Consider the following 179,995-nt stretch of genomic DNA (forward strand, 5'->3'; position numbering starts at 1 on the left):
ATCCTGCCGCGCCCCCCACACGTCCGCGCCCCTCAGCCCTCCGCGTTCCTAGGAACGAGGTGACGCGGTCGAGGCGCGCGGGACGAGGGACGGTGTCGCCACCGGCTGGGAGGCGACCTCCCGGCCACCGAGGACCTCGAACAGCACGCGGGTGACCTGGGCCCCGAAGCCGTGCACGTCGTGGCTCATCGCGGACAGCGTCGGATGGGTCAGTCGGCACAGCTGGGAGTCGTCCCAGGCCAGCAGCGACAGGTCGTCCGGCACCGAGATGCCCATCTCGGCGGCGACGCCGAGTCCGGCGACCGCCATGATGTCGTTGTCGTAGAGGATCGCCGTGGGCCGCTCCCGGGCCAGCAGCAGGGAGCGGGTGGCGCGTGCTCCCTCGTCGCCCGAGAAGCTCGTCTCCGCGTGCGGGCCGCTCTCGAGGCCGAGTTCCCTCATGGTCTGTTCGAAGGCGGTCGTCCTGATGGCGCTGTGTCCCAGGCCGCGGGGGCCGCCCACGTGTGCGATGCGCCGGTGTCCCAACGCCGCCAGATAACGCACCGCCTCGCCGACGGCGGCGGCGTCGTCGGTCCAGACCGAGGGGAAGCCTCCGGTCAGGGACGGGTGTCCGACCGCCACGGCGGGCAGGCCCAGCTTCCGCAGCGGCTCGACACGCGGGTCCTCCCGGTGGAAGTCGACCAGGATCGAGCCGCCGATCTGCCGCTCCCTCCACCAGCGCTCCTGCAGGCCGATCTCCTCCTCCAGCGAGTCGACCAGCCGCAGCAGCAACGAGCAGTCCCGCTCGGCCAGCACGCTCTCGATGCCGGAGATGAACTCCATGTAGAAGGGCTCCAGGCCCAGCAGTCGGGCCGGCCGGCAGATGGCCAGCCCGACGGTGTCGACCGACTGCCGGGACAGGCTGCGGGCCGAGGAGTTCGGCGCCCAGCCCAGTTGCCGCGCCGCCGCGAAGATCCGCTCCCGGGTGGGCTCGGAGACACCCGGCTTGTGGTTGAACGCCAGGGACACGGCACCCTTGGACACGCCCGCGACGGCGGCCACGTCCTTGATGGTGACGCGCTCGGACGGTGCGCTCACGCCGGTTCCACGCAGTACAGCGCGGCGCGCACGGCGTTGGCTCCGGCCTCGGCGGCCCCCGTGACCCGAAGGCGGGCCCGTTCTCCGGGGAGGAGGGTGAGAAGTCCGCTGTCGCAGACCGCGTCCGGGCCGAGCCGGTCGGCCTGCAGGAGAAGGTCGCGTACCAGAGTGTGTGCTGTCACCACGACCTCGACACTACCCGTATCACCCCCGACGGGGGACTCCACGGCCACGTCGTAACGCGGAACCGGATACGCGAAGTCCTTGTCCGGCACGGGAAGGTGCAGCGCGCGCAGGCCGCCGTGGTCGGCGACGAGGAACTCCTTGCCCGACCGCTCGTCCGGTACCAGTTCCTCGGGCACACTCTGCCGGTGCACCGACCGGGGGCCGACGGCCACGTCGAGGACCAGGCTCGCCGCCTCGGTGCCGTCCGCCCGCATCCGGCGCAGTGTGACGGGCGCCTGCCACGGCTCGCCAGCCTGGTTGACGACGGCGAGCACCGGCCCGTCGGTGCCCGGCTGAAGGGTGAGGAGCCGGTCCGCGTAGACGCGGCGCAGCTCGTGGTAGAGGGGCTTGAGCCTTCCGTCGCCGTCGATGGCGGCCCAGGAGCTGACCGGCCAGCAGTCGTTGATCTGCCAGACGACGGTGCCGGCGCACACCGGCCAGTGCGCACGCCAGTGCTCGATACCGGCGGCGATCGCGCGGGCCTGCACGACCTGGGTGAGGTAGTGCCAGCGGTCGAAGTCGTCCTCGGGCAGGACGAAATGCCGTTCCACGCCGCGGTTCAGCTTGCCGTTGCCGTCCTCGGCCTTCTGGTGGTGCAGCATGCCGGGCGAGTCGGGAGCGAGTCGTTCGCCGGGCAGCGCCCGCCGCAGGGTCGCCATGGCGGGCGGTGCCTGCCAGCCGAACTCCGAGACGAAGCGGGGCACCGAGTCGCGGTACTCGGCGTAGTCCCGGCGGTTCCAGACCTCCCACGAGTGGTGGGTGCCGTGGGCGGGGTCGTTGGGGTGGTGGTCCCAGGAGCCGGACCAGGGGCTGCCCGCCGTGTAGGGGCGGGTCGGGTCGAGTTCGGCGACGACGCGTGGCAGCAGGTCCAGGTAGTAGCCGCCGCCCCATGAGTCGCCGGCGAGTCCGGGCTCCCAGTCCCAGTCGCGGAAGCCCCACAGGTTCTCGTTGTTGCCGTTCCACAGGACCAGGCTCGGGTGCGGCATCAGCCGGACAACGTTGTCGCGGGCCTCGGCCTCCACCTCTCCGCGCAGCGGCTGCTCCTCCGGGTAGGCGGCGCAGGCGAAGAGGAAGTCCTGCCAGACCATGAGGCCCAGCTCGTCGCAGGCGTCGTAGAAGGCGTCGTCCTCGTAGATCCCGCCACCCCAGATCCGCACCAGGTCCACGCCCGCCTCGGCCGTCTGACGCAGCCGCGTGCGATACCGCTCGGGTGTGATCCGGGAGGGGAAGACGTCGTCAGGGATCCAGTTCACACCTCGGACGAAGACGCGTACGCCGTTGACGACGAAGGTGAATCCGGTGCCGTGCTCGTCCGCGGAGCGGTCCAGTTCCACGTTCCGGAAACCGATGCGCCGCTGCCAGGAGTCCAGCGGCTCCGTCTCCGGCCCGTCCTCGACCAGCACCACCTCCAGGTCGTAGAGCGGCTGCGCGCCGTAGCCGCGTGGCCACCACAGGGCGACGTCGGGTACGTCGAGTGTCAGCACGGCCCGCGTGCCGTCGACGGCCGCGTGGGCCTCGACACCGGCGACGGTGGCCCGGACGGTGAGAGAACGGTCCGTGCCCGCTTCCGTGCGCTCGACCTCGACGCGCACCTCGACCCGGCCGGTAGCGCCCTCGACCGTCACCAGGGGACGCACCCCGGCCAGTCTCGCCGTCGACCAGCGCTCCAGCCGGACCGGACGCCAGATTCCGGCGGTCACCAGTGTCGGGCCCCAGTCCCAGCCGAAGCTGCTCGCCATCTTGCGGATGTACTGGAAGGGCTCCGGGTAGACGTTGGGGCGTTCACCCGTCAGTGCCCGTACCGACGCGGCCTCGTCGTAGGCGGAGGCGAAGTCCACCTTCAGCAGGCCGTGGTGACCGGTGACGTCGAATCGGTGGTGGCGGTGCATGTTGCGGGTGCGTCCCAGCTCCCGCCCGTCCAGGGTGACGGTCGCGGCCGTGTCGAGTCCGTCGAAGACCAGATCGGTCCGCTCGTGGCCCTCCTCGGCGGTGTCGGTGGCCGCCACGTCCCGGACATAGGTCCAGGCACGCTGTCCGACCCACGCCACCTCCGGCTCGTTGACGCCGAGGAAGGGGTCCGGGATCAGGCCGGCCGTGAGCAGATCGGTGTGGACACAGCCGGGGACCTGGGCGGGCAGCAGGCTCTCGCCGTGGCGCAGGCTCCAGTCCTCGGTGAGCTGGACGACTTCCCTCATGTGCGGCTCCTTTAGGCGGGACGGGCCCCGTTACATGTGCGACGCGGCCTAACCTAACCTCACACAAGTGAACCGGTCTAGCCCACCTCTCTTGACAAGATCCACCGCCACGCCACAGTAAGTACCAGCGGCATCCGGCGCAGCCATTCACCGCGGGTAACGATTAAGTATCGCGGTGCGACGCTTAGCTTTACCGGTTCAAGGACGCCTGACATAGTCGCCGACAACCACCGCAGCCCGAGCCGTAATCCTTGGAAGGAGCTGGGCACATGGGGAAGAGGACGCTGGGCGTCGCTCTGCTGACCACCGCGATGCTGACCGTCGCGGGGTGTGGCGGGGGCGGGAGCCCGAACGCCGACGAGACCGCCGCCGCGCCGGTGAACCCGGAGGGCGTCTCGGGGGACATCACCGTCCTGACCAATCGCACCGACCTGATCCAGGACGGGACGATGAAGAAGTACGCCGCCGAGTTCAACAAGACCTACCCCGAGGTGAAGGTCAAGTTCGAGGGCCTCACCGACTACGAGGGTGAGGTGAAGATCCGTATGAACACGGAGGACTACGGCGACGTCCTGCTCATCCCCGCGGTGATCGCCAAGGGCGACTACCCCAAGTTCTTCGCACCGCTCGGCGACACGTCGACGATGAAGAGCACCTACCGCTTCACCGACAAGACCGACGTCGACGGCAAGACCTACGGGATCGCCACCTTCGGCACCGCCAACGGCTTCGTCTACAACAAGGCGGTGTGGGAGAAGGCCGGCATCACCGAATGGCCGACGACGACCCAGCGGTTCATGGCAGACCTGAAGGCCGTCAAGGAGAAGACGGACGCCACCCCTTACTACACCAACTTCAAGGACGGCTGGCCGCTCAGCAGCCCCTGGACCAACAGCGTCGGGTCGGTCGGCTGCGACACCCGGGCTTCGGACAAGCTGGCCGCGATGGACAAGCCCTGGGAGAAGGGCACGGAGCTGAACGTGCTCGACACCCTGCTCCACGACATCGTGCACGAGAAGCTGTCGGAGAAGGACCCGGCCACCACCAACTGGGAGAGCTCGAAGACCCAGCTGGCCAAGGGTGAGGTGGGCAGCATGATGCTCGGCTCCTGGGCCATCAACCAGTTCCGGGACGCGGCCGAGAAGGCCGGCCAGAACCCCGACGACATCGGCTTCATGCCCGTGCCGGCGCAGACGGGCGGCACGTTCTGCGCGACCCTGGTCTCCGACTACCAGCAGGCCGTCAACATCCACTCCGACCACAAGAGCGCGGCCCGGGCCTGGATCGACTGGTTCACCGAGGAGTCGGGCTACTCGGCCAAGGAGGGCGCCGTCTCCGCCCTGAAGGCCGACGCCATGCCCGCCACCCTCAAGGGCTACGTTGACAACGATGTCAAGATGGTGGAGCGCTCCGAGGCGAAGACCGCCGAGGTCAACGCCATCGACAACGCCTCCGAGATCGGCCTGGCCAAGCCGGACTACCGCCAGAAGCTGATCGACATCGCCCGCGGTGCCGTGGACGGGTCGCTCGACGGCTACTTCGACGAGCTGAACAAGCGCTGGTCCGAGGCCAGGCAGATGGCCGGCTCCTGATCCGGCTTCCAGCCGGGCCCCTCCCCGCCGACGGGAGGGGCCCCCGCCCCAGTGCCCTCAGCGGACGACGAAAGGCCCTGGCCCCGCAATGACCCGCACCGCATCCACCGCATCCCCGCCCGCTCCGGCCGCCGAGCCGGGCCGGACCGGCAAGAGTCACTCCCGGCGCCGCACGCCGGGTGCCGCCTCGTGGCGTGACCGGCCGTCGCGCCGTATCACCCCGTGGCTGTTCCTTCTGGCCCCTCTCGTCCTGCTGGTCACGTTCACCTACGTGCCGGTGGGAAACATGATCTATTACAGCTTCACCGACTGGGACGGCGTCAGCCCCGACCGGAACTTCGTCGGCGGCGAGAACTACACCGAGCTGTTCACCCGGCCCGAACTCTTCAAGGTCTTCGCGGTCAGCCTCTACTACCTGGCGGCGTCCGCCGTACAGATCGTCGTCGCCCTCTACTTCGCGGCGGTCCTCAGCTTCGACCTGCGCTTCAGGAACCTGTTCAAGGGCATCCTGTTCTTCCCCTACCTGATCAACGGGGTCGCGATCGGCTTCGTCTTCCTGTACTTCTTCCAGGACGGTGGCACCCTCGACTCGGTCCTGTCCTGGTTCGGCGCCGACCCCGACCACGCGTGGCTGGGCAGTCCCGAGTCCGCCAACACCTCGCTCGCGGGCGTGTCCGTGTGGCGCTTCACCGGACTGAACTTCGTCCTGTTCCTCGGCGCGATCCAGTCGATCCCCGGCGAGCTCTACGAGGCCGCCGAACTCGACGGCGCGACCCGGTGGCAGCAGTTCCGGCACATCATCGCGCCGAGTATCCGCCCGGTGCTGAGCCTCAGCGTCATCCTGGCGATCTCCGGCTCACTGTCCGTCTTCGAGATCCCGTACATCATGACCGGCGGCGCGACCGAGACCTCGACCTTCGTCATCCAGACGGTGAAGTTCGCCTTCCAGTTCAACAAGACCGGCCTGGCGTCCGCGTGCGCCGTGGTGCTGCTGGTCATCATCCTGCTGATCACCTGGATCCAGCGCCGCATCGTGCCCGACGAGAAGGTGGACCTCGTATGACCATCACCGCCCCCGCCCAGGACCGGCCCCGCCGGCGCCTCCGCGTCGGCACCGCGCTCACCTACCTGTCGCTGATCGTCGCCTCCCTGGTCGTCCTGGTCCCACTCCTCGTGGTCTTCCTGACCTCACTGAAGTCCTACGGCGAGATCTCCGACGGACAGGGCGCCCTGTCCCTGCCGGACGACTGGCTGAACTTCTCCAACTACGCCACCGCGTTCACCGACGGCCACATGCTGACGGCCTTCGGCAACACGGCCTTCATCCTGCTGTTCTCCATCACCGGAACCGTGATCATCGGCTCCATGACGGCGTACGCCATCGACCGCTTCGACTTCCGCTTCAAGAAGCTCGTCATGGCGCTGTTCCTGATCGCCACCCTGGTGCCGGCCGTGACCACCCAGGTCGCCACCTTCCAGGTCGTCAACAGCTTCGGCCTGTTCGACACCCGCTGGGCCCCGATCCTGCTCTACATGGGCACCGACATCGTGTCGATCTACATCTTCCTGCAGTTCATCCGCGGGATCCCCAGGTCCCTCGACGAGGCGGCGCGGCTCGACGGCGCCAACTCCTTCACCATCTACCGGAAGATCATCTTTCCGCTGCTCAAGCCGGCGATCGCCACCGTGGTCATCATCAAGGGCATCACCACGTACAACGACTTCTACATCCCGTTCCTGTACATGCCCTCCGAGGAACTCGGGACCATGTCGACGGCCCTGTTCCGCTTCAAGGGACCGTTCGGCGCGCACTGGGAGAACATCTCCGCCGGAGCCATTCTCGTGATCGTGCCCACTCTGGTGATATTCCTCTTCCTCCAGCGCTACATCTACAACGGGTTCGCGCAGGGGGCCACGAAGTAGCGGGTCCCGGGTGTCCGAGGGGCGGAGGCGTCTTCGCGCCTGCGGGCGGGCCGATTCCGGCCGGCCTGCGCCCCGCCTCTCCGCCGCTCCGCCCTCACGACGGTCACCCGCGGTCGGTTCCTGGTCATGGCCGGGCTCCCCGTCGGGCGCGCGGGGCGTCCTCGCGGTGGAGCACGAGGTGCTCGTGGAAGAGAACGCCGTCGCGGACATCGCCGGTGGCGGTGAAGCCGGTGTCGTCGACGTAGTCGAGGTGGCTGCCGGTGACGGTGTAGCGGCCGGTGTAGGCGCTTCGGCGGTTGCCCCGGGCCTCGTCGTAGCGGCCGTTCGGCAGCAGTTCCTGACGGATGCAGCCGTCCTCGGTCACCCACATCCCGACGTACGGGTGCGGGTCGCCGGGCACGTCGTTGCTGGGCATGTCGTTGCTGGGCACGTCGTTGTCGGTCATGGTTCTACTCTCGGCCCCGCGACGGGACGCGACCAGGCCGCCGTCCCCCCGGGTGCGGGCTTCCCGGGTGCCGCGCACCCACCGTCCGCACGGTCGTGATCACCGTCCCGCCACCCGAGCGGCCGCCGGGACCGATCCTCGGAGGTGGCGGGTCACCGTGCGCCGCACGTGCGGGTGTGCCTCTCAGGCGGTGGGCGTCCCCGACGGGCGGATCAGTCCGCTCTCGTAGGCGAAGATGGTCGCCTGCACGCGGTCCCGTAGAGCCAGTTTGCTGAGCACCGCGCTGACGTGCACCTTCACCGTGCCCACGGCCAGCCTCAGACGCGCTCCGATCTCCGCGTTGCTCAGGCCCGTGGCCACCAGGACCAGGATCTCGCGCTCGCGCTGGGTCAGGCGGTCCACGGCTCCGGCGGCCTCCGCGTGGACCGGGGCCCCTCGGGAGAAGGCCGCTATCAGACGTCGCGTGACCGCGGGGGCGAGGACGCCGTCCCCGGAGGCGACGACCCGTATCGCGGACAGCAGATCGTCCGGCTCGGAATCCTTGAGCAGGAAGCCGGAGGCTCCGGCACGCAACGCGTCGTAGACGTAGGCATCGAGGTCGAACGTGGTGAGCACGAGGACTCTGCTACGACCGCTGTGACGGGTGATCAGCCGGGTGGCCGTCAGGCCGTCCATACCGGGCATCCGGATGTCCATCAGCACCAGGTCGGGGGCGAGTTCGGCCGCCATCGACACGGCCGCGTCCCCGTCCGCGGCCTCGCCGACCACGGTCATGTCGACCTCGGCGTCCAGGATCGCGGCGAAACCCGCTCGGACGATCGCCTGATCGTCCACGACCAGCACACGTATGGTGATGGCGCCTCTCCTTGCCTGGCTCACGCGGGGACCGTCGCCTGCGCCACATCTTCCCACGGAGGGGTTGGGCAGTGGCGTGTCGGCCCTCCCCTTCCAGGTACGGGGGTCTAGGTACGGGGGGCGCCCTGCGCGGCGGTCTCCAGCGGTGCCGTGGGCGCCTTTCCGGCGTCGAGGCTCCCGAGCAGTCGGCGCATGGTGGCCAGCGTCGCCCTCGACGCCGCGGCGACGTCGTCCAGGCTGCCCGCCTCCGCCGAGGCGATCACTCGGGTGGTCTGCTGGAGCACCGTCTCCTGCAGACCGCCGGCTACTCGTCGCCGCTCTTGGTGGATCAGCTCGCCCGCATACGCCGACTGGGCGGTGAGGGCCGCGTCTTCGCGACTCAGCTCACGCCTGCGGCGACCGTGCATCAGTGCCCCCGCCCCCCACGCGGCCGTGAACACCAGACCGAGCGCGACCAACTGCATGACGAAGAGGAAGAACCCGTTGAACAGAAAGAGGAGAAGGGAACCGGTCGACTCGCCGAACAGCGTTCCGTCGACGGCGACAGCGGCCGTCATGGAGACCGCGAAGGAGACGACCGCCGCGGGAACCGACAGATACGACAGCCGGGTCCCGGACGGGTACGTCATCGGTGGCGCCGGAGACCCGGCATACCGGGCGGCGGGCGCGGTCTCGGGTCTCAGGGCACGGCCGTAGGCCGCGACGGCGTAGACGGCGGCCAGTTCGACGACTCCCCCGCCCAGGAGAGAGTCCGCGGTGGACCACGGCAGCACATCGCCGCGAAGCAGCACCGGCCACACGAGGGCGGTGGCCGCGACGGCCCCGAGGACCAGCCAAGGAGCGCGCCGTCGCCACAACAGCGGCAGCGCGTGAACGGCCAGTACCAGCGCGAGCAGCAGGCACACCGGGACTCCGTGACCGGCGTTCCTCGCGTTCGTCAGGGCGAAGGCCCACGACGCCACGGCGGCCGAGCCGAAGACCGCCCCGTCCGCGATCCGCCGCTCGCGGGTGAAGTCGCGTCGCCGCCCCATGACCGGCCGTCGTACGGACGGGGTGTCGGGCAGCAGGGCACGCACGCGCCAGCCTCCGTCGGGACGGGGCTCCGCGGACACCTGTCCTCCGAGGGCGGCGGCGCGCCGGCGCATCCCGGCCACCCCTCGACCGGAGCCGAGGCCCAGCCTGTCGCCGCCGGTGCCGCCGGGCGGCCTGCCGTTGTCGACGGTCAGCCGAAGGGTGTCTCCGGCTCTCTCCGCCCGGACGCTGACCGGGGCGCCCGGTGCGTAGCGCAGGGCATTGGTCAGCGCCTCCCGGACGATGCCGTGGGCCGCCTCCGCCGCGGGGCCGGCGAGGTCGGCGGGCAGGGAGACGGAGATGGGGCGGCCCAGCCTGCCGAAGCCGGCGATCAGGGCCTCGATCGGGGCGGTCATCGACACGGGAGCCGGTGCGTCGCCGATCTGCATGGCCGTCACGAGACGCCGCAGCGCGGACTGGGTGTCGCGAGCGGTGCGGCTCGCGAACTCGAGTGCTTCAGCGGCCAGTTCGGGTCTGCTTCCACCCAGCCGACGGGCAGCCTCGACGGACACCACGACCGAGGTGAGGTGATGCGCGCTGATGTCGTGCAACTCGCCCGCCAGGCGCTCCCGTTCGACACCGGCGGCCTGCTCCCGTTCCCTCTCGGCCCGGGCCAGCCGCTCCTTCGCCGCCTGCCGCTCCCGCAGCCGGTACCGGTGGCCGGCGCCGAGAGCGGCCGCCAGCAGGTAGAGGCCGACGTCGATGATCCAGTCGGAGAAGGAGACACCGCCGAAGCCGTGCCGTACGGCGGTGGGCAGGGGCTGGACGACGGCTGCGACGGCGGTCGCGCCCAGGGCGACGCTCCAGTCGCTCCGGGCGGTGACGGCGAAGAGAGCCACCAGGACCGCCAGTCCAGGTATCAGGACCAGCATGTCGGAGGGTGCCAGGATCTGCCCCAGCACGGACACCAGGAGAATCGCGCCGAGGGCGGCGAGCGGCGTCCGGTCGCGTCGGTCGAGCGCCACGACGGTGACCACCGTGGCGGAGCAGGCGGTGATCCACGCCATGGTGCTCGGCGGCGCCTGAAGTGTCGGGACCGTGAGAAGCAACAGCACCGAGTGCACTACCGCGAACAGAGCCGGCGGCAGCCGGCGTCGGACCATCCTCATTGACGCGAGTGTAGAGACGGTCGCGGTGCCGGTGAGCACCGCCGGCCCGCCCTTGATCCGTGCCGCCGCGGATGTGCTCCGCGTCGGCCCGGAGGTGTTCCCTGTCAGTGTCGTCGCTCCCTGTTCCGCTGGTGGGCGTCGCTGCCCTCGCGGTAGAAGACGTAGCCCCCGTGGTGCAGTACGTCCGTGTCGAACGTCCCGTCCGCGCCGAACCCGGTGTCGTCGACGTACTCGATCCGCGTCCCGGAGACCCGGTAGGAACCCGTGCAGGCGCTCTCCCGGTCGCCACGGGCCTCGTCGTAGCGGCCGTTCGCCGTCAGCTCCTGGCGGATGTGCCCGTCGGCCGTCACCCACATTCCGACGTACGGGTGCGGCGAGACGTCCGCGCCCTCGGCCGGGCGCGGCCGCGTCGTCGGTACGGGCGGGGGTGTCGCGGTGGCCGGAGGCTGCTGCCGACCGCTCTGTGCGGCCTCGCCGGAAGCCGGGGTTCTTCCGTTGTCCGGTGCCGCGGCGCACGCGGTGAGACCTCCCGCGGCGAGGACGGCGGCGCAGGCGAGGGTGGCCATGGTCGCGGAGCGGGCCCTCACGCGGCCCGCCTCGACGAGTCGTCCTGATGTCCGGGGTGGGGGGCGCCGCCAGCGAGCCCCCTGAAACACGTCCCCCCGAAACAGCTAGACCAGCGACATAGGCCGTTCGGTCGATGCCTGTCGGCCGGTTCACGAGGAGGATCTCGGGGAGGCGGGCGCGGGCTCGGCTCGGCCGCAGGGCTCGGAACCGCGTTCCGCGCCCCGGTGGCCGGCCGCCGGACGCGTCAGCCGCCCATCGGCAGAGCACGGAGGTTCCGCGTGGTCCCGCAGCATGGCCGCCGCGAGTGAACCGGCGCCTACGGCAGCCGAGCACAACCCCGCGAGGCCCCGTGCCGCACGCACGGTGCCGTACGCGTGAAACCCGACGCGGAGCAGGCCCCGCCCCGCCGGGGGCGGTCCGGTCGAACGTTCCTGGCTCCGCCCATCTCCGAATCGAAAGACGCAGCACATGACTTTGTTCGAGCATGATTTCGTCGCGGCGGGTTCCGCCGAACCGCCCAGGGACGACACGGGGCGCATGCTCCAGATGATGACCGGGTACTGGGTGACCCAAGTGGTGCGTACCGCAGCCGAGTTGCGCATCGCCGATCACCTGGGTACCGGCGGTGCCACGCCTGCGGAAGTGGCTGCGGCGGAGTCACTGGACCCGGACTCGACCTTCCGGTTCCTGCGGGCGTGCGCTTCCCTGGGGCTCGCCGCGTCGACGGACGGGAAGCGGTTCGTCGGTACGTCCTTGCTGGACACCTTGCGCACCGACGCCCCGGGTTCCCTGCGGGACCTGGCGCTGTGGGGCGGGGCCGGGTCGCACTGGCTGCCCTGGGGACGGCTGTCGGACGCGATCCGCACCGGCACCACCCAGGCGGAGGCCGCTCTCGGCAGCCCGTTCTTCGACTGGCTTGCCACCGTCCCGGCGGAAGCCGGGGTTTTCACCAACGCCATGACGGCCATGACCGAGGGGCTCGCCCACCATCTGGCGGATGTGATCGAGGTCGAGGGCAGCGAAGTCGTCGTGGATGTCGGCGGCGCTGGCGGGAATCTCGTCCAGACGCTCATGCGGCGGCATCCCGGACTGACCGGGCTGGTCCTCGACCTCCCGCACGTGGGTGCCGAGGCAGACGCCTCCGCGGCGAACCTGGGCGTCACGGACCGGTTCACCTTTGTCGGCGGTGACTTCTTCGAGGGGGTGCCGTCCGGGGACGTGCACCTGCTGAAGTTCGTCCTGCACGACTGGGACGACGATGCCTGCGTGCGCATCCTGCGCAACTGCCGGGAAGCGCTCAAGCCGGGTGGGCGCGTGCTGGTGATGGAGCTCATCGTGGACGAGGTGGGCAGACCGGGTCTGGAGCCGCTGATGGACCTCAACATGATGGCGCTGTCGACCGGACGCGAGCGCAGCCTCGACGAATTCGAGAACCTCTTCGAGCGAGCCGGGCTGACGTCGACCAGGACGGTGCCGTCCGCGTCCCTGGTTTCCGTCCTGGAGCTCGTGCCCGTCGAACCCTCGCCGAGGACGCTGAGGCCCGTGCCCTGAGGAATCGACGCTCGTGAAGCGTCGGACCCGTCCGTGCCGGGGTGGACCGGGAGTACGGTGCGGGCCCGGCTGCTTCACGGCACCGGTCCGGGGGGGGGACAGCCCGGCTCGGTCCATCCACGTCGGCCGGCCCGGCCCGGACCTGCGCACCGTACCGACGCTCTATGTCCTGCGGCCTAGGCGGCGTTCCTCCCGGCGGTCGACGCCGCGTCGCGCTGGTGACGAAAGGATCGTCACATGGATCGAATCGATGTCCTCACCGCCCTCATAGCCGCTTTCGCCCTTGCCGTCGTCGTATGGTCCAACCCGCTGCGGAAGCTGCCGTTCTGGCTCTTCGTCCTCCTGTGTGTCGTCTTCCACCCCGCCGGCAAGGAGCTGTTCTCGGCGCTGGAGTCCGTGGCGGGCGCCGGCGGTTCCCTGGCCGAGTGGACCTTCATGTTCAGCGTGAACGTCCTGTTCGCCGCGCTCGTCGCGTCGGCCTACCGGGGATTCAAGTCCTTCCGGGACACACACGCCGATCGGAGCTCGCACCACCAGGAGATCGACGCATGAGCGTCCCCCCTCCACCCACGACGCCCGCGAGCCGGCCGGTTCGAGAGCAGCTACAGCGGAACCGCGGGCGGCGACTGCGTCGAGGTCGCCACCGGCACGGGAGTTGTCCACATCCGGGACTCCAAAGCAACGGCCGGACCCGTCATACGGGTGTCGCGTGCGACATGGGCAGGATTCGTCGGCGACGCCTGACGGTCGCAAGCCCGTGCTCCCGGGGCAGGAGAAGGTCACTCTCCAGGCCGTACTGCTGTGCCCTCCCGACGTTCGGGAGGAGGTAATCCGCGAAATCGGGCCCAACCCGGTCTGGTCACGCAACGGGGTCATGGTGCGGACTCCGTGAGTTCGAGAGCGGCGAGTTCGGTTCGGGCGGTGACGCCGAGTTTGGGGAACGCCTTGTAGAGGTGGTAACCGATGGTGCGCGGGCTGAGGAACAGCTGTGCGGCGATGTCCCGGTTGGACAGACCGCGGGCGGCCAGCCGGATGATCTTCCGTTCTTGCGGGGTGAGCACGGCCAGTGCCCCGCCCCCGGCCTCGGGTTTCGGTACGACTTCCCCGGTCGCGTCGAGCTCGGCTCGGGCGCGCTCCGCCCAGGGTGCGGCGCCGAGCCTCCGGAAGGTCTCCAACGCGTCGCGGAGTTGGCCCCTGGCCTCGGACTTGCGACGCGCGCGGCGCAGCCATTCACCGTAGAGCAGAGCGGTTCGCGCGTGTTCGAACTGCCGGTCGTCGGGGTGCAGCCGCAATGCGGCCCGGTACAGTTCCGCCGCGTCCTCTTCCGACGCGAGCAGCGCGCGGCAGCGTTGGACGTGCGCGTCTATCCACGGCTGCGCGGCATCGTGCGCCCAGGCCGTGAGCCGTGCGAGCGGCTCGTGGGCGTCGGCCGGCCGGCCGAGCCGTACCATCGCCTCGACCAGGTCCGGAATGCTGCGCAGGCCGGGAAGCTGGTGTCTCACCGGCCCGGTGTGAAGGGCGGCCAGGCGGCTGCGGGCGGACTCCCATCGGGCGTGTCCGAGGTCGAGCAGGGCCAGTGCCCAGTGTGCCCAGGACATGCCGGGTGCGACCGCGCCGGGCTCCGGCGCGGCCAGCGCGTCGTCGGCGTAGGTGTGGCAGCGCCGCTCGTCGCCCGCCACCGCGGACAGGTAGGCCAGCACGCCACTGACCTCGGCGGTCCACTGCCAGTGCCCGAACTCCTGCGCGATGTCCAGTGCTTCGGTCGCCTCGTCCCAGGCATCGCTGTGTCGGCCGAGGAACATCGACGCCCGGGCCGCACACGCCAGCACCGGCGGCGTTCGGCCGATCCAGCCGCGGTCGCGGCACTGGGCGAGCAGTTCACCGGCCACCCTGTGTGCCTCGGTGTCGTGGCCGGCGGCCTGAAGGCTGGTGGCGCCGACCAGGATCGTGTCGTGCGGGCCGCCGAATCCGGTTCGTTCGGCGGCCGCGATCCGTCGGGTGAGGATCTCGGGGTCCCGGACCCCCTGTCCGATCGCCGACCGGACCACGCAGGTCAGCAGGCGGGCGACGTGGGCGAGTGGGTCGTCGGGCGGCAACGGCAGGGCGTCCAGCCGGTCCGCGGTGTCCGCGATCTCGTGCTTCCCGAGATACCAGGCGGCGTGCACCGCGTCGAGCAGCATACGGGCGGCCAGTGCCGGGTCGTCGGCCTGGGCGAGCTCGGCTGCCTCGGTCAGCGACTGGCAGGCCGTACGGAGCCGGCCTTGGTGGAACGCCGCGGTGGCACGAACCCGGATGGCTCGGACGGTCAGGTGGGGATCGTCGGTGCCCGCGGCTCCGTGACGGGCGAGCTCCACCATGCGTTCGATGTCGCCTTCCTCCGCGATCGCCTCTGCGGCCAGCACGAGTCGGCGGGCCCGGTGCGTGCCGGACTCGGTCAGCTGTGCGGCCCGTTCGTAGGCCGCCGCGGCGGCGGCATGTCCGCTTCGCTCTGTGGCTCGTCGGGCGGCGCTCTCCAGTTCCGCGGCCACCTGCTCGTCGGGGCCGGTGGCCACCACGGCGTGATGCCAGGCGCGCCGGTCGGCGTCTTCCGGCCGGTCGAGGGCTTCGGCGAGGGCCGTGTGCACCACGAGGCGGAGGCTGACCGGCGCCGCCTGGTAGACGGCTGACCGCACCAGGGGGTGGCGGAAGCGCACGGTGCGGCTGTCCACCCGGAGCAGCCCCGCCGTTTCCGCGGGCACCAGATCGGTGGGGCGGCAGCCGAGAGGGGCGGCCGCGCGCAGGACGACGTCCCGGTCACCGGTGTCCTCGGCGGCCGCGACGAGCAGCAGGTGCCGGCTCGGCTCGGGCAGCCGCCGCACCTGGGCGAGAAACGCCGCCTGCACCGTGTCGGTCATGGGCAGGGCCTGACCGGCGTCGGCCGGCCGGTCGGCGGTGAGGGCGACCGGTAGCTCGAGGAGGGCGAGCGGGTTGCCCTGTGCTTCGGCCAGTACCCGGTACCGGTTGGCCGGGGACAGCGTGGCGGCGTGCTCGGCCAGCAGGCCGGCGGCGGCGGGCGCGTCGAGCCCGGTCAGGGGCATGTGGGCGAGTCCGGGGGCGTCGAAGCCGGTCCGCGCGGCGATGATCAGGGCGATCCCCTCGGCGTCGAGCCTCCGTGCCGCGAACAGCAGGGCCTCGGCCGACGCCCGGTCCAGCCAGTGGGCGTCGTCTACGAGGCACAGGAGGGACCCGTCAGCGGCCAGTTCGGCGAGGAGGGAGAGAACGGCGAGGCCGACGAGCATGCGGTCGCCCGGTTCGGACGGGGCAAGGCCGAAGACCCCGCGTAAGGCACGCGCCTGGGGCGCGGGGAGGGCGTCGGTCCGGTCGAGAGCGGGGCGCAGCAGCAGGTGCAGGCCGGCGAACGGCAGGTGTGCTTCGGATTCGATCGCGGTACTGCGCAGGACCCGCGGCCGGTCGGCCGCGGACGCGGCGTGATCCAGCAGCGCGGTCTTGCCTATGCCCGGATCCCCGGTGATGAGCAGGCAACCGCTGCGACCGGTCGTCCGGCAGTCCGCCAGCAACCGCTCGATGACTGATATCTCGTCACTCCGTCCATGCAACACCTGGTGAGGGTACTTAAGCCGTCCCGGAATCCCGGACCGGATTGCCGGGAAGTGACGGATTCCGCGCCCCCGCCCTCGGCCGTAGCTTGGTGGTCGGAGCACGGCGGCGGAGGGAGATGGACCATGCCCCGCATCGATGAGCTGGCCAGGCGGTACCTGGCGAGCTGGAACGAGCGCGACCCGGCCAGACGCCGGGTGCTCGTCGAGGAGCTCTGGACCGAGGACGCCGGCTACTGCGATCCGATCGTGGCGGCCGAGGGCCGCGAGGCCATCGAGGCCGTGGTGGCCACGGCCCAGCGGCAGTTCCCCGGTCTGGTGTACCGGCCCGCCGGGAACGTCGACGGCCATCACGGTGTGGCGCGCCTGACCTGGGAACTGGCCCCGGTCGGCGGTCCGCCGGTGGTCATCGGGCTTGCCGTCATGGTCTGTGAACGCAGTCGCCTACGCCGCGTCTACGGCTTCCTCGACCCCGTCCCCGTACACATCTCTTCACCAGGAGCCGGAAGTTGACACCTGATCCGACGACCCTTCACCCGCTGCCGGCACATGACCGGGTGGTCTTCCTCAAACCGCTGGTCAGCTCACCGAAGATCGTCGTGGGCGAGTACACCTACTACGACGACCCGGAGGCCGCCACCGAGTTCGAGCATCTCAACGTCCTCTACGCGTACGGGCCGGAACGGCTGGTCATCGGCAGGTACTGCGCCATCGCCGCCGGCACGCGGTTCCTCATGGCCGGGGGCGAGCACCCGACGATGGGCGTGTCCACCTTCCCGTTCACCATGTTCGGCGGCGAGTGGACCGAGCGGACCCTCGACATCGTCACCGGCATGCCCAGCCGCGGGGACACAGTGGTCGGCAACGACGTCTGGTTCGGCCACCGGGCCACCGTCATGCCCGGCGTACGCGTCGGTGACGGCGCCGTCATCGCCGCCGGCGCGGTCGTCACCGCGGACGTACCGCCGTATACGGTCGTCGGCGGCAACCCGGCCCGTCTGATCCGGCAACGATTCGGCGACGCCGACATCGACCGGCTCAGGCAGGCGGCCTGGTGGGACTGGCCGGTGGAACTGGTCACCGAACACGCCCGCACCATCATGGCCGGCACCCCGGCCGACATCGCCCGTATCGCCACCGACCACGGACGGGGCACCGCATGACGGCCGTGTCGATCGAGGAACATCCCGTGGCCGGCGGTGGTCCGTATGCGGTCACCACCGGCCCGGACGGCGCACTGTGGTACACGCTGGTCCACAGCGGCCGGATCGGCCGGCTCGTGCCCGGCGACGAACCGGCCGGCCACCCGCTCGCCCCGGGCTGCGGTCCGACGATCATCACCAACGGGCCGGACGGCGCCTTGTGGTTCACCGAGTATCAGGCACACCGCATCGGTCGTATCACGGTCGACGGTGAGGTCACCGAGTTCCCGTTGCCCACCCCGGACAGCGGGCCGTTCGGCATCGCGGCCGGCCCCGACGGGGCACTCTGGTTCACCGAGACCGCCGCCGACCGCATCGGCCGCATCACCACCGGCGGCGAGATCACCGAGTTCCCGCTTCCGGCCGGCGGCGCGTTCCCGTCCGCGATCACCGCAGGCCCGGACGGCGCGATGTGGTTCACCATGAACCAGGCCAACGCGATCGGCCGGATCGACACCGACGGCACGGTCACCGTCCACCCGCTGCCCACCGCGGCCGCCGCACCGGTCGGTATCACCCTCGGTCCCGACGGCGCCCTCTGGTACGTCGCGATCGCCGCCGGCCACATCGGCCGCATCACCACCGAGGGCGGGATCAGGGAGTTCCCGCTGCCCGACCGTACCGGCCGACCGCACGCCATCACGCCGGGCGCCGACGGCGCCCTGTGGTTCACGGAGTGGGGCGGCAACCGCGTCGGCTCGATCACCGCCGATGGCGTGATCGAGGTGCACGACCTGCCCACGCCCGGATCCGAGCCGCACGGCATCGCCCTCGGCCCCGACGGTGCCCTGTGGACGGCGCTGGAAACCGGTGCCCTCGCCCGCATCACCCGAAGGCCGCTGCCGTAGCCGTAGCCGCTGCCGAGCAGACCTCCTCGCCCGTGACGTACGACCGCGCGATCGTCCCGCGAGGAATAACGAACACCACGTTCCGCTGTGCACCGAACGCCCGAGAGGACTCCATGACACACACCACCGTCGACCCCGGCGCCGAGTTCGACCGGCAGGTCAACAACTTCGTCGAACGGGGCTACCCGTCGATGACCGGCCAGACCCCGGAGGAGTTCACCGCCCTGGTCGCACCGCTACGCGACCTCGCCACCGGCATCGGCATCGGCGTCGGACAGGGCGCATGGGAGCCGGACACCGGACGTGTCCCCTTCCTCCTCGTGGTCACTCGGGACGTCGCCCCGATCGAGCGGACAATGCCGCACACCACTCTCCACGGAAAGACCAAGCCCGGCTTCGTCGACCGCTCCTTCGAGCCCGGCGCACTTGAGCGGTTCGTCGCCGTCAAGGAGACCGGTCTCTCCGACCAGCGCGCCTACCTGCTGCTCGACGTCGAGCGCGGGGAGGAGTTCTGCGGCGTCGTGCCCAACGACGCCATTGACGCCATCACCACCAGGGGGCGGAGCCCGCTCACCATCGAGGAAGGGATCGCGATGATCACCCACTTCCCTGAGATCCTCGTCAAGAACAAGTGCTTCTCGCTCGGCGGTTCCCGCTCCGGCGACCGCCGCGTCCCGGCGGTCTGGATCAGCCGGCACGCCCCCAAGCTCGGCTGGTGCTGGGAAGGCAACCCCCACACATGGCTCGGCATGGCCTCAGCCGGCTCCCGTCGCGCCACCGCGTACTGAGCTCAGGGCCCTTCTTGTGGACTGTCCATCCACCCGTGACCCGGCCGCACGGGAGTCGTGCCGCACCGGAGCGAGACGAGCCCCGAGGGTGACGGGTGACACCAGGGCGAGGGCGCTGTCATCGTCCGCCGGAATCCGAGGAGCGCCCTCGGATTCCGTCCAGGAGGTACACGGTGCGGCGGTCATAGTCGTCCCGGGAAGGCCGTTTGCCGTGCTTGAGGGCGAGGGCGCTGTCGACGACGAGTGCGTGGAGGTCGCCCGCCGTGAACTCCGGCCGCAGCGCACCGGAGGCCCGCGCCGCCGCGATGAACTCCTCGTTGGCCTCGCTCCCGACCCGGCAGATCTCCATGAGCTGCCGCGAGTGCGGATATGTCTGCAACAGAACGTCGTTGAAGGCGGGTTGGCGGTACTGGAGGTCGCGGATCGCGGTGAGGTAGTACGCGATCCGCTCGCCACCGCCGTCGATGGTCCGAGTGTGGTCGATGACGGCGAACAGCTCACTCGCCACGACCTCCTCGATGACGGCTTCGATGAGGCCGATCCGTCCGCCGAACCGGTTGAAGATCGTGGCCTTGCTCACCCCTGCCGCCTTGGCGACCTCCTCCAGCGGCACCGTCAGGCCCTGCCCCTGGAAGGCGCCGATCGCGGCAGAGCGGATCTGCTCGGAATTGCGCCTGGCGTCGGCACGCAGCCGGGATTCCGAAGGCACCGCACCGGCCATGACCCTCACCGTCTCTCTCTGTCGGCCCACCGTCGTAACTTGACTCGCCGGGTCAGCTTACCTACGGTCGCAGACACCAGCGAAGCTGACCCACATGGTCAACTTACGACTCCGCCCACCGCCGAGTCGGACCCCGTGGGCACTCAGGAAGGTCACGAACATGATCGTTGTCACCGGCGCCACCGGTGGGCTGGGCGGCGCCACCGTCGAACACCTCCTCAAGCGCGTACCCGCCGACCGGATCGGCGTCAGTGTCCGCGACGCCGCCAAGGCGCGGCACTTCGCCGAGCGCGGCGTGCGCGTGCGGCAGGGTTCCTACGAGGACCCTGCCGCGCTGCGTGACTCGTTCGCCGGTGCCGAGCAGGTCCTCCTGGTGTCCGGCAACGACCCGGCCGCCGACATGGTCGGCCTGCACCGCCGTGCCATCGAAGCCGCGGTCGCGGCCGGCGTCCGCCGGGTGCTCTACACGAGCCAGCAGGGCGCCGTCCCCGGCAACCCGTACCGGCCGTCGGACATCCACATCGCCACCGAGGCGATCCTCGACGACTCCGGGATCGACTGGACCGCACTGCGCAACGGCGCCTACGGCCCGCTCGATCAGGTTCTCGGCCCGTGGCAGCAAACCGGCGTGATCGCCCAGCCGGAAGACGGCCCCGTCCCGTACACCGACCGCGCCGACATAGCCGAGGCCACCGCGGTCGTTCTCGCCGGTGACCGCTCCTTCGACGGCCCCGTCACCCTCACCGCACCGGCCGCCCTCACCTTCGACGATTTCACCGAGATCGCCTCCGACCTCACCGGTCGCACCATCGAGCGCGTCGTCCTGGACGACGAGCAGTGGGTCGCCGACCAGATCACGACCGGCGTGCCGGAGCAGATGGCCCGGCTCATGCTCACCTGGTACCAGGCCGCCCGCGCGGGCTGCTTCGCCGAAGCCGACCCGCTGCTGGCCGACCTCCTCGGCCGCGAGCCCCGCACCGCCGCCGACCGGCTCGCGGCCCACATCGCCGCCTGAGGCTTCTCGACGGCGGCGTTCTCAGGGACGACACGTACTACACGCTGCCCGTCCGCCATCACGAACCGACCGTCAGCTACGGATGGTCATGAGTGCCGGTCGGCCTCGCTTGCGACGGTCACGGCGCCGCGGAAGCCGTCCGGCGCGTGGGTGGACATCGTGTCGAGCGCGGTGTCCGGGACGGGCAGCAGGTGGGCGTCGAGCCAGGTGTCCCCCGTCGCCGTGTTGGCCCATGGATCGTCGATCACGAGGGCGCCCGGCACAGCGCCGTGGCAGAGCACCCAGTGCGGTACGTCGAACCCCAGCATCGCGTCGAGCGAGATGAGGAGCAGTACGTGTTCCCGGCGTTCGACCGCGGCGCGGATCGCGGTCATGGGGAGGTGGTCCGGGTCGACCGGGACGCCGGTCCGTTCCGCCTCCGTGCGCGCGCTCCGCTGGAGGATCGCGCGCCATTCCTGTTCGTGTTCCGGCAGGTGGCCGAGGAGGACGGGCTGGTCGGTGTCGAGGTGGACCGTGACGGGGGACGACGGCCAGGCCCGGCGTACGGCGACGCCCAGTCCGACGGGTTCGCAGGCGGGGAAGTTGGTCGCGTCGCGCCACAGCGTCAGCTCGGCGCGGCGGTCGAGTGCCTCCCGGGACACCTTGCCCGCATGTGCCTGGGCGACGAGCGCGGTCACGGCACCGCAGGTGAAGTGGGTGGTCTGGCCGTAGTAAGGGGGCGGGGGCTGGGCCGGTGTCCCGCCGTCCAGCCAGAGCACGTATCCCGTGGCGGGCCCCGCCGTCTCGTCCCCCCGCGCCAGACCCGGACCGAGCGGTGGGCGCAGTGCGGTGAAGCCCGCTGCGGCGGCGTCCTCGCAACTCGCCGTCCAGCCTTCCCACTTGACCTGCGCCAGGCCCTGGCAGCGGGCATGGTCGACGACCGCGGCGACGGCCGCCCGTACGTCACCGACGGCATCGACGATCTTCAGGTAGGCCGTCCGCGGACGCGCCGTCACGAGCGCGGCGGCGGTCCACTCCCCGCCCTCCCCCGCGACGGCCACGATGTGCGGGTGGTGCGCCGAGCGGTCGACCGTGTGCCAGCGCTCCGGCACCTCGTGCCCGCCGACCGCCATACCGGCCTCGAACGGTACGACGACGCTCGTGACCGGCGTCTCCTGCTGGCTGGGCATCGGTGCTCCTGGGAGGGGTGAGGGGAGGGTGGGTGAGCGTCAGGCGCGGGACTGCCGGAGCACCCAGACGAAGTACGGTGCGCCGACCAGCGCGATCATCAGTCCCGCCGGTACCTGGAAGGGTGCGACGACCGTACGGCCGAGGGCGTCGGCCACACAGACCAGTACGCCGCCGAGCAGCATCGCGACCGGGAGCGAGCGGCCGTGCCGGACGCCCACGAGCGACCGGGCGAGGTGCGGGGCGACGAGGCCCACGAAACCGACGACGCCGACGGCGACCACGCTGAGCGCGGCGAGTACGGCCGTGATCGCCAGCGCGAAGAAGCGTGTGCGCTCCACCTTGACGCCGACGATGCGCGGGGTGTCCTCGTCGACCGCGAGCAGGTCGAGGCGGCCGCGCATGGCGAGCAGTACGGGCAGCGCGAGCGCCAGGGCGACCGCGACCGGTAGGACGTCGGGGAACGTACGGCCGTACGTGGTGCCCGAGAGCCAGGTGAAGATGCGGGGCGTGTTGTACGGGTCGGCGCGCAGGAGGAGGAAGGTGGTGACGGAGCTGAGTCGACTTCCCGCTGCCGTTCCGGAAGGGCGAGGGCCCGCCGTACGACGGTCCCGGCCTCGCGCCGCCACATCCCGGGGTTCCCCTCGGCGGCAGCGTGGGACGTTCGGGCCATACGGGCGAGGCTGTCCGGGGCGGTACGGGACGCTCCGGGGCCCTCGTGCGCGCGCACAGCTCTCGACCGCGCCGTCCGGTACGGGTAGTCAGGGGAGAGCCCTCTGATCATGGTCGTTTCCGCCTACGCCGACGCCTACGCGGGATCGAGCACGGGCCTCGCGGGGAGCCCGCCGTTCTTCTCGCAGCGCAGTTCCTTGGCCATGGCCAGCGAGAAGGAGTGAGCCACGGTCGCGTAGGCGTCCTTCAACGCCTCGACGTTGCCCTCGGGCTCCTTCGGCACAGCCCTGTGCTCCACGCCGATGACAATGCGGACGTCGTCCGAGGAACCCAGCTTGTCGCTCCGACACGGGAACCGGACGTACGCCATGTCCGCCGCCGCCAGAGTCTCCTCCCCCATCTTCAGCTCGGTGAACTTCGGGGCCGCCGGGTCGCCCGCCGGGGCGTCGTCGGCCAGCCTCCAGGTGATCCTGAGATCGAAATCCGGCGTACCACGGGGCGTGAAGACACGGCAAGCGTCCTCGGGCACGGTGGGGAGCGGGTACGAACCCACAAGGTCCGCTGCGGCCCGCTTGACGGTGTACTCCTCCGCCGAAGCCTCGAACCGCGCCGATCCTGTGATCACCTTCAGTGCCTTGGACGCGTCGGCGGACATGGCATCGCCGCCACAGAGTTGTGTCCCCACAACGATCTCGTAGTCGTCCGCGGCTCCGTCGTCATCCCCGTCCCCTCCACAACCCGTGGCTCCGAGGAGCAACGAACCGGCCACGGCCGCGGAGAGAAGACCCCCGCGTACCGACCCACTGTTGATCACTGTCCGCACCCCTACGTGTCCTCGGCCGTTCACTGGCATCAGCCGGCCTCCGGGTCGTTGCCCTGCTGGTTCTCCCGGTCGTTGCCGACCCCGTAGCCGATCAGCATCGAATCGTGCAGGTCCTGCGCGAACGGGTCTTTGCCAGGGTCCACGCCGTTATGCAGCAGGAACTCCTCCATCGGGGCCTCGGCCATGCTCTCACCGGCGGAGTAGATCTTGGTCTTCTCCTGCCTGGTGAGTTCCTCCACCTTCTCCTTGTGCTCGTCCACCGAATTGCCGGAAATGTCGCCGACCATCTGGCCGATGAGCTGCTCCGCAGCGCCACTGGCGGTATCGGTCAACAGCGGGACGAGCACCGCGGCCGTGCCCACGGCTGCGGTCGCGGGCAGGAAGGCGACGCCCGCCGCGATGCCCGCCACGGCGCCGAACTCGACCCAGCCCGCCCGCTCGGCGACCGCCTTCTCGTAGTCCTCGTGGGTCTTGAGGTTGGTCGCCTCCACCTGGTCGGCCCGAGACTGATCGAGCATGCCCTGTACCTCGGCACCTACGCGCACAGTCGCCCTGGCCCTGGCCTCGACCTCCTCGGTGATCTTCCCGTCCGGGCCCACCGTGCCTTCCAGCGCGCTGCGGGTGTAGACCTGCTCCGCGGTCGAGATCGTCGCGTAGGCGTCCGGGTGCTGGCCGAGGGTGCTGAGGAAGCCCCGGACGACGCTCCGCCCGTTCCCGTCCAGGGTGTCCGCGAAGTCGATGTGTCCGTCCGGGTTCTTGCCCGGCGCGAACACGCTGTCCGGATCGTTCTTGGCCAGCGCCCAGTTGATGTCGTCGATGTACCCGGCGCCCATGACGCCCAGACTGTCGACCATCGCCTCGTGGCGCTCCTTGAGGAGACCCGGGTCATCGGCGTACTTCTCCATGACCTTCTGCATGACCGCTGCGTTGTCCTCGTCCCGCACCACATCGGCGTCCGGGTGTCCGGCCGGGTAGCCGAGGGTCGCTGCCTCCAGGGCGTGGCCGAGGGCATCGGGCATGTGGTCGAGCGACGCCTCGCGCTCCTTCGGGTCAAGCGAGTTGACGTCGGCGAAGGACTCCCACTTCTCGTTGGTGAAGAAGTCGAGGTAGTTGTCGATCACCTCGCCGTCCTTGTCCTTGCCGAGGTCGGCCGTGGCGCCGCGGTTGACCGTACCGTCCTCGTTGTACGCGGTCGGGGGGTCGGCGAAGAACTTCTTCGCCGCTTCCGGGCTGTTGCCGAGCGCCTCCAGCATGGCGGTGGCCGGGTCGTAGCCGGCGCCGTTCACTCCGGAGGGGTTGTAGGGGTTCTTGTACCAACTGTTCACCATCTTGGTCTCGGCGAACAGACCCGGGTCCTTCTGGTGCAGTTGCGCCACGTGTTCGGCGATCGGATTGAGGAACCTCGCGTCGTAGTTCCCGTAGCGCATGACCCCGCCGAGCAGTTGGTATCCGAACGGCCCGCCGGGATCGTGCCTGGACAGCGCGACGTGCTCCGTACCCAACTTGCGAAGCTCCGGGCCCCACTTGTCGGTGAACTGCTTGTCGTGGGAGGCGGTGGCCAGGTTGAGGCCGAGGTTCTTCTGAAGCTCCTGGACGTCCTTGAGGCGCTCGGAGTCGACCTTGTCGTACTCCTGCGTGTCCATGGCGAGCTGGCCGAAGAACGCGAGCGACTTCTCGGGGCCGAGCTTCTGATAGAAGTTCTTGGCGAACTCCTGCGACCGACTGTTGTCCTTCAGCAGTTCGTTGAGCTGCTGGAGTTCCTTGTGCGTGAGGTCCCGTCCCTTGGCCGCCAGGGCGGCGGCACGGGCGGCCTCCTCCTGGTCCAGCTTCGTGTACGTCGGAGCGCTGAAGTCCTTGCGGTCGGTGACGTTGGCCTCGAGGGTCTTCTTGAGGGCGACGTCGGTGTCGTTGCAGTTGTCGACGATGAGGTCGATCCTCTTCTGCCACGACTCGATGTTCCTCTTCTCCTCCTGGAGGAGCTCGCTGTAGTCGGGGGCGTGCCGTGCCGCGGGGATGCCCGACAACGGGTTCCGCGCCGAGACCTTGCCCTTGCCGTCCACGCGGATACCGGCCGCGGGCCCCTCGTGGTCCCGGATGTTGACCAGGTCGTCCTTGGCCTTCTTGATGGCCGCGTAGCCCTCTTCCAGGATCCGCTTCACACCCTCGGCCTCGGCCGCGGCGTCCGTGAACTCCTTGGCCGTCTTGCCGATGAACGCTTTGGTGACCCCTGCGTTGACGCCCTCCCAGGCCGCCTTGCCCGCCTTGGTCTTCATCCCGTCGGCGGCTTCGGTGGCGAGCTGGTCCAGGTTCCCCGCCATCTCCGACCAGTCGTCGACGGCGGCCTTCAGCTTCGCCACCGGGGCGTCGATGACGTCCTCGTACTGCAGCATGTCGCGCACTCCCCCGGGTCCTACTTCATGTATTCCGTGAGCACGGAGATCCGGGTCAGATCACCCTCGACCTTCGCCTCGTCCTTGGCGTGCCGGGCCTTGCTGTAATCGAGGTGATTCGAAATCTGTGCGCAAGCGTCCAGCAGCGTCTTCAGGTGGGTCTGCCAGAAGTCGTGCACCTTCAGCACGGCCGAACCGCTCAGGAAGTTCCCGTTGGTCAGCGCCGTCGCCGCGTCGAACGTGGAGGCACGGGCGAGATCGCCCTCCTTCCCCAGCCGACCCAGCAGGTCATACGCGTCATTGCCGATAGCGCCGAGGTCATCCCGATTGACCACCAGGTCCTTGCCGCCACCACCTCCGCCGCCGTCGGCCGGAACGCTGTTGATCCGCATGGCAGTCCGCTCGGCCGCCGCCGCACGCAATTCCGCCCACTCCTGCTCGAACGTCATGAATTCCCCCAAGTCCTTCCGCGCAGGCCACTTCACCGTACTCGCGCGGCCACCACCCTGATCCCCTGTCTCTTGTATCACCACCCGCCCCAGCGATCGGTAGGGCTCTCCTGGCCATAGCCGTGATCACTCTCGTCACCTCGGGCTGCGGACACCGCGCCACCGAGGAACGGCAAGGAACTCCCCGTCGCGATCACCTCGGCCGGGCCTGGGCTCCTGACGGTGAAGACGCTGCTCGGCGCCCTTCCGCCGGAACCGACCGACGACGCCGCTTTCACCGAACGGGCGCTGTGGACGATGCGTAAAGGCACCGATTCCATGGCCGGGACCCCGGGGAAGACCAGCGCCGCATGCGAGGACGGCCAGGCGACCGGGGCGACGCGTCCGGTACCGGGACCATGGTCAGGAACTGGCCGACCGCGCCTGCCACGGTGGGCTGCGTCACGCACTCCGCTCGGCGGACGGGGCGGCCACTCGCCGTACCGCTGCCGCAGAGACGCCCTGCCGTGCGAACGAGCAGAGGCCGCACGTCGCCGTCCTCGTCCGCGACAGGCGCTGCGGGCCTGTATTCTTCGCTGCGAAGTCCGGCGCGTACAAGCACTTCGAAACAGCGCCCGTCTCCCGAGCCACTCGGAGACGGGCGCTTTTTTGTTGCCGGTTTCCCTATCGAGCTACGAGGAGCCGCACTGTGAGCGACAACCTCTTTCACACCCACCTGCCGCGCAACCCGAAGGAGTTCGTAGCGTTCATGCTGGTCATCGCCGTGATCTCGGTGAACACCATCCCGGTGGCGATCGGCGGCCTGGCCTCCGGCTTCACTCTGGCCATGTGGGCCGATCTGCTGCGGGTGTCGCCGGTCCTGCTGGTCGCGGTCGTGGCCGTCGTCCTGCTGACGAGGAAGCCCGCCCAACTGCTCACCGCTCGGCTCGTGCGCCCGGGCGACAGCTTCCGCGCCCATATGATCCTGAACGCCCTGTGCAGCGTGCTGTTGATCTCCCTCGTGATGACGGTGGTCGGCACGTGGATCGGCACGCGGCAGGTCTCCACCGAGCCCCTGGAGCGGTTCGCGCACCTGTGGCCGCGGAACTTCACCATCGCGTTCTTCATCGAGGCGCTGCTCGCCCAGCCGGTCGCCCGGCAGGTCATGCGCCGCCTCCACCAGCGCGTCGACGCCCGCGCCGCGCTCGCGGCGGCCTGACAGCCACTCCCGGCGCCCCAGGGTTGGTCCTCACCCTGCGAACGGGAGGACCAACCCTGTCACCGAGGTGGAGCGCGTGGATGGGAGGTGCGGCCGGCCAGGCGCAACAAGCACGCGCGTCTGCGGCCACAGAACGCGGAGGAGGGCTGAGGTGAGAGGAACCCCGGCCGTCGCACGGCTGGGGTTCCTCGATGCGGTGGTGTCGGTCAGCAGGCCGTACCGACCCTGCCGCGAACCGCTCGCCCACACGTCTGCGGACCGCGCCACCTCACGGTCACCGTGAATCGGGAAGGTCAGCGTTGCAGGGTGAGGACACCCGGCCGCCACGGCAGTCGGTTGTACTCGCCGCCCGCGTCAGGGTCCTTGCCCTGGTAGAGGAACTGCAGGTTGCAGGGGTCGATGGTCATGGTCTGGTCGGGGTTGTTCCGGACGAGGTCACCGTGGCTGATGTCGTTGGTCCAGGTGGCGCCGCTGTTGGCCCTGCCCGCGAAGGGGTTGCTCTCAGTGGCGGCCTGCGGGGTCCACGCGCCGTTCAGGCTGGAGGCCGTGAAGGAGCGGAAGTAGCGTCCGTTCGCGCCCATCGCCTCGACGATCATGAGGTACTGGTTCTGGCCCTGGACCTTGTAGACCTGCACGCCCTCGAACAGGTTGGCCTTCGTGTCGCTCATGATCGTCGTGTACGACGATCCGAAGTTGCCCGGGAAGTTCCCGATCGGCATGCTCGCCCGGTAGATCTTGCCGTTGTCACCGGCGAAGAACAGGTACATGTTCTGGCCGTCGGCGATCAGCGTCTGGTCGATCGGTCCGGTGTCGGAGCCGGAGATGCTCCCGGTGAACAGCGGCTGCGGGGAGGACCAGCCGTTGGGGTTGGTGGGGTCGCTCGACGTGCGGTAGATGAAGGGCCACGAACCCCACTGGTACGCCAGCACCCAGATGTTCTTGGGCGCGAAGTAGAACAGCGTGGGCGCCACCGCGGCCTGGCTCATCGCGTTCTGGCCGGCCGACGCCATGTCCGACCAGTTGGTGAAGGGACTGAACATCATCGAGCCGTACGACGATCCCGAGAAGTTGGACGCGTAGACCAGGTGCTTGCCGTTGTGCGTCACGGTGGTGAAGTCCTTCACCGCGGCCCACCCGTTCGCCGGCTGCGCCAGCACGCCCGTCGAAGTCCACCGGTACGTCGACGGAAGGGAACACGGGCCGTCCGTCGGCGGCGTCCCGGACAGGCCGGTCCACTTCTGGTTGCTGCCGCCGTTGCACGTCCACAGCTGGACCGCCGTGCCGTTGGCCGTACCGTTGTCCTTCACGTCCAGGCACAGCCCGGACTCCACGCCGACGACCGTGCCGTCGGAGTTCACCCGCCACTGCTGGTTCGCGGCACCGCTGCAGCTCCAGATCTGCACCCGGGTACCGGCCGTGGTGGCGTGGCCCGGAACGTCCAGGCACTTGTCGCCGTACACGGTCAGCCGGCCGGCGTCCGTCAGCGTCCACTGCTGGTTGGTCCCGCCCCAGCAGTCGTAGATCTGCAGGGACGTGCCGTCGGCCCGGTCGGCGCCCAGCACATCGAGACACCGGTTCGAACCAACACCGCGCAAGGCGCCACTGGTGGCCGCCTGGGCCGGGGTGGTGGCGACGAGCAGTGCCGCCAACGCGGCCAGGGCCGCAGCCACGGCGGCGAGCACCGCGTACGGATGCCTGCGGCTCAGTTTTCCTCTGTGCATGGGAACTTCCTCAACCTTGAGACGAAGAGAGCACCGACAATGCATTGGCAGGGGCATGACATGACGCATGCGGGCCATGGCATACGCATGACGTACACATGCGGCACGGATCCTTACGGCTTCGCGTTCGGGCGGTGCGCCTCGGAGTCGCCCTGCCGCGCGATGGAGCGAGCCAAAGGTTCGAAGTATCGAACGCGATACGGAGTGTCGAGCAACCTGAATGATAGGGAGCCGACGAACGGCGTCAATACCCCTCGCACACGTCGCCATCGCTACCGAAAGGTTCGCAATGACCTATGCATAAAGCGTCGCACGTCACACCACCAGTGTCCGACACGCGACCCGCCCATCCCGCCCTACGGCTCCCACTGTCGGCGGCGCCGAGGGTGCGGCGCTCACCTCAGTCAGGACCGAAAGTTTCGAACGAAAAACTGAAACTTTTCCTGCGGAGAGGATTGACGATGCATCATCAACGCCTCGATCATTCCTGTCTGGAACCCCGGCCACAGCTCGAGATCTTGAACCGCATCAGCCCTGGGCAATCCGTACCGCACGTCAGATCCGCGCACGACCGCACTACAGAGCCGCGCACCTGCGTCGAAGATCATCCCGTCCCATGACCGCTGTGTCCGGTGATTCCGTGCCGTCCGGGCCCCGGCCCGCCCCGTCCATCCGTCCGGCTGCCGAATGGGAGCGGACGACGCAATCCCCCTCGCTCCAGTCCCTTCCGTGACGTCCACTTTGGAGGCACAGCAATGGGCTCGTACGCCCTTCCCAGATCCGCTGTCCGCCGCAAGATCCGCGGCCTGCTGTTGGCCCTGGTCGTCGGCGCCACCGGTACGGCCACCGCGCTGGTCACCCCGCCGACCGCACACGCCGCCGAGAGCACGCTCGGCGCGGCGGCGGCGCAGAGCGGCCGCTACTTCGGTGTCGCCATCGCCTCGGGCAAGCTGGGCGACTCGACCTACACGTCGATCGCGAACCGTGAGTTCAACTCGGTGACGGCCGAGAACGAGATGAAGATCGACGCCACCGAACCGCAGCGGGGCCAGTTCAACTTCAGCGCCGCCGACCGCGTCTACAACTGGGCGGTGCAGAACGGCAAGGAGGTGCGCGGTCACACCCTGGCCTGGCACTCCCAGCAGCCCGGCTGGATGCAGAGCCTCAGCGGCAACGATCTGCGCCAGGCGATGATCGGCCACATCAACGGCGTCATGGCCCACTACAAGGGCAAGATCGCCCAGTGGGACGTGGTGAACGAGGCCTTCGCCGACGGCAGTTCGGGTGCCCGGCGCGACTCCAACCTGCAACGCAGCGGCAACGACTGGATCGAGGTCGCCTTCCGCACCGCTCGCGCGGCCGACCCGGACGCCAAGCTCTGCTACAACGACTACAACGTCGAGAACTGGAACTGGGCCAAGACCCAGGCCATGTACAACATGGTGCGGGACTTCAAGCAGCGTGGCGTGCCGATCGACTGCGTCGGCTTCCAGTCGCACTTCAACAGCGGCAGCCCCTACGACAGCAACTTCCGCACCACCCTGCAGAACTTCGCCGCCCTCGGCGTCGACGTGGCCGTCACCGAGCTCGACATCCAGGGTGCCTCGCCCACGACCTACGCCAACGTGGTCAACGACTGCCTGGCCGTCTCGCGCTGCCTCGGCGTCACCGTCTGGGGTGTGCGCGACAGCGACTCCTGGCGATCGGAGCAGACGCCGCTGCTGTTCAACAACGACGGCAGCAAGAAGTCCGCCTACACCTCCGTCCTCAACGCGCTCAACGGCGGCGACTCCACAGAGCCCCCCGCGGACGGCGGACAGATCAAGGGCGTCGGCTCGGGCCGCTGCCTGGACGTGCCCAACGCGAGCACCACCGACGGCACCCAGCTCCAGCTGTGGGACTGCCACAGCAACAGCAACCAGCAATGGACGTACACCGACGCGGGTGAGCTCCGGGTCTACGGCGACAAGTGCCTGGACGCCGCCGGCACCGGCAACGGCGCCAAGGTCCAGATCTACAGCTGCTGGGGCGGCGACAACCAGAAGTGGCGCCTCAACTCCGACGGATCCGTCGTCGGCGTCCAGTCGGGCCTCTGCCTCGACGCCGTCGGATCCGGCACCGCCAACGGCACCCTGATCCAGCTCTACTCCTGCTCGAACGGCAGCAACCAGCGCTGGACCCGCGCCTGACAAGGCCTGCCACACCAAGATCGCTGATGCCCGCGAGGGTCGCCGCCGTGATGGCGGCGGCCCTCGCGGTCGGCATGCTCGCCCGCGGTGCATCCGACGGCGGCTTCCACCGCCTCAGGGCCCGGCACGCGGACAGGGTTCCCGACGTGGCCGGCACCTCGACCGCAGACGGTGCCGCGATGCGCGAAACCGCAGCTCAGGAGCCCTTCTGCGCAGGCTTCAAGAATCACCACGCACTCCAGTGGCGCGTCATCGAAGGATGTCCGCTCGAGCACGTCCCGCGAAGCGTCGAACGAGCGTCACGGTGCGAGCATCTGGTGCGCCCCTCTCGTGCCGATCGTAATGACATCCATTTTCATGTATCGTCTGCCTCGCTCACCGATCGCACCCGGAGGTCCTCATGGCCGTACCCAAACGCAAGATGTCGCGCAGCAACACCCGGCACCGTCGCGCGCAGTGGAAGGCCACGACGCCGCAGCTGGTGACGGTCGCGGTGGACGGCGTGCCGTACCTCGTTCCCCAGCGGCTGGCCAAGGCTTACGAGCGCGGACTGCTCCACCCCGAGGGCTGACCCGGCATGACCTACGCCTCCTCGCCGCGCCTTCCCGTCACCGTCCTGTCGGGCTTTCTCGGCGCCGGAAAGACCACCCTGCTCAACCATGTCCTCGGTAACCGCGATGGTCTGCGTGTCGCTGTCATCGTCAACGACATGAGCGAGGTCAACATCGACGCCGCCCTCGTGCGCGGCGGCGAGGCCGCATTGTCCCGCACCGAAGAACGCCTGGTCGAGCTGACCAACGGGTGCATCTGCTGCACCCTGCGCGACGATCTGCTGGAAGAGGTGGACCGGCTGGCGCGCGAGGGCCGCTTCGACTACCTCCTCATCGAGTCCTCCGGTATCTCGGAGCCCATGCCCGTGGCGGCCACCTTCGCCTTCGCCCGTGACGACGGCGCCACCCTCGGCGACCTGGCCCGGCTGGACACGATGGTGACGGTCGTGGACGCCGCCAACTTCCTGCCCGAGCTGTCCGGCGGCGACGAGCTGGCCGAACGGGGCCTGGACCAGTACGAGGACGACGAACGCACCGTCAGCGACCTGCTCATGGACCAGATCGAGTTCGCCGACGTCATCGTCCTCAACAAGCTCGACCTCGTCGACTCCGCGTCCGCCGACCGGTTGCGGGCCACCCTGGCCCGCCTCAACCCCGCCGCCCACGTCGTTCCTGCCGTGCGGGGCCGCGTACCGGTCGGCGAAGTCCTGGGCACCAGCCGCTTCGACCTGGAGCGCGCACAGCAGGCACCGGGCTGGGTCAGGGAACTCAACGGCGACCACGTACCCGAGACGGAGGAGTACGGCATCTCCTCCACCGTCTTCCGCTCCGCGACGTCTTTCCATCCCGAGCGGCTGTGGACGTTCGTCACCGAGGTTCTGGACAGCGGAGCCCACGGCGAGGTACTCAGGTCCAAGGGCTTCTTCACGCTGGCCAGCCGCCCGCATGTGACGGGACTGTGGTCCCAGGCCGGTTCCGTGGCTCGCTTCGAACCTTCCTCGGCGCGTGACACCGACAGCCCGCACGCCCAGGAACTCGTCTTCATCGGAACCCACTTGGACGCGGAGTCCCTGCGCGCGGCTCTGGCCGACTGCCTCATGCGGGACAGTGAGGCTCCGCCCGCCGACGACCCCTTCCCCGCCTGGGACACCTACGGGTTCGACGAGAGCTGCGCACACGAGCACGACCCCCTCACCACCGTGACGGGGCACTGAGACTCCGGGCCGGACGGTGGTCGCAGCCACGGCACCGTCCGGCCCGGTATACACCCGTGTCAGGGAGGCCGCGCATGGACAGGGAAAAGCCGCGCCTGGGAACGGTGCAGGAAACGCTCCTCATCCCGCTGTACGCCCGCGCGGTGGAGAACCGCAAGGAACACGCCCTGCTCCGGGACCCCCGCGCCGAAGAGATCGTCGTCTCCATCGACTACGACTTCACGCGCTTCGACGACCTGCCCAGCCTCACCGGAGCACTGCTGCGCACCCGCCTGTTCGACCGGTGGGCGGCGGACTTCCTGTCCGAACACCCCGACGGCACCGTGGTCGAGATCGGCATCGGCCTCAACACGCGCTACGAACGGGTGGACAACGGCCGTGCCCGGTGGTTCGACCTCGACCTGCCCGACGTCATCGCCCTGCGCCGCGACTTCTTCACGGATACCCCGCGCCGCACGATGATCGCGGGCTCGGTGACGGACGAGCCGTGGGCCGCCGAAGTGGCCTCGCAGGCGGCCGGACCGTACCTGTTCCTCGCCGAAGCCGTGCTCCCCTACCTGGACGAGACCGACGTGCGCCGAGTCGTCGACCTGCTCGCCGACCGCTTCCCCGGTTCCCTCCTGGGCCTCGACACCGCCGGCGCCGGATTCTTCGATGCCCAGGAACACCACGACGCTCTCAGCAAGGTCGACGCCCGCATGCACTGGTACTGCCCCGACGTGGTGGCCCAACTGGCCGACTGGCGTCCAGGAGTCGACGTGGTGGCTTCACACACTCTCACCAGCCTGCCCCCATCCCTGCTGACCCGGCTGCCCGTCCCCTGTCAGCAGATGGTGTCCGCGATCGCCGCACAGAAGCCGCCCCAGGCCGAGGGGTACCGGCTCAGCCTGCTGCGCCTGCCCTGAGATCCGGCGTGCGCCTGCTCACGCATGTTGACCCGCGAGAGTCCGGACTTCCGCAGGTCTCCGCGAGGTCGGCCGTCCACGCTGTTTCGGTAGCGCACCCGGGTCGCGCCCGCGTTGCGGGCCGGCACCGCGGTTCCTCCACTGCGGCCTGACGTTCGGCGTCGGTCGAGGACGGCCGGCGGTTGGGGCGCCGCAGGCGGGGCGGGGGCGACTACTCCAAAAGAGGCCGAAGAACGGTCTGTCAGGCGGGCGTTCATGTGTGCCCGGCAGGCCCTGGCGTGCGGGAAGTCAGCCCTTGACTTCGCGCAGGTAGGTGGCGAACTTCTCCAGGCCGTCGATGTTGCGGGGGCCGCTGATGCCCTCGTTGTAGTCGAGGACGAAGAAGTTGTTCTTCTTCACGGCCGGGAGTTCCCTGGTGTGGGGGGACTTCTTCAGGAAGTCGATCTTCTTCGCGGCCGGCAGGTCGCCGTAGTCGAGGATGATGACGACTTCGGGCTCGCTCTCCGCCACGGATTCCCAGTTGACCTGGGTCCAGCGCTCGTCGAGGCTGTCGAAGACGTTCTTGCCGCCCGCCGTCTCGATGATGTCGTTGGGTGGCACCTGGTTGCCCGCGGTGAACGGCTGGTCGGTGCCGGAGTCGTAGAGGAAGACGGGCACCGGGTCGCCGTCCGGGGCCTTCGCCTCGACCTCCGCCGCCCGCTTCTTCGGCCCGCCGACGACCTCGGTGGCCTTCTTCTCGACCTGGAAGATCTTTCCCAGCCGTTCGAGGTCGGAGTAGAGAGCTTCGAAGGGGCTCATCTTCTCGGGGTGGCCGGAGTAGTTGAAGCAGCTTTCGGTGTGCATGAAGCTCTGGATGCCGAGCTTGTCCAGGATCTCGGGCGTGATGCCCCGCTCGTCCTCGAAGCCGGAGTTCCAGCCTGCCACGACGAAGTCGGACTTGGCCTCGACCACGACCTCTTTGTTCAGGAGGTCGTCGCTGAGCATGTTGCCACCCGTCAGGGTGGCGGCGGTGACGCCGTTCTCCGCGAGGATCCGGCAGGCGTTCTCGGAGCGGGCACCCGAGGCGCACACGACCAGGACGTCGCCGCGGTCGGCGGCGTGCCGGATGTCGGGCAGCGCACGCTGGATCTGGTCGAGGGGGACGTTGAACGCGCCGGGGAGGTGACCGCCGGCGTATTCGCCCGGGTGCGCACGTCGACGACGGTCAGTGCGTGCAGGCGACCGAGCGCAAGGACCGGCCCGTGCACGACGACGCCGCGGGCCCCATCGGCGACACGATCACCTGGGCCCTGGCCAACCTCGATCAGCGCTTGTCCGTCACCGAACTCGCCGCCCACGCCCACATGAGCACCCGCAACTTCTCCCGCCGCTTCTACGAGACGACCGGCATGCCCGGCCAAGTGGGTCCTCACGCGCAGGCTCGGCGAAGCCCGCAGACTGCTGGAGACGACCACCTGGAGCATCACCCGTATCGCCGCGGCATGCGGATTCGCCAGCGCCGTGACCTTCCGGCAGAACTTCACCGCGCACTACGCGACCACACCGACGTCCTACCGCCACCGCTTCACCGATCGCACCCGGATGAACGGCTCTGCCCCAGGAGCTTCCGAGCCCGTCCCGGGTGGATATGCAGAACGCCACCTCCGTCGCGGAGGCATAAGACTCCAAGCCGCTTCGCTGCACTTCGCGCACGATCGCACCACAATTGGCCCACCACGATGACCGCCATGAGTTTGCAACCGGCGTCGACCTCCTCCTCGCAGGCATCGCTGTCATCGCACACCCGCGCGAGGCCCAACCGCCTCGACGACCGCGCCTGTCAGGGGCAAGGAGTGACTTGCCCCCTGACCGACAGGCGAACTCGCACCTGGCCGGGAGTCAGGCGCGGCGGGCGGCCCACACCGTGCGCTCGGTGCGTACGGCGAGGTCCTCGCGGAGCAGCAGGTTGTTCGGGCTGCTGGTGTCCAGGAGCTCGTCCAGTGCGGCGAGGTCCTCGGGGCTGAGACCGGGGGCGGCGACGCTACGGATGCGCTGCAAAACGCCGTAGGCGTAGCGGCCGACCGCTTCGCTGCGCGGCCCTGCGATGCTGACGGTGAGGGTGCGTTCGTCCTCGACGGTGAAGCCGGCGGCGGTCAGCATCGGGCCCCAGTCGGCGCCGCGGTGCGGAACGCGCTCGGCGTGGAAGCTGTTGGTCACGGCATGGGCGCGCTCTTCGAGGCCGGGCCGGTTCTCCGGGGCGTGGGCGGGCAGGAAACGGGGGACGCCTGCGAGCTCGACGACGGCGAACAGGCCGCCGGGGGCGAGCAGTTCGCGGACATTGCGCAGGGCGCGGTCGGGGTTGGCCATGTGGTGCATCGAGGCCGAGGCCCACACCAGGTCCGGTCGGCCGAGGTCGGGCCAGTCGTTGTGGTCGAGGTCGGCCCGCACGATCCGTACGCGCTCCTGGATGCCGCGGGCGCATGCCTTCTCGCGTAGGAGCTTCAGGTGCTCGGCGGAGGTGTCGACGGCGGTGACGTGCGCGTCGAGGAAGCGTTCGAGGAGGGCGAAGGTACCCGCTCCGGTGCCGCAGCCCAGGTCCACGATGTGGCGCGGCTCGCCCTTCAGTGGCAGCCAGGCGGTGATCGAAGCAATGTGCTCGGCGAGCACCTCGGCATCCAGGTCGAGGATCTCCGCCTGGCCGCCATTGCTGCCTTCGTGATGTCCGCCCTGGCCGTGGCCGAGGTGGTGACCGCCGTTGCCGTGGTGGTGGGTGTGCCGATGGGTGTGGGTCATGACTCCACCGTAAGCCGGCCATGCGCCTGCCGCACGCCTCGTTGCGTATGAAGCAAAGAGATGGTTCGGTGCACTGCCCGGCACGCAAGATCGCCCGCTTTGCCGGGACCTCCCGCCCAGCCACGGCCCGCTATGCGCAGGGGTCCTGGGCGCCGGTGCGGCCCGCTTCGAAGTCGTCGGTGTCGGCGTCTTTCTGGTGGCCGCGGCGGGCGTCGCGGTCGAAGATGCCCAGGATCTCGCAGGGGCCGCCCTCGGCACCGATGGCGTGCGGCATCATGGTGGGGAACTCGGCGGCCTGGTTGGTTTCGACGCGAAAGCGCCGGTGACCGAGCATGAGGACGGCGGCGCCGGACAGTACGACGAGCCATTCGCGGCCGGGGTGGGCGCGCATGCGGGCCGGGTTGTCGGGCGGCGGGTCGGTCATCCGCTGGCGCATCACGGTCATGCCGGGGTCGCCCTTTACGGGCCAGCGCATCATCCCGTGGGCGCCGTCGATCATCGGGCTGATGACGACATTGTCGGCGGCGTTCTCCACGAGCTGGTCCAAGGAGGTGTCCAGGGCGCGGGCGAGGGTGACGAGCTGGTCCAGGGCGAGACGGCGCTGACCGTTCTCGATGCGGCTCAGTGAGGACTGGCTGAGGTTGGCCCGGCCGGCCAGTTCCTCCAGGGACCAGCCCTGCGCGACGCGCAGTGCGCGGATCCGTTTGCGTACGAGGCTGTCCAGCTGCCCGTCTTCTTGCGTCATAGGCAACATGGTATGCCCTTGGTGCAACATGCGCTTAGCGTCGAATACAGATGGTCCGACCCACGGGGCCAGGTACGACGAAAGGGCGCGACATGTCTGCGCAGACTTCCCACCACGACAGCGACGCACTGCCCACCGAGACCGTGGACGTCGTCGTGATCGGCGGCGGCGCCGCGGGCCTGAACGGCGCGCTGATGCTGGCCCGCTCGCGCCGCTCGGTCATCGTGATCGACAGCGGCACCCCGCGCAACGCCCCCGCCACCGCCATGCACGGCTTCATCGTTCTGGACGGCACCCCGCCGCCCGAGATCCTGGGACGCGGACGCGAGCAGGTACGCCAGTACGGCGGCCGGATCACCTTCGGGGAGGTGGCCGCAGCGGAACCCTCCGCACCGTCGGCGGACGGCGATCTGCGGTTCGCCGTCACTCTGGCCGACGGCCGCGCGCTGACGGCCCGCCGTGTGCTGGTGGCCAGCGGCCTGCGCGACGTACTGCCCGAGGTGCCCGGCCTGGCCGAGCACTGGGGCCACAGCGTGTTGCACTGCCCCTACTGCCACGGCTACGAGGTGCGCGACGAGCCCATCGGCATCCTCGCCACCGGCCCTCTCTCCATTCACCACGCCTGGCTGTTCCGCCAGCTGACGGGCGATCTGATCTACTTCACCCGCGGCACCGACCTGGACTCCGAGACCCGCGCCCGCTTCGCCGCCCGGGGCATCCGCGTCGTCGAGACCGACGTGAGGGAAGTCGTCAACGACACCGACGGTGCCCTCGTGGGTGTCCGCCTGACCGACGGCACCCTCGTCGAGCGGCGTGTCCTGGCCGTCACCACAAGGATGGAGGCCCGCGCTGAGGGCCTGGACGGGCTGAAGCTGCCCATGGAGGACCTGCCGGATAACTTGGGCCGCCGCTTCGCCTCCGCCATGGCCGGCACCACCGAGATCCCGGGTGTGTGGGTGGCGGGCAACGCTACCGACCTCGCTGCCCAGGTCGGCGCCGCCGCGGCGGCCGGAGCCCTGGCCGCCTCCCACATCAACGCGATGCTGGCCACGGCGGACACCGACGCCGCGCTCGCCGCCGCCGCACAGAAGGCCACCGGCTGACACGTACGCCCGCCGCTGAGCAACCGCGCGACCGCCATCCATCGGTCCGCGCGGTGAGCAAGTCCCTATCTCACCCAACTGGCGACCGGTCTTGTCCCGGCGCTGATTCCGCATGCCCTTTCGGAAGGAAACCATGAGTACTCATCAGCCTCTTCAGGCGGCGGCCACGCCGGCCGGCGACGAGGGTGCGCCGGATGCACGTCAGCTGCGTGCGATCCTGATCACCGTCTCGATCGCGTTGATGGCTGTCATCGCCTCGGTGTCGGGGCTGAGCGTCGCCCAGACCCAACTGGCCGTCGAGTTCGGCGCCTCGCAGACCGCCGTCCTGTGGATGATCAACAGCTACACCCTCGCCCTGGCCGCGCTGTTGCTGCCACTCGGCGCCATCGGTGATCGCCTGGGCCGCAAGCCCATGTTGATCGCGGGGTTGGTCATCTTCGGCGCCGCCAGCGTCCTCGCGGGACTCGCCCCGACGGTCGGGACAATGATCGCGGCCCGGGTGGCCGCCGGCGTCAGCGCCGCGATGATCATGCCGATCACCCTGGCCGTCATCACCTCCACCTTCCCCGAGGAGGAACGCGGCAAGGCGATCGGTGTGTGGACCGGTGTCGCCGGAGGCGGCGGCATCGTGGGGATGTTCTTGTCCGCCCTGCTGGTCGATGTCGCCGACTGGCGCTGGCTGTTCGTGCTGCCCGTGGTCCTGGGGGCCGTGGCACTGGCCATGACACTGAAGTTGGTTCCCAACTCCCGCGAACGCTCCGCCCATTCCTTCGACATCATCGGCGCGCTGCTCTCCATCATCGCCGTGACTGGTCTCATCTTCGTCCTGCAGGAAGGCCCCGAGCGCGGCTGGACCGCCCCCGTCACGCTGGTCAGCCTGGCCGTCGGCGTCGCCGCCGCCGTTGCCTTCGTGGCCTGGGAGCTGCGCCGCCGCGATGCCTCGCTGTTGGACGTACGCCTGTTCCGTGAGCGCGGCCTGGCCGGCGGCTCGATCACCTTGCTGGTGGTCTTCGGTGTCCAGGCCGGTATCGCCGTGGTCCTCTTCCCGTTCTTCCAGGCTGTGCTCGGCATGTCGGGGCTGCTGTCGACCGTGGCGCTGATGCCCATGGCCGTCATGATGATGATGGGCTCGGGCCTGGCCCCCAAGGTGGCCGCCAGGAACGGCGCCCGCTCCACCATGACGGTGGGCGTCGCCCTGTCCGCGCTCGGCCTGGCGCTGATGGCGCTGTTCGTGTCCGTGGACGGCGGCTACCTGTCCATCCTGGCCGGCATGATCGTCATGGGTATCGGCATGGGGCTGTCGATGACGCCCTCCACCGAGGCCATCACCGGCTCCCTGCCCCGCGCGAAGCAGGGCGTCGCCTCCGCGCTCAACGACGTCACCCGCGAGTTCGGCACCGCTCTCGGTATCGCGATGCTCGGCGCTCTCCTGGCCAGCGGCTACCGCAGCGCCATCGACGGCAAGCTCGACGGCATCCCCGACGGGGCCGCGGACACCGCACGCGAGGGCATCGCCAACGCCATAGAGGTCGCACCCACCACCGGAGGCCACGCCCAGGACCTGATCCACGCCGCGCAGCAGTCCTTCGTCGACGGCTGGCAGCAGTCCATGTGGGTCGGCGCCGCCGTCATGGCCGCCCTGCTCGTGTACGTCGCCCTGCGCGGCCCGAAGAACACCACACCCCGCCAGCCCGAAGCCGAGGCAGCCCCCGAGACCGGGGTCGCGGACAACGTCGCCGCTCGCTGACCTCGCCGTAACTCTGTGCGGACGGAGCACGACGCCGCCCGCGCGGCCGCAGGCCGTCGGGTACACCGCGACCTCGCGGTGTACCCGACGGCCGTACAGCGCCTGCGCGTAACCCGATTCCCCCGATCACATCCAGGAGCAGCGCCCCTGAGCACCATCGAGCTGACCGCCGACAACTTCGACGAGGTCAACTCCGGAAACGGCTTCGTGATCACCGACTTCTGGGCCGAATGGCGCAGACCTCGCCGCACGTTCGGACCCGTCTTCGAGCAAGTCCCGGAGAAGCATGAGGGCGTCGTATTCGCCAAGGTCGACACCGAGGCACAGCGGGAACTGGCGCAGGCATTCGAGATCACGTCGATCCTCACCCTCGTGATCGTGCGCGAACACACCGTCTTCCGCCGGCCCGGCGCCCTGCCCGAGGCAGAACCCGACGACCTCATCAACCAGGCGCGCAGCCTCGACATGGACGCGTTGCGCGCTGCCGTTACCTGAACCTCGCCCTACGTCCTTGAAGACCTGCAGCGGATACCGAAGCGACTCGCGCCTTCTGTCAACAACGCTCGTGGTCAGTACGGCCAGGGCTCGACACCACGGCCCGCAAGGGCAAGCACGGCCGTCGTCCGCCGGTCATCACCGAGGACATGCTGTTCACCGTGCTCCGCAGGCAGGCGAACGGCTGTCGATCAGATCCAGCCGGGCCTGATCGTCGTTTCCGCTTCGAGCGGCACGCCCGCAGCGGCATGACCGCCGGTGCCGTTCCCGGGGGTTGAGGAACTCCGCTCCGCGACCTGAGGCTGACCCGCTCTCGTCCCCGGGTGGGACCCGCGGAGGGCGTAGTACTGCGGATTCAGTACCGCGCAGTGTCGGCAGCCGGACGACGACAGGACACCCCCCTCTTCAGGAGTCTGGAGGCACCTTCGAGACCCGGATGTGGAGACCCCCCCGTGGCTGCTTTTCTGTATCGAATGGGCCGCTTGGCGTTCAGGCGGCGCTGGACCGTTGCCCTTGCCTGGGCCGCCGTGCTGGCCGCCGTAGGACTCGCCGGCATGACCGCGCCGGAGGCGGAGGAGGAACCCTTCTCCATGCCGGGGATCGAATCGCAGGAAGCCTTCGACCTGATGGAGGAGCGGTTCCCCGGCGCCGCAGCCGACGGCGCCACCGCCCGCGTCGTCTTCGTCTCGCCGAACGGCGAGAAGGTCACCGCCACCGAGAACAAGAAGGCCGTCGAGGCCGCGATAGCCGAACTCGGGGACGGCACGCAGGTCGCGAGCACCGTCGACCCGTACGAGTCCGGCGCGGTCAGCGAGGACGGCTCCACCGCGTACACGACCGTGACCTACAAGGTCGACGCCGCCGGACTCACCGACGCCAGCCGCAGTCACCTGGACGAGTCGCTCGAGCACGCCCGTGACTCCGGACTCACCGTCGAGGCAGGCGGCGACGCCATGCAGGAGATGGGCGGACCCAGCGGCACCGCCGAGGCGATCGGCATCACCGTCGCCGCAGTCGTCCTGCTGATCACCTTCGGCTCACTGGCCGCCGCCGGACTCCCGCTGCTCACCGCGCTCATCGGCGTCGGAATCAGCCTGTTCGCCCTCACGGCCCTGGCCGGTCCGCTGGGCCTGACCGACACCACCAGCACCGTGGCGATCATGCTGGGCCTGGCCGTCGGCATCGACTACGCCCTGTTCATCGTCTTCCGCTACCGCGAGGAACGCGCCAAGGGGCGGACGCCCCAGGAGGCCGTCGCCCTCGCCACCGGCACCGCGGGCTCCGCCGTGGTCTTCGCCGGGCTCACCGTCGTCATCGCGCTCGCCGGTCTCTCCGTCGTCGGCATCCCGATGCTGACCGAGATGGGCCTGGGCGCGGCGGGCGCGGTCGTCGTCGGCGTCCTCATCGCGCTGACCCTGGTCCCGGCCTTCCTCGGCTTCTGGCCCAACGCCGTACTGACCCGCAAGGACCGCAAGGCCCGCCGAGCGGGCGGTACGCCGCAGGGGACGCGCAAGGTCAACGGCGGCACCCGCTGGGCGAGCTTCGTGCTACGCCGCCCGCTGCCCGTGCTGATCGCCGCCGTCGCGGGCCTCGGCGCCCTGGCGCTGCCGATGACCGACCTCCGGCTCGGTATGCCCGGCGACGAGGCCATGTCCACGGAGACCACCCAGCGGCGGGCCTACGACGCGCTCGCCGAGGGCTTCGGCCCCGGCTTCAACGGCCCGTTGACCGTGGTCGTGGACGCCAAGGACGCCGGCGACCCGAAGGCCGCGGCCGGGACCGTCTCCGAGCGCATCGGTGGCACCGAGGGCGTGGTGTCGGTGTCCCCGGCCCAGTTCAACGAATCCGGTGACACGGCCGTCTTCTCCGTCGTCCCCACCACCGCGCCGACCGACCAGGAGACCAAGGACCTGGTCAACACCATCCGCGGCGACCGGTCCGGCATCGAGTCCGAGGCCGGGGCGACCTTCGAGGTCACCGGCACTACCGCGATGAACATCGACATCTCCGAGAAGGTGCAGTCCGCGCTGGTTCCGTACCTGCTCGTGGTGGTCGGGCTCGCCGTGATCCTGCTGCTGGTGGTCTTCCGCTCGATCCTCGTTCCGCTGAAGGCGGCCGTCGGCTTCCTGCTCTCGGTGCTCGCCTCGCTCGGCGCGGTGGTCGTGGTCTTCCAACAGGGCCACGGCGCCGACCTTCTGGGCGTGGAGACCACCGGCCCCATCATGAGCCTGATGCCGATCTTCCTGGTGGGCATCGTCTTCGGCCTCGCCATGGACTACGAGGTTTTCCTGGTCTCGCGGATGCGCGAGGCGTACGTCCACGGCGAGCGGCCCGCCCAGGCCGTGACCTCCGGATTCCAGCACAGCGCCCGGGTCGTCGTGGCCGCCGCGCTGATCATGATCGCGGTGTTCTCCGGGTTCATCGGGGACAGCGACGCCATGATCAAGATGATCGGCTTCGGCCTCGCGTCGGCCGTCCTGCTCGACGCCTTCGTGGTCCGGATGGCGATCGTCCCCGCCGTCCTCGCCCTGCTCGGCGAGCGGGCCTGGTGGCTGCCGAAGTGGCTGGACCGTATCCTGCCCCGGGTCGACGTGGAGGGCCAGGCCCTGACCCGCCCGACCGAGCCCGAGGCGGAACCGGCCGAGAAGGACCTCGCCCGCGCCTGACCGGGTGCGCAGGAGCCGCCCGGGGTGGTCCCAGCGACCCGGGCGGCTTCGCATCGTCCACCATGGACGCCAGCCCCCTCACCGAGAGAGCCGACCATGAGCAGCAGCCTGGAGCGCTACACCGAGCGCTTGGAGCAGTACGCGTCGCGCTTCTCGCGCTTTCCCCGCTTCCTGGATGTGACGATGGTGCTGGCCCTCATCGGCTGCGCCTTCTTCGGCACCCACCTCAGCCTCCCCGGCGTCAACCGCCCGGACACGGGGAAGTCGCTGGAGATCATGCTCGGCCTGTCCTGCTTCGTCCTGCTGAAGTACCGCACCCGCACCCGCACCGTCGTGGTCGTGGTCGCCGGGGTCACCATCGCCGCGATCGCGCGCGGCTACCTGCTCACCCCGATGCTGCTGGCCCCGCTGCTCGCCGCGATGTACTGGCTGGCCGTCCTGTGCGACCGCCGGACCGTTCGCCTGTACGCGCTCGCCGTCACGGTGGCCCTGCTGACCGTGAACCTGTTCTCCGACGGCATGCGCGACCTCTCCCCGGTCCTGACCGTGATCGGCCCGGTGTTCTGGATGGCCCTGCCGCTCGTCGGCGGCAGCCTGGCCCGGCTGCGCGGCGACTACCTGGAAGCGGTCAAGGCCCGCGCCGAGCACGCCGAACACACCCGGGAGGAGGAGGCCCGGCTGCGGGTCACCGAGGAGCGCATGCGCATCGCCCGCGAGCTGCACGACGTCGTAGCCCACCACCTGGCCCTCGCCAACGCCCAGGCCGGCACCGCCGCCCACCTCTCGCGCAGCAACCCCGAGCAGAGCCGTAAGATCCTCGACGACCTCACCGGCACCACTTCCTCGGCGCTGCGCGAGCTCAAGGCCACCCTGGGCCTGCTGCGCCAGGACGACCGGCCCAAGGGCGAGGGCCTGGAACCGGCGCCGGGACTCGCCCGCCTTCCCGAGCTGATCGACTCCTACCGCTCGGCGGGCCTGGAAGTCGTCGTCCACCAGGAGGGCGTGCGCCGCCCGCTGACGCCGGGCGTGGACCTGACCGCGTACCGGATCGTGCAGGAAGCCCTCACCAACGTCGCCAAGCACGCCCCCGAACGCGCCGCCCACGTCGGCTTCACCTACGCCGACTCCCGGCTGCTCATCACCGTCAGCAACGACGGCCCGGCCACCGCCACCGCCGTCAACGGGACGTCCGGCGGTTTCGGGTTGCGGGGCATGCGGGAGCGCGCCCAGACCATCGGCGGCGACCTGTGCGCGGGCCCCCGCCCCGAGGGCGGCTTCGAGGTCACCACCGCGCTGCCGCTGCAGCCGTCCGCCCCCGTCGAAGGAGAGTCTCCATGACCGTGAAGGTGCTGCTCGCGGACGACCAGGCCCTGCTGCGGGCCACGTTCCGCATCCTGATCGACTCCTGCCCGGACATGGAGGTCGTCGGGGAGGCGTCCGACGGGGCGGAGGCGCTGGAGCTGGCCCGTACCCACCACCCGGACGTGGTGCTCATGGACATCCGCATGCCCGGGACGGACGGCCTGTCCGGCACCGCGACGATCTGCGCCGATCCGGAGCTGGCGACCACCCGCGTGCTGATCCTGACCACCTTCGAGACCGAGGACTACGTCGCCCAGGCGCTGCGGGCCGGGGCCAGCGGCTTCCTCGGCAAGGACGTCACCGCGGACGCCCTGCTGGCCGGCATCCGCACGGTGGCCTCCGGGGAGGCGCTGCTCTCCCCCGGCGCCACCCGCACCCTGATCACCCGCTTCCTCACCTCCCCGGCCCCCGGCACCCACCTGGCGCCCCCGGAACGGCTCGCCGACCTCACCGGACGGGAACGGGAAGTGATGGCGCTGGCGGCCGAGGGCAAGTCCAACGCGGAGATCGCCGAGCTGCTGGTGGTCAGCCCGCTGACGGTACGGACGCACATCCACCGCGCGATGACGAAACTCAGCGCCCGCGACCGGGCACAGCTCGTCGTCATCGCGTACCAGACGGGTCTGGTGCAGGCGTGAGGGGACAACGGAGCCCGCCGAGGCACAGGAGCTCCAATACACCTGATGGGAGCTCAGGCTGACGGCTCGTCGACAGCCGAACCTGCCTGACGTCTCCCCGCAGACAATCCCCGATTACTTACTGACTTCGGCTTGTCAGGGTGAGGTTGGGTCGTCGAGGGTCAGGCCGGCTCCGGCTATGAATCCGTCGAGGGTGTCGGGCCGGTACTGGAGGCGTTTGAGCCGGTGATCAGCCCGGCCACCGACAGCCATCCCGAGCGTAGCCCGCTGACTGTCACGACCGGGGTGCGGCCGCGCCGGCCCCAGGTGCGTCCCCGGGGCCGGCCGCCGGGTGAAGCCCGCCTCGTCCTCGAAGCAGAGGTAGCCCCCGCAGGCCGCCCGGGCTCTTTTACCTCCGCCAAGGCCGCCTCCTTCCACACGGCCACAGCCTGCTCGTCGCGTTCAGCGACCCACCGGGCGGGGCCTGAGGGCTTGAAGCCAAGCCGGTGCATCAGCCGCGTCGCACCCGAGACGCTGTAGGAGACGTGAAACTTCCGGCCGATCAGCGTGGCCACCCGCGCCGCCGTCCAACCTGGTCCTCCACCCAGCCATGCGCGGCCGGACCCTGCTCCAGATACACGGCCAGTTCCTCCAGACAACGCGGAGACAGCCGGCGCCCCGACCCGCTCGGGCCACGCGAGGCCACAGCCCCACACCACCGTCCCGCCACAACTGATGCCACTGATAGGCCGACTTCACGCTCACCCGCAGCCGCCGGGCCACCTCACTCGGCTTGGTCTTCTACTCGAACAGCTCAGCTTCCGCCTGCATCCGCACGGTCTCTCGGCGCTGCCGTCCCTCCGGGGTCAGCCCGCCCCCATCCGCACATCTCACACATCTCACACATCACGGGATACAAGCACCGCTCCGGCCCCACCAGGGACTTCGCGCAAGTTCACCCTGACGAGCCGAAGTCAGTAACCAGCCCACGGGAGCGCGCCTCCCAGCCAACATGACCTGCACGATCAGCCATATGGCGCTCCGTCAGAACAAGGGTCACGAGCGTCATTTCAGCGTCAAGATTTCGCCCGTAACGCCCACACCGCACATAATGCGCTCACGAAACCGCAGGTCAGGACCCCTTCGCGACCGGTTCAAGGATCGCGACACACTCCACGTGATGCGTCATCGGAAGGATGTCGGCCTGCGCGAGTCTCGGAAAAGGCCAGGTCACAGCCCATATCTGGACTGACTGGCCTGCGAACATGCATCCAGAGCGTCAAACGAGCGTCATGAGCAACAGCCCCTCTTCCGGCTCAGGGCAGGGGCACGCCGGCAAGACGACTTCCTGCACGAGCCCGCGTCCGTCACTCTGGACATGGCTCCCCTGTCCCCCTGCCCCACGCTTCCAACGGCCTTGCCGCAGTCGCTGAACGCGTCACCAAGCCCCGCGCTGAGGCTTCCGGAGCCGGAGCGCAGTTCCGGTCCGCGTCAGGAACCACCCACGCAGGGAACCGCTGGTCCACACCGACTGGCTTGTCCCGTGCACCGAGACAGCGACCGGGTGGCCGCGTGGGACCGTCCGTGAGGGCAGCCGTCGCCGAACTGCAGTGGACGGATACCGGGAGTGTGACTGCCGGGATCTGCCTCTCAGCAGGACGGCATCCCACCCCGTGCGAAGGCCGCGATGTCTTCGATGCTCGGGGCGCAGACGGAAGAGGTGTCCACGACCTTGGTGGGGACGTCGAGGGAGATGGGCACGAAGGACTCCAGTGAGTGATCCCCCTGGGTGAGCGCTTCCAACAGTTCGCGATCGTCGTGCGCGGCGCGACGGGGGTTCTCAGCGGCACGTTGGGCGATGCGGTCGCGGGCGGTCGCGGCAGGCGCGGTACAGCGGATGACTCGAAGGTGGGCAAGGTCCGCCAGCGGTTCCAGGTTCGCCCGCCACAGGCGGTCCTGGTAGGCAGCTTCCGCCACCACCGTCACCCTGGCCCGCAGGAGCACCGACAGGACGCCGAAGAAGGTCTCCAGGGTCAGGCAATTGAGGAGATCACTCCTGGCGCTCCGGTAGCCGGAGGTGGCCATGACCATGCCTTGCTTGATTTCGTCCCGAACGATTGCGGGGCATCCGAGTTCGCAGGCCAGGGCGTGTGCGAGGGTGGTTTTCCCCGTGCCGGGGCCTCCGCTCACGACGACAAGTGTGGGTGGGTTCATAGCGTGTTCTCGCATGTCAGCACGGCAACGGAGCCGTTCGGTCAGTCGTCGGTCACGGAGGCTGGGGCTTCTCGGCCAGGTGAAGGCGATGCGGATAGGACGTGCTGGTTGAACCCCGGATCCGGAAGCGGGGCAGGTGCGAGCCGGATCCGGGGTGGCATGGGGCCTCGGTGGGTGGACTACTTGACCGCGCCGGCTGTGACGCCGCGGGTGAGGGTGCGTTGGAAGATGAGGAAGAAGACGACCATCGGAATGACGCCGAGAAGTGCGGCGGCGCTGAGGGCGGTGGGGTCGCTGGTGTACTGGCCCTGCATGACGGACAGGCCGAGGGGGACCGTCTGGTTGTCGTTGGAGATCAGCAGGACGAGAGGGTAGAGGAACTCGTTCCAGCTCCAGACGAAGAAGAACACGCACATCACGGACAGGGTCGGCCAGCTCATGGGCAGGATGATGCGCCACAGGATGGTCCAGCGGCCGGCGCCGTCGAGGGAGGCGGCCTCGATGAGTTCGCGGGGGAAGCTGCTGAAGACGGAGGAGAGCAGGTAGGTGCCGAAGGCGCTGTAGGTGATGCCGACGAGGATGGTGTAGCCGAGTTTGCCGTCGTACAGGCCCATCTCCTTGAACAGGTAGTAAATGGGGTAGACCAGTCCTTCCTGTGGCAGGACGTTGACGCCGAGGAAGAAGACGAGGAAGGCGGTGCGCCAGCGGACGCGGCCGATGCCGATGGCGTAGGCGTTGAAGAGGGCGAGGACTACGGCGATGAGGACGACGCCGAGGCTGATCTGGATGCTGTTGACGAGTTTCTGGGTGAATTCGACGCGTTCCCAGACGTCGCCGATGATGTCCCAGTTCCAGTGCTCGGGCCAGGACAGTGACCCGTTGGTCCGGTAGTCGGCGCTGGTCTTGAAGGAGTTGAGCAGGATGATCACGAACGGGGCGAGGAAGGCCAGGACGAAGACGGTGACCGCGGCAAGGACGGCGTAGGAGCCTGCACTGCGCTTGCGGGGCGCCTTGTTCTTGCGCCATCCAGTGGGGGCGGCAGGGCCGGGGATGTCTGTCTTCTTGGCCCGGGACGTGACGGGGGTGGTGGTGTCGGTGGTCATGGTCATCCGTCCTCGCGGGCCTGGCGGGTGAGCATCGTTCCGGCGATGATCAGCACGAGCAGGGTGATGGTGCTGGAGATCGCGGATCCGTAGCCGACGTCGGCGCGTTCGAAGAAGTTCTGGTAGGCGAAGTAGGCGGGGACGAGGGTGGAGTTTCCGGGGCCGCCGCCGGTGAGGACGAAGATCTGGGCGAAGACCTTCAGGCCGGCGATGGTGGTGGTGACCAGGACGACGTAGACCTCGGGCCTCAGGATGGGCACGGTGATGCGGGTGAAGCGCTGCCACCAGGAGGCGCCGTCGAGTGAGGCGGCCTCGTAGAGTTCGGGGTCGATGCGCTGCAGGCCGGACATGAACAGGACGAGCGGGTAGCCGAGCTGCATCCAGACGAGGACGCCGAGGACGACCCAGAGGGCGAGGTCGGGGTCGCCGAGCCAGTTCTCGGCGAGGGAGCCGAGGCCGATGGTGTCGAGGACGCTGTTGACGGCGCCTTCGGGGGCGAGAATCCATCCCCACATCAGGCCGGTGACGGCGACGGGGATGACCTGCGGCAGGTAGAGGCCGGAGCGGAAGATGCCCACGATGCCGTCGCCGTGCTTCTTGCCGATGTAGTCGAACAGCAGCGCGGCAAGGAACAGTCCGAGCAGGGTGGGTACGACGGCGATGCCGATGATGACGAAGGCGATGTTGCGGAAGGAGGCCCAGAAGTCGGCGTCCTGGAAGAGGCGGGTGTAGTTGTCCAGGCCGATGAAGGCGGGATCACCGATGCCCTGCCACGCCGTCAGGCTGTAGTAGAAGGTCATCACCAGCGGGACGACGAGGAAGAGCAGACTCAGCAGCAGGCCCGGCGCGAGGAAGACGGCGTAGCCCGTGGACCGCGGGTGACGTTTGGTTTTCACTGTTGCTCCTGGTTGGGCGGGACGGCTGCGGCGGAGGGCCCGGGCAGCCGTCCCCGGAACGCGTGGTTACCGGCCGGCGGTGCGATGAGGCGACGGCCGGGCGGGGACGTCAGGGCCGGGTCGCGCGGTACTTCTCGTAGGGGGCTGCCAGTTCGTCGAGGACGGAGTCGGCCTTGCCGCCGTTCATGAGGTTCTGCGTGGCGGCGACCCAGGTGTCGTAGTAGCCGGCGACGGGCCAGTCGGGGTAGAAGGCCAGGCCGTCGTTCTCCTGGGTCTGCGCGAAGGCTTCGGTGAGCTGGCGGGACTTGGGATTGGTGATGTCGGCCGGCTTGGCGGCGAGCGGGACGTTGCCCTCCTCGCCGATCAGCTTCTGGATTTTGTCGGACATGGTGATGTCGATGAAGTCCCCGGCGAGCTTCTTGTTCTTGGCCTTGGTGGGGATGACCCAGTTGTTGCCGCCGGAGCCGAGGGTCCTCTCGCTGCCCGGGTAGGGGGCGGTGGACCACTGGAAGTTCTTGATGTCGGTGGTCAGGCTGCCGAACCACCAGTTGCCGCCGACCATGATGGGCCGCTTCTGCGAGACGAACTGCTCGACCATGTCGCTGCCCTTGAGACCGACGTCCTTCTTGTCGAAGTAGCCCTTGTCGAGCCACTCCTGGTACTTGTCGACGGCGTAGGTCATCTCAGGGCCGTGGAAGTCGACCTTGCCCAGGTAGCGCTGGTAGTTGTCGACCCAGGTGTTGTTCGCCTTGGACAGGGCGAGCAGGTAGAGCCAGTGGCCGGCGGGGTGGTCGTTGCCTGCGTTGGCGAGCGGGGTGATGCCGGCAGCCTTGAACTTGGCGAGCGCGGCTTCGAAGCTCTCGAAGTCGGTGGGCTTGTCGATACCGTGCTTCTTGAACAGGTCTTCGTTGTAATAGGTGAGGACGAACTCACCGTAGTTGGGTATGCCGTACCACTTCTCGCCGCCCATCTCGCCCTTGTCGTTGTAGCGGGCGGTGACGGAGGCGCTTTCGCTGATCTTCCTGTCCCAGCCGTGTTCCTTCACGAGGGGGGTGAGGTCGGTGAGCAGGCCCTGCTTGGCGAGCTGTCCGGTGGTGGCGTTGCCCTTGTTGTACTCCATGACGTCGGGCGCCTTGTCGGAGTTGAGGATCATGCCGGCGTTCTGCTGGATCTGCTCGAACGTCTTGCGCTCGAAGACGACCTTGACGTCAGGGTGGGTCTTCTTGAATTCGGCGATGGCCGCGTCCCATGCCTTGCTCAGGGCCCCGTCCTCCTGCTCGTAGTGCCACAGGCGAAGGGTCTTGCCGTCGCCCTCGGCGCTGTCGGAACCGCCGCAGGCGGTCAGCGGTGCCAGCATGGCCAGGGCGGTGACCGCGAGGAGGAGCGGCCTTCTGTGAAGGGCGGAACGGGTGCGCGGGATGTTCATGGCTGTTTCCTTGGTGTGCGTCGTTGCGACAAGGGCGGGCGGTGTCAGCTGGTGGTGCGGCGGCGGTGGACGCGGGCTTCCCACGGCTGCAGGGTGTGCGGCTGCGTGAGCGGGTTGGTAGCGGGAACGTTGGCGATCAGGGTGTCGCTGTGCTCCCAGCCGTCGGGCAGGTCGACGGTGAGGACGGTGCCGCTGAAGTTGGCCAGGACGAGCAGTTCGGTGCCCCGGTCCGCGGCGTGGCGGGTGAAAGCGTAGAGCTGTTCGTGGTCGGGGTGGAGCATGTGGAAGTCGCCGTGGGTGAGGGCGGGCTCGGTGTGCCGCAGGCCGATCAGGCGCCGGTAGTAGTGGAAGACCGATTCCGGGTCGGCGAGCTGGGCCTTGGCGTTGACGTCCGTGTGATCGGGATTGACGGCGATCCAGGGTGTGCCGGCGGTGAAGCCGGCGTGTTCGGTGGCGTCCCACTGCATGGGGGTGCGGGCGTTGTCCCGGCTGCGGTGCCGCAGCCCCTGCATGACGGCGTCGGAATCGGTTCCGTGCGCGGTCTGCTCGCGGTAGTGGTTGAGGGACTCGATGTCCCGCAGGTCGTCGATGGAGGTGAACGGGGCGTTGGCCATGCCCAGTTCCTCGCCCTGGTAGACGAAGGGCGTGCCTCGGTGCAGGTGCAGGACGGTGGCCAGCAGCTTGGCGGAGCGGTCCCGGTAGGCGGGGGTGTCGTCGCCGAAGCGGGAGACGACCCGGGGCTGGTCGTGGTTGTTCCAGTACAGGCTGTTCCAGCCGGTGTCGCCCAGGCCGGTCTGCCAGCGGCCGAGGCTGGCCTTGAGGTCGGTCAGTTTCAGGGGGCGGACGTCGAACTTGCCGCCGGGGCCCTGGTCGAGTCCGACGTGCTCGAACTGGAAGACCATGTCGAGTTCGCGGCGGGCGGGATCGGTGAAGAGCCTGGCCTCCTCGACGGTGACGCCGGGCATCTCGCCGACGGTGAGCAGCCGGCGGGGGTGGCGGTCGAAGACCTCGCGGTGCATCTCGGCGATGTAGTCGTGGATGCGAGGTCCGCACACGTAGTAGGGGTGGCCGAGACCGTAGCGGGCGCCTTCGGGGACGATTCCGTCGGGCAGGGCCGGGTCCTTGGAGATCAGGTTGATGACGTCCATGCGGAATCCGTCGACCCCGCGCTCCAGCCACCAGCGCATCATCGCGTACACGGCCTGGCGGACTTCGGGGTTGTCCCAGTTCAGGTCGGGCTGCTTGCGGGAGAAGGTGTGCAGGTAGTACTCGCCGCTGGCGATGTCGTACGTCCATGCGGGACCTGAGAACCACGACTCCCAGTTGTTCGGTTCCGCTCCCGGCGTTCCGGGCTCCATGCCCTCACGCGGCGGGCGCCAGATGTACCAGTCGCGCCGCGCTCCGTCTGGTCCGCCGTCGCGGGAGGCGGTGAACCAGGCGTGCTCGTCGCTGGTGTGGTTGACGACCAGGTCCATCACCAGTTTCATGCCGCGCTCGTGCACCGAGGTCAGGAGCCGGTCGAAGTCGGCGAGCGTGCCGAAGAGCGGGTCGATGTCCTGGTAGTCGCTGATGTCGTAGCCGTTGTCGTCGTGCGGCGAGGGGTAGACGGGGGAGAGCCACAGCACGTCCACGCCGAGCTCGGACAGGTAGTCCAGGCGCTCGATGATGCCCTGGAGGTCGCCTATGCCGTCCGCGTTGGAGTCGGCGAAGGAGCGCGGATAGATCTGGTAGACCACCGCGTTGCTCCACCAGGAGTCGGCAGGGCTGGCTACGTTTTCCGGCACGTCAAACCTCATCGTGTGTGATCGGTTACTTAAAGTGAAGAGTGAGGGGCTGGGCAGGCCGTGGTGGTGGCCGGGCGGCTTGGGTCAGGAGATGGCCGCGCCCACCGCGTCACGGATGACGAGGCAGGCGGCGCCTCGGGCCCACAGGTCGTGGCGGACAGGGTCGACGTGGATGTCGCAGTCGCGGGCAGCCGTGGAGAACGCGTGCGCCTCCAACGCCTGTGTCGCTGCCGGGCCGAAGAGGTCGTGAGCGACCGCTCCTTCTCCGGCGATGATGATCTTTTGCAGGTTCAGCAGGTTGCACATGCCGGCCAGTCCTCGCCCCAAGGCGGCTCCTGCTTCGGCGAACGCGGAGCGGGCGACCGCTTGGGCGGACCCGCCTGCGGGCGATCGGGCGAGGTCAATGGCTTCGGAGATCGTGGTGCAGGGGATACCGGCGTCCTGCAGGTGGCGCAGGACCGCCCGGTCCCCGGCGAGAGCTTCCAGGCAGCCGCGGCGGCCGCAGCTGCACATCGGGCCCGCGGGGTCGAGCGGCAGGTGCCCGAGTTCTCCGGCCAGGCCGGTGGCGCCGGAGAACAGGGCTCCGTCGAGCAGCAGGCCGCAGCCGATGCCGGGGCCGACGGTGACGACGGCGAAGGAGTCGACGTCACGGCCCTGCCCGAACCAGCGTTCGGCGACCACGAGGGTGTTGACGTCGTTGTTCACGACGACCGGCAGACCGGTCGCCTCGCGCAGCGGGCCGGCCACGTCGACCTTGTCCCAGTCGAGCAGGGCCGAGTAGCGGCAGATGCCGGAGCCGGAGTCGACGTGTCCGCTGACCCCGACGCCCAGCCCCAGTACCCTGTCCGCCGCTTCGGGCGCCTCGGAGAGGAGCCTGCTGGTCAGGGCTGCAGCGGCGGACAGGGCGGTCTCGGGTGTGCAGTCGGCGATCGGTTGCTCGGCGCGGGCCAGGACGTTGGCCGCCATGTCGGTGACCACTCCGGAGACCTGCGCGGGACCGATCTTCGTGCCGACGACGATGTGCTTGTCCGGATTGACGTGGAGCATCTTCTGCGGCCGGCCCCGCCCCTGGGGAGCGGCGTCCGATTCGCGCAGGTAGTCGTGCTCCAGGAGCGGGGGGAGCATCCGGGTCACGCTCGAGGGGACGAGACCGAGGCGCTGGGCGAGCTGTGTGCGCGAGATGGGGCCCGAGGTGAGGACGGTCGCGAAGATCTCCGCCCGGGTCTGCTCACCGACAAGCTCCGAAAAGCGGATCTTGGACGGGCTCATCACGCGCGCCTCCAAAGGTGTCGTCGGTCAAGGGCTGGTCTGTCCGGTCGACCTCCATCGAACCCGATGCGGTGCGTGCCGTCGTCCATGACGCCGAAACCGTGGCACAACCAGAGCCAGGAAGATCACCGTGCTCCCCTCCCGCCTTGCTCCGGGCGCCGGCCCGGTGCCCGGGCCGGCTGGACATGACGGGAGTCTGTCCCCACAATTTTCGTGCGTCAAGAAAGAAAACAGCGTGTTACGTAACCGTGATCGCGCCTCGGGTGCCTGCTTCCTGTGTAAGAAGTCCCGGTATGGGGCCTCGGTTCGGCCACGGGGAGGGGGAGCGGCTGCGAATCTTGTTCATTTCGTTGACACGGGGAAGAAATGACGGGACGTTATCTGGCGACCGCACGGCGCCGGCTCGAGAGCCGGCTCCTGGGCGGCATCCCAGCGGTCCGTTGTCTGCGCCGTTGACGCGCTCAGCAGAGTGCGTGCTGCGTCCGCCGGCCCGGACAGGGCGGAGAACCGGAGTGTCCTGGCCCCCTCGGATGAACCCGGACGTACGCGCCACCCCGAACTTGCCTGCCGAAGGGAGGACTCCTGCACTGGTCCGGTCACCGGTCCGCGACGCGGCCGTGGCCGGCCGATCCGTCGGGCATCTGGCCAGCCATGTGTACGTAGCCCCGACCCGGCCGGGGACACCCAGTTTCCCGCCCCCAAGCACACCTGTAGGAACCCGCCGGTGGCCGCCTCGGCCGCGCTTCCCCCCCTGATGCGTGCGGTCTCGCCGGCCTGCGCGCTGGCCGAGCCGCCCGAACAGGCCGCGGTGCACAGCCGTCGGTGGTCCCCCTCATGCCAAGGAGAAGGACAATCAGCATGCCCGCAGCAGCACTGAGACGACTGGCGGCGATCGCCGTCGGTCTGGCGCTGGCACTGGCCTCGGTCATCGTGCCCGTCAGCACGGCCATAGCCGGAACACCCCCGAGCCGGCCCGCCCCTGACGCCCGGGCCGCATCGGCTGCAGAGCCGACACCCGCGGACAGCACCGCCCTGAAGACCTGGTGGCACGACAACTACGAGTTCAACACCACCAGCCCGGTGGCCAACGACAAGGTCCGCAGGTCATCGTTCTACGACGTGAAGGTCGCCACCGCGGCGGCCCCGACGGCCAAGTACGACTCGTTCGCGTACATGAGCATCCCGCGCAGCGGCAAGGGCAAGATCGGCTACACCAAGGAGGACGGGGCCGAGTTCTCCTCGTCCGCGAACCTCACCATGAGCTGGTCGTCCTTCCAGTACACGACCGACGTGTGGGTCGACGTGTCCCTGCGCACCGGTCAGACGATCTCCTCCGCCGACCAGGTCAAGATCAAGCCGAGCAGCCTGAACTTCGCCAAGGAACTGGTCGACAGCAAGACCGTGCGCGTCAAGGTCCCCTACAGCTCGGCCGGCTACCGGTTCTCCGTCGAGTTCGACCCGCAGCTGTACACGGCTTACAACGACATGTCCGGCCCCGCGACCGACGCCGGCAAGCTGACCACCCAGGGCGGTGGCGGTAACCGGGCCATCCACACCGAGCCCCGCAACTCCATGATGATCTTCGCCGAACCGGCCCCGACCGGCGCGGAGAAGGACCGGCTGGTCCCCACCGCGGCCTCCGGCAGCATCCACTACCCGCAGCAGGGCCAGGTCACCAACCTCAACACGATCAGCGAGGAGATCGTGTACTTCCGGCCCGGCACCTACTACATGACCTCCAAGTACCACGCGCTGCTGCCCAAGCAGGTCAAGTGGGTCTACCTGGCCCCCGGCGCATACGTGAAGGGCGCCATCCGGTTCCCCGACGACAGCCAGGGCCTGTACAAGGTGACCGGCCAGGGCGTCCTCTCCGGTGAGCAGTACGTCTACGAGGCGGACACCAACAACAACTACGACCACCTCTCCGGCGCGTCCAACTGCCACTCCAGCTGCGTGAAGATGCTGCAGTTCCAGTCGGCGCAGGGCCGCCAGCAGCACCTGGACCTGCAGGGCGTGACCATCAACGAGCCGCCCTACCACTCCTTCGTCGTCTACGGCGACGAGCAGACCTTCAGCATGCGGGTCGACAACTACAAGCAGGTCGGGTCCTGGTACTGGCAGACCGACGGCATCGAGCTGTACCGCGGCAGCACCATGAAGAACACGTTCTTCAACGCCAACGACGACGTGCTGAAGATGTACCACAGCGACGTCAGCATCGATAACACCGTCATCTGGAAGAACGAGAACGGCCCCGTCATCCAGTGGGGCTGGACCCCGCGCAACATCGACAACGTCCGGGTCAGCAACACGCACGTCATCCACAACCGGATGTACTGGAAGGACGTCAAGTACAACACCTGCATCCTCAACTCCTCCTCCCACTGGGAGAACACGGGCTCGACCACCACGGCCGACCCGAACGCGTGGGTGAAGAACATGACCTTCGAGAACATCACCGTCGAAGGCATGACCAACTGCGCGATCCGCGTCTTCGCCCTCTCCAGCACCGAGAACATCCACGTCAAGAACCTCAAGATCGACGCGTGGAACCAGCTCGACCCGTCCTCCCAGGTCAGCCTCCTCAAGCGGTACTCCAACAGCGCCGGGCAGAAGGTGGCCCTCGGCAACGAGACGCGTGACAGCCGGGGCCTGAAGCTGGAGAACTACACCGTCGGCGGCACCGTCATCCAGAAGTCCGGCACCAACTGGGCAGCCGACCAGCTCGGCCGGATCGGCTTCGACGCCGAGACCTGGGACAACTGGAACACCTGGGGCCCCGGCGGCAACAACCCCGACCCCGACCCGGTCACCGGCGGCAAGATCGTCAACGGTGCAACGAACAAGTGTATCGACCGCGCCGGCGGCTCCACCGCCAATGGCACCGCCGTCCAGCAATGGACCTGCGCCAACGCGGCCTCGATGAGCTGGGCGCTCGACGGACAGCAGCTGAAGTCCGGCGGCAAGTGCCTGGACGTCGAAGGCGGCGCCACCGCCAACGGCACCAAGGCGCACCTGTGGGACTGCGGCAGCTGGGATAGCCAGAAGTGGGACTTCCAGTCCAACGGCACCCTGAAGAACGTCAAGTCCGGACGCTGCCTCGACATCGAAGGCCAGAGCACCGCCGACGGCGCCCGCCCGCACCTGTGGGACTGCGGTACCTGGGCCAGCCAGAAGTGGACCCTCACCTCCTGATCCACCCCGGTGGCCGCCGCCGGCGACCAACCGCCGCCGGCGGCCACCAGCCCCCACACCCCGCTCCTCTCTGGAGGAAGCGGCTCTCCCCCGCTCGCCGCTGAGAAAGGGCATCACCGTGGAGACACCCACCAGGTACCAGGGACCGGTGCTCGGCCTGTTCCGGATCGTGCTCGGACTGCTGTTCGCCTGCCACGGGGCAGCAACGCTCTTCGACGTGCTCGGCGGACCGCACGGGCAGCCCCCCAGCACCGGCCAGTGGCCCGGATGGTGGGCGGCGGTGATCCAGCTGGTCGGCGGCGCCCTCGTCCTGCTCGGCCTGGGCACCCGGCCGGCCGCCCTTCTGTGCTCGGGCTCCATGGCCTACGCCTACTTCGTCCACCACCAGAGCGACGGACTGTTCCCGCTGGAGAACGGCGGCGAGCAGGCAGCCCTGTTCTGCTGGGCCTTCCTGCTGATCGCCGTTCTCGGCCCCGGCCGATGGTCCGCGACCGAGCTGCTCACCCTCTCCACCCACCGCAAGCAGCACCCGCGAGAGGAGGTGAGCGGTACACACAGCATCTGACCCCACACAACAGCCTGTCATGAGCACGTAAATCGCGGGTCACGCCCGGCCTGTGATTCCCGAAGGACACGGAGGAAAAGCACCATGAACCGCGTACCCGCAACCGCGGCCGGCCGCACAGCACTGGGCGCCGCCATCCTGGCCACCAGCCTGCTCGGCATGCTCGCCCAAGCGCCGACCGCCGCAGCACACGGCACCGTCATCACCCCCGAGACCCGCAACTACGGCTGCCTGCAGCGCTGGGGCTACACCGAGCCCAACGAGTCCCAGGACCCCATGTGCTACCGCACCTACCACGAGAACGCCAACGCCATCGGCGCGTGGAAGGCCGTCTACGCCAACAACACCGGCGACAACTACAAGCAGGTCATCCCCGACGGTCAGATCTGCAGCGCCGGCGGCCAGGGCGAGACGAACTACCGGCCTCTCGACCGCCCCGGCCCGTGGAAGATGACCAACATCAGCTCCGACTTCACCGTCGACGTCTACGACGAGGCCCGGCACGGCGCCGACTGGCTCGAGGTCTACGTCACCAAGCAGGGCTTCAACCCCGAGTACGAGCTCATCGGGTGGGACGACCTCGAGCTGGTGAAGAAGACCGGCCGCTACCCCTACCAGGCGCACTACGTCACCGACGTCAGCACCTCCGGCTACAGCGGACGGCACGTCGTGGTGACCGTCTGGAAGGCGTCCCACATGGACCAGAAGTACTTCCTGTGCAGCGACGTCAACTTCAGCTGAGACCAGCGGGACGCGACTGAACCAGCACCACGGCACACCGGCCCTGCGAGGCATCCGCCTCGCGGGGCATCTTCCCTCCTCGGCCCCTCACCGGCTCCACTGCCGCATGCACGGACTCGTACGCCCGGGGCACAGCAAACCAGCGCACAAGCCTTTATAGAACGCTGCATGCCCGATCCCGGCCCCTCAAGTCACGGCGGGCTCCGAGGCTCTGCTACCGAGCGGGGAACCATGCCGACAGACGCTTGGCGATGACCGGTACATCGAATTTGTCCTGCGCAACATCCTCGACGAACGGGCCGGCCACGGCGACGGGCGGCGGACCGGTACCGGCACTCACGCCGTTGAACCGCAGGAAGACACGCATGGCGAGCCAGGCGGTGCGCTTGTTGCCGTCGATCAGCGCGTGATTGCGGGCGACGGAGTGCAGCAGTGCCGCGGCCTTCTCGTGGAGTGTGGGGTACAGCTCGGCACCGAACACGTTCGTCCGGGGCCGCTCGATCGCCGACACCAGAAGACCCATGTCACGCACGCTGTGCTCGGTTCCGTTGACCGTGCGGGCGATGGCCAGGATTTCGTCGATCTGGATGTAGCGCACGCCGGTCACTTCAGGTAGTCCAGGATCTCCGCATCGCTGTCCATCAGCTCGGCCAGGACGTCATCGACCTTCAGCTCGGCCCGGTCCTGTGCTTCACGGATGGCCTCGATGGCAAGTTCCTGCTTGCTGCGGCCCTCCCGACGAGCCCGCTCGGTGAGCTTCGCGTCAAGGTCGTCGGGGAGCCGGAGTGTCATCGCCATACAAGGATGATACCTGACCGGTATCACAGTGGCGCGGTCGAGCCGCGTTCCCTAGCAACGCATGGTCGAAGATGGTGGCTCGCAGTGCCGGCGGAGGTGCAGCAGAGACTTCCGCTTCGAGCGTCATCCGAGCGTCAAGATTCTCCGAACGCCCCCCTGAAGACGTCGCCCAGGCAAGCACCTCGCTCACAAACCCGCAGGTCACCGAGCTGCAGAGATCAGTCCTCCCGCTCGAACCGCTGCACTGAGGGAAACAGGTCGAGCAACCCACCCGGACAACAAATGCGCAGGTCAGAACCCCTTCGCGACCGGTTCAAGGATCGCGACACACTCCACGTGGTGCGTCATCGGAAACAGATCGAACACCCGCAGCATCCGCACCCGGTACCCCCCGTCCCGGAAGTACCCCAGGTCCCGGGCCAGTGCCGCCGGGTCGCATGCCACGTACGCGATCCTCCGGGCGCCCAGCGACGCCATGTGCTGCACCGTTTTCTTGCCCGCGCCCGCGCGCGGGGGGTCGAGGACGATGAGGTCGACCTCGTCGATCCCGGTGCGCGGCAGGACGGACTCGACCTTGCCCTGCTCGATGCGGACCCGGTCGAAGCCGGCGAGGTTGTGCCGGGCGTCCTCGACGGCGCGCTTGCCGGACTCGATGCCGAGGACCGCGCCCTTGTCGCCGACCCGGTCGGCCAGGGCGCCGGCGAAGAGGCCGACGCCGCAGTAGAGGTCGAGGGCCATGTCGCCCTTGCGCGGGAGCAGGCCCTGCATGACCGCGAGGACCAGGGTGTCGGCGGCCTTGGGGTGGACCTGCCAGAAGCCGCCGGAGCCGACCCGGTAGGTGCGGTCGTCCGCGCGTTCGCGGACGAAGGGGCGGCCGTGGACGCGGTGGACGCCGCCGTCCTTCTCGTCGACGCGCATGACCGAGACAGGGCGGTCCAGTTCGACGAGGGGGAGCCTCGCACCCGGGCGGGGAGTCAGGATGACCTGCCGGTCCTGCGAGCCGCTCGCCGCGATCGCCTCGACGGACTCCATGCCCGTCCAGTCCCGCTGCTCGATGCCCAGCTCGCTGACGCCCTCGGCGGCGATCATGCAGTGGTCGATCGGTTCGACCTCGTGGGAGCGGTGCTTACGCAGGCCCGCGTTGCCCTCGACGTCCACCGCGTACTGCACACGCGTGCGCCATGACGGGACCTGGCCGGCGGGCACCTTGTCGCCCTCGGCCGGCATCACCGTGCCGTCCCAGCCGGCCTCCTCGGGCGTGAGGCCCGCGAGGCGCTTCAGCTGCTCGGTGACGACCTCGCCCTTGAGGCGGCGCTGGGCTCCCGGCTTGGCGTGCTGCCAGTCACAGCCGCCGCAGCGGCCGGGGCCGGCGAAGGGGCAGGGGGCCTCGATACGGTCCTTGGAGGCGTCCAGGATCTCGACCGCGTCGGCGCGCAGGAAGCGGGCCCCCTCCTCGCCCTCCGTGACCCGGGCCACGACGCGCTCACCGGGCAGCGTGTGCCGGACGAACAGCACCTGGCCCTCGGACGTACGGGCGATGCAGTGGCCGCCGTGGGCGACGGGGCCGATCTCGACCTCGTACTCCTGGCCCACCAGGGAGACCCCCTGGGACTCCGCCTGCGACTTCTTCGGTTCTGCGTGCATGGCGGGGTGACTCCAGAGAACGGGGTGGCAAGAGACGGACGATCAAGAGGCGGACGCCGTGAGACGTACGACAAAGGACAGCAGCCGTCCAGTCTACGTCGACGACGAGGGGTCCTTCGCCCTGCCGTCCTGTGCCGGGCCGCGCCGGACCGCGCCGGGCGCGCTCCAGTCCTGCCGCTTGCGGGCCCGGCGCCTGGCGGCCTCGGACGACTGGAGCTGGTAGGGGACGGAGGTGACCATGACGCCGGGGGTGAAGAGGAGACGGCCCTTGAGGCGCAGCGCGCTCTGGTTGTGCAGCAGCTGCTCGTACCAGTGGCCGACCACGTACTCGGGGATGATGACCGAGACCGCGTCCCGCGGGGACTCCTTGCGCAGGCTCTTGACGTACTCGATGACCGGGCGCGTGATCTCGCGGTACGGCGAGTCCAGCACCTTCAGCGGTACGGCGATGCCGCGCCGCTCCCACTCCTCGCGCAGCGCCTTGGTCTCCGCCGGGTCGACGTTGACGCTGAGCGCCTCCAGGGTGTCGGAGCGCATCAGCTTGGCGTAGGCGAGGGCGCGCAGGGTGGGGCGGTGGATCTTGGAGATCAGGACGACCGAGTGGACGCGGGAGGGACGCACCATGTCGTCGGTCTGCGCCTCGTCGGGGTCCTCGGGGGCGGCGATCTCCTCGGAGACACGGTCGTAGTGCTTGCGGATCGCCGTCATCGTCGCGAAGAAGATGCACATGCCCAGCAGGGCGACCCAGGCGCCGTGCGTGAACTTCGTGGCCAGGACGACGACCAGGACGAGTCCGGTGAAGAAGGCTCCGAAGGCGTTGATCGCGCGCGAGCGGATCATGCGGCGGCGCTTGGCCTGGTCCCGTTCGGTGGCCAGGTGGCGGTTCCAGTGGCGGACCATGCCGATCTGGCTCAGCGTGAAGGAGACGAACACTCCGACGATGTAGAGCTGGATCAGGCGGGTGGAGTCGGCGCCGTAGACGAAGACCAGGAGCATGGCCGCGCCGGCGAGGAGCACGATGCCGTTGGAGAAGGCCAGGCGGTCGCCGCGCGTGTGCAGCTGGCGCGGCAGGTAGCGGTCCTGGGCGAGGATCGAGCCGAGCAGCGGGAAGCCGTTGTACGCGGTGTTCGCGGCGAGGAAGAGGACCAGGGCGGTGGCGGCGGCCAGGACGATGAACAGGAAGCTGCCCTCGCCGAAGACCGCCTCGGCGACCTGCGAGATCACCGGGTGCTGAACGTAGTCCGCGCCGAGCGGGACGCCGTTGTGGAGGAGGTCGGTGGCCGGGTTCTCCGACATGCGGACGTCGGTGGCGGCGGCCAGCGCGATGATCCCGCAGAACATGGTGACGGCGAGCAGGCCCATCATCGCGAGGGTGTTCCCCGCGTTCTTCGACTTGGGCTTGCGGAAGGCCGGGACGCCGTTGGAGATCGCCTCGACACCGGTCAGGGCGGCGCAGCCGGAGGAGAAGGCGCGCAGCAGGAGGAAGACCAGCGCGAAGCCGGCCAGGCCGCCGTGTTCCGGTTTGATCTCGTAGTCCGCCGTCGGAGAGCGCATGGTGTCGTCGAGCACCAGGCCGCGGAAGGCGCCCCACGCGATCATGATGAAGACGCCCGCGACGAAGACGTACGTCGGAATCGCGAACAGGGTGCCCGACTCCCTGACCCCGCGCAGGTTCATCAGCGTCAGCAGCAGGATCACGGCGATCGCGCAGAGCACCTTGTGCTCGACGACGAAGGGGATGGCGGAGCCGAGGTTCTCGATGCCGGAGGAGATGGAGACGGCGACGGTCAGGACGTAGTCCACCAGCAGCGCGCTCGCCACCGTCAGGCCGGCCTTGGGCCCGAGGTTGGTGTTCGCGACCTCGTAGTCCCCGCCGCCGCTCGGGTAGGCGTGCACGTTCTGCCGGTAGGAGGCGACCACGGTGAACATCAGCACGACGACCGCGACCGCGATCCAGGGGCTGAAGTGGTACGCCGACACGCCCGCGATGGACAGGACCAGCAGCACCTCGCCAGGCGCGTACGCCACGGAGGAGAGCGGGTCGGAGGCGAAGACGGGGAGGGCGATGCGCTTCGGCAGGAGCGTTTCCCCCAGCCGGTCACTGCGCAGTGCGCGCCCGATCAGAATCCGCTTGGGCACGTCGGTCAGTTTGGACACAACAGAGGATCGTAAGCGTTCGAACGGGCGCCCGCCCACCCGCCACCCCCGATCGGCCCGCCGTCTGCTCTACGGGTGAATTCGGGGGGTCGCTCGGCTGCGGATTCCGCAGGTTACGGGGTTCGCATGCCTATATGGCTGCCTACTTGGCTGCTCATACGGCAAGCATCGTTTCCGATTGCCGTTCCGTTCCGCCGGCCGGCCGTCGCAGCCCATGGAGGTCCCATGCACCTGAGCGCAGAACTGATCGGGGGCGCCGTCACGCTTCTCGGCCTCGTGACCCTCACTCTCGCCAGCATCCGCAGCATCGGCCGGCGGAGGTCGTCGGCCAGAGGGTGAGACGGCTCCTGCGGCCCCTGGAGGCTTGCGGATACGTTGGGTGCGGGCGGGGGTCGCCGGCCTTCCCTCCGGCCAGGACACCGGATTCCCGGACGGGACGCCGGGTTCCCGTCCGGTACGCCGGATTCCCGGCCGGGAATCCGGCTTCCGGGGCCCCGAGAGGCATCAGCGTCGGTACTCACCGGCATGATGTCCCCTGCGGCCCGGACACCGGCCGCGACGTGTCGCCAGGCGAGCCGAAAGAGAGACATGAGCAGGACATCCACAGAGGCCGGCGGGCCCGCGGAAAGCGGGGTGTGAGGCGATGCACATCGTCATCATGGGCTGCGGGCGCGTGGGCTCCGCCCTCGCGCAGACCCTGGAGCAGCAGGGGCACACGGTCGCCGTGATCGATCAGGACCCCACCGCCTTCCGTCGCCTCGGTTCCACGTTCGGCGGCCGCAGGGTCACCGGCATCGGCTTCGACCAGGACACCCTGCGCGAGGCGGGCATCGAGGAGGCCGGCGCCTTCGCCGCGGTCTCCAGCGGCGACAACTCGAACATCATCGCCGCCCGCGTGGCCCGCGAGATGTTCGGCGTGGAGAACGTCGCCGCCCGCATCTACGACCCCCGCCGCGCCGAGGTCTACCAGCGTCTGGGCATCCCCACGGTCGCCACCGTCCGCTGGACGGCCGACCAGATGCTGCGCCGGCTGCTCCCCTCGGGCGCCGAGCCGCTGTGGCGCGACCCCACCGGCGGCGTCCAGCTCGCCGAGGTGCACACCTCGGCGTCCTGGGTCGGCCACAAGATCAGCAGGCTCCAGGAGGAGACGGGTGTGCGGGTGGCGTTCCTCACCCGGCTCGGGGAGGCCATACTGCCGACCTCGCAGACGGTGTTGCAGGAGGGTGACCTGGTGCACGTGATGATGCGCACCGACGAGGTCCACAAGGTCGAGGCGTCGTTCGCCAAGGGTCCCGAAGAGGAGGCCGGTCACTGATGAGGGTCGCCATTGCCGGAGCCGGTGCGGTCGGCCGCTCGATCGCGGGCGAGCTGCTGGAGAACGGCCACGAGGTCCTGCTCATCGACAAGGCGCCGACCGCCATCTCGGTCGAGCGCGTTCCGATGGCGGAGTGGCTGCTCGCCGACGCGTGCGAGATCACGTCCCTGGACGAGGCGGCGCTGCAGCGCTGCAACGTCGTCATCGCCGCGACGGGCGACGACAAGGTCAACCTGGTCGTCTCCCTGCTGGCCAAGACGGAGTACGGCGTTCCGCGCGTCGTCGCCCGGGTGAACAACCCGAAGAACGAGTGGCTGTTCAACGAGTCCTGGGGCGTGGACGTCGCCGTCTCCACCCCGCGGCTGATGTCGGCCCTGGTCGAGGAGGCGGTGAGCGTCGGCGACCTGGTCCGGCTGCTGCGCTTCAGCCACGGCGACGCCAACCTGGTGGAGCTGACGCTGCCGGAGGAGTCGACCCTGGCCGGCACCCAGGTCGGCGACGTGGAGTGGCCCGAGGACACCTCGCTGGTCACGATCATCCGCGGCACCCGGGTGCTGACCCCGTCCCCGGAGGACTCCCTGGAGGCGGGCGACGAACTGCTGTTCGTGGCGGCGCAGGCCCGTGAGGAGCAGCTGGAGGACCTGCTGTCGGCCCGGCGGACCGACGCCGCGCGCTGAGCCGGGGCAGGGCCCGCGATACGTCGGTGGGGGCGCCCGGAGATCTCCGGGCGCCCCCACCGACGTATGCCGCCAGTCCTCGCCGTCAGTTCTAGCCGTCAGTTCTAGCCGTCAGTTCTAGCCGTCAGTTCTAACCGTCGGTCCTGTGTCGTCAGTCCCGTGCCGTCAGTCCTTGCGGTGCCTGCCGCCGCGTGCGGATTCCACGGCTTCGCCGTCCAGGGCCTCGGGCTCGGCCCTCTCGCGCTCCGCCTTCTCCTTCTCGGCCTTCTCGGCCGCCTCCATCTCCGCGAACACGTCGATGGGGGCCGGCGCCTTCGCCAGGAACACCCAGGTCAGCCAGACGGCGAGCAGGAACGGCGGGATCTTCAGGGTGACCAGGACCCAGCCGAGCTGCTCGGTGTCGGCCCACCAGTACAGCGGGAAGAGGATCGCGCTCTTGCCGAGCAGGATCAGGCCCCAGGCGTAGCTGGCCTTGGTGTACGCCTTCTTGCGGCCCGGGTTGCGGGTGCGCCAGGAGAGGTTCTCCTTGAAGACCGGGCCGAGGATCAGGCCGATCAGCGGCACCCCGGCCAGCGAGGTGACGATGTACGCCATGGCCAGGCCCAGGGTGTAGAGCATGCCCGGCAGATAGAAGTTCTTGGCGTTGTCGGTCATCATCGCGAAGACCACGCCGAAGGCGACGCCGAAGACCCCGCTGAACGCGTGCTTGACGGTGTCCTTCATCACCAGCCGGACCACGACCAGCACCAGCGACACGGCCAGCGCCGCGATCGCCGACATGTGCAGGTCGTTGTTGAGCGTGAAGATGGTGACGAAGAGCAGACCCGGCAGCACCGTCTCGACCAGGCCCCGCACGCCGCCGAACGCCTCGAACAGCGCGGCCTCCGTCACCGCCCGGGCGTCGTCGGCTTCCGTGTCTTGGGTGTCTTCGGTCGGCTTGTCGAGCGACGTCACCGGCTACTCCCGTCCGAGGGGTCTCAGTTCGTATTTCGGGTTGAAGAGCACCCGGCGGCCCCGGCTCATGGAGATCCGGCCCGATGCGATGAGCTTGCGCCCCGGCTCTATGCCCACGATCGAGCGTCTGCCCAGCCACACCACGTCCAGGGCGGCGGAGCCGTCGAACAGCTCGGCCTCCAGGGCCGGGACGCCCGCACGCGGTCGCAGGGTGACCGTGCGCAAGGTACCAGTAACCGACACGATCTGCCGGTCCTGGCAGTCGCAGATGCGGGTGCAGCCGGCGGTGTCGGCGTCCTCGCGCAGTTCCTCGGACTCCAGGTCCTCCTGCGACGAGGACAGCCGGTCGAACATGCGCCGGAACCGGCCCATCGGCTTGTCGGAACGCGGAGCAGCACTCATATCTGAAGCGTACCGGGGCGCGCCGACAGCCAGACACCCTCTCCGGGCCGGTATCGCGAGGCTCACTTCTCGAAGCGGTACCCCATGCCCGGTTCCGTGACGAAGTGCCGCGGGTGCGCGGGATCCGCCTCCAGCTTGCGGCGCAGCTGCGCCATGTAGACCCGCAGGTAGTTCGTCTCCGTCCCGTACGACGGCCCCCACACCTCCCGCAACAGCTGCTTCTGGCTGACCAGGCGTCCGGTGTTGCGCACCAGCACCTCCAGCAGGTGCCACTCGGTGGGAGTGAGCCGTACGTCCTTCCCGCCGCGGTGCACCTTCTTCGCGGCCAGGTCGACGGTGAACTCCGCGGTGTCCACGACCACGTCGTCCTCGCCGCCCGGGACCGGCTCGGCCCGGCGGACGGCGGCCCGCAGCCGGGCCAGCAGTTCGTCCATGCCGAAGGGCTTGGTGACGTAGTCGTCGGCGCCCGCGTCGAGCGCCTCGACCTTCTCGTCGGAGGAGTGCCGGGCGGACAGCACCAGGATCGGCACCCGGGTCCACCCACGCAGGCCCCTGATCACCTCGACGCCGTCCATGTCGGGCAGGCCCAGGTCCAGCACCACCACGTCGGGGTGGCGTGCGGCGGCGAGCTGGAGGGCGGTGGCACCGTCGTGGGCGGCGTCGACCTCGTAGTGCCGTGCCTTGAGGTTGATCACGAGGGCACGCACGATCTGCGGTTCGTCGTCGATCACGAGCACCCGGGTCATCGGGTGGCCTGCCTTTCTGCTGTCGCGGAACGCGCTGGGGCTGACTGCGGTGTCGCGGAGTCCGGTGTCGCGGAGTGCGCTGCCTCGGGTCCGGGGGAGCCCGCCGCGCGGAGGGTGAGCACCATGGTGAGGCCCCCGCCGGGGGTGTCCTCGGCGTTCAGGGTGCCGCCCATCGCCTCGGCGAACCCCCTGGCGACGGCCAGCCCGAGCCCCACACCCGCCCCGCGCGGGGCGTCGCCGTAACGCTGGAAGGGCTCGAAGATACGGTCCTTGGCCTCGTCCGGCACCCCCGGCCCCCGGTCGACGACCCGCACCTCGACACGGTCCGCGAGGGCGCTGGCGGCGACCAGGACGGTGCGGCCTGCGGGGCTGTACTTGACGGCGTTCTCGACCAGGTTGGCCATCGACCGCTCCAGGAGCCCGGCGTCGACGGCGACCATGGGCAGGGTTTCGGGGATGTCCAGTTCGGCGCTCCCCTCGGGCACCCCGCCGAGCGCCATCGGCACCACCTCGTCGACGTCGATCTCCCGGATCAGCGGCGTGACCGTGCCGGTCTGGAGGCGGGACATGTCGAGCAGGTTGCCCACGAGGTGGTCGAGACGGTCGGCGCCCTCCTCGATGCCCTCCAGGAGTTCCGCCTGGTCCTCCTCGGACCACGCCACGTCGTCGGATCGCAAGCTCGTGACCGCCGCCTTGATCCCGGCGAGCGGGGTGCGGAGGTCGTGGCTCACGGCCGCCAGCAGCGCCGTACGGATGCGGTTGCCCTCGGCCAGCGCGCGGGCCCGGTCGGCCTCCTCCCGCAGGCGCCGCCGGTCCAGGACCACGGCGGCCTGGGCGGCGAAGGCGGCCAGTACCCGGCGGTCCTCGGCGGGCAGGACGCGGCCGGTCAGCGCGAGGGCCATGTGGTCCCCGACCGGCATGTCCACGTCCGCGTCCTCGGGGCGCCCGACCGGCGGGCCCGCCCCGGCCCGGCCGGCGCAGGTCCAGGGCGACACGTCGTCCTCCCGTTCCAGGAGGGCGGCCGACTCCATGCCGAAGGTCTCGCGGACCCGTTCCAGCAGTGCCTCCAGGCTGGTCTCGCCGCGCAGGACGTTGCCCGCGAGGAAGGAGAGGATCTCGGACTCGGCACGCAGCCGGGCGGCCTGGTGGGTGCGTCGGACCGCGACGTCGACGACCGAGGCCACGGAGAGCGCGACGCCCACGAATATGGCCAGCGCGAGGATGTTCCTCGGGTCGGCGATGGTGAGCCGGTTGACCGGGGGCGTGAAGAACCAGTTCAGCAGCAGGGACCCGACCGCGGCCGAGGCGAGCGCCGGGTAGAGCCCGCCGAGCAGGGCCGCGGCCACGGTCAGCGCCAGGTAGAACAGGACGTCGTTGGCGAGTCCGAGGTGGACGGTGTCCAGCAGCAGTGTCAGCAGCACCGGCCCGCCGAGGCCCGCGATCCAGCCCCAGACGATCCGGGAGCGCCCGAGCCGCGCGCCCCTGGCCACCGGCAGCCCGCGGCCCTTGGCGACCTCCTCGTGGGTCACGATGTGGACGTCCAGGTCGGGGCCGGACTCGCGGGCGACCGTGGCGCCGACGCCGGGGCCGAAGACGTACTGCCAGGCCTTGCGGCGCGAGGAGCCGAGGATGATCTGGGTGGCGTTGACGCCGCGCGCGAAGTCGAGCAGGGCGGCCGGTATGTCCTCGCCGAGCACGTGGTGGAAGGTGCCGCCGAGGTCCTCCACCAGGGTGCGCTGCACGGCCAGCTCCTTCGGCGAGGCCGAGGTCAGCCCGTCGCTGCGGGCTATGTACACGGCCAGCACCTCGCCGCCGGCGCCCTTCTCGGCGAGGCGCGCGGCCCGCCGTATCAGCGTCCCGCCCTCGGGGCCGCCGGTCAGACCGACCACGATGCGCTCGCGCGAGCCCCAGATCTTGGAGACGCGGTGCTCGCTGCGGTACTGCTGGAGGTACTCGTCGACCCGGTCCGCGACCCACAGCAGGGCCAGTTCCCGCAGGGCGGTGAGGTTGCCGGGGCGGAAGTAGTTGGACAGGGCCGCGTCGACCTTGTCCGGCTGGTAGATGTTGCCGTGGGCCATGCGGCGGCGCAGCGCCTGCGGCGACATGTCCACCAGTTCGATCTGGTCCGCGCGCCGCACCACCTCGTCCGGCACCGTCTCCCGCTGCCGTACCCCGGTGATCGACTCGACGACGTCGCCGAGTGACTCCAGGTGCTGGATGTTGACGGTCGACACGACGTCGATACCGGCGGCCAGCAGCTCCTCGACGTCCTGCCAGCGCTTGGCGTTGCGTGCGCCGGGAACGTTGGTGTGGGCCAGCTCGTCCACCAGGGCCACCCGGGGAGCCCGGGCCAGCACCGCGTCCAGGTCCAGCTCGGTGAAGAGCGCGCCGCGGTGTGCCAGCTCCCGGCGCGGTACCTGTTCCAGGCCGTGCAACAACACCTCGGTGCGCGCTCTGCCGTGGTGCTCCACGAAGGCCACGACGCAGTCGGTGCCCCGTTCCGTGCGCCGGTGCGCCTCGGACAGCATCGCGTACGTCTTGCCGACGCCCGGCGCCGCGCCGAGGTAGATCCGAAGCTTGCCGCGTCCCATGGCCTCATTGTCTTCCGGTCACCGCTGAGTGCGCAGCGTCGACCCTACGGCCAGTAATCCCGACAAATGGGGGCAGGGGGTGGGTCGGGAGCGCTCTTTGACGGAACTCTGACGTCCGCGGTCGTGACGTCCCCGGCCGTCGCCGGCACTGCTCGACCGCGGGCCTGGCAGCTCGACCGCGGGCCTCACTGCCCGGCCGCCGCGGGGGGCGGTCTCGCCGTCCCCGCGGCTTCAGCACCCGGTCGGCGAGGTCCGGCAGCGGGCGTGGCGGGTGATGACCAGGGCGGTGCGACGGCGACGGCGGCCCTCCCCCGGTGCCTGGACGGCGCCTGAACGGCCGGGGGGGCGCCCCCAGCCGTCGGCCGCGAGCGGTCCCGTGCCGTTCGGGGGTCCCGGCATGGCAGAAGGGCCGCGTCCCGTGCGGGGAGCGACCCTTCTACGCGTGTGTGTGAACGCTCGCGCGCGTACGGAAACGCGTACGGACACGCGTACGGAAAACCGTACGGGGTCCTCGCCTACCGGACCTCGGTGATCTCCGGTCCGCGCTGGAGCTGGCCCATGCCGCCGGCGAAGCGGGAGCCCTCCTCCTGCTGCACGCCCTCGGGGACCATCTGCGCGTCGTTCGGCAGCTTGAGGACGATCGGGTCGCGGGGTGCCATCGGGCCCTCGCCGCGGACCACGACCGTGTCCCGGAAGATCTGCTCCAGCAGACCGGCGGCCTGCGGCTGCACCGCGCCCTGGCCCGAGATCACTCCGCGCAGGAACCAGCGGGGGCCGTCCACGCCGACGAACCGCACGACCTGGAAGCCGCCCGTGCCGTCCGGCAGCTGCACCGGGACCTGCGCCCTCAGCTCCCAGCCCAGGGGGCCCTCGACCTCGTCGATGATGCCGCCCTGCTGGGTGATGCCGGAGCCGATCTCCTCGCGCACCTCGCCCCAGATGCCCTCGCGCTTGGGCGCCGCGAAGCCCTGTAGCTGGATGGCGCTGTCGCGCAGCACGACGGTCGCGGCGACGATCGCGTCGCCCGCGACCTCCACCCGCAGTTCCATGCCGTCGACTCCGGGTACGAACAGGCCGCCCAGGTCCACCCGGCCCTCGGCCGGGTCGCGGACCTCGGTGCTGTCCCAGGGCCCGTCGGGCCGCGGTTCGGGCTCGAGCCGCACTCGCTCGCCCCTGTCGTCCGCCTCGGTGTCGACGCTGTCGACGACCTGCTCGGCCTCGCCGGCCGCGTCCTCGGCGGCATCCCTGTTCTTGCGACGTCCGAACACGTCACTGTCCTTCCCGGTCGGATACGACCGAAGCGTATCGATTCCCACCCGTCGGGCCGCCCTCGGCGACCTGACCGCTTGTGCCGCTTGCACGGTCCGTCTCGGCGTGACCGCCGGTGGACCCGAAGCCCCCTTCGGCCCGCGCCGAGTCGGGAAGCTCCGCGACCTGGCGGAAGCGGACCCTCTCGACCTGCTGGACGACCAGTTGGGCAATCCGGTCGAAGCGCTCGAACCGCACCGTCTCGCGCGGGTCGAGATTCACCACGATCACCTTGATCTCCCCACGGTACCCGGCATCAATCGTCCCCGGGGCATTCACGAGGGCGACACCGCAGCGGGCGGCCAGCCCGGAACGTGGGTGCACGAAGGCCGCGTACCCCTCCGGGAGCGCCACAGACACGCCCGTGGGCAGAACGGCCCGCTCGCCGGGCGCCAGTTCGCAGCCGACGGTGGTGCGCAGGTCGGCTCCCGCGTCGCCGGGCTGGGCGTACGTCGGAAGCGGTACGTCGGGGTCGACGCGGCGGAGCAGCACGTCGAGTTCCGGCCTGGGCTCGCGGTGCGCGGGGCTCGGGCGGCTCACGGGTTCACCTCGAAGGCGCGGGTGCGGCGGACCTGGTCCGGGTCGTCCATGGCGGCGCGGATCTCCGCCTCGCGGCCGTGGTCGACGAAGTGATCGATCTTGACCTCGATGAAGAGGGCGTCGGCGCGGACGGCAACGGGGCCGTCGGGGCCGCCGATCCGGCCGGTGGCGGTGGAGTAGATCTTCCGGCCGGCCACGGCCGTCACCTCGGCCTGCAGGTACAGCGTCGTGTCGACGGGCACCGGCCGCAGGAAGTCGGTCTCCAGCCGCCCGGTCACCGCGATCGCGCGCAGCAGCCAGTTGAGCGAGCCGAGGGTCTCGTCCAGGGCGGAGGCCAGCACACCGCCGTGGGCCAGGCCGGGTGCGCCCTGGTGGGCGGGCTGCACGGTGAACTCGGCGGTGATCGACACGTCTTCGCCCGCCCGTGCCTGGAGGTGAAGTCCGTGGGGCTGGTCGCCGCCACAGCCGAAGCACTGGCCGTAGTGCGCGCCGAGCAGTTCGCCGGGGGCGGGCGCGTCGGGGTGCCGTACGGGTTTCACGGCGTCGGCGGGGGGCTGAAGACCTGGGGAAGTACCACTCACAGGCGCAGACCTTACCCGCGCGTGGGCCGAACTCCGATACCGTGCCAAGCTTGTTCCATGCAGCTCTCCACGGCCCCGTACGAAGAACGCCTCACCGCGCCCCGCTCCTGGTGGCTGGGCTCCTTCCTGGTGGGGGTCTCCTTCGCCCTGGTCCTGCTGCCCTTCGGCACGCTGCCGATGCTGGGCGGCCTGGCCGGCGGGACGGCGGTGGCCGCGGTGGTGGCCAGTTCGTACGGCGCGGTCCGTATCCGCGTCGTGGGCGACTCGCTGATCGCGGGCGAGGCGAAGGTGCCGCTCTCGGCCCTGGGCGAGGCGGAGATCCTCGACCCGGCCGAGGCCCGTGCCTGGCGCACCCACAAGGCCGATGTCCGCGCCTTCCTGCTGCTGCGCGCCTACATCCCGAGGGCCGTGCGCGTGGTGGTCACGGATCCGGAGGACCCGACTCCGTACCTGTATCTGTCCACTCGCGAGCCGGAGCGGCTGGTGGAGGCCCTGACTGCGGCGAAGGCCGCGGCGGCGTAGCGCACGCGCGGGATCAGCGCCCGCCGTCCCCGCCGGGGCGGTGACCGGGCTCCTCCGTGCCGGGCTGCTCCGTGCCAGGCTGCTTCGTGCCGGGCTTCCCGGTGCCGAGCTCCTTCGTGAGGGCGCCCATGTCCAGCGCGTCCCGCGGTCCGTCCAGCGTCGGGAGTGCGTCGAGGGCGCTCCACGGCACCTGGTGCTTGCGCAGGTCCGCCCGGATTCTGGCGGCCAGCTTTCTGGTGTCGCGGCGGTTCATGACGGCGCCCACGGCCGCGCCCACCATGAACGGCATCAGGTTCGGCAGGTCGCGCACCATCCGCTTCATGATCTGCTGGCGGAGCTGGCGCTTCATGTGGCTGTTCATCGCCGAGCCGAGGCTCGACGGCTTGGACACGTCGACGCCGCGTTCGTCCGACCAGGAGTTCAGGTACGCGGTGCTGCGCTGCGCGAGGCTGCCGGGCGGACGCACGCCGTAGACCTCGTGGAGCTCGGCGATCATCTTGAGCTCGATCGCCGCCACTCCGGTGATCTCGGCGGCCAGTTCGGTGGGCATCGCGGGCGGTACGGGCATCATCGCCGCCGCGCCGACTCCCGCTCCGACGGTCGCCGTGCCCTTGGCCGCGCCCGCCACGATCCGGTCGGCGAGCTCCTCGGGTCCAAGACCCGGGAACTGCCGGCGGAGCGTCGCCAGGTCCCGTACGGGGACGCGCGGGGCCAGGTCGATGATCCGGTCGGCGAGGTGCGCCAGGGCCGCCCTGGCGCGGTGGGAGCCGTTGCGGACCCCCTGTCCGGCCTTGTGCCGGAACGCCGCTGCCCGTCGCCGGGCAGCGGGCGCCGGCGTCTGCGCGGTCGCCGGGAGGTCACCCCGGTCGACCACTGATTCGAGCGAGGCCGTCCCCGTATCGGTCGGGCCCCGCTCGTCGTCACGCGCGCTGTAGGGACCGTCGGACGGTCCTTGGTCCGCTTCCCGTCGGGAGAAGCGGCGCTTCCAGGGAGGGGTCGAGCCAGTCACGGCCGACCCCGCCTCAGTCGCAGTCGCGGCAGATCGGCTGGCCGTTCTTCTCCCGGGCCAGCTGGCTGCGGTGGTGCACCAGGAAGCAGCTCATGCACGTGAACTCGTCCTGCTGCTTCGGAAGTACACGGACGGCGAGTTCCTCGTTCGAGAGGTCGGCGCCGGGAAGTTCGAGGCCTTCCGCGGCCTCGAACTCGTCGACGTCGACGGCTGAGGCGGACTTGTCGTTCCGCCGTGCCTTCAGCTCTTCGAGGCTGTCCGAGTCGACATCGTCGTCGGTCTTGCGTGGAGTGTCGTAATCAGTTGCCATGGTCGCTCTCCCCCTCTGGGTATCTGCGGGTGTCTCCAGCGCACGTAACGCGTGAGAGGCCGGACTTGTGCCCGACCCGAGGCGGAGATTTTGCCTCACATCAAGGTCTGTTACTCAATCGACACCCAACCGGACTCCTCAAGAGTGATCGGCTTGGATGGCGATGGGGACCGTACACGGTCCGAATGCCGCACTTCAAAGGCGTCTCACCGTGTACTTCCCGTGATCAGGACCCCTGAAAACCAGGATTTTCCCGGCTTTCCGACAGGGTGCATGATCACGGAGAGTAGATGGCAGGAAAGCCCCCGTTGTGATCGATCACACAGGCGACTCCCGGGCCGACGGCCTGAAAATTCCGCTCAAAGCGAACATCCTCGGGTCTCGGTGAGATGTCGGGGTCATGATCTCAGATGGGCAGCGTCACACGCATCACGAGCCCTCCGCCCTCGCGCGGCTGCGCGTAGATGTGCCCGCCGTGCGCCCGGGCCACGGAGCGCGCGATGGACAGGCCGAGGCCGACACCCTTGTCGCTGCCCGTGCGCTCGGTACGCAGCCGCCGGAACGGCTCGAAGAGGTTGTCGACCTCGTACGCCGGTACGACCGGACCCGTGTTGGTGACCACCAGGACCGCCTGGCCGTTCTCGACCGCGGTGGCGACCTCCACCCAGCCCTGGGCGGCCACGTTGTAGCGCACGGCGTTCTGTACGAGATTCAGGGCGATCCGCTCCAGCAGGACGCCGTTGCCCTGGACCACCGCGGCCTCGCGCGTGCCGCGGATCTCCACGCCCTTGGACTCCGCCTCCGCGTGCACCTGGTCGACGGCCTGGCCGGCCACCTCGGCGAGGTCCACCGGTTTGCGTTCGACGATCTGGTTGTCGCTGCGGGCGAGCAGCAGCAGACCCTCGACGAGTTGCTCACTGCGCTCGTTGGTGGCCAGGAGCGTCTTGCCGAGCTGCTGGAGTTCCACGGGAGCGTTCGGATCGGACAGGTGCACTTCCAGGAGGGTGCGGTTGATCGCCAGCGGCGTGCGCAGCTCGTGGGAGGCGTTGCCGACGAAGCGCTGCTGGGCGGTGAAGGCCCGTTGCAGCCGCTCCAGCATGTCGTCGAAGGTGTCCGCCAGCTCCTTCAGCTCGTCGTCCGGACCGTCCAGCTCGATGCGCCGGGAGAGGTCGGAGCCTGCCACCGCGCGCGCGGTGCGGGTGATCCGTCCCAGCGGGGACAGCACGCGTCCGGCCATGGCGTAGCCGAAGGCGAAGGCGATCACGGCGAGGCCGAGCAGGGCCAGCAGCGAGCGGCTCAGCAGCCGGTCCAGGGAGGCCTGGCGCTGGCGGTCGATGCAGTCGCTGATCGCGGCGTTGAACTCCGACAGCGACAGATTGCCGTTGGTGACGCCCGGGCAGTCGTTGCTGGCGACCCGGAGACCCTCGAAATCGACGATCTTGTACAGCGGTTGGTTACCGGTGCGCACCGCCTGGGCGGCGAGCAGGTAGATGATCGACAGCAACAGGATGCCGGCGATCAGGAACATGCCGCCGTACAGCAGCGTGAGCCTTATCCGGATGGTGGGACGCAGCCACGGCAGCGGGGTGGCCGACCGCGGGTCCCAGGTGGGCTTCGGAGGCGCCCCGGGGGGCGCGGGTGTCGTCGCCACGGTCGATCAGATCCGGTAGCCGGAGCCGGGGACGGTGACGATGACGGGCGGCTCGCCCAGCTTGCGGCGCAGGGTCATGACGGTCACGCGCACGACGTTGGTGAACGGGTCGGTGTTCTCGTCCCAGGCCTTCTCCAGCAGCTGCTCCGCCGAGACGACCGCGCCCTCGCTGCGCATGAGTACCTCCAGCACGGCGAACTCCTTGGGCGCGAGCTGCACCTCCTTGCCGTCGCGGAAGACCTCGCGCCGGTTGGGGTCGAGCTTGATCCCGGCGCGCTCCAGGACGGGCGGCAGCGGCACGCTGGTACGCCGGCCCAGGGCACGGACGCGCGCGATGAGCTCGCTGAACGCGAAGGGCTTGGGCAGATAGTCGTCGGCGCCGATCTCCAGACCCTCCACCCGGTCGCTGACGTCGCCGGAGGCCGTGAGCATCAGCACGCGCGTGGGCATACCGAGCTCGACGATCTTGCGGCACACGTCGTCGCCGTGCACGAGCGGGAGGTCGCGGTCGAGGACGACCACGTCGTAGTCGTTGACGCCGATGCGCTCCAGGGCGGCCGCACCGTCGTACACGACGTCGACGGCCATGGCCTCCCGGCGCAGTCCGGTGGCCACCGCATCGGCGAGCAGCTGCTCGTCCTCGACGACGAGTACGCGCACGTCGCTTGTCCTTCCTGTGTCCACCCGCGTAGCGCTTGTCGGCGCACGAGGGCAGGGGGCTGGTGGGTGTGTTGCCTCCATCCTGCCCTTTTCGGCCATAAGTCGGCGGTAAGGCGGGTGGGGGCCGGGGACGGCCCTCGGCTTCCCGCGTCGGCCGGCCGGCGTGGGAAGGGCGGGCCGGGAAGGGCGGCGGAATCGGGAATGCGAGATTTTCTCGCGCGGTTGAGGTTTCCGCGGAGGGGAGCGGGGGGAGGACGGCTTTACATCCCGCGATCACGCTCTGCCCGTACCGCGTCACCGCGCGGTACGCCGCGGTCCGCTTCCGCAGAGCGGGCGTGGGTGTCCGGCACCGCCGCCGCCCGGCAGGGCAGCGCCGGGCACTCCACCGGAGACGTGATCGTCCCTTCCGAACGGCACACCCCCGTGCCATCGACCCACGACCCAGGACGAGGGGGCGCAGCATGGACGCTTTCACCGCAGGACTTCTGCAGCGCATAAAGACGACCGAGTCCGACCTGTCCCGGGCCCGCGACGAGGGGGACGAGTTCCTCGTCGAGGTGGAGCTGGGAGAGCTCGACGACCTGCGCCGTCTCGCTGCCGAGCACGGTGTGGAGGTCGGCGCTACCAGCGTCTGATTCGGCCCGTGAGCGACAAGGCCCCGGCGGGATCCAGCGCCGGGGCCTTGTCGTGCGGGTTGCCGTCCGGCGGTGAGCGTCAGCGGCCTTCCGCCACGACGAGGAACGACCGCCGCCCTGTCGCGGGCCGGCGGGGGAACGTCAGCCGCTTCCACGCTACGGCCGGCCGCGCCGCACGGGCGGACGCGGCAGTGCGTGCCCGGACGCGGCAGGGCACGCCCGGCGGGTCGTCGCGCAAGGCCGGATTGCCCGAGTGCCGGAATTCCGCACCCGCGCTGACCGGACGCCATCGCCCCCTGCGACGGCGCCCGGTCAGCCGGGCAGGGCTACGCGCCGAAGTCCGTCAGGAGCCGCTGGAGGGGCTCGAAGACCTCCGGGGTGGCCGCGATCGTCAGGTCGCCGGACGGGCGCTCACCGGGGCGTCCACCGGTCACCGCGCCCGCCTCCCGGGCGATCAGGTCACCCGCCGCGAGGTCCCAGGGATGCAGTCCGCCCTCGTAGTAGCCGTCGAGGCGTCCCGCGGCCACGTCGCACAGGTCGATCGCGGCCGAGCCGCCGCGCCGGATGTCGCGCACCAGCGGGATGAGCCGCCGCGCGATGTCGGCCTGCTCGGCACGGACGTCGGCGACGTAGTTGAAGCCGGTGGAGACCAGTGCCTGGTCCAGCGGCGCCGCGGGCCGGCAGGTGAGCCTGCGTTCGCCGTCCCAGGCTCCCGTCGCCCAGGCTCCGCCGCCCAGCACCGCGTGGTACGACTCACCCCGCATGGGGGCCACGACCGCCCCGGCCACCCGCTCGCCGTCCTGCTCGGCGGCGATGGAGACCGCCCAGGTGGGCAGCCCGTACAGGTAGTTGACCGTGCCGTCGAGCGGGTCGATGACCCAGCGGACGCCGCTGGTGCCCTCGGTGACCGAGCCTTCCTCACCGAGGAAGCCGTCGTCCGGGCGGCGTTCGGCGATCAGGCCGGTGATCAGCTTCTCCGCCGCGATGTCCATCTCGGTGACCACGTCGATCGGACTGGACTTGGTGGCGGCGACCGCCAGGTCGGCCGGGCGGCCGTCGCGCAACAGCTCTCCCGCGCGGTGGGCGGCCTCCTGGGCGATCCTCAGCAGCTCGGCATGGAGGGGGTCGGGCGTCACGTCGGTCACGGGGCTCCTCACGCGTAGGGGCTGTCGGCGCCCGCGGCGGCGGGTCGCGGGGTGCGGGCGGGGCAGCAGCCGACCGGGCACAGGTTGTGGCTCGCGCCCAGCGCGCCGAGGGCGCACGGCGCGACTTCCTGCCCGCGCTCGTCCCCGGCCCGCTCCAGGACGAGGTCGCGGACCGCGGCGGCGAAGCGCGGGTCGGCCCCGACGGTGGCCGAGCGGCGTACCGGCAGCCCCAGTTCCTCCGCCTTGGCCCTGGCCTCCGTGTCGAGGTCGTACAGGACCTCCATGTGGTCGGAGACGAAGCCGATGGGGGCCATCACCACGGCGGGGACGCCGGCCGCGTGGCGCTCCTCCAGGTGGTCGCAGATGTCGGGCTCCAGCCACGGGGTGTGCGGGGCGCCGGAGCGGGACTGGTAGACGAGCTGCCAGGGGTGGTCGACGCCGGTGCGCTCGCGGACGGCGTCGGCGATCACCTGCGCCACGTCCAGGTGCTGGCGTACGTACGCGCCGCCGTCACCGTGCTCCTCGACCGGGCCGGAGGTGTCCGCGGCGGAGGTGGGGATCGAGTGGGTGCAGAAGGCGATGTGGGCGCCGTCCCGCACCTCTTCGGGCAGCTCGGCGAGGGACCGGACGACCCCGTCGACCATGGGCTCGACGAAGCCCGGGTGGTTGAAGTAGTGCCGCAGCTTGTCGATCTTCGGCAGGTCCAGTCCCTCGGTCTCCAGGGCGGCGAGCGCGTCCGCGAGGTTCTCGCGGTACTGGCGGCAGCCCGAGTACGAGGCGTAGGCGCTGGTGGCGAGGACGAGGATGCGGCGGCGTCCGTCGCGGACCATCTCGCGCAGGGTGTCCGTCAGGTACGGCGCCCAGTTGCGGTTGCCCCAGTAGACCGGCAGGTCCAGGCCGTGCTCGGCGAAGTCCTTGCGGAGGGCGTCCAGCAGGGCGCGGTTCTGGTCGTTGATGGGGCTGACCCCGTCGAAGAGGAAGTAGTGCCGGCCGACTTCCTTGAGGCGTTCCTTGGGGATGCCGCGTCCGCGGGTCACGTTCTCCAGGAACGGGACCACGTCGTCCGGGCCCTCCGGGCCGCCGAACGAGAGCAGGAGCAGGGCGTCGTAGGGGCTGACATCGAGCACGTCTGGCATGTCTCGATCCTGCCACCCGCCACTGACAGCGGGAAAACGGTGGGCGCCGACGGTGCGTTCCGCCAGGTCCGCGGGGGTGTTTCCGGGCTGTCCGACGAGTAATCTGTATCGACTGTGTTCGGACCTTACCGAGCACTCCACTGAGCCGTTCCCGGAGACCGCGTTGCCCAGCCCCTACCGTGCCCTGTTCGCCGCCCCCGGCTCCAAGGCCTTCTCCACCGCGGGCTTCCTCGGCCGGATGCCGCTGTCGATGATGGGCATCGGCGTGGTGACGATGATCTCGCAGCTCACCGGCCGGTACGGCCTGGCCGGCGCCCTGTCGGCCACCATCGCGCTCGCCGCCGCCGTGGCCGGACCGCAGGTCTCCCGTCTGGTGGACCGGTACGGCCAGCGACGCGTACTGCGCCCGGCGACCCTCGTGTCGCTCTCCGCGGCGGCCGTGCTGCTGCCGGCCGCGCACTACGGGTGGCCGGACTGGGTGCTGTTCGTGGCCTGCGTCGGCATCGGCTGCGTGCCGAGTCTCGGCGCGATGGTCCGGGCCCGATGGGCGGCCCTGTACCGGGGCACACCGCAGCTGCACACCGCGTACTCCTTCGAGTCCGTGGTGGACGAGATCTGCTTCATCTTCGGGCCGATCATCTCCATCGGTCTGTCCACGGCCTGGTTCCCGGAGGCCGGGCCGCTGCTCGCCGCCTGCTTCCTGGCGACGGGCGTCTTCTGGCTGACCGCGCAGCACGCCACCGAACCGGAGCCGCATCCGCGCGAGCACAAGGGCGGCGGCAGTCCGCTGCGCTCACGAGGGCTTCAGGTCCTGGTCGTCACGTTCGTGGCGACGGGGGCGATCTTCGGGGCCATCGACGTGGTGACCGTGGCCTTCGCCGAGGAGGAGGGGCACAAGGCCGCCGCCAGCCTCGTGCTCGCCCTGTACGCGGCGGGCTCGTGCACGGCGGCCATGGTCTTCGGGCTGCTGCGCTTCGCCGGGCCGCCGGAACGCCGCTGGCTGCTGGGCGTCTGTGCGATGGGCGTGAGTATGATCCCCCTCCTACTGGTCGGAAACCTGCTGTTTCTGGCCGCGGCGCTGTTCGTTGCGGGTCTGGCCATCGCTCCCACGATGATCACGACGATGTCCCTCATCGAAGAGCACGTACCGCGCACGCAGCTCACCGAGGGCATGACCTGGGTGAGCACCGGCCTCGCGGTCGGGGTCGCGCTCGGCTCCTCCGCGGGCGGCTGGGTGATCGACGCCTCCGGGGCGCGTGCGGGGTACTGGGTTCCGGCGGTCGCCGGGGCCGTCGCGGTCGTGGTCGGTTTCCTCGGGTACCGCCGGCTCAAGCGGCCGGATCCGCGTCGGGGAGGGACCGTTGAGCAGCACACGTACGGCGAGCGGGAAGACGAGCGGGAAGAACGGCACATGGCGTAACTGGGGCGGCAACGTCCGCGCGCGCCCCACCCGGGAGGTCGCTCCCGCCTCCGTGGAGGAACTGGCCGAGGTCGTTCGCGCGGCGGCCGGGGAAGGTCTGCCGGTCAAGGCCGTCGGCACCGGGCACTCCTTCACGTCCATAGCCGCGACGGACGGAGTGCTGATACGTCCTCACCTGCTGACCGGCATCCGCGCCATCGACCGCGACGCCATGACGGTCACGGTCGAGGCCGGCACACCGCTCAGGAGGCTCAACCTGGCCCTCGCGCGCGAGGGCCTGTCGCTGACGAACATGGGCGACATCATGGAGCAGACCGTCGCCGGAGCCACCAGCACCGGCACCCACGGCACGGGCCGCGACTCGGCCTCGGTCGCCGCCCAGATCCGGGGCCTGGAGATGGTCACCGCGGACGGCTCGGTCCTGACCTGTTCCGAGCGGGGGACCGACGAGGAGCGCGCCGTCTTCGCCGCGGCCCGGATCGGTCTGGGCGCGCTGGGCATCGTCACCGCGATCACCTTCGCCGTGGAGCCGATCTTCCTGCTCACGGCCCGCGAGGAACCGATGCCGTTCGAGCGCGTCCTCGCCGAGTTCGACGAACTGTGGACCGAGAACGAGCACTTCGAGTTCTACTGGTTCCCTCACACCGGCAGCACCAACACCAAGCGCAACAACCGCAGCGCCGGCCCCGAGCAGCCGGTGGGGCGGCTCCAGGGCTGGTTCGAGGACGAGTTCCTGTCCAACGGGGTCTTCCAGGCGGCCAACCTGGTCGGCCGCGCGGCGCCCGCCGCCATCCCCTCGATCGCGCGGATCTCCAGCAAGGCACTGTCCGCGCGGACGTACACGGACACCCCCTACAAGGTCTTCACATCTCCGCGCCGAGTGCGGTTCGTGGAGATGGAGTACGCCGTTCCGCGCGAGGCCGTCGTCGAGACGCTGCGCGAGCTGAGGGCGATGCTCGACCGCTCCCGGCTCCGGATCAGCTTCCCCGTGGAGGTGCGCACGGCCCCGGCCGACGACATCACGCTGTCCACGGCCTCGGGCCGCGACAGCGCCTACATCGCCGTCCACATGTTCCGTGGCACGCCCTACCAGGCGTACTTCACCGCCGCCGAGCGCGTCTTCACGGCGCACGGGGGGCGGCCGCACTGGGGCAAGATCCACACCCGGGACGCCGAGTACTTCTCCCGGGTGTATCCGCGCTTCGGCGAGTTCACGGCGCTGCGGGACCGTCTTGACCCTGATCGCCTGTTCCGGAACGACTACTTGCGCCGGGTTCTGGGGCCGTAGCCGAGTCGTCGGGGGCCGGGCTCGTGGCATCGCCGGAGCCCTCCTCCTCCCCGCCGGCGTCAGGGGTGGGCGTCGGGCTGGACGCCGTACCGCCGTCCTCCTCGGAGGTGCCGTCCGACGGCGTGCTGTCGCCGGTCCCGCTCGGGGCCCCGGACGGGGTGGCCGCCGGGTCGTCGCCGGAGCCGGAGTCCCCCGAGTCACCCGGCCCGCCGGATTCCCGGGAATCCCCGGAGTCCTTGGACCTGTCCGAGCCGCCGGAACCGCCCGACTCCCCCGGGTCCTTGGACGAGGACTCGTCGTGACCGGAGAAGGCACTGCCGACGGTGGTGCTGTGACCGCCGCCCAGACTCTCGCCGGCGGCGACCTCGTACGCGGTGATCCCGGCCATGGTGACGCCGAAGACGAGGGCCGCGGCGACCACCGGGCGCTTCCAGCCCGTGGTCCGCGCGCGGTAGACGGTGCCCTCGGTGAACTCACCCGGGCCCGCCGCCGTGCGCCCGCCGGCCCCCACGGCGCCGACGGTGCGCTTCACCCGGAGCTGCTCGCCGGTGCGCTTGAAGAAGTGCTGGAAGACGGAGCCTCCGCAGGTGGCGATGACACTGATCAGGCCGGCCCCGAGGATCGTGCCGTACACGCCGAAGGAGGAGGCGAGTTTGGCCGCCACCACCGCCGCCAGGGCGCTGCCCGCGACCTGGGGCACGTTCAGGTCGATCCGCTTGGACTTCACCTCCGTACGCACATCCGCCTCGCCTGCGTCATCGGGCTTTTCGCGCATCCCCGGACCTTGCCTGTCTTTCCCGTACGTGATCGATCAACTGCACGAGAAAGGGACGTGCGGACGAAACCATTAGTTCCGTTTCTGGTGATTCCGTGAAGTACGCCACGCCCAAGATCGCGGAAACCGCGCCAGGAACGGCCGAGCACCCCTCCAGCCGAAAGTCGGGCGGCGCGGCGATCCACGCACATGGCCCGAATGGAGTACTGTTGCGAGCCCTGGGTCCGGTCTCCCGACAGGGGGTTCAGGTCCAGGACCATGAAGGACCGCCGGGAGGGGGCTAGTTGCGCAGGGTGACGGAGTTGGTCACTCAACGTTGCAAATGGGTAACCGTGCCATAACGGCGATCCAGTGCCCGAGCCCGACACGCCGGGTAACTCGGCAAGGTTGTGGCAGGCTGCACCCGGGCAGGTCACACTCGACAGAGCGGAAGCAGCGACGCACGTGACGTCGGCAGGCACCACCCGGGAGGTCCCCATGCCCGAACTGCGTGTCGTGGCCGTCTCGAATGACGGCACACGGCTGGTGCTCAAGGCTGCGGACAGCACGGAGTACACGCTTCCGATCGACGAGCGGCTCCGGGCCGCCGTGCGCGGCGACCGTCCCCGCCTCGGCCAGATCGAGATCGAGGTGGAGAGTCATCTCCGCCCCCGCGACATCCAGGCACGTATACGAGCCGGCGCGACCGCGGAAGAGGTCGCCCAGATGGCCGGCATCCCCGTCGACCGCGTACGGCGCTTCGAGGGGCCCGTGCTGGCCGAGCGCGCCTTCATGGCGGAGCGGGCCCGCAAGACCCCCGTCCGCCGTCCCGGCGAGAATTCCGGGCCGCCCCTCGGCGAGGCCGTCCAGGAGCGGCTGCTGCTGCGCGGCGCCGACAAGGACACCGCCCAGTGGGACTCGTGGCGCCGCGACGACGGCACCTGGGAGGTCCTGCTGGTCTACCTGGTCGCGGGCGAACCGCACTCGGCGAGCTGGACGTACGACCCGCCGCGGCGGCTCGTCCAGGCCGTCGACGAGGAGGCACGCGCGCTGATCGGCGAGTCCGACGACCTCGCCGCGCCCGAGCCCAGCTTCCCGTTCGTCCCGCGCATCGCCCGGCTGCCGCGCGACCGGCCGCTGGACCGCACCCTCGACCGGGAGCAGCGGGAGCGCCCGAGCCTGCCTCCGCCGCCGGCCGAGCCGGACGAGGAGACCGCGGTCACCGCCTCGGCCGAACGCGAACGCGACTCGCTCACCAGCCTGCTGGAGGCGGTGCCGAGCTTCCGCGGCGACCTGGTGGTACCCGAGCGCGCTCCGGAACCGGTGGAGGAGCCTGTCGAGGAGCCCGAGGTGGAGGAGCCTCCGGCCCCCGCGGCATCGGCCGGCTCCGCCTACGCCGACGTGCTCATGCCGCGCTCCGTGGCCAGCCACCGCGACCGCCTCACCGGCTCCACCGACCGCCAGGCCGAGGCCGACGGCGTCCGCCCGGGCCGCCGGGCGGCGGTGCCGAGCTGGGACGAGATCGTGTTCGGGACACGGCGGAAGAAGCAGGAGTAGGCAGCGTTCGACGCGTGAGAGGGGGACCGCGCCCATGCGGGTGCGGTCCCCCCTCTCGTACGCCGGGCCTGCTGGAGGCCGTTCTACTGCGGGTCGGGCCCCATCGCGACCGGTCGGCCCGGATCCGACGACCACTCCGACCACGAACCCACGTACAGCGCGGCCGGAATGCCCGCGACCGCCAGTGCCAGCACCTCGTGGGCGCCCGACACGCCCGAGCCGCAGTACACGCCGACCTCACCGTCCTCCCCGGCCCCCAAGCCCTTGAAGCGCGCCCGGAGCTCTTCGGCGGGCAGGAAGCGGCCGTCCGCCGCCACGTTGTCCGTCGTCGGCGCGGACACGGCGCCCGGGATGTGACCGCCGACCCGGTCGATCGGCTCCACCTCGCCCCGGTACCGCTCCCCCGCGCGGGCGTCGAGCAGCAGCCCGGACCGGGCCAGCGCGGCGGCTCCGTCCGCGTCGAGCATCCCCGCCGGGCCCGTCGCGCCCAGTGCGCCCGGCTCCGGCGCGAAGTCGCCCTCCGCGGGGACGGGGACGTCCGTCGACAGCGGCGCCTCCCAGGCCGGCAACCCGCCGTCGAGGACTCGCACGTTCGGGTGACCCGTCCAGCGCAGCAGCCACCAGGCGCGGGCCGCCGCCCACCCCTGTCCGCCGTCGTACACGACGACCGGACGGCCGGACGACACGCCCGCCCGGCGCATCGCCGCTCCGAACTCCTCCACGTCGGGCAGCGGATGCCGGCCGCGTCCGCCGGGAGCGGAGGCGAGTTCCCTGTCCAGGTCCACGAAGACGGCGCCGGGAAGGTGCCCGGCCGTGTACTCGGCCCGGCCGTCGAACGGCGCGGCGCCGGCCGCCGCGGCCGTGCTCAACTGCCAGCGGACGTCGAGCAGGACCGGCGGGTTCGCGCCCGCCAGTTCGTTCGCGAGTTCGGGTGCGGAGATGATGGCGTTCATGGCCCCATCCTGGCGTACCGAGTGGCCGCCGCGCCGATGTCGGGCTACTCTGCCCGCCGGACAGTACCGATCACGAGGCGTACGGGTTCGGGCACATGCTGTACCACCCGGGCAGCCGGGCTGCCCCTCGGGCGCGCCCGAAGCACGCGGCACCAGGTCCGGTGCCGCCATCGGCGCGAAGGTCCGTCAGCGCGGAATCCGCGAGAGCGGACCCGTCAGAGCGGAAGCGGACGCACGGCCCGCGGAGGGCCGAGAAGAGAGTGACGATGACCGACGCACGGGGGTCGGCCGGCCGGGACGACGAGACGAACGCCCTGCGCACACCCGGCACACCCTGCTGGGTGAGTCTGATGGTGCACGGGCCGGCCGCGACCCAGGAGTTCTACGGAGCACTGTTCGGCTGGGAGTTCCAGCCCGGTCCGCGGCAGTTGGGCCCCTATGCGCGGGCGCTGCTCGACGGCCGTGAGGTGGCGGGTATCGGCCAACTGCCCCCGGACCGGCACCTGCCCCTCGCCTGGACGCCCTACTTCGCCTCCGACGACGTCGACCGGACGGCCGAAACGGTACGCCTGTGCGGGGGCACGATCGGTGTCGGCCCGCTGGACGCGGGCGAGGCCGGCCGCCTGGCCATCGGTTCCGACCCGTCGGGCGCCGTCTTCGGCATCTGGCAGGCGGCGGCCCACCTCGGCACGGCCGTCACCGGCGTGCCCGGCACACCGGCGTGGAACGAGCTGCTGACGTACGAGTCGGCGAGCGTCGCCAAGTTCTACGAGACCGTGTTCGGCTTCGAGTCGGACCCGGAGGTCTCCGCCGACTTCGACTACGTGACCCTGCTCGTCGACGGCCGCCCCGTCGCCGGTGTGCACGGCGTCGGAGGGGCCCTGCCCCGCGACCGGGGGCCGCACTGGATGACGTACTTCGAGGTGGCGGACGCGGAGGAGTCCGTGGAGCGCCTCGAAGATCTGGGCGGGCATGTCCTCGAGCCGGTCCGGGACACCGCGCACGGCCGGGTGGCCAGGGCTGCGGATCCGGAGGGGGCGCGGTTGTCGCTGCTGCAGCGCCCACGCTGACGCGCGGCTCGGGTGACGGCCCGGTACCCGCGGTGCCGAGGCCGCCCGCTCGGTGTCCGGCTGGTCGCCCGGGGCCGCGCGGTTCCCGGTCAGTCCGACGTCACCGGCAGCACATCCGGCGACAACGCCGCCGCCTTCGCCGAAGCGCTCGTCATCCGCCTTCGGTGATGGCGCCGGCACAGCACCTCGTAGCCGATCTCGTCCGCCGACCAGGTCACGTCGCCGACGACCACCTGGGCGCCCTCGACGACCATGACACCGCCCACGGTGCGGGCGTTGTGCGTGGCGCGGGCGCCGCACCAGCACAGGGCCTCGACCTGGAGCACCTCGACGCGGTCGGCGAGTTCGACCAGCCGCTGGGAGCCGGGGAACAGCTTCGAGCGGAAGTCGGTGGTGATACCGAAGGCGTAGACGTCGATGTTCAGATCGTCGACGACGCGCGCGAGCTGGTCGATCTGGTCGGGGACCAGGAACTGCGCCTCGTCCGCGATCACGTAGTCCGCGCGTCCGCCCTGCGAGAGGTGGTCGACGAGGTAGGCGTACAGGTCCTGGCCGTCCCCGACCTCCACCGCGTCGGTGACGAGACCGAGGCGTGAGGAGAGCTTGCCCTCGCCCGCGCGGTCGTCGCGGGTGAAGATCATGCCGGCCAGACCGCGTGCCGAACGGTTGTGCTCGATCTGGAGAGCCAGTGTCGACTTCCCGCAGTCCATTGTTCCGGAGAAGAACACCAGCTCGGGCATGAGGGGTTGAGCACCTTTCGGCAGGAAGGTCGGGTTTCGCGGAGGGTCGGGAACGTACTTCGAGGTCAGGAACGTACTTCGAGCAGGGGGACGAGCTGCTCGGCAGGGGTCATCGAGCCGTGGTTGCCGACCATCGACGACTCCTTCGGTTCGCGCTCGGAGGCGATGAGCAGGACGTCGTCCCGCGCGGCGGCGATCACGTCGCCGATGCGGTCGTACACCCGGTCGTCGATGCGGGGGCCGAACCAGCCCGCCTCGATCGCCTCGTCCCGCGAGGCCACCCAGAACTGCTCGCCGAGCACCTCGCGCCAGCAGGTCAGTACGTCGGTGTGCGCGCCGGGGACGGCGTACACGTGCCGGGCGCGGCCCTCGCCGCCGAGGAGGGCGACGCCCGCCTTCAGCTCCCAGTCCTCGTCGAAGTCGATGCGGTGGTCCTCGTCGAAGGGCACGTCGATCATGCCGTGGTCGGCGGTGACGTACAGGGCGCTGCGCGGCGGCAGCTGCTCGGCGAGGCGCTGGACGAGCCGGTCGACGTGTCCGAGCTGGCCGCGCCAGGTGTCGGAGTCGACGCCGAAGCGGTGGCCGGCGCCGTCGACCTCGGCGTAGTAGGTGTAGACGAGGGCGCGGTCGGCGCCCGCCAGCTGCTCGGCGGCGCAGTCCATGCGGTCCTCGCCGGACAGCCGTCCGTGGAAGGCGCCGCCGCTGAGCGCCACCTTGGTCAGCGGGGTGTTCGCGAAGGTCGGGGAGGTGACCTGCGCGGCGCGCACGCCCGCCTCGTGGGCGAGCTGGAAGACGGTGGGGTACGGCTGCCAGGGGCCCGGCGCGGTCCACGGCTGCCAGCGCAGCTGGTTCATCAGCGCGCCGGTGGCGGGATCGCGCACGGTGTATCCGGGCAGGCCGTGGGCGCCCGGCGGCAGGCCGGTGCCGACGGAGGCGAGGGAGGTCGCGGTGGTCGCCGGGTAGCCGGCGGTGATCGGGCGTCCGGTGCCGCCTCGTGAGGTGTCCAGCAGCGAGCTCAGGAAGGGGGCGTCCTCCGGGTGCGCACGCAGCTGCTCCCAGCCGAGGCCGTCGATCAGGAACACGCAGTTCCGGTCGGCGGGGGTCAGCTCCGTGATCCCGGCGGTCATGCCGGGGACACCGAGGCCGGCGGCCAGCGTGGGCAGCAGGTCGGCGAGCGAGCCGGTGCCGTACTCGGGAACGGGGGCGGAGTCGACGGGGAGAGGTTCCGGGTCGGTGTCCCAGGCGGTGTGCTGCACCATCAGCGTGCGGAGTCCGCGGTCGCCTCGGAGAGGGCCTGCGCGAAGGCGAGCGCCTGGCGCACCGTCTCCGGGCCGTCGCCGGCCTCGCTGACGCGCAGGCTGAGGTCGTCGGCCGTCGAGCTGCCCGTGTAGCCGTGGTCGGCCTCGCAGTTGGGGTCGCCGCAGGCGGCCGGCTCCAGGTCGAGCCGGGAGACGGCACCCCAGCCGATGGTCAGCACGATCTCGCGGGGCAGCGTGCCCGGCTTGTACTGCTCCGGGTTTGCGACCACGCGGCTGACGACGATGGACGAGATCCGGCCGAGCTTGACGGACTCCGTGGACGTCGTCGCGTACGGCGTCGGGGAGGTGTCGTCGGCGGTCTGCTCGTCGGTGTGGCTGACGATGAAGCGGTTGCCGGTGAGCACCAGCACGGTCACGTGCCGCCGCACCTCGTTCTGGTCGAACGTCGTCTCCTGATGGACCACGTACGACCGGACGGGCTCGCCGCCCACGGCGGCCTCCACCGCCTCGGCCACGAGGGCCGGGTAGTAGCCGCTGCGCTCGATCGCCGCTCGCAGCCCCTGGGTCGTCGTACTGGTCTTGGCCATGCCGTCCATCCTACGGGGGCGCACCGACTGCGAGGCACGCTCGTGCGGGACCCGTCCCGGGCGGTGGGCGGTCAGTACGCCGGCAGGGTCCGCGGGCCGAGGTCGTCCCTGGCGGGAGGAGGCGCGAGTCGGACGGTGGCGCCGAGGACGCTCAGGCCGCGCGGGGCCACGACGACCGGTTCGAGGGTGACCGCGACGACCTCGGGATGGTCGTCCACCAGCCGGGAGACCCGCAGCAGCAACTCCTGCAGCGCTGCGCTGTCGACCGGGGCCGAGCCTCGCCAGCCGAAGAGGAGGGGCGCGGTGCGGATGGAACGGATGAGAGAGGTGGCGTCGCGGTCGGTGACCGGGATGAGCCGGTGTGCCATGTCGCCGAGCAGTTGCGTGGCCGCCCCGGCCAGCCCGAAGGAGAGCACCGCGCCGGCCGCCGGGTCGATGACCGCGCGTACGACCGTGTCGACGCCGCGCGGGGCCATGCCCTGCACCACCGGGCGCAGCTCCTCGGGCTTCCCGAACAGCTCGGTCAACTCGGCGTAGGCCCGCCGCAGCTGCTCCTCGTCCGCGAGGTCCAGGCGTACCCCGCCCAGGTCGGCGCGGTGGCGCAGGTGCGGGGCGGTGGCCTTGAGGGCGACGGGGTAGCCGATGGTCCGCGCGGCGGCGACGGCGTCGTCGGGGGCCGGGGCGGGCAGGGCGCGGTGGACGTGGATGCCGTACCTGCCGAGCAGGTCGCAGGTCTCCTGGGTGCCGAGGGTGAGCCCCTGCCCGCGCGCGAGGTGTCCGGCGATCAGCTCGGCGGCGCTCTTCTCGTCGATGTCCTCGTACTCCGGCACCTTGCCGGGGTCGGCGGCGTCGCGGCGCCACTGGGCGTAGGCGACGGCTTGGGCGAGGGCGCGGACGGCACGTTCGGCGGCGGGGTAGGCGGGGATGAGTCGGGCGCCTTCGGGAGCCGCCGCGGGTCCGGCCGGTCCGGCGCCGGAGGGTCCGCCGGGTCCAGCGCCGGACGACCCGCCGGATGGTCCGGCGGGTCCGGATGGTCCGGCGGATCCGGCGGGAGTCCGCTGTGCGGGGCCGGCCGGCTGGGCGGCACCTGCCGCGGCGGGCGGGGACGTCCGGGCTCCGGTGGTCGGGGGCGCCTGCGGCTCTGGGGGCGGCAGCGCCTGAGACTCCGCGGGCGAAGCCGCCCGGGGCTCTCGGGGCGCGGCCGATCGGGGCTCCGGGGGCGGGCCGGACTGGGGCTCCGTGGGCAGGCCGGGCCGGGACTCGGTGGGCGGGCCGGGCCGGGACTCGACGGGCAGGCCGGACCGGGACTCGGTGGGCAGGCCGGACCGGGACTCGACGGGCGGACCGGACCGGGACTCCGTGGGCAGGCCGGACCGGGACTCCGTGGGCAGGCCGGACCGGGACTCGACGGGCGGACCGGACCGGGGCTCCGTGGGCAGGCCGGGCCGGGACTCGGCGGGTGGGCCGGACCACGGCTCGGCGGGCGGTGTCGCCTGCGGTGCCGTGCTCGCCGCCGCGGACAGGGCTTCCGCCAGGCCGCCCAGCTCCACGTGGACCACGAGGACCGGCTTGGCGGGCACCGCGGCCGCCGCCGAGCGAAGAGCCTTGGCCAGCGCCGCGTCTCCCGCCGACCCCTCCCCCACCGTCGGGATGGCGGTCACCACCACCGCGTCGCACGTGTCGTCGGCCAGGGCCCGGGACAGAGCCCGGTGGAAGTCGTCCGCCGAGGCAGCCGTGGTCAGGTCCAGGGGAGGGTGCGGCCGCAACCCCTCGGAGAGGCAGGCGTCGTACGTCAGCAGGCCCAGGGACTCCGAGTTGCCCAGGATCGCCACCCTCGGGCCGGCGGGCAGCGGCTGGCGTGCGAGCAGCAGGCCCGCGTCGACCAGGTCCGTGATCGTGTCGACCCGGATCACGCCCGCCTGCCTCAGCAGCGCGGAGACCGTCGCGTGCGGCAGTCGCGTCGCCCGTACGGCGTGCCCCTGGGGGGTCACGCCGCCGTGCCGGGCTCCCTGCACCACGACCAGCGGCTTGGCGGCCGCCGTCCGCCTGGCCAGGCGGGTGAACTTGCGTGGGTTGCCGATGGACTCCAGGTACATCAGCGCCACGTCCGTCTCCGGGTCGTCGTACCAGTACTGGAGGACGTCGTTGCCGGAGACGTCGGCCCGGTTGCCGGAGGAGACGAAGGTCGACACACCGGTGACGCCGGTGACTCCCCCGCCGCGCCGGTGCAGCCGGGAGAGCAGGGCGATGCCGATGGCGCCGGACTGGGCGAACAGACCGATCCGGCCCGGACGCGGCATCTCGGGGGCGAGGGAGGCGTTGAGCCGCACTCCCGGTGAGGTGTTGATGATCCCGAAGGCGTTGGGTCCGATGATCCGCATGCCGTACGTACGCGCTTGCCGCACGAGTGCGCGCTGGCGTTCGCGTCCCTCGGGGCCGCTGTCGGCGTATCCGGCGGAGATGACCACCAGTCCCTGCACGCCGTGCTCCCCGCATTCGGTGACGACCTCGGGGACGTGCTCGGCGGGCACGGTGACGACGGCGAGGTCGACGGGCCCGTCGATGTCGCGCACCGAGCGGCACGCGGGCACCCCGTCGAGTTCCGTCCCGTGCTCGGGGAAGGCCTTGTTCACGGCGTACAGCGGGCCCGTGTAGCCCGCGTCCCGGATGTTGCCGAGGATGCTGCGGCCCACGCCTCCCGGTGTGCGGCCGGTGCCGATGACCGCCACCGACCCGGGCTGCAGCAGCCGCTGAACGGAACGCGCCTCCGCGCGGTGCTCGCGCGCGTACTGCACGGCGAGCGAGCGGTCGGTGGGTTCGAGGTCGAACTCCAGGCGGACCACGCCGTCCTCGAAGCTCCGCTTCTGGGTGTACCCGGCGTCCATGAACACCTTGATCATCTTGGTGTTGGCGGGCAGCACCTCGGCGGCGAAGCGGCGGATGCCGCGCTCGCGGGCGACGGCGGCGATGTGTTCCAGCAGCGCGGAGGCGACGCCGCGCCCCTGGTGGGCGTCCTGGACGAGGAAGGCGACCTCGGCCTCGTCGGCCGGTGCCGAGGCGGGCGTTCCGCCGGCGCCGATCCGGTCGTAGCGTACGGTGGCGATGAACTCGCCGCCGATGGTGGCCGCGAGTCCCACCCGGTCCACAAAGTCGTGGTGCGTGAAGCGGTGGACGTCCTTGGCGGACAGGCGAGGGTACGGCGCGAAGAAGCGGTAGTACTTCGACTCGTCGGAGACCTGCTCGTAGAAGCTGACCAGGCGCTCGGCGTCATCAACGGTGATGGGGCGGACGCGCGCGGTGCCGCCGTCGCGCAGCACCACGTCGGCCTCCCAGTGGGCGGGGTACTCGTGCCGGTCCGACGAGGTCTGCATGGGCCCCAGAGTACGGCTCGCGTACGACAGCGGCGCGGGGCAGTCTGTGGGGACGGAAGGTCGGGCCGAGGCCGCGGTCCGACCACCACACGGAACGGCGCACAGCCGTCCGGGCATGCTTCACGATGTGGGAAACTGGTCTAGACAAGACTGGTCTAGACAACCTGAAACCCCTGATCACCTGAAGGGCAGCATCACATGGCTGAGCGCCGCGTCAACGTCGGCTGGGCCGAGGGTCTCCACGCCCGCCCCGCCTCCATCTTCGTCCGAGCCGCCACGGCCACAGGCGTCCCGGTGACGATCGCCAAGGCCGACGGTTCCCCCGTCAACGCGGCCTCCATGCTGGCCGTCCTCGGCCTCGGCGCCCAGGGCGGCGAGGAGATCGTCCTCGCCTCCGACGCCGAGGGCGCGGACGCCGCCCTGGAGCGGCTGGCGAAGCTGGTCTCCGAGGGGCTCGAGGAGCTTCCCGAGACCGTCTGACGGACAGCAGCACCGAAAGGCCCGCCCGGGACCGCCGGGCGGGCCTTTCTTTTTCCCCGTTCCGCTTCTTTCCTTATTTGCGTTCCTTGTTTGCGAGCAGCAGAAAAAGAGGCCCCCTATTGCCAGTCCTAGGTATACGACACCCGTGTTAATGCCGCAGGCTCGGCGTGTTTACGGGACGTTGCGAATTCCTCACACGCTCCGTTCGTTCGCCGCCGCCGCCGGAGGCGAATCTCAGGCGGTGCCCCGGCTTCGACCGCTCCGTGTGCAGCGTCATGAGCGCCCGCGCGCGCTCGGCGTCGCCCCGGGCCACCGCGTCGACGACCGCGCCGTGCTCCGCCCAGCACTCCACCGGTCCGGCCGGCGCGTCCACGACGTACATCCAGGCGATCTTGTGACGCAACTGGGTCAGGAGCGCCGTCAGCGAGGGGCTGCCGGCGGCCTGGGCGAGGGTGTCGTGGAACCAGCCGCCCAGGGAGCGCAGGTCATCGCTGTTGCCGTGCCTGGCGCGCTCCTGCCCGAGCCTGACCAGCCCGCGCAGCACTTTGAGGTGTGCGTCGGTGCGGCGCCGGGCGGCCCGGGAGGCACCGAGGGGTTCGAGGAGCGTGCGGGTCTCCAGCAGGTCGGCGGCCTCCTGTTCGGTGGGTTCCGCGACGCACGCGCCCGCGTGCCGCCGGGTCACCACGAAACCCTCGGCCTCCAGCGTGCGCAGGGCCTCGCGGACCGGGACGCGGGAGACTCCGTGACGGCGGGCGAGGAGCTCCTCGGTGAGCCGGCTGCCGCGCCCGTGGACGCCGGCGACGATGTCGTCCCGGATCGCCGTGCACACCGAGTGCGCCGGAATACGCATATCCGACCTCCGCCTTGATCCCCGTGAAACGTCGACCATTGACACGTGTGCAGTGACTCTAGGTCAATCAAGCGGATATTCCGACGGCGGGGCGGATTTCATGAGCATTTTTTGGTCAGCGACGCCTCTGGATCGCGCACGGAAATGTGAATGCCCCGGCTCGTGAGCCGGGGCATTCACATACCGTACCGTCCGTCGTCAGAGGTTCACGCCGTGGGAGCGGAGATAGGCGACGGGGTCCAGGTCCGAGCCGTACTCGGGGCTCGTACGGGCCTCGAAGTGCAGGTGCGCCCCGGTGACGTTGCCGGTGGCGCCGGAGAGGCCGATCTGCTGGCCGGGGCCGACCGACTGGCCCACCGAGACGCCGATGGACGACAGGTGGCCGTACTGCGTGTACGTGCCGTCGTGCATCTTGATGACGACCTGGTTGCCGTACGCGCCGCCCCAGCCGGCCTCCACGACGGTGCCGACGCCGACCGCGTGCACGGACGTGCCACTGGCGGCGTGGAAGTCGATGCCGGTGTGGCTGCCGGAGGACCACAGGGAGCTGCCGGCCTGGTAGGCGGTGGAGACGTAGGAGGCGGTGATCGGCGAGACGAAGGTGTTGAGTCGCTCGCGCTCCGCCTCGCGCGCGGCGCGCTCCTTGGCCTCGCGCGCCTCCTCGGCCGCCTCGGCGGCCCGCTCGCGCGCCGCCTCCTGAGCCTCCTCGCGGGCGGCCGCGTGCAGGGCGGCCTGCTTCTGCGCGGTGGCCTGCGCGTCGATCTCGTCGGCTATGGAGTCGCCGATGGTGATGACCGGGGTGAGTCCGCTCTGCTCCGCCTCGGACTCGGCGGCGAGCGCCGGAGCCGCGAGGGTGCCGACGACGCCGGTGGTGGCGAGGGCCGCGACCCCTGCCGCGCGGGCGGTGGTGCGGTGCACCCGGCCGGTACGGCGGTGCTTCCCGGTGGCGCGCGTGAACGCCATGTAGAGGCTGGTCCTTTCCTTCCCTCTCGCCTACCGGGTTAGCTGACGGGTTCGGAGGTGGAAGGTCTCCTACGGACCCCCTCGCTGCGCGCGCGGGCGTCCGATTCACCCCAGGGACTGCGATGGGTCCCCGGCTCCCCTGGCTCGCGCCGTGGGGGGACTCGGCGATGACTGTCCGGTGCCGCGGGTGCGGCGCACTGCCTGACGAACAGCCCGGACGACGCTAAACGCGGCTGTCTTCAATCCTCAAACGCAACCGGCTTTTTGTAGCGCACGCCACAGGGCAGACGGGTGGTCACTCCCTCAATCCGGACAAACGTCGGCCCTGGTGACACTCCGGTCACCAGGGCCGACGCGCGCGGGTGCCGCTACTCGGCCGACACGACGGTGACTTCACCGATGCCGAGGGCCTCGACGGGCTCCTTGATCTGCGCCGCGTCACCGACGAGGACCGTCACCAGGCGGTCCACCGGGAAGGCGTTCACGACCGCCGCCGTGGCCTCCACTGTGCCGGTGGCGGCGAGTTGGCGGTAGAGGGTGGCCTGGTAGTCGTCGGGCAGGTGCTGCTCGACCTGGTCGGCCAGCGTGCTCGCCACGGCCGCCGCCGTCTCGTACTTCAGCGGCGCCACACCCACCAGGTTCTGCACGGCCACGTCGCGTTCGGCGTCGGTGAGTCCCTCCGCGGCGAGCTTGCGCAGCACCGTCCACAGGTCGTCCAGGGCCGGACCGGTGTTGGGGGTGTCCACCGAGCCGCTGATGGCGAGCATGGCGGCGCCCGTACCGTCGGGCGCGGAACGCAGGACCTGCCCGAACGCCCGTACGCCGTAGGTGTAGCCCTTCTCCTCGCGCAGGACTCGGTCCAGACGCGAGGTGAGGGTGCCGCCGAGGCAGTAGGTGCCGAGCACCTGAGCGGGCCACACGCGGTCGTGCCGGTCGGAGCCGGTGCGGCCGATCAGCAGCTGGGTCTGGACGGCGCCGGGACGGTCCACGATGACGACCCGGCCGCTGTCGTCGGCGGTCACCGGCGGCACGGGACGCGGCTCGGCGGCGGAACCGGTCCACGCGCCCAGCGTGTCGCCGAGCAGCGCGTCGAGGTCGACGCCGGTGAGGTCGCCGACGACCACGGCGGTGGCCGTGGCGGGCCGGACGTGCTTCTCGTAGAAGGCGCGTACGGCCGCGGAGTCGATGCTCGCGACCGTCTCCTCGGTGCCCTGGCGCGGGCGCGACATGCGCGTACCGGCCGGGAACAGCTCCTTGTAGAGCTCCTTGGCGGCGCGGCGGGCGGGGTTGGCCAGCTCGTGCGGGATCTCGTCGAGCCGGTTGCGGACCAGCCGTTCTACCTCGCCGTCCGCGAACGCGGGCGCCCTGAGGGCGTCGGCGACCAGGCCGAGGGCCTTGGCGAGGCGCGAGACGGGCACCTCCAGGCTCAGCCGGACGCCGGGGTGGTCGGCGTGCGCGTCGAGGGTGGCGCCACAGCGCTCCAGCTCGGCGGCGAACTCCTCGGCGGAGTGCTTGTCGGTGCCCTCGGAGAAGGCGCGCGCCATGATCGTGGCGAGGCCGTCGAGGCCGGCCGGCTCGGCGTCGAGGGGCGCGTCCAGATTGACCTCGACGGCGACGACCTGCTGGCCGGGACGGTGGCAGCGCAGCACGGTGAGGCCGTTGTCGAGGCTGCCGCGCTCGGGGGCCGGGAACGCCCACGGCTTGGGCTCGCCGGCCTGCGGCTGGGCGTGGAATTCCATGGTGGCGAGCTCGGTCACTTGGCCGCCTCCTCGTTCTCGTCGGTGGCGTCGTTCGCGACGTCGGCGTCGTTGTCGTCGGTGGGGGCGGTCGGCTCGTAGACGAGCACCGCGCGGTTGTCGGGGCGCAGGCGGGCCTTGGCGACCTCCTGGACCTCCTCGGCCGTCACCTCGAGCACCCGCTGCACGGCGGTGAGGGCGAGCTGCGGGTCGCCGAACAGGACGGCGTACCGGCACAGTTCGTCGGCGCGGCCCGCGACCGTGCCCAGGCGGTCCAGCCACTCGCGCTCCAACTGGGCCTGGGCGCGCTCCATCTCCTCGGCGGTGGGGCCCTCCTCGGCGAACCGGGCGAGCTCCTCGTCGATGGCGGACTCGATGACCGGCACCTCGACGTCACCGGACGTCTTCACGTCCAGCCAGCCCAGGGAGGGCGCTCCGGCCAGTCGCAGCAGGCCGAAACCGGCGGCGACGGCCGTGCGGTCGCGGCGTACGAGCCGGTTGTACAGGCGGGACGACTCACCGCCGCCCAGCACGGTGAGGGCCAGGTCGGCCGCGTCGCACGCGCGTGTGCCGTCCTCCGGCAGGCGGTAGGCCGCCATCAGGGCGCGGGCCGGGACCTCCTCCTCGACGACCTCGCGCAGCTCCCCGCCCATGACATCGGGCAGCGAGCCGTCCCGGGGGGCTTGCTTGCCGTCGTGCGAGGCGATGGAACCGAAGTACTTCTCGATCCAGGCGAGCGTCTGCTCGGGGTCGATGTCGCCGACGACCGACAGCACCGCGTTGTTCGGCGCGTAGTACGTGCGGAAGAACGCGCGCGCGTCCTCGAGCGTCGCCGCGTCCAGGTCGGCCATCGAACCGATCGGCGTGTGGTGGTAGGGGTGCCCCTCCGGGTAGGAGAGGGCGGTCAGCTTCTCGAACGCCGTGCCGTAGGGCACGTTGTCGTAGCGCTGGCGGCGCTCGTTCTTGACGACGTCCCGCTGGTTCTCCATCGACTCGTCGTCCAGCGCGGACAGCAGGGAGCCCATGCGGTCGGCCTCCAGCCAGAGGGCGAGCTCCAGCTGGTGGGTGGGCATGGTCTCGAAGTAGTTGGTGCGCTCGAAGCTGGTGGTGCCGTTGAGCGAGCCGCCCGCGCCCTGCACCAGCTCGAAGTGGCCGTTGCCCTTGACCTGGGCGGAGCCCTGGAACATGAGGTGCTCGAAAAGGTGAGCCAGGCCGGTACGCCCCTTGACCTCGTGGCGCGAGCCGACGTCGTACCAGAGGCACACCGCCGCGACCGGGGTCAGGTGGTCCTCGGAGAGCACCACGCGCAGGCCGTTGGCCAGGCGGTGCTCGGTCGCTGTCAGGCCGCCGGAGCCTGCCTGGGCTGTGGCCGTGTGACCCATGGGCATGTACGTCCCTTCGATCGCGAAATCCTTGTGGAATCACTGGGTGGAATCATTGGGCGGAACTGCGGGAATTCCGCCGATCCTGCCGATCCTGCCACTGTATGCAAGCGTGCGGGCCGCCGGTGGAGTTCCCGGTCCTCGTACGCCGAGAGCGAGAACCGGGTTGGCGGCCCGGGCGACCCGACCGGGGCGAGGGCTCGGGACCAGGGCTCTGGACGAGGGCGTACCCTGCGGGCAGCGCCGGGCCGGGCAGCCCGTGACGGGTCCTGGTCGGTCGCTGTCAGTGCCGCGGTCCACAATGGACCCCGTCAGTTCACCGTTCACGCTTCAGCAAGGAGCCGGCAGCGATGGCCCGCCGTAGTACGAAGACCCCGCCGCCCGACGACTCGTACGAGGAGAAGATCCTCGACGTCGACGTCGTCGACGAGATGCAGGGCTCCTTCCTCGAGTACGCGTACTCGGTCATCTACTCCCGTGCGCTGCCGGACGCCCGCGACGGCCTCAAGCCGGTGCACCGCCGCATCGTCTACCAGATGAACGAGATGGGCCTGCGGCCCGAGCGCGGCTACGTGAAGTGCGCCCGCGTCGTCGGCGAGGTCATGGGCAAGCTGCACCCGCACGGCGACGCGTCGATCTACGACGCCCTGGTGCGCATGGCCCAGTCGTTCTCGATGCGCGTCCCCCTGGTGGACGGCCACGGCAACTTCGGCTCCCTGGGCAACGACGACCCGCCGGCCGCCATGCGGTACACCGAGTGCCGGATGGCCGAGCCCGCCGGCCTGATGACGGAGTCCATCGACGAGGACACCGTCGACTTCGGCCCCAACTACGACGGCCAGGAGCAGGAGCCGGTGGCACTGCCCGCCGCCTTCCCGAACCTGCTGGTCAACGGCGCCTCAGGCATCGCGGTCGGCATGGCGACGAACATGCCCCCGCACAATCTGCGCGAGGTCATCGCGGCCGCCCGGCACCTGATCCGGCACCCGAACGCCGACCTCGAAGCCCTGATGAAGCACGTCCCTGGCCCCGACCTGCCCACCGGCGGCCGGATCGTCGGTCTGCCCGGCATCCGGGACGCCTACGAGACGGGCCGCGGCACCTTCAAGATCCGCGCGACCGTCGCCGTGGACACCGTGACGGCCCGCCGCAAGGGCCTCGTCGTGACCGAGCTGCCCTTCGCGGTCGGCCCGGAGAAGGTGATCGCCAAGATCAAGGACCTGGTCGGTTCGAAGAAGCTCCAGGGCATCGCCGACGTCAAGGACCTCACCGACCGCGAGCACGGACTGCGCCTGGTCATCGAGATCAAGAACGGCTTCGTGCCGGAGGCGGTCCTGGAGCAGCTCTACAAGCTGACGCCGATGGAGGAGTCCTTCGGCATCAACAACGTCGCCCTGGTGGACGGCCAGCCCCTCACCCTGGGCCTCAAGGAGCTGCTGGAGGTCTATCTCGACCACCGCTTCAACGTCGTACGGCGCCGCAGCGAGTACCGCCGCACCAAGCGACGTGACCGACTGCACCTGGTCGAGGGCCTGCTCACCGCCCTGGTCGACATCGACGAGGTCATCCGCCTCATCCGCTCCAGTGAGAACTCCGCACAGGCCAAGCAGCGCCTGATGGAGCGCTTCTCGCTGAGCGACATCCAGACCCAGTACATCCTGGACACGCCGCTGCGGCGGCTCACCAAGTTCGACCGCATCGAGCTGGAGTCCGAGAAGGACCGGCTGAACGCGGAGATCGAGGAGCTGACCCGGATCCTCGACTCGGACGCGGAGCTGCGCAAGCTGGTCTCGACCGAACTGGCCGCGGTGGCCAAGAAGTTCGGCACCGACCGTCGTACGGTCCTGCTGGAGTCGTCCGGTGCGCCGGTGGCCGCCGTGCCGCTCCAGGTGGCCGACGACCCGTGCCGGGTGCTGCTCTCCTCGACGGGCCTGCTGGCCCGCACCGCGAACGACGAGCCGCTCGTCCCGCAGGCGGGCGCCAAGCGCGTCAAGCACGACCTGATCGTCTCGGCGGTGCCGGCCACGGCCCGCGGCGAGGTGGGTGTGGTGACGTCCGCCGGACGTCTGCTGCGGGTGAACGTCGTGGACCTGCCCCAGCTCCCGGAGCCCCTGCCGACGCCGAATCTCGCGGGAGGGGCGCCGATCGCGGAGTTCGTGACCCTTCAGGACGACGAGACGGTCGTCTGCCTGACCACGCTGGACGAGTCCTCACCCGGCCTGGCGCTCGGTACGGAACAGGGTGTCGTCAAGCGTGTGGTGCCCGACTACCCCTCCCACAAGGACGAGTTGGAGGTCATCAGCCTCAGGGAGGGCGACCGGATCGTCGGCGGGGCCGAGCTGCGCACCGGCGACGAGGACCTGGTCTTCATCACGGACGACGCGCAACTGCTGCGCTACCAGGCCTCGCAGGTCCGCCCGCAGGGCCGTCCGGCGGGCGGTGTGGCGGGCGTCAAGCTCACCGACGGTGCGAAGGTCATCTCCTTCACGGCGGTGGACCCGGCCGCGGACGCGGTGGTCTTCACGATCGCCGGTTCGCGGGGCACGCTGGACGACTCCGTCCAGACCACGGCCAAGCTCACCCCGTTCGACCAGTACCCGCGCAAGGGCCGTGCCACGGGTGGTGTGCGCTGCCAGCGGTTCCTGAAGGGCGAGGACTGCCTGGCCTTCGCCTGGACCGGTCCCACTCCGGCGCTGGCCGCCCAGAAGAACGGCAGCCCTGCCCAGCTCCCGGACATCGACCCGCGCCGCGACGGCTCGGGCGTGTCGTTGCCGAAGACGGTGTCGGTGGTGGCGGGTCCGGCCTAGGCTGTCGGCGGCTCCTCGCCGTCCGGCTCCTCACCCTCGGGGCCCTCGGCCTCGGGGTCGGGTACGTAGCGCAGGACGCCCCACATGCCGTGCTCGTCGGCGTGTGGGGCGGTGTCCCCGCGGCACGCGTCGAGTTCCCTGCCGAGGGCCGGCGCGTCGATGCCGGATCCGATGAGGACGAGTTGCGTGCGGCGCGTGTCGGCGGGCGCCCAGGGCTCCGGGTAGAAGCGCAGGAAAGGGCCGACGGCGTGAACGGCGTATCGGTTCTGGGGGTCGTACGGGCCGAAGTCCACGTACCCCTTGATCCGGTACAGGCCCTCCGGCCTGCTGTCGAGGAACCTCATGAGCCGGCGAGGGTCCAGCGGGACGTCGGAGACGAACGACAGGGTGTCGTAGGCGGCGTGCAGGTGCCCGGCGTGTGCGCCGCCCCTCGAGTGGTCGTGCAGGTCGTCGAAGGACAACTGCCCCACGCGCTCCTCGCTCGGCCGGCAGTCGTAGAGGAACTCGGGGTCGACGCGGCCGTAGGTCGCGGGCACGACGGCGGCGCGGTCGCTGAGCGAGCGGACGAGGGCGAGCACGCGCTCGGCGTCCGGAACCCGGTCGGTCTTGTTGACCACGACCAGGTCGGCCAGCGCCAGGTGCCGGTCGATCTCGGGGTGTTTCTCCCGCGTGGCGTCGAACTCCGCGGCGTCGACGACCTCGACGAGTCCGCCGTAGACGACCGCGTGCTCCTCGCTCGCGAGAAGCATGCGCACGAGTTCCTGCGGCTCGGCGAGACCGCTGGCCTCGATGACGATGACGTCGATGCCCGCGTCGGGGCGGGCGAGCCGCTTCAGGTACCCGTCCAGTTCACTCGCGTCGACGGCACAGCAGAGGCATCCGTTGCCGAGGGAAACGGTGGAGTCGCCGAGTGCGCCGGCGACGGCCATGGCATCGATCTCGATCGAGCCGAAGTCGTTGACGATGGCGCCGATACGGCTGCCTCCGCTGCGGTGGAGGAGGTGGTTGAGGAGTGTGGTCTTTCCGGAGCCGAGGAATCCGGCCAGTACGACGACCGGGATCTGCTGCGGAATCGGGCGCTGCCCCACCGTGCGACCTCTCTCTCACCTACGCGTACGCCGGCCCGCGGCAGGACGTACACCCGCATACGGAATTGCCTGCTCAGGATACGAGTCGGTGCGGTCGACACGGAGTGAACGATTGTTAGCAGCGTTGGCGGGGCAGACGTTCGGGAAGGCGCCGGACCGTGCGACCCTCGCTTCCCTCCGTGCGCCGCCTCTCCGCCTCCCCGCCGATCAGCGCAGCTCGGCACTCTGGAGGTGGCACGCGCCGCCCATCGCACGCCGGTCCCCGTCAGCCGACCCGCACTCGACGACCGGCGCGTGATCGCCTGATTCGGGGGATGACATGGCCACACGGAAGAACATCACGGGGAGGTTCGGCTCCGCCGCGGCCGGGGTGCTGCTCGCCACGGCCGGGATGTCACTGGCCGCGCGGAGGCGGCGGCACGAAGCAGCCCGTATGCACGAACGGCTGCTGGAGCTGGAGGAACTGGCGATCCGGCGCCAGTCGCTGGCGCACCAGCAGCGTATGCACTGGGAATTGCTGACCAGGGCCATCGATGACCCGTCCCTCGCCGAGGTCATCGACACCTACGACAAGAACATCCCGGCCGAGCGGCGGCGTCAGTTCTTCTATGCGAACGCCTGGTACGTCAACCTCTACCACGTCCACCGAGCGGGACTCCTGGACCAGGAAGGGCTGCAGGGACGTCTCAGGGAGTTCTTCCAGAGCCCGGTCTTCCGCGAGTACTGGGAAGCGTCGAGGCACATGCGCGCCGCACTCGACGAGGACTCCCACGAGGCGCGGCTGGGCCACGTGGTCGACGGTCTGGCCAAGGATTTCGACGAGGCTGACACAGACGAATGGTGGGTCGTCGGAACACCTTCGGACGATTGAGGGCCTGCTGCTCCGAACGGGGCCAACCCGTCAACCTCAAGGAGGCAACAGTGCACTTATGGGGTCGTGCCGGTCACAGTGACTTCCCCACAGCCAGTAGCGTGTGCATTCGTCACTCTGCCAGCCCCTTGTCTATAAGGACCGGTACCCTTGAAGATCGTGCGCCGCATCGGTGTGCCTCCCAGTGCCCGTGGCAGTACCACGGGCTCCACCTGCCCCGACGTGTTCGAACTGAGCGACGGCAACTTCGCCGTCATCGGCACCGAGGCCACCGATGCGCTGGAGCGTGAGCTGCCCGCCGACGCCGCCCGTGCCGACTACGAACGCATCGTCGTGGTCAGCCGGGAAACCCTGATCCGCGCCAAGGCGGACATCCCCGACGTCTGACGTCACCGTTCGGGTCTCCGGCCGCATCCACCGCCGTCCGCGCCGGACACCCTCACCGCCGAGCAGCCCGGCACCCCGTCCTCGCTCGACGTCTCCCGACCAGGCCTGGCGCCCGAACGGCACCAGGCCGATCGCATGCTCAGCCCACCGCCGGCATGCCGGCCGAGTTCGTGGCCTGGCAGGCTCCACCCGCACCCGAGGCCGCCCCGGCCACTACCGGAGCAGCGCTCAGGCGCGGCTCGAAGCCGCCGCGACGCAAGTCAGGTTAGGCTCACCTCTGTGAGTACGTGCTCAACGGTCTCCCGGGACCTCGACGAGCCCCTCCCGGGCACCGCACCCGTCGCGAGGACCTGGTTGCTGCTCGAACAACCCGGCCCGTGGGGCGCCAAGGCGCTCACCTCGAGCCACCTCGATCCCAGGCTGGGACGTGCCCTGGACGCTGCGGTGAAGGGCACGGGCGTACGTATCGCGCTCATCCGTCGGCCCGGGCGCCACGCGGACCGCGGCACTCCGGCCGGGCGCCGGGTGTACGCGGCCCACACCGTGCCGGGAAACGTATGGCTGCACGGCACCACACTCACGGACCCCCGCCGACTGCTCGGCCTCGATTTCGCCGCGCTGGCCAGGGGCGACAGCCGTACCTTCGGCTCGGTACTCCAAGGCGGTCCCCACCTCGGTGATCCGCTCGCTCTCGTCTGCACCAACGGCAAGCGCGACCGGTGCTGCGCCCTCCTCGGCCGGCCGCTGGCGGCCGAGCTCGCCGCGTCCGGGACCGAGAGCGTCTGGGAGGTCACCCATCTGGGCGGTCACCGCTTCTCACCGACGGTGCTGGTACTGCCCCACGGTTACGCGTACGGCCGGGTCCAGGCCCCCGCGGTCAAGGAGATCCTGCACGGTGCGCGCAAGGGCCGGATCGTCGTCGAGGGCTGCCGCGGGAACTCCTCGTGGGAGCGCCCCGGCCAGGCGGCCGAGCTGGCCGTGCGCCGGGCCGTGGGCGAGGACGCGGCCCAGGCGCTGAGCGTCGTACGGACGGACGGCGCCGCACCGCGCTGGGAGGTGACCCTGGCGCACGCCGACGGCCGGAACTGGCGGGTCACCGTCGCACAGGACGCGTCGGCGCCACCGCGTCCGGAGAGCTGCGGTGCGTCGGTGCTGGGCTCGCCGGCGCGGATGGAGGTCGTCGCGGTACGCGAACTGTCGGTGACGGCGGCCCTCGCGAGCTGAGGTCGCGGACCCGGGCGGCGAGCGGATGCCGGAGGGCGGCGAAGGCCTCGACCGGGCCCTCCCTGTCACGCACGCTCGGGAGATCCGCGCCACACCCCTCTACGGCAGGCCGCCACCTCCCACGTACGGTCATGGGTATGAGCCCCACTCCCCCCGTACGCCGCCTGCGCCTCGGCCTGCCGCGGCGGGTGTTCTCGCAGGTGCTGCTGATGCAGCTGGCGATCGCCGCGGGAGTCGCCGTGCTCGCGACCGGGCTGTTCCTGGCTCCGCTCAGTGACCAACTGGACGACCAAGCGATGCGCCGGGCACTCGCGATCGCGCAGACCACCGCCCAGCAGCCACAGGTGGTACGGGACCTGCACACCACCCGGCCCGCGCCCGACGGCCCGGTGCAACAGGAGACGGAGCGGATCCGGAAGGCCACGAAGGCGGAGTACGTCGTCGTCATGGACCGGCAGGGCGTGCGCTGGTCGCACACCGACCCGGAGCGGATCGGCGAGATCGTCTCGACCGACCCCGGACAGGCCCTGGCCGGCCGTGAGGTCATGGAGATCGACGACGGCACCCTGGGCCGCTCCGCGCGCGGCAAGGTACCCCTGCGCGACAGTGGCGGCGCCGTCGTCGGCGCCGTCTCGGTCGGCATCGCGTACGACAGCGTCCGGGCCCGGCTGATCCACGCCATCCCCGGCCTGTTCGCGTACGCCGGCGGCGCCCTGGCCGTCGGCGCGCTGGCCGCCTGGCTCATCTCCCGTCGGGTCCAGCGGCAGACCCGGGACCTGGCCTTCTCCGACATCGCGGGCCTGCTCGCGGAGCGCGAGGCCATGCTGCACGGCATCCGGGAGGGTGTCGTCGCCCTGGACCGCGGCGGCAGGGTGCGACTGCTCAACGACGAGGCGCAGCGTCTCCTGGGCATCGGGGGCGAGGCCGTCGGCCGCTCCCCCGACGAGGCTCTCGGCGCGGGGCGCACCGCCGACGTCCTGGCCGGCCGGGTGGCCGGGACCGACCTGCTGACCGTGCGCGGCCAGCGCGTCCTGGTCGCCAACCGGATGCCCACCGACGACGGCGGTGCCGTCGCCACCCTGCGCGACCGCACCGAGCTGGAGCAGCTCGGCCGGGAGCTGGACTCGACGCGCGGCCTGATCGACGCCCTGCGCGCGCAGGACCACGAGCACGCCAACCGCATGCACACCCTGCTGGGACTGCTCGAACTGGAGATGTACGACGACGCCGTGGAGTTCGTCGGCGAGGTGGTCGGCGACCACCGGGTCACCGCGGAGCAGATCACGGAGCGGATCCAGGATCCCCTGCTCGCCGCGCTGCTGGTCGGCAAGGCGACCGTCGCGGCCGAACGCGGAGTCGCCCTGTGGGTGTCGGACCGGACGCGGCTCCCGGACCTTCTGGTCGACCCCAGGGGACTCGTCACGATCGTCGGCAACCTGGTCGACAACGCGCTCGACGCCGTCGCGGGGACGGCACACGCGCGCGTGGAGGTCGAATTGCGTACCCGGGGACGTGCCACCACGCTCAGGGTGCGGGACACCGGGCCCGGCATTCCCGCGGAACACCGCGAGCTGGTGTTCACGGCGGGTTGGTCCACCAAGGAGCCGCCGGCGCATCGCCGGCGCGGCATCGGGCTGTCGCTGGTACGCAGGCTGGCCGAGCGGCAGGGCGGCAGCGCCACCGTCGGCGAGGCGCACGGCGGTGGCGCGGAGTTCGTCGTCGAACTGCCCGAGGCACTGGCCGGACCGGACCTGGGACCCGCCCGCACCGCACCCGTGAACACCGCACCCGTGAGCACCACCCACTTGAACACCACTCCCGCGAACACCACGCCCGTGAACACCGCTGCCGAGGAGGAGTCCCGATGATCGAGGTCCTGGTCGTGGACGACGACACGCGGGTCGCGCGGGTCAACGCCGCCTACGTCGAGAAGGTCCCCGGCTTCCACGTCGCCGGTGAGGCGCACAGCGCGCTGGAGGCGCTGCGCGGCGTGGAGACGCTGCCCCGCGTGGATCTGATCCTGCTGGATCACTACCTGCCCGACCGGACCGGTCTGGAGGTCGTCCAGGAGATGCGGCGGCGGGGCCTCCAGGCCGACGTGATCATGGTGACGGCGGCACGGGACGTGTCGACCGTCCAGGCGGCGATGCGCCAGGGGGCCCTGCAGTACCTGGTCAAGCCGTTCGCCTTCGCGGGGCTGCGCGCCAAGCTGGTGGCGTACGCGGAGCTGCGGCGCACGCTCGACGGCGGTGGCGAGGCGGAGCAGGCGGAGGTCGACCGCATCTTCGGCGCCCTCTCCGCGCCGTCGGAGCCGGGGCTGCCCAAGGGGCACTCCCCCACCACCGCCGAGCTCGTGCGCCAGTGTCTGATGAAGGCCGACGGCGCTCTCTCGGCCCAGGAGATCGCCGAGCGGACCGGGGTGAGCCGGCAGACCGCTCAGCGCTACCTGAAGCTTCTGGAACGCACGGGACGGGCCAGACTGACCCTCAAGTACGGCGACGCGGGCCGCCCGGAGCACCGCTACGAGTGGGCGACCCGCGCCTGAGGATCACCGGGGCATCACTGGAGCGAAGCGCGCCTCCGCCTCCTGCACGGCGCCCGCTCTCACACGGCCCCCGCCCCGGTCAGCGACCGTACCTCCGTCTCGGCGTGCCTGGCCTCGTCCGGGACCTCCCGCGAGGTGACCGTGCCGAGCCAGCCCGCGACGAAGCCCAGTGGGATCGAGACCAGGCCGGGATTCCGCAGGGGGAAGTACTGGAAGTCGACGCCCGGGAACAGCGACTGCGGGCTGCCCGACACGACGGGGGAGAGCAACACGAGCAGCACGGCCGGGACGAGACCGCCGTAGACGGCCCACACGGCACCCCGTGTGGTGAAGCCATGCCAGAAAAGCGAGTAGAGCAGCACCGGCAGATTGGCGGACGCGGCGACGGCGAAGGCGAGACCCACCAGGAAGGCGACGTTGAGGTCGCGGGCGAGCAGGCCGAGGGCGATCGCGGCGGCGCCGATACCGACGGCGGCGACACGGGCCACGGCGACCTCACTGCGCGGCTTGGCGTCGCGGCGCCGCAGGGACGCGTACAGGTCGTGGGCCACGGACGCCGAGGAGGCCAGGGTGACGCCGGCGACCACCGCGAGGATGGTGGCGAAGGCGACGGCGGCGACGACCGCGAACAGGATCGTTCCCCCGGTGGACCCCGTGCCGCCGCCCAGGTCGAGGGCGAGCAGCGGGACCGCCGTGTTCCCGGCGGCGTTCGACGCGCGTACGGCATCCGGCCCGACCAGGGCGGCGGCGCCGAATCCGAGCACGATCGTCATCAGGTAGAAGCCGCCGATGAGGCCGATCGCCCAGACGACGGACCGCCGTGCCGCCCGCGCGGTGGGCACCGTGTAGAAGCGGGACAGGATGTGCGGCAGCCCGGCCGTGCCCAGCACCAGGGCGAGCCCCAGGCTGATGAAGTCGAAGCGCGAGGTCCAGTCCCCGCCGTACGCGAGCCCGGGCGCCAGGAAGGCTTCGCCGTGACCGCTGCGCTCGGCCGCCGTGCGCAGCAGCCGGTCGACGTCCCCGTGGAAGCGCACCAGGACAAGGGCGGTCAGGGCCACGGTGCCGCCCAGCAGCAGCACCGCCTTGACGATCTGGATCCAGGTGGTGGCCCGCATTCCGCCCAGCGACACATAGATCACCATGAGGGCGCCCACGCCTACGACGGTCCAGGTCCGCGCGGTCTCGCTGGTGCCGCCGAGCAGCAGCGCGACCAGGCTGCCCGCGCCCACCATCTGCGCCACCAGGTACAGAACCGACACGGTGACCGAGGAGGTTCCGGCCGCGATCCGCACCGGTCGTTCCCGCATCCGTGCCGCCACGACGTCGGCGAGGGTGAACCTCCCGCAGTTGCGCACGAGTTCGGCGACGAGGAAGAGCACGACGAGCCAGGCCACCAGAAAGCCCACCGAATACAGCATGCCGTCGTAGCCGTGGAGCGCGATGAGCCCCGAGATACCGAGGAAGGAAGCGGCCGACATGTAGTCGCCGGCGATGGCGAAACCATTCTCCATCGGGGAGAACAGGCGGCCGCCCGCGTAGAACTCCTCCGCCGAGCCCTGCCTCTTGCGACTCACCCACGTGGTGATCGCCAGCGTGACGGCGACGAAACTGCTGAACAGCACCAGCGCCAACGTCTGGTGATCGTCCGTCACGACGCACCGCCTCGCGCGCCGCGCGTCAGTTCCTGGGTGTCCCAGCGCAGTTCGAGCGCGGCCCGGTCCCTGCGCAGCCGGGCGTGCCGGGTGTACGCCCAGGTGAGCAGGAACGTGCTGAGGAACTGCCCGAGCCCGGCGAGCATCGCCACGTTCATCGCCCCGGCCACCGGCCGGGACATCAGCGTGGGCATCGTCGTGGCGGCCACCACGTAGGCGACGTACCACACGAGGAAGGCGGCCACCGCCGGCACCACGAACCCGCGGTACCGGCCGCGAACCTCCTGGAACGCCGCGCTGCGCTGAACCTCCAGGTACACGTCGGCCGCGGCCCGGTGCGGCTCCGGCGCCGGTTCCCGGCCCGGCGCCGGCTCCGCGGACTCCGCCCCGGCCGACTCGCCCCAGCCGGAGGCGAGGACGTCGTACCAGGGGTCGTCGTACCCCGGACTCGGGGAGGCTTCGGCCAGGAGCCGGTCCGGGGCGTCGCGGTGGTCGACCGCGCTTTCGGAACCGCCCCCGGCGCCTCGGAGGCGATCGTTGCTTGACTGCATGCCCAAGGATGGACAGAACGGGAAGATCCCTTACTCTTCTTCCCCTCGCGTTTCACCCCTTCAGGTGACTGTGCCGCCTCGTCGGCCGCACGAGCCCCTCCCTGTGCACGTAGCGCACCGCCTCCACGGTCACGCGCGGTTACGCGTCGATGCGCGACCGGTCCAGCGTCGCCGCCGAACTGGAGATGAACTCCTTGCGGGGAGCGACGTCATTCCCCATCAGCAGGTCGAAGACCTGCTCGGCGGAGTCCAGATCGGTGAGGTTGATCCGGCGCAGGGTGCGGCGCCGCGGATCCATGGTCGTCTCCGCCAGCTGGTCGGCGTCCATCTCGCCCAGACCCTTGTAGCGCTGGATGGAGTCCTTGTACCGGATGTTCTTGCTCTGGAACTCCATGAGCGTGTCCCGCAGCTCCCGGTCGGAGTACGTGTAGACGTACTTGTCCTGGCCCTTCTTGGGCTGGACGAGCTCGATGCGGTGCAGCGGCGGCACCGCGGCGAAGACCCGGCCGGCCTCCACCATGGGCCGCATGTAGCGGTGGAACAGGGTCAGCAGCAGGGTGCGGATGTGGGAGCCGTCCACATCGGCGTCGGTCATCATGATGATCTTGCCGTAGCGGGCCGCGTCGATGTCGAAGGTACGGCCGGACCCGGCTCCTATGACCTGGATGATCGCGCCGCACTCGGCGTTCTTCAGCATGTCGGTCACGGACGACTTCTGGACGTTGAGGATCTTGCCCCGGATCGGCAGCAGTGCCTGGAACTCGGAGTTCCGGGCGAGCTTCGCCGTGCCCAGCGCGGAGTCGCCCTCGACGATGAACAGCTCGCTGCGGTCGACGTCGTCGCTGCGGCAGTCGGCGAGCTTCGCCGGCAGCGAGGAGGACTCCAGGGCCGTCTTGCGGCGCTGGGCGTCCTTGTGCTGACGGGCGGCGATACGGGTACGGGCCGCGGCGACGGCCTTCTCCATGACCACGCGGGCCTGCTGGGCGTCGTCGCGCTTGGTGGAGGTCAGGAACGCCTTGAGTTCCTTGGTGATGACGTTGTTCACGATCCGGCGGGCCGCCGAGGTGCCGAGGACCTCCTTGGTCTGGCCCTCGAACTGCGGCTCGGCGAGGCGGACCGTCACGACCGCCGTCAGCCCCTCCAGGGCGTCGTCCTTGACGATGTCGTCCTCGGCGACGCGCAGCATCTTCTTGGTCCGCAGCACCTCGTTCATCGTCTTCGCCACCGCCTGCTCGAAGCCCGCGACGTGGGTGCCGCCCTTGGGCGTGGCGATGATGTTGACGAACGACTTGAGGGTGGTGTCGTAACCGGTGCCCCAGCGCATCGCGACGTCGACCCCGAGGTCACGGGTGACCTCGGTGGGCGTCATCTGACCGTGCTCGTCCAGGACCGGGACCGTCTCCTTGAAGCTGCCGTTCCCGTTGAAGCGGAGGACGTCGCAGACGGGCCGGTCGCCGGCCAGGAATTCGCAGAACTCGCTGATGCCGCCGTCGAAGCGGAAGGACTCCTCGCCCTTGCTGCCGCCGTCACCGAGACCGAACTCGTCGCGTACGACGATGGTCAGGCCGGGCACCAGGAAGGCGGTCTGGCGGGCCCGCTGGTGCAGGTTCTCCAGGGAGAGCTTGGCGTCCTTCAGGAAGATCTGCCGGTCGGCCCAGTACCGCACGCGCGTGCCGGTGCGGCTCTTGGGGATCTTCTTGCCCTTGCGCAGCCCGCTCCCGGCCTCGAACTTCGCGTCCGGGCCCGCCCCCGTGAACGCGCCGGGAACGCCGCGCCGGAAGCTGATGGCATTCGTGTTCCCGCTGCGGTCCACCTCGATGTCCAGGCGGGCGGACAGGGCGTTCACCACGGAGGCGCCGACGCCGTGCAGACCGCCGGAGGCTGCGTACGAGCCGCCGCCGAACTTGCCGCCCGCGTGCAGCTTGGTCATGACGACCTCGACGCCGGACAGGCCTGTCTTGGGCTCGACGTCGACCGGGATGCCCCGGCCGTTGTCCCGGACCTCCACCGACGCGTCGTCGTGGAGGATCACCTCGATGTGGTCGCAGTAACCGCCGAGGGCTTCGTCGACGGAGTTGTCGATGATCTCCCACAGGCAGTGCATCAGGCCACGGCTGTCGGTCGATCCGATGTACATGCCCGGACGCTTGCGCACGGCCTCGAGCCCTTCGAGGACGAGCAGGTGCCGCGCGGTGTAGTTGGATCCGTCCCGGTCTGCTCCTGCCAGCAGCGCAGTGGACGGCACGGATGTCTCGGCGGTCACGCGGTTCGCTCCTCGCTGAATTTCAGATGGGGCCCCGCTGGGTAAGGGCGCGGCTCGGTTCTCCGGTCAGAGGGTACCGAGGCCTGGTAGAGCCGTTGTAACGCCACCCTCGTCGCGAGCTCACCCTAGTCCAGCGTCGCATGCCTGTTCGATCCCTCGATGGGGTGAAGTACACATCACGTTCCCTTCGACGCATGAACCATTTAGGCTCCGGGCACGTCCTCTTGAACAAACCGGCAACCCAGCCGGCGGGACTGACACTGACCGACAGCGCGAACCCGTACGACACAGAGACACGCAATACGGCACATTCGCCGCCAACCGGCAACAGCCGGCCCCTCGGAAAGTTTTTTCGAGGAAAAGCCACGAGCGGGAACGTTTTGGGGCTGGTTGGATGTTGACCCTGGTACGACAGCTCGTCGAGCTAGAGAAGAGGCGACGTGACTACTGTTCTGACTTCCGCAAGCCCGCTGACGGCCGCTGATCGCTGCGACCGCTGCGGCGCCCAGGCATACCTGCGCGTCGTCCTGCTGAGCGGCGGAGAACTGCTCTTCTGTGCCCACCACGGGCGCAAGTTCGAGCCGGAACTCAAGAAAATCGCCGCTGAGATACAGGACGAGACGGAGCGGCTGACGGCCGTTCCGGAATCTTCCGCCGAGGAAGAGCGCTGACGCTCCGCGCCCGACGACGAGCCAGCCCGGCACAGGCCGAACGGGCGGCCGCCTCCGCAACCAGGAGGCGGCCGCCCGTGTCCGTGCCCGGAAGGCTCTCAGAGGCCGTCAGAAGCCCCCGCGCTGCCGCGCGGCGGCGTCGTCCCATCCCAGCGTCCGCAGGACGGCGGAGACGCGTGTGTACACCCCGGGACTGCCCGGGCGTCCACAGCCGCTCCCCCAGGACACGAGACCGATGAGCCTCCCCCGGGCGACCAGCGGCCCCCCGCTGTCCCCCTGGCAGGCATCGCGGCCACCGACGTCCTCGCCGGCACAGAGCATGCTGCCGGCGAGATACCGTCCGTCGTCGCTTCCCGGGTACGCCCGCTCACAGCGCGCGTCCGGCAGCACGCGCACGCGTGCCGCCCGCAGGCCGTTCGCGTAGTCCCCGGCACCCGAGGTGTCACCCCATCCATAGACGAGGGCCCCCGTTTCGGGGCTGTAGGCGGGGTCACCCTCTGCCGCCATCCCTATGACCGAACCGGCGGGAAGAGCTTCGGAGAGGGTGAGCACCGCGAAGTCTCCGGCGTTGCTGACGTCGTCGTGCGCCGGGTTCACCCAGACGTCACGGACGGGAATCTCGTGACCCCGTTCCGACAGCAGGTCCGTACGGCCGGCGATGACCCTCAGGTCCCGTACCTGCTCGGGCGGCGACCCGAGGACCTCCTCGCCCAGGCAGTGGGCCGCCGTGAGCACGGTGGTACGTCCGACGGCCACTCCCCCGCAGAACTGTCCCGCCCGCGTACCTCCGAACCGGTCACGACTGGACAGGGCGACGGTCCACGGACTGTCGGACACTTCGACCGGAAAGCCTCCCACGACGACACTGTCTGCGGATGCGGGGGCGGCGGACACCAGCGGTATCGCGGTCGCCGCGGCCGCCAGGACCAGCGGCCGGACCAGTGCCCGGGCAAAGAGACGACGCATGCAGGCTCCTCACTCCACGTTGCGATGGAACACCCACAGTGATCCAGCCCGCCGAGCCTCGCACCCGCTGGTCAACGCGAAGGCCCGGTTCCCCACCTGGTGGAACCGGGCCCTGTCGCTCTTACGACCGCTCGTACGACCGCGACCTAGTCGAGGTAGTCGCGCAGCACCTGGGAGCGCGACGGGTGACGCAGCTTCGACATCGTCTTCGACTCGATCTGGCGGATGCGCTCGCGCGTGACGCCGTACACCTTGCCGATCTCGTCGAGGGTCTTCGGCTGACCGTCGGTGAGACCGAAGCGCATGGAGACGACGCCCGCCTCGCGCTCGGACAGGGTGTCGAGGACGGAGTGCAGCTGCTCCTGCAGGAGCGTGAAGCTGACCGCGTCGGCCGGGACGACCGCTTCGGAGTCCTCGATGAGGTCACCGAACTCGCTGTCACCGTCCTCGCCCAACGGGGTGTGGAGCGAGATGGGCTCGCGGCCGTACTTCTGGACCTCGATGACCTTCTCCGGGGTCATGTCGAGTTCCTTGGCCAGCTCCTCCGGGGTGGGCTCGCGGCCCAGGTCCTGGAGCATCTGGCGCTGCACGCGCGCGAGCTTGTTGATGACCTCGACCATGTGCACCGGGATACGGATGGTGCGGGCCTGGTCGGCCATCGCGCGGGTGATCGCCTGACGGATCCACCAGGTGGCGTACGTGGAGAACTTGTAGCCCTTGGTGTAGTCGAACTTCTCCACCGCGCGGATCAGACCGAGGTTGCCCTCCTGGATGAGGTCCAGGAAGAGCATGCCGCGGCCGGTGTAGCGCTTGGCCAGGGAGACCACCAGGCGGAGGTTGGCCTCCAGCAGGTGGTTCTTGGCGCGGCGGCCGTCCTCGGCGATGATCTCCAGCTCGCGCTTGAGCTTGGGCGCGAGCTTGTCGGAGTTCGCCAGCTTGTCCTCGGCGAACAGGCCGGCCTCGATGCGCTTGGCGAGCTCGACCTCCTGCTCGGCGTTGAGCAGGGGGACCTTGCCGATCTGCTTGAGGTAGTCCTTGACCGGGTCAGCGGTGGCGCCGGCCGCGGCGACCTGCTGGGCCGGAGCGTCGTCCTCGTCGTCGTCGGACAGGACGAAGCCCGCGTTCTCGGTGCCCTCGGGCTCCTCCGTCGCGGCCTTCGGCTCCTCGACCGCCTCGTCCTCGAGAAGCTCGCCGTCTTCCTTCTTGGCGGTGGTCTTCTTGGCCGCCGTCTTCTTGGCGGTCGTCTTCTTCACCGCCGCCTTCTTGGCGGTCGTCTTCTTGGCCGCCGCCTTCTTGGCGGGCGTCTCTTCCTCGCCGGCGGGGTCGGTGGGCGCCGCCGAGGCGGCGGGGGCGGTGGCCTTCCTGCTGGTCACCGTCTTCGCCGCGACCGTCTTGGTGGCGGTGCGCTTGGCGGGACTCTTCGCTGCGACGCTCTTACGGGTGCGCTTGGGCTCCGCGGCACTGACCATCAGCGTCACACCCTCTTCCTCGAGGATCTGATTGAGGCTGCGCAGTACGTTCTTCCACTGAGTGGCCGGAATCTGGTCAGCTTCGAAGGCTCGACGCACGTCGTCGCCGGCGATCTGCCCCTCAGCCTTTCCCCGCTCAATGAGCGCCATGACAGAGACGGACTCGGCGATCTCCGGCGGGAGCGTACGGGATGTGCTGGCCGACACGAACAACCTCTCGGAACGTTGGAAAACGGCTTCCGGCCCCGTCCACGACGGACAGGAGCCGACCGTCGGCTTGGGAGTGGGCCGACGGCGCGGGCGAGCCGGGGAGATGCACAGCGCCATGAACGGCGTCCGTATTCCCTCCGCGGCTGTCACCTCTTAGGTCATCGCGTTGTTCCCACGAGCGTTACGCCCAATCCGCGTGGCCCGAGTCACACCCCGTAAGCGTTCAAAACCGGTCAGACACGAATAAATAAGGTCACCGGCGAGTGCGACCCGGCCGCTCCAGGAGGCTCAGCCCGTCATCACACCCCGGACCCCGCGGAATCACGAGTGATTCCGCGGGGTCCGGGGTGGCGGCGAACCGGCCGGCCACAGCCATAGGAGGGGTCTGGCGTGCCCGGCCCGCGCCGTTGCGGCAGAACGCGGTCAGTGCTCGCGCGGGGCGGGCACCACGCGCTCCACCTCGGGGTGAACGGTCAGAAGCTGGCGCATGGCCGCCTCGGCCGCCGCGCCGTCCCCCGCGGCGAGGGCGTCGACGATCCGGCCGTGGTGCGCCAGCGACGCGTCGTTCGGCCGGTCACAGCCTGTCACCGGGCCGCCGGAGACGTGCAGCGCGGCGGAGACGATCCCGGAGAGGTGATCCAGCATGCGGTTGCCCGCGACCTGGATGAGGAGCGTGTGGAACTCGGCGTCGGCACGCGAGAAGGTGAGCGCGTCGCCCTGTCCCATGGCGTGACCCATGATCCCGACCATGTCGGACAGACGCTGTTGGACTTCCTCCCGCCCGTGCCCGGCGGCGAGGCGCGCGGCGAGCGGCTCGATCGTCCAGCGCAGCTCGCTGAGCTCGCGGCGCTGGTCGTCGCGCTGCGGCCCGAAGGCGCGCCATTCGATGATGTCCGGGTCGAGCAGGTTCCAGTCACTGACGGGACGCACGCGCGTGCCGACGTTCGGGCGGGCGCTGACCAGGCCCTTGGCCTCCAGCACGCGGAGGGACTCGCGGACGACGGTACGGGACACCTCGAAGCGCTGGCCGATCTCCTCGGGCACCAGCGGGCGGTCGGCGCCCAGGTCGCCCGAAACGATCATCTGGCCGAGCTGCTGGACGAGTTGCCCGTGCAGTCCGCGGCCACGGCTGCCCGCGGTACGCCGGCCCACGCGGCCCAGCTCGCTCTCCACCCCTTCCCAGGCGGGCACTCCGACGCGGTCGACGGCGGGCGCCTCGGCGTAGGGGTAGCGGTCGAGTTCGCCCGGGTTCGCGAGGCCGGAGTCGGCGGAGCGGGCGGCGGTCATCATGGTGTGCGCAAGGGTACTCACGCATCCTTTGTCGGCGCCGTTCCCAACTCCCTTGAGGTCTTTGGTGAAAAGCACACGAAAGGGTGATCGCTCACCCCGTCGCAATTGACGCCTTATCGGAAAGAAATGGGCTTTCCCCGGGGAGTTGCGCACACGGTCGGAACGGAAGGGTGCGGCGGGCGTCATCGGACCCTGCTGCGCAGGGTCACGAGCAGGTATGCGCAGAGCAGAGTGGTCAGCGACAACGTCAGGGCGCTGCCCACGGGTTGGACGATCATGCGCAGGACCTCGGCCAGATACCGCTCCCCTCCGAACGGCCACTGCGTCAGGAGGACCTCGCGCACCCGCATCGGGAGGCCGGCGGCGGTCCGCACGGACGGGCCCTCCCAGACCTCTTGTACGAGCGGTACGACGAGTACGGGAACGGCCACCACCGCGGCGAGGCCCGCCGTGGTGGACCGGAAGACTCCCGCGGCGAGCACACCGGACCAGGCGCAGCCGACGACCAGCCCGAACCAACCGGCGCTCAGCGCGGGCCAGTCGGCGGGGGCCCGCGCGAGCTCCTGTCCGTAGAACAGACGGAGCGCTTCGGCGTCGCAGCCCACCGTCAGGGCGGCCAGCAGCAGTGCGGTGGCCGCGGAGACGAGGAGTTTGGCGGTCAGCAGCCCCATCCGGCGGGGGACGGTGCCGCGGTCCGCCGCCAGGGCGGGATGGCGGAACTCGTCGCCGAAGGCGAGCGCGCCGAGCAGCCCCGCGCCGAGCGCCGCGGGCGGCAGCGGCAGCTCCCGGGGCCACGCGGCCAGGAGACGCGGCTGGGGGGTGTGCCCGACGCGCGCCAGGACCACAGCGGTGACGGCGGATACGACGAGTACGACGGCGCCGGTGACGAACCCCGTGCTGATGCCGGTCGCGCGGCGGAGTTCGTAGCGGAGTGGGCGCAGCGGGCTGGGGGCGGAGCGGACGGAGACGGGGGGCGGGAGCGAGGACGCCGCCTTCCGCGGCGATCGCTGAGGAACACCCCCGAAGGGTCGGCGATTCGTGCCGGCCGTCCGGGTTTCGCCGGACGAGGGTGGGGAGTCGTCAGCGGCAAGGCGCGGCCGCGCTCCGCCAGGCCCGGCCTCACCGCCCGGCGGCTGTGTGGTGTCGGCGCGGAGGTGCGCCTCGTCGGAGAGGGGAGGGTCGGCATCGGCCGACGACTGACGGGGCCCGGCGAGGGCCGAGGGCGGGCCACCGGGCCGCCGGCTGTCGTCACCGTCGGGAGACAGGTGCGGGCCGGCCCCGCGGGAGTCGGTGACGTCCTGTTGCCGAGCCGCGGGCACCGTGTGCGCGCCCGGGCCCATGTCACCGGTCTCGTCGGCGATTTGGTGTACGAGGATCCCGTGACGGAACGCGGTCTCGCCGATGTCGGCGCACGTACTGCCGTACACCGCGAGGCGGTTGCCGCTCTCGCGTACGACCTCGACGGAACGGCGGGCCGAGCGTGCCTCTTTGGTCAGGAGGGCGGCGAGGCGGACGGCGTGCGGGCTGCGGACGGCGACGCGGGGACGCAGCCGGGTGCGGGAGAAGTCCGCCGCCGTCTGGTCGGCGACGACTCTGCCCCGTTCCAGCGTGACGACGTGGTCGGCGGCACGCGCGGCCTCCTTGGGATCCGCCGTACTGAACAGGACCGTGCCGCCCTGGCCGGCATGGTCGCGCAGCATGTCGCGGAGCCAGTGGGTCTCGCGGGCGCCGAGTGCTCCGGCGGGGTCGTCGAGCACCAGGGTGTGCGGGTCGGGAAGCAACGCACAGGCCATCCCGAGGCGTCGGTCCATTCCGCGGGAGAGGGTGCCGAGGCGTTCGTCGCGCAGGCTCACGAGGCCGACCGACTCCAGGACCTCGTCGGCCCGCCGGACGGGAATGCCGGCCGCCGCGCACAGCATGCGGAGGTGGCCGCGAACCGTGCGGGCCGGGTGCCCCGGCACGTCTCCCAGCAGCACGCCGACCTCGCGCGAGGGATGGGCGATGCGGTGCAGGGGGCGGCCTCTGAAGTAGGTGAGACCCCGGCCGCGCTGGAGTTCGAGCATGAGTCTGAGCGCCGTCGTCTTACCGGCGCCCGATGCTCCGAGCAGCGCGGTGACACGGCCCGCGCGCGCCTCGAAGGAAACGTCTTCGACGGCGGGCGGAAGCTCCTTGCGAGGGTTACTGGTCAGTCCGAAGGCCTGGATCACCCGTAGCAAGATAGCGCGTTATACCCGATTTTTCGGGTATCGCAAGGCTGGTCGAGCGCATGGGTGCAGACCTCTTCGATCCCTTGTTCGCCGTTCGCTCCGTTCGCTCCGTTCGCTCCGTTCGCTCCGTTCGCTCCGGAGTCCTGGCCTGGCCGGCCGTCACACCTCGGGGCGCAGCATCGGAGGATTGAGGAGAGTCGCGCCGCCGGCCCGGAAGAGCTGGGCGGGACGCCCGCCCTGGCGCGTGGTCGTGCCTCCGGTGGGGACGAGGAAGCCCGGTGTGCCCGTCACCTTGCGGTGGAAGTTGCGGGGGTCGAGCGCCACACTCCACACCGCCTCGTAGACGCGACGCAACTCGCCGACGGTGAACTCGGGCGGGCAGAACGCGGTGGCGAGCGACGAATACTCGATCTTGGAGCGGGCCCGTTCCACCCCGTCCGCCAGGATCTGGGCGTGGTCGAAGGCGAGCGGCGCCACCGGCTCGCCGTCACGGCCGTAGCCGGCCTGCTCCAGCAGTTCCTCGACCGGCGCCCAGCGCGCGTTACTGGCGTCACCGCCCGCCCGTGGCGCGGGCAGGTCGGGGGCGAGCGCGAGGTGGGCGACACTGACCACCCGCATCCGGGGATCGCGCTCGGGGTCGCCGTACGTCGCGAGCTGCTCCAGGTGGGCACCGTTGTCCTGGGTGGGTGCGACGGGGTCGTGGACGCACAGTCCCGTCTCCTCGGCCAGCTCCCGCGCCGCCGCCTGTGCCAGGTCCTCGTCGGCCCGTACGAAACCGCCGGGCAGGGCCCAGCGGCCCCGGAACGGCGGCTCGCCCCTGCGCACGGCCAGCGCGCACAGGGAGTGGCGGCGCACGGTCAGCACGACCAGGTCCACAGTGACGGCGAAGGGCGGAAAGGCTGACGGGTCGTAGGGCATGCGCCGATCATAGTCGTCTGCCTGACGATAAACACTCCCTTCACCGGCCTCTGCGGCGGCTGATCCACTTCGGCCCGACGGGGGCCGCACCGTCCACCCCCGGCCGCCGCGCGAGTCGACGTCAGGCCAGGTCAGGCTCCGAGTCGCAGCCCGTCGGCGGCCTCTTCGACCATGGCCATGCCGAGTCGGCCGACCCGCACCGAGAAGGGTGCTCCGGCGACCCGCAGCCCCGTCAGCCCGAGCTCCCCCAGGGGGGCGCTGCGTACGGGACGCAGGGTGACGGTCCCGGCCGGCGCGTCGGGGCGGATGCCCGCGAGCGTCGTCAGCAGCAGCACCCCGGCGGCGGCCGCGGTGGCGGCGGGCCGGCAGGCCGCCGGATGCGGCACGGGAGCGCTCGCGTCGGTGCGCTGCTCTCCCGCGTACATCTCCGGCAGGCGGTGGCCGAAGGCGCCCGCCGCGGCCAGTACGCCGCGCAGCAGCGAGGCCGCCTCCTTCTCATGGCCGGCGGCCGCCATCCCCGCCACCGCGATCGCCGTCTCCGGGACGCGTACCGCCCCGGCGCGGTGTCCGAAGGGGTTGTAGCCCGCTTCGCTCGCGGCCAGTCCGCGCAGACCCCAGCCCGAGTCCATGGCCGGCTTGCCCAGCAGCCGGGCCAGTTGAGCGGTCTGCGCCGGGTCGAGCAGGCCCGGGGCCGCGGCGCCCCCACCGAGCAGTCCGGTGTCGAGGAGATGCGCCGCGCTAGCGCTCAGGTGCGGCACGAGGCGTCCGTCCGCGGTCCGGGCCGCCGCCGGCCGTCCGCCTGCCGGGCCGTCGATCCAGAAGTCCCGCCGGAACGCCGTCCGCAGCCGCTGGGCCAACCGCCGCAGTCCGTCACCGCCCGGTCTGCCGAAGGCGTCGAGCAGCTCGGCGCCGAGCAGGGCGGCACGGTGCGCGTGGGCCTGGGTCTCGCAGCGGACGGGGCCGTCGGGGCGCGGATCGTGTACGTACCCTCCGTCCCCGACGGCGCCGCGCAGCCAGGTCAGGCACCGCTCTGCCGTCGGCATCAGCTCCCGCGTCTCGTCCTCGCCGAGCCCCCAGCGGCGGGCTTCCGCGAGGAGCACGGGAAAGAGCAGGGTCGCCTCCGTACCGGTACAGCCCGGCGGCAGATGCGGGCCGGCGTCACGTCTGGGTCCGGGGATCAGGCCGGCCCGCGGACCGGGGCCGCGATGCTGGGTGCGGGCGAGGGTGCGCAGCGTGCCGGCGGCGAGCCGGGTACCGAGGGGAAGCGTCATCCGGGCGGCGGCGAGCGCCTCGCCGGGGGCCGGACCGCAACGCCAGGGCACGCCGGCCGCGAGATGGACGTCGGCCGGGTGCGCGGGATCGCGCAGCATCAGGGCTCGGAGGTCCTCGATGCTGGTCCGCAGGAGGGCGGTGACCGCGGGGTCGTCACCGGTGGCGTGCGCCGAGGCCAGTGGGTCGGCCGCCGTGCGGCCCACTGGCCGAAGCGGTCCCGCGCCGTCCGGTCGTACGCGCAGCTCGACGCTCGTGCTGCCGCCCGGAGGCAGCACGAACTCCCACCGCAGCAGCCCCGCGGAGGCCAGTGCGTCGGCGGGCGGCGGGACGGCCGTGACCGACGCGCCCGCCGCGGCACAGGACCAGCGCAGCCCTGCGTCGTGGACGCTGGCGGGCAGGTCGGGGCCCGCGCGTCCCGCGGCGATCGACCCCAGGTCGGCCAGGTCCGTGCCCAGGGCCACCTCGACCGGCAGCCGCAGCGGACGGGATGCCCAACTGTGCAGGGTGATCCGCTCCGTACCGTCCGCGTCCCGGGTCCGCTCGACCATGACGTCCGGATCCGGACCCGGCGCGGCCGAAGTCCGCAGCGTCCCCACGAAGCGGACGCGGTCGGCTCCTGTCATCCGGGCCTGCGACGGAAGCGGTTCACGCCCGGCCACGCGAAGACGGCACCGGGAGAGCAGCCGCCGGCCCGCTCGGTAGAACCCCTCCAGCCCCAGGCCGGTCAGCTGCCCCTGGTCCGTGGAGATCACGAGGCCCGGGAGGGCCACGCCGATCATGGCTCGGTGGGTGGGGGGCAGGTCCCCGCACCTGTACGGCGTCGCGGGCGGCGCACTGGGAGGAGCGGGAGGAACGACCGGCTTCACGCCCGACCGCGCGGGCCGAACCGACGACGCGGGCCGCGGTCGGACCATCGGCGGAACGGCCCCGGCCGGGCCGCGCTTCCCGCCGGGCGTCACGGACTCGGCGAAGGACGGCAGCGCCGCCCTCCGGTCGGCGGCGGCGGTGCTCGGGGCGGTGGAGGGCGAAGTCGGCTGGTGCATCGGAGGGCTCCCTCTGTGCTCGGTGCGCCTCGGGCGGAACGGCGCCGTGGGTGGTGGTTCGCCGGACGGGTGCGGTGCGGTGTCCCCGGCCGGTCCGGGCGTTCCGCCACTCAGGTGAACGGAGCGGGCGTCCTCCGGGTCACGCCCGAGGCATGGTCGCCGGGCGGTCACCCCCTCAGAGTCGCTCGCCGCCGCCTTCGGCCCCGGGCTCTCCCCTGCCCCTCCCCTCCGCGCAGGCGTCCTTCCGGCCCGTGGCCGTCCCCGAGGCGCGCGGCCTTGTACGGCCCGCCCGCGCGACGCCCGGGCGTTCGCCGCCCGCCGGGGTGCGGGGATGCCCGATCTTCGCGCCGGACTCGCGGTCCCGCGTCCTCGCACGACGACGGGCTCCGTCGGCCGAGGCGGCGGAGCGCGTGCGGCGCCGGCGGCCCGAAGGCGTCAGCGGAGCGGACGAAGGCTCGGCCGGCTCGCCTTTCCCGGGTGCGCCGGCCCGCTCTTCGCCACCCGGGGTGCCGCCTCCCGTACCTCCACGGCCCCCGCGCTCCGTACGCAGGCAGCGGCGGACCGACTCGGGATCGAGGCCCTCGTTGCACGCCTGGTGCAGGAGTCGGGCGAAGAGGTAGTCCGGATCCGCGCCGAGTGCCATGGCCAGAGCCTCTCGGGCCTCCAGTTCGTCGCCGGTGGACCAGGCGACCCATCCCGCGAGGGTGAGGGGCGCGGCCGCGTGTTCGCCGTAGGGTCCGACGCAGCGACGGGCCAGGGCCCGCCAGAGACGCAGCGCGGGTCCCGCCTCGTCACCCTCCATCCACTCGGCAGCGTGGTCACGGGTCGTACGGTCCTGGAGACCGAGGATCAGCGCCGCCGCCTCGTCGTGTCCGAGCAGTTGGTCGTCGCGCAGATCCTCGGCCGGCATGCCGGACACCGGTGGGGCCCCGGTGAGGCGCCGCATGACCCGCTGTGCCAGATCCAGCGTCTCGCCGGCCACGTCCGAGCGGCCGGTGTCGTCGAGGATCCGGGCGACCAGTGTCATGGAGGCCGCGTCCAGGGCGGCCTCCTGTTCGTGTGCCGCGGCGTTCTCCCGGGGAAGCAGCCTGGCCCGCAACTCGCTCAGTGAACCGCGCACCTGGATACCGGCGTAGGTGGCCGCCGCGGCCAGCACGGACGTACCCGGAAGTCCCATGAGGGTGCCTTCCGCCGGGCAGCAGACCGCGTCGTCGCAGCAGTACGACCAGAAGCGCCCCGCCGAGATGCACAGCGCCTCGACCACGGGGACGTCGAGGGCCCCGCACTCGACGCGCAGCTTCTGGGCCAGCGGCCTCAGTCGCTCCATCACCTCTCGGCCGGTCTCGCCCCGTGCCGGTTCCTGACAGAGGTAGGCGACCATCTGCTCGGGCCGTGCCCCCCGGCGCTCACTGCCGGTCACCAGCCCGTGGACCAGCTGTCCGGCCGCGCCCGCCCAGTCGTCCGCGTTCGCCGGAATGCCGAGGCGGGCCCGGCCGCCGAAACGGCCCCGTCCGTCCCTGTCGCGCAGGGCGGCCAGGACGATGCTGTCCTCGGGGCGGTACCCGAGGAGGTAAGGCAGGGCGTCAGCCAGTTCGGCGGGGGTGCGCAGGGTGATCTGGTGCTCATCGCCGGGACTGTCGCACGGCGTGTGGGCCCTCCCGCCCGGTGTCGCGGGCCCCGAGAGGTCACCGTTCTCGGAGGATCCAGTCGTTTCGCTGTGGTTCGTCATGGCCCGACGATCTCGCGGATCGAGAAGCTCCGCTTGCCCTGTGGATAACACCTTGTGGATAACTCCGATCAGGGACACGTCACGCGGGCCGTCCGGCGACCGCGCCACCCTTCCCGCAGCCTCGCCCGCTCCGCCCCGCCGCCCGGCTGTCAGTCCCGTCCTGTTGTATGGAACGCATGGAGCACACGAGTAACGCGGATCTCCGGACAGCGGCCGACACGGTCCTCGCCCGCCTCGTCGGGGACGCCTCCGGCACCGCACGCCTGCGCGAGGACCAGTGGCGGGCGATCGAGGCGCTGGTCGCCGAGCGGCGCCGGGCCCTCGTCGTCCAGCGCACCGGGTGGGGCAAGTCCGCGGTCTACTTCGTGGCGACCGCGCTGCTGCGTGACCGCGGCGCCGGGCCCACGGTGATCGTCTCCCCGCTGCTCGCGCTCATGCGCAACCAGGTCGAGGCCGCGGCCCGGGCAGGCATCCGCGCCCGGACCATCAACTCCTCCAACACCGAGGAGTGGGACTCGGTCCAGGACGAGATCGCCGCCGGCGAGGTCGACGTGCTCCTGGTGAGTCCCGAGCGGCTCAACAACCCGGACTTCCGCGATCAGGTGCTGCCCAAGCTCTCCGCCGCGACCGGTCTGCTCGTGGTGGACGAGGCCCACTGCATCTCCGACTGGGGCCATGACTTCCGACCGGACTACCGGCGGCTGCGTACGATGCTCACCGATCTCCCGCCCGGCGTGCCGGTCCTGGCGACCACCGCCACCGCCAACGCGCGCGTGACCGCCGACGTGGCGGAGCAGCTCGGCACCGGCGGCACGTCGGACGCGCTGGTGCTGCGCGGCCCGCTGGACCGGGAGAGCCTCAGTCTGGGTGTGCTGCGACTGTCCGACGCCGCGCACCGGATGGCCTGGCTCGCCGACCACCTCCACGAGCTGCCGGGCTCCGGGATCATCTACACCCTCACCGTGGCCGCCGCCGAGGAGGTCACCGCCTTCCTGCGGCAGCGCGGCCACACCGTCGCCTCCTACACCGGCAAGACCGAGAACGCCGACCGGCAGCAGGCCGAGGACGACCTGCTCGCCAACCGGGTCAAGGCACTGGTCGCCACGTCGGCGCTGGGCATGGGATTCGACAAGCCCGACCTGGGTTTCGTGGTGCATCTGGGTTCGCCCTCCTCCCCGATCGCGTACTACCAGCAGGTCGGTCGTGCCGGGCGTGGTGTCGAGCACGCGGAGGTGCTCCTGCTGCCGGGGAAGGAGGACGAGGCGATCTGGGAGTACTTCGCCTCGTTGGCCTTCCCGTCGGAGGACCTGGTGCGCCGCACGCTCGACATCCTCGCGCGGGCGGAACGCCCCTTGTCGCTGCCCGCGCTGGAGCCCCTGGTGGAGCTGCGCCGTTCCCGCCTGGAGACCATGCTCAAGGTTCTCGACGTGGACGGCGCGGTCAAGCGGGTCAAGGGAGGCTGGATCGCGACCGGGCAACCGTGGGCGTATGACGCGCAGCGGTACGACTGGGTGGCGCGGCAACGCAGAACCGAACAGCAGGCGATGCGCGACTACGCCTCGACGTCGGGTTGCCGGATGGAGTTCCTGCAACGCCAGCTGGACGACGAGGGGGCCAAACCCTGCGGCCACTGTGACAACTGCGCGGGCCCGCGCTTCACCGCGGACACCTCCCCCGCCGCTCTCGACGCCGCACGGGTCGACCTCGGTAGGGCAGGCGTCGAAGTGGAGCCCCGCCGCATGTGGCCGACCGGGCTTCCCGCGATCGGCGTCGACCTGAAGGGACGCATCCCGCCCGGTGAACAGGCCGGGCCCGGGCGGGCGTTGGGACGCCTGTCCGACATCGGCTGGGGCAACCGGCTGCGACCGATGCTCTCGGCTCAGGCGCCGGACGGCCCGGTACCGGACGATGTCGCGAAGGCCGTCGTCACGGTGCTGGCCGACTGGGCGAAGGGGCCCGGCGGCTGGGCCTCGGGAGCGGCCGACGGCGGGCCGCGTCCCGCCGGAGTGGTGACCGTGGCCTCGCGCACCCGGCCCCAACTGGTCCACTCCCTCGGCGCACGCATCGCCGAGGTCGGCAGGCTGCCGCTGCTCGGTTCGGTCGAGTACACGGGTGAGGCGCCCAGCGCGTCGCGCAGCAACAGCGCGCAGCGGCTCAAGGCACTCGACGGCGCGCTGACGGTGCCGCCCTCCCTCGCCGCCACACTCACCGGTCTCCAGGGCCCGGTCCTTCTCGTGGACGACTGCACCGAGACCGGCTGGACCCTCGCGGTGGCGGCCCGGCTGCTCCGCCGCGCGGGTGCGCAGGGAGTGTTGCCCATGGTCCTGGCCGTGCAGGGGTGATCGCCCGCCGCGGGCGCGCTTCGCGGTACCGGAGTCCCGCACGACTGCGGGTGGCGCGCCCCGCGCGTCACCCGGCTGTGCTCTGGGTAGGGATATAGGACGCGCATCGCCCGATAACGGTCGTCGGCCTCAATTGCTCGTTGCCGCATTCAAGTTCGACAGGAAGAATTGAAATCCGCTCCCCGCACGGCTCGTCCGTGATCCGGCAGGGCTTCACTGCGGTGCGCGCTCCCCCGAATCCGACCCCGCCCGCAGTGTGGGCGCGTAGCCGAAGGGAGGAACGTGACCTTCGGATTCGCTCCGTCCTCGGCGGCGTCGTTGTCGTCGTCCGCCGCTTCCGCCACTCGCATGCTCGAACCAGCGGAGTGGGCCGCCGCCGGGATTCCGCTGCTGCGCAATCCGCGGGAGGTCGTCAGCGGGCTGCACTCGCGGCACCGCCCGAGGCCGGCGACCGCGATCGTGGCCGTACTCGATCCCGACGAACGACTGTGCGCGAGCGCCTCGTTCAGCAGCCGCCGGGCCCCGGCCGACGGGTGGATGTTCCGCAACTCGCTGCTCTCCCAGCTGCGCCGGGTCATCCCGCACGATCTGCGGCGTCGCACCCCGGTGCGTACCGCTGTGCTGCTCTACTGCCGTGAGGGCGACGCTCGTTGGACGGAAGAGGACGGCGCGTGGATGTGGGGGCTGCGGGACGCCTGCACGTTGCACGGGCTGCGCTGCGGCGCGTACATCACGCTGACCCGTGACGGCTGGCAGGTCCTCGGCGAGGGCCGCGGCGGACGCCGGCCCAACGCGGCGTCCGTTCCTGAGCCGTTCTCCACGTCGGAAACGCCGTCACCGCCACCGCGCACCGGAGGGGTCGCCTCAGACGTGCTGCGCCGCGCGGCGGCTCGGTAGAGCCCCTCGGACACGGCGCGCTCCGGGATTACGCGGCGACGTCCGGGTCGTTGTCCAAGCGCACGAAAGCACCTGTCAACGCCCGTACGCCGCCCGGCGGACGCCGGCCGCCCGGGCACGCCCGAACCGCCGCCGTGCGGGGGCTGCCGGTCCGGCGGCCCCCTGTGTCACACCGGCGCCCGCCGTGCACGGCGGAACGGGCTCAGACGCCCGCGCCCAGTACGGAGTTGATCCGCTGCGGGTCACCGCAGACGATCAGCAGGGCATCGGCTCGGGAGCGGGCCGCGGACAGGGCGGTGACAGCTGCGGCTTCGGGGCCGCCGTTGACCACGACCACGACCACGGCCCGCGACGTGGCACGGTGCGCGACGCCGGCGTCCGCGTAGAAGACGTCGTCGCCCGCGTCGTGCTGCGCCCAGTAGGCGGCGTCGCCGAAGGACAGTTCGTGGGCGGCCCACGGGTGTGGTTCGCCGGTGGTGATCACCAGCACGTCGCCGGGGGTACGCCCGGAGTCCAGCAACAGGTCCACGGCCTCTTCCGCGGCGTCGAGCGCGCCGTCGGGAGTGGCGGGGATCAACTGGATCTGCGGGGCGGCCGGGGCGGCTGCCGGAGCAGCCGGACCGGACGGACCGGGTTTGGCCGCGGCCGTGTCGCGCGGCGCTCGTTGCGCCGGCGGCGCCGGCCGCACGGGGCCGGGACGACCGGGGCGCGGCGGAGCCGCGGGACGGGGGCCGGGTACGGGGCGGGGGGTCGACGCGGTGCGGCCGCTGGCCGGAGTGGCGCGGGGACCCTGGGCCTTCTCGTGAATCTGAGGCTCCTCGGGAATGAGAGGCATGAGCTGATATTTATCAAACGTTGGTGCGGCTCGCGTCGGCGGGTGGCACATGCCTGCGAGTGGAACCGTCAGAAATCGAATCCGAGCTGACCCTCGATTTCCGGAACGCTTCCGTCCACCCAACTGCGGACCTTCTTGAGGTGCCGCCACTGGGGCAGCGCATCAAGATACGCCCACGACAACCGGTGGTGCGGGGTGGGCCCCCGCTCCGCCAGTGCGGCCTTGTGCACGGGCGACGGATACCCGGCGTTGTCCGCGAAACCGAAGTCTGCATGGTCGATACCCAGTTCGGCCATCATTTTGTCGCGCTGGACCTTGGCGAGCACCGAAGCCGCCGCGACAGCCACGCAGGACTGGTCTCCCTTGATCACCGTACGGACCTGCCAAGGCGCCCCGAGATAGTCGTGCTTGCCGTCGAGGATGACGGCGTCGGGGCGGATCGGCAGGGTTTCCAGGGCACGCACCGCCGCCAGTCGCAGCGCCGCGGTCATCCCCAGTGCGTCGATCTCCTCCGGAGAGGCGTGCCCCAGGGTGTAGGACGTCACCCAGGTCCGCAGCTCCGCGGCGAGCGCGGTGCGCCGCTTGATGGTGAGCAGCTTGGAGTCGGTGAGGCCGGCCGGGGGCCGACGCAGTCCGGTGATCGCGGCACAGACGGTGACCGGACCGGCCCACGCACCGCGCCCCACCTCGTCGACACCGGCAATGACCTTCGCTCCGGTCGTGGCGCGGAGTGAGCGCTCGACGGTGTGAGTAGGTGGTTCGTACGGCATGGCGTCCTTAGCCTACGCCGCCCCGAACGCCCGGCGACACCCCGGTCCCCGAACAGGACCCGGACCCGCGGAGCCCGGGATCAGATGCCCTCCGGTCGCAGCAGCGGAACCATCAATTGGTCGATCATCTCCTCGATCTCCTGGTCCGCCAATTCACTTCCACAAACTTTTGATCGATACATCATCATCGCGGGGAGTGCGTCGAAGACGTATCCGTTCGCCGCGTCCCGCCGGACCTCACCCCGCTCCATTCCGCGGTTGATGACCTCGCGGAGCATCGTGAGGGTCGGCTCGATCACCCCGTCGACGATCACCGCGTGGAAACGCTCCGCCTGCACGCTGTCGCATTCGTGAATCACCGCTCGCAACGCGAACCCAGGACGGGAGAACATCGCGTCGCGCGCCCTGAGGCACAGCGCCAGGAGATCCTCGCGCACGCTCCCGAGATCGGGCACCGTGTCGAAACGCGGCAGCCCGGACCGCAGCGCGTCCGCGACGAGGTCCTCCTTGGACGGCCAGCGGCGGTAGACCGCCGCCTTGCCGGTCTGGGCTCCGGCGGCCACACCCTCCATCGTCAGGCCGTTCCAGCCGACGGTGCCGAGCTGTTCCAGCGCGGCGTCGAGGATGGCGCGTTCGAGGACTGCGCCACGTCGGCGGGAGGGCGTCCGGGCGGAGGCGGCCGCCCAGTGCGAAGCAACCATGTCGAGGGTCTCCAGAGAGCGGGGAAAGCGGTCTTTCGGGGGCAGGAGGCGCGCCGCGCGGCCACGACGGGGGACGAGTCGCACGGCAGCACAACAAGTGAACGCTTGCGTTCACTGTCGGGGAGTCACTAACGTCGAGGCAACAGTGAACGCGAGCGTTCACTAAGTCATTCGTGGGGGACACATAGTGGCAACCTCTTCTCTCATCCCAGACCAGAAGCCGGGAGCGGCCCGCCGGGAGGGGCGTCCCGGTATCGCGCTCACCGTCATCGCGGCCTGCCAGCTCATGGTGGTACTCGACGCGACGATTGTGAACATCGCCCTCCCGCACATTCAAGAGGCACTCAGCTTCAGCACCACCGACCTCACCTGGGTCGTCAGTGCCTACACACTCACCTTCGGCGGTCTGCTCCTGCTCGGCGGCCGAGCCGGTGACATCCTCGGCCGCCGCAGGGTCTTCATGAGCGGCATCCTGCTGTTCACCTTCGCCTCGCTGCTCGGTGGCTTCGCCCAGGAACCCTGGCAGCTGCTGGCGGCGCGCGTCCTGCAAGGTGTGGGAGGCGCGATCGCGTCGCCCACGTCCCTGGCGCTCATAACCACCACCTTCCCCGAAGGGCCGGAACGCAACCGGGCCTTCGGCGTCTTCGCCGCCGTGTCCGCGGGCGGCGGTGCCATAGGCCTGCTGGCCGGCGGCATGCTCACCGAGTGGCTCGACTGGCGCTGGGTGCTCTTCGTCAACGTGCCGATCGGCGTACTGATCGCCGTGCTCACCCCGCTGTACATCAGCGAGTCCGAGCGGCACTCCGGACGCTTCGACATCGCCGGGGCGGTGACCTCCACGACGGGTATGGCCTCCCTCGTCTACGGCTTCATCCGCGCCGCCGACGAGGGCTGGCGGGACGGCCTGACCATCGGATCCTTCGCGGCCTCGGTGGTCCTGCTGCTGTCCTTCGCGTTCATCGAGTCGCGGGCCAAGGAGCCGATCACACCCTTGCGGATGTTCGCCGACCGCAACCGCTCCGGCACCTACGTGATCATGCTGAGCCTGGCCGCGGCGATGTTCGGCATGTTCTTCTACATCGTCCTGTTCGTGCAGAACGTACTGGGCTACACCCCCATCCAGGCCGGCCTGGCCTTCCTGCCGGTCACGGTGGTGATCGCGCTCGGTGCGGGCCTGTCGCAGCGGTTCCTGCCCGTGTTCGGCCCGAAGCCGTTCATGCTCGTGGGGTCGATGCTCGCCGCGATCGGGCTCGGCTGGCAGGCCCTGATCAGCTCCGACAGCTCCTACGTCGGCGGCGTCCTCGGGCCGATGCTGATCTTCGGATTCGGCATGGGACTGAACTTCGTGACGCTGACGCTGACCGCGGTCTCCGGGGTCGCCCAGCACGAGGCGGGCGCGGCGTCCGGCCTGCTCAACGCGATGCAGCAGGTGGGCGGCTCGATCGGCCTCGCCATTCTGACGACGGTGTTCGGCACGGCCACCAAGAACGAGGCGGAGAAGCAGGGGGCGGACTTCCTCACCAACGGCTCGGCGGAACAGAAGGCGGAGTTCGCCCAGACGCACCAGCTGCCGGCGCCATGGGGTCACGAAGTACTGGCGCAGGGCATCTCCGCGGCCTTCGTTCCGGCTGCCGCGATGGCCGTGCTCGCCCTGGCCACGGCATGGCTGGTCATCCGGGTGCGCAAGAGCGACCTGGAGGCCCTGTCCGGCTCGGCCGGACCGGGGATGGGCTGACGGTACGGCGCGGGCCGGGCGGGGTCCGGCGGCGGGCGCGCGTGACGCCTGCCGCCGGCCCCCGCCCGGCCGGCTTCCGGCAAACGGCACACCCCACCGGGCCAACGGCACGGACAACAGCAACGCGACGACAGCCGCCGTCAGAAGCTCCATCACCTGAGCCACCCCCTCGCGACACTCCCGGCACCCTGCGGGGCTCATGCCTCCCACAGCGGATGTCACGACAACGAACAGCCGGTCACGGAGAGTTCCCGCCGTATACGGAGAGTGGGCTAGGCCGACACCGTCATCCACCCGGGCAGCGCTTCGACCCGCCCCGCCCACTCGGCCGGCGGCGCCCCCGCCCGGTCGGCGGCGACCACCCCGCCCACGATCGCGCAGGTCGTGTCCACATCCCCGCCGACCTGTGCGGTCGTCCAGAAAGCGCGCTCGTAACTCCCGAGGGCGCGCGCCGCGGACCAGAGGGCGAAGGGAACCGTGTCGTGGGCGGTCGTACGCCTGCCGCAGCCCAGTACCGCCGCGACCGTGGTCGCGTCGCCGTAGTCGAGCATGTCCCGGGCGCGTCGCAGCCCGGCGCCGACCGCGCTCTTGGGTACCAGGGCGACGACACCGTCGAGGAGGGCGTGCGGGGTGGGTGGGCCGGCGGGATCCGCGACCAGGGCCGCGGCCGCGGCGACCGCCATGGCGCCGACCACCGCCTCACGGTGCTGATGCGTGGGGTAGGCGGAGATCTCCGCCTGGTGGGTCGCCTGCTCCGGGTCGTCCGCGTACCAGGCGCCGAGCGGCGCGATACGCATCGCCGCACCGTTGCCCCAGGATCCCTGACCGTTGAACAGCGCGGCGGCGAGCTCGCGCCAGTCACCGCCTTCCCGGACCAGCCGCAGCAGCCGGTTGACGGCGGGGCCGTAGCCGCGGTCGAAGTCGTGGTGCCGGGCGAAGGAGAGCGCCAGCGCGTCCTGGTCGACGCGGTGGTGGGTGGCCAGGACGGAGACCACGGAGCAGGCCATCTCCGTGTCGTCCGTCCACTGCCAGGTACCGGGAGGCAGCTCGCGGCGTTTCAGCAGCGGGTAGTTCGCGGGCACGAAGAACTGTGAGCCCAGCGCGTCACCGACCGACAGTCCGCGCAGGCTGGACAGGGCCCGGTCCAGGCGCCCGTCAGGAGATGAATGAGCGGTCATCGCCCTGCCACTCTATCCGGTGATCCCGTACGGTTCCGGATCTCGCCAGCGTTCGAATGGGCGGTCGAGGGTGTACCTGCCGTCCTCACCGAGAACGAGCATCCGCATCTCGCCGTTCCCCGGGTTCGACAGCGACTCGAATTCCGCGACCGTCCAGTGGAACCACCGCATGCAGAACAGCCGCATCGCCAGGCCGTGGGTCACCAGGAGGACGTTCGGCGGGTGGTCGGGGTCCTCGAAGCTGCGGAACAGGCTCTCCAGGAAGCCGCCGACCCGGTCGTACACGTCGGCACCGGACTCGCCCTGGGCGAAGCGGTAGAAGAAGTGGCCGTAAGCGTCCCGGTAGGCCTTCTGCAGGCGCACGTCGTCGCGGTCCTGCCAGTTGCCCCAGTCCTGCTCACGCAGCCGGGGCTCCTCCCGTATCCGTATGAGCCCGGGGTCGAGGCGGAAGGCGCGCAGCGTCTCGTGGGTCCGCCGGTACGGGGAGACGTACACGCTGACCCGCTCGCGGCCGAACACCTCACGCAGCCCCTTGCCCGTCTCCTCCGCCTCCGCCCGGCCCCGCTCGGTGAGCGCCAGTGCGTGGTCGGGTTCGCGCTCGTACACGGAGTCATCGACATTGCCCGTCGACTCGCCGTGCCGGACAAGAACGATGCGCCGTGGTCGTGCCATGCCAGAACCCTAGATCGAGACGGCCGGAACCCAGCAGTCGGACGGGCCCCATACGGCGTACGTCACACAGTTTCCCCATCGGGGTCGCCACACGTCGACACCAGGACGGCCGGTCCGGACATCAAACGGTCCAGGTGGGCTCCAGTCGCACGATGTCTCCCGTCAGCGCCGCGATGTCGGCCTCCGTCTGGGCGCGCAGGGCGAGCCGCTCCACCCGTTCCGTGCGGTACTTGCCGTGCTCGGCTGCCGACCGCCACATCGACAGCACCAGGTACTCGTTCCCCGGCGCCTCGCCGAACAGCCCGCGGACCATACCGGGCGAGCCCGCCATCGCGGGATTCCAGACCTTCTCCTGCATGAGGACGTAGTGCTCGGCACGTTCCTCGTGGACGCGGCAGAGCGCCACCCGCAGCAGGTCGGCGTCCGTGAAACGCGGTTCGAACCCGGTCTTCACGTCGAACCGGTAGTCGAAGAGCCTGACCTGGGCGTCCTTGAAGGTGCCCGCCTGGGTGGAGGCGAGCCGGTCGTGGGAACGGGCCATGAAGGAGTCGTAGAAGGCACGGCTCTCCCAGAAGGCGAAAACGTGCGCCACATCCGGCCGCGCCCGGCTCCAGCCACCCCCCTGTCCCCGAAAACCCGGCTCCCCCGGAAGCCCCGCCCACTTCCGCTGCCCCCGCTCGAAACCGCGGCGGTCCACCACGGTGCAGCGAATCCACTTGACCAGCACCGCGCCATGGTAGGCCAGGGAACGTGGCGCCGGTCACTCTCCGGAGGACCGCTTGTCCGCACGCGCCTCGCTGTGCGTGGCAGGATAGGCAACCGACCGTCACCGCTCGGCAGTTGAGGTGGCCGGGCAAGGGGCGGGGACCTGGGAAGGGGAAGTCTGTGAACGGCCTCAGCAAGGGCATTCGCAAGGTCGAGATCGCGCTGCGGTGGGACCCCAGTCCGGCGGGGCAGCCACCCGCCGACCTGGACGTCGTGGCCGGGACCTATCCGGTGGGTGACCCGTACGGCGACCCCTCCTACGTGGTGCACTTCGACAGCCGCTCCCCCGACGGCACCATCTATCTGAACCGGGACAGCCGGGACGGCAAGGGCTTCGGCTTCGACGAGGTCATGACGCTGGAGCTGGAGCGGCTCGACGCCCGGTACGCGCGCGTGGTGGTGGGCGTCGCGATCCAGCAGCGCACCGAGGACCGGACCTTCGCAGACGTGGGAAGTCCGGGCCTGCGTATCCGTGAGGGCTACACCGACCTCGCCGCGGACGACTTCAGTGGTGTCCTGGGCGCGACGGCGGCGACGGTCGCGGAGTTCGTCCGGGACGAGACGGGGGCGTGGGAGTTCCGGGCCGGCGTGCACGGATTCGAGGGCGATCCCGCCGCGTTCGCCGCCACGATGGGCGCGACCCGCCGATCCTGACGGCGTCGGCGCCGGCGCGCGAGTAGCCGGCGTATCGGTGACCGGCGCGTGAGTAAGGGGCGTCCGCCATGGCGGACGCCCCTTACTCACGTGGACCTACAGGTCAGCTGCAACCGCTGGTCGAGCCGCAGCCCTCGCAGATGTAGCAGGAACCGGCGCGCTGCATCTTCGTGCCGCAGGAGAAGCACAGCGGGGCGTCGGCCTGGATGCCCAGCTGCATCTCCACCAGTTCGGCGCTGGTGTGGGCCTGCTGCGGAGCGGGCTTGGCCGCCTCGACCTCGGCCTTCGGCGTGACGACGGCCTTCAGCTCCTGGGCGCGCGGCGCCGACTGGGCCAGACCCTCGACGTCGAGCTCGTCGTCGGACGGCTCGTACGAGCCCGTCTCCAGGTGGCGCTGACGCTCCTCGGCGGAGTGGATGCCGAGCGCGGAGCGCGTCTCGAAGGGCAGGAAGTCCAGCGCCAGACGGCGGAAGATGTAGTCGACGATCGACTGCGCCATCCGCACGTCCGGGTCGTCGGTCATACCGGCCGGCTCGAAGCGCATGTTGGTGAACTTCGAGACGTACGTCTCCAGCGGCACGCCGTACTGGAGGCCGACGGAGACCGCGATGGAGAAGGCGTCCATCATGCCCGCGAGGGTCGAGCCCTGCTTGGACATCTTCAGGAAGACCTCGCCGAGACCGTCGTCCGGGTAGGAGTTGGCGGTCATGTAGCCCTCGGCGCCGCCGACGGTGAAGGACGTGGTGATGCCGGGACGTCCCTTCGGGAGGCGCTTGCGGACCGGGCGGTACTCGACGACCTTCTCGACCGTCTCGCGGATGGCCGCCTCCGTCTTCTCCGTGACCTCGGTCTTCTCCTTCTCCTTGGTCTTGGCGGAGAGGGGCTGGCCGACCTTGCAGTTGTCGCGGTAGATGGCGAGCGCCTTGACGCCCATCTTCCAGGCCTCGAAGTAGACCTCCTCGACGTCCTCGACGGTCGCCGTCTCCGGCAGGTTGACCGTCTTGGAGAGGGCGCCGGAGATCCACGGCTGGATCGCGGCCATCATGCGGACGTGGCCCATCGCGGAGATGGAGCGCTCGCCCATGGCGCAGTCGAAGACCTCGTAGTGCTCGGGCTTGAGGCCGGGGGCGTCGATCACGTTGCCGTGCTCGGCGATGTGGGCGACGATCGCCTCGATCTGCTCCTCCTGGTAACCCAGGCGGCGCAGGGCCTGCGGGACGGTGCCGTTGACGATCTGCATCGAGCCGCCGCCGACCAGCTTCTTGAACTTGACCAGGGCGAGGTCGGGCTCGAGGCCGGTGGTGTCGCAGGACATCGCGAGACCGATGGTGCCGGTCGGGGCGATGACGGACGCCTGGGCGTTCCGGAAGCCGTTCTTCTCGCCGAGGCGCAGCACGTCCTGCCAGGCCTCGGTGGCGGCGGCCCAGATCGGCGTGTCCAGGTCGTCCATGCGGACGGCCCCGGCGTTCTCGTCGGAGTGCTGCTTCATGACCCGCAGGTGGGGCTGCGCGTTGCGGGCGTAGCCGTCGTACGGGCCGACGATCGCGGCGAGCTCGGCGGAGCGCCGGTACGACGTGCCGGTCATCAGGGAGGTGATGGCGCCGGCCAGGGCGCGGCCGCCGTCGGAGTCGTACGCGTGGCCGGTCGCCATCAGCAGGGCGCCGAGGTTGGCGTAGCCGATGCCGAGCTGGCGGAAGGCGCGGGTGTTCTCGCCGATCTTCTGGGTCGGGAAGTCCGCGAAGCAGATGGAGATGTCCATCGCGGTGATGACGAGCTCGACGACCTTCGCGAAGCGCTCGGCGTCGAAGGACTGGTTGCCCTTGCCGTCGTCCTTCAGGAACTTCATCAGGTTCAGCGAGGCGAGGTTGCAGGACGTGTTGTCCAGGTGCATGTACTCGCTGCACGGGTTCGAGCCGTTGATGCGGCCGGACTCCGGGCAGGTGTGCCAGTGGTTGATCGTGTCGTCGTACTGGATGCCCGGGTCGGCGCAGGCCCAGGCGGCCTCGGCCATCTTGCGGAAGAGCGCCTTGGCGTCGACCTCCTCGATGACCTCGCCGGTCATGCGGGACGTCAGGCCGAACTTGCCGCCGTCCTGCACGGCCTTCATGAACGTGTCGTTCACGCGGACCGAGTTGTTGGCGTTCTGGTACTGGACGGACGTGATGTCGTCGCCGCCCAGGTCCATGTCGAAGCCCGCGTCGCGCAGGGCGCGGATCTTCTCCTCCTCCGAGACCTTGGTCTGGATGAAGTCCTCGATGTCGGGGTGGTCGACGTCGAGGATGACCATCTTGGCGGCCCGGCGGGTGGCGCCACCCGACTTGATCGTGCCGGCGGAGGCGTCGGCACCGCGCATGAAGGAGACCGGTCCTGAGGCGTTGCCGCCGGAGGAGAGCAGCTCCTTGGAGGAGCGGATCCGGGAGAGGTTCAGGCCGGCGCCCGAGCCGCCCTTGAAGATCATGCCCTCTTCCTTGTACCAGTCGAGGATCGACTCCATGGAGTCGTCGACGGACAGGATGAAGCAGGCGGACACCTGCTGCGGCTGGGGCGTGCCGACGTTGAACCAGACGGGGCTGTTGAAGCTGAAGATCTGGTGCAGGAGGGCGTAGGCCAGCTCGTGCTCGAAGATCTCGGCGTCGGCGGGCGAGGCAAAGTACCTGTGGTCCTCGCCGGCCTTCCGGTACGTCTTCACGATGCGGTCGATGAGCTGCTTCAGGCTCACCTCGCGCTGCGGGGTGCCGACGGCACCGCGGAAGTACTTGCTGGTGACGATGTTGACCGCGTTCACCGACCAGAACTCGGGGAACTCGACGCCACGCTGCTCGAAGTTGACCGAGCCGTCGCGCCAGTTGGTCATGACGACGTCACGACGCTCCCAGGCCACCTCGTCGTAGGGGTGGACTCCGGGAGTGGTGTGGACGCGCTCGACGCGGAGTCCCTTGCCCGCCTTGGTGCCCTTGGCGCGGGAACTCCGTGCCGGACCGCTCGCCGTCTCTGTCATGCCGCCTCCCATGTACGGGCGAAAACGCCCTGAAGTGCCACGCTTGTTCCCGTGGCACGGTGTTCTGTCTTGTGTTGCGGGCATCTCTGACTCCGCCCGCAACAGGTCTTTGTCACTCGCCGCCGTCCGGCCGGGCCCGGGCGCCGAAGTCCGGGTCCGGCCCGCCGGTCAGTCGGCGGCGCCTGCGGGTTCGGGGACCTGTGCCGCCCCCGTGGACCCGCGGTCGTTCTCCGGGCTCCCCGCGCCGGCGTCGTCGCCGTCTTCGCCGGGGCGCCCCGTCGCCTCCCTGAGCTCCGCGATCGCGGCCTCGAAGTCCTCGAGCGAGTCGAACGCCCGGTAGACGGAGGCGAATCGCAGATAGGCGACGAGGTCGAGTTCCTGCAACGGACCGAGTATGGCCAGCCCCACGTCGTGGGTGGTCAGCTCGGCGCTGCCGGTGGCCCGCACCGCCTCCTCGACCCGCTGGCCGAGTTGGGCGAGCGCGTCCTCGGTGACGGGCCGGCCCTGGCAGGCCTTGCGCACACCGTTGATGATCTTGGTTCGGCTGAACGGTTCGGTGACCCCGGACCGCTTCACCACCATGAGCGAACACGTCTCCACGGTCGTGAAACGACGGGAGCAGTCAGGGCACTGGCGGCGCCTGCGGATCGACGTGCCGTCGTCGGTCGTACGACTGTCGACGACGCGGCTGTCGGGGTGCCTGCAGAAGGGGCAGTGCATGATCTCCGAACCCTCCTCACAGCAGACTCAATAGCCTCGCGAGGCCCTTCAGGCCCCTCGAAGCAGCACCCAGCATAGGCGATCGCGGCGGGCCCGAAGACCCGGGGGACCACAACTTGTGGGCTGCTGATGCAATCCAACCACTAGATGTGGGGATTGGCTCATACATACACGCCCTGCACCCGTGTCGCTCCCGTGCGTGCGAACGCCGTACGGCCGCGGCGACACGGTGGACGCGCGCACGCGCGGACGTATCGCCCGGCGGCATGCGGAGATACCGTGGGCGCCGCGAGGAGGGGACGTGGGACTACCGCACAGATGGGGGACCCACGCCGTCGAACGGGATGCCGGATGGCAGACTGGAGCGACCTCCCCGAGGTTGTCACCACGGCGGTGAAGAGTACAGCAATGGGCCCTTTTGTCCGCCAGGCATCGCGGTAGCCATACACCTAGACACACGATCCGGGCGATCGATTCGCGATTTTTCACTCGAACGTGTGTTTGGCGCAACCTTTCGAAAGCTACTACCGTTGTGCAGCAGGGAGACCATCGAGAGGGGCCGACGTGACCACCACCGCCGACAGTGCCGCCATCACTGCCCAGGACCGCCCCCAGGGCCGACCTGAGCCGGTGCACGCGATGAGCGACGCCGCGAATCCAGAGGGGCACAAACGCTCCCTGCCGGGGCGACCTCCCGGCATCCGGGCGGACAGCTCGGGACTCACCGACCGACAGCGCCGGGTGATCGAGGTCATCCGCGACTCGGTGCAGCGGCGCGGATACCCGCCGTCGATGCGGGAGATCGGTCAGGCCGTCGGCCTCTCCAGCACCTCCTCCGTCGCGCACCAGCTGATGGCGCTGGAGCGTAAGGGCTTCCTGCGCCGCGACCCGCACCGACCGCGCGCCTACGAGGTGCGCGGCTCCGACCAGGCCGCCTCCGTGCAGCCCACGGACACCGCCGGCAAGCCGGCCGCTTCGTACGTCCCGCTCGTGGGGCGCATCGCCGCCGGTGGCCCGATCCTCGCCGAGGAGTCCGTCGAGGACGTCTTCCCCCTGCCCCGGCAGCTGGTCGGTGACGGCGAGCTGTTCGTCCTGAAGGTCGTCGGCGACTCGATGATCGAGGCCGCCATCTGCGACGGCGACTGGGTCACGGTCCGCCGTCAGCCGGTCGCCGAGAACGGCGACATCGTGGCCGCCATGCTCGACGGCGAGGCCACCGTGAAGCGCTTCAAGCGCGAGGACGGCCACGTCTGGCTTCTCCCGCACAACTCGGCGTACGAGCCGATCCCCGGTGACGACGCGACCATCCTCGGCAAGGTGGTGGCCGTACTGCGCCGCGTCTGAGCGCCATGGCGGGCGGGTGCTCCGCGACAGCGACCCGCCGACCCGACCGGGCCCCGGAACCTCTGCGCCGGTTCCGGGGCCCCGCGCTGTGCGGAGCACCAGGCGCGGGCGACCGACGTGCGGCTCCGCGCTCAGTCGCTTTCGGCCGCCGCCTCCGCCTTCGTCTCCGCCTCCGTCTCCTTCTGTCGTGCCGTCGCGTCGATCGCGGCGAGTGACCTGCGGACCTGGTTGCGGTCCGTGGTGAACCAGAAGTCGGGCATCGACGCCTTGAGATAGCTCCCGTACCGGGCCGTCGCCAGCCGCTGGTCCAGTACGGCGACCACGCCGCGGTCACCCGAAGCCCGTACGAGACGGCCCGCGCCCTGGGCCATCAGCAGCGCGGCGTGCGTGGCGGCGACCGCCATGAAGCCGTTGCCGCCGGCCTCTTCCACCGCCTTCTGGCGGGCGCTCATCACGGGGTCGTCCGGACGAGGGAACGGGATCTTGTCCATGACGACCAGCTGACAGCTCGGCCCGGGGACATCGACGCCCTGCCAGAGCGACAGCGTGCCGAAGAGGCAGGTCTTCGGGTCGGCGGCGAAGTTCTTGATCAGCTCACCGAGCGTCTCCTCACCCTGGAGCAGGATCGGGTACTCCGGAATGCGGGAGCGCAGTTCCTCGGCGGCCAGCTGGGCCGCCCGCATCGAGGAGAACAGCCCCAGCGTGCGGCCGCCAGCCGCCTGGATGAGCTCCGTCAGCTCGTCGAGCATGTCGCCGCGGTCGCCGTCGCGGGCGGGGCGGGCCAGGTGCTTGGCGACGTACAGGATGCCCTGCCTGCGGTAGTCGAAGGGCGATCCCACGTCGAAGCCCTTCCACTGGGGGACGTCGTCGCCCTCGGTGCCTTCCGGGGCGAGGCCGAGGGAGGCGCCGACGCCATTGAAGTCGCCGCCCAGCTTCAGGGTCGCGGAGGTCAGGACGACCGAGCGGTCGCTGAAGAGCTTTTCGCGCAGCAGGCCGGCGACGGACATGGGGGCGACCCGCAAGGAGGCACCGAAGCGGTCATGCCGCTCGTACCAGACGACGTCCCACTCGGAGCCGTTGGTGATCCGCTCCGCCACGTCGTGCACCGACTCCACCGAGGCCAGCGCCTGCTTGCGGACGGCGTCCTCGTCCTGCACGGACTTGTCGCGGGTCGCGCCGATCGCGGAGATGACCGTACGGCAGGCGTCGCGCAGTGCCATCAGCGCGTAGCCCAGGTCCTCCGGGATCTCCTCGAGGCGGCCCGGCAGCGCCAGTTCCATGAGCCGCTCGAAGCCCTCGGCCGCCGTCTGGAGCTGGTCGGCGGCCTTCTCGTTGACGAGCTTCGCGGCCCGCCGCACCGCGCGGTTGACCTGGCCGGGGGTGAGTTCGCCGGTGGCGACCCCGGTGACACGGGAGACCAGCTCGTGCGCCTCGTCGACGATCAGCACCTCGTGCTGCGGCAGGACCGGTGCGCCCTCGATGGCGTCGATCGCAAGGAGGGCGTGATTGGTGACGACGACCTCGGAGAGCTTGGCGCGCTCACGGGCCATCTCGGCGAAGCACTCGGCGCCGTAGGCGCACTTCGAGGCGCCGAGGCACTCCCGGGAGGACACCGACACCTGCGACCAGGCACGGTCGGAGACACCGGGAGTGAGGTCGTCGCGGTCGCCCGTCTCCGTCTCGTGCGCCCAGTCGCGCATCCGCAGCAGGTCCTGGCCCAGCTTGCTGGTGGGCGCGGCGGCCTCGAACTGGTCGAAGAGGCCTTCCTCCTCGTCCTGCGGGACGCCCTCGTGGAGCCGGTGCAGGCACAGGTAGTTCGACCTGCCCTTGAGCATCGCGAACTCCGGGCGGCGACGCAGCTGGGGATGGAGTGCGTCGACCGTGCGGGGCAGGTCCCGCTCGACCAGCTGGCGCTGGAGAGCCAGGGTCGCGGTGGCCACCACGACCCGCTCCCCATGGGCCAGGGCGGGCACCAGATAACCCAGGGACTTGCCGGTGCCGGTGCCGGCCTGGACCAGCAGATGGGAGCCACCGTCGATGGCTTCCTCGACGGCTTCGGCCATGGCCACCTGGCCGGGACGCTCCGTGCCGCCGACGGCGGTGACGGCGGCGTGCAGGAGTTCGGGGAGTGAGGGCTTCGTCATAGCGCGACCACCCTACGACCCGGCACTGACAAGCGGGCGCGCAAGGCGGGAGCAAGGGACTGGAGAGGCTGGAGGGACAGGAGCAGCGGGAGGGACGGCAGACGTGGGAGGGACGGCAGAGGCTGGAGGGACGGGGCGGGCTGCGGGAACGGCGGGGGCAAGGATGCTCCTGGGCGTGCGGCGGGCGGGGCCGGTCGACGAGTGGGGGTGGCTACTGATCAGGCCGGCGGGGCGGGCCGCACGACGCTACGGCAGGTCGCACGGCGTCCGGTCACGGATCATGAGGGCGGCTCGCTTGGCGGACAGGTCGACCTCGGCGGAGAACCGGAACCCGGCGCCGAGGAACGCGGCGACGGAGGCCGTGTTGCGGACGTCGGGTTCGGCGAGCACGCGCGTGCAGGCGGGCCGCCTGGCGAGGACGAGGTCGGTGACGGTACTGATCAGCGTGGTTCCGACGCCCTGCCCTCGGTCGGCGACATCGCCGATCAGGAGGTGAAGGCCGGTGTCGTGCGGCCGGACGGGGCAGTACCGGGCCAGCGGGTCGAGGTCGGCCCGGTAGATCTCCCAGTAGCTCATCGGCACACCGTCCAGCACGCCCACGCACGGGACGCTTCGTCCGTCGCCGGCCAGCTGTGCCCGTACGTGCTCCTCGGTCACGCTCTGTGGTCCGGTCAGCTCCCAGAACGCGGCGACGGCGGGGTCGTTCATCCAGCGGCTGATGACGGGTACGTCCTGTTCGACACGGACCGGTACCAGGTGGAAAACCCCCACGGCGGTGACGGCCGGCCCCCATTCGACGACACGGTCGAGCAGATCGTCGCCGGTCCGCGTCGTCTCCGTTCCCGCCAGGTCGTGCTCCTCCTTCCGGAAGAGGGCGACGAACTCCTCGGGAAGGTGCAGGTCCAGGGTGTCGTCGGCGCTCGCATCGGTGGAAGCCACAGTGTCGCTCTTTCGGGAGAGGGGGACGGGGAGGGGCGGCGGCAGCGTGCTCAGGGACGCAGCGGGTTGGTGACGGTGACGTAGACGGACTGGGTGTCCACCGGGCCGACGAGCTCGTCGAGGCCGTGCAGCCGGGTCAGCAGGTTGGCCTTGCAGCGCAGGACGGATGAGTCCAGAAGGTGTGCCGGCAGCGGACTGCACGGCGGCTCGGGCCTCGAGGCGAGACCCCCGAGGAAACTCCGGAAGGCCGCCAGCAGCACTCGCTCGTCGGCGAGGTGCTGGGAACCGAGGGCGCCGATGAGGCCGAACACGTTGTTGATCGCCAGGTAGTAGGCGAAGCGCTCGTCGGTGACATCGTCGGCGACGAACGTGTCGCTGTGCTCGCCGATGCCGGGCAGCCGGGCGTCGAGTTCCGCGCGCCGGGACTCGCGGAAGTAGTAGCCCTGGTTGTCGCGGTACCGGCCGCCGGCCGGCCAGCCGTCGGTGTCCAGCAGGAGCAGGGTGTTCTGCTGGTGCGCCTCCAGGGCGATCCCGGCGTGGGCGTCCAGCCACAGCACGGGAGCTACGACGTGGTGGAGATAGCGCAGGAACCACTCGACGGCGACGGCTTCGCGGGGACGGCCGGTCCGCCCGGCCAGTCGTGTGAGGACCTCGGCCAGCCGGGAGCGCGGGGCGCGGGCGGCGTGCCGGTCGGAACCGTCCGCCGGCCCGTGCGGCCACGGCTCGACGAGAGACGCGACGCAGGAGACGTCGTCCGAGGGCCGGAACGGGTTGTGCCGGATGACGACGTCGAGCCCGCGCACGGGCCTGCCGTCCGGTCCGTCGACGGCGAGCCAGGCCGGGTCGCGGACGATGTCGAAGCCGGGGTGGGCGGCCTGCCACTGACGGGACAGGCCACTGCGCAGCAGACGGTGGACCTCGACCCCTCGGTGGAGTTCCTTGCGGAGGTTCTCCCGGCGGGAGTTGGTGATGTGCAGGGCCAGCGAGAGCTTGAGCATGGCAGAGGCGCCGGTGCGATGGACGGTCCGCAGGGAGGAGGTGGGGTGCCAGGGGGCGCCCCGGGTGCCGAGGTCCCTGAGCAGCCCGGCGTCCAGCAGGGCCGCGGTCTGAGGCCGGTGGCGTACCGCGCGGAACTGCCAGGGGTGCAGGGGAAGGAGTACGTAGCCGTCCGGCGGCGCGGCCCCGTCTCCGGCGAGGCGCGCGGTGAGCCGGGGCGCGGCGATCCGGCGGCCGCGTTCTGTCCAGGCCGAGTCGGTGGCGAGTACGGACGGGTCGACGGCCACCCAGTGCAGCGGGAAGGAGCCGCGCAGTTCGGGTGAGTACCGCCGTGCCTCGGCCTCCGTGAGCCCCTCCCTGCTCTTTGGGGTGGGGTGCAGCGGGTGTCCGAGGAGCAGCGCCTGCTCTGCGGCCAGGAAGAGGTCGGAGCCGTCCGAGGGACCGGAGGGGTCCGAGGGACCGGAGGGGTCCGAGGCACCAGAAGCGACGGCAGGGCGTTCCCCGCGATCCTGGAGGAATACCGCGGTGCGGCGGACGGAGTCGGCGACGCGGGCGACGAGGTCGGCTCCGTCGGGCCCCTGGTCGCCGGACGTCTCCCGGACGAGCAGCGCGGCGACCGTGACCGCGTCCACGGGCGGCGCCGAGGCCGGGGCGTCGGCCAGGCGCGGGAGGCCGAAGCGGTGTCGGCCGGTCGGTGACCAGTAGTGGACGGGAACGGCCAGGGCCGTACCGCCGACGGGGAGCGGTACCCGCAGGACGCCGTCGTCGGGGGCGGGCGCGTCGGTCTCTCGCACCCAGCAGCGGAGCAGGTTCTCCACTGCGGCGTGCTGAGCGGCCGCACAAGGCTCGGGGTGGCCCACGCGGTCAGCGGTGGTATCCGGCGTGCCTGCGGGTGGGGGAATGGCGGCGGTCGCCGGTGGGCGCGGAGGTACGGCTGCGGTGGGAGCGGCGGGCACCGATTCGGGTGCGGGGTCGATGTGCAACGCGGTTCCTCGTGACGTGCTGTGGTCTGGGCGCGGGATTCAGAGCGCGGCGCACACCCCGCGAGGCGGTGCGTGGTCGCCACGGCTCCGGTCCACCGTCTCCACCGCGTCGGCGAGTCGGTCCAGGACCGCCGTCGTCTGCTCCTCGGTGACGATCAGCGGCGGCAGCAGGCGTACGACGTTCGCGGAGGGGCCCGTGACGTCCACGATCAGCCCGCGACGCAGACATTCCCGTTGGACGGCGGCGGCGAGTTCGGCGGCGGTACCGGGGCGGACTCCGTTGGCGGGCGCGTCGCGCGTACGGTCCGGTGCCGTCAGTTCGACGCCGATCATCAGTCCCCGCCCTCGCACGTCACCGACGCACTCGAACTCCTCGGCCAGGCCGCGCAGTCGGGCCAGTATCCGGCTGCCCAGTGCGGCGGCGTGCTCGGCGAGGCGGTGTTCGCGGACGTGGGCGAGGGTGGCCGCTCCCGCGGCCAGGGCCAGTTGGTTGCCCCGGAAGGTGCCGGTGCCGGGCTCCCCCGTGTGCAGGTCGTCGCGGTGGACCACCGCGGCCAGCGGCAGACTGCCGCCGATCGCCTTGGAGAGGACCAGCACGTCGGGGACGACGCCGCTGTGTTCGACCGCCCAGAAGGCACCCGTCCGCCCGACGCCCGTCTCGGTCTCGTCGGCGATCAGCGGGACGGACCGTTCGGCCGTGATCCGGCGCATGCGCCGCGTCCAGGCGTCCGGCACGGGAAGCACACCGCTCTCGCTGCGGACCGGCTCCAGGATCACCCCTGCGGGCAGTTCCTCCCCCGACCGGCGGTCGTCGAGGACGGACTCGGCCCAGTGGGCGGCGAGTTCGGCTCCGCGCTCGCCCCCGACACCGAACGGACAGTGCCGGTCCTGCGGGTACGGCAGGCGGGCGAGCGGCTCGTCGCGGGTGGCACTGTGCCCCGCGCACGCCTCGGCGGTCGTCCTGTGGTGAGCGTCGGTGAAGGCGATCACCCGGGCCCGGCCGGTGGCGGCGCGGACCAGTCGGCCCGCGGTGGCGAGGGGATCCGTACCGGCCGGCCCGCAGAACCGCACGCGCGCGTGGTGGGCGAGTCCGGGCGGCAGGGTGCGCAGCAGTTCGGTGACGAAGGCGTCCTCGACGGGGGTGGTGAGGTCCATGACCTGCAAGGGGGCGCCCGAGTCGAGGACTTCACGGATCGCCTTCAGCACGACCGGGTGGTTGTGTCCCAGGACCAGCGTGCCCGCGCCCGAGACGCAGTCGAGGTAGCGGCGGCCGTCGGCGCCCTCGATGGTGAGCCCCCGGGCGCGGACGGGTACGACGGGAAGGGCGCGCGCGTAGGTGCGTGCTGAGGGCTCCCGCGCCGTCTGACGCTTCGGGGCGCTTTCTTGCGCTGTCTTCGGGGCGCTCTCCTGCGCTTCCTTCTGAGCGCTCTTCTGCGCCACGGCTCTCCGACCTCCCGCTGTCCAGACGCGACCCGACGTGTCGGGTCGCCTTCGGCGCGGGGGACCGCACCCGGACAGCAGGCCCCCCACCGCTACCAACCGCGGGCCGTTCACCGGGTTACGGGTAGCGTGAAGATCCGTTGCTGGGCGGCAGGCTCGTCGTCGGCTCCGGAACCGCGGTGCGGCTTCGGGTACGTCCGGCCCGGCCCGGATGCCGCGTGCCAGGTCAGGCGGCTGTATCCGAACCGTTGCCGTTCCATCGGAACTCCCCCACAGCGAACCAATAGTGTGTGGTGCCGTTCCAGTGCAGTTCACAGTAGGGGGAGTTACCAACCATGCGATCCATACGGCCGTCGTTCACCACGCGCGGGCACAGGCGCGGGCGGCGCAGAACGTCCCCCGTGCCGGTCACCGTGGCGCTCGTCTCGGCGCTCGCGCTCACCGCCACCGCCTGCGAGTCCGGCGACCCCGAGGCGAGCGGCGACGCCTCCGCCTCCGCGTCCGCCGCGGACGGCGGCAACGGCGAGATCCGGATCCCGGACAGCATCAAGGACAAGCTCAAGGAACACGGGATCGACGTCGACGAGTGGAAGAACGGCGCCTGGAAGAACTGGAACAAGGACGACTGGCTGCGTGAGGCGCAGGACTACGTCAACCCGATCATCGAGGACCTGTGGGACCCGGACCGGATGCGGGACGCCGAGGAACCCGACCAGGAGGTCGACGACAGCGACATCTCCGGTGACCAGGGCGTCACCGACCCCGAGCCGCAGCCGGTGCAGGCTCAGGCCGTGCCGCCCAAGTACCACGACAGCGCCGCCACGGCGGGCAAGCTGCTCTTCGACTCGCCCGCGGGCTCGATGGTCTGCTCGGCGACCGTCGTGGAGGACCCGGCCAACCCGGGCAAGTCCAACCTGGTGTGGACGGCCGGCCACTGCGTGCACGCGGGCAAGAAGGGCGGCTGGTACCGCAACATCGCCTTCGTGCCGTCGTACAACGATGCCGGCAAGTCGAACGCGGAACTGCAGAACGCCACCAAGGAGGAGGTCGCTCCCTATGGCGTCTGGTGGGGCGACTGGGCCCAGACCTCGGACCAGTGGATCGAGCAGGGCGGCGCGACGGGCGGCGACGGTGCCTCGTACGACTTCGCCGTCATCCACGTGACCCCGGAGAAGGGCAGCGGCGGCAAGTCGCTGGAGGAGACGGTCGGCTCGGCGCTTCCGGTGGACTTCGAGGCGCCCGCCGTGCCGGAGGTCGAGAGCATGAAGGCGATCGGCTACCCGGCCGCGCCGCCGTACGACGGTCAGAAGCTGTTCCAGTGCGAGGACAAGCCCGGGCGGCTGTCGATGAACGCCTCGGATCCGACGATGTACCGCATCGGCTGCACCATGACCGGTGGTTCGTCCGGCGGCGGCTGGGTCGCGGCCGGGTCCGACGGCAAGCCGGCGCTGGTGTCCAACACCTCGATCGGCCCGGTGACGGCCGGCTGGCTGGCCGGTCCGCGGCTGGGCGAGGAGGCCAAGGGCGTGTTCGACGCGGTGAGCGGCAAGTTCGCCGGTCAGTGATCGCGCGCTGAGGGACAGCGCCCGGTTCGGAGGCGGTGGGGTGCGTCGGGTGATCCGGGCACCCCATCGCCGGTTCCACGACATTCACGCGTCGGCGTTCGTACGTCGACGTTCATACGTAGCAACGGGGGTCGTTCCACCATGAGTTCCGCATCCACACCCACGTCCACCGCAGCACGGCGCCGACGGCGCACCGCACTCGCCGCCATCGGTGTCGTCGCCGCACTGGCGCTCACCGCGACCGCCTGTGGCGGTTCGGAGAAGGACGAGGCCGACGCCGGGCCCGGCGGTGGCGCCTCGCAGGCCGCCGATGCCGGCGACACGGGAGGCACCGGCGACGGCAAGGTCCGGCTCCCGGCCGATCTCGCGGACCGGCTCAAGGAGCACGGCATCGACGTCGACCAGTGGAAGGACGGCGGCTGGAAGGACTGGGACAAGGACAAGTGGCTCAGTGAGGCCAAGGACTTCGTCAACCCGGTGATCGAGGGCCTGTGGGAGCCGGACCGGATGCGGTCCGCGAAGGAGGCGGACAAGACCGTCACGACCAAGGACACCACCGCCCAGGGCGCCACCGACCCGGAGCCGGCGCCCGTCGAGGCCGTGGCCGAGAAGACGCCGTACCACGAGAACGCCGCCCCGGTCGGCAAGGTCTTCTTCGACTCCCCCGAGGGGTCGATGGTCTGCTCCGGCACCGTCATCAAGGACGTGAACAACCCGGGCAAGTCCAACCTGGTGTGGACGGCGGGCCACTGCGTGCACGCCGGCGGAAGCGGCGGCTGGTACCGCAACATCGCCTTCGTGCCGTCGTACAACGACCTCGGCAAGTCAGAGGCGGAACTGGCGGGCGCGTCGATCACCGAGATGTCCCCCTACGGCACCTGGTGGGCCGACTGGGCTTCGACCTCGAACCAGTGGATCAAGGGCGGTGCGGACAACGGCGGTGACGGGGCCGCGTACGACTACTCCGTGCTGCATGTGAAGCCGGAGCAGGGCGGCAAGTCCCTGGAGGAGACGGTCGGCGCCGCGCTGGAGGTGGACTTCTCCGCCCCTGCCGCGAGTGAGGTCACCAGCATGGGCGCCTGGGGCTACCCGGCCGCGCCCCCGTACAACGGTCTGGCGATGTTCAAGTGCGTCGACCGGCCCGGCAGGCTGTCGCTGAGCCCGTCGCTGCCGACGATGTACCGCATCGGCTGCACGATGACCGGTGGTTCGTCCGGCGGCGGATGGTTCCGGGTGGTGGACGGCGAGACCAAGCTGGTGTCGAACACCTCGATCGGCCCCCTGGAGAACACCTGGCTGGCGGGCCCGCAGCTGGGCCGCGAGGCCGAGGCGATGTACCAGAACATGAGCAGGACGTACGGCGGTCAGTGACCGGACGGAGTGTACGGAAGTCCGTGGTCCGTGCCCCCCGCGTGCCGAAGGCCCGCCCCCGCGATGTGCGGGGGCGGGCCTTCTCGCGTGTACGTCAGAGGGCGGGCGCCGGTACGTACGGCGTGAGTTCCGCCGCCAGTTCCTCGTGCACCCGGACCTTGAGCAGGGTGCCCTCCGGGGTGTGCTCCTCGGAGATCACCTCGCCCTCGTCATGGGCGCGGGCGACCAGCTTGCCGTGGGTGTACGGCACGAGCGCCTCGATCTCGACCGACGGGCGCGGCAGATCATTGTCGATCAGGGCGAGCAGCTCGTCGATGCCCTTGCCGGTGCGTGCCGAGACGGCGATGGACCGCTTCTCGACCCGCAGCAGCCGCTGGAGCACCAGCGGGTCGGCCATGTCGGCCTTGTTGATCACGACGATCTCGGGTACGTCGGTGGCTCCGACGTCCCTGATCACCTCGCGCACGGCGGCCAGCTGCTCCTCCGGGACCGGGTGCGAACCGTCCACCACGTGCAGGATCAGGTCGGAGTCGCCGACCTCCTCCATCGTGGAGCGGAACGCCTCGACCAGGTGGTGCGGCAGGTGCCGGACGAAGCCGACGGTGTCCGCCAGGGTATACAGGCGGCCGCTCGGTGTCTCGGCCCGGCGCACGGTCGGGTCGAGGGTGGCGAACAGCGCGTTCTCCACCAGTACGCCCGCGCCCGTGAGGCGGTTGAGCAGCGAGGACTTGCCCGCGTTGGTGTAGCCCGCGATGGCCACGGACGGCACCTTGTGGCGCTTGCGCTCCTGGCGCTTGATCTCGCGGCCGGTCTTCATCTCCGCGATCTCCCGGCGCATCTTCGCCATCTTCTCGCGGATCCGGCGCCGGTCCGTCTCGATCTTGGTCTCACCGGGACCACGGGTGGCGAGGCCGCCGCCCTTGCCGCCGCCCATCTGCCGGGACAGCGACTGGCCCCAGCCGCGCAGCCTCGGCAGCATGTACTGCATCTGCGCGAGCGCGACCTGCGCCTTGCCCTCTCGGGACTTGGCGTGCTGGGCGAAGATGTCCAGGATCAGGGCCGTACGGTCGATGACCTTGACCTTGACGACGTCCTCGAGGTGGATCAGCTGCCCGGGGCTGAGCTCACCGTCGCAGATGACGGTGTCCGCGCCCGTGTCGTGGACGACGTCCCGCAGCTCCTCGGCCTTGCCGGAGCCGATGTAGGTGGCGGCGTCGGGCTTGTCACGGCGCTGGACGACGCCGTCGAGGACCAGCGCGCCGGCGGTCTCCGCGAGGGCGGCCAGCTCGGCGAGGGAGTTCTCCGCGTCCCGTACGGTGCCCGAGGTCCACACGCCGACGAGGACGACCCGCTCCAGACGGAGCTGGCGGTACTCGACCTCGGTGACGTCCTCGAGCTCGGTGGAGAGGCCCGCCACGCGGCGCAGCGCCGCGCGGTCGGAGCGGTCGAACTGCTCGCCGTCCCACTTGGGGTCGGTCTCGTGGCTCCAGGCGACGTCCTCTTCCATCAGGGCATCGGCCCGGAGGCCCTCGGGATAGGTCTGCTCGAGACGCTTGGTGTCCTGGGAGGTGGAAGAAGAGGAGGTCATTGGATCCTTACGTAGCTGGGAAGCGAATCGCGCGGCATGGATACCGCGACACTCTGCACAACGCGCGAGCCGCCGGGGAGATTCCCGGGCCCGTGCCGCGCCGTCCCGAAGATGGTCGCACGGCACGGGGCGTCTCGTCACCGGCTTATTCCGCGTGCGCCGTCACCGGTTCACGCCGTCACCGGCCCGTTCCACGTGCGCGTTCCCGTTGGCGGCCTTCGGCGCCTGGTCGGTCGCCGTCGGCTTCCAGTCCGGGTGCCCGGGCATCGGCGGGGTCTTCTCTTCGTACAGCCAGGCCTGGAAGAAGTCGCCCAGGTCGCGGCCGGAGATCTCGGAGGCGAGCCGGACGAAGTCCGCGGTCGTCGCCGTACTGTCTCGGTGCCGGGCGACCCATTCGCGTTGGACGCGTTCGAAGGCGGGGCGGCCGATCTCCTGGCGCAGGGCGTAGAGGACGAGAGCCGCGCCGTCGTAGACGTTGGGCCGGAAGATGCTGATCTTGTTGCCGGGGTCCGGGGGCTTCGGCGCGGCCGGCGGTCCGCCCGCCGCGCGCCAGTGGTCGGAGGCACCGTAGGCGGTCTTCATACGGGCTTCCAGGGACCTGCCCGCCCTCTCCTGCGCGTACAGCGCCTCGTACCAGGTGGCGTGTCCCTCGTTCAGCCACAGGTCGGACCAGGTGGCCGGGCCGACGCTGTTGCCGAACCACTGGTGGGCCAGCTCGTGCACCATGATCGACTCGACGTACCACTCGGGGAAGCCGGGTCGGGTGAACAGCTCCCGCTCGAAGAGGGAGAGCGTCTGGGTCTCGAGTTCGAAGCCGGTGGTGACGTCGGCCATGAGCAGGCCGTAGGTCTCGAAGGGGTAGCGCCCGGCCTTCTCCTCCATCCAGGCGATCTGGCCGGGGGTCTTCTCCAGCCACGGTTCGAGCGCCGCGCGGTGCTTCGTCGGCACGACGTCCCGGACGGGCAGTTCGTGCGGGCCGGTGCGGTGCAGCACCGTGGAGCGGCCGATGGAGACCTGCGCCAGCTCGGTGGCCATGGGGTGCCCGGTCCGGTACGTCCACGTGGTCGATCCGCCGGCCCGGTCCACACCCGCCGGCAGACCGTTGGCGACGGCCGTGAGCCCGTCCGGGGCGGTGACACGGAAGGTGAACCCGGCCTTGTCGGAAGGGTGGTCGTTGCAGGGGAACACCAGGTGCGCGACGTCGGCCTGGTTGGCCATGGCGAGGCCGTCGGCGGTGCGCACCCAGCCGCCTTCGCGGTTCTCCGGGTACACCGGGTCGCTGCTGTGCCGCACGGTGATCCGCGTCCGCTCGCCCTCGTCGAGCGCGCCCTGGGGCGTGACGACGAGGTCCTCGCCGGCTGTGGCGAAGCCGGCGGGCTCACCGTCAACCTCGACGGAGTCGACCTTGCCGTGGGCGAAGTCCAGGTTGATCCGCTCCAGGTCGGCCGTGACGCGGGCGTCGATGGTGGTGACGGCCTTCAGCGGCTCGCTGTTGCTGCCGGAGTAGGTGAAGGAGAGGTCGTACGCCGCCACGTCGTAGCCGGGGTTGCCCAGGTGGGGGAAGAGCCGGTCGCCGACGCCCAGAGGGGCCGGCGGCGCGCTGGCGGCGACCAGGCAGACGGAGACGGCCGAGGCGAGCAGGGCCGCGGCCTTGAGCCGGCGGCGGGCCGGCCCGCGGGTTCGCCGAGTGGGGGTGTGAGGGGTGTGCAGCATTCCCCACGGCTATCAGCGCGCGCGTGCGCCGCGGCGACGGCGCGCGCCCGGAGCACCCGAACGGGTACGCCCGGCAGCCGACGCCCCGTGGCGCACGCCCCGTGGCGCACGCCCCGTGGCGCACGCCCCATGGCGCACGCCCCATGGCCAGTGACCGGCGGCCAGTGACCGGCGGCCAGTGACCGGGAGCCGTCGCCCGGTCCGGCTCTCCTGGTCCGTCGACCGGCGCGCTCAGACTCCCGTGGTCTGCGGCTGTGCTCTGCTCACGTCGTACACCCCGGCCACGTCTCGCATCGCGCGCATGAGGGCGGGCAGCCGGGCCGCGTCCGGGAGCAGGACGGTGTAGGTGTGGCGGACCCGTTGCCGGTCGGGGGGCTCGACGGTCGCGGAGACGATCTCGGCGCCTTCGACTGCCATGGCCTCCGTGAGGTCGGCCAGGAGGTGCGGGCGGCCGAACGATTCGGCGAGCAGGGTGACCCGGCACTGCGTGCTCTCCCCCCAGCGCACGCCGACCTCCGCGCGCCCCGCGCTCTTCATGCGCGCCACCACCGCGCACTGAGCGCGGTGCACGGTCACCACTCCCCCGCGTACGGCGAAACCGGTGATCTCGTCGGGCGGTACGGGGGTGCAGCAGCCGGCCAGCCGCACGGTCGCGCCCGGCGGGTCGACGAGGACGTCGGCGGAGGCGGGACGGGCGGCCGGTCCGACGGACGTCGGGCGTGCGGCGGGCGCGTCACCCGCGCCGGGACCGCGGGACGCCTCCGCCTCTGCTACGGGCGCCGGCTGCGGGTGGGCCGAGAGCCGGCGCTGGATGGCGATCCGCGCGGCGGGTGTGTGGGCGTGCTCCAGCCACTCCCTGGAGGGCTCGGAGGCGGGGTCCTGCCCCATCAGGAGGTGCACCGTGTCGCCGTCCCTCAGCACCGTGCTCATGGTCGCCAGGCGGCCGTTGACCCGGGCGCCCATGGTCGCGTGCGCGTCCTCGCCGTACTGGGCGTACGCGGCGTCCACGCAGGTCGCGCCCTCGGGGAGGCCGAGGGCGCCGCCGTCGGGGCGGAAGACGGTGATCTCGCGGTCCTGGGCGAGGTCCTCGCGAAGGGTGGACCAGAAGGTGTCGGGGTCGGGGGCGCCGCGCTGCCAGTCGAGCAGCCGGGAGAGCCAGCCGGGACGGGTCGGGTCGGCGCGCTCGCCGTCGCCCGCGGTCTGTTCCTCCGCCGGCGGCGCGTAGGGATTGCCGAGCGCGACGACTCCGGCCTCGGCGACCTTGTGCATCTGGTGGGTGCGGATGAGGACCTCGACGACCTGGCCGTCCTGCGCGCGGGCCACCGCGGTGTGCAGCGACTGGTACAGGTTGAACTTGGGTACGGCGATGAAGTCCTTGAACTCCGAGACGACCGGCGTCATACAGGTGTGCAGTTCACCGAGGACGGCGTAGCAGTCGGCGTCCTCCTGCACGAGCACCAGGAGGCGGCCGAAGTCCGCGCCGTCGAGCGGTCCCCGTTTACGGGAGACACGGTGCACGGAGACGAAGTGGCGGGGCCGGATGAGAACGTCCGCCGGGATGTCCGCCTCGCGCAGCACCTTGCGCACGTCGTCGGCGACCGCGGCGAGCGGGTCGTCCGCGCGGGCGGCGTTCTCGTCGACCAGCTCCCGCGTGCGCTCGTACTCCTCGGGGTGCATCACCGCGAAGACGAGGTCCTCCAGCTCGGACTTGAGCGCCTGGACGCCGAGCCGCTCGGCGAGCGGGATGAGCACGTCCCGGGTCACCTTGGCGATGCGCTCCTGTTTCTCCCGGCGCATGACGCCGAGGGTGCGCATGTTGTGGAGCCGGTCGGCGAGTTTGATCGACATCACGCGGACGTCGTTGCCGGTGGCGAGGAGCATCTTGCGGAAGGTCTCGGGCTCGGCGGCGGCGCCGTAGTCGACCTTCTCCAGCTTGGTGACGCCGTCGACGAGGTAGCGGACCTCGGCACCGAACTGGTCGCCCACCTGGTCGAGCGTCACCTCGGTGTCCTCGACGGTGTCGTGGAGGAGGGAGGCGGTGAGCGTGGTGGTCTCAGCGCCGAGTTCGGCGAGGATCAGGGTGACGGCCAGCGGGTGGGTGATGTAGGGCTCGCCGCTCTTGCGCGTCTGGCCGCGGTGCGAGGACTCGGCCAGCACGTAGGCGCGGCGCAGCGGGTCGAGGTCGGCGTCGGGGTGGTGGGCGCGGTGGGCCTCGACGACGTGGCCGATGGCGTCGGGCAGCCTGCCGCGGGCGGCGGAGCCGAGCAGTGCGGCGCGGCCCAGGCGGCGCAGGTCGATCCGGGGGCGGGCCTTCCTGCGGGGCGTCGACGGTGCGCCGGCGCCGGTGGCTGCGGGCGTCACAGGGCCTGGGCTCGCTGGATTCACGGCCTCCGCGTTCATGGGCACCTCCGGCTGCACGGACCGGCGGACGGGGTATCCCAGGGCGGACACGGCTCAGGGGATGGTGTCGGTCCCCCGTCCGGGCCGGTGCTTGATGCTATCGAGCCCATCACGTGCGGCCGACCGCCTCTCGCCGAGCGTGAAACGGATCACCCATTCGAGCGATGGTCCGAGGGTTTGGGTTTCGCACTGAGTGTCACGGACTGAGTGCTGTGACCGGGTTGTGGTTCAGGCGAGTACCCCTTCCAGCCATCCGGCGTCGAACTCGCCCTCGGCGACGATCACCGCGGGGCCCGTCATCTCGATCTCGCCGTCGGGGCGCTCGGTGATCACCAGGGTGCCGCCGGGCACCTCGACGGTGTACGTCGCCGGGGTACCGGTGACCGTCGGGTCCGCGCCGTCCCTGCGGGCGGTGGCGACGGCGACGGCGCACGCGCCGGTTCCGCACGAGCGGGTCTCCCCGGAGCCGCGCTCGTGCACGCGCATCGCGACGTGACGGGGGCCGCGGTCGGCCACGAACTCGACGTTGACGCCGTCCGGGTAGGCGGTGGCGGGTTCGTAGGGCGGCGGGGAGTACAGGTCGCCCGCGTGGGCGAGGTCGGCGACGAAGGCGACCGCGTGCGGATTGCCCATGTTCACGTTCCGCGCGGGCCAGCTGCGCCCGTCGACGCTCACCACGACATCGCCCCCGGGGAGCAGCGCGCGGCCCATGCCCACGGTCACGTCGCCGTTCTTCGCGAGGTGAACGCGCTTCACGCCCCCCCGCGTGGCGATGGTGAGATCGCCCTCGGCGGCGTGCCCGGCGCGCTGGAGGTAGCGCGCGAAGACCCGTACGCCGTTGCCGCACATCTCCGCGACCGAGCCGTCGCCGTTGCGGTAGTCCATGAACCACTCCGCCTCGGCCGCCATGTCCCTGGCCTCGGGGTGCGCCGCGGACCGCACCACGTGCAGCAGTCCGTCACCGCCGATGCCCGCGCGGCGGTCGCACAGGGCGGCGGCGGCAGCGGGAGGCAGGTCGATGACGTTCTCGGGGTCCGGAACGATCACGAAGTCGTTCTCGGTGCCGTGACCCTTGAGGAAGGCGATCCGCGTGCTCATTCCTCGATCGTACGGCGTGGGTACGACGGGCGACGCGGAGGCGGGCGCGCGCGGACGGGAAGGCGGGCACACACGTGGACGGGAGGGACCGGTACGCACGTGGCAGTGCGTGGACGGGAGGGCGGGCTCGTGTCAGCCGCGCAGGCGGTCCACCCGCCACACGGCCAGGGCGACGACGGCGGCGACCGCCAGGACGTAGACGAGGATCATCCGCCAGTCCGCGCGGCGGCCCGATCCTCGCTGCGGCAGGCCCGGCCAGGTGTGGCCGACCCGGCGGGCGGCCATCATGCCCCAGCCGGCCGCGCAGGAGCAGATCAGCAGCCCCAGCATCGCGATCACCGCGCCGCTGTCGCCGAAGTCGAAGGCGAGCGGGAAGGCGAACATCAGGGAGCCGACCGCGGCCAGGCAGACGATGGGAGCGAGCTGCCAGATCCGCAGCCGTCGCTGCGGACGCAGCTCGACCTCGACCTCGTCCCCGTACATCTCGTCGGGCTCGGGGCCGTCGGCGGCCACACCCTCCGGCGCCTCGTCGGGGCCGTCGGGGCTCAGAGCCGCTCCGTCCGGCTCCGGCCCGTCGTGGCCGGCGGTGCCGTGCTCGGTGCTTGGTGCGGGGTTGTGAGGGCCGGCCTCCATCGCCACGCGCCCTCCCAACTAGGACTCACTCGGTCGATCGAAGCTCGATGATGGCACGCCGTCGATGGCCCGGATGACGGCCGGGGCGTCCCGATGCCATCACGTGATCAGGCTGTAACCGGTCGTTCGACCAACGACAGGGCGAGCCGCGGAAGTTCCGTGCGATCCGCCACAGCCCCACTCAACCAGTGCACCCGCGGATCGCGCCTGAACCACGAATCCTGACGGCGCGCGAAGCGTTTGGTGGCACGGACGGTCTCGGCCCGCGCCTCGTCGAGGGTGCACTCGTCGGCGAGCGCCCTGAGTACCTGCTGGTAGCCGAGCGCGCGCGACGCCGTACGCCCCTCGCGCAACCCCCGCGCCTCGAGGGCGCGCACCTCGTCGACCAGACCCGCTTCCCACATCCGGTCGACCCGGCGGGTGATCCGCTCGTCCAGCTCGGGGCGCGCGACGTCGACGCCGATCTGCACGGTGTCGTAGACGGAGTCGTGGCCGGGAAGGTTGGCGGTGAAGGGCCTGCCGGTGATCTCGATCACCTCCAGGGCGCGCACGATCCGGCGCCCGTTGCCGGGCAGGATGGCCCGCCCGGCTTCCGGGTCGGCGGCGGCCAGACGGGCGTGCAGCGCACCCGGGCCCCGCAGCTCCAGCTCCTCTTCCAGCCGGGCCCTGACCTCGGGGTCGGTGCCGGGGAACTCCAGGTTGTCGACGGCCCCGCGGACGTAGAGTCCGGAGCCGCCGACGAGGATCGGCCAGCGGCCCTCGGCGAGCAGGGCGTCGATCCGTTCCCGCGCCAGTCGCTGGTACTCGGCGACGGACGCCGTGACCGTCACGTCCCAGACGTCGAGAAGATGGTGGGGGACAGCACCGCGCTCCTCGGGCGTCAGTTTGGCGGTACCGATGTCCATCCCACGGTAGAGCTGCATGGAGTCGGCGTTGACGACTTCGCCGCCGAGCCGCTGGGCCAGGAATACGCCCAGATCGGACTTTCCGGCCGCGGTGGGTCCGACTACGGCGATGACGCGGGGGGCGGGGGGTGCGCTGCTCACCGCACCAGTCTCGCAAACCTCTCATCCGGCTCTCGAACGAGTTACGTGACGGTGCGGGGCCGGGCTCGTTCCCCGTTGCGAGGTTCCCGCGCCCCGGACCACCGGGGCCGTGGCCCCGGCCACGCGAACGGACGCACCGGATGCCGCGGGATTTCGCCCGCACGAGTAACCTATGGAGTTGATATGGGCGTTTTTGCACGGCTTTTTCGGAAGTCGAAGTCCCCGCAGGAGGCGCCGGCCGCCGAGACACCGGCCGACGCCCCCGAGCCGGAAGGTGCGGTTGAGGAGAGCACCGCAGAAGCCGCGGAGACGGCCGACGCCGGCCCCCGGAACACGGTCCAGCCCGCTGAGGCCACCGAGGCCACCGACGCCGCCGACTCCGCCGACTCCGAGAGCGTCGGCATCCCCAAGCAGCAGTCCGCCGGGGAGGCCGTCGACAACGAGGCCGACAAGGGCGCCCGCACCTGACCGCCCCGTGAGGGAAGGCGAACCATGGGTCTGCTGGACAACGTGAAGGCCAGGCTGGGACCGGCGAAGGGCAAGGTCTCCGACCTCGCGCGGCAGCACGAGGACAAGATCGATCGCGGTCTCGACAAGGTGGCGAGGACCGTCGACGAGAGGACCAAGGGCAAGTACAGCGACCGGATCCAGACGGGCACCGGGAAGGCGAAGGGCGCCATGGACCGCCTCGCCCACAAGGACGCCGACGGCGGCACACCGGGCACCACCCCGGGCGGCACTCCGCCGACCGGGCCGCCTCCGGCTTCCTGACCCGCGCGCCCCGGCGCACCGGCGAGTCACCGGCACGACGGCGGACGGTCCCGAGCGGCTCAGCTCCGGACCGTCCGCCGACTCGGCGTGCGACCGATGACCGACACATCCCGCCGACGCTTGCCGACGCGCCCCGCCGCGTCCTGAACGCCGCAGGGCGTCACCCTGCCTACGACCAGGTGGCGGCGATGTACCCGACCCCGTACGGCGCGTCCTCGTACAGCAGCGCGCCGGCGAGGTCCGTGTCCTCGGCCGCGCCCGCCAGGACCTGCCAGGGGCCCCGGCCGGACACCTTCAGCTCGCGGGCCAGTGCGACGTCCAGCGCCGCGAGAGCCGCCACGTCCGCCGCTCCCAGCGCACGCCCCGCCTCCGCGTCGAAGGGCGCCGCACGCTCGTCGAGGTACCCGGGGGCCTTGAGTGTGCGGCAGGCACTGGCGTCTCCCAGCACCAGCATGGCCACCCGCCCGGCCCGCGCGGCGGTGTCCCGTCCGATGGCGGCGCAGCGCTCGGCGGGGAGGTCCTCCCCCACGCCGATGCCCTCGACAGGAGCGTCGGCCCACCCGGTGCGACCGAGCAGCCAGGCACCCACGGCCAGCCCGTACGGCAACTCGGCCTCGGTCCGCTCCGATTCGGTACGCACCGTTTCGGTCCCTACCGATTCGGCCCGCTCCGCCTGCGTACCGCGGTCCGGGCCCAGGCTCACCTCAAGATCCACGCCGAAGCCGCGGAAGGATCCCCGTGCGCCGTGCGGATAGGCCTCGAGCCCCGCGCCGTCGCCCGGGCCGACGACCACGAGCCGGTCGGGCCGGGCGGCGGCGAGCACCCCCAGCGCGTCCGCGCACGCGGCACGCGCGGCGTCCAGCTCGGGCGCGGCACCCGCGGCGACCTCCGGCACGAGGAGCGGCGGGCAGGGACAGACGGCGGCGGCGACAAGCATGATCGGCAGCGTAACCCCGTGCCCGCGGCCACGGCCGTCCGCCCCGCGGTCAGTCGCAGCCGCAGCCACCCGCCACGGCAGGCTGGGGCTCCGGAGCACCGACCTTCGGCAGGCCCAGCATCACGCCCACGGGCTTGGCCTGCTCGGCCGCGTTGCGCTTCTCCCAGGCATCACCCGCGCGCGTGCGGCGCACACCCAGCACCTCGCCCTCGGCGAGGAGGTGGTGCGGAGCGGCGTAGGTGATCTCGACCGTCACCACGTCCCCCGGGCGGACGTCCTGGCCGGGCTTGGTGAAGTGCACCAGGCGGTTGTCGGGGGCGCGACCGGAGAGGCGGTGGGTGGCGCCGTCCTTGCGGCCCTCGCCCTCGGCGACCATGAGCTCCAGGGTGCGGCCGACCTGCTTCTTGTTCTCCTCCCAGGAGATCTCCTCCTGGAGGGCGACGAGACGCTCGTAGCGCTCCTGGACGACCGCCTTGGGGATCTGGCCGTCCATCTCCGCGGCCGGGGTGCCGGGCCGCTTGGAGTACTGGAAGGTGAAGGCCTGGGCGAAGCGGGCCTCGCGCACCACGTGCAGGGTCTGCTCGAAGTCCTCCTCGGTCTCGCCGGGGAAGCCCACGATGATGTCGGTGGTGATGGCCGCGTGCGGGATGGCGGCGCGCACCTTCTCGATGATGCCCAGGTAGCGGTCCTGGCGGTAGGACCGGCGCATCGCCTTCAGCACCGGGTCGGAGCCGGACTGGAGCGGCATGTGCAGCTGCGGCATCGCGTTCGGCGTCTCGGCCATGGCGGCGATGACGTCGTCGGTGAAGTCGCGCGGGTGCGGGGAGGTGAAGCGGACGCGCTCCAGACCGTCGATCGTGCCGCAGGCGCGCAGCAGCTTGCTGAAGGCCTCACGGTCGCCGATGTCGGAGCCGTAGGCGTTGACGTTCTGCCCGAGGAGGGTGATCTCACAGACGCCCTCGGCGACCAGGGCCTCGACCTCGGCGAGGATGTCGCCGGGGCGGCGGTCCTTCTCCTTGCCGCGCAGGGCCGGGACGATGCAGAAGGTACAGGTGTTGTTGCAGCCGACGGAGATGGAGACCCAAGCCGCGTAGGCGCTCTCGCGCCGGGTGGGCAGCGTGGACGGGAACGCCTCCAGGGACTCGGCGATCTCGACCTGCGCCTCCTCCTGCACGCGGGCGCGCTCCAGCAGGACGGGCAGCTTTCCGATGTTGTGCGTGCCGAAGACGACGTCCACCCAGGGCGCCCGCTTCACGATGGTGTCGCGGTCCTTCTGCGCCAGGCAGCCGCCGACCGCGATCTGCATGCCGGGCCGGCTCACCTTCCTCGGGGCGAGGCGGCCGAGGTTGCCGTACAGCTTGTTGTCGGCGTTCTCCCGTACGGCGCAGGTGTTGAAGACGACGACGTCCGCGTCGCCGTCGGCCCCCTCGGGGGCGCGGACGTAGCCCGCGTCCTCCAGCAGTCCGGACAATCGCTCGGAGTCGTGGACGTTCATCTGGCACCCGTAGGTGCGTACTTCATAGGTGCGTGTGCCGCCCACTGACTGACTCCGGTCGATGCTGCTCATGGCAATAAGGGTAGGCGGTCGGCGGCGATGGCCCTGGCCACCTGTGGACAACCAGGGTCGCGGCTGGTCAGGGCAGGTCAGGGCTCGATGAGACCCGCGCGGATCGCGTACCGGGTGAGCTCCAGGCGGTCGCGGACGCCCAGCTTCTGGAGGAGGTTGGCGCGGTGGCGTTCGACGGTCTTGGCGCTGATGAACAGCAGCTCGCCGATCTCCTTGGAGGTGTGCCCCTCGGCGACGAGCTTGAGGATCTCCTCCTCGCGTTCCGTGATGGGCCGCTCGGGCAGGCCACCGCCGCTGTGCAGGCGGTCCAGGTAGGAGCGGACCAGGGCCCGCTCGGCGCCCGGGTAGATGAACGGCTCGTCGCGTACGGCCGCCCGGCACGCCTCGACCAGGTCGCGGTCGGCGACGGACTTGAGGACGTAGCCACAGGCCCCGGCCTTCAGCGCCTCGAAGAAGTACTGCTCGTTGTCGTACATGGTCAGGATGAGGATGCGCAGTTCGGGCAGGCGGCGGGAGAGCTCACGGGCCGCCTGGAGGCCGGTCATGCGGGGCATGGCGACGTCCAGCACGGCCAGGTCGGCCTGGGTGGCCCGCGCCGCCGCGACGGCCTCGGCGCCGTCCCCGGCCTCCGCGACGACCGTCAGGTCCGGCTCGCCGTCCAGGATGAGGCGTACACCGCGGCGTACGAGGGTGTGGTCGTCGGCGAGCAGGACGCGGATCGGGGGCCGGGCGGACATCAGGGGCGGTCTCCGGTTCGGTCTGAGGACCGGTCCCCAACCGCGTCCTCGGTTCGGTCTACGGACTGGCTTCCGGCCGCGTCCTCGGCCCGGGCCACGGACCGGAGTCCGGCCCCGTCCTCGGCCCGGGTCACGGACGAGCTCCCTGGCGCGCCCCCCGGCGCGTCCCCCGGCGCGTCCTCGGCTCGGTTCGCGGAGCGGTCCCCTGGTGGGGTCGGGACGTGCAGGCGTACGTCGGTGCCCCGTCCGGGGGCGGGTTCGAAGTGGATCTCGGCTCCTATCAGCAGGGCCCGTTCGCGCATGCCGTGGATGCCGGCGCCCTCGGAGGCCTCGCCGAGGCCGGTGCCGTTGTCGCGTACGAGCAGTTCGACGCCGCCGGGCGACGGACGGAGGCTGAGCTCCGCGCGGTCGGCGGCGGCGTGGCGGGCGGTGTTGGTCAGGCCCTCCTGGGCGACCCGGTAGATCACGAGTTCCGCGTCCGGGGCGAGCGGGGGCAGATCGCCGGGGACTTGGTGGTGGACGGTCAGCCCGTGGTGGGTGAACTCGGCGGCGAGCGAGCGCAGGGCGCTGGCGAGGCCCAGCTCCTCCAGGACACCGGGGCGCAGGCGGCGGGCGATGCGGCGGACCTCGTCGAGGCCCGCCCGGGTGGCCTCCTGCGACAGGGCCACCTCCTCGCGCAGTCCCGCCGGCACCCGGTCGGCGACCCGCTTGAGCTGGAGGAGGACGGCGGTGAGGGTCTGCCCCACCTCGTCGTGCAGCTCGCGCGCGATGCGGTGGCGTTCGTCCTCCTGGGCCTGCAGCGCGCGGCCGGCACCCGCGGCGCGTTCGGCCTGGAGCCGGTCCAGCATCGTGTTGTACGTCGCGATCAGCTGTGCCGCCTCGGCCGGTCCGGCGACCTCCGGCCGGGCCCCGGGCACCAGCAGGTCGGCGGTGGCCATGGCGCGGCCGAGCCGGTGCAGCGGGGTGAGTCCCAGGCGCAGGACGACCGCGTTGCCGATCAGCAGCGTCGCGAGGCCGGCCAGCAGTATCAGGGCCTCACCGACCAGGACGGGCGTCGACACGGTGACCGGTCCCAGCAGCAGTGCGGTGGCGACGACCAGGCCCGCGGCGTTGAGCAGGAAGATCCGCCAGAACAGCGACACGGTCCTCTTCCCGCTCCTCCCGGCCTTCGCGCACGACACCGCCTCGACCAGCTTCGCCGCCCGCGACCGGCTGCGTATATCCGTCACGACACCCATATCGCCACCGTACGTGCGGATGACAGCATGGCGAGGCCGCGAGCACGTCACGCACGTACGCGCAGCGCAGCAAGAGACGCAGGACGAATGAGGGGAAAACTCGTGTCAGCTCCACGCCTGAGGGCGACGCCGCTGCCGGGTATCGGGGTCCAGTACGACCTGGTGACCCGCGAACACCGCCACCTCTCGGTGGTGGCACACCGCGACGGAACCCGAACGGTGAACGTGTACCGGGCCGACGACCCCGATTCCTGCGCCCACTCACTGAGGCTGGCCGGCCCGGAGGCCGGCGCGCTGATCGACGCCCTGAAGCCGTCCCACCACAGCGCGAACCTGCTCTACACCACGGATCTGGGGCTGGTCGCCGAGCGGATCGAGGTGGCCGCGACGTCCCGCTGGAACGGGCGGCTGCTCGGCGAGACGTGCATGCGCACCGAGACCGGCGCGTCGATCGTCGCGGTGCTGCGGCGGGCCGAGGCGATTCCGTCGCCCGCGCCGGACTTCCGTCTGGTGGGTGGTGACACTCTGATCGTCATCGGCACCCGCGAGGGCGTCGACGCGGCCGCGACGATACTCGGGCAGGAGTGAGCCGGTGCACTCCGCGGTCCTTCTGATCGAGTTCGGTTCCATCATTCTGGGGCTCGGGCTGCTCGGCCGGTTCGCCGGCCGGTACCGCCTCTCCCCCATCCCGCTGTACCTGCTGGCCGGTCTGGCGTTCGGCGAGGGCGGGCTGCTGCCACTGGGCGCGAGCGAGGAGTTCGTCGCCACCGGCGCCGAGATCGGCGTCATCCTGCTGCTGCTGATGCTGGGTCTCGAATACACGGCCGGTGACCTGGTCACCAACCTCAAGTCCCACTATCCGGCCGGCCTCGTCGACTGCGCGTTCAACGCGGTGCCGGGCGCGGTGGCCGCGCTGCTGCTGGGCTGGGGCCCGGTGGCCGCCGTCGTACTGGCCGGGGTGACGTGGATCTCGTCGTCCGGGGTCATCGCGAAGGTGCTCGGCGACCTCGGCCGCGTCGGCAACCGGGAGACCCCGGTGATCCTGAGCGTGCTGGTCCTGGAGGACCTGGCGATGGCGGTGTACCTGCCGATCGTCACGGCTCTGGTCGCCGGTGCCGGGCTGATGACCGGCAGCATCACGCTGGCGGTCGCGCTGGCCGCGGCGGGTCTGGTGCTGTTCGTGGCCGTGCGTTATGGCCGTCTGATATCGCGGTTCGTCTCCAGCGACGACCCGGAGAAGCTGCTGCTGGTGGTGCTGGGCCTGACGATCCTGGTCGCGGGCGTCGCGCAGCAGCTCCAGGTGTCGGCCGCGGTGGGCGCCTTCCTGGTGGGCATCGCGCTGTCGGGGGAGGTCGCGGAGGGTGCGCACACGCTGCTGAGCCCGCTGCGGGACCTGTTCGCGGCGGTCTTCTTCGTCTTCTTCGGGTTGCACACCGATCCGGCCAGCATTCCGCCGGTCCTGCTGCCCGCGCTCGCGCTGGCACTGCTCACCGCCGTGACGAAGATCGCCACCGGGTACTGGGCGGCGCGGCGCGCGGGGATCTCCGTCAAGGGCCGCTGGCGCACGGGCGGCGCGCTGGTGGCCCGCGGGGAGTTCTCGATCGTCATCGCGGGCCTCGCGGTCTCGGCCGGTATCGAACCGTCCCTGGGCCCGCTGGCCACGGCCTACGTCCTCATCCTGGTCGTCCTCGGTCCCCTCACCGCCCGCTTCACCGAGCCGCTGGCGAGCCGTCTCTTCCGCCGCCGCGACAACCCCGACCGCCCGGCCGGCCTCCCCGGCGGGACCGACGGGAAGGCCGGGACCGACGGGACGCCGCGGACGACGGGGGCGGAGGCTTCGGTGGGCGACTGACCCCGCGCACCGGCCCCGGCATGCGGTACGGGCCGTACGATCCCCGGCACGGCCCCGGCACTCAGGTGCCGGGGCCGTCGTCCTGCCGTGTCGGCCCGCGCCGGACCGCCGCGCCTTCGACCAGCACCGCCCGCCCACCCGCGTCAGGCGCCCGACGCGTCCAGGGCTTCCGGCGTCCGCGGCGTCCACCCCTGCCGACGCAGGACACCCGGCACGTCCGGTGCCTCGTAGTGGTCGCCCTTGAGTACCTTTCCGTCGGCTCTGCGGCTGACCTGGCCGTCGGGCCCCAGCTTGGTCATGTTGGAGCGGTGGACCTCGGCGATCACCGCGTCGAGGTCGATGCCGTGGACGAGGGCCGTGCCGTACGCGACGTAGACCACGTCGGCCAGTTCGTGCGCGAGCCGGTCGAGCGGGCCCGTCACCGACACCTCGGCGACCTCCGCGGCCTCTTCCGCGAGCAGCTCGCCTCTGTGTGCGGCCAGGTCGGGCGAGACCTCCGTCGGAGCATTGCGGGCATCCAGCCCGAAGGCGAGGTGGAAGGCGCGGACCAGGTCGGCGGGCGAGGAACTCATGCCGCCGACTGTAGCGAGCGCCACTGACAGCCGGATCCGGACGCCGGAGCGGCCACCATGTGAGCTCGGCCCTGGTCAGCGGGGTTGCGGACTGGCAGGATCGCGCCCATGTCCACGCTGTTCTCCCGTATCGGCAGGCGCCGGGCCGTCCAGGGCACGGTCGCCGGTGCCGTCGCTCTCGGGCTGCTGCTGTGGTGGCTGCTGCCGCTGGGCGAGGAACCGCCGGGCGGGACGATCACCTTCAGCACCGGCACCCGCGCGGGGGTCTACCAGAAGTACGGCGAGCTGCTGCGCACCGAGCTGCGCAAGGACATGCCCGGCCTGAAGGTGCGGCTGACGACCAGCGCGGGCTCGCAGGAGAACGTTGAGCGGGTGGCGTCCGGGGAGGCCGACTTCACCATCGCCGCGGCCGACGCGGTGGAGACGTACAAGATCGCGGACCGTCCCGGTGCCGAGGGGCTGCGTGGTGTGGCCCGCCTCTACGACGACTACGTGCAGCTCGTGGTGCCGAGTGACTCGGACATCCAGACCGTGGCCGACCTGCGCGGCAAGCGGGTGGCCATCGGGCCGCCGAACTCGGGCGTACGGCTGATCGCCACCCGGCTGCTGAAGGCCGTGGGCATCGACCCGGAGAGGGACATCACGCCCCATGCGGACGGCATCGACACCGGCCCCGGGCGGCTGGGCGAGGAGCTCGACGCGTACTTCTGGTCGGGCGGGGTGCCGACGGACGGGCTCAAGCAGATCGCGCAGACCACCGCCTTCCGGTTCGTGCCGATCGGCGAGGACCTCGTCACCAAGCTGCACGAATCCGGCGGCGCGACCCGCTACTACCGCACCACCAACATGCCGGAGTCGGCCTACCCCACCGTGCAGAACGGCTCCGTGGTGCCCACGATGGCGGTGTCCAACCTGCTGATGACGCGCGCGGACATGGATCCGCGGCTCACCGAGTGGCTGACCAGGACGGTGCTCGACAGCCGCGACGGCATCGGTGCGACCGTCCACTCCGCGCAACTGGTGGACCTGCGTACCGCGATCTACACCGACCCGCTCCAGCTGCACGAGGGTGCCCGGCGCTACTACCGGTCGGTCAAGCCGTAGCCCATGGTGCCGCGGCGCCGCCCGGGACCACCGGTCGGTGAGGCCCCGTGACCGCTACGGCTCCTTCCGCGCGCCCGTCCCCGGCCCGGAGCCGGCCCCGGACGTCGGCCCGGATCTCGGCACCGTGACCGTCACCTCGAGGCCGTGCGGCTCGTGGTGGCCGAAGGAGATCGAGCCGTCGCACGCCGCGAGCAGCGCCCGGCAGATGGACAGGCCCAGGCCGGAGCCCTTGATGTTCTGGTGCCGGCCACTGCGCCAGAAACGGTCACCCACGCGCGCGAGTTCCTCGTCGGTCAGCCCGGGGCCGTTGTCGGTGACGACGATGGTGGCCGCGTTGCCGGTGGACAGGACCGTGACCCGGACGGTCTCGTCGGCCGGCGTGAACTTCACGGCGTTGTCGATGACCGCGTCCAGGGCGCTGGACAGCGTCACCGGGTCGGCCCAGCCCGTGGTCGGCGGGCAGTCCCCGACCAGCCGTACGCCCTTGGCCCCGGCCGTCGGTGACCAGGCCGCCAGCCGCTCGGCGGTCAGCGCGCCGATGTCGGTGACCTGCGGGTCGGCCCGGCTGTGCTCGGCCAGCGCCAGGTCGAGCAGGTCGTCCAGGACCCGGGCCAGGCGCTTGCCCTCGGTCTGGACGGAGGCGATCTCCTCGTTGCCCTCGGGCAGTTCGAGGGCGAGCAGTTCGATGCGCAGCAGCAGTGCCGCGAGGGGGTTGCGCAGTTGGTGCGAGGCGTCGGCGACGAAGGCGCGCTGCTGTTCCAGCACGTCCTCCACGTGGTCCGCCATCTCGTTGAACGACCGGGCCAGGCGTCGGAGCTCCGGCGGCCCCCCGGCCGGCGCGACCCGGGACTTGAGCCGCCCGGTGGCGATGTCGTGGGTCGTGGCGTCCAGGACCCGCACCGGCCTGAGCACCCAGCCGGTCAGCCGGAGCGCGGCCCCGACGGCGAGCAGCATCGCGGCGATCTCTCCGGCGCCGATGACCAGCCAGCCGCGCAGGGTGCGCGACCGCATGGAGTCGGTGGGCGAGTCGGTGACCACGACCGCGACCACGTCCCCGTCCCGGATGACCGGCGAGGCGACCACGAGCCGGCCGTCCTCCCAGGGCCACACCTGCTCCGGGTCGTGACTGCGGCGGCTGAGCAGCGCTTCGTCGAAGGAGTCGCGCACCTCGCCCGTCTGGGGCAGGAACCAGGTCGTGGGCGCGTTGGCCATGGGGATGTGGTTGCGGTAGAAGACGCCCGCCTTGATGCCGTAGACCTCGTAGTAGCTGGTGAGTTCGGTCTGCAGGGTCTCCAGGCGTTCGTCCGTGGTCGTCCGGCGCGATCCGCCCGGCGCGTCCTCGGTGACGAACTGGGCGAGCGCGGCGAAGCGTGCCGTGTCGTCTATGCGGTCGATGACGACCTTCTGCTGCTCCGCGCGGGCGCCGCTGATGCCGAGCGGGACACCGAGCGCGAGCAGTACGGCCGCCATCAGGACGATGAGCAGCGGGAGCAGGCGTGTGCTCACCCGGCCCCGCTACCCGGTGGGGGCGACGAGGCGGTAGCCGACGCCGCGGACGGTCTCGATGAGCGCCGGCATGCGCAGCTTGGCGCGCAGGGAGGCGACGTGCACCTCCAGCGTGCGCCCGGTCCCCTCCCAGCTGGTGCGCCACACCTCGCTGATGATCTGCTCCCGGCGGAAGACCACGCCGGGGCGCTGTGCGAGCAGGGCGAGGAGGTCGAACTCCTTGCGGGTGAGCTGGACGACCGAGCCGTCCACACTGACCTGGCGCGTGGACAGCTCGATGTGCACCGCTCCGAGGCGCACCACGGTCTCGGCGCTCCCCGGGGCGTCCTCGTGGACGGTGCGCCGGCTGACGGCGTGGATACGGGCGAGCAGTTCTCCGGTGTCGTACGGCTTGACCACGTAGTCGTCGGCGCCGAGGTTGAGGCCGTGGATGCGGGAGCGGACGTCGGCGCGGGCGGTGACCATGATGACCGGGGTGCTGGTGCGCTTGCGGATCTTGCCGCAGACCTCGTAGCCGTCCTGGTCGGGCAGGCCGAGGTCGAGCAGGACGACGCCGAAGCAGTCGCCCTCGGGGACGAGCGCCTGGAGCGCCTCCTCGCCGTTGCGCGCGTGGGTGACGTCGAAGCCGTGCCGCGCGAGGATCGCGGACAGAGCGGCGGCTACGTGGTTGTCGTCCTCGACGAGCAGCAGTCTCATCCGGGCCTCCTTCGGTTCATCGGCCGTACTCCTGGCATGCGTAGAAAGACGTGTGCACACGCGCGTGCGCCTTGTGCAGTGACGCCGATGGAGGGGGACGGCGTCAAGAGGCTTCCGGTTGCGGCCGCTCGAAGTTATCCGGCCGATATGCGCCCTGCTCACAAGTGCTACGACTCGTGTCCGATTGCTATCGGATCGTGATGCTCAGATTCCCCTCAGATGTAGAGACGCGGGTCGTCCGGCGTTACTACTGTCCTCCGAAACCGAGGAGGACGGAGCCCGAGAGCGATGACCGAAGTATCGGTGGCCAAGGAAGATGTGGCCGCGACCGGCGAACTGGTCGTCCTGAGGAGTGTCAACAAGCACTTCGGCGCGTTGCACGTGCTCCAGGACATCGACCTGACGATCACCCGCGGCGAGGTTGTCGTGGTCATCGGGCCCTCCGGGTCCGGTAAGTCCACCCTGTGCCGCACCATCAACCGCCTGGAGACCATCGACTCAGGATCGATCACGATCGACGGCAAGCCCCTGCCCGCGGAGGGCAAGGAGCTCGCGAGGCTGCGGGCCGACGTCGGCATGGTCTTCCAGTCCTTCAATCTCTTCGCGCACAAGACCGTGCTCGAGAACGTGACCCTGGGCCAGACCAAGGTCCGCAAGGTCGACGCCAAGAAGGCCGAGGAGAAGGCCCGCGCGCTGCTCGACCGCGTGGGTGTGAGCGCCCAGGCGGACAAGTACCCCGCGCAGCTCTCCGGCGGTCAGCAGCAGCGCGTCGCCATCGCGCGGGCGCTGGCCATGGACCCGAAGGTCATGCTCTTCGACGAGCCGACGTCGGCTCTCGACCCCGAGATGATCAACGAGGTCCTGGAGGTCATGAAGCAGCTCGCCGAGGACGGCATGACCATGATCGTGGTCACGCACGAGATGGGCTTCGCCCGGTCGGCGGCCAACCGCGTGGTGTTCATGGCGGACGGCCGCATCGTCGAAGAGGCCACGCCGGACCAGTTCTTCAGCAATCCGCGCAGTGACCGCGCCAAGGACTTCCTGTCGAAGATCCTGCACCACTGACGCTCCCGGCGCGGCTCCGGCGTACCGCGTCGCCCGCCCTGGCGGCCCACCCCCGTCGGCCGCATCCGATCACCTGATCCTCTCCGATCGTCCGATCACGGTTCGATCGCAGCTCGATCACAGCCAAAGGATGTTCACCATGAAGCTCCGCAAGGTCACCGCCGCCTCGGCCGCCGTGTTCGCCCTCGCCCTGACCGCCACCGCATGCGGTTCCGACGACGGAGACGACAGCGGCTCCTCCGGTGGCGGCGGCAAGAAGATCACCATCGGCATCAAGTTCGACCAGCCGGGCCTCGGCCAGAAGACCCCGGACGGCTACGAGGGCTTCGACGTGGACATCGCCACGTACGTCGCCAAGAAGCTCGGCTACACCGAGGACCAGATCGAGTGGAAGGAGTCGAAGAGCGCCGACCGCGAGACCATGCTGCAGCGCGGCGACGTCGACTTCATCGCCGCCACGTACTCGATCACCCCGGAGCGTTCGGAGAAGGTCGACTTCGCCGGCCCGTACCTGCTCGCGCACCAGGACGTGCTGATCCGCGCCGACGACGACAAGATCAAGTCGCCGGAGGACCTGAACGACGCGAAGCTCTGCTCGGTCACCGGCTCGACCTCGGCCCAGAACATCAAGGAGAAGCTGGCGCCCAAGGCGCAGCTGCAGCCTTACCCGACGTACTCGGCCTGCCTGCCCGGTCTGCAGAACGGTGCCATCGACGCGCTGACCACCGACGACTCGATCCTCGCCGGTTACGCCTCCCAGAAGCAGTTCGAGGGCAAGTTCAAGCTCGGCGGCTTCAAGCTGACGAACGAGAACTACGGCATCGGCGTCAAGAAGGGCAGCGACCTCAAGGACAAGATCAACAAGGCCCTTGAAGAGATGGTCGCCGACAAGTCCTGGGACAAGGCCGTCAAGGACAACTTCGGCCCGGCCAACTACAAGAACGAGCCGGCGCCGAAGATCGGCGACGTCAAGAGCTGAGGCCGGGCCTGACAGGGTGCGCCGTCCTCCGGAAGGGGCGGCGCACCGGGGCGGGCATCCCTACACGCGGAAGCGCGGGAGATCGTGTTCGACTTTCTTAAGGATTACGACCTGCTGGGAGCCTTCTGGACGACGGTGCAGCTTGCTGTGCTCTCGGCCGTCGGCTCCCTGATCTGGGGCACGGCACTGGCCGCCATGCGGGTCGGCCCGGTGCCGCTGATGCGCGGCTTCGGGACCGCGTACGTGAACACCGTGCGGAACATCCCGCTGACCGTCATCATCCTGTTCACGTCGCTGGGCCTGAACCAGACGCTGGGAGTGTCCCTCGGCGCGGACGACGTCGAGACGATCAACTTCCGGCTCGCCGTCCTCGGCCTGATTCTCTACACCTCGTCCTTCGTCTGCGAGGCGCTGCGCTCCGGCATCAACACGGTGCCGGTCGGGCAGGCGGAGGCGGCCCGGGCGATCGGGCTCAGCTTCGGCCAGGTGCTGCGGCACGTGGTGCTGCCGCAGGCGTTCCGTTCCTCCGTCGTCCCCCTGGCGAACGTGTTGATCGCGCTCATCAAGAACACCACGGTGGCAGCGGCCATCGGTGTCGCCGAGGCGGCGCTCCTGATGAAGGAGATGATCGAGAACGAGGCACAGCTGCTGCTGATCTCCTCGGTCATCGCCTTCGGTTTCGTGGTTCTGACGCTGCCGACCGGCCTGATTCTCAGCTGGGTGGGCAAGAAGGTGGCGGTGAAGCGATGAGTTCCGTTCTCTACGACGCCCAGGGCCCCCGCGCGAAGCGGCGCAACATCGTCCTCACGGTGGTCTTCGTGGTGGCGCTCGCGGCCCTGCTGTGGTGGGTGTTCGGCACCCTCAAGGACAAGGGCCAGCTCGAATGGGCCCTGTGGAAGCCGTTCTTCTCCGGCTCCGAGGCCTGGTCCACCTACATCTGGCCGGGCCTGCAGAACACCCTGAAGGCAGCCGCCCTCGCGGTGGTCATCGCGCTGCCGCTCGGCGCGATTCTCGGCATCGCCCGGCTGTCGGACCACGTGTGGGTACGGGTACCGGCCTCGATCGTGGTCGAGTTCTTCCGGTCCATCCCCGTGCTGGTCCTGATGATCTTCGGCCTCGCCCTGTTCGCCGAGTACACCAACGTCAGCTCGGACGACCGTCCGCTGTACGCGGTGGTCACAGGACTCGTGCTGTACAACGCCTCCGTGCTCGCGGAGATCGTCCGGGCGGGCATCCTGGCCCTGCCTAAGGGACAGTCCGAGGCGGCGATGGCGATCGGCCTTCGCAAGGGCCAGCTGATGCGGACCATCCTGCTGCCGCAGGCGGTCACCACGATGCTGCCGGCCATCGTCAGCCAGCTCGTCGTCATCCTGAAGGACACCGCACTCGGTGGTGCCGTCCTCACCTTCCCCGAACTGCTCGCGTCGGCCAACACGATGAGCGCCTACTACGGCGCCAACGTCATCGCCAGCTTCACCGTGGTCGCCGTGATCTTCATCGCGCTCAACTTCCTCCTCACGAGTTTCGCGAGCTGGCTGGAGCGCCGGCTCCGGCGGGCGAAGAAGTCGACCGGTGTGGTTCTCAAGGCGGACGACACCCCGGCGAACACGGGAGCAGCGGTCTGACACTCGGTCAACTCGTATGACCATCGACGGAGGCCGTGGCATGATCGCCACGGCCTCCGTCGCTTGACGCGGGCAGCGGCAGTAGGTTGCATACGTTCTGTGACCGTGCACCCTGCTCCAACGTCCTGTTCACCTGCGTCCCCCGGGACACCGACACGGGCAGGGGGCGCCGCACCGTGGACCCGGTGATCATCACGGGAGCGGGGCCCGTCGGGCTCACGCTCGCCCTGGCACTGGCGCGGCAGGAGGTGCCCTGCGTCGTCCTCGACGAAGGGCCGGGCAAGGACGAACCCCGCCCCGCGCGCACCGTCGTCCTGCGCGAGGACACCATCGCCCTCGTCGAGCGGCTGACCGGGACACCGCTGGCGGGGCTGGGTCTGCGTTGGGCCGGATGGCGGTCGATGCGGCGCAAGCAGGTGACAGCGAAGGCCGGGTTCGGCGACACCGACCCGGCGCCACTGCACATCGCCCAGCACGAGCTGACCGGTGTCCTGCGCACGGCGCTCGCCCGCGAGCCGCTCGTCAGGATCTCGGTCGACAGCCGCCTGGACGGCATCGAGCAGGAGGCCTCCGGCGTCACCGCCCGCACCCGCGGTCCCAGCGCCACCTGGTGGCGCGGCAGCTATCTGGTCGGCTGCGACGGCCCCCGCTCGACCGTCCGCAAGCTCCAGGACATCCGCTTCCCCGGCCGTACGGCGGTGGAACGGTACGCCGTCGCCGCACTGCGTACGGAACTCCCGTGGACCGACGAGGCACTGCTCCACCGGTTGCCGCCGTGGCGTACGTCCGGCCCGTCGGCCGGCGAGATCGTCGGCCGTCCCCTGCCGGACGGCGTGTGGCGCCTGGACTGGCTACTGCCCCCCGGCAAGGACCTGGTCACGCCCGAACTGCTGGTGAACCGGGTCCGCGAGACCCTCACCGGCTGGGCCGGCGGGTCGCCCCCCACGTACGAACTCCTCGACACCGGGGTCCACACGGTCCACCACCGGCTGGCCCGCCGCTGGCGGGTGGGCCGCGTACTTCTCGCCGGCGACGCCGCCCACCTGCTGGGCGCGCTGGGCACGCAGGGATTCGAGGAAGGACTGCTGGACGCGGACAACCTCGCCTGGAAGCTGGCCCTGGCCTGGCACCACGGGCCGCGCGACGCACTGCTCGACAGCTATCAGGAGGAACGGCGCACGGCGATCGCCGCACGACTGCGCGCCGCCGACCAGGTACTGCCGCTGGTGCGCGGCGGCGGCGGACTGCGTTCCTACGTCCCCGGCTCCACCCGCGGCAGCGACGCACTGCTCGCGGACGGCCATCTGGGGCGCGGAGCACTCGGTGCGCCGGGGGCGTACGCCGACTCGCCGCTCGCGCCCGGGCAGCTCGCCGGGGAGGTGCCCGTCGCCACTCCGCCCGGAACGCCCGTCACCGACGTGCGGGTCACAGCGGAGGACGGCACGTTCGTACAGCTGCGCGACCGGCTCGGGCGCGGGGCACTGCTGGTGCTGCTGATCGCGCCGGGTACGGGGGTGTGGGACCGCAAGCACTGGGTGACCGCCGGGATCATGCCCCGGCTGGCGGCGGCGGTGACAGCGCTGCCCCACCACGCCGAACTGCTGGTCGCCGAGGCCTATCCGGGTGCCGCGGCGCACACGGTGCTGCTGGTACGGCCGGACGGTCACCTGGTCACGGCGCTGAACGGGGTGCGCCCGGCCGACCTGTACGCGGCCGCGGAGGCGGCACTGGGCGGGCCGACGGCAGCGACCACGCAGGGCACGGAGACCGCAGAGGCCACGGAGAGGGAGGCGGGGGCGGGAGCCGCGGCCGGCTCCCGCTGACCGGCCGCCCGGGTGTTCGGGTGGCCGAGCGATCGGCGACCGTCCGGGGGGCCAGCGGCCGTCCGGGGGTCCGCCGTGGCTCGCGGTCGCGGGCCGCCGGCCGCGGTCGGCCGGTGTCCGTATGGTGACGGTGAGTTGACCGGCCCACACCGTCGTGGTCTACTCCGAATCGTGACCGACACCCGTGTACGCCTGTGGCGGAGGGTCCACATGGACCTCGTCCGCTACGCGGGCTGCGTGTGTCGCCCGTCCTGCTGAATTCGCATCCCTTTTCTGACGCGCGCCGCTCTCAAGCGCCGCCGCGCGCTCCCTCGCGAAACTCCAGGACGGTATCCGTGTCTGTCTCCTTCCCTGTTCCCGCCCGTTCCGCCGCGGCAACGGCCGCTCCCACTCAGGCCGGGCTCCTCGACTTCGTACGGCGTACGGCCGCCGACGCCGAACTGATCGCCTCTCTCCCGCTCGACCCGGAGGGCCGCACCTGGGTGCGGCTGGCCGGACCGGGCGGCAGCGAGGCCTGGCTGATCGGCTGGCCGCCCGCCACGGGCACCGGCTGGCACGACCACGCCGAGTCCACGGGTGCCTTCGTGACCGCCGCGGGCGAGCTCACGGAGTACTCGCTCGCCGCCCGGCTGCCCACCGACGGCTGGCGGACCCTGGAACTCACCGACGGCGTGGACCGGGAACACCGGCTGCCCGCCGGCAAGGGGCGTGCCTTCGGCCGGCACCACGTCCACGAAGTGCTCAACGAGTCGTCCGACCGGCACGCGGTCTCCGTACACGCCTACTACCCGCCCCTGCCGCAGATCCGCCGCTACAGCCGCAGCGGCCGGGTCCTGCGCCTGGAGCAGGTGGAGCGCCCGGAGGACTGGCAGTGAGCGAGCCGACCGGGATCGACGCGCTCCTGGAGCGGGTCCGCAGCGGTTACCTGCGGATCGCGCCGCGCGCGGCGTACGACGCCGCCGAGGCCGGCACAGCGCTGCTGGTGGACATCCGGTACGCCGCCCTGCGCGAGCGGGACGGTGTGATCCCCGGAGCGCTGCTGATCGAGCGCAACGAACTGGAGTGGCGCCTGGATCCGCAGGGCAGCCATCGTCTCCCGGAGGCCACGGGCCCTGACCTGCGCGTCGTCGTGGTGTGCGACGAGGGCTACGCCTCCAGCCTTGCGGCGGAGTCCCTGCACCGCCTGGGGCTCTACCGGGCCACCGACCTGATCGGCGGATTCCAGGCGTGGCGGGCGGAGGGACTGCCGGTGGCCGGTCCGTAGCCCGACCGCGTGCGAGGAGAGGCAAGGGCCGGAGAGACCGGGTCGTGAAGGGTCGGTCGGGCGGCGCCGGGCTCGGAGTCGGCGGCGGGGCAGTACGGCGGCGGAGCAGAACCCCGCCGTTGCCCCCCGGCCGGGTCCCCGGTGCCGGGTCAGAATCCCTCGTCGCCGAGGAACTCCGTGTCCTCCCCCTCCTCTTCCAGTGCTTGGCGGACCACCCGCAGGGCCATGCCCTCGGGGTAGCCCTTGCGGGCCAGCATGCCCGCGAGGCGGCGCAGCCTCTTGTCGCGGTCGAGGCCACGGGTGGCGCGCAGCTTGCGGGCGACCAGCTCGCGCGCGGTCTCCTCCTCCTGCTCGGAGTCCAGCTGTGAGACCGCCTCGTCGATGAGCGTGGCGTCGACGCCCTTGGTCCGCAGCTCCCTGGCGAGGGCGCGCCGGGCCAGCCCTCGGCCGTGGTGCCGGGACTCGACCCAGGCTTCCGCGAAGGCGCTGTCGTTGATCAGGCCGACCTCCTCGAACCTGGACAGCACCTCCTCGGCGGCCTCGTCGGGGATCTCCCGCTTGCGCAGGGCATCGGCGAGTTGCTTGCGGGTGCGCGGGGTCCCGGTGAGCAGGCGCAGGCAGATCGCCCGTGCCTGCTCGACCGGGTCCCGCGGAGGCTCCCCCTTCTCGGCCCTCGACGAGGAAGTGGCACCTCCGTCCTCGGTGGACGGCTCCGTACGTTCGCGCCGCCGGCGTCCGCGCCCGCCGCCGCCCGTTCCGCGGCCTCGTCCGCCCTCGGGGCGGACCCCGCCGCCCCCGTGGCCCACCCCGCCGTCACCGGGTGGCCCCGCGATGTACGGGTCCTCGGCGCCGTACGGCTCGAAGCCGTCCGCCGCCGTGCCGTCCGCGACGGCGGACAGGTCTGTCCCGTACGGGGTCGCCGCCACCCCGTACGCGCCGTCCTCCGTCCCGGCGGAGCCGCCGTCACCCGGTCTCCCCCGCTCGCGCTCCCGCGAGGCGTTGTCCGGGTAGATGTACTCGGCCCAGTCGGTTCGTCGTGTCACGGGTCAGCTCTTGGCTGCCGCGGCCTTGGACTTGGTGGCCTTGGCGGTCGCGGGGGCGGGCACTGCCGGTGCGGCGTCGGCCGGGGCGGCGGAGGCGGCGGCGTCCGCGCCCGGCTCGGTGGCCGGCTCCTCGGGACGTACACCGACGCCCAGCTTCTCCTTGATCTTCTTCTCGATCTCGTTGGCGAGGTCGGGGTTGTCCTTCAGGAAGTTGCGCGCGTTCTCCTTGCCCTGGCCGAGCTGGTCGCCCTCGTACGTGTACCAGGCGCCGGCCTTGCGGACGAAGCCGTGCTCCACGCCCATGTCGATCAGGCCACCCTCGCGGCTGATGCCCTGGCCGTAGAGGATGTCGAACTCGGCCTGCTTGAACGGCGGCGCGACCTTGTTCTTGACGACCTTGACGCGGGTGCGGTTGCCGACCGCGTCGGTGCCGTCCTTCAGCGTCTCGATGCGTCGGATGTCGAGTCGCACCGAGGCGTAGAACTTCAGGGCCCGGCCACCGGTCGTGGTCTCGGGAGAACCGAACATCACGCCGATCTTCTCGCGGAGCTGGTTGATGAAGATCGCGGTGGTCTTGGACTGGTTGAGCGCGCTGGTGATCTTCCGCAGGGCCTGGCTCATCAGGCGGGCCTGCAGACCGACATGGCTGTCGCCCATCTCGCCCTCGATCTCCGCGCGCGGCACGAGGGCCGCGACGGAGTCGATGACGATGAGGTCGAGGGCGCCGGAGCGGACCAGCATGTCCACGATCTCCAGGGCCTGCTCACCGTTGTCCGGCTGGGACAGGATCAGGTTGTCGATGTCGACGCCGAGCTTCTGCGCGTACTCGGGGTCGAGGGCGTGCTCCGCGTCCACGAACGCGACCTGACCGCCGGCCTTCTGCGCGTTCGCCACCGCGTGCAGGGTCAGGGTCGTCTTGCCCGAGGACTCGGGGCCGTAGACCTCGATGACACGGCCGCGCGGCAGGCCACCGACGCCGAGGGCCACGTCGAGCGCGGTCGACCCGGTCGGGATGACCTCGATGGGCTCCCTCGACCGGTCGCCCATGCGCATGACCGCGCCCTTGCCGAACTGCCGTTCAATCTGTGCGAGCGCGGCATCCAGGGCCTTCTCGCGGTCGGTTCCTGCCATGGGTTCCACCCGGTTTGCTTGATTCGATCGCTTCACGTCAAAGACGCTAATGCCTGCCACTGACAATCCACCCTGATGCGGGTCCGGCCTGTGGATAACTCGGGCGCTCATCCACCCAAACCCAGTCGAATCACCCGTCACGAGCCTCGCCAGAGCCTCCATAAGAATGGATGTTCGATTTTTGTGTCAAGCGCACCACGGGCACTTACGAGCGTACGTCTGCCGGGCCGACGGCCAGGTGGCTAGAGTGCGGATGCGACGTGGAGGAGGGGGACACCATGGCCCAGGTCAGCATCAGTCTCGACGCGGAACTGGTGGTGGAGGTGATGGTCCTGGCGGGCATCGGCACGCCCCAGGACGCCGTCGAGGCGGTGGTACGGGACTACATCGCCCGCGGCCACCGCACGGAGACCCGTACCGAGTTCAAGGACCGGCACCTGCGGGAGGTCGACGCCAAGCCGCAGGAACCGCAGGCCTGATCCCCCGAGTCCGCGGAACCGACCCGCCCCTCCGGCTCCGGGCTCCGTGCCGTCCGGCCGCTTCCCCGTACCGCCTCCGGGCCGGTCCGCTCACTGAACGCGGCCCGTCAGGAGGAGCCGCCGTCTGCGGCCCCCTCCGTCCCGGGGCCTTCGGGCTCCGGCCGCCGGGCCCACAGTTTCCGCAGGCGAGTGGGGCCCCCGGGCCCCGGCCGGCGGTTGCGGCGTCCCTGGACACGCGGATCGTCCGTGACGTCGTAACGCTTGACGTACGCCCCGAGGAACGCCTGCAGCGTGGCGATCGCCGGGATGGCGATCAGGGCGCCGACGGCACCGAGCAGGGCGGCGCCCGCGACGACCGAGCCGAAGGCGACCGCCGGGTGGATGTCCACGGTCTTGGACGTCAGCTTGGGCTGCAGTACGTAGTTCTCGAACTGCTGGTAGATCACCACGAAGATCAGTACCCACATCGCGTACCACGGGTTCACCGTGAAGGCGATCAGCATGGGCAGAGCGCCCGCGAGATACGTGCCGATGGTGGGGATGAACTGCGACACCAGGCCCACCCACACGGCGAGCGCGGGGGCGTAGGGCACCTCCAGGACCTCCAGCAGGATGTAGTGCGCGATGCCGGAGACCAGCGCCATCAGACCGCGCGAGTACAGGTAGCCGCCTGTCTTGTCCACGGCGATCTCCCACGCGCGCAGCACCTCGGCCTGCCGGGCGGGCGGCAGGACGGAGCAGAGCGCGCGCCGCAGCCGGGGGCCGTCGGCGGCGAAGTAGAAGGAGAAGAGCAGGATCGTCAGCATCTGGAAGAGGCCGCCGAGGACCTGGGCCGACACGTCCAGGACGCCCGTGGCGCTGTTCTGCACGTAGTTGCGCAGCCAGTCGGAACGGAGCAGGCCCTCCTGGATGTCGACCCGTCTCAGCTCGGTGTGGAAGTGGCCGTTGACCCAGTTGATGACCGAGTCGAGGTACTCCGGGAAGTCCTCGACCATCTTGACGATCTGGCCCGCGAGCATGGAACCGAGCAGCGTGACGAACCCCGCGGCGGCGACCAGCACGGCGAGGAAGACGAGGAAGGTGGCCAGCCCGCGACGCATGCCGCGCCCGGCCATCCAGCTCACCGCGGGTTCGATGGCGAGCGCCAGGAAGAACGCGATGAGGATGTTGATCAGCAGGCCGGTGAGTTCGTGGAAGGCCCAGCTGCCCAACTGGAAGACGGCGATGAGCGAGAGGGCCAGCACCATGGCGCGCGGCAGCCAGCGCGGCATGCGTGCGCCCGGCCCGGCGGTGCCGCCGGCCGGGGGGCCGGTGGGCGGCGTAGTACCGGTCGGGGATGCGTGCCGGGTCGCCTGCCCGGTCTCGTCAGTGGGTGCCACGGACCAAGTCTCACCCACGACACCGGCGGCGGAGTCCCGTCCGGTGATCTTCGTGACGCGTCAGCGCTGATCCTGTAGCACGTTCATGACCGGTCAGCGCTGATCCTGTAGCACGTTCATGACCGGTCAGCACCGGTCCTGCGGCCGTTCGTCACCGATCAGCGCTGTTCCTGCGGCACGTTCATGACGGTGCAGACCACCCGCCACACGTCCTTGGCGTCCCAGCCGGCGTCCAGCGCCTCGTGCACCGTACGTCCGCCCAGCTCCGCCATCACGTGATCGCGCGCGAAGGTGTCGGCGTAGCCCGGACCGAAATGATCCGTCATCCGCTCCCAGAAGACCGTCAACCGCATGACTCCAGTATCCCGCCCCTGAGAGTGGGCCCTGCGCCGGGACCGGGTGCGGGGGCCGCCTTCCGCCCTACGGTCTGACCCATGGCCGAAACCGGAGCTTCCCCACTCCCCCCGACGCCCCCGACTCCTCCGGCGCACTCACCGCTCGCGCGCGCGGAGCACTTCCTCTGGGTCACCGCGCGCGTACTGGAGCAGCGCCTCTTCGCGTACCACTTCCGCGGCGGTGACGCCGGTCCGGTGGAGACCGCGCTGGACGCCTACCGCAACGAGGACGGCGGATACGGTCACGCGCTCGAGCCCGATCTGCGCGGCCCGGTCAGCCAGCCGCTGCACACCGCGCACGCCCTGCGTGTCCTGGACGCCGTCGAGGGCTGCGGCGGACAGCGCGTGGAGCGGATGTGCCGCTATCTGACCTCGGTGTCCACTCCGGACGGTGCCCTGCCCGCGGTCCATCCCAGCCTGCGCGGGTATCCGGCCGCCCCGTTCGTGCGGGTCGTCGACGATCCGCCCGGCGAGCTGCTCGTCACCGGTCCGGTGGTCGGGCTGCTGCATCGCAACGAGGTCTGGCACGCCTGGCTGTTCCGGGCCACGGACTTCTGCTGGCAGGCGGCCGAGTCGCTGGGGACCTCGCACCCGTACGAGGTCGAGGCCGCCGTGGCCTTCCTGGACGCCGCCCCCGACCGTCCGCGCGCGGAGGCGGCGGCCGACCGGCTGGGCCGCCTGGTGCGCGAGCAGCGCCTCGCGGTGCTGGACCCGGACGACCTCGACGCGTACCCGGTCTCCCCGGGCCACGCCCGGAGCGAGCACCGCTTCCCGCACGACTACGCGAGGAACCCGCACTCCCTCGCGCGCGCGTGGTTCACGGACGGCGAGATGACCCGCTCACTCGACTTCCTCGCGGCGGAGCAGGAGCAGGACGGCGGCTGGCCCGTTCGCCGGCCCCACTGGGCCCCCTCCCCCACGCTGGAGGCCCGTTCCAAGGCGACGCTGGAGGCGCTGCGCACGCTGCGCGCGTACGGCCGCTCCCTCGGCTGACCCGGCTCACCCGGCTCACCCGGCTCACGCGGCACTCGGCGGTCCGGCCATCCGTTCCTCCCGCCGTTACGCCCCCGTTATCTTTTTCGCGGTCCTGCAAGAGGGCCGCTGGCCTCCGGGCCCGGCATGACTGTTGCCCCCTGTCGATGGGATGACCTGGGGGGTGGTGTCACCGGGTCCGAGGGGTGCCGTCGGAGAC

The 179,995-nt window shown here is 70.7% G+C and carries 149 protein-coding genes, 8 pseudogenes and 1 riboswitch; of the genes and pseudogenes, 65 read left to right on the top strand and 92 right to left on the bottom strand.

Translation table 11 applies throughout. The features are described 5' to 3' along the window. Positions 1 to 48 precede the first annotated feature (48 nt). Both QC283_RS28800 and QC283_RS28805 read right to left on the bottom strand, forming a co-directional pair. Positions 49 to 1,077, bottom strand: coding sequence for a LacI family DNA-binding transcriptional regulator (locus QC283_RS28800; protein WP_279564640.1), 1,029 nt, complete (start codon positions 1,075 to 1,077; stop codon positions 49 to 51). Then, positions 1,074 to 3,497: a glycoside hydrolase family 2 protein gene (locus tag QC283_RS28805; protein WP_279564641.1), complete on the bottom strand. Its 2,424-nt coding sequence runs from the start codon at positions 3,495 to 3,497 to the stop codon at positions 1,074 to 1,076. Before QC283_RS28805 ends, QC283_RS28800 begins: the two co-directional genes overlap by 4 nt. Before the next feature lie 269 nt (positions 3,498 to 3,766). On the opposite strand from QC283_RS28805, the gene QC283_RS28810 reads away from it, so the two are divergent. The 3 genes from QC283_RS28810 (at position 3,767) to QC283_RS28820 (ending at position 7,012) form a co-directional block, all read left to right on the top strand. Beyond that, positions 3,767 to 5,089, top strand: coding sequence for an ABC transporter substrate-binding protein (locus QC283_RS28810; protein ID WP_279564642.1), 1,323 nt, complete (start codon positions 3,767 to 3,769; stop codon positions 5,087 to 5,089). A gap of 88 nt (positions 5,090 to 5,177) precedes the next feature. Beyond that, positions 5,178 to 6,152: a carbohydrate ABC transporter permease gene (locus QC283_RS28815; protein WP_279564643.1), complete on the top strand. Its 975-nt coding sequence runs from the start codon at positions 5,178 to 5,180 to the stop codon at positions 6,150 to 6,152. Further along, positions 6,149 to 7,012: a carbohydrate ABC transporter permease gene (locus QC283_RS28820; RefSeq protein ID WP_279564644.1), complete on the top strand. Its 864-nt coding sequence runs from the start codon at positions 6,149 to 6,151 to the stop codon at positions 7,010 to 7,012. The genes QC283_RS28815 and QC283_RS28820 overlap by 4 nt, the downstream gene beginning before the upstream one ends. A gap of 124 nt (positions 7,013 to 7,136) precedes the next feature. Here QC283_RS28820 and QC283_RS28825 read toward each other — a convergent pair whose 3' ends face one another. The 4 genes and pseudogenes from QC283_RS28825 to QC283_RS28840 all read right to left on the bottom strand — a co-directional run. After that, positions 7,137 to 7,427, bottom strand: a complete 291-nt coding sequence (locus QC283_RS28825) for an Atu4866 domain-containing protein (RefSeq protein ID WP_279564777.1) — start codon at positions 7,425 to 7,427, stop codon at positions 7,137 to 7,139. Positions 7,428 to 7,640: 213 nt separating this feature from the next. After that, a complete protein-coding gene (locus QC283_RS28830; RefSeq protein ID WP_279564778.1) occupies positions 7,641 to 8,312 on the bottom strand; it encodes a response regulator transcription factor in 672 nt (223 codons plus the stop codon). A 107-nt stretch (positions 8,313 to 8,419) separates the two neighbouring features. Next, entirely contained in the window at positions 8,420 to 10,492 is a 2,073-nt protein-coding gene (locus QC283_RS28835) for a sensor histidine kinase (RefSeq protein ID WP_279564645.1), read from the bottom strand. A gap of 104 nt (positions 10,493 to 10,596) precedes the next feature. Continuing rightward, positions 10,597 to 10,866 (bottom strand): annotated as a pseudogene (locus QC283_RS28840) (Atu4866 domain-containing protein); the annotation flags it as partial. A 661-nt stretch (positions 10,867 to 11,527) separates the two neighbouring features. Between QC283_RS28840 and QC283_RS28845 the strand changes: the two are divergent. From QC283_RS28845 to QC283_RS28855, 3 genes and pseudogenes are all read left to right on the top strand, one after another. After that, positions 11,528 to 12,610 (top strand): methyltransferase, encoded by a 1,083-nt coding sequence (locus QC283_RS28845; RefSeq protein ID WP_279564646.1) that lies wholly within the window; start codon positions 11,528 to 11,530, stop codon positions 12,608 to 12,610. A gap of 237 nt (positions 12,611 to 12,847) precedes the next feature. Next, positions 12,848 to 13,162 (top strand): hypothetical protein, encoded by a 315-nt coding sequence (locus QC283_RS28850; RefSeq protein ID WP_279564647.1) that lies wholly within the window; start codon positions 12,848 to 12,850, stop codon positions 13,160 to 13,162. Positions 13,163 to 13,201: 39 nt separating this feature from the next. Then, a pseudogene (locus QC283_RS28855) lies at positions 13,202 to 13,354 on the top strand (DUF397 domain-containing protein); the annotation flags it as partial. A gap of 128 nt (positions 13,355 to 13,482) precedes the next feature. Here QC283_RS28855 and QC283_RS28860 read toward each other — a convergent pair. Next, entirely contained in the window at positions 13,483 to 16,209 is a 2,727-nt protein-coding gene (locus QC283_RS28860; protein WP_279564648.1) for a helix-turn-helix transcriptional regulator, read from the bottom strand. A gap of 123 nt (positions 16,210 to 16,332) precedes the next feature. Between QC283_RS28860 and QC283_RS28865 the strand changes: the two genes are divergently transcribed. The 4 genes from QC283_RS28865 (at position 16,333) to QC283_RS28880 (ending at position 19,044) form a co-directional block, all read left to right on the top strand. After that, positions 16,333 to 16,719 carry a nuclear transport factor 2 family protein gene (locus QC283_RS28865; RefSeq protein ID WP_279564649.1) on the top strand — a complete coding sequence of 129 codons (387 nt, stop codon included), beginning with the start codon at positions 16,333 to 16,335 and terminating at the stop codon, positions 16,717 to 16,719. Then, positions 16,716 to 17,369, top strand: coding sequence for a CatB-related O-acetyltransferase (locus QC283_RS28870; RefSeq protein ID WP_279564650.1), 654 nt, complete (start codon positions 16,716 to 16,718; stop codon positions 17,367 to 17,369). Before QC283_RS28865 ends, QC283_RS28870 begins: the two co-directional genes overlap by 4 nt. Next, positions 17,366 to 18,256, top strand: a complete 891-nt coding sequence (locus tag QC283_RS28875; RefSeq protein ID WP_279564651.1) for a Vgb family protein — start codon at positions 17,366 to 17,368, stop codon at positions 18,254 to 18,256. The genes QC283_RS28870 and QC283_RS28875 overlap by 4 nt, the downstream gene beginning before the upstream one ends. Positions 18,257 to 18,369: 113 nt before the next feature. After that, on the top strand, positions 18,370 to 19,044 hold the full coding sequence (locus tag QC283_RS28880) for a DUF5701 family protein (RefSeq protein WP_279564652.1): 675 nt from the start codon (positions 18,370 to 18,372) through the stop codon (positions 19,042 to 19,044). Between the two features lie 118 nt (positions 19,045 to 19,162). Here QC283_RS28880 and QC283_RS28885 read toward each other — a convergent pair whose 3' ends face one another. After that, the gene (locus tag QC283_RS28885; RefSeq protein WP_279564653.1) at positions 19,163 to 19,765 is read right to left on the bottom strand and encodes a TetR/AcrR family transcriptional regulator; all 603 of its coding nucleotides are present in this window, start codon (positions 19,763 to 19,765) and stop codon (positions 19,163 to 19,165) included. Positions 19,766 to 19,925: 160 nt separating this feature from the next. On the opposite strand from QC283_RS28885, the gene QC283_RS28890 reads away from it, so the two are divergent. Then, positions 19,926 to 20,780: an NAD(P)H-binding protein gene (locus tag QC283_RS28890; RefSeq protein ID WP_279564654.1), complete on the top strand. Its 855-nt coding sequence runs from the start codon at positions 19,926 to 19,928 to the stop codon at positions 20,778 to 20,780. Positions 20,781 to 20,866: 86 nt separating this feature from the next. Here QC283_RS28890 and QC283_RS28895 read toward each other — a convergent pair whose 3' ends face one another. From QC283_RS28895 to QC283_RS28915, 5 genes and pseudogenes are all read right to left on the bottom strand, one after another. Further along, positions 20,867 to 21,949 (bottom strand): peptidase C39 family protein, encoded by a 1,083-nt coding sequence (locus QC283_RS28895; protein WP_279564655.1) that lies wholly within the window; start codon positions 21,947 to 21,949, stop codon positions 20,867 to 20,869. A gap of 39 nt (positions 21,950 to 21,988) precedes the next feature. Further along, positions 21,989 to 22,516: pseudogene (locus QC283_RS28900) on the bottom strand (iron chelate uptake ABC transporter family permease subunit); the annotation flags it as partial. Positions 22,517 to 22,755: 239 nt separating this feature from the next. Beyond that, positions 22,756 to 23,442 carry a hypothetical protein gene (locus QC283_RS28905; RefSeq protein WP_279564656.1) on the bottom strand — a complete coding sequence of 229 codons (687 nt, stop codon included), beginning with the start codon at positions 23,440 to 23,442 and terminating at the stop codon, positions 22,756 to 22,758. A gap of 29 nt (positions 23,443 to 23,471) precedes the next feature. Beyond that, a complete protein-coding gene (locus QC283_RS28910) occupies positions 23,472 to 25,832 on the bottom strand; it encodes a hypothetical protein (protein WP_279564657.1) in 2,361 nt (786 codons plus the stop codon). Positions 25,833 to 25,852: 20 nt separating this feature from the next. Beyond that, positions 25,853 to 26,281 carry a hypothetical protein gene (locus QC283_RS28915; RefSeq protein WP_279564658.1) on the bottom strand — a complete coding sequence of 143 codons (429 nt, stop codon included), beginning with the start codon at positions 26,279 to 26,281 and terminating at the stop codon, positions 25,853 to 25,855. Positions 26,282 to 26,969: 688 nt separating this feature from the next. Here QC283_RS28915 and QC283_RS28920 point away from each other — a divergent pair. Continuing rightward, positions 26,970 to 27,479: a hypothetical protein gene (locus tag QC283_RS28920; RefSeq protein WP_279564659.1), complete on the top strand. Its 510-nt coding sequence runs from the start codon at positions 26,970 to 26,972 to the stop codon at positions 27,477 to 27,479. A 293-nt stretch (positions 27,480 to 27,772) separates the two neighbouring features. Here QC283_RS28920 and QC283_RS28925 read toward each other — a convergent pair whose 3' ends face one another. Further along, positions 27,773 to 29,200, bottom strand: coding sequence for a non-reducing end alpha-L-arabinofuranosidase family hydrolase (locus QC283_RS28925; protein ID WP_279564660.1), 1,428 nt, complete (start codon positions 29,198 to 29,200; stop codon positions 27,773 to 27,775). Between the two features lie 755 nt (positions 29,201 to 29,955). Between QC283_RS28925 and QC283_RS28930 the strand changes: the two genes are divergently transcribed. From QC283_RS28930 to QC283_RS28945, 4 genes are all read left to right on the top strand, one after another. Beyond that, on the top strand, positions 29,956 to 31,389 hold the full coding sequence (locus QC283_RS28930) for an endo-1,4-beta-xylanase (RefSeq protein ID WP_279564661.1): 1,434 nt from the start codon (positions 29,956 to 29,958) through the stop codon (positions 31,387 to 31,389). Positions 31,390 to 31,789: 400 nt separating this feature from the next. Next, the gene (gene rpmF, locus QC283_RS28935) at positions 31,790 to 31,960 is read left to right on the top strand and encodes a 50S ribosomal protein L32 (protein WP_279564662.1); all 171 of its coding nucleotides are present in this window, start codon (positions 31,790 to 31,792) and stop codon (positions 31,958 to 31,960) included. A 6-nt stretch (positions 31,961 to 31,966) separates the two neighbouring features. Beyond that, on the top strand, positions 31,967 to 33,154 hold the full coding sequence (locus QC283_RS28940) for a GTP-binding protein (RefSeq protein ID WP_279564663.1): 1,188 nt from the start codon (positions 31,967 to 31,969) through the stop codon (positions 33,152 to 33,154). Positions 33,155 to 33,228: 74 nt separating this feature from the next. Beyond that, positions 33,229 to 34,059, top strand: coding sequence for a class I SAM-dependent methyltransferase (locus QC283_RS28945; RefSeq protein ID WP_279564664.1), 831 nt, complete (start codon positions 33,229 to 33,231; stop codon positions 34,057 to 34,059). Here the strand turns inward: QC283_RS28945 and QC283_RS28950 are convergent. Both QC283_RS28950 and QC283_RS28955 read right to left on the bottom strand, forming a co-directional pair. Then, positions 33,978 to 34,240, bottom strand: a pseudogene (locus QC283_RS28950) (hypothetical protein); the annotation flags it as partial. The gene QC283_RS28945 and the pseudogene QC283_RS28950 sit on opposite strands and share 82 nt — an antisense overlap. Before the next feature lie 107 nt (positions 34,241 to 34,347). Beyond that, the gene (locus QC283_RS28955) at positions 34,348 to 35,187 is read right to left on the bottom strand and encodes an ABC transporter substrate-binding protein (RefSeq protein ID WP_336620670.1); all 840 of its coding nucleotides are present in this window, start codon (positions 35,185 to 35,187) and stop codon (positions 34,348 to 34,350) included. Positions 35,188 to 35,300: 113 nt separating this feature from the next. On the opposite strand from QC283_RS28955, the pseudogene QC283_RS39660 reads away from it, so the two are divergent. Both QC283_RS39660 and QC283_RS39665 read left to right on the top strand, forming a co-directional pair. Then, positions 35,301 to 35,438, top strand: a pseudogene (locus QC283_RS39660) (AraC family transcriptional regulator); the annotation flags it as partial. Positions 35,439 to 35,463: 25 nt separating this feature from the next. Continuing rightward, positions 35,464 to 35,781, top strand: a pseudogene (locus tag QC283_RS39665) (helix-turn-helix domain-containing protein); the annotation flags it as partial. Between the two features lie 156 nt (positions 35,782 to 35,937). On the opposite strand, the gene QC283_RS28960 reads toward QC283_RS39665, so the two are convergent. Together QC283_RS28960 and QC283_RS28965 are read right to left on the bottom strand one after the other, a co-directional pair. Continuing rightward, positions 35,938 to 36,831 (bottom strand): class I SAM-dependent methyltransferase, encoded by an 894-nt coding sequence (locus QC283_RS28960; RefSeq protein WP_279564665.1) that lies wholly within the window; start codon positions 36,829 to 36,831, stop codon positions 35,938 to 35,940. A 130-nt stretch (positions 36,832 to 36,961) separates the two neighbouring features. Further along, entirely contained in the window at positions 36,962 to 37,576 is a 615-nt protein-coding gene (locus QC283_RS28965; RefSeq protein ID WP_279564666.1) for a helix-turn-helix domain-containing protein, read from the bottom strand. A 92-nt stretch (positions 37,577 to 37,668) separates the two neighbouring features. Here QC283_RS28965 and QC283_RS28970 point away from each other — a divergent pair, with 92 nt between their 5' ends. The 6 genes from QC283_RS28970 (at position 37,669) to QC283_RS28995 (ending at position 45,587) form a co-directional block, all read left to right on the top strand. Next, positions 37,669 to 38,679, top strand: a complete 1,011-nt coding sequence (locus tag QC283_RS28970; RefSeq protein WP_279564667.1) for an NAD(P)/FAD-dependent oxidoreductase — start codon at positions 37,669 to 37,671, stop codon at positions 38,677 to 38,679. Between the two features lie 133 nt (positions 38,680 to 38,812). After that, positions 38,813 to 40,426 carry an MFS transporter gene (locus QC283_RS28975; protein ID WP_279564668.1) on the top strand — a complete coding sequence of 538 codons (1,614 nt, stop codon included), beginning with the start codon at positions 38,813 to 38,815 and terminating at the stop codon, positions 40,424 to 40,426. 162 nt (positions 40,427 to 40,588) lie between these two features. Continuing rightward, positions 40,589 to 40,921 (top strand): thioredoxin domain-containing protein, encoded by a 333-nt coding sequence (locus tag QC283_RS28980; protein ID WP_336620671.1) that lies wholly within the window; start codon positions 40,589 to 40,591, stop codon positions 40,919 to 40,921. Between the two features lie 452 nt (positions 40,922 to 41,373). Beyond that, the gene (locus QC283_RS28985; RefSeq protein ID WP_279564669.1) at positions 41,374 to 43,587 is read left to right on the top strand and encodes an MMPL family transporter; all 2,214 of its coding nucleotides are present in this window, start codon (positions 41,374 to 41,376) and stop codon (positions 43,585 to 43,587) included. A 96-nt stretch (positions 43,588 to 43,683) separates the two neighbouring features. Then, entirely contained in the window at positions 43,684 to 44,925 is a 1,242-nt protein-coding gene (locus QC283_RS28990) for a sensor histidine kinase (protein WP_279564670.1), read from the top strand. Continuing rightward, positions 44,922 to 45,587: a response regulator transcription factor gene (locus tag QC283_RS28995; RefSeq protein ID WP_279564671.1), complete on the top strand. Its 666-nt coding sequence runs from the start codon at positions 44,922 to 44,924 to the stop codon at positions 45,585 to 45,587. The genes QC283_RS28990 and QC283_RS28995 overlap by 4 nt, the downstream gene beginning before the upstream one ends. Positions 45,588 to 45,790: 203 nt before the next feature. Here the strand turns inward: QC283_RS28995 and QC283_RS39670 are convergent. The 7 genes and pseudogenes from QC283_RS39670 to QC283_RS29030 form a co-directional block, all read right to left on the bottom strand. Continuing rightward, positions 45,791 to 46,460, bottom strand: a pseudogene (locus QC283_RS39670) (winged helix-turn-helix domain-containing protein); the annotation flags it as partial. Positions 46,461 to 47,216: 756 nt separating this feature from the next. Further along, positions 47,217 to 47,756, bottom strand: coding sequence for an AAA family ATPase (locus QC283_RS29005; RefSeq protein WP_279564673.1), 540 nt, complete (start codon positions 47,754 to 47,756; stop codon positions 47,217 to 47,219). Between the two features lie 203 nt (positions 47,757 to 47,959). Next, positions 47,960 to 48,883 carry a carbohydrate ABC transporter permease gene (locus QC283_RS29010; RefSeq protein ID WP_279564674.1) on the bottom strand — a complete coding sequence of 308 codons (924 nt, stop codon included), beginning with the start codon at positions 48,881 to 48,883 and terminating at the stop codon, positions 47,960 to 47,962. 2 nt (positions 48,884 to 48,885) lie between these two features. Continuing rightward, positions 48,886 to 49,779, bottom strand: a complete 894-nt coding sequence (locus tag QC283_RS29015) for a carbohydrate ABC transporter permease (RefSeq protein WP_279564675.1) — start codon at positions 49,777 to 49,779, stop codon at positions 48,886 to 48,888. A gap of 109 nt (positions 49,780 to 49,888) precedes the next feature. Continuing rightward, positions 49,889 to 51,205, bottom strand: coding sequence for an ABC transporter substrate-binding protein (locus tag QC283_RS29020; protein WP_279564676.1), 1,317 nt, complete (start codon positions 51,203 to 51,205; stop codon positions 49,889 to 49,891). A 44-nt stretch (positions 51,206 to 51,249) separates the two neighbouring features. Further along, positions 51,250 to 52,989 carry an alpha-glucosidase gene (locus QC283_RS29025; protein ID WP_279564677.1) on the bottom strand — a complete coding sequence of 580 codons (1,740 nt, stop codon included), beginning with the start codon at positions 52,987 to 52,989 and terminating at the stop codon, positions 51,250 to 51,252. 84 nt (positions 52,990 to 53,073) lie between these two features. After that, complete coding sequence (locus QC283_RS29030) at positions 53,074 to 54,258, bottom strand: ROK family transcriptional regulator (protein WP_279564678.1); 1,185 nt, start codon at positions 54,256 to 54,258, stop codon at positions 53,074 to 53,076. Positions 54,259 to 55,116: 858 nt separating this feature from the next. Here QC283_RS29030 and QC283_RS29035 point away from each other — a divergent pair. The 3 genes from QC283_RS29035 (at position 55,117) to QC283_RS29045 (ending at position 58,759) form a co-directional block, all read left to right on the top strand. After that, positions 55,117 to 57,453, top strand: coding sequence for a family 49 glycosyl hydrolase (locus tag QC283_RS29035; RefSeq protein WP_279564679.1), 2,337 nt, complete (start codon positions 55,117 to 55,119; stop codon positions 57,451 to 57,453). 118 nt (positions 57,454 to 57,571) lie between these two features. Further along, a complete protein-coding gene (locus QC283_RS29040) occupies positions 57,572 to 58,018 on the top strand; it encodes a DoxX family protein (protein WP_279564680.1) in 447 nt (148 codons plus the stop codon). An 84-nt stretch (positions 58,019 to 58,102) separates the two neighbouring features. After that, a complete protein-coding gene (locus QC283_RS29045; RefSeq protein WP_279564681.1) occupies positions 58,103 to 58,759 on the top strand; it encodes a lytic polysaccharide monooxygenase in 657 nt (218 codons plus the stop codon). A gap of 214 nt (positions 58,760 to 58,973) precedes the next feature. Here the strand turns inward: QC283_RS29045 and QC283_RS29050 are convergent, their stop codons facing one another. From QC283_RS29050 to QC283_RS29065, 4 genes are all read right to left on the bottom strand, one after another. After that, positions 58,974 to 59,366, bottom strand: coding sequence for a type II toxin-antitoxin system death-on-curing family toxin (locus QC283_RS29050; RefSeq protein WP_279564682.1), 393 nt, complete (start codon positions 59,364 to 59,366; stop codon positions 58,974 to 58,976). Continuing rightward, a complete protein-coding gene (locus QC283_RS29055) occupies positions 59,363 to 59,557 on the bottom strand; it encodes a ribbon-helix-helix protein, CopG family (RefSeq protein WP_030862426.1) in 195 nt (64 codons plus the stop codon). Before QC283_RS29055 ends, QC283_RS29050 begins: the two co-directional genes overlap by 4 nt. Before the next feature lie 291 nt (positions 59,558 to 59,848). After that, positions 59,849 to 61,201, bottom strand: coding sequence for a class I SAM-dependent RNA methyltransferase (locus tag QC283_RS29060; protein WP_279564683.1), 1,353 nt, complete (start codon positions 61,199 to 61,201; stop codon positions 59,849 to 59,851). 93 nt (positions 61,202 to 61,294) lie between these two features. Continuing rightward, complete coding sequence (locus tag QC283_RS29065) at positions 61,295 to 63,358, bottom strand: APC family permease (RefSeq protein ID WP_279564684.1); 2,064 nt, start codon at positions 63,356 to 63,358, stop codon at positions 61,295 to 61,297. Between the two features lie 643 nt (positions 63,359 to 64,001). Between QC283_RS29065 and QC283_RS29070 the strand changes: the two genes are divergently transcribed. Then, positions 64,002 to 64,673 carry a potassium channel family protein gene (locus QC283_RS29070; RefSeq protein ID WP_279564685.1) on the top strand — a complete coding sequence of 224 codons (672 nt, stop codon included), beginning with the start codon at positions 64,002 to 64,004 and terminating at the stop codon, positions 64,671 to 64,673. Then, a complete protein-coding gene (locus tag QC283_RS29075) occupies positions 64,673 to 65,350 on the top strand; it encodes a potassium channel family protein (protein WP_279564686.1) in 678 nt (225 codons plus the stop codon). Before QC283_RS29070 ends, QC283_RS29075 begins: the two co-directional genes overlap by 1 nt. Before the next feature lie 165 nt (positions 65,351 to 65,515). Here QC283_RS29075 and QC283_RS29080 read toward each other — a convergent pair whose 3' ends face one another. From QC283_RS29080 to QC283_RS29110, 7 genes are all read right to left on the bottom strand, one after another. Then, entirely contained in the window at positions 65,516 to 66,304 is a 789-nt protein-coding gene (locus QC283_RS29080; protein WP_279564687.1) for a DUF3159 domain-containing protein, read from the bottom strand. A gap of 3 nt (positions 66,305 to 66,307) precedes the next feature. Further along, a complete protein-coding gene (locus QC283_RS29085; RefSeq protein WP_279564688.1) occupies positions 66,308 to 66,706 on the bottom strand; it encodes an OB-fold nucleic acid binding domain-containing protein in 399 nt (132 codons plus the stop codon). A gap of 62 nt (positions 66,707 to 66,768) precedes the next feature. Continuing rightward, on the bottom strand, positions 66,769 to 67,452 hold the full coding sequence (locus QC283_RS29090; RefSeq protein WP_279564689.1) for a response regulator: 684 nt from the start codon (positions 67,450 to 67,452) through the stop codon (positions 66,769 to 66,771). Continuing rightward, positions 67,449 to 70,043 carry a sensor histidine kinase KdpD gene (locus QC283_RS29095; RefSeq protein WP_279564690.1) on the bottom strand — a complete coding sequence of 865 codons (2,595 nt, stop codon included), beginning with the start codon at positions 70,041 to 70,043 and terminating at the stop codon, positions 67,449 to 67,451. Before QC283_RS29095 ends, QC283_RS29090 begins: the two co-directional genes overlap by 4 nt. 515 nt (positions 70,044 to 70,558) lie before the next feature. Next, entirely contained in the window at positions 70,559 to 71,311 is a 753-nt protein-coding gene (locus tag QC283_RS29100) for a DUF3710 domain-containing protein (protein ID WP_279564691.1), read from the bottom strand. A 1-nt stretch (position 71,312) separates the two neighbouring features. After that, a complete protein-coding gene (gene dut / locus QC283_RS29105) occupies positions 71,313 to 71,891 on the bottom strand; it encodes a dUTP diphosphatase (RefSeq protein ID WP_279564692.1) in 579 nt (192 codons plus the stop codon). Beyond that, entirely contained in the window at positions 71,888 to 72,472 is a 585-nt protein-coding gene (locus QC283_RS29110; RefSeq protein WP_279564693.1) for a PaaI family thioesterase, read from the bottom strand. Before QC283_RS29110 ends, dut begins: the two co-directional genes overlap by 4 nt. 57 nt (positions 72,473 to 72,529) lie before the next feature. Here QC283_RS29110 and QC283_RS29115 point away from each other — a divergent pair, with 57 nt between their 5' ends. Then, entirely contained in the window at positions 72,530 to 72,994 is a 465-nt protein-coding gene (locus QC283_RS29115) for a DUF3093 domain-containing protein (RefSeq protein WP_279564694.1), read from the top strand. A 13-nt stretch (positions 72,995 to 73,007) separates the two neighbouring features. On the opposite strand, the gene QC283_RS29120 is transcribed toward QC283_RS29115, so the two are convergent. From QC283_RS29120 to QC283_RS29135, 4 genes are all read right to left on the bottom strand, one after another. After that, positions 73,008 to 74,003 (bottom strand): hypothetical protein, encoded by a 996-nt coding sequence (locus QC283_RS29120; protein ID WP_279564695.1) that lies wholly within the window; start codon positions 74,001 to 74,003, stop codon positions 73,008 to 73,010. Positions 74,004 to 74,016: 13 nt separating this feature from the next. Beyond that, positions 74,017 to 74,313 carry a DUF4193 domain-containing protein gene (locus QC283_RS29125; RefSeq protein WP_003993510.1) on the bottom strand — a complete coding sequence of 99 codons (297 nt, stop codon included), beginning with the start codon at positions 74,311 to 74,313 and terminating at the stop codon, positions 74,017 to 74,019. Positions 74,314 to 74,719: 406 nt separating this feature from the next. Next, positions 74,720 to 75,964: a sensor histidine kinase gene (locus QC283_RS29130; protein WP_279564696.1), complete on the bottom strand. Its 1,245-nt coding sequence runs from the start codon at positions 75,962 to 75,964 to the stop codon at positions 74,720 to 74,722. A 6-nt stretch (positions 75,965 to 75,970) separates the two neighbouring features. Continuing rightward, positions 75,971 to 76,624, bottom strand: a complete 654-nt coding sequence (locus QC283_RS29135; protein ID WP_003993508.1) for a response regulator transcription factor — start codon at positions 76,622 to 76,624, stop codon at positions 75,971 to 75,973. A gap of 461 nt (positions 76,625 to 77,085) precedes the next feature. Between QC283_RS29135 and QC283_RS29140 the strand changes: the two genes are divergently transcribed. Further along, a complete protein-coding gene (locus tag QC283_RS29140) occupies positions 77,086 to 77,259 on the top strand; it encodes a hypothetical protein (RefSeq protein ID WP_279564697.1) in 174 nt (57 codons plus the stop codon). Between the two features lie 326 nt (positions 77,260 to 77,585). On the opposite strand, the gene QC283_RS29145 is transcribed toward QC283_RS29140, so the two are convergent. Together QC283_RS29145 and QC283_RS29150 are read right to left on the bottom strand one after the other, a co-directional pair. Then, complete coding sequence (locus QC283_RS29145; RefSeq protein WP_279564698.1) at positions 77,586 to 78,404, bottom strand: inositol monophosphatase family protein; 819 nt, start codon at positions 78,402 to 78,404, stop codon at positions 77,586 to 77,588. 8 nt (positions 78,405 to 78,412) lie between these two features. After that, a complete protein-coding gene (locus tag QC283_RS29150; protein WP_279564699.1) occupies positions 78,413 to 79,540 on the bottom strand; it encodes a ferrochelatase in 1,128 nt (375 codons plus the stop codon). A 163-nt stretch (positions 79,541 to 79,703) separates the two neighbouring features. Here QC283_RS29150 and QC283_RS29155 point away from each other — a divergent pair, with 163 nt between their 5' ends. After that, on the top strand, positions 79,704 to 80,960 hold the full coding sequence (locus QC283_RS29155) for an MFS transporter (RefSeq protein ID WP_279564700.1): 1,257 nt from the start codon (positions 79,704 to 79,706) through the stop codon (positions 80,958 to 80,960). Next, complete coding sequence (locus QC283_RS29160) at positions 80,902 to 82,248, top strand: D-arabinono-1,4-lactone oxidase (protein WP_279564701.1); 1,347 nt, start codon at positions 80,902 to 80,904, stop codon at positions 82,246 to 82,248. Before QC283_RS29155 ends, QC283_RS29160 begins: the two co-directional genes overlap by 59 nt. Here QC283_RS29160 and QC283_RS29165 read toward each other — a convergent pair. Continuing rightward, a complete protein-coding gene (locus QC283_RS29165) occupies positions 82,172 to 83,023 on the bottom strand; it encodes a hypothetical protein (RefSeq protein WP_279564702.1) in 852 nt (283 codons plus the stop codon). The genes QC283_RS29160 and QC283_RS29165 overlap by 77 nt on opposite strands. 477 nt (positions 83,024 to 83,500) lie before the next feature. Between QC283_RS29165 and sepH the strand changes: the two genes are divergently transcribed. Next, on the top strand, positions 83,501 to 84,559 hold the full coding sequence (gene sepH / locus QC283_RS29170; RefSeq protein ID WP_279564703.1) for a septation protein SepH: 1,059 nt from the start codon (positions 83,501 to 83,503) through the stop codon (positions 84,557 to 84,559). An 83-nt stretch (positions 84,560 to 84,642) separates the two neighbouring features. Here the strand turns inward: sepH and QC283_RS29175 are convergent, their stop codons facing one another. Further along, positions 84,643 to 85,512: a sulfurtransferase gene (locus QC283_RS29175; protein WP_279564704.1), complete on the bottom strand. Its 870-nt coding sequence runs from the start codon at positions 85,510 to 85,512 to the stop codon at positions 84,643 to 84,645. 266 nt (positions 85,513 to 85,778) lie between these two features. Between QC283_RS29175 and QC283_RS29180 the strand changes: the two genes are divergently transcribed. Beyond that, positions 85,779 to 86,582: a VOC family protein gene (locus QC283_RS29180; RefSeq protein ID WP_279564705.1), complete on the top strand. Its 804-nt coding sequence runs from the start codon at positions 85,779 to 85,781 to the stop codon at positions 86,580 to 86,582. Positions 86,583 to 86,671: 89 nt separating this feature from the next. Here QC283_RS29180 and QC283_RS29185 read toward each other — a convergent pair whose 3' ends face one another. From QC283_RS29185 to QC283_RS29200, 4 genes are all read right to left on the bottom strand, one after another. Further along, on the bottom strand, positions 86,672 to 87,322 hold the full coding sequence (locus tag QC283_RS29185) for a thymidine kinase (protein ID WP_279564706.1): 651 nt from the start codon (positions 87,320 to 87,322) through the stop codon (positions 86,672 to 86,674). A 65-nt stretch (positions 87,323 to 87,387) separates the two neighbouring features. Further along, positions 87,388 to 88,581, bottom strand: a complete 1,194-nt coding sequence (locus QC283_RS29190; RefSeq protein ID WP_279564707.1) for an alkaline phosphatase family protein — start codon at positions 88,579 to 88,581, stop codon at positions 87,388 to 87,390. Then, on the bottom strand, positions 88,581 to 89,177 hold the full coding sequence (locus QC283_RS29195; protein ID WP_279564781.1) for a DUF5998 family protein: 597 nt from the start codon (positions 89,175 to 89,177) through the stop codon (positions 88,581 to 88,583). Before QC283_RS29195 ends, QC283_RS29190 begins: the two co-directional genes overlap by 1 nt. 62 nt (positions 89,178 to 89,239) lie before the next feature. Continuing rightward, on the bottom strand, positions 89,240 to 92,539 hold the full coding sequence (locus QC283_RS29200; protein ID WP_279564708.1) for a bifunctional GNAT family N-acetyltransferase/acetate--CoA ligase family protein: 3,300 nt from the start codon (positions 92,537 to 92,539) through the stop codon (positions 89,240 to 89,242). A gap of 198 nt (positions 92,540 to 92,737) precedes the next feature. Between QC283_RS29200 and QC283_RS29205 the strand changes: the two genes are divergently transcribed. Further along, the gene (locus QC283_RS29205; RefSeq protein WP_053138275.1) at positions 92,738 to 93,019 is read left to right on the top strand and encodes an HPr family phosphocarrier protein; all 282 of its coding nucleotides are present in this window, start codon (positions 92,738 to 92,740) and stop codon (positions 93,017 to 93,019) included. A 148-nt stretch (positions 93,020 to 93,167) separates the two neighbouring features. Here QC283_RS29205 and QC283_RS29210 read toward each other — a convergent pair whose 3' ends face one another. The 4 genes from QC283_RS29210 to QC283_RS29225 all read right to left on the bottom strand — a co-directional run bounded on the left by QC283_RS29210 (position 93,168) and on the right by QC283_RS29225 (position 97,956). Beyond that, positions 93,168 to 93,869 carry a GntR family transcriptional regulator gene (locus QC283_RS29210; RefSeq protein WP_279564709.1) on the bottom strand — a complete coding sequence of 234 codons (702 nt, stop codon included), beginning with the start codon at positions 93,867 to 93,869 and terminating at the stop codon, positions 93,168 to 93,170. Between the two features lie 198 nt (positions 93,870 to 94,067). After that, positions 94,068 to 94,832, bottom strand: coding sequence for a M23 family metallopeptidase (locus QC283_RS29215; RefSeq protein WP_279564710.1), 765 nt, complete (start codon positions 94,830 to 94,832; stop codon positions 94,068 to 94,070). Between the two features lie 12 nt (positions 94,833 to 94,844). Further along, positions 94,845 to 95,009: riboswitch (cyclic di-AMP (ydaO/yuaA leader) on the bottom strand. Between the two features lie 191 nt (positions 95,010 to 95,200). After that, on the bottom strand, positions 95,201 to 96,589 hold the full coding sequence (locus QC283_RS29220) for a M16 family metallopeptidase (RefSeq protein ID WP_279564711.1): 1,389 nt from the start codon (positions 96,587 to 96,589) through the stop codon (positions 95,201 to 95,203). After that, positions 96,586 to 97,956 (bottom strand): M16 family metallopeptidase, encoded by a 1,371-nt coding sequence (locus QC283_RS29225; RefSeq protein ID WP_279564712.1) that lies wholly within the window; start codon positions 97,954 to 97,956, stop codon positions 96,586 to 96,588. Before QC283_RS29225 ends, QC283_RS29220 begins: the two co-directional genes overlap by 4 nt. 344 nt (positions 97,957 to 98,300) lie before the next feature. Between QC283_RS29225 and QC283_RS29230 the strand changes: the two genes are divergently transcribed. After that, positions 98,301 to 100,757 (top strand): DNA gyrase/topoisomerase IV subunit A, encoded by a 2,457-nt coding sequence (locus QC283_RS29230; protein ID WP_279564713.1) that lies wholly within the window; start codon positions 98,301 to 98,303, stop codon positions 100,755 to 100,757. Here the strand turns inward: QC283_RS29230 and QC283_RS29235 are convergent. Continuing rightward, positions 100,754 to 101,845, bottom strand: a complete 1,092-nt coding sequence (locus QC283_RS29235; protein WP_279564714.1) for a CobW family GTP-binding protein — start codon at positions 101,843 to 101,845, stop codon at positions 100,754 to 100,756. The genes QC283_RS29230 and QC283_RS29235 overlap by 4 nt on opposite strands. 319 nt (positions 101,846 to 102,164) lie before the next feature. Between QC283_RS29235 and QC283_RS29240 the strand changes: the two genes are divergently transcribed. The 5 genes from QC283_RS29240 to QC283_RS29260 all read left to right on the top strand — a co-directional run bounded on the left by QC283_RS29240 (position 102,165) and on the right by QC283_RS29260 (position 106,872). After that, positions 102,165 to 102,716 (top strand): DUF6082 family protein, encoded by a 552-nt coding sequence (locus tag QC283_RS29240; RefSeq protein WP_279564715.1) that lies wholly within the window; start codon positions 102,165 to 102,167, stop codon positions 102,714 to 102,716. A gap of 150 nt (positions 102,717 to 102,866) precedes the next feature. Further along, positions 102,867 to 103,103, top strand: coding sequence for a hypothetical protein (locus QC283_RS29245; RefSeq protein WP_279564716.1), 237 nt, complete (start codon positions 102,867 to 102,869; stop codon positions 103,101 to 103,103). Between the two features lie 279 nt (positions 103,104 to 103,382). Next, positions 103,383 to 104,327, top strand: coding sequence for a sucrase ferredoxin (locus QC283_RS29250; RefSeq protein WP_279564717.1), 945 nt, complete (start codon positions 103,383 to 103,385; stop codon positions 104,325 to 104,327). A 137-nt stretch (positions 104,328 to 104,464) separates the two neighbouring features. After that, positions 104,465 to 106,195, top strand: coding sequence for a sensor histidine kinase (locus tag QC283_RS29255; RefSeq protein WP_279564718.1), 1,731 nt, complete (start codon positions 104,465 to 104,467; stop codon positions 106,193 to 106,195). Then, positions 106,192 to 106,872, top strand: coding sequence for a response regulator (locus QC283_RS29260; RefSeq protein ID WP_279564719.1), 681 nt, complete (start codon positions 106,192 to 106,194; stop codon positions 106,870 to 106,872). The genes QC283_RS29255 and QC283_RS29260 overlap by 4 nt, the downstream gene beginning before the upstream one ends. A 59-nt stretch (positions 106,873 to 106,931) precedes the next feature. Here QC283_RS29260 and QC283_RS29265 read toward each other — a convergent pair whose 3' ends face one another. The 3 genes from QC283_RS29265 to QC283_RS29275 form a co-directional block, all read right to left on the bottom strand. Then, complete coding sequence (locus QC283_RS29265) at positions 106,932 to 108,524, bottom strand: solute symporter family protein (protein ID WP_279564720.1); 1,593 nt, start codon at positions 108,522 to 108,524, stop codon at positions 106,932 to 106,934. Continuing rightward, positions 108,521 to 109,075 (bottom strand): DUF485 domain-containing protein, encoded by a 555-nt coding sequence (locus QC283_RS29270; RefSeq protein WP_279564721.1) that lies wholly within the window; start codon positions 109,073 to 109,075, stop codon positions 108,521 to 108,523. The genes QC283_RS29265 and QC283_RS29270 overlap by 4 nt, the downstream gene beginning before the upstream one ends. A 139-nt stretch (positions 109,076 to 109,214) precedes the next feature. Then, positions 109,215 to 111,338: a DNA gyrase/topoisomerase IV subunit B gene (locus QC283_RS29275; protein WP_279564722.1), complete on the bottom strand. Its 2,124-nt coding sequence runs from the start codon at positions 111,336 to 111,338 to the stop codon at positions 109,215 to 109,217. Positions 111,339 to 111,778: 440 nt separating this feature from the next. On the opposite strand from QC283_RS29275, the gene QC283_RS29280 reads away from it, so the two are divergent. After that, positions 111,779 to 112,009, top strand: coding sequence for a DUF7455 domain-containing protein (locus tag QC283_RS29280; RefSeq protein ID WP_031035360.1), 231 nt, complete (start codon positions 111,779 to 111,781; stop codon positions 112,007 to 112,009). A 108-nt stretch (positions 112,010 to 112,117) separates the two neighbouring features. On the opposite strand, the gene QC283_RS29285 is transcribed toward QC283_RS29280, so the two are convergent. The 7 genes from QC283_RS29285 to QC283_RS29315 all read right to left on the bottom strand — a co-directional run bounded on the left by QC283_RS29285 (position 112,118) and on the right by QC283_RS29315 (position 123,113). Continuing rightward, positions 112,118 to 112,975 (bottom strand): S1 family peptidase, encoded by an 858-nt coding sequence (locus QC283_RS29285; RefSeq protein ID WP_279564723.1) that lies wholly within the window; start codon positions 112,973 to 112,975, stop codon positions 112,118 to 112,120. Positions 112,976 to 113,121: 146 nt separating this feature from the next. Beyond that, on the bottom strand, positions 113,122 to 114,651 hold the full coding sequence (locus tag QC283_RS29290; RefSeq protein WP_279564724.1) for an RNA polymerase sigma factor: 1,530 nt from the start codon (positions 114,649 to 114,651) through the stop codon (positions 113,122 to 113,124). A gap of 426 nt (positions 114,652 to 115,077) precedes the next feature. Further along, on the bottom strand, positions 115,078 to 115,965 hold the full coding sequence (whiH, locus tag QC283_RS29295) for a sporulation transcriptional regulator WhiH (protein WP_279564725.1): 888 nt from the start codon (positions 115,963 to 115,965) through the stop codon (positions 115,078 to 115,080). Positions 115,966 to 116,126: 161 nt separating this feature from the next. After that, positions 116,127 to 118,151 (bottom strand): ABC transporter ATP-binding protein, encoded by a 2,025-nt coding sequence (locus QC283_RS29300; protein WP_279564726.1) that lies wholly within the window; start codon positions 118,149 to 118,151, stop codon positions 116,127 to 116,129. A gap of 159 nt (positions 118,152 to 118,310) precedes the next feature. After that, on the bottom strand, positions 118,311 to 119,069 hold the full coding sequence (locus tag QC283_RS29305) for an NUDIX hydrolase (RefSeq protein WP_279564727.1): 759 nt from the start codon (positions 119,067 to 119,069) through the stop codon (positions 118,311 to 118,313). Positions 119,070 to 119,200: 131 nt separating this feature from the next. Then, positions 119,201 to 121,120: a glycogen debranching N-terminal domain-containing protein gene (locus QC283_RS29310; RefSeq protein ID WP_279564728.1), complete on the bottom strand. Its 1,920-nt coding sequence runs from the start codon at positions 121,118 to 121,120 to the stop codon at positions 119,201 to 119,203. 439 nt (positions 121,121 to 121,559) lie between these two features. Further along, positions 121,560 to 123,113, bottom strand: a complete 1,554-nt coding sequence (locus QC283_RS29315; RefSeq protein ID WP_279564729.1) for a DUF4192 domain-containing protein — start codon at positions 123,111 to 123,113, stop codon at positions 121,560 to 121,562. Positions 123,114 to 123,289: 176 nt separating this feature from the next. On the opposite strand from QC283_RS29315, the gene QC283_RS29320 reads away from it, so the two are divergent. Next, positions 123,290 to 125,455 carry a RecQ family ATP-dependent DNA helicase gene (locus tag QC283_RS29320; RefSeq protein ID WP_279564730.1) on the top strand — a complete coding sequence of 722 codons (2,166 nt, stop codon included), beginning with the start codon at positions 123,290 to 123,292 and terminating at the stop codon, positions 125,453 to 125,455. A gap of 282 nt (positions 125,456 to 125,737) precedes the next feature. Further along, on the top strand, positions 125,738 to 126,352 hold the full coding sequence (locus QC283_RS29325) for a hypothetical protein (RefSeq protein WP_279564731.1): 615 nt from the start codon (positions 125,738 to 125,740) through the stop codon (positions 126,350 to 126,352). Between the two features lie 202 nt (positions 126,353 to 126,554). On the opposite strand, the gene QC283_RS29330 is transcribed toward QC283_RS29325, so the two are convergent. From QC283_RS29330 to QC283_RS29340, 3 genes are all read right to left on the bottom strand, one after another. Continuing rightward, on the bottom strand, positions 126,555 to 127,187 hold the full coding sequence (locus QC283_RS29330) for a hypothetical protein (protein ID WP_279564732.1): 633 nt from the start codon (positions 127,185 to 127,187) through the stop codon (positions 126,555 to 126,557). Between the two features lie 68 nt (positions 127,188 to 127,255). After that, positions 127,256 to 127,957 carry a ribonuclease HII gene (locus QC283_RS29335; RefSeq protein ID WP_279564733.1) on the bottom strand — a complete coding sequence of 234 codons (702 nt, stop codon included), beginning with the start codon at positions 127,955 to 127,957 and terminating at the stop codon, positions 127,256 to 127,258. Between the two features lie 80 nt (positions 127,958 to 128,037). Then, entirely contained in the window at positions 128,038 to 128,658 is a 621-nt protein-coding gene (locus QC283_RS29340) for a TetR/AcrR family transcriptional regulator (protein ID WP_279564734.1), read from the bottom strand. 187 nt (positions 128,659 to 128,845) lie between these two features. Between QC283_RS29340 and QC283_RS29345 the strand changes: the two genes are divergently transcribed. Continuing rightward, positions 128,846 to 130,393 (top strand): MFS transporter, encoded by a 1,548-nt coding sequence (locus QC283_RS29345; protein ID WP_279564735.1) that lies wholly within the window; start codon positions 128,846 to 128,848, stop codon positions 130,391 to 130,393. 272 nt (positions 130,394 to 130,665) lie between these two features. On the opposite strand, the gene QC283_RS29350 is transcribed toward QC283_RS29345, so the two are convergent. The 3 genes from QC283_RS29350 to QC283_RS29360 all read right to left on the bottom strand — a co-directional run bounded on the left by QC283_RS29350 (position 130,666) and on the right by QC283_RS29360 (position 132,970). After that, complete coding sequence (locus tag QC283_RS29350) at positions 130,666 to 131,571, bottom strand: ADP-ribosylglycohydrolase family protein (protein WP_279564736.1); 906 nt, start codon at positions 131,569 to 131,571, stop codon at positions 130,666 to 130,668. Between the two features lie 12 nt (positions 131,572 to 131,583). Next, entirely contained in the window at positions 131,584 to 132,243 is a 660-nt protein-coding gene (locus QC283_RS29355) for a histidine phosphatase family protein (RefSeq protein ID WP_279564737.1), read from the bottom strand. Between the two features lie 121 nt (positions 132,244 to 132,364). Further along, entirely contained in the window at positions 132,365 to 132,970 is a 606-nt protein-coding gene (locus QC283_RS29360; RefSeq protein WP_279564738.1) for a YdbC family protein, read from the bottom strand. A 158-nt stretch (positions 132,971 to 133,128) separates the two neighbouring features. On the opposite strand from QC283_RS29360, the gene QC283_RS29365 reads away from it, so the two are divergent. Beyond that, the gene (locus QC283_RS29365; protein ID WP_279564739.1) at positions 133,129 to 133,662 is read left to right on the top strand and encodes a TerD family protein; all 534 of its coding nucleotides are present in this window, start codon (positions 133,129 to 133,131) and stop codon (positions 133,660 to 133,662) included. A 103-nt stretch (positions 133,663 to 133,765) separates the two neighbouring features. Here the strand turns inward: QC283_RS29365 and QC283_RS29370 are convergent, their stop codons facing one another. Beyond that, the gene (locus tag QC283_RS29370) at positions 133,766 to 136,660 is read right to left on the bottom strand and encodes a vitamin B12-dependent ribonucleotide reductase (protein ID WP_279564740.1); all 2,895 of its coding nucleotides are present in this window, start codon (positions 136,658 to 136,660) and stop codon (positions 133,766 to 133,768) included. Positions 136,661 to 136,828: 168 nt separating this feature from the next. Then, entirely contained in the window at positions 136,829 to 137,380 is a 552-nt protein-coding gene (gene nrdR, locus QC283_RS29375) for a transcriptional regulator NrdR (RefSeq protein WP_279564741.1), read from the bottom strand. A gap of 564 nt (positions 137,381 to 137,944) precedes the next feature. Between nrdR and lexA the strand changes: the two genes are divergently transcribed. Then, positions 137,945 to 138,724 carry a transcriptional repressor LexA gene (gene lexA / locus QC283_RS29380; protein WP_279564742.1) on the top strand — a complete coding sequence of 260 codons (780 nt, stop codon included), beginning with the start codon at positions 137,945 to 137,947 and terminating at the stop codon, positions 138,722 to 138,724. 131 nt (positions 138,725 to 138,855) lie between these two features. On the opposite strand, the gene QC283_RS29385 is transcribed toward lexA, so the two are convergent. The 4 genes from QC283_RS29385 to QC283_RS29400 all read right to left on the bottom strand — a co-directional run bounded on the left by QC283_RS29385 (position 138,856) and on the right by QC283_RS29400 (position 145,226). Further along, positions 138,856 to 140,868, bottom strand: a complete 2,013-nt coding sequence (locus QC283_RS29385) for an ATP-dependent DNA helicase (RefSeq protein WP_279564743.1) — start codon at positions 140,866 to 140,868, stop codon at positions 138,856 to 138,858. Positions 140,869 to 141,114: 246 nt separating this feature from the next. Next, complete coding sequence (locus tag QC283_RS29390) at positions 141,115 to 141,807, bottom strand: GNAT family N-acetyltransferase (protein WP_279564744.1); 693 nt, start codon at positions 141,805 to 141,807, stop codon at positions 141,115 to 141,117. A gap of 50 nt (positions 141,808 to 141,857) precedes the next feature. Then, positions 141,858 to 143,786, bottom strand: a complete 1,929-nt coding sequence (locus QC283_RS29395) for an IucA/IucC family protein (RefSeq protein WP_443032707.1) — start codon at positions 143,784 to 143,786, stop codon at positions 141,858 to 141,860. Positions 143,787 to 143,825: 39 nt separating this feature from the next. Continuing rightward, complete coding sequence (locus QC283_RS29400; protein WP_279564745.1) at positions 143,826 to 145,226, bottom strand: aminotransferase class III-fold pyridoxal phosphate-dependent enzyme; 1,401 nt, start codon at positions 145,224 to 145,226, stop codon at positions 143,826 to 143,828. Between the two features lie 335 nt (positions 145,227 to 145,561). Between QC283_RS29400 and QC283_RS29405 the strand changes: the two genes are divergently transcribed. Further along, positions 145,562 to 146,791, top strand: coding sequence for a trypsin-like serine peptidase (locus tag QC283_RS29405; RefSeq protein ID WP_279564746.1), 1,230 nt, complete (start codon positions 145,562 to 145,564; stop codon positions 146,789 to 146,791). A gap of 141 nt (positions 146,792 to 146,932) precedes the next feature. Then, a complete protein-coding gene (locus tag QC283_RS29410) occupies positions 146,933 to 148,162 on the top strand; it encodes a trypsin-like serine peptidase (protein ID WP_279564747.1) in 1,230 nt (409 codons plus the stop codon). Positions 148,163 to 148,256: 94 nt separating this feature from the next. On the opposite strand, the gene hflX is transcribed toward QC283_RS29410, so the two are convergent. The 6 genes from hflX to miaA all read right to left on the bottom strand — a co-directional run bounded on the left by hflX (position 148,257) and on the right by miaA (position 156,640). Further along, the gene (hflX, locus tag QC283_RS29415) at positions 148,257 to 149,750 is read right to left on the bottom strand and encodes a GTPase HflX (protein ID WP_279564748.1); all 1,494 of its coding nucleotides are present in this window, start codon (positions 149,748 to 149,750) and stop codon (positions 148,257 to 148,259) included. Positions 149,751 to 149,912: 162 nt separating this feature from the next. Continuing rightward, a complete protein-coding gene (locus QC283_RS29420; RefSeq protein ID WP_279564749.1) occupies positions 149,913 to 151,463 on the bottom strand; it encodes a M1 family metallopeptidase in 1,551 nt (516 codons plus the stop codon). Between the two features lie 231 nt (positions 151,464 to 151,694). Then, entirely contained in the window at positions 151,695 to 153,863 is a 2,169-nt protein-coding gene (locus tag QC283_RS29425; protein WP_279564750.1) for a RelA/SpoT family protein, read from the bottom strand. Positions 153,864 to 154,091: 228 nt separating this feature from the next. Continuing rightward, complete coding sequence (gene dapF / locus QC283_RS29430; RefSeq protein ID WP_279564751.1) at positions 154,092 to 154,961, bottom strand: diaminopimelate epimerase; 870 nt, start codon at positions 154,959 to 154,961, stop codon at positions 154,092 to 154,094. 132 nt (positions 154,962 to 155,093) lie between these two features. Then, positions 155,094 to 155,594 carry a hypothetical protein gene (locus QC283_RS29435; RefSeq protein WP_279564783.1) on the bottom strand — a complete coding sequence of 167 codons (501 nt, stop codon included), beginning with the start codon at positions 155,592 to 155,594 and terminating at the stop codon, positions 155,094 to 155,096. Positions 155,595 to 155,701: 107 nt separating this feature from the next. Further along, positions 155,702 to 156,640: a tRNA (adenosine(37)-N6)-dimethylallyltransferase MiaA gene (gene miaA, locus QC283_RS29440; protein WP_279564752.1), complete on the bottom strand. Its 939-nt coding sequence runs from the start codon at positions 156,638 to 156,640 to the stop codon at positions 155,702 to 155,704. 183 nt (positions 156,641 to 156,823) lie between these two features. Between miaA and QC283_RS29445 the strand changes: the two genes are divergently transcribed. Next, positions 156,824 to 157,108: a hypothetical protein gene (locus QC283_RS29445; protein WP_279564753.1), complete on the top strand. Its 285-nt coding sequence runs from the start codon at positions 156,824 to 156,826 to the stop codon at positions 157,106 to 157,108. Between the two features lie 24 nt (positions 157,109 to 157,132). Further along, positions 157,133 to 157,411: an antitoxin gene (locus QC283_RS29450; RefSeq protein WP_279564754.1), complete on the top strand. Its 279-nt coding sequence runs from the start codon at positions 157,133 to 157,135 to the stop codon at positions 157,409 to 157,411. Between the two features lie 169 nt (positions 157,412 to 157,580). Here QC283_RS29450 and QC283_RS29455 read toward each other — a convergent pair whose 3' ends face one another. The 4 genes and pseudogenes from QC283_RS29455 to QC283_RS29470 form a co-directional block, all read right to left on the bottom strand. Continuing rightward, entirely contained in the window at positions 157,581 to 158,348 is a 768-nt protein-coding gene (locus QC283_RS29455) for a class III extradiol dioxygenase subunit B-like domain-containing protein (RefSeq protein ID WP_279564755.1), read from the bottom strand. 49 nt (positions 158,349 to 158,397) lie between these two features. Further along, positions 158,398 to 159,915 carry a tRNA (N6-isopentenyl adenosine(37)-C2)-methylthiotransferase MiaB gene (miaB, locus tag QC283_RS29460; RefSeq protein ID WP_279564756.1) on the bottom strand — a complete coding sequence of 506 codons (1,518 nt, stop codon included), beginning with the start codon at positions 159,913 to 159,915 and terminating at the stop codon, positions 158,398 to 158,400. Between the two features lie 77 nt (positions 159,916 to 159,992). Next, complete coding sequence (locus tag QC283_RS29465) at positions 159,993 to 160,652, bottom strand: response regulator transcription factor (protein WP_279564757.1); 660 nt, start codon at positions 160,650 to 160,652, stop codon at positions 159,993 to 159,995. Positions 160,653 to 160,822: 170 nt separating this feature from the next. Beyond that, a pseudogene (locus QC283_RS29470) lies at positions 160,823 to 161,890 on the bottom strand (HAMP domain-containing sensor histidine kinase); the annotation flags it as partial. A 102-nt stretch (positions 161,891 to 161,992) separates the two neighbouring features. Here QC283_RS29470 and QC283_RS29475 point away from each other — a divergent pair. Beyond that, entirely contained in the window at positions 161,993 to 162,478 is a 486-nt protein-coding gene (locus tag QC283_RS29475) for a cation:proton antiporter regulatory subunit (RefSeq protein WP_279564759.1), read from the top strand. A 4-nt stretch (positions 162,479 to 162,482) separates the two neighbouring features. Then, entirely contained in the window at positions 162,483 to 163,742 is a 1,260-nt protein-coding gene (locus QC283_RS29480) for a cation:proton antiporter (RefSeq protein ID WP_279564760.1), read from the top strand. 143 nt (positions 163,743 to 163,885) lie between these two features. Here the strand turns inward: QC283_RS29480 and QC283_RS29485 are convergent, their stop codons facing one another. After that, positions 163,886 to 164,314 carry a MazG nucleotide pyrophosphohydrolase domain-containing protein gene (locus QC283_RS29485; RefSeq protein ID WP_279564761.1) on the bottom strand — a complete coding sequence of 143 codons (429 nt, stop codon included), beginning with the start codon at positions 164,312 to 164,314 and terminating at the stop codon, positions 163,886 to 163,888. 108 nt (positions 164,315 to 164,422) lie between these two features. Between QC283_RS29485 and QC283_RS29490 the strand changes: the two genes are divergently transcribed. Beyond that, a complete protein-coding gene (locus QC283_RS29490; RefSeq protein ID WP_279564762.1) occupies positions 164,423 to 165,418 on the top strand; it encodes a TAXI family TRAP transporter solute-binding subunit in 996 nt (331 codons plus the stop codon). Positions 165,419 to 165,472: 54 nt separating this feature from the next. Here the strand turns inward: QC283_RS29490 and QC283_RS29495 are convergent, their stop codons facing one another. Together QC283_RS29495 and QC283_RS29500 are read right to left on the bottom strand one after the other, a co-directional pair. Next, positions 165,473 to 166,924 (bottom strand): HAMP domain-containing sensor histidine kinase, encoded by a 1,452-nt coding sequence (locus QC283_RS29495; RefSeq protein WP_279564763.1) that lies wholly within the window; start codon positions 166,922 to 166,924, stop codon positions 165,473 to 165,475. 9 nt (positions 166,925 to 166,933) lie between these two features. Then, entirely contained in the window at positions 166,934 to 167,620 is a 687-nt protein-coding gene (locus QC283_RS29500) for a response regulator transcription factor (protein WP_279564764.1), read from the bottom strand. A gap of 288 nt (positions 167,621 to 167,908) precedes the next feature. Here QC283_RS29500 and QC283_RS29505 point away from each other — a divergent pair, with 288 nt between their 5' ends. From QC283_RS29505 to QC283_RS29535, 8 genes are all read left to right on the top strand, one after another. Next, positions 167,909 to 168,685: an amino acid ABC transporter ATP-binding protein gene (locus tag QC283_RS29505; RefSeq protein ID WP_279564765.1), complete on the top strand. Its 777-nt coding sequence runs from the start codon at positions 167,909 to 167,911 to the stop codon at positions 168,683 to 168,685. Between the two features lie 139 nt (positions 168,686 to 168,824). After that, positions 168,825 to 169,664 carry a glutamate ABC transporter substrate-binding protein gene (locus QC283_RS29510; RefSeq protein WP_279564766.1) on the top strand — a complete coding sequence of 280 codons (840 nt, stop codon included), beginning with the start codon at positions 168,825 to 168,827 and terminating at the stop codon, positions 169,662 to 169,664. A gap of 84 nt (positions 169,665 to 169,748) precedes the next feature. Next, positions 169,749 to 170,414, top strand: coding sequence for an amino acid ABC transporter permease (locus tag QC283_RS29515; protein ID WP_279564767.1), 666 nt, complete (start codon positions 169,749 to 169,751; stop codon positions 170,412 to 170,414). After that, on the top strand, positions 170,411 to 171,289 hold the full coding sequence (locus QC283_RS29520; RefSeq protein WP_279564768.1) for an amino acid ABC transporter permease: 879 nt from the start codon (positions 170,411 to 170,413) through the stop codon (positions 171,287 to 171,289). The genes QC283_RS29515 and QC283_RS29520 overlap by 4 nt, the downstream gene beginning before the upstream one ends. A 176-nt stretch (positions 171,290 to 171,465) precedes the next feature. Further along, complete coding sequence (locus tag QC283_RS29525; protein WP_279564769.1) at positions 171,466 to 173,112, top strand: FAD-dependent monooxygenase; 1,647 nt, start codon at positions 171,466 to 171,468, stop codon at positions 173,110 to 173,112. 210 nt (positions 173,113 to 173,322) lie between these two features. Then, entirely contained in the window at positions 173,323 to 173,370 is a 48-nt protein-coding gene (locus QC283_RS39675; RefSeq protein WP_309506048.1) for a hypothetical protein, read from the top strand. 77 nt (positions 173,371 to 173,447) lie between these two features. Next, complete coding sequence (locus QC283_RS29530) at positions 173,448 to 173,987, top strand: cysteine dioxygenase (RefSeq protein WP_279564770.1); 540 nt, start codon at positions 173,448 to 173,450, stop codon at positions 173,985 to 173,987. Continuing rightward, complete coding sequence (locus QC283_RS29535; RefSeq protein WP_279564771.1) at positions 173,984 to 174,376, top strand: rhodanese-like domain-containing protein; 393 nt, start codon at positions 173,984 to 173,986, stop codon at positions 174,374 to 174,376. The genes QC283_RS29530 and QC283_RS29535 overlap by 4 nt, the downstream gene beginning before the upstream one ends. Before the next feature lie 149 nt (positions 174,377 to 174,525). On the opposite strand, the gene recX is transcribed toward QC283_RS29535, so the two are convergent. Together recX and recA are read right to left on the bottom strand one after the other, a co-directional pair. Continuing rightward, complete coding sequence (gene recX / locus QC283_RS29540) at positions 174,526 to 175,419, bottom strand: recombination regulator RecX (RefSeq protein WP_279564772.1); 894 nt, start codon at positions 175,417 to 175,419, stop codon at positions 174,526 to 174,528. A gap of 3 nt (positions 175,420 to 175,422) precedes the next feature. Further along, positions 175,423 to 176,550, bottom strand: coding sequence for a recombinase RecA (gene recA, locus QC283_RS29545; protein WP_279564773.1), 1,128 nt, complete (start codon positions 176,548 to 176,550; stop codon positions 175,423 to 175,425). 278 nt (positions 176,551 to 176,828) lie between these two features. Here recA and QC283_RS29550 point away from each other — a divergent pair, with 278 nt between their 5' ends. Next, positions 176,829 to 177,029: a type II toxin-antitoxin system VapB family antitoxin gene (locus QC283_RS29550; protein WP_279564774.1), complete on the top strand. Its 201-nt coding sequence runs from the start codon at positions 176,829 to 176,831 to the stop codon at positions 177,027 to 177,029. 107 nt (positions 177,030 to 177,136) lie between these two features. Here the strand turns inward: QC283_RS29550 and QC283_RS29555 are convergent, their stop codons facing one another. Both QC283_RS29555 and QC283_RS29560 read right to left on the bottom strand, forming a co-directional pair. Beyond that, complete coding sequence (locus tag QC283_RS29555) at positions 177,137 to 178,408, bottom strand: AI-2E family transporter (protein WP_279564775.1); 1,272 nt, start codon at positions 178,406 to 178,408, stop codon at positions 177,137 to 177,139. A gap of 158 nt (positions 178,409 to 178,566) precedes the next feature. Further along, entirely contained in the window at positions 178,567 to 178,761 is a 195-nt protein-coding gene (locus QC283_RS29560; protein WP_210962767.1) for a DUF3046 domain-containing protein, read from the bottom strand. Positions 178,762 to 178,842: 81 nt separating this feature from the next. Here QC283_RS29560 and QC283_RS29565 point away from each other — a divergent pair, with 81 nt between their 5' ends. Further along, on the top strand, positions 178,843 to 179,796 hold the full coding sequence (locus tag QC283_RS29565; RefSeq protein ID WP_279564776.1) for a hypothetical protein: 954 nt from the start codon (positions 178,843 to 178,845) through the stop codon (positions 179,794 to 179,796). Positions 179,797 to 179,995 lie beyond the last annotated feature (199 nt).

It is taken from the genome of Streptomyces sp. DH41 (assembly GCF_029813785.1).
GTDB lineage: Bacteria > Actinomycetota > Actinomycetes > Streptomycetales > Streptomycetaceae > Streptomyces.

Coding starts and splice junctions, on each gene's coding strand:
- QC283_RS29215 (WP_279564710.1), bottom strand. CDS start 94,832: ATGGCGTTCACGCGCGCCACCGGGAAGCACCGCCGTACCGGCCGGGTG.
- QC283_RS29335 (WP_279564733.1), bottom strand. CDS start 127,957: ATGCCGTACGAACCACCTACTCACACCGTCGAGCGCTCACTCCGCGCC.
- QC283_RS29490 (WP_279564762.1), top strand. CDS start 164,423: ATGTCCACGCTGTTCTCCCGTATCGGCAGGCGCCGGGCCGTCCAGGGC.
- QC283_RS28825 (WP_279564777.1), bottom strand. CDS start 7,427: ATGCCCAGCAACGACGTGCCCGGCGACCCGCACCCGTACGTCGGGATG.
- QC283_RS28890 (WP_279564654.1), top strand. CDS start 19,926: ATGATCGTTGTCACCGGCGCCACCGGTGGGCTGGGCGGCGCCACCGTC.
- QC283_RS29195 (WP_279564781.1), bottom strand. CDS start 89,177: ATGGACGGCATGGCCAAGACCAGTACGACGACCCAGGGGCTGCGAGCG.
- QC283_RS28820 (WP_279564644.1), top strand. CDS start 6,149: ATGACCATCACCGCCCCCGCCCAGGACCGGCCCCGCCGGCGCCTCCGC.
- QC283_RS29225 (WP_279564712.1), bottom strand. CDS start 97,956: ATGCCCATGGGTCACACGGCCACAGCCCAGGCAGGCTCCGGCGGCCTG.
- QC283_RS29355 (WP_279564737.1), bottom strand. CDS start 132,243: ATGGCACGACCACGGCGCATCGTTCTTGTCCGGCACGGCGAGTCGACG.
- QC283_RS29045 (WP_279564681.1), top strand. CDS start 58,103: ATGAACCGCGTACCCGCAACCGCGGCCGGCCGCACAGCACTGGGCGCC.
- QC283_RS28945 (WP_279564664.1), top strand. CDS start 33,229: ATGGACAGGGAAAAGCCGCGCCTGGGAACGGTGCAGGAAACGCTCCTC.
- QC283_RS29310 (WP_279564728.1), bottom strand. CDS start 121,120: ATGATCGGCGTGGCCCTCCCGGGCCTCGTGATCTCCACGGACCAGGGG.
- QC283_RS29315 (WP_279564729.1), bottom strand. CDS start 123,113: ATGACGAACCACAGCGAAACGACTGGATCCTCCGAGAACGGTGACCTC.
- QC283_RS29465 (WP_279564757.1), bottom strand. CDS start 160,652: ATGTCCGCCCGGCCCCCGATCCGCGTCCTGCTCGCCGACGACCACACC.
- QC283_RS29085 (WP_279564688.1), bottom strand. CDS start 66,706: ATGAGTGCTGCTCCGCGTTCCGACAAGCCGATGGGCCGGTTCCGGCGC.
- QC283_RS28965 (WP_279564666.1), bottom strand. CDS start 37,576: ATGACGCAAGAAGACGGGCAGCTGGACAGCCTCGTACGCAAACGGATC.
- QC283_RS28875 (WP_279564651.1), top strand. CDS start 17,366: ATGACGGCCGTGTCGATCGAGGAACATCCCGTGGCCGGCGGTGGTCCG.
- QC283_RS28885 (WP_279564653.1), bottom strand. CDS start 19,765: ATGGCCGGTGCGGTGCCTTCGGAATCCCGGCTGCGTGCCGACGCCAGG.
- QC283_RS28960 (WP_279564665.1), bottom strand. CDS start 36,831: ATGACCCACACCCATCGGCACACCCACCACCACGGCAACGGCGGTCAC.
- QC283_RS29260 (WP_279564719.1), top strand. CDS start 106,192: ATGATCGAGGTCCTGGTCGTGGACGACGACACGCGGGTCGCGCGGGTC.
- QC283_RS29285 (WP_279564723.1), bottom strand. CDS start 112,975: ATGCGTCGTCTCTTTGCCCGGGCACTGGTCCGGCCGCTGGTCCTGGCG.
- sepH (WP_279564703.1), top strand. CDS start 83,501: ATGCCCGAACTGCGTGTCGTGGCCGTCTCGAATGACGGCACACGGCTG.
- QC283_RS29270 (WP_279564721.1), bottom strand. CDS start 109,075: ATGCAGTCAAGCAACGATCGCCTCCGAGGCGCCGGGGGCGGTTCCGAA.
- QC283_RS29340 (WP_279564734.1), bottom strand. CDS start 128,658: ATGGTTGCTTCGCACTGGGCGGCCGCCTCCGCCCGGACGCCCTCCCGC.
- QC283_RS29240 (WP_279564715.1), top strand. CDS start 102,165: ATGGCCACACGGAAGAACATCACGGGGAGGTTCGGCTCCGCCGCGGCC.
- QC283_RS29200 (WP_279564708.1), bottom strand. CDS start 92,539: ATGCAGACCTCGTCGGACCGGCACGAGTACCCCGCCCACTGGGAGGCC.
- QC283_RS29150 (WP_279564699.1), bottom strand. CDS start 79,540: ATGCCAGACGTGCTCGATGTCAGCCCCTACGACGCCCTGCTCCTGCTC.
- miaB (WP_279564756.1), bottom strand. CDS start 159,915: ATGAGCAGCATCGACCGGAGTCAGTCAGTGGGCGGCACACGCACCTAT.
- nrdR (WP_279564741.1), bottom strand. CDS start 137,380: ATGCACTGCCCCTTCTGCAGGCACCCCGACAGCCGCGTCGTCGACAGT.
- QC283_RS29435 (WP_279564783.1), bottom strand. CDS start 155,594: ATGGAGGCCGGCCCTCACAACCCCGCACCAAGCACCGAGCACGGCACC.
- hflX (WP_279564748.1), bottom strand. CDS start 149,750: ATGACCTCCTCTTCTTCCACCTCCCAGGACACCAAGCGTCTCGAGCAG.
- QC283_RS28835 (WP_279564645.1), bottom strand. CDS start 10,492: ATGAGGATGGTCCGACGCCGGCTGCCGCCGGCTCTGTTCGCGGTAGTG.
- QC283_RS29175 (WP_279564704.1), bottom strand. CDS start 85,512: ATGAACGCCATCATCTCCGCACCCGAACTCGCGAACGAACTGGCGGGC.
- QC283_RS29330 (WP_279564732.1), bottom strand. CDS start 127,187: ATGCCTCTCATTCCCGAGGAGCCTCAGATTCACGAGAAGGCCCAGGGT.
- QC283_RS28915 (WP_279564658.1), bottom strand. CDS start 26,281: ATGACGTTCGAGCAGGAGTGGGCGGAATTGCGTGCGGCGGCGGCCGAG.
- QC283_RS29455 (WP_279564755.1), bottom strand. CDS start 158,348: ATGCTTGTCGCCGCCGCCGTCTGTCCCTGCCCGCCGCTCCTCGTGCCG.
- QC283_RS29565 (WP_279564776.1), top strand. CDS start 178,843: ATGGCCGAAACCGGAGCTTCCCCACTCCCCCCGACGCCCCCGACTCCT.
- QC283_RS29520 (WP_279564768.1), top strand. CDS start 170,411: ATGAGTTCCGTTCTCTACGACGCCCAGGGCCCCCGCGCGAAGCGGCGC.
- QC283_RS28865 (WP_279564649.1), top strand. CDS start 16,333: ATGCCCCGCATCGATGAGCTGGCCAGGCGGTACCTGGCGAGCTGGAAC.
- QC283_RS29090 (WP_279564689.1), bottom strand. CDS start 67,452: ATGACCCGGGTGCTCGTGATCGACGACGAACCGCAGATCGTGCGTGCC.
- QC283_RS28850 (WP_279564647.1), top strand. CDS start 12,848: ATGGATCGAATCGATGTCCTCACCGCCCTCATAGCCGCTTTCGCCCTT.
- QC283_RS28815 (WP_279564643.1), top strand. CDS start 5,178: ATGACCCGCACCGCATCCACCGCATCCCCGCCCGCTCCGGCCGCCGAG.
- QC283_RS29140 (WP_279564697.1), top strand. CDS start 77,086: ATGGACGCTTTCACCGCAGGACTTCTGCAGCGCATAAAGACGACCGAG.
- QC283_RS29420 (WP_279564749.1), bottom strand. CDS start 151,463: ATGCTGCACACCCCTCACACCCCCACTCGGCGAACCCGCGGGCCGGCC.
- QC283_RS29425 (WP_279564750.1), bottom strand. CDS start 153,863: ATGAACGCGGAGGCCGTGAATCCAGCGAGCCCAGGCCCTGTGACGCCC.
- dapF (WP_279564751.1), bottom strand. CDS start 154,961: ATGAGCACGCGGATCGCCTTCCTCAAGGGTCACGGCACCGAGAACGAC.
- QC283_RS29485 (WP_279564761.1), bottom strand. CDS start 164,314: ATGAGTTCCTCGCCCGCCGACCTGGTCCGCGCCTTCCACCTCGCCTTC.
- QC283_RS28810 (WP_279564642.1), top strand. CDS start 3,767: ATGGGGAAGAGGACGCTGGGCGTCGCTCTGCTGACCACCGCGATGCTG.
- QC283_RS29505 (WP_279564765.1), top strand. CDS start 167,909: ATGACCGAAGTATCGGTGGCCAAGGAAGATGTGGCCGCGACCGGCGAA.
- QC283_RS28975 (WP_279564668.1), top strand. CDS start 38,813: ATGAGTACTCATCAGCCTCTTCAGGCGGCGGCCACGCCGGCCGGCGAC.
- QC283_RS29350 (WP_279564736.1), bottom strand. CDS start 131,571: ATGACCGCTCATTCATCTCCTGACGGGCGCCTGGACCGGGCCCTGTCC.
- QC283_RS29445 (WP_279564753.1), top strand. CDS start 156,824: ATGGGCGTTTTTGCACGGCTTTTTCGGAAGTCGAAGTCCCCGCAGGAG.
- QC283_RS28970 (WP_279564667.1), top strand. CDS start 37,669: ATGTCTGCGCAGACTTCCCACCACGACAGCGACGCACTGCCCACCGAG.
- QC283_RS29030 (WP_279564678.1), bottom strand. CDS start 54,258: ATGAGCCCGTCCAAGATCCGCTTTTCGGAGCTTGTCGGTGAGCAGACC.
- QC283_RS29255 (WP_279564718.1), top strand. CDS start 104,465: ATGAGCCCCACTCCCCCCGTACGCCGCCTGCGCCTCGGCCTGCCGCGG.
- QC283_RS29210 (WP_279564709.1), bottom strand. CDS start 93,869: ATGCGTATTCCGGCGCACTCGGTGTGCACGGCGATCCGGGACGACATC.
- QC283_RS28995 (WP_279564671.1), top strand. CDS start 44,922: ATGACCGTGAAGGTGCTGCTCGCGGACGACCAGGCCCTGCTGCGGGCC.
- QC283_RS29305 (WP_279564727.1), bottom strand. CDS start 119,069: ATGCCCTACGACCCGTCAGCCTTTCCGCCCTTCGCCGTCACTGTGGAC.
- QC283_RS29115 (WP_279564694.1), top strand. CDS start 72,530: ATGCAGCTCTCCACGGCCCCGTACGAAGAACGCCTCACCGCGCCCCGC.
- QC283_RS29060 (WP_279564683.1), bottom strand. CDS start 61,201: ATGCACGCAGAACCGAAGAAGTCGCAGGCGGAGTCCCAGGGGGTCTCC.
- QC283_RS29450 (WP_279564754.1), top strand. CDS start 157,133: ATGGGTCTGCTGGACAACGTGAAGGCCAGGCTGGGACCGGCGAAGGGC.
- QC283_RS29320 (WP_279564730.1), top strand. CDS start 123,290: ATGGAGCACACGAGTAACGCGGATCTCCGGACAGCGGCCGACACGGTC.
- QC283_RS29550 (WP_279564774.1), top strand. CDS start 176,829: ATGGCCCAGGTCAGCATCAGTCTCGACGCGGAACTGGTGGTGGAGGTG.
- QC283_RS28925 (WP_279564660.1), bottom strand. CDS start 29,200: ATGCACAGAGGAAAACTGAGCCGCAGGCATCCGTACGCGGTGCTCGCC.
- QC283_RS29075 (WP_279564686.1), top strand. CDS start 64,673: ATGAGGGTCGCCATTGCCGGAGCCGGTGCGGTCGGCCGCTCGATCGCG.
- QC283_RS29055 (WP_030862426.1), bottom strand. CDS start 59,557: ATGGCGATGACACTCCGGCTCCCCGACGACCTTGACGCGAAGCTCACC.
- QC283_RS29185 (WP_279564706.1), bottom strand. CDS start 87,322: ATGCCCGAGCTGGTGTTCTTCTCCGGAACAATGGACTGCGGGAAGTCG.
- QC283_RS29385 (WP_279564743.1), bottom strand. CDS start 140,868: ATGACGAAGCCCTCACTCCCCGAACTCCTGCACGCCGCCGTCACCGCC.
- QC283_RS29205 (WP_053138275.1), top strand. CDS start 92,738: ATGGCTGAGCGCCGCGTCAACGTCGGCTGGGCCGAGGGTCTCCACGCC.
- QC283_RS29095 (WP_279564690.1), bottom strand. CDS start 70,043: ATGGGACGCGGCAAGCTTCGGATCTACCTCGGCGCGGCGCCGGGCGTC.
- QC283_RS28990 (WP_279564670.1), top strand. CDS start 43,684: ATGAGCAGCAGCCTGGAGCGCTACACCGAGCGCTTGGAGCAGTACGCG.
- QC283_RS29180 (WP_279564705.1), top strand. CDS start 85,779: ATGACCGACGCACGGGGGTCGGCCGGCCGGGACGACGAGACGAACGCC.
- QC283_RS29125 (WP_003993510.1), bottom strand. CDS start 74,313: ATGGCAACTGATTACGACACTCCACGCAAGACCGACGACGATGTCGAC.
- QC283_RS29035 (WP_279564679.1), top strand. CDS start 55,117: ATGCCCGCAGCAGCACTGAGACGACTGGCGGCGATCGCCGTCGGTCTG.
- QC283_RS29230 (WP_279564713.1), top strand. CDS start 98,301: ATGGCCCGCCGTAGTACGAAGACCCCGCCGCCCGACGACTCGTACGAG.
- QC283_RS29070 (WP_279564685.1), top strand. CDS start 64,002: ATGCACATCGTCATCATGGGCTGCGGGCGCGTGGGCTCCGCCCTCGCG.
- QC283_RS29510 (WP_279564766.1), top strand. CDS start 168,825: ATGAAGCTCCGCAAGGTCACCGCCGCCTCGGCCGCCGTGTTCGCCCTC.
- QC283_RS28845 (WP_279564646.1), top strand. CDS start 11,528: ATGACTTTGTTCGAGCATGATTTCGTCGCGGCGGGTTCCGCCGAACCG.
- QC283_RS29010 (WP_279564674.1), bottom strand. CDS start 48,883: ATGACCACCGACACCACCACCCCCGTCACGTCCCGGGCCAAGAAGACA.
- QC283_RS29190 (WP_279564707.1), bottom strand. CDS start 88,581: ATGGTGCAGCACACCGCCTGGGACACCGACCCGGAACCTCTCCCCGTC.
- recA (WP_279564773.1), bottom strand. CDS start 176,550: ATGGCAGGAACCGACCGCGAGAAGGCCCTGGATGCCGCGCTCGCACAG.
- QC283_RS28880 (WP_279564652.1), top strand. CDS start 18,370: ATGACACACACCACCGTCGACCCCGGCGCCGAGTTCGACCGGCAGGTC.
- QC283_RS28930 (WP_279564661.1), top strand. CDS start 29,956: ATGGGCTCGTACGCCCTTCCCAGATCCGCTGTCCGCCGCAAGATCCGC.
- rpmF (WP_279564662.1), top strand. CDS start 31,790: ATGGCCGTACCCAAACGCAAGATGTCGCGCAGCAACACCCGGCACCGT.
- QC283_RS28910 (WP_279564657.1), bottom strand. CDS start 25,832: ATGCTGCAGTACGAGGACGTCATCGACGCCCCGGTGGCGAAGCTGAAG.
- QC283_RS28895 (WP_279564655.1), bottom strand. CDS start 21,949: ATGCCCAGCCAGCAGGAGACGCCGGTCACGAGCGTCGTCGTACCGTTC.
- QC283_RS28805 (WP_279564641.1), bottom strand. CDS start 3,497: ATGAGGGAAGTCGTCCAGCTCACCGAGGACTGGAGCCTGCGCCACGGC.
- QC283_RS29165 (WP_279564702.1), bottom strand. CDS start 83,023: ATGCGCGAAAAGCCCGATGACGCAGGCGAGGCGGATGTGCGTACGGAG.
- QC283_RS29405 (WP_279564746.1), top strand. CDS start 145,562: ATGCGATCCATACGGCCGTCGTTCACCACGCGCGGGCACAGGCGCGGG.
- QC283_RS29500 (WP_279564764.1), bottom strand. CDS start 167,620: ATGAGACTGCTGCTCGTCGAGGACGACAACCACGTAGCCGCCGCTCTG.
- QC283_RS29410 (WP_279564747.1), top strand. CDS start 146,933: ATGAGTTCCGCATCCACACCCACGTCCACCGCAGCACGGCGCCGACGG.
- QC283_RS29020 (WP_279564676.1), bottom strand. CDS start 51,205: ATGAACATCCCGCGCACCCGTTCCGCCCTTCACAGAAGGCCGCTCCTC.
- QC283_RS29370 (WP_279564740.1), bottom strand. CDS start 136,660: ATGACAGAGACGGCGAGCGGTCCGGCACGGAGTTCCCGCGCCAAGGGC.
- QC283_RS29560 (WP_210962767.1), bottom strand. CDS start 178,761: ATGCGGTTGACGGTCTTCTGGGAGCGGATGACGGATCATTTCGGTCCG.
- QC283_RS28940 (WP_279564663.1), top strand. CDS start 31,967: ATGACCTACGCCTCCTCGCCGCGCCTTCCCGTCACCGTCCTGTCGGGC.